The following is a 230,686-nucleotide window of genomic DNA, read 5'->3' as shown; positions in this document are numbered from 1 at the left end:
CTATAAGGGCCAGAACCACGGAGGCCAGCACGGAACCCGCCGCTGAGCCCACTGCCATGCCGGCAACAGTATTCAGACACCAGCCAGCCCACAACCCACCCACCACCAGAAGGCAAGCGACGGCAAGGCCTACCTGGCATCGCCGGTACGCCCTCACCGCGAGAAGGATGGTGGACAGTACCATCAGCACCGCGTAGCCAAGGCCAGCTACCGCCAACCATGGCAGCAGCTCCAGGGAGCCGTGATACTTCTGGGGCACAATCAGCCCGGCCAGCGCGTGCGGTGCCGTCGCGATAATGACGAAGGCCACTACCGCCAATTGCCCAAAGGAGGTGAAGGCGGCTCCAAGGATCTGGCGCACGTCCGCGCCTGGGGTGCGTAGCAAGGGGAAAACCACCAAGGCAGTACCGGCCGCCACATACACCGGCCCCTTGGCGATTGACGCCAAAGCTTGGAATCCGGCTGCAGCGGAGGATCCTTCGTCCAGAAACCCAACCACCACAACATCCAGGCCAACCAGTACTGAAACTACGCACAGCACCGATGCGATCTCGATGGTCTCCGCCCACCGCCATTTGTCCAGCAGCACACGCGGACGCCAATGCAGGTCCCGATAGAAGGAAAGTGGCACGGCAAGTGGAGCTACTGAACCCACAGCAAATCCGAGGACCGCTCCCCCGGCACCCCATGCCAGGAAGATCACCAACACACTGAACCCGAGCCTGAGGACAACTTCGCCGATGTTTGTCAAGGCAACCCAAGTGAAACGCAATTCACCCTGCAACCAGCCCGAGGGTGCCGTCACGATGAAGATGGCCAGCGAACCCAGCGCTACAGCGCCTGCCAGCGCTGGTGTGGCAAAGGCCAGAGTCACCATTCCTGTCACTACGGCTGCCGCTGCTCCCGCCAGGCATGACACAAAAACCGAGAAGGCCAGGCCATCCTTGCGTTCCTCGGAGCCTTCAGGATTGACAGCGACTACATGGGACAAGGGAAGAGGTACCAACGCTGATGCGACAATCCCCACGATTCCCATCAGCATCGCGGCCGACGCAAAATGCGTGTAGTCGATGGTCGGCAGCATGTTGGCCATGAGTAAACTGCAGACGTAACTGACTGCACCCACTACACCGGCCGACATGGCCAGGAAGACGCTGTTCTCCCCTACTTTGCTGTTTTCACCTCTTTTGTTTCTCCGTCCCGGCAGACTTTCCACACCACCGGGCTTGGTTTCCTGATCCGTTTGAAGCAAAGTGTCAGCCATGTCCACACTCCTGGCCGATTCCGGCCGTATGCGCCCTACAGGCCATCAACGGCGTGGGCAGGCGAAGCAGCGCTTGCGGGTCCGGCCAGCAGGACGCTTCGTCCGGCCGGTTGCAACTCTGCCGAGTCAACTCCGATCTGCTTCAAAACCGCGAAGGCTTCGAACTCATCGCGGCCTTTCATCAGTACCGAGGCTTGGCCGTCGCCCTCCCACACTTCATCGGTGGGACGCAGTATGGCCCGGAGATCGGTGCCTGGCGGTAGTTCGAAACGAACCAGTGTGGACATATCGGAGCGGGAACTGCGTCCACCGGTGGCTTCCAGGCTTTGCGTCTCTTCAAGGACAACACCAGCCAGAAGCGCCGAACTCCGCTCCCACGTAAAGCAACGTGCCCACTCCTGGCATTGTGCAGAGAACTCCTGCGATGCCTCATGGGCAGCCAACGCCTCCAAGGCGGCAACCATGGCGCTCCCGAATTCCTTGGCTGTATCCACCAACCATCCTGTGCTGCCGTCCACTACGGAATCGCGGATGCCTGGAACACGCAATGCAAGGCAGGGAACGCCCCAAGCGGCTGCCTCGATGACTGAACATCCCCAGCCCTCTGACGCCGATGTGGAAGTAGTAAGCCATGCCCGGTTCAGCAGCCCGTTGCGGACCTCGTTGGGCTGATAGCCGTGGAAAGTCACGACGTGGCTTAGCCCCAGGTCCATCGCGAGTTGCTGAAGGCGGCCTCTTTCGGGCCCATCGCCCACGATTTCCAGGCGCAGATTAGGGATACGGGAGGCTGCAACGGCAACCTGGCCCAGCAGCAAGTCCAGTCGTTTGTGCGGCACCAAGCGGCTGACCACCGTAATGGTGGGCTCAGGCGCCCTGGGCCCAACCTCGGCCGGGACGTCGATGGTGCCATTGGGTACTACGTGTATAGGACCGGAGAACCCGAGCCTGCGAAGTTCCAACCGTGTGGAGGGTGATACGGCAACAATGGCACGCTGGCCATAGACAGCTTTTGCGCCGCGGCTTTCCAGGAAACGACCGAGGGCAGCCAAGGGCGGAGAGAACCTGCTGCTGAATTGCTCTTGGTGAACGTGATGGATCAGTTGAATGATCGGCGTCCTGCCCGGCATGAAGAGCGGCGAGAAGAACGGGATTCCGTTCTGGCAATCCACCACAGCATCGTAAAGACTGCCTGTTCGCACGAGCTTGAGCGCGGCGTGGGCATAGATTGCCAAGGGACCGCCAGCGCGAAGTATCCGGATGCCGTCGATGACGTCCTCCGCAGCCTGGTTCGCTTCACGTCCGGTAAACCACGTGACTTCAGCCCCGGCCTCTATCCACCTGCGGGAAATCTCGTGCATATATTGCTCGGCGCCCCCGGCCTGGGAATGGCCGACGTCACGCCAGTTCAGGATAAGTACGTGCTTTCCAGCAAGATGTGTCGGCGACATTGGGAAAGCACTGGTCATAGGATCGATTTCTCTAGTTGAAGCACGGAGGCAAAACTGGCGATTCCGTCGTGGAATGGCCGGAAGGTTGACGATTCTCCGTCAGTCCAGGCGACAGGCAGTTCGATGATTCGGGCCCCTTGGTGTTGCAGCCTCAGAAGCAGCTCCACATCAAAGGCGAATCCCGTCGCGCGGCATTGGACCATGGCAGCCGTCAGCGAGGACCGCTCAAAAAATTTGAAGCCGCACTGGGTATCGAAGATGCCCTTCACTTTGGACTTAGTTAGTGCGCGGAAAGCAGTACCGCCGACGCGGCGTCCCAGTTGTTGCGGACGGACCAGGGTGGAACCCGGCGCGTGGCGCGAGGCAATAACTGCTGCAGCACCCTCTTCGAGGTGGGACATGGCAGCAGTCAGCGTATCCAAGGGTGTGGCCAGATCGGCATCAAAGAATCCCGTGAAACGTGACGTACCGCTGAGGAGGCCCCGGCGGACAGCTGCCCCCTTGCCGCGACGGGAACACCCGATCACGGAAATCGGGACGGTGCTCCCTGTCTCACGGCTTCCTGTCTCGCGCGAAATACGGCGGACTACAGCCCCGGTCTCGTCAACGCTGCCGTTATCCACCACCACGATCCTCGAAGACCACGGTTGACTTGCCAGGAAATCGACGGCCTGCAGCAGGGTATTGGGAATCCGTCCGGCCTCGTTGTAGGCCGGAATTATGACTTCAAGATCAACCAAGGAACGGCGCAGTGAATCTGCATGTCGCAGTGCCTGAAGGCCTCCCCTGCTGCCGATGTGCATACTGCGTGAGTGGAGCACAGCCATCTGAACCTCCGTATACGTGAAAACGTAAAAGTTCGTTTTCTCGTAAAGGGAGTGGGCACAGGCCGCGAGACATGACGCCAACTTGGCGTCCCGATCAAGGGGCCTGGATCACACCACCCAATGCCGCTAGCACTCCAGGCCAATGTTGCTGGGCCAGAGCCCAACCCGCTGCCCCCATTCCAACCATGGCGTATCCGCTGACAGGAATCAGCACCAGCCACTCGCGCCGTGATCCAGCCCTGCCCAGCAGCGGAATCGAAAAAGCCCCGTTGGCCCGCCAAATGCCACTGATCAGTGATTTCCTGAGGAATTTAGGTGGCTTGATGACGATCGGCCACAGCAACGGGACGCCACCCACGGTGATCATGTCCCCCACAATGTGGACGACGACACCCGTCAGCATTGACAGCGGCAACCAACCCCATTGATCCGGTGCAAACCAGGTCACCAGGCCAGCCATCACCACAGCGAACAGCCAGTTGGTGATCCAGCCGGACTTCGGAAACAGGTTCAAAGCCTTAGCTGCCAGGTTGATCATGAACATACACAGCAAACCAGCGCCAACAGAGAGCTTCCCTGCCGGCGTGATCATCTGAAATTGAGCTGCCATGGCTGCCAGCACTACAAAGGCCGAGGCTCCCAACAGCGAGTGTGTGCCTTGCCGGTGCCCTCCGCTGGCTTTCTCGATTCCCACTGCAATGACATTCGAAAGCGGCGGCAGCGAATTCGCAATGGTGCTGTGCCGGTGGTCCCAGTCGCACACCAAGGCGGTGCCCGCCGTCGCCATGGCTCCGATCAGGATGCCGGTGGAGTCCAGCGGATACCAGCCCAAGGCGTAGGGGCCGGTCGAGGCAATGGCAATCCACGCCGCGGCTCCCGACGCGGCGTGGTGTCCTCCCATCATTCGCTTAGCCTGCCTTTACGGGTACATCTGAGAAGATCGCTTCGATCACGTTGTTGGCCCAGTGGAGGATCTCGGCGTCCTGCAGATCACGGCCACCGATCCTGGCCGTTTTGGGCTTGGGGATCAGCACAGCATCCAGCGCAGGCTTGACCTGGGAACCCGGGTACATGCGGTTCAGGCGCATGGTTTTGGATTCGGGCAATTGCGCCGGCGAGAAGCGGATGAAGTTGCCTTGGAGCGCGACGTCGGACAGGCCGGCCTCGCGGGCCCCCACCCGGAATCGGGCCACGGCGATGAGGTTCTGCGCCGGCAAGGGCGGCTCACCGTACCGGTCCACGAGTTCGGCGAGGACCTCATCGATGGCCTCGCTGGTCACCGCCGCGGCCAGCTTCCGGTAGGCCTCCAGGCGCAACCTCTCACCCGGCACATAATCATGCGGCAAGTGGGCGTTGACGGGCAGCTCGATCTTCATCTCGGCTGCCTTTTCCTCGGCCTCGCCGCGGTACTCGGCAACAGCCTCGCCCACGAGCCGGATGTAAAGGTCGAAGCCCACTCCCTGGATATGTCCGGACTGCTCACCGCCCAGCAGGTTTCCCGCACCACGGATTTCGAGGTCTTTCATAGCCAACTGCATGCCGGCGCCGAGCTCGTTGTGTGCCGCCACAGCCTTGAGCCGCTCCAGGGCCACCTCGCCCAAGGGCTTTTCCGAAGGATAGAGGAAGTAGGCGTAGGCACGTTCACGGCCACGACCAACACGTCCACGGAGCTGGTGGAGCTGCGAAAGTCCGTACTTGTCGGCGCCGTCCACAATCAGGGTGTTGGCGTTGGAGATGTCCAGCCCGGTTTCAATGATGGTGGTGCAGACCAGGACGTCGAAGCGTTTCTCCCAGAAGTCCACAATGATCTTCTCAAGGCGGCTCTCGGACATCTGGCCGTGCGCCACTTCCACCCTGGCCTCGGGGACCAGCTCGCGGATCTGTGCGGCAATTCGTTCAATCGAGGACACGCGGTTATGCACGAAGAACACCTGCCCTTCGCGCATCAGCTCACGACGAATGGCCGCTGACGTCTGCTTGTTGGTGAACGGACCCACATAGGTGAGTACCGGGTGGCGTTCCTCCGGCGGGGTTGCCAGCGTGGACGTCTCGCGGATACCCGTCAGGGACATTTCCAAGGTACGCGGAATCGGCGTGGCACTCATGGCCAGCACGTCCACGTTGGTGCGCATCTTCTTCAGTGCTTCCTTGTGTTCCACACCGAAGCGCTGCTCTTCATCCACGATCACCAACCCCAGGTCCTTGAACTCAAAGTCCTTGGACAGCAGCCGGTGCGTGCCGATCACAACATCGACGGCGCCGCTCTTGACGCCCTCGGCTGTTTCCTTGGCTTCTTTGCCGCTCTGGAACCGCGAAAGGGGCTTCACCCGCAGCGGGAATCCGGAGAAACGTTCGGTGAAGGTCTCGTAGTGCTGCTGGGCCAACAGCGTGGTGGGCACCAGGACCGCTACCTGCTTGCCGTCCTGGACAGCTTTGAAGGCCGCTCGGACTGCGATCTCGGTTTTGCCGTAGCCGACGTCCCCGGAAACGAGGCGATCCATCGGGATTTCCCGCTCCATGTCCGCCTTGACTTCGTTGATGGTGGTCAGCTGGTCGGGGGTCTCCACATACGGGAAAGCTTCCTCGAGCTCGCGCTGCCAGGGGGTGTCCGGGGCGAAGGCGTGTCCGCGGGAGGCCATCCGGGCCGAGTACAGCCGGATGAGCTCTCCGGCGATCTCCTTGACGGCCTTGCGGGCCTTGGACTTGGTGCTGGCCCAGTCAGCGCCGCCCATCTTGCTCAAGGCAGGGGCGTCCCCGCCGACGTAGCGGGTGACCTGATCCAACTGGTCCGTGGGGACAAACAAGCGGTCCCCCGGAGCGCCACGCTTGGATGCTGCGTACTCCAGCACCAAGTATTCACGCAGCCCTGCATCGGAGGACGACGTACCGGTCACCTTGCGCTGAATGAGCTCCACGAACCGGCCGATTCCGTGCTGCTCGTGCACCACAAAGTCGCCTGCGTGCAATTGCAAGGGGTCCACGGCATTCCGCCGCTTGGACGGCATGCGCCGCATGTCCTTGGTGGAACTGGCGGTGGCGCGGCCCAGCAGGTCCGCTTCGGTCAAAAGGCCCAGTTTGAGGCCGTCAAGGACAAAACCACGCCCGACGGCGGCAGTGGTCACCTCGATGATGCCCGGCTGTGGATCCTTGTCCAGCGAGTCCACGCGTGCACAGGGGATGTCGGCATCGTGGAACAGCTCAACCAGGCGCTGGGCCGGTCCCGGGCCGTCCGTAACAACTACCAAGCGCCACTGCTCGCGGACACGTGAGCCGATGAAGTCCAGCATTTCCGCGACCTCGCCCTGGTAACCACGCGGTTCCCGGGCATGGAGGTTCAGGACGTCGATGTCCAGCACCAGGTCCTCATCGGTCGCGAGCGAGGTGATGGACCACCAGGAAACGCTGTGTTCCAAGGCGGCGGATCGGGTGTCTGTCAGGGAACGGAAGCTCGCGGCGTGCAAGTCAGTGGATGCCTGGGAGGACAGATCAAGGGGCGCGGAACCGCCGTCGGACGCCGTTGACCAAGCAGCTTCCAGGAACTCTTCGTTGGTTGCGGCGAGGTCGTGCGCGCGGGTGCGAACCTTTTCCGGTTCGATGACCACGCTCAAGGACCCGGCCGGAAGCTGGTCCACGAACGGGACCATGGCATCCACCAGGACCGGAGCCAAGGACTCCATACCTTCAACGGCGATGCCACCGGCGATCTTCTCCAGCATGTCAGCCGCCGCCGGCATATCGGCTTTGAGCTTGGCAGCGCGGGACATGACGGAGGGCGTGATCAGGATTTCACGGCACGGCGGGGCGTGCAGTTCCGTGGGGTGGTGGATCCCGGGAGCGGACAGCGAACGCTGGTCGGCCACAGCGAACCACCGCATTTGGTCAACTTCATCGCCGAAGAACTCCACACGGATGGGGTGGTCCTCCGTGGGAGGGAAAACATCCAGGATGCCGCCGCGAACCGCGAATTCACCTCGGTGCGTCACCATGTCAACCCGGGCATAAGCGGCGTCGGAGAGGGCCCGGACAACATCGGTGAACGAGCGTTCCTGTCCTACCTGCAGCGTTACGGGAACGAGGTCGCCCAAACCGGCAACAATCGGCTGGACCACGGCGCGAACCGGAGCAACCACCACACGCAAGGGTGCCGCCGTCGAGGTTTCAGGGTGGGTCAGGCGGCGCAGGACGGAGAGCCTGCGACCTACGGTGTCCGAACGCGGCGAGAGCCGCTCGTGCGGGAGGGTTTCCCAACTGGGGAAAGCAGCCACCGAGTCCGCGGGGAGATAGGAGGCGAGTGCCGCTGTCAGGTCCTCGGCCTCACGCCCGGTGGCGGTGACTGCCAGCACAACAGGGGCGTTCGCGGCGTCGGCTCCTTGGGCAGCAAGGCCATCGGCCATTTCTGCAAGGAGAACTGCCCGCATCCCGGTAGGGGCGCTGATCTGGTAGTCCGTGCTCCGGGCCGAAAAGGGCCGCTGAGCCTCAGTTCGGACGCGCGCAAAAGTCTTGTCCTCCGCCAGTGCGCGGCGCAGACCGTTGAGGCTCATGGCTGAAACTCCTAGGGTGGGTCCAAGGGCAGGCAACACAAATGCCCGGAAATTCGAACGAATGCCGGGTCATTCCAGCCTACCCCTCCCTCAGGGCCCGTTGATGGCGGGACATTTCCGCTGTGGCCACGGACACCCCGTAGGATGTTGGGAGCTAAAAGAGCTTCACCACCAACATATCCACGGAGGACCCATGGCCCTGAGTGCATCCACCACCCTGCCGCACAGCGTTGACCGAGTAGCGGCCGTCTTTGTCGACGAAGACTTCCTGCGTCACACGAGCGAACTGGTGGGCGGCTCCCTGGAATCGTTCACGATCGACGGCGACCCTGCCGGCGCTTTCAGCACCACCACGGTTCGTACTCTGCCCACTACCCGTCTGCCGGATATTGCCCGCAAGTTCGTGGGCGAGCGCCTGACCGTTACGCAGACCGAGCAGTGGGAGGCGCCCGCAGCAGACGGCTCCCGCGCCAGCAAGATTGCCTTGAAGGTCTCCGGCGCTCCGCTTGACGTCACAGCCGTCCAGCGCCTCGTGGCTGAAGGCGCGAACACCCGGATCGAGCTCGAGGGCAACGTTTCCTCGTCCGTTCCGTTCCTCGGCGGCAAGATTGCCGATGCTGCTGAACCGATGGTTGGCAAGGCCCTGAACATCCAGTCCCAGCAGGCGCAGGCCTGGCTCGAAAGCCACTAGCATGCAGCTCCCCGCCATTCTGGGCTGGGTCCTGATCGTTGCCGGCGTATGGTCCCTGGTTGTATGGCCGCAGTTCCTGAAGCGCGTCATGAAGGACCCCCGGGCCCGCGACGCTGCGGGGAAGGCCACAAGGTTCCTGACCGTCCACGTGGTCCTGGTGTCCATTTCCATGGTGCTGGGACTAGCGACGGCGGTCATCGGGATCACGGGGCTTCTCGCCTAAGTTTCGCCCAAGTAAGTCGCAGCAGTGCGCGTTTTGAGAGCTCATAGCGCGCACTGCTGCGACTCACTTGGGTAGAATGGACTTTGGTGTGCCGGGAAGTCTGGTCGGCGGTGTCTTTGCGATGCCTGCCCTTGACTACTCGACCCACAGGAGCCACCGTGGCCAAACAACCCCTGACCACCATTGTTTTCAGCCGCTCCAGCTACCCCGAGTACCGCCGGATCCTCTCGATCCTTCGAACAGAGACCGTGGGCGGCGCTCTCCTTCTGGCCGCCACCGTCATTGCGCTGATTTGGGCAAACTCCCCCCCCGCTGACGGTTACTTCGCATTACGCGACCTCAAAATAGGCTACGAACCTTGGCACCTGCAGCTCAGCGTCGGGCATTGGGCCTCCGACGGCCTGCTGGCTGTGTTCTTCTTCCTCGCAGGCCTTGAACTCAAACGGGAGTTCGTTGCCGGGGAACTCCGGAAACCGGCCCGCGCCGTTGTACCGGTGGCCGCCGCCGTCGGCGGAGTTGTTATTCCTGCCCTGATCTACGTCCTCTTCAACCTCGGCTCCGCCTCGGAGACACTCAAAGGCTGGGCCATTCCCACGGCTACGGACATCGCATTCGCCCTGGCCGTGCTTGCCGTTATCAACACACACCTTCCCGCCGCGCTCCGGACTTTCCTGCTGACTCTCGCGGTAGTGGACGACCTCATCGCCATCGGCATCATCGCTTTCTTCTACTCCACCGGGATCCAGCCCCTCATGCTCCTGGCCGCGCTGGTGCCGCTGACCCTTTTCACGTTCCTGGTCCAGAAGCGGATCCGCAGTTGGTACATCCTGCTCCCCTTGGCCCTGGCCACCTGGGGCTTCGTCCATGCCTCCGGCATCCATGCCACCGTGGCCGGGGTGCTGCTGGGCTTTGCGGTTCCGGTCTTCAACAGCGGGAAAAAGGGTGAGCCGGAGGAAGGGCTCGCTGAGCACTTCGAGCACCGGCTGCGCCCATTCTCCGCGGGATTCGCCGTGCCTGTCTTCGCGTTTTTCTCCGCGGGGGTGGCGCTGGGCGGGTTCGACGGCATGCGGGCCGCGCTCAGTGATCCGGTGGCCGTGGGAATTGTTGCGGCGTTGGTAATAGGCAAGGCCGTAGGCGTCTTCGGTACCACGTTCCTGGTGACCAAAACCACCCGTGCGAGCCTGGATTCCAGCATTGCGTGGATCGACCTCTTTGGGTTGGCACTGCTGGCGGGGATCGGGTTCACCGTCTCCCTGTTGATCGGCGAGCTGAGCTTCGGCGCGGGATCTGCACACAATGACCACGCCAAGGTGGCCATCCTCTCAGGTTCCCTGATCGCGGCGCTGCTGGCCGCCGTCGTGCTCAGGGCCCGGAACCGGCGGTACCGCCTGGTTCAGGCAGAAGAACAACGGGACGACGACGGCGACGGCGTACCTGACGTCTTCAGCCGCGCCTAGCGCGGGGCTGCTCCGCCCTGCTCGATGGGCTGCTAGGCCGTCGCCTGGTTCAGCGCGTCCTCCGCAGCAACCCACGAAATCATGGCGCATTTAACCCGGGCGGCGTAGCGGGCCACACCTTCGAACGCGGCAGCGTCTCCCAGAATCTCTGGATCCGCCTGCACCTTTCCACGCGAGCGGAGGACCTCACGGAAGTTATCGATCACGGCGTGCAATTCCTCTACCGACATTCCCTCGCCGAGGTCGGTCAACACTGAAGCCGACGCCATGGAGATGGAACAGCCTTCACCGTCCCAGCTGATCTGCCTGACCGTTCCATCGGCGACAGCCAGTCGGAGCGTTACCTCGTCCCCGCAGACCGGGTTGAGTTGGTGGGATTGCCCGGTTGACGTGCCCGTTGGGACTTCCGTGCCCGCGAGCCCGCTGCCGTGCCGCTGCTTGGAGTGGTCCAGGATGATCTGCTGGTACAGCTGGTCAAGACTCATGGTGCTGGTTACCCGTTCGTGGAAGTGTGTGGGGAGCGGCTGCAGTTCGGCCGCGTGGGTCAGGCCTGGAAATAGGCCCGAACGCCAGACACGGCGTCAAGGAAGGCATCGACGTCGTCCGTGGTGTTGTAAAGGTACGTACTTGCCCGGGTAGTAGCAGTCAGCCCCAAGCGGCGGTGCAGCGGCTGGGCGCAATGGTGGCCGACGCGGACGGCGATGCCGCGATCGTCAAGGAACTGGCCGACGTCGTGCGCATGGACCCCGGCGACGTCGAAAGCAGCCAGCCCGATGCGTTCCGCACCAGAAGCAGGGCCCACCACGCGGATGCCGTCGATGCCCTCAAGTCCCTTGACCAGGCGCTGACCCAACGTGGCTTCCCAAGCATGGATGCGGTCGATCCCGGTTTCGGACAAGTAGTTCATGGCAGTGGCAAGGGCAACCGCCTGGGAGATGCGCTGGGTTCCGGCTTCGAAGCGCTGTGGGGCAGGCAAATATTCGGCGCGCTCCATGGTGACGGTAGTGATCATGGAACCACCTGTGAGGAACGGCGGAAGGACATCCAGGAGTTCCTGCTTGCCGTACAGGACGCCGACGCCCGTGGGGGCCAACATCTTATGGCCCGAGAACACAGCGAAGTCGACGTCCAGGTCCTTGACGTCAATGGGCATGTGAGGCACTGACTGGCAAGCATCCAGGACCACCAACGCCCCCGCGCGTCGGGCGAGAGCCACGAGTTCGGCAACGGGGTTGATGGTGCCCAGAACGTTGGAGGCGTGGGTGAAAGCCAGCAGGCGGGTGCGCTCCCCCACGATCTCTGCTGCGGCGTCCAGGCGAAGGGTGCCATCGTCAGTGATGGGAATGTACTTGAGTGTGGCTCCGGTCCGGAAGGCGAGCTCCTGCCAGGGGATCAGGTTGGCGTGGTGCTCCATCTCCGTGACCACGATTTCGTCGCCGGGGCCGATCCCCAGCTCCTTCAACGCTGAGCTGCCACGGCCCTGCGCAGCCCACAAAGCGGCGTTGGACAGAGCGTAGCTAATGAGGTTCAGGCCCTCCGTCGCATTGGACGTCCACACGGTTTCCTCGTACTGGGCGCCGATAAAGTCCGCCACCGTCTGGCGGGCATCCTCAAAGGCCTCAGTCGCGCTCACCGCAAGTTGGTGTGCACCACGGTGGACTGCGGCGTTGCGTTGCTCGTAGAACTCCTGCTCGGCCTCGATCACGCTCAAGGGGTTCTGGGACGTAGCCCCGGAATCGAGATAGATCAACGGCTTGCCGTTGACCAGTTGGTCCAGGACGGGGAAGTCGTTCCGGATCCGCAACACCTCCGCATTGTCCATGGCAGGAACCACGGACTGCTGCAATGAGGCGGGAGTTGATACGACTGTCAAGGGGCACTCCTTGGAAATCCTTCGGGGACACTCAATTATCCCACGGCCCGACGTCCCCGGAGATGTGCCGTACAGCACGTCAATATCCTGCAGTATTTCAGTCTCCAGCAGTCCTTCAATGGCCTGCAGTATTTCAGTGCCCTGCAGTACCGGGCAGCCATCCAAGCGGCGGAGCAACATCGCTGTCGAAAGCCCCGTGCAGCCGCTCCATCAAGGTCCAGGCGCGGCGGCTCGCCGCACTGCGGGTCCTCGCTTCGTAGCCGCTTGCCGCCCGCGCGTAACAGAGGGCCGCCTCTGCGAATTGCCGGTCTGCAGAGAGACTCTTGCCGGCGGACTCAAGCAGCTTGGGATCATTGCCCAGCAAAGCCGACGCGAAGGTTCCCATCGCCGCCGCGCGGGCCCCCCGCAACGAGGCGGCAAGCTCACCAAGGCGGCGCTGCACCACGAGGTCCTCGACGGCGAACTTGCTTGCGTTGAGCGTCATGAGGGTCAACGCCTCGGCCTCCATCAAAGGACTTTGCTGGCCATGGAATGCCTCGGCTACCGCAAACAAGTGGCTCGGTTTGCGCGAAACCTTGTCCTGCGCAGCCGCCACGAACAGGGCGCTCAGCTGGGGCAACAGACCTTGATCAGAAAGGCCTTCACGAGTTGGGCCGGCGTGGGCGGGACTGTTGTGGGCGGGGCTGGCGGGGGTTTCGCCGGCTGCGTCCTTTCCCGCCACCAAGCTTTGCTGCACTCTTGCCATGGCCTGCTCCGAATCACCGCACAGCGCAGCGGAGTACGCCAGCATCGCCGATGCCAGCTGAAGAACCGGCGGCAGGCCGGCGTCGTGCAGTTCAGCCACAACGGGTTCCAGCGTTCGCAAGGCGGGCCGGGGAAGGCCCTGGCTGAGCTGCGCATATCCCCGCGCTACTTCCAGGCACCAAGCCAGGTGCGCTGGTACCGCGTAGGCCCACGGGCAATCCAGGAGGGCGTCCACCTGGCTCCATGACAGGTTGTGTCGCAGGTGGAAAACGTGGCGGAGGAGGACCCCTGGCCGGAACATTTCCAGCGCCGGATCGGCATTGATGGCGGCCAAGGCAGCGGAAGACTTTTCCAACGCTTGTGGAGCGTCACCGGACAGCAGGAGCTGTTCGGCCTCATGGACATTCCGCATGACCCGGGAGGCTGGATCTGAAGGTTCCTCCAGCCCTTGCGACCCGCCGTCGGGCTTTGGCGGCATGGGTGAGGTCGCTCCCAACAGGCTGAGGCCCATCAACCGGGAAGCAGCCTCGGCCTCCACCTCCGCCTGCACTCCTGCGCCCACCAGTTCACGCAACTCCGGTGCTGCTTCTTTGAGCTGTCCTTCGGCAATGAGTGCCCGGGCACGGAGCATCCTGGCTTCATTCCGGTGACTTGAACCGTTGATGCCCACGGAAGCCCGGATGGCCAACTCAGCGGTGGACGGTTTATCAGCCGCAGGCGCTGCGGCGAGGATGAGTTCGTCGGAGAGGCTCAGCCCGCAATCGAGCGTCCAGGTCATCCACCTCAGCATTGCGGGTGCAGAATCCGCCGTGAGTCCCGGCTCCTCGATGCCAAGCCGGAGGGCCCTGCTGCGCGAGTGGGGAACGGACAGCCGGATGCCCTCGCCCCTCAGCCATGAACTCGTACGGACAAGCGGCGGCCTTCCAGGCAGCACCCGGATGTCGTGTGAGTCAAGAAGGTGTTCCACGGCTTTCTGGCCGAAGTGGTGCTCAACAACATCCAAGGCCAGGGGCTCGGCGAGCGCAATAACCTCCAACGCCTTCAGTTCTTCCGCAGCATGCTGGGAGATGTCGGCCCGGACATGCTCAACCACCCCTGGCCATTGGCAATGTGCCCGTACGTCCATGGTCCAGTAACCGTCGCGCTCCACCAGGAGGTGGGCGTTGCGTGCATCCTGGATGGCGAGGCAAAGGAGTCCTACGTTGAATCCGCACATCGCCGCCAGGAGACTGCTGGCGCGTCTTTGAACCTTTCCGCCCAGTACGTCCTCGGACAGAGCCTGTGCCTCGCTGAACGTAAAGGGAGCCAGGAAGTACTGCTCGAGAAATCCTTCTTCCCACAATTGGTACAGATCCGGCGGAAGCGGGCGGCGGCTGTCCGCCGTCGCCACCAAGGTGGCTCCGAATCCCGGCATCAGCTGCAACAAAACCGCGAGGGATGCAGGATCAACGAAGTGGATGTCGTCCACGAGGAGGACCAGTGGAGGCCGTTTAGGCTCAGGGTGACGCTTGCCTCGACGCCGTGCAAACGGTGGTGTGTACAGGTATTCCGCTGGACCCAGGCTTTGGGTGAGCGCCCGCAGGACATGAAGTCCGGGGAGGGCCGTTTGTTCGCCGGAGGGCTCTACTGGTGCGCTCAAAGCACCATAGACGGTTGTCTGGAGTTCCGGTTTGCCGGCGAATGTGCGAACGTCCACGGAGTCCGGGAGTCCTGCTTTGATGGAGAGCAACAAATGGCTCTTTCCAGATCCCCTGTCGCCGGTCACAACTATGCCGTTGCTGGAAGGAGATGGTACTGCCGAAAGGATCAGATCCAGGATCTGCTTCCGGTCCGGGAATGTTGGCGGCCTCAGCCCGACTGTGACAATGTCTTGGTCCAGCCAGGGGTCCGGCAACATGCGCACTCCAATAGCAGCAGTCCCTTGGTCCGGGAGAATTTAGGCTTCCGCGAGTTTGCGGGATCCCTGGCCTAGAAGCCGGCGACGGCTGGGGGGAGAGTCTCGGTCTCAGAAGACTCTGTCGCCGCCGGCTTCGTCCAGGGCCGGACCGCCTCTCGACGGCCGGAGCACCGGCTAAAAGAGACCACCGATGCGGTATTTCGATATGGAATTCGGGGGATGCTTGGGGCTTTCCTTCCTTCCAAGATCAGTTAACCGCGTGCCGGAAATCAGAACACCAGTAATCGGTACTCGATTAGTAGGGCGGTTTCCAGGCCCCGATACTCTGTTGTACTCAGTACCTTGGAGGGGCACTACTTGGTCCCGCCGGGGATAAGGCCCGGGTTACTCCATTGATTGGTGGTAATAGGTGCAGTACCGCGTCCACGTGGTGCTTGCGGGCGTCGGAGGCTACTCAAATTGCCGTGCGTCAATTGCGGACAGCAGCCCCAAGGTCCTCGCGCCGGCGGATGCCCAGCTTGGCATAGCTGCGGTACAAGTGACCCTCCACCGTGCGGACGGAGACCATGAGTTTCTCTGCGATCTGACGGTCAGTGAGTCCGGAAACGGCCAGCGCCACAATATCCTGCTCCCGCCGGGTCAGGGGCACGGACCGGTCTACCTCGGTGTGGGGGTCGTGGAGCTGTGTGTCCCCAAGGCTGGCCTCGCTGACGTCGCGCAGCACGGCCGCCTGCCGCGCCTCCGGGCGCTTGCCCTCGGCATCAAAGGCGATGGCGGCCTTGTCGAAAGCTGTGGCCGCTGGCCCTGGCATGCCTCCAGCGGCCAGCAGATTGCCCGCGTTAACGAAAGCATCGCCGGCGCCGTCCACCTGGGCGGTCGCCAGCATGTGCCAACCGCCTGCCCATGCCCCAGCCATTGACGAGGCAGTCTCCCGGATCGGGTCCATTACGTGCTGGTCCCCCAGCTCTGCCCTGAGGACCAGGTTCTGGAGCAGGACGCCCGGAAGTTGATGCAGATGCGTGGAATCAGGGAGGCTCCGCAGCTTCTCCAGCCCTGTTCCTTTATTCAAATGCTCCTTGGCAGCCAGGGTAAAGATCTCAGCCAGGGCTTCAACATAGGCGCCACCGGCAGCCGGGACCACTACTGTATCCACGGACAGGCGTTGGGCCAGTTCGTTATTTCCTGACCTGGCGGCAGCATAAAACGCTAGCGCGTTGCCCAGACGGCGCAACCTCTGCGGGTCCTTCACGCGGAGGGCCTCCACCGCGGGCGTCAGCACAGCGCTGGCTTGTTCCAAACGTCCCTGCCGGAGCAAGGACAGTCCTTTGAGCGCCTGGATGTCGCCACCGAACGTTATAAGCCCCATGGCGGAGCTGGCGGCATAGCGGTTCAGCGCGGCTTCGGCTGCCGCCCAGTCACCGGATTCCAACGCGGCCAAGGCATAGCGGACTAGGATGAAGTCCGTGAAGTACAGGAGGTCGTCATGGTGTTCATCCAGCAACACCAGCGCTTCCCTGCCCATCTCCAATGCCTGCACCGCCTGGCCCTCCACCATCAGCAACTCGCACTGCATGGCCAGCAGGAAAAGCTGGTTCATGACGAAATCCGGCTCGTCCACGGCAAGACCGGCCTGGAACGTGGCAAGTCCCTCGCGCAGCTCCCCATAGCGGCCGTCATGGGCCAGCGCCGCCAATTCCAAAGCTGCAGCATGCCGTCGAATTTGCAGGACCACAGGGTCCTGGGCGTTGCGGCCCGCCACTAGCGCGTCAGCGGCCGAGTGAGCGTCCGCCAGGATGTCACCCGAGCTGTCCCCCATTGCGGACCTTGCAGCCCCCCACAGCAGTCCGGCACCCAAGGGCCCGGACGGATCGGCGTCCAGGAACCCTGCATCTTCCCCGAGCAGCTGCACGGCACTGCGGTAGTCGCCGTCGTTGTATTTGACCATTGCCATGACGGCACGGGCACGGGGACGCAGCGCTTCGGAGCGAACCTTGGCAGCGGCCTGCAGCGCGAGTGGATTCTGCAGGAGTTTTGCGGCGAGGAACGCCGCCCGCAGCAACTGTTCGTCCTCGACGTCGGCACCACAGTCCAGCGCCCAACTCACCATTCGAAGCAGACCCTCCGCCGTGGAGGGCTCCGCGGGCAGGTGCTGGACCATACGCTGGCGGATCTGGAGGCTGCGGGCGGGCGAAACGATGTGGCGAAGCGCCTCACCATACATCGGGTGCCACATTTTCACCGGACTACCAGCGCCATTACTGGAAGTCACGAGCCTGTTGTCCATCAGCGACCGCAGCGTATCCCTGCCCACAAGCGCGTCGAGTACAGCGGCGGGCACGGGTTCGGAAAGGGCGATGATGTACATCGCCTCCCGTTCAGCCTCGCTGGTTCGCAGGACTTTGTTCCGAACCACTTCAGAGAGGCCCTCGCCGGCGCCGGAGAGGGCACTCGTGAGGAACCAGACGCCATTTCGGCGCACCAGGTTTCCGTCAGCCTTTGAGTCTTCCAGGAGGCAACGGAGCAGCAGGGGGTTGCCCTCCGAAACAGAATGCAAAACATCTGTGGTGCTTGCCATGACCGACCCACCCAGGGTTTTCCCTGCGAGCTCGGCCACTTCTTCCTTTTCCAGGGGATGGAGTTCGAAGCGCTCTGCCAAGCCGTCGTACCAGAGCTGGAGCAGGGCAGGAGGCAGTCCGGGCCGTGGCCTGCTGGTAGCCACGAGCCGCGCCCAGCCAGCCGTCACCAACTCGGCCAGAATCTGGCTGCTGGCCTCATCGAGGTCATGGGCGTCGTCCACTACCAAAAGGAGCCTTGCACCTTCGCTTCCGCGCCTTTTCTCGAACTGGGACCAAAACTCGCGGAGGATAGCCACTGGCGACGTGGCCTGTTCCACAGGCAGGTCCAGGAGATACGGCGCCAGGACACCGAAAGGAACAGCGGACAGGGCGGGGCTGCCATGGATCCGCATCACCACCATTTCGCCGGCCAAGCGGGCGGCGATCTCTTCGGCCATGGCCGTTTTACCGATGCCGGGGTCGGCAAGGAGCAGGACGGCGCCCGCCCCCTCCTGCCTCAATATTTCAGTCGCCAGGTCCAACTCGGCGTCCCTGCCAACAAGGTACTCAGCCTGCATGGGCACGCACCCGGTTGACGGAAACTACACTCCTCAACTCACAGGAGACCATTGAGCTCGCCTCGCGATGAGACGCCGAGCTTGGTAAATACTTGGTACAGGTGTCCTTCAACGGTCCGCACAGACACCCCAATATCCATAGCGATTTCACGATTGCTGACACCCTTTCCGGCCAGTTTGGCAATTTGCCGTTCACGCTCGGTCAACACCGGTGCGTCGCTTCGTGGTTGGATCGGCAACGCCGAGACCGATTGTTCCAGACGCTCAAGCCTAAGCTGCGCGGTCCGGGCAGCCGTGGTTTCACCGGCATTGCGGGCAAAGTCCAAGGCCATGGCCACGCACCTGGCTTCCACCACCAACAAATCCAGTGCAGCTGCGGCGTCGGCGGCAGCCAGGAGAGAACGCGAACTCCGTTTCAGGGATCCGCGGGCGAGGTCGCGGGCGATCTGCGCCAAAGGGCCTTGACGGTTCTCGGCAATTTCCTCCAGCAATTTGTACTCGGCGTCCGTGCCCTCCACTGTGGCGCCAAAAAGGCAAATCCCGGCCGTTGTAAAGCGACGCTTGTCGATGTCCTGCTGGACCCTGGCCAGCAGCCGCGGCTTGACGTCCGGGTCCCCCATCCATCGCCCTGCCATTTCAGCGCAGAACTCGGCAACGGACTCGGAGAAATATGTCCCAACACCCCGGCAAGTGCGGTACAGGTCAAGGTACCGTCCGGCTTCGAGTGAATTGCCCAGCTGTGCATAGGCAAAGGCGGTAGCAGCGTAGGCAACCTTGACCATGTTCATGGCCGGGCGAAGCTCAAGCTGGGCGGCGGCGGAGCGCAACGGTTCGATCGCGCTGGAGGGCTTTCCGGCGTAGGCGTAGGCAAGGCCCACGCCCAGTTCGGTGATTGCACCGCGATACTGCAGGCGCGAAGGTGTGGAGGGCGTCCGCCGCATGAGCTCGATGCATTTCCGCCATTGTCCGGAGAGCAACAGCACTCCGAAAGCCTCCCGGGCGAAGGACTCCTCCAACTGCGCCGGCCTGTCATTGTTCCCCAGCTGCCGGGACACGGTACGTGCCAGTTGCTGCGCTTCCAGTTCCCGGCCCATCACGCATCGGGTTTCCATGAGGCAGAACGCGGACTTCAGCCAGTGTTCCCGGTCATCGGCCGGGTCCTTGACCAGTTCCTTTTCCAGGTCCTCGGCCACAGCTGCGTACTCGCCCATATAGGCCTGGTATTCGTAGTTGCAAAGAAGGAGCCTGTTCCGGGCCCGCGTGATCAGCTCCGGCGCGTAGGCCTCCGGATTCGAAACCATGGCCTCCAACGTTTCACTTGCCGCCGTGATCACGCCGGGCACCATTGCCGAACGGCCGTCAATCCATGTCATGGCCTGGCATTTCGCAGCTGTTACTTCGGCAAACTCCATGGGGTCCAAAGCTGCAATGTGCGCCTCTGACACCTCATCCAAGGCCTGGGCAGCGTGCAGGGGCAGATCCAGCATGAGGTAGGCAGCTGACTTCAGTCGCTGCCCCGCCACCCACTCGGGGTCCTTGGGATCCAGTGACAGCGTACATTGGATGGCAAAGTTGGGATCGTAATCATCCAGGGCAGCCCGTCCTGCTGCCAGAGCATGTGCTGGCGACGGAGACGGTTCGTCCTCACAGGCGTGCATCCAGGCGGCGTAGCTCAGCAGATCCTGTGGAGCCAACCCACCCAGCTCCGGCTCCTTGGGTCCAAGAAGCATCAACCTCAGCTCGCGACGCCGCCGCGTACTCAGCCAGCCCCGGACAACCTCACCGACGTAAGCGTCGCGAAGGGAAACCCAGTGCTCGCCGTTCCGGTCAACGGCGAGCAGCCCGGATTCCTCCATCTCCACAAGCACTTCTGTGCCAAAGATTGCAGCCAGATCCACGAGTGTCGCGCGCTGCGCGCAGGCCAGGACCTCGACGACGGTCCGATTGGCCTGCGGTTCGCGCGCCAACCTGGAACGGACAAAGTCCTCCACAACCGTGGCGCCTTCAAGCTTGATACGGTCCCTGAGCGTCCACACGGAATCGTTCAGGACGAGGTTGCCGGAATGGCGCTGCTCATCCAACAGCGCGTGCAGGAGCATCGGATTCCCACCGACGGCGGAGTGGAGTGAGCCCACCAGCGTGGAGGAGACGTAGTGGCCCAGTACCGAACCGAGAACCTGCTTCGTCTGTTCTTCGCTGAGCGTATTCAGGTGGACTTCGCCTAGTTGCTCCTCCAGCACCAGCCGATGGAAATCAGCGGGGAGATCGCTGGAACGTTGAACAGTGGCGATCACCTTTGCTGTTCCAGTGGCCATCAGATTCAGCAGCACGCCTGTACTCATGGGATCCATACCGCCAGCATTGTCCACGATGAAGACAGTCTGGCGGCCCGCAGCTTCTGCACGGATCAGGGACGTGATCGCATGGAGAATGCCCGTGGGTGAACTGACGGCCTCGGACGGCAGTCTCGCCAGGAGGAATCCGAGGCACCCGTAGGGAGTCTGGCCATTGGCCACCGTGTTGCGCAATTGCAGGCTGTGGATCTTGGGACCCAGGGAGGAAATTACTGCCCGGGCCAAGCCCGACTTGCCAATTCCCCGTTCGCCCGTGAGCACCACGCCGTACGATTCCGGGGACTCAAGGTGCTTGGTGGCCCGGGAGAGATCCTGGCTCCTGGCCAGCAGTGACCATGTTTGCCGATCGGATGGACCGCCCACAAGGTCCGGAGCCGCAGCCCTCGCTGCGCCTCCACCGCCTCTGTTTAGCAACTCCGCCGACATTCGCATCCTTCGCTACAACATCCGCGACAGTCCCCCACCGCTTACCTGCGTACCATGCACACTACCTCCGGGCGCCGACAGTTTGGTAGGGCTAAGGGCGCCTCGAATCATCAGGCTTTCCTCAGGCTTTCCTCAAGATTTGCTCAAGTTCTTGCGGCATGATGCTTCTGCTGCGCCGCCAACAGCCCCTCATTGACCAGCAGTTCCACCGCGTCAGCCGCCTCGTCCAGCAGAAACGGCAATTCCTTCTTCTCGGCCGTTGCGAAATCCCGCAGCACAAAATCAGCGGTATCCATACGTCCCGGAGGCCTGCCCACCCCTACCCGCACGCGCAAATAGTCCTTCGTTGCCAGTGCCTTGGAGATGTCGCGGAGGCCGTTATGACCACCCTCACCGCCACCTATCTTGAGCTTGACCGTGTTGAAGGGAATGTCGATCTCATCATGGACGGCAATAACGTGGTCCGGCGCGATGTCGAAGAAATTGCTCAAGCCCGCCACAGGACCACCGGAAACGTTCATGTAGGTCATGGGCTTGGCCAGCACTACGCGGGGTCCGCCTATCCCCAGCCGACCCTCTACTACCTGGGCCCTGGCCTTGTGGGTCTTGAACTTGCCGCCCATCCGCGATGCCAGCTCGTCAAGCACCATCTGGCCCACGTTGTGCCGGTTGTTGCTGTACTCACTGCCGGGGTTGCCGAGGCCAACTATCAGCCAAGTGTCAGTCATGGTCTCATCCTAGGGAGTCTTGTCAGGGAATCGGGTCAGCGATGGGGGTCCCGGAGTTGCGTGGGACGGAAGAAGAAAGTGGCCGGGACCCAAGGGGTACCCGGCCACTCAAAAGGCGTTTGCCTTACATAGTCAAAGACTACTCAGCTGCTGCCGTGGTTTCTTCTTCAGCTTCAGAAGCGGTCTCGGAGATACGGACCACCAGGGTGTCGCCTTCGGTGAGCAGGGTGGAACCCTTCGGCAGGACGAGGTCCGATGCGTGGATGTTCTCCCCAGCCTTACGGCCTTCGATGTCAACCTCGACGGCGGTGGGCACGTGGGTTGCCTCGGCCTCAAGGGAAACCGTGGTGGCTTCGAGGCTGGCAACAGCACCCGGAGCAACTTCACCGGAAACATGGATGGCGATGTCGACGGTAACCTTCTCGCCGGCCTGGACGGTCTGGAGGTCAACGTGCTCGATGATCTGCTTAACCGGGTCGCGCTGGATGTCCTTGACGAGCGTCAGGTGCTGCTCGCCGTCGACGTCGATTGCCAGCAGGGCGTTGGAAACGCGGACAGCCAGCGTGGTGGCGCGGCCGGGCAGGTTGATGTGGATCGGCTCTGCGCCGTGGCCGTAGATGACAGCCGGGATCTGGCCGGCCATGCGTGCACGGCGGGCAAAACCCTTGCCGAATTCGGTGCGCAGTTCTGCGGTGAGCTTCTGCTCAGACATGTGTACTCCTTGATTACTGTGGCGTCCGGGAAATTCCGGACAAGTCGATCAGCAAGGGCGGAGGTCTGTGGACCTTCTACGCCCGGCGATCGTTGCTGTCCAGCAGCAAAGCCCGCCTGTGTCGAAGGAGATGCAGACCCAGTCGATAACGGAGACCCGCAATTCCGGTTCAAAACGCGCACCGGATGTGCTCTCCCTCGCCAAGGTATCCCCAAGAGTTTACCAGCGGATGCCTGCATTACTGAAAACGGGCCATCCGCACGCCCTGGAGGCAGCGGATGACCCGTGATGTCAGCAGTCCGGCGTCAGGCTTTGCCGTCGAACAGGCTGGTGACGGAACCGTCGTCGAACACTTCACGAATGGCGCGCGCGATCAACGGTGCGATCGACAACACCGTGAGCTGCGGGAAGCGCTTCTCTGCCGGGATGGGCAGGGTGTTGGTGACAACAACTTCGCGTGCGCCGGAATCAGCGAGGCGCTGCGCTGCCGGATCCGAGAAAACGGCGTGCGTGCAAGCGATGATGACATCCTTGGCGCCGGCGTTCTTCAGGACCTGGACGGCGCCGGAGATGGTTCCACCGGTGTCGATCATGTCGTCAATAAGCACGCACGTGCGGCCTTCAACCTGGCCAACAACGGTCTTGGAGACGGCCTGGTTGGGCACCGTGAGGTCGCGGCTCTTGTGAACGAATGCCAGCGGGGCACCGCCCAGTCGTTCCGCCCACTGTTCGGCCACGCGGACGCGGCCGGTGTCCGGCGAAACAACGGTGATGTTGTCCGCCTCCACTTTGGTGCGAATGTAGTCGGCAAGCAGCGGGATCGCCATCAGGTGGTCAACGGGGCCATCGAAGAAGCCCTGGATCTGGGAGGTGTGCAGGTCCACGGACATGATGCGGTCCGCACCGGCGGTCTTGTACAGGTCCGCTACCAGGCGGGCAGAAATGGGCTCGCGGCCGCGGCCCTTCTTGTCCTGGCGGGAGTACGGGTAGAACGGTGAAACAACCGTGATCCTCTTGGCAGAGGCGCGCTTGAGGGAGTCGATCATGATCAACTGCTCCATGAGCCAGTTGTTCAGCGGGGCCGGGTGGGCCTGGATGACGAAGGCATCCGTGCCGCGCACGCTCTCGGCTGAACGGACATAGATTTCCCCATTGGCGAAGTCATAGGCGTCGATGGGCAGGAGCTCGGTCTCCAGCTCCTTCGCGATTTCCTGCGCCAGCTCCGGATGTGCCCTTCCGGCGGCGAGAATCAATTTCTTCTCGCCGTGTGCGGTAATTTCGCTCATGCCTGTTTGCCCTCTTCTGTGGTTGCTGGAGATTGTGAGGATGTGGGGGCGGGGGTCAGCAGGGAGTCCTGCGCGGCCTGCGCCAGCTTCGCGGAGACAGTGCCCGGGCGGTTGTCTTGCACCCAACCTTCGACGTTTCGTTGTGCGGCCAGGCTAAGGGCGAGGGCTCCCGGCGGGACGTCTTTGCGGACGACGGCTCCGGCGCCGCTGTAAGCGCCATCACCCACAGTCACCGGAGCCACGAAGACAGTGTTTGAACCAGTCCGCACACCCGAGCCGATCACCGTGCGGTGCTTCTTCTCGCCGTCGTAATTCGCGGTGATGTTGCCACAGCCGATGTTGGTGTCCTCGCCGATTTCAGCGTCACCTGCGTACCCGAGGTGGGACAGCTTGGAACCGCGGCCGATGGTCACGTTCTTGGTTTCGTAGAAGGCGCCGATCTTGCCCGTCTCCCCCAGTACCGTGCCGGGGCGGAGGTAGGTGAACGGTCCAACGCTTGCTTTGGCGCCGATAGTGGAACCTGAGCCATGCGTGCGGGTCACTTTGGCGCCTTCGCCAACGTTGACATCGGTCAGCGTTGTATCGGGACCCACGACGGCGTCCCTCGCCACCGTGGTGGAACCGTGCAGTTGCGTATTGGGCAGCAAGCGGACGTCTTCATCGAGCGTCACCGTGGAATCGATCCAGGTGGTGGACGGATCCACTACGGTCACGCCCGCCCGCATCCAGGACTCGACGATGCGGCGATTCAGCTCGGCGCCGAGCGCGGAAAGCTGGATGCGGTCGTTGGCGCCCTCAACCTGCCAGCGGTCCTGGGTGACGACGGCGGCAACCCGGCCACCGGCGTCGCGCGCCAAGCCGAGGACATCGGTGAGGTACATCTCGCCCTGCGCGTTGTCAGTGGTGACCCGCGTCAGCGCATTCCGCAGCACAGCGGCGTCGAAGGCGTAAATACCGGAGTTGACCTCAAGGATGGTGTGCTCGGCTTCGCTTGCGTCCTTGTGCTCGCGGATGCCGGTGACTGTGCCGTCTTCGGCGCGTAGGATGCGGCCGTAACCCGAGGCGTCGTCCAAAACGGCAGTGAGCACTGTAACGGCGTTGCCCTGGGCTTCATGCGTGGCCACGAGCTCGCCCAGCAATTCGCCGGTCAGCAGGGGTACATCCCCATAGGTGACAACCACAGTGCCGGTGAGCTCCGCTTCGGCGTCGAGGGCCTTGAGGGCAACCTCCACCGCGCGTCCCGTGCCGGCGATCTCGTCCTGGTCAACGATCACGGCTTCCGGATCCAGCGCGGAGACGTGTTCTGCGACGCGATCGCGCTCGTGTCGGACAACTAGGGCCAGCTTCAGGGGCTTGATGGAACGGGCGGCGAGGAGCGCGTGACCCACCATGGAGAGGCCGCCGATTTCGTGGAGAATTTTGGGAGTCCGCGACTTCATTCGCGTTCCGGCACCTGCAGCCAAGACGATGACTGCTGCGGGACCGGTGGTTTCGGGGCTCACGTACTGGCTCTCCTTGCTCGGTTTTGTCCCGGGTAACCCGGCTTCGGAATGCTGCCATTCCAACTATGGACCCAGGCACCGTTCGAGCTGTTCCAGGTACAGAGTGGAGCGCATTTTCCGACCGTTCCGCCCATAGGATTCGAACCTATACTCCACGGCTCCAAAGGCCGGGGTGCTGCCATTACACCAGAGCGGACCGCGCATGCTTGCACCCCCAGGCGGCAGGGCCTGACGGTTTCCCGGATCACCGGGATGCACACACAAGAATCTAGTTTGCCATGACCTTTGCATGGTTCGCGACTTGACCCGCTGCGACGGGTCTCCAGATGCCCTGTTACGGCGCTTCCGGACCAGCCGCGCGGCGGGTTAGGGCATGATGGACACGTGAGCAAGCGCACTGAACTTTCCCGGCCCGCAGCCGGCCTCGAGCCTCTGGGAGACCGCCCTGTACGGTTGCGGATGACGGGACAACAGCGCCGCTCCCAGCTCATCGGCATTGGCCGGGCGCTCTTCGCAGCCAAGGGCCTTGACGGCACCACAATTGAAGAAATTGCCGCCAGTGCGGGCGTCTCCAAGCCCGTGATCTACGAGCACTTTGGGTCCAAGGAGGGCCTCTACCGGCAGGTTGTCGAAACCGAATTCCGGATCCTCCTGGACTCCATCACCGAGGCACTGAGCACGGAGGCCAAACCCCGCGTCCTGGTGGAGCGGGCAGCACTGGCACTCCTTGGCTACATCGAAGACCGCACCGACGGCTTCCGGATCCTCATGCGCGACGCACCGCCCTCACAACCCGAAGGCGCCTTCTCCACGTTGCTCTCCCACGTCACCGCCCGGGTGGAACACCTGCTCTCCGACGAATTCGCCCGCCGCGGATTCAGCGCTGCCGACGGCGCAATGTACGCGCAGATGCTCGTTGGAATGGTGGCGATGACAGGCCAATGGTGGCTGGACAGCCGTGAGCCGGACAAACGCGCGGTGGCAGCTCACCTGGTGAACCTGGCGTGGAACGGACTGACCGGGCTGCAGAAGGAGCCCGAGCTCCGCTCCGACGGCTGACCCCATCCTTCTCTCACATCCTGCGCCGTTTTTCCCCACGCTCTCTCACATCCCCACGTCTTTCGCCCCACGCTCTCTCACATCCCCACGTCTTTCGCCCCACGCTCTCTCACATCCCCACCCGGGGCCCTGCGGTCGGACTCTCGTCGCTGGCCTGGGGAGTGTCGGATAAACGGTGGATCCAGGGGTTGGCAGAGGCAGGCCCTGTGCGGGAAATGAAAGAGCATCCGCCAAAAATGGGCACGACGTGAAAGAACGTTCCGCAGAAACCTGTGGGATGTGAGAGAACCTTCAGGGGTGGCGGGTATCCGGAAGCGTGCGTCAAAGCGACGAAGTGGGGCCGCTGCGGTCGGACTCTCGTCGCTGGTCTGGGGAGTGTCGGATAAACGGTGGATCCAGGGTTGGCAGAGGCAGGCCCTGTGCGGGAAATGAGAGAGCATCCGCCAAAAATGGGCACGACGTGAGAGAACATCCGCCAAAAAATGGGCAGGACGTGAGAGAACGTCGGTCAAAAAAACGCAGGACGTGAGAGAACGTTCAGAGGCGGGGCGGCGGGTGTCCGGAAGCGTGCGTCAAAGCGACGAAGGAGCAGCACGCGGAGGATGCGCGCCGCCGCGGCGACACGCACGCGGAGGATGCGCGCCGCCTGCCCCGCGCTACGAAACTACTCGCCCAGGATTTCGGCGGCCTCCAGCCATTCGAGCTCCAGGCCTTCTTTCTCCTCCAGGAGTTCCTGCAGCTTGGCGTTGAGTTCGCCCAGTGCATCGAAGTCCCCGGATTCGGACTTCGCGGCCATTTGGGTGTGCAGCTTTTCCTCCTGCTGCGCTATTTTGCCGAGCTGGCGGTCGATCCTGTTGAGGTCCTTGCGGGCTTCACGCTTTTCGGCTTCGCTGGCGCCCGAAGCAACAGGTGCAGAAGCACCGCCACTCGCAGAAGTGGGAGCACCCGAGCCGCCGCCAACGGCGCCGGAAGCCAGCGCCGCCTCGCGCAGTTCGAGGTATTGATCCACACCGCCGGGCAAGCCGCGGAGTTTGGCATCGCCAAGGAGGGCCATCTGGTTGTCCGTGACGCGTTCCAGGAGGTACCTGTCGTGGCTCACCACAACCAGCGTGCCGGGCCAACCGTCCAGGACGTCTTCGACGGCGGCCAGGGTGTCGGTATCGAGGTCGTTGGTGGGTTCGTCGAGCATGAGTACGTTGGGCTCCCCTACCAGCAGGCGCAGGAGTTGGAGTCGACGGCGTTCACCACCGGAGAGGTCGCTGACGGGTGTCCACTGCTTTTCCTTGGTGAACCCGAGCTGCTCCACGAGCTGGCCGGCGGTGAATTCCTTACCACCCACGCTGAAGGACCGCTTTTCCCGCTCGATGACCTCAATGACGCGCAGGTCCGAGACGTCGTCGAGCTCCTTCACGTCCTGGGTGAGCACGGCGGTGACCACGGTCTTACCGCGTTTGACTTTCCCTGACGTGGGCTGGATTTCGCCGTTGAGAAGCTTGAGCAGCGTGGACTTGCCAGCCCCGTTGACGCCCACCAAACCAAGTCGTTCGCCAGGGGCGAGCCGCAGGGTGATGTTGTCGAAGAGTTTCTGCCCGTCTGCTCCGTCGACAAAATCAAGGGTCACGTTCTCAAGGTCCAGCACATCCTTGCCCAGGCGTGCGGTTGCCATCTTGCTGAGCGCTACGGAGTCCCGGGGATCCGGAACGTCTGCAATGAGGTCGTTGGCAGCTTCGATCCGGAACTTGGGCTTGGCAGTCCGGGCCGGGGCGCCGCGCCGAAGCCACGCCAGTTCCTTTTTGACGAGCTGCTGGCGTTTACCTTCGACGACGGCGGCCGTCCGGTCGCGCTCTGCGCGCGCCAAAACGTAAGCGGCGTATCCGCCGTCGAACATGTCCACCATGGCGTCGTGGACTTCCCAGGTGTAGTTGCAAACTTCGTCAAGGAACCAGCGATCGTGGGTGACCACCAGGAACGCGCCTTGGTTGGCGCGCCAGCGCGTCTTGAGGTGCTTTGCCAGCCAGGCCACGCCTTCAACGTCGAGGTGGTTGGTGGGTTCATCCAGCATGATGACGTCGTGGTCTTCAATGAGGAGCTTGGCCAGCGCGACACGGCGCTTTTGCCCGCCGGAGAGGGCATGGACGTTGGCGTGCCAGTCGACATCACCAACCAGTCCGCCCATGACTTCGCGGATCTTGGGGTTGGCCGCCCATTCGTGGTCCGCGCGGTCGCCGACGATCGCAGCGCCGACTGTCAGGTCGCCGTCGAGCACGTCGCCTTGGTCGAGGTAGCCGACGTTGACGTCCCCGCGTTTGGTGACGCGGCCGGAGTCGGGCGTCGAGCGCAAGGCGAGCAAACGCATGAGGGTTGATTTTCCGTCACCGTTGCGGCCGACCATGCCGATGCGGTCGCCATCCTCCAAACCGAGGGTGACGCCGTCGAGGACAGTGCGGGTCGCGAACGAAACGGTGAGGTTTTCGCCGCCAAGCAGGTGGGCCAATGGGTACTACTTTCTACTGCTGGAATGCGGGAGCTACTAAAGGAGGGTATCGGAGATGATCCGGGCGCCGGGCACGGGTCCGTGGACGGCGACTGCTGTATGGCCTCGATGGGACAGCTCTTCAGCGAGGACGCTGGCGGACACCGAGTCCCTGGCAAGCAGTGCGATGGTGGGCCCGGATCCGGACACCATGCCTGCCAGGGCGCCCCGAGCTTCGCCCAGGCCGATGGTGTCCCGGAGCTGCGGGGCCAGGGCGATGGATGCCCGCTGGAGGTCATTGATCAGCACCCGGCTGAGGGTCTCGGGATCGCCGTGGCGGAGGGCCTGGAGGATTGTGGGGTCAACGTCTACGGGTTCGGGGATTTCCACGCCTTCGGAGTCGCGAAGTCCGTCCAGCGTGTGGAAAACGTCTGGCGTGGAGAGGCCGTAGTCGGCAAATACCAGCACCCAGTCCATTTGTGCCTTCGCAAGCGCGGGTGACAATTTGTCGCCAACACCGAGTCCGACGGCGGTCCCGCCCAGGAGCGAGAACGGAACGTCCGCGCCCAGTTCGGCTGCCAGGTGGGCAAGTTCCTCGCGGGAAAGGCCGCTGTTCCACAGGGCATCGCAGGCAAGCAACGTAGCGGCGGCGTCGGCGGAGCCCCCACCCATACCTCCGGCAACCGGCACGCGTTTGGTGATTTCAAGGTGGACGCCGGTTGGTTTCTCGGACAGCTCTGCCATGATGGCTGCGGCCTTGTAGGCCAGGTTGCTTTCGTCCAGGGGAATATCGACGCCGTCCAGGTCCAGCGTGCTTTTGGGGCTGATGCTGACGGTAATTCCCTCAGCTTCGGTGCTGGTGGCTGCCACTTCCTCGTACAAGGAAACGGCCAGGTAGACGCTTGCCACGGAGTGGTAGCCGTCAGGGCGCAACGGACCAACGCTCAGGGAAACGTTGATCTTCCCGGGCGCTTTGACCCGGACCGTTCGGGCATGGAAGCGATCGCCTGCGTATGGCAGGCCGCTGGGTTTGCGGGTGTTCGGACTCATGCGTCCGCTGGGTGGCGGGCTTCGGCGATCCGGACGTAGGCAGCGATGTCCAGGACCTCGCCCCGGGCTGTGGGATCAACGCCTGCGGCGACGAGGCACCGTTCGGCCTCTGCCGCACTGCCTGCCCATCCAGCCAACGCTGCACGCAGGGTCTTACGACGCTGGGCAAACGCGGCGTCAATGACAGCAAACACTTGCTCCCGGGTGGCGTGGGTGGCGGGTGGGTCATGACGGGTAAAGGCAACGAGTCCTGAGTGGATCTTTGGAGCAGGCCAAAACACGTTCATGCCGATCACGCCGGCCTTGCGCATGTGCCCGTACCAGGCGGCCTTGACCGAGGGCACGCCGTAGATCTTGCTACCGGGAGTTGCTGCCAGGCGGTCTGCGACCTCATCCTGCACCATGACCAGGCCATGCTGCAGGCTCGGGAAGTGTTGCAGCAAATGAAGCACCACGGGGACGGCGACGTTGTACGGGAGGTTGGCCACCAGTGCTGTCGGTTGCACTGGCAGTTCCGTAACCCTCATGGCGTCCGAGAGGACCAGATGGAAGTTTTCTTCAGCCTCGGGCCGCCATGCACGAACAGTTTCGGGGAGCTTCCTGGCGAGCACGGGATCGATTTCGACTGCAACAACAGTGCGCGCGGCGTCCAGCAGGCCAAGCGTCAGGGAGCCCAGACCTGGACCCACCTCAAGGACGGTTTCCCCGGCGTCGATATTGGCGGCTGAGACAATCCTGCGGATCGTATTACCGTCAATGACAAAGTTCTGGCCCAACGTCTTGGTGGGGCGGACACCGATTTCCTCGGCTAACCGTCGGATATCTGTGGCGCCCATCAAAGGCACGACGGCGGCGGGTTCGGAATTCGGTTCAGTCACCTAGGTATCGTATCGCCTGTGCGGGGTCAGGCTGCGTGCGCGCAGCCCCAGTCGCTGAGGCCGTTCCTGGCGTAGAGGCGGTTGGCGATATCGATCTGCTGTGCCTTGGTGGCAAGGTTGGCGGTGGGGGCGTACGCGCCGCCGCCATTGGCCAACCAGGTGGGGCTGGAGAACTGGAGTCCGCCGTAGTAACCGTTGCCGGAGTTGATGGACCAGTTTCCGCCGGACTCGCACTGGGCGATCCTGTCCCACATGGCTTCGTTCGGGGCTCCGGTGGGCCCACTGGACGTGGCAGCCTTGGCAGCGACCGGGCGGGCCTTGGTTCCGACCGCGATCTTTTCGGTGACGGGCTGAGTGGTGACGTTGCTGGATACGAGGGTGCGGGAAGCTTCGCGGCCATCCACCAGGACCAGCTTGAACGTCTTCACAACGGAACCTGCAACGCCCTTTTGGGTCACTTTTTCGTCGCCCTTGTAGAGATCGGCACTATCGGTGCTGACGCTTTCGAACGGCACTTCCTCAGTGGCGTCGGCGGTCTTGCTGGTGTCCACCCGGGAGACCTTGATCACCATGTCCTGGATGACCGGTGCGTTGCCGGGCTGGGAGACGCGGTCGCTGGCACCCAAGGTGACTCCGGCGTCCTTCAGGACGGTGGCGACGTCGGGCGCCGTCGTGGTGGTGCTGGTGTCCTTGCCGTCAGCTACCAAGCTGATCGTCTTGGGCGTGGAGATGGAAACGAAGGAGCCGGTAACAGCCAGGGAGGCGTCCTTCGGCTGGGAGATTTCGGAGGAGCTGGCGACTCCCAGTTCACTCACCAGGCCGGCGACGTCCGGCGCGTTGGTGTTGACGGTCTTGCGGGCGCCGTCCAATTCGATGGAAACGGCCTTGGCGAGGTTGATATTGACCACCGAGCCGTTTTCCACCTGGGTATCAAGGTCCGGTGAAACACGGTCTGCGTCCTTCAGCTCGACCTTGGCTGCTTTGACCACCTGGTCAACTGTGCCGCCGAAGGTCTTGATGGAGCTCACCTTGCCATCAACATTCAGGGTGATTGTCTTGTTGTTGCCGACGAAGGCGACTACACCGACCACCAGTGCTACAACAACCAGCAACTGGGCACCGACTTTGAGAAAGCTGAACTTGCCATCCGTTGTGAAGAACTTGATCACGATTGCCCATAACTCTCAGACCATCCGGGCACGGGGAAAAGCGCAAAAAACAATGCCAGCCGCAAAACTGAGGGGCCAGGCAAAAAAGCCTGGTCCCACCCTCTGCTGCCGGCATCTGCGCCGCCAAATACATTCAACTAAAGAGCCCGGACGGATCCGGGCCAGTTGTCCGAAGGCCTTCCCCGACCCCGGCTACTTGTTGTACACAGTAACCGATCCGTTATAAACGGACCAAGAATTCTACATACCGGGTATTCATCGCCGTCAGTCCCAGAGGGGTTCGAACACCCCGTTTCAGCCCCACGATCCGTAGGCATTTACGGTATTTTGAGCAAGCCTGGCGCAAAGTTCTGAAAGGTCATCTTCTGTCACTTCCGCCATCGAGCGAACGGTGTATGGCACCATGTAGCTCGCATTTGGCCGGCCACGGTACGGGTGTGGCGTGAGGAATGGCGAATCTGTTTCCACCAGGATCCGGCTGGGCTCCGCAATGGCCAACGCTGCCCTGAGGTTGCCGGCATTCTTGAACGTCATGGTCCCCGCAAAAGACATGTACCAGCCATTGTCATTGCAGATGCGGGCCAGTTCCTCGTCGCCGGAGAAGCAGTGGAAAACCACCCGCTCAGGGGCGCCTTCCTCGTTCAGCACCTGCACCACGTCATCGTGGGCGTCGCGGTCGTGGATCTGCAGCGTGAGGCCAAGCCGCTTGGCGATGTCGATGTGCCTCCGGAAGGAATACCGCTGATGTGTCAGGCACTCACCGTGGGTTCGGAAGAAGTCCAATCCTGTCTCGCCGATGGCACGGATCCGCGGGTGGCCGGCCAGTCCCTCGATCTCTGCCAGCGCCGATTCCAGCTCCCCCCGCCCCGCGTAGACGGGTGCGTCGTTGGGGTGGATGGCAACGGCACCCAACAAGCGGGCATCGGCCTCCACTGCTTGCACTGTGAAGCGCGACGATTCCAGGTCGCAGCCAACCTGGATCGCCCCCTGGACACCAACAGCCTCGGCGGCATCCATAGCGTCCGCAACACCGACTTCGATCAATCCGTGGCGGAAGTCCAAGTGTGTGTGGTTGTCCATCACCGGGACGGGAAGCGGTTCCGGGGCTGGCGGGTACTCTTTGCGGGAATCCGATGCTTCTGTTGCACCGGAGGACGCGCGGTAGGGAGCGGGGGCGAGGGAATTGCACATGCTCCCACCTTAATCGGACCGCGGTCCCCCATGCTTGGAGACAAATTCCAGTTGGCACATAAATTCCCGGAGCACTATGTCAGGGACGGCCAAAGTCTGGGTAGTCTGGAACGGACAGACGGCCGACACCGGCGTTGGCCACGGCTGAAGGGCAATCCATGGAGTCCAAGCGACAAGTCACCGTTGAACCTACCCGACTTCAGGGCGAGGCGTACAGTGCGCTGCCCCGGGACGCCGCGGCGCTCAACGGACACAAGCCGCAGGTCATGGACGCGGAACGTTTCCACGATGCCAGCGAGCGCATCCTGGCATCCATCAGCAAGGTCATCGATGGCAAGGCAGACGCAGCAAAGCTTGCACTGACGGTTCTCCTGGCCCAGGGCCATCTCCTGCTGGAGGATGTGCCCGGGGTTGGCAAGACCCTGCTGGCAAAGACACTGGCCCGGACCGTGGACTGCACAGTGTCCCGTATCCAGTTCACCCCCGACCTTTTGCCCTCTGATGTGACGGGCGTGTCCATCTACAATCAGTCTTCGCGGCAGTTCGAGTTCCGGCCAGGTGCCGTGTTCGCGAACATCGTGATCGGCGACGAAATCAACCGCGCCTCGGCCAAGACCCAGTCTGCGCTCCTGGAGTGCATGGAAGAGCATCAGGTGACGGTGGACGGGCACTCGTACCAGCTGGGATTGCCGTTCATGGTGGTGGCAACGCAGAATCCCATAGAAATGGAGGGCACCTATCCGCTGCCCGAGGCCCAGCGCGACCGCTTCATGGCCAGAATTTCCATGGGCTATCCGGACAGGGATGCCGAGATCGAGATGCTGGAAACGCATCAGGCGTCCTCTCCTTTGATCAACGTAACCCCGGTGGTCACAGCGGCCGATGTGGCAGCCATGATTGCAGCCGTCCAGCAGGTTTACGTGTCCACGGCCATCAAGGAATACACGGTTGCCATTGGCCGGGCCACCCGTGAAAGTGCCCGCCTTCGACTCGGCGCCAGTCCGCGGTCCTTGCTGCAGTTGCTGCGCGCCGCGAAGGCTACGGCAGCTTTGGATGGACGCGATTTTGTTCTTCCCGACGACGTCGTGGACGTGGTCGAATCGGTGCTCGCCCACCGCATCATCCTGGACCGGAAGGCTGCGAGTTCCGGCGATACTCCCCAAACCGTCCTGCGTGGCATCCTCGCTTCCCTCCCGGTCGCCCAGGAGCCGCCTGGCGCGTGGCGCAGGGACAAGCAAAGCGCATAGGAGACAGCGGGCATGGCACTCGTGGATCGGCTCCCCAAGCATTTGTTCACCAGCCGCGGATGGGGATTGCTCGCCGCCGGGGTTCTCTCGCTTGTATGTGCGTACATTATGGGCAGGCGCGATCTCCTGACTCTGGCCGTATTTTTGTTGATACTTCCCTTGGTTGCGCTGGCCGGAGTCCGGGTGCTGAAACCCAAGTTCCAGGTGTATCGGGAATTCAATCCCTCCACCGTGGAAACGTCCACCGCCACCACGGTTCGCCTGGCTGTTGCCCGGTCCACGTTCTCCACTGGCCACGTGATCATGGAGGAACAATTGCCTCCACGGTTCGGCGATCCGCCGGCTTTCCGCTTCCCGGCGCGGACTGCAACAGGCGGCACCAGCCGCTACGAATACCATCTGCGATCCGGCAAGCGGGGACAGTTCCGCATAGGTCCTGTTACTGCCGAGTTCAGCGACCCCTTCGGCTTGTCGTTGCGGCGACATGCCATCGACGACGGCGACCTCCTCACTGTGACGCCGGCCGCCCTCGAACTTCCCGTAACGGGACTCGCCGGGGCGCGTGGGAACGATGGCGTAACGGCCACCCGGATCAGGGCGAACCCCAGCGACGACGACATCATGACGCGCGAATACCGGCATGGGGATCCCATGCGCCGCGTCCACTGGCCCGCGACGGCGCGGCACGGACAGCTCATGGTCCGCCAGGAGGAATCGGTCACCACTCCGGAAGCCACCATCATCCTTGACCAACGTTTCGCAGCCTTCGCCTCCGGCACTAGCTCGGTTTTCAGCTCGCACGACGACGACTCCGACCTCGTGACCAGCCCGAATTTTGAGTGGGTTGTAACAGCGGCGATGTCCATCAGCGCGCACTTGGCCGAACGGAACTACTCGCTGCGCGTCCTGGACGCCTTCGGTAGCCCGGCCTTCATTCGCTCGCCGTCGGCACCGGACCCGGGCGTGGAAGAGTTCAGTGGCGTCGCCGGCCTTCATGCCATTGCCGAAGGCTTGGCCGCCATTGAATTGAGCGGACCAAAACACCACTGGGTTGACCACCACAGGGCTGAACACCACCGCACGGGAGAAAGTAGTCCGGAGCATGAACAGCGCTCCCCTGAACCCTCTGGTTCTACGGTTCACCGTCTAAATGGGGCATCGGAGGTACCGGGCCAGGAAAACGTTGATTCCGTCTTCGATGACCGCCTGATGGACAAGCTCGCCGCACATCGTTTGCGCGGCCCGCTCCTTGCCTTGCTTGGCAACCTGACCCTGGCCGAGGCCAAGGCCCTTGCTCCAGCGGCCGGCTATGGCGCCAACGCCTTCGCGATAGTAGTTACGGACCCTCAAAGCAATAACGAGTCCCGCAACCCGGACTCCCGCAACCATGACTCCCGCAACAAGGACGATGTCCTGGAAACCTTGAGGCAAGGCGGCTGGAAAGCTGTCTCCGTCACGTCCAAGACACCACTGACGGCAGCCTGGTCCGGCTTCGACGAAGGCGGAATAGTCCTCGCCGCCAGTGCGGCAATGGACGTACGGCGCGGAGCGGCGGTGCCACGATGACCGCCACGTCCCATCGTGGGTCCCCCGCAACGTACCCGCGAGGCCTACCGCAACAGGGGGCCGGCGGAGACGCCCCCACTCCTCCCCCACAGCGAGCCCAGCCGCCCGGCCTCTACCCGTGGATCATGGCCGGTTCGGTGGCCGTGGCCGTTCTCGGTTCAGCTCTATCACTGAATGGAGTGTTCAGGGGTTGGGCCTGGTTCATGCCCCTGATCACCACCGTTGTGGCTGTGGCCCTGACGCTGGCCATCCTCCGGACCCTCCGGATCCAGCCTCTGCTTACCACGTTGGGCTCCTTGGCCGCTTTGGCCGGGATACTCAGTTTCACTTTCTGCCGGCAGGACAGCTTCCTGGGCTTTGTCCCCACCACCGGGACGTTTACCGCGGTAGGCCGGCTCATCAAGCGCGCCGCAGAGACTGTTGTGTCGGAGAGCGCTCCAGTGGCACCCAACGCTGGGATTGTCTTCGTCACCTGCGCCTGCCTGGGACTGCTGGTGATCCTGATTGACGCTCTGGCCGTGCCGCTATCGATGCCGGCGGCCAGTGGAATCGGCCTCCTCGCCGTCATGGTGGTTCCGGCAACCATCAAGCCGCAAAGCGTAGGTGTCGCAGGTTTCGTTGGGGCCACCGTGGGATATCTGCTCATTCTTGGTTGCAGCCATTGGTTCGCGCCTGATGCGAGGCTGCAGTCCGGAGCACCACGAAGTTCCGGCCAGATCAGGCGCTCCCTGGTGACGGGCGCACTGGCACTGGGTTTGGCGTTGGTTGTTCCATTGGCCATTCCAGGGTTTGAAACCGGCACCTTCCCGCAAGGTTCGCGGCTGAGCCCCTGGGGTACCTCGAATGGCCTGAATCCGATGATCACCCTGGGTAACAGCCTGCGGAGTCCCACGGGGGCAGGACGCATCACGTACTCCACTAGTTCCAGCGCCGCCACTTACCTGAGGTCCGTCACCATTGACCACTTCGACGGCGAAACCTGGGCTCCCGATGACCGCTCCGCGTCAAGGCGGAGCGGGGTGGACCGGATAGAGCCGGGCTACTCCATCCAGGGAGAAGTCGTGAATGCGGTGACGTCCATCAACGCGGGTTTGTTCACCAGCCCCTACTTGCCGGCACCGTTCGCCCCCGTCTCCGTTAATGGGCTGAACGGCCGTTGGACCTGGGATCCAGCCACCCTGAGCATCATGAGCACCGAGACCAGCACACTGGCACAACGGTATGTGGTCTTCTCGGCCGCACCCAAGATCACCGCGCAGGCACTGTCCCAAGCCACGGGTAAGCCAAAGTCCATTTCGGAGGATTTCCTCCGCGTTCCAGGGAACCTGCCAAGCATTGTGCGCCAGACTGCGGAGCAAGTGACGTCTTCAGCAGGCAACAACTACGCCAAGGCGCTGGCCATCCAGAAATACTTGCGCTCCAGTGAATTCACGTACTCCCTTCAGGCTCCGGTCCAAAACGGCTATGACGGCAACGGGCTGTCGGTGCTGGCGGACTTCCTGGCGGTCAAGAGCGGCTATTGCGTCCACTTCGCCTCCGCCATGGCGGTCATGGCAAGAGTGGAGGGCATCCCCAGCCGCATCGCAGTGGGATACGCGCCCGGCCGGCTTACGGGCGAAACTGTCGCCTTGGTAGGTCAGGGATCGTTCCCGGAGTATGAGGTAGACGCCCGTGACGCCCATGCATGGCCCGAGCTCTATTTTGAAGGACTGGGGTGGGTACCCTTTGAGCCGACCCCATCGCGCGGCGTTGTTCCGGAGTATGCCACCGAGTCCTCAGTCCCGGGCGGCCTGAGCACCAATGCTGACGAGAAGGACGTTCCAGGCACCGCAGTGACGCCTCCTCCAACCACTGTTCCGCTGCCGGGAGGCGACGCGCAAACTGCCGGCTCTGCTCCAAGTGACCCCCTGCCAACGGTTATTGCCACGATTTCGTCAGTGCTGTTGCTCGCGGCTTTCCTTGGCTCGCCGAGGCTGAGCAGGGTAATCCTGCGACGCCGCCGGCTAAATCCCAAGGAACCAGCGGATCGGGCATCACGGGGTCACCATGATTCCGCTGCCCTCGCATGGGCAGAGTTGCAGGACCTCGCCACGGATTATGGTGTGCCGTCCACGCCCAGTGAGACGCCAAGGCACTTTTCCGCCCGGCTCCGTTCAAGTTCCATTCTGGGTGAGGCCGGAGGTCTCGACGACGCCGCTCATGCCGCCGTCGCTTCACTCACCGCGGACTTCGAACGGCAACGTTATGGTCGCCCGATGGAGGCCGCCTCGCCGGCGGCGGCCAGGATCGCCGTCGTTCGTGAATCGTTGCGGAACAATACCAGCTGGTTGGTTCGCTTCCGCGCCAACTGGCTGCCGCCGTCGCTCATGCGGCGCTGGTTCCACGCACTCGGTGCCCCCTTCCGCGCTGTGGGGTCCCTGTTCCGGCGGACGGGGCGAGGGATTGCCAGATCCGGCCGCGCAGTCAAGGGACTTCTTCCGCAACGCCGCTAAGACCGCAAACACCACAACGGCTCGCCCGGGAACAGCAAAGGGCCCGACTCCGGAACTTATGGTTCCGGCGTCGAGCCCTTGCTTGTCTCTACCGTTCTTGTTGCGAGAGCGGAGGACGGGACCCAAGGACCTAGTCGGCGTAAGGGTCAGCGATACCTACGTACTGGGTGTAGAGGTACTCTTCGATGCCTTCGGAGCCGCCTTCGCGGCCCAGGCCGGACTGCTTGACGCCACCGAACGGTGCAGCGGCGTTGGAGATGACGCCGGCGTTGAGGCCGAGCATGCCGGTCTCGAGCTTTTCGCTGACGCGGAGGCCACGGTTGAGGTCCTTCGTGAAGACGTAGGCAACCAGGCCGTATTCGGTGTTGTTGGCCAGGCGGATGGCGTCGTCTTCGGTGGAGAACGTGACGATCGGGGCCACAGGTCCGAAGATTTCTTCCTGGAGGATACGGGAGTCGGCGGCGACGTTCTTCAGCACAGTGGGCTGGTAGAAGTAGCCGGGACCGTCGACGGCGGCGCCACCGGTCACTGCTGTGGCACCTCCTGCTACAGCTTCGGTGACGAGGGCGTGAACACCATCGCGGGCCTTGCCGTCGATTAGCGGACCAACCTTGGACTCCGGGTCAGTACCGCGTGCCGTGGTGAGGGAGCCGATCTTCGCTGCGAACTTCTCAGCGAAGGAGTCGGCGATGGACTCGTGCACGATAAAGCGGTTTGCTGCGGTGCAGGCCTCGCCCATATTGCGCATCTTGGCGGCGATGGCGCCTTCAACGGCCTTGTCCAGGTCGGCGTCCTCGAAGACGACGAACGGTGCGTTGCCGCCCAGTTCCATGGACGTGCGCAGGACCTTGTCAGCGGCTTCGCGAATCAGGGCCTGGCCTACCGGCGTGGAGCCCGTGAAGGAGATCTTGCGGAGGCGGTCATCCTTGATCAACGGGCCCGTGACAGCACCGGCAGTTGAGGTCTGGATGACGTTCAGGACACCTGCGGGAAGTCCGGCTTCCTGCATGACCTGGGCGAAGAGCAGGCTGGTCAGCGGGGTAAGGTTTGCGGGCTTGAGCACCATGGTGCAGCCAGCGGCGACGGCGGGGGCTACCTTGCGGGTTGCCATTGCCAGCGGGAAGTTCCACGGCGTGATGAGCAGGCAGGGCCCAACCGGCTTCTTCTGCACGAGCAGGCGGTTCTTGCCGTCCGGTGCAGCAGAATAGCGGCCTGAAACACGGACGGCTTCTTCGGAGAACCAGCGCAGGAACTCGGCACCGTACGTGACCTCGCCGCGGGCTTCTGCCAGCGGTTTGCCCATTTCGAGGGTCATGAGCAGGGCGAAGTCCTCGGCGCGCTCGGTGACCAGTTCGAAGGCACGACGCAGTATCTCGCCACGTTCACGGGGCGCAGTGCGTGCCCAGTCAGCCTGGGCGGCAGCGGCGGCGTCGAGGGCGGCGGCACCGTCTTCAGCACCGGCGTCGGAGATGCTGAGCAGGACCTTGCCCGTAGCCGGGTCCTCAACATCAAAGGTCTTTCCGGATCCCGCCGGGCGCCACTGACCGTTGATCAGCAGGCCGGTGGGGACGGAAGCCAGCAGTTCGCTTTCGCGTTCAACCGTGACAGTCATGGCGACTCCTTCGTCTTGGGTGCATTGGAGGGTTGCACCACTAGGGTTCCTTGCCAGAATTGGCTTGAATTACTGCCACGGTACTGCCATGCAAGAAGCAGTGTCTACGCCTTCACGCACTGCCATACGCTCGCCAAATTGTGCATCTGCACAGGGAGGATCAGCGGGCTGCAAGCACCGCGGAATACAGCTCCCGCTTACTGACACGGGCATCATCCGCCACGGCGGCAACGGCTTCCTTCAGCCGGATTCCCTGGGAGATCAGCTCGTTCACGGCAGCCACATGGTCTTCCGGTTTGCCGGGGGCCTGCTCGGGAGCTCCACCTACAACCACGGCAATTTCACCGCGAACCTCGTTGTTTTCCGCCCACTCCAGGAGCTCGCGCAGCGTTCCGCGGATCACTTCCTCATAGGTTTTGGTCAGTTCACGGCAAACAGCAACGCGCCGTTCTGCCCCGAAGCGCTCGTGCAGTGCCCGAAGCATCACTTCGAGCCGGTGCGGTGCCTCGAAGAAGACCATGGTGCGGCGCTCGTCAGCCAAGTCTGCCAGACGGGAATTCCGCTCCCCCGACTTCCGTGGCAGGAAGCCCTCGAAGCAAAAGCGGTCTGTGGGCAGCCCGGATAGTGCAAGGGCTGTCAGCACGGCGGAAGGTCCCGGAACGGCAGTGACAGTCAGGCCAGCCGCTACAGCGCCTTCCACCAAGCGGAAGCCAGGGTCCGAGACGGCCGGCATTCCGGCGTCGCTGACCATCAGGATGGTTTTGCCGGCCCGCACATAGTCCAGCAGTTCACCGGTCTTGGCTACCTCATTGTGTTCGTGATAGCTGATGACGCGCCCGGACACCTCTACGCCCAAGGCCTGGACCAGCCGATGCAGGCGGCGGGTGTCCTCCGCGGCAACGATGTCCGAGGTCGCCAGGAGCTCAATCAAGCGGGACGATGCATCGCCCACGTTGCCTATTGGAGTGGCAGCAAGCACAATCCTGCCACTCGCTGCCGTTGGGATCGCGGCGGCACCGGCGTCCGGTTCATCAACCGCCGGTTCATCGTCAAAGGGGGCTTCGTCCGGGGTGCTGCGCTGTTCTTCCACCTGCCAAGCCTAATGCCGCGCGCACCTCAACGCCGCAGTAAGAATGGAAAGGTAGCATGGGCGGGTGAGCCAGTCCCCCGTTCCCACCACCGATTCCGGAACCCCCGCAGCCTCGGCGTTACGTTCCGGAGCCACGGACGTGGCGGCAACCAACGGCGCGGAAGAGACCACCAGGACAACAATGACCAAGACGAGCAAGTCCTGGCGCCCTCCTTCCGGACAGCACGCTGCTAGCGACCGCAACAGGAACACCAGACCGGCTCTGGGACGCCGGCTGGCAGGCCACCCCTGGATCGCCAGCCCCACCACGGCCTATACAGAAGACGCCCTGAAGTCGCGGTTGATCGGGGTGATCCAAACCTGGCGGGACTACCCGCCGTCGTTGCGTTTATGGTTCTGGTTGATTCCCACCATTAACGCCGTCATCGGCGGAATCCTGCGCTTCTTCCGTCTTGAGGTCCCACACAGCCTGGTGTTCGACGAAACCTATTACGTCAAAGACGCGTATTCGTACCTCATCAGCGGATATGAACGCAGCTGGCCTGCCAATGCCAACGATTCCTTCAACGCCGGCAATCCCGAAATCCTGCTCAACACCCCGGAGTACGTAGTTCATCCTCCGGTCGGGAAATGGATGATCGCCTTTGGTATGTGGTTGTTTGGGGCTGACAATCCTTTCGGCTGGCGCTTCGGTGCCGCCTTGACCGGGACGCTCACGGTCTTCCTCCTCTCGCTCATCGCGCTGAAGCTCTTCCGTTCCCACACCCTTGGCGCAGTGGCCGGGTTGCTGCTCGCGGTTGACGGCCACCATCTGGTGTTGTCGCGAACGTCCCTGCTGGACATCTTCCTCGCGTTCTGGATCCTTGCCGCCTTTGGCGCGCTGTTGTTGGACCGCGACGACGGCCGGCGTCGCCTTGCATCCAGGCTCGCCGCCCGTGCGGCTGCTTCGCCCCATGGCAGGCCTTCCGCCGCGCAACTGTTGGCCGGCCCCTGGCTGGGCATGCGATGGTGGCGCCTTGTTGCTGGCATTTACCTCGGCCTGGCCGTAGGCACCAAATGGTCTGCGCTGTTTTTCGTCGCGGCTTTCGGCTTGTTGACTGTCTTCTGGGACATGAGCGCCCGCCGCATCGCCGGGATCCGCAGCTGGCCCAGTGCAGCGCTCATGAAGGATGGCCTGCCGGCTTTCCTGACCATTGTCCCGATTGCGGCAGCCACCTACGTGGCCACGTGGACCGGCTGGTTTCTCTCCAAGGATGCGTACTACCGCCAGTGGGCGGCCACCAATCCCGCGCCCGGGTGGGATTGGCTGCCCAATTCCGTGCGTTCGCTGGCGCATTACCACCTTGAGGCCTACAAGTTCCATCAGGGCCTCAGCGCCGACCACCCCTACGAGTCCAGCCCCTGGACCTGGCTGGTCATGGGCAGGCCAACCTCGTTCTATTACCAATCGCCGAAGCAGGGAACTGCCGGCTGCATTGCCGAGACCTGCTCCTCGGCCATCCTGCCCGTAGGCAACCCCATTGTGTGGTGGGGCGGCACCATAGCCCTGGTGATCCTGCTCTTCTGGTGGGCCGGCAGGCGGGATTGGCGGGCCGGGGCCATCCTGGCTGGAGTCGCGGCCGGATACCTGCCGTGGTTCATGTACCCGGAACGCACGATGTTCATTTTCTACGCAGTTTCCTTTGAACCGTTCCTGGTGCTGGCCCTGACGTACGTTCTGGGGCTGGTGTTGGGTCGCAGCAGCGATCCTCCCTGGCGGCGGAGATCCGGACTTTACGTCGTGGGCTTGATTGTGGTGTTGGCCGTACTGGCCACAGCGTTTTTCTATCCTGTGCTGACCGCCGAAGTCATCAGCTACCAGGAATGGCGGATGAGAATGTGGATGCCATCGTGGATCTAGGAGGAAGATCGTGAGGGAGGCAAGCACGGAGCTTCTGGTCGAGGCCGACGAGAATACCAACGTGACCGACCTCCTTCTGGAACGATGCGCCAAGGACCCGTTCGGCAACCTGTACGCCCATAAGACAGCCAATGGCTGGCTGAACGTTCCCGCTGCGCGCTTCCTCGCGGACGTGCAGGCCCTGGCCAAGGGCCTCATCGCAGGAGGCGTCAACCCCGGCGATCCTGTAGCTGTGCTGTCCCGTTCAAGTTTCGAATGGACCTTGGTGGACTTCGCCATCTGGATGGCTGGCGGGGTTACCGTGCCCATTTATGAAACGTCTTCGGCAAGCCAGATCGAGTGGATCCTTGCCGATTCCGGCGCCCGGCGCATCTTTGTGGAGGACACCTCCAAGGCAGACCTTCTTCGCGGCCTGGTTGAGAACTCGACAGCCTTGGGTGAGGACCCCGTGACGATCATCCGTATGGAGCACGACGGCGAGGCCCCCAACCTGACCAGCCTCGCCGCCGTCGGAATTGGCATTATGGATGCCGAACTTGAGCGCCAGCGCAGCGCCGCCAACCTGTCCGATGTCGCCTCGATCGTCTACACCTCCGGCACAACCGGCAAACCCAAGGGCTGCGAAATCACCCATGGCAACTTCGTGTTGGTTGCCCGGAACGTGATCCCGTTCCTTCCCGAACTGCTGATGCAGCACGGCGCGCGAACGTTGATGTTCCTACCGCTGGCACATGTCCTGGCGAGGGCAGTCCAGGTGGTCTGCCTCACCGCAGGCGTCACCTTGGGGCATAGCTCCGGTGCCAGCGGTCTCATGGCGGACCTGGGAGCTTTCAAACCCACCTTCCTGCTCGCAGTTCCCCGGATCTTCGAAAAGGTCTACGCCGGGGCCGGACACAAAGCCGCCATGTCAGGAAAGTCCGGACTGTTCGCCGCTGCGTCCGCCACCGCCGTCGAATATTCGACGGCGGTGGACCTCGCCGCCCGCGGGCAGGGGCCCGGTCCAGGCTGGTTCCTTGGTCTCAAGCACTCGGCATTCAACAAACTCCTCTACCCCAAGGTGCGGGAGGTCTTCGGCGGGGCCGTCGGCTACACCGTGTCTGGAGCCAGCCCCCTCAGCCTCCGGGAGAACCACTTCTTCCACGGCGCGGGAATCCCGGTCCTTGAGGGCTATGGCCTGACCGAAACCACTGCGCCCTGCACCGTCAACACGCCAAGCATGTCCCGAATAGGGACTGTTGGCATACCGTTGCCCGGCACCACCATCCGCGTGGGACAGGATGGGGAGGTGTTGGTCAAGGGAATCGGCGTCTTCAAGGGCTATCACCGGAATGAGGCCGCCACCGCTGAGGCCTTCGTGGACGGCTTCTTCCGCACAGGAGACCTGGGCGAGCTCGACGCCGACGGGTTCCTGACTATCACCGGCAGGAAAAAAGACCTGTTGGTCACCGCTGGCGGCAAGAACGTCGCTCCCGCTCCCCTTGAGGAGAAACTACGGGAGCACCGGCTCGTGGGACAGGCCGTGGTGGTGGGCGACGGCAAGCCGTTCGTCGCAGCGCTGGTGGCACTGGATCCCGAAGGACTCGCAGACTGGTGCGCCGAGAACAAGCGTAACGCCATGTCCCCCAGTGAAGCCGCGAAGGACGAGCGCGTCCGTGCAGCAGTTCAGTCCGCCGTGGACGAAGCGAACACCCTGGTTTCGTCCGCTGAATCGATCCGTAAGTTTGGCTTTATCACTGCAGATCTCAGCGTCGAGTCGGGGCACTTGACGCCCTCGCTGAAGCTGAAGCGGGCCGTTGTGGTTAAGGACTTCTCGTCGTTGGTGGAAAAGCTTTACGAAAAGTAGCGGCTCGGTGGTTATGCGACGGTGTCGTTGGTGTCCTTACGGAGACCTTCCGCCTCGCCGTCGTCGTCGATCTCTGTTGAGGATGCTTCTTCTTCGGCTTCTGACTTTGAGTCCAAACCCCGGCGACGCCGCGTGGGCCAGGTGAGGATGAAGGTGACCGTCGCCGCCAGGAACACGAGCGCTCCAATGACGATTCCGGCATCCACCCAGAACTGTCCCGGGAAGAGACGGATGAGCGTGTCTTCCAGGGAGAAGGTCCAGGTGCCATTGGCGAAGAAGATCCGGTGGAACTCGGTGAAGAACTGCTGCCAGCTCAGGGCTGCCAACACTGCAAGGCCAATGATGATGACCAAAGTGACGATGGAGCCGGCGAAGAGCCCACGCCGAACGCCACCTTCACTGCGCTTACGCAAGTAGGCAATGGCGATGATGCTCAGAAGAATGAGCAACAGGCCGGCACCAAAGGATGTCAGAATGACCATCTTCACGTCCGCCATGTGCGCGACTTCGCTGTCTTTGAAAAGCTTGGCGCCGTCCTGGTTGACCAAGCCACCCAAATACCGTGGCCCCGACCAGTTGCTCAAGTAGTCCACAGCGTAGGAGCCATAAGTCATGCGATCGTCCGTGCTGAACCCGTACCCGTCTCCCGGGAAACCCGGCCGGTTGTATTCAACCCAGAGGAACAGGGGGCTGGTCACTGCCCGGACAGCCAGCACCAGGAGGATCACAGGGAAGAAGACCGCGAGCAGTACCTGGAAAATCCTGGGGCCCATTGGCTTGACCTTCGCTGCCTGCTCGCGTTCTGCATTGCGCCTGGCAACCTCGTCCTCCGGCGGACGAACCTGAAGGGCCGACGTCGGCAACGGTTCGGAATAGTGCGTGGGTTGGCGACTTGCGGGCGCATCTGCCACCGTCTCAGCGAATAGCGGCGGCTCCGGCTCCACGTCCGCGGACTCGGCAGCCTTCCGGTCAGCGCGGCTCTCCGGCTGAACCGGGACCTGGCCTGAGGGAGCAGCAGAAGAACCACCCGGCGCGGTGGGCTTCATCCAGTCAAAGGCCGGCTCGTCGGGGTCCTCATGGACGTCCGTCTCCGGATCTTGTGGTTTTCGGCTCTTGTCACTCACAGCGGTTTCACTTCCGTAGGCATCCCACCGGCCTAACCATGCTGCCGGCACTCTTGTCTGCATTCGAGCCTACAGTCCGGGTTTGGGCGGAGACGAGGAGCCACCCCGCGTAGAGCAAGATCGAAACGCAACTGTAAGGTGCGGGCATGTTCGCCTAGACCGCAATCCCCCGGTAGCCGGCGTCATGGCTGTCAAGGTCGCCAGTGGCGCCCGAACGGAATGAACGTCCACCCAGAACCAGGGTGTACGTCCAATAAGCTGCCAGGACCAGTGCCCCGATCGCGATCTTCATCCAAACAGGCAAGGGGCTTGGTGTCACGAATGCTTCCACCACGCCCGAAATGAGAAGTACCAAGACCAGCCCGAGGGCAACCGTGATGAGCGAACGCCCTTCGTCGGCGACGGCCTGCATCCGGGTCCTGGGTCCGGGCCGGACCATTGACCAAAAAATTTTCAGCCCGGCTGCGCAGGCGATGAACACTGCGGTAAGTTCCATGAGTCCGTGGGGAAGGATGTAACTAAAGAAGACATCCAATTTTCCCGCAGAGGCAAACACACCGGCAGCCGCGCCAACGCCTTGGGCGTTGAGGAAGAGAATCATGGGCACCCAAAATCCCGTAATTCCGAACGCAACGGCTTGAGCGCAAATCCAGGCGTTATTGGTCCAGACCGCGCCGGCAAAGGACGCGGCCGGGTTCTCCGAGTAGTAGTCGATGAAATCGTCTTCAATGTACTGACGCACCCTGTCATCGCTGCCAAATGCGGCTCGCAGCGCCTCAGGCGACGTCCCGATCCAAAGTGCGTACGCGCCACTCACCAGCATGAAGAAGACCCCACACCACACCGTCAGCCATCGGAGTCTGTAGAACGCCGCGGGCAGTGCGATGACGAAGAAGCGGGCGAGGTCTTCCATGAAGTTCGAACGTGCCCCGGTGAACCTGGTTCGAGCTTGGGCAAGTGCGGCAGACAGTGATGAGGACAAGGCCGTCTCGGGAGCCACCGAGCGGATGAGTGACAGATGTGCGGAGACAGTCTGGTACAGGCGCAGCAATTCGTCGGCTTCGGATCCAGTGAGCCGCCGCTTATGGGCCAGAAAAGTGAGCCGCGACCATTTGTTCCCATGCACGGCCGAAAAGGCATCGATGTCCACGGCACCACCCTATCCCTGTCTGCCCAGTCCCTGTCTGCCCTATCCCTGTCTGTCGGGATGGGCGCGGCTAGACTCGTTGATGCGGGTACTTGATGCGCCCGCCGCGATTGCTACGCACCGGGGGCGGACTTGAGTTCAATCATCACAGGCGAAGCAGTGGTCTTGGAGTTGCGCCCGGCGTCCTTCGCCGCCCGCGCTCTGGGGCTCATTCTGGACGTCATTGCCAACGTCCTGATGTTGATCCTCCTCATCGTCCTGGTCCTCTCCGCCGCCCGGGATCTCGATGAAGCCGCGGTCCGGGCCATGATCCTGGCCTGTGTGGTCTTCTCCTTCGTCATCGTTCCCGTCACTGTGGAGACACTCACCCGCGGCCGCTCACTGGGGAAACTGGCCGCGGGCCTGCGCGTGGTCCGGGACGACGGCGGATCCATCAGGTTCCGGCACGCGGTCATCCGTGGATTGCTGGGGTTCCTCGAGATTTACATGACCTTCGGTGGCCTCGCTATCGGCGTGGCACTTTTCAACGACAAGTCCAAGCGCCTCGGCGACGTCGTGGCCGGCACTTACTCGCTGCGGCAGCGCGTGCCCTCCGAGCCGAGGATCTTTCCCGGCGCTCCGCCCTACCTCCAACCGTGGGTAGCCATGGCGGACATTGGCCGGATCCCCGACGCCACAGCCCGCCGGGCGGGAACCTTCGTTCAGCAGGCATATCTCATGGCACCATCCTCACGCGTCAGGATGGCCGCAGCACTGGCCTCCGAGCTGGCCAACTACGTCGCGCCGCCACCGCCAGCGGGAACCATCCCCGAGGACTACATAGGGGCGGTCCTCGGCGAGCGACGCAACCGCGAACTTGTCCGCCTCCGCACAGCGGAACAGCGCAACGCCGCCATCGGCGAAAGGCTGCGCAAGCTGCCGTTTACACAGGACTGAGACAACGCCGGGGCTTCCGGCCGGAGGCCGCCGGCTGTACTGTCCAGGCACGTTCGCTCGTTCCTCGCTTGGACGCACGCTGCCGGACCCCGACCCCCAGCCTTTCGCCGCCCTTCTTAGTGCCAGTGCGCCGGCGTCGTGAGCCTTTCGGGTAGGCGCGTTTCGGGGCTTCCCTGGGCGGCGTTGATTTGCGGTTGCGTCAGGTAGAGGGACCTGGAGAGGTTGGCGCCGTGGAGACGGGTATCGCGCAGATCGGCGCCGAGGAGGTCCACGGCGGTTAAGTCACTGCGCTCCAGGTTTGCCCCTATCAGGTAGGCACCGCGGAGGTCCGAGCCGCACAGTTGTCGCTTTGCCAAGTTGGCGCCCATGAGGTCGGCACCCGGGTGGAGTCCGCCGTCGGGCATTTCACGGCCCTCAGCCCCATATGAAGCGCGCACCTCCTCGCTGACCTCCATCAGCAGGGCACGCACTTCAGCATGTAAATGTCCGACGTCGGCAGCCAGGACTGCGGATGCCTCGCCTTGGGATGTGGTTTCAATATCTGTGGACAGCCGGCGGGCGGTGGCGGCCAGCTCCGGATCGAAAGCGCGTTGCTCAGCTTCGGACAAATACCACAACATTTCGTGCAGTTGCTTGACCACCTTGAAGACAGCGAACATCGAGGACTTGGACGCTGGGTCCTGGACCCAACTCGTGCCCCCGAATGTGTGCTGGGAAACCACTTGGCCTGCGCCGAAGCAGTCAAAGACGGTACATCCGCTGAATCCGCGAGGCCGCAAACGTTGATGGATAGTGCAGGAAAAGTCGCTGGCCATGTTCGGGCAGGCCGAAGCAGCGGGTTTATCGATCGCGAAATCAGCCGAGCGGGCGAAGCCAAGGGCGGTGCAGCAGAGAGCGAAGCAATTGCTGCAGTCCGGGCGAAGGGTTGGCGAAATTGTCACAGCAATTGTGTCCCCGGCTGGAAATGGCGGCTACCGCTGGGCGTAGCTGGCCCAAGGGACGTTCCAGTCGCCGAAGCCCTCCAAGGGTTCCACGGCTGGCGCACCGGTATTCAGGATCTGCACGACGTCGCCGGTTTTCATGTTGTTGAAGAACCACGCGGCGTCGTCTGGCAGCAACCCAACGCAGCCGTGGGAGACGTTCACGCGTCCAATGGCGCCCCAAGCGGACTCCAGGGCCTGATGGACGTAGACGCCGGACCAGGTGAGGCGGTTGGCATAATCCACGACCATAGGAGCGTAGTAGCCTTTGTCCCCGGGTTTGAGGCCGATGCTTCCAGCGTTGAAGTTGGATTTGCGTTCCTGCTCCAGGATCACGGCGTAGCCGGTGGGCGAAAGCCAGTCTTCTCCGCCAAGCGATACGGGCGCGGTGTGCATCAACTGGCCGTCGAAATACACGTTCATCGTCTTGGTGTTGTCATCCACTACAGCCACGCGCTGCGGCCCAGTAGTGAAAGTGGAAACAACATCGCCATTTCCAATCATGTTGTTGCCGAAATCGACGCCCAGGAGCTTCATATCCACTGTGACCGTGGTTCCCGACGCCCAGAATGCCTCCGGGCGAATGCGGACCTTCTTGTCCGAGTACCAATGCCACGCGACTGGCTGGCCCGATGAAACAGTGATGGCGACGCGCTTTTCCATCGCGGCCTTGTCAACCACAGGTTCACTGAAGTTGATTTCGATCGGCTGGCCCGAGCCGGCAACTGTGCCGTTGCGCGGATAGATGGAAGCGTCGGCTTCGTAGGCAGCAGAAACCGTGGTGAAGGTCTGCGTCTTCTTGGTTTCCTTACCCGCGGTGTCCACAATGGTGAAGGAATAGCTGTACTGGGTCTTGAACTTCAGGACCTCAAGGGTTGTCCACGTGCTGCCGTCCGCGCTGGTCTTCCCCTGCACAGGTGTACCGCCGTCAACCGGCGCCAAAACTACGTCCTTGACCTTACCGTTGACGGCCTTGATCTGGGGGCCAACCACTGGATTCCATTCCACAGCGCCGTCCAGCGGTGTGATGCCCATCTCCACGGGTTTAGCCTCTGGCGTCGGAGTGGATTGGGTTGTTCCCACGCCATTCGGGGTGGCACCGGCCAGCAATCCAGGAACGGTGGCAACGCCAATACCGCCCAGGACGAGGGCGGCGCAGACCCCTGCAATGGCAAGGATCTTGCCCGTTTTCCGTTTGGCGACTTCCGTCATGGTTCCTGTCTTCCTGTCCCCCGGCAAGCAATACTGAACACCCAATTCTAGCCGAAAGGCCGGCCACGCTGGTCACGTGTCCGGCCTTTCACTGCGGGCTTGAGGCTGCCTGTTTGTGGTTACTGCCACCGCAAACTGAACTTGGCTTAGTAGCGGTAGTGCTCCGGCTTGTAAGGGCCTGCAACATCCAGGTCCAGGTAGTCCGCCTGGTCCTTGCTCAGTTCCGTCAGCTCCACGCCAAGGGCATCCAGGTGCAGGCGTGCCACCTTTTCGTCCAAAATCTTGGGCAGGACGTAGACCTGCTTCTGGTATTCGCGTTCCCCTGCCGGCTGGTCCTTCTTGGTCCAGAGTTCAATCTGCGCGATCGTCTGGTTGGTGAACGAGTTGCTCATCACGAAGGACGGGTGGCCCGTTGCGTTGCCCAGGTTCAGGAGCCTGCCTTCAGACAGAACGATGATTGACCGCTCGGAGTCGGAGCCGGCATCGAAGACCCACTCGTGAACCTGCGGCTTGATCTCCACCTTCTTTACGCCGGGAACCTTGGCAAGCCCGGCGATGTCGATCTCGTTATCGAAGTGGCCGATGTTGCCCACGATCGCTTTGTTCTTCATACCCAGCATGTGCTCGGCCATGATGACGTCCTTATTGCCGGTGGTGGTGATGAAGATGTCACCCTGGGCAAGGACAGATTCGAGCTTGGCCACTTGGTAGCCGTCCATGGCGGCTTGCAGGGCACAAATGGGGTCGATCTCGGTAACTACGACGCGCGAACCCTGGCCGCGCAGTGCTTCTGCCGCACCCTTACCGACGTCGCCATAGCCACAAACCACGGCAACCTTGCCGCCCATGAGGACGTCCGTTGCACGGTTGATGCCGTCCGGCAGCGAGTGGCGGATGCCGTACTTGTTGTCGAACTTGCTCTTGGTGACGGAATCGTTGACGTTGATGGCCGGGAACAGCAGCTTGCCCTGTTCCGCGAGCTGGTACAGCCGGTGCACGCCAGTGGTGGTTTCTTCCGTGACGCCCTGGATCCGGGCTGCCACGCGCGTCCACTTCTGCGGGTCCGCGGCCAGGGTCCGGCGAAGGAGGTCCAGGATGAGGACGTACTCTTCAGGATCTTCCTCGGTGGCTGCGGGAACAGCACCTGCTGCCTCGAAATCGACGCCCTTGTGCAGCAGCAAAGTGGCGTCACCGCCGTCGTCCAGAATCATGTTGGGACCCAGCTCCGGGTTTTCGTCCGCTCCCGGCCAGGTGAGAATCTGCTCAGCGGTCCACCAGTATTCCTCGAGGGTCTCGCCCTTCCAGGCGAAGACGGGAACGCCTTGCGGATCCTCCGGAGTGCCTTTGCCGACGACGACGGCGGCAGCGGCTTCGTCCTGGGTGGAGAAAATGTTGCACGAAGCCCAACGGACCTCGGCACCCAGGGCGGTGAGGGTTTCAATGAGGACGGCTGTCTGGACCGTCATGTGCAGCGAACCGGCGATGCGGGCGCCCTTGAGCGGCTGCGAGGGGCCGAACTCAGCACGAAGGGACATGAGCCCCGGCATTTCGTGCTCGGCGAGACGGATCTGGTGGCGGCCTGCCTCGGCAAGGGAAATGTCAGCCACTTTGTAGTCGAAAGTCATGGAAGTCCTTATAGATGTTTAGGCGTACCGTGCGGGATTGCTGTTCTGGAAGTACGTCAGGCTTTGGCGTGGTGTTGGCCGGAACTTGCGGCGTTGGACGCAGCCAGCAGTTCCGGGGGCAGAAGCAAGGGAATGCCGTCCTCGATCGCGTAACGGACCTTTTCACCGTTCTCGGCGGCAGCCGTTGAAACAAGCTCCTCGCCCTCCTGGACCAGCGGTGAGCCCGTCACGGGGCAGCGTAGGATGGACAACAGTTCAGGACTGACCTTTGGCATGAATGATGCTCCCTGGATGGCGCGGGTGTGGCGCCGCTGGCGGATTTATCTGCAGATTCCAGCCTACAGCGCACGACCATCCCCCAAGGAGCCGACGACGATTTGAGTCCCGGGGTTGCCGCAGTTGGCTCAGCCAGAACGGACTTAGGACGGTTCGCGCAGAATCCGCAAGTGGCCACGGCGCGTACCTTCAACCATGGCGGGCGGCTCGACATGCGGCCGACTGGTACGGGGTGGGGTGTCCGTTGCCGCTGAGGCGGCTTCCCGCACGGCGTTGGCGAGTGCCAGCAAGTCATCCGGGCCAGGCTCCGGAGGTGTTGTTGGCATAGCCAGGCGAAGGACTTCCCAGCCCCGTGGAACCGTAAGGGATTCCGCATGCTGGGCGCAAAGATCGTACGCATGCGGTTCGGCGTACGTGGCCAGCGGGCCGAGGACCGCTGTGGACTCGGCATACACGTACGTCAAAGTAGCCACCGCGGATTGGCGGCAGGCGGACCTTGAACACTGACGAATAGCACCCACAACATCCCAGATTAGCGCCCTTTGGCCCATACTCTGCGCATTGGCTGGCCGTGCCCGCCCGGAAGCTGCAGTCTGCGCCGGTCACGGCGCGCTGTTCGCCATGATGTCGCATTGGCGGTTCCTCGGGACTAAAGTCGATATATGCAGTCACAGCCACATGTTCCTGGCTTCACAATCCGGTGGACTGACGCCGAAGGCGATCAGGCAAAGGAACACACCGGCGCGGATGTCCGTGGTTTCCGGCGGCGCCGGAGAAACCGTCACGGCAGAGGACTGCGTGGGGAACTCATGCTCCCCAGTCTTCCCGGCTTCCGGACCCGTGCCGAGCGTTTCGACGACATGGTGCTGGACTCAGCCGAACGCCTCCAGGATATGTGGGGCAAGCAGTTGGATGGCGTGCTCTTCGCCGTCGACGAAATCCCGCCGAACCTGGAGCAATTGGTCGCCGAAGGTACGGCAGCTCCCATGGGTTCCTACACTCCCGGCAGCCGCGGCGAAGCACCGATGATCACTGTGTACCGCCGTGTGGTGGAACAGACTGCCGGAACACGGGACGAGCTGCAGGACCTCGTCCACGACGTCGTGGTGGAGTACACCGCGGAAATGCTCGGCGTACCACCAGAGACGCTGGATCCTGTGTACCGGCGTCGTTACCAGTAGCGCCGGTACCGCTAATGCCTAGTGGCCTTAACGCCTAGTAGCCCACTGTCACGGGAACTTTTTCGAGCCCCGCAGCAGCATCCTGGATGCCCAGAACTGAGACGTCGGCGCGGTCCTGCCGACCCAGGACAAGTGCCCCATACACAGGGTCCCCTGATGCTGAAACCACGTACCCGGCAACCACCGCCTGTCCGGATTTTGCTGGAAGTTCGATCAGAGATGTTGTGCCCCCGGACATGTCCACGTCCACGGACTTGCCCACCTTCCCATCGGCTGTCACCGGTGCATAGCTGACAGTTGCCCGTCCCTCCGGGACACCGAAGCTGAAGAAGCTCTGCCCGTCACGGGGCAGTGCGACCAGATGCTGGCTTCCCAGGCGGGCCGAGGACGGCGACCAAGCGAAATCCGTTGGTTCCTCCGCTTTAGCCCCCCGTGCAATCCGGGTAGCAGCTACGAACGCGACGTCGGAACTTGCGCTCACGGTGTAGCTGCCGGCAGGAACGCCGTCGAGGTCCAGCGTAGCTACGGTGCCGCCCTTGACGGTGACTACTCCCCCGTTGGGGCGCTGGCGCTCACCGTTGGCGCCGTACAGCCGGACTTGAACCACGGCGTCCGTGGACCCAGGTACGGCTATTTGAAGCGCGGGAACGGCATCGGCAAAGCCCGATTTGCTGCCCAGCGCCTTGATCGCTGCCGCATCCTGAATGTCGACGCCGGCCATCACCTGGAGATTGGACGGCCCGGAACCTGGGGACAGGAACTCCACCCCACCCGGCACAAGTCCACGCAGCACGCTCTGCTGGATGGTCCCTGCGACGGGTCCGCCCGAGCTGCGTACGTGCACTGCCAGTTGGGATTCGCCGGGGGCAAGGCCGGCAAGGTTTACCGCGCGCGTTGTCCCTGGAGCCACCAAAAGACCCCGCGCGCCAGGCGCCTGGATCTGTCCCTGGGCGCCAAAGAGGTCCAGGTTGACGGTAGCGGGCGTTTCCGATGCATTGCTGAGGTTCAGGACCGCCGTCCGGCCAAGCGCGGTGTCCGCACCCAAAAGCCAAGCGTCGTTTCCGGGCTGCTGACACGGAGCCGCCGCAAGGCCGCGGAGGTCGCCGTCCTTGGCTGAATAGCTCAGGTTCGCGGCCAAGGAGGCTTGTTCGTTTCCGATCGGGTCAGCAGCCACCACGGTAGGTGCGGTCACAGGGCTGATGGATGCAGCCGCTGCCGCCAAAACCGGTGGACCGGAAGTGGGCGATGGTGTGCTCGTGGGGGTCTTGGCAATTTCCGCAACTGCGTCCCCTGCCAGCGACATCACTTTACTGCCCGGAATGGTGCCTGCGGGATTGCTCAGGACCAGTGCGTTAAGCGCACTGGTGGCTGTGGTGGAAACCGGGCTGAACTCAGCATCAGTGTCCACATCGGTTCCCGTGACAAGGCGCGCAGGTTCCGGGCAAACGCCCAGGGAGCGGCCCGCAGGAACATCGGCTTGCCGGACGTCCACTGCAGAACCGCCAGACGGCGCTGGAACCATCGAGGTGGCCGCGACTGCTCCGCCTCCCGCCGCCAGGATCACTGCTGCTGACAAGACCCCAGTGATGATCCCCTTGTTGGAACTGCGGGCGCCCTTGCTGGAACTGCGGGCATCCTTGGCGGAGTTGCGTGCATCTTTGGTGGAACTGCGCGTCCCGTCATCGTCCGCCTGCTTCTTTGGGTCCTCAGACACTGCTGTACTCCTTACGGAGGGAGACTTCGTCCCTCGACATGCCGGTTCGCGAGCGGCGGGCGGGCATCGGAACTGCCAGCAGCACGGTCAGTCCGAACACGACGGCCTGCAGGATCCCGAACCAAAGACCCCAAGGGTTGGTGTACCGGATTTCCAGGTTGCCTCCGTTGGCCGGAAGTTCGAAAGCCTGGGCCCATCCGGAGGTGGTCGACTTCAGCTGTCGCCCATCCATCCAAGCACTCCAGCCGGGATCGGACCGTTCAGCCAGGACCACCCGACGGCCCTCGTCACCCGCGGGCACCGCTGCGTCAACGGACACCTCAGCTGAGGGCAGGGAGCCGATGGCCTCACCTTGGGCGTTGAGAATGCGCACCCTGTGCGTGGTGTCTGCGGCGGTGGCGGCAGCGGAATTCCGCGGGGTTACGCGCCACAACCACCCGGCGTCGGTTTGTCCAACAGCAACAAGGCCCGGGACGGCGTCGATCCTGCTGGCGGTCAGCTGGGCCGCGTCATCAGCGGCCTTGAGCACCACAAAACCGGCGCCGAGCTGCTCCAAATCATTGCGGGGGTCCACCCCTGTGCTCGCCACAATGGTGGCCACTGCCCTGCGGAGGGAAGCGGTAGCGGCGTCGTCGGCAGCAATCTCTTCGCGACCCGGCGCCCCAATAATGGTCCTGGCCGAAGCGATGGTGGACAAGTTGTCCAGCGTAGTCCCTGCACCACGCATCAGCGAGGACGTAAAGGCACCCTGCTCGCCGCTGGTGATAACCAACGTCCGCGTACGTTCGGGTCCCTCTCCGCGGTCGACGGCGGTGGCTGGCAAGGTGTCGTTATCCACCGGCCACACTTGGCGGGCCGAGCCCAAAGATGGTTTCTTACTGGCCTCTGACGGTGTGGCGTCAGCGGTTTGCGTAGCCGTTGGGCCCTCGGATGAGGGCTGCAGGACGTTTTGTCCTGCCCATGCCACCATCCCGGCCAACGGTCCACAGACGAGGAGAGCCAGTGCCACGCCCGAAGCTACGCGCCGCAAGGGCGACTTCCAACGGGCGGCATCAGTCGTCCTGGTGGGAACGGCGAAGATTTTATCGGCGCCGAGCAACGCCGCACCGAGCAGCAGGATGCCCGCCGCTGAAACCGCCGGTCCGGTGAAGGGACCAACAATCACATTGTTGTTGACGCCTGTGGCCACGTGGCCCATCAGCCAACTGCTGGCCAAGGTAGCCAGCGCGGCCAACCAGAAGACGCGTGCCAGGACGGTGCGCTTACCAGGAAGGAACAGTGCTGCGACAGCCAGGAGAAGTACTGGCACGCTGACCAGCAGAGCAAGCAACAGAGCCCAGGGCACAGCGCCAGGCCCGAACATCCCAAGACCTGTGAGGCCGCCGTCCATTTCGAACGCCAGGGGCTGGCCCAGGAACTGTTGCCACAGTGGGGCCGCGTCGAAACTGAGTGGCAAGCCCGGATCGGCCAGCAAGGACCGGGGGCGGTCAAGTACCGAAATTCCATAGGGAATGAACAGTGCGGCGCTGGGCAAAAGCGACCACCAGAGTGTCTTGCCCCGCGGTCCGAGCACCACGGCTGCCAAGACGACGACCACCGTAATGGGCCCCAAGAGGGACGGTGCCGATGCAGTGATCGCAGCCATAGCCAAGCCCGCAGCCGCCGCAGCGGTCCAGGACGGCGTGCCGTTAATGCCCGGTTTACCGAGCACGAGGGCCGGGCGGCGCGTGAAAGGTACCCGTGTGGCATGGGCACGGCCTATCGCCGAACCCGAGGCACGTATTAGCGCCAGCATCAGCAACGGCATCAGGACGTGGGCCACCAAAGCACCTGGCCTGCCCTGGTTTATGGCAACCAGCAATGCAGGCGCCCCGGACCAGGCAAGAGCGGCAACAATCCGGAACCGGCGCCGGGTGGTCAAAGCCCCTGCAGCGAACCAGGCACCGATTGCAGAGAGTGGCATGGCCAGGATCAGCAACCACACTGTTGCCGAGTTGCCATCGCCACCGCCAAACAGGGAAAGGAGCCACAACACGTAAGCGAAGGGATCGGCGTGCCCGGGCAGTCCCGCACCGAGGGAAATCCACCACGTGGAGGCGTTGGCCCAGATATCGGAGGGTGACTCGGACAATGGGAGGAGCCCTCCCCCCGCCACAGTTCCCGTGCGAAGGAGACCGAAGAGCCCAATGAAAGAAGCGGCGAACGCGATGAGGGCGGCAGCGACTGCGCCGGTGCCAACCCATCCGCGTTCGTTGGTGGCCAGCGCTGCGAAATCGTCAGAGGCATCGCCGCTGGGTTCGGGGGCGAGAAGATCCGAGGCCACAGTAGTTTCCTCGCTGGGGCGGATGGCCTCCAGCAGGGAACGCCTGTTGGCACGGACTTCGCGCGACGACGCTTGGAGGCCCCGGACCACCGAACGGTGCAAGCGGCGGGTCTTCGCGGCAATCCGGCGGCCTTTTGCAATAGCGAGGGGCCGCACCAAGCCAGCGACGGTGGCCGTGAACTGGGCGAATCCGTAGCCCGGTTCCTTGACCAAAACACTCAGCACCAGACGGACGAGTGCGCCCAAGAGCGCTCCCACAGCCTGGAACGGCAGGTTCCACCACGGCGTGTGTTTGAGGCGCATGTGAATTTGTGCTTTGCGTGCTGCGGAGGACGTACCCAGACCGTGCGGTCGGTGCTCCACATGGAACATGCGCGCGCTTGGCACCACCACCACGCGGTTACCGGCAAGCCAGTTGCGCCAGCAGAAATCGACGTCGTCTCCGCTGCCCGGCAAGGCAGGGTCAAAACCCTGCAACTGCTCCCAAACGTCCCTGCGGATCAACATGCCGGCAGAGTTCACCGCGAAGGTGTCAGAGCGGGCATCGTATTGCCCTTGGTCCACTTCGTCGGCGTCGATCAGTGTGAGGCGTTCGGCCCAGCGGCTGGTGGACAAGCCAACGTCCACCACATGACGGTCGTCGTGCCACCCAAGCTGCTTGCAGCCGGCAACAGTTACCGAAGTGGTCCGTTCCACGGCGTGGAGAAGCTCGGCCAAGGCGTCAGGAGCAGGAGCGGCGTCGTCGTGAAGGAGCCAGATCCATTGGACAGCACCGGCCGCTTCAGCGTCTTCGGCTCCATCGTTGGGTGCAAGCTCGTCCAGGCCCGCCTGGACAGCGGCACCAAAGCCAGACTTTGGCTGGACGTACTTGGTGACGTTTGCTTGCCCCAAGGCCGCCCGGAGCAAGTCGAGGGAGTTGTCAGTGGATCCTGTATCAATGCCAATGGCGGCATCTGCCGAACGCGTCTGGTCCGACAGTGCCGCCAAGGTCCTGGGGAGATAGTTCCCGCCGTCGTGGGAAACCACGACGGCGGTAACGTGTACTTCCTTAAGAATTAGACTGCCCGCTTCCTTAGCCGGCGACGTTCGCGCTCCGAGAGCCCGCCCCAGATGCCGAATCGTTCGTCGTTTGCGAGGGCATACTCAAGGCACTGAGAACGGACGTTGCACGCTCCGCAGACCTTCTTCGCATCCCTCGTTGATCCGCCCTTTTCGGGGAAGAATGCTTCCGGATCCGTCTGGGCGCACAGGGCGTCTGTCTGCCAACCGAGTTCGCCCTCGTCATCGAAGTCGCCTTGGCTCGGCAGTCCGATCCACACCGGCTGTCCTGGGATTTCCCGAGGACGACGCAACTCCATCGGAGGGTCGTCCACATCTTCGTCCGGCCCGGCAGGCAGGTCGCCAATCAACGCCTCGTGTGCAGCGAGGAGGGCAGTTGCCTGATCCTCCAACGACTGCTGCACGTTCTGGTTGTATCGGTCTGCCGCTTCCGGATCCGCCGGGTCCACGTACCAGTCCCCTGGTACCTCCCGCGAACGGTATTTCACCGACGCATGTTCTGCGACGACTGCATCTTCCTGGATACGCAACGCTTGCCCCATGGCGTCCCTCCTGATTTTGCAGCTGCTGCTTGGATGTATTTCCGATCCCCGGTGTTGTTCCGGGAATCTGTGCAGCGGCGTTGATTACTAATTACACGCGTGTAACTACCCGCCAGTCAAGCCGCGCCGGGATAATAATCAAGAATCTGTAGAAACGTGGGATGCGCCACGCCCAACGTTTTCCGCCGTGGCGCGGCTGGTTGGAGGAAAAACGGAAGCCCCGCATCACTTTGCATGAACAATTCCTGACATTCCGCGGAATTCCCAAGATCACGCCCGGATGTCCATCGATTGGACTTAACGGAGGTGTGTCGCATTTCACATTTCCCCGTGGGGCGGCGGCCCCACCGTGGCAGGATTGATCCATGAGCATCCCGGCAGCGAACCTGATGACCACCCTGCGATCCGGCCATTCCACCTCCCCGAGGCTGACGTGGTACGGCCCTGATTCCGAGCGCGTGGAGCTCTCCGGGCGGGTCTTGGACAACTGGGTTGCCAAGACCAGCAACCTGCTGCAGGACGAACTGGACGCCGAGCCGGGCAAGGCTATCCGGTTGGACCTTCCCGCACACTGGAAATCCTTTGTGTGGGCACTCGCCGCCTGGCAGTTGGGCATGGAGGTGGTCTTCGATGGCACCACCGCTGACCTGCTGGTAACAGACACTCCCGACGACGGCGCCGGGGCCGGCTTCGAGGCGGTCGTCGCCGTGCCGCTCGCGGCACTTGCGATGCGGTGGCCCGGCGACCTGCCACCCGGCGTCGTGGACTATGCCGCGGAAGTACGGTCCCACGGTGACGTCTTCATGGCACACAGCGAACCGGAAGCCAGCCTTCCGGCCGTCCGCGGCAGCGCGGGCCACACACATGACAGCCTTCTGGACCGATTCGCTGCACCCCAGGAACCCGGGGTCCGGCTGCTGGTTCGGGCGTCCGACGGTTTGGAGCCGGGGCTGGCAGCGGCGTTGGGCGCGTGGAAAGAAGACGGCTCAGTGGTACTGGTGCATCCCGATCTGGAAGTGACCGGGCACCTGCTTGAGAATGAGCGCGTCAGCCGATCCTGAGATCAGTTCTTGATGGAGGGCAACTCGCCGGTTGAAGGTCCTCCGCTGCCCGCCTCCGCAGCTGACTTCTCCTTGTGATGGAGCTCCAGGATCTCGTGGTCGTGAGAGTAGGCCGGCTCGGCATCCAACTCTTCGTTGAAGACCCAAAAGCGGTAGGCGAAGAACCGGAAAATAGTGCCCAGGACGAGTCCCACGACGCTTCCTGCGATAAACAGCGATGGCTTGTCATTCAAGTCCAGCACGTACTTGGCGAACCACACGCAGCCGGAGGCAATCAGCAGCCCGACGAAGTTCATGACGGCAAACAGAACGGCTTCACGGACCACGTTGGCCTGTTTGCGGTGGCGGAAGGTCCAGAAGCGGTTGGCTACCCAGGAGAACACGCTTGCAACGATCGTCGCAATGGCCTTCGCCCAGACTTCGCTTCCGTGCATCGGGCCGGAAAACAGCCAGATGTAAACTGCCGAGTCAATGACAAAAGCAACACCGCCTACGGCGCCGAACTTTGCTACCTCGCGCCAAAAAAGCGAGGCAAGTCCGCGGATGCGATCTGCAAGTGTGGTGATCATGACCCTCCATGGCCGTTGAAAAGTGGGCCGATGGGCCACATCCATTTTAGCGCCCATTTCCAACCGTTCCCTTTGAGTCCCCTGTGAGAACGCCGATACGGGGGCCCGCACCACATCCAGATGGTGACGTTACAGCGGCTGAATCAGTGTTCCGGCCGCTGGTTCGGTAGGCTGAACCTTGTGACTTTTCCAGTAATTGGTGTTGTTGGCGGCGGCCAGCTCGCACGCATGATGGCCCCGCCTGCTACCGCTTTAGGCTTCGAACTACGCGTTTTGGCTGAGGGCGAGGACGTTTCGGCTGTCCCCGCTGTGGCCAACGCCCCCATTGGCGACTACAAAGACCTGGACGCTCTGCTCGAGTTCTCCAAGGGCGTGGACGTCCTGACCTTCGATCACGAACACGTTCCGACACAACATCTGCGTGCCTTGATCGACGCCGGCGTGAATGTGCAGCCAGGACCTGATGCCTTGGTAAATGCGCAGGACAAGCTCGTGATGCGCGCGGCCATCGATCGCCTCGGGCTGCCCAACCCGGAGTGGGCCGCCGTTGATTCAGTAGAAGAACTGGTGGCATTCGGCGACAAGATCGGCTGGCCTGTGGTGCTGAAGACGCCGCGCGGCGGCTACGACGGCAAGGGCGTCCGCATTGTTGACTCCGCCGATGACGCAGCTGGTACTGCGGACTGGTTCCAGGCCATGAGCCCCCTGCTTGCCGAAGCCAAGGTGGACTTCAGCCGCGAGCTCTCCGCCCTTGTAGCCCGCACACCCAGTGGTGAATCACGCGCCTGGCCGGTAGTTCACACCATTCAGGTAGACGGCGTGTGCGACGAAGTTATCGCCCCCGCACAGAACATTCCACTCGAAGTTGCCGCCGCAGCCGAGGGGGCTGCACTTCGGATCGCCAACGAACTCGGCGTTACGGGTGTCATGGCTGCCGAGCTCTTTGAAACCCCTGGGGTTGGCGCTGGCTTCCTCATCAACGAACTCGCCATGCGCCCCCACAACACGGGCCATTGGACGCAGGACGGATCCATCACCAGCCAATTCGAACAGCACCTCCGTGCGGTGCTGGACCTGCCGCTGGGCGCCACGGATGCTGTGGCGCCGGTATTTGTCATGAAGAATTTCCTGGGTGGGGATAACCAGAACCTCTTCGAAGCCTTCCCCATGGCCTTGGCTTACGAACCGGCAGCAAAGGTGCACTGCTACGGCAAGTCCGTGCGGGCGGGGCGGAAGATCGGGCATGTCAATCTGGCTGGCACATCTACCTCGGAGGTAGATTCCATCCGCCAACGCGCCACGGCAGTAGCCAACATCATCCGTGACGGCCGGATGCCCGCACAGACCACCCACGAGGAGACCGAATGACATCAGCATCAACAGCCCCGCTCGTAGGTCTCGTGATGGGCTCCGACTCCGACTGGCCCGTCATGGAAGCCGCCGCGGACGCCTTGGCTGAGTTCGGCATCCCCTTTGAAGCGGACGTCGTCTCGGCGCACCGCATGCCCACTGAGATGATCCGCTATGGCCAGACCGCGCACGAGCGCGGCCTTCGCGTCATCATCGCCGGAGCAGGCGGGGCCGCCCACCTTCCTGGAATGTTGGCTTCGGTCACTCCCCTGCCTGTCATCGGCGTCCCGGTTCCATTGAAGACACTGGACGGCATGGACTCACTGTTGTCCATCGTTCAAATGCCTGCCGGAGTTCCGGTTGCCACTGTCTCCATCGCCGGTGCCCGCAACGCAGGACTCCTTGCTGTACGGATGCTCGCCTCCGGCACAGACGAACTCGCAGACCGCCTTCGCGAAGACTTGCTCAAATTCGCCCAGGAGTTGAACGACGTCGCCACCAAGAAGGGCGAAAACCTGCGCCATAAGGTTGAAGAAGTCTTTTCCCCAGCAAATGCTTCCGCCCGGAGCAGCCACTAGGACGGCAGCGGATGACCACCATGCACAAGAACCCGAATCAGTCCGGCGCCGCCCTGACTGATCCAGTCCGCTATCCATCCGGGGCCAGCGCCCCGGTGCGGACCAAACGCGCCTTCGTGCTGGTCCTCCTCACCCTCTTCATCCCCGGCAGTGCCCAGATCGTGGCAGGTGACCGCAAGCTGGGCCGCCTCGCCCTTCGCATCACACTCACTGTGTGGGCGCTGGCTTTGCTGACGCTCTTGATTGCGCTGGTGAACCGGAGCATGCTGCTCAGCATCGTCACCCATCCCGTGGGCTCGCTGTTCATCATCGTTGTCCTCGTTGCTTTGGCTTTGGGCTGGGCCTACCTGTTCCTGAACACCTTGCGGATCATCCGGCCCAACCTGCTGGCCCCCGGGATGCGGCCCATTATTGCCGTCGTCCTTGCCGTGACAACAGTTCTGGCCAGCGGGTCATTGGGCTACCTTGCCTACGTGTTGAACGTCAGCCGCAACGCGATCGGCAGCATCTTCAACGCGGGCCCTGCCATCGATCCCGTGGATGGCCGCTATAACTTCCTGATGATGGGCGGCGACGCCGGTGACGACCGCACAGGTCGGCGTCCGGACAGCCTGTCGGTCATCAGTGTTGATGCCAAAACGGGTGAAAGTGCCATCATTTCCGTTCCCAGGAACCTGCAGAACGCACAGTTCAGCGAGGGATCCCCCATGCGGAAGATCTACCCCGACGGCTATAACTGCGGCGATGAATGCCTCATCAACGCCGTCAACACCGAGGTCACCAATAATCACAAGGACCTGTACCCGGGCGTTGCCGATCCCGGCGCCCAGGCAACACTGGAAGCGGTGTCCGGGACCTTGGGTATCACGGTGCAGGCCTATGTGCTGGTGGATATGGACGGGTTCGCCAAGCTCATCGACGCCATGGGCGGCATCCGCATCAAGGCTGGCGGCTGGGTACCTATCAGTGGTCCTGTCACTGACGAGGCCAACGGGATCCACGGCATGCCCGATGGCTGGATTCCTGCCGGCGACCAGCACTTGGATGGCTTCCACGCCCTTTGGTACGGCCGTTCCCGTGAATTCGTTGACGACTACGCCCGTATTGCGCGCCAGCAATGCGTACAGCAGGCCATGCTCAAGCAGCTGGACCCCGGCACGTTGCTGACCAAGTTCGAGGACATCGCCAACGCAGGCACAAAGGTGGTGGAATCCAACATCTCCTCCGCGCAGCTGGGAAGCTTCGTGGACCTCGCCTTGAAGTCCAAGGGCCAACCGGTCAAGCGCCTCACTATTGGCCCTCCCGATTTCGATGCCTCGTTCTCCACGGTGCCGGACTTCGACCTGATTCACTCCAAGGTCCAGGAACTGCTGACCTCCCAGAACAGCCCAAAGGCCGATGACTCCATGGTGTCCAACAACGGCAGTGTGGGTTCCAATGTCGCGGCAGCGGGCCCAGTCCCCGGCAGCTTCGCGGCCGCCATGCCCGCGGGCCAGCAGCCCTCGCCGTCGTCCTCGGACTTCACGCCGGTGACCACCACGCCGGACGGTACGCCCATCACGGAAGAACTGCTCAACGGCCTCAAGGCCCAGGGCGACGAGCAAGGCATCCGGGATCTCGTGGCAACCAATGGGCAATGCGCCCCGCTGTAGCCCGCAGCAGCACCACCACCTCACGTTCAGCGCGACGATAAGGACTTTCCTTCGTGTACCAGATTGAGAATGTTTTGCGACCCTACGCGTGGGGTTCGACGACGGCGATTGCCGGCTTGCTGGGGCGGCCCGCGTCAGGTGGTCCGGAGGCAGAAATGTGGATCGGCGCCCACCCCGATTCCCCGTCCACAGCCATTCATCCAAATGGGGTCACGCAACCCCTTGACGCCCTGATCGCCTCGGATCCTACCCATTTCCTGGGAGCCGACAGCCTTGCCGAGTTCGGGCCCCGGCTTCCCTTCCTTACCAAGATTCTGGCCGCAGAGCAGCCACTTTCTTTGCAGGTGCACCCTAGCTTGGAACAAGCACGCGAAGGCTTCGCCCGCGAGAATGCTGCAGGGATCCCCGCTGATTCCTCCGAACGCAACTATCGGGACGATAACCACAAGCCGGAGATGATTTTTGCACTCACGCCGTTCCGGGCATTGTGTGGGTTCCGCTCCCCTGCAGCAGCCAAAGGTGTTTTCGAGCACCTTGCCAAAGTGCTGGACTCCGCCGCGGTGGAGGTCCCCGCAATCATCAGCGGCGTAATTTCCGACCTCAGCCTGCCCAATGAATCCGAAGCCCTCAAAGCTGCCTTCACACGCCTGATCGAGGGCGGCAGCGAGGTCTCGGATGCCATTCACGAGGTAGAGGCCGTCCTGCGTGCAGGCGCCCCGCAAGAGCCCCACGAAGATGCGCTGGCGGCAATGCTGGGAATCAACGAGGCTTTCCCCGGCGATCCTGGTGTGCTCATTTCCCTTCTCCTTAACCACCTTTCCCTGCAACCGGGCGACGCCGTGTACCTGCCGGCCGGCAACGTTCACGCCTACCTTCACGGCCTCGGCGTGGAAGTCATGGCTTCCTCGGACAATGTGCTGCGCGGCGGACTCACCCCCAAGCATGTGGACGTCCCGGAACTGATCAAGACCATCCGCTTCGAATCGATGGGTGTGCCCCACGTTGAAGCCAGCGGCACGGAGTTCGGCCAGGAACTATACCGCCCGCCGTTCAAGGAGTTCCAACTCCAGCGGATCGAACTCGGTCCGGGTGCCGAACCGGTGCCGCTGGCACAGTCCGGTCCCGCCGTCGTCGTGGTTGTTGCCGGTTCCGTGGTGCTCGACTCGCCCAAGAGCGACCTCCCGCTGCAGCGAGGCGGCGCCGCCTTCATCCCTGAGGTAGAAAACCCAGTGAATGTTCATCCTGTGCAAGGCGCCACCGATACGAGTATTGCCTTCGCCGTGACCACAGGATTGGTTAAGTGAGCGTGGACTTCTTTCTGCAGACCCCCGCTTGGGCTGAGGTCCAGCGCTCGCTCGGCCGCCGGGTCCATGAGCAGTCAGGTCCCGGATGGAGCTTCCTCGCGATAGAGGAAAAGAACCCGGCGGGCAAAGTCATCTACGCCCCTTATGGGCCTGTAGCAAAGTCCGTGGATGCCTTCGACGCCGCGATGGCGGCCTTGGTGGAATTGGCGAAGAGGGAACGTGCCGTCTTCGTGCGGATGGAACCTGTATCAGCCGGCTTCGCAGCGTCCGAGGCCGATACGCTCCTTCGTTCCCGCGGCCTGCAGCCGGCGCCTGTGAACCTGCAGCCGGAGTTGAGTTGGATCGTGGACCTTGAGGGCGACTTCAAGGACGTTCTTGCCGCAATGAAGCCGACCAACCGGAACCTCTACCGCAACATCCACAAGAAGGGCGTGACTTTCCGCGCATCCCAGGATCCTGCCGACATCAAAGTTCTCCTGCATTTCCTCCACCTGACGGCAGCACGCAACGGCTTCAAGCCACAAAGCGATGAGTACCTCACCCAGGTAGCTGAATCTTTGCTACCGTCCGGCGCCGGAACGCTGTTCATAGCTGAGCTCGAGGGCGAGCCGATCGCTGCAGCTTTCACTTACGATTCCTCGGACACGCGAACCTATGCCCACGCAGCGCTGGATGACACCCACCGCAAGCTCAGTGCCGGTATTCCGCTCCTGGTCAACCTCATGGCAGATGCCAAGGAGAAGGGCCTGAAGCACGTGGACCTCTGGGGCGTGGCCCCTGAAGACCAGCCGGACCACAAATGGGCGGGCTTCACGTCCTTCAAGAAGTCCTTCGGAGGCCGCGAAGTAGCCTACCCCGGCACATGGGACCTCCCGGTGAACAAACTCCGCTACGGCGCCTACCAACTGGCCAGAAAACTCCGCGACAAACTCCGCTAAGCCAGTTCCCCAAGTCAACACAAGGAACGCGTACCTCCACCACCCACTTTGACGCCGCCGACGCGGTGACACGCCGGCCATCCCGGCGTGTCGGACCACGTACAGCGTCAAAGTAGGTCGCGACGGCACACCCACAGGCCGACCACCCCGGAAAGCACGACGGCGGCACTCGCCCGAGCGCCGCCGTCGAACCTAACCCGGAAGCGCACCTCGTGCCCCGGCTGACCACATGCACATTCCCCGGCGACCCGGCAACGGCCAGGGCCGCGTACCGTCATGACCCTCTTTGACTCAACACTCACTGCAACACGCCCGGAATGACGGCATGTCGGACGGCCTGCAGGATCAAAGTAGGTCGCGACGGCACACCCACAGCGGCCGACCACCCCGGAAAGCACGACGGCGGCACTCGCCCGAGCGCCGCCGTCGAACCTAACCCGGAAGCCCACCTCGTGCCCCGGCTGACGACACGCGTCATCCCGGGTGACTCACCAACAGACCCCCGACACCCAAATCCGCGCGTCCCCACTCCATTTGCGCAACGAAATCGAGCTCAGGTGTCACCACCCCTCCCCCAAAAACGCGCGCAACCGGAGCCGGCTGGACACAAAGAAGGACGGCGAGTATCGCGAAAGCGGCATCAAATCGACGAGGTACGAGGAGATAGCCGCCGAGCGATGCTCGCCGTCCTTCTGTTAGCCAAGGGGTTACGGCTTGCGCGCGTACGTCTCCCACTTGGATGCGTGGTGCTCAGCATCAACGAAGCGGACTGTGCCGGACTTGGAACGCATCACGATGGACTGCGTCAGTACGCGGTCCTTCTGGTAGCGAACGCCGCGGAGGAGGTCGCCGTCGGTGATGCCGGTGGCTGCGAAGTAGCAGTTGTCCGAGGTGACGAGGTCGTTGGTGGAGAGGACGCGGTCGAGATCGTGTCCGGCGTCGATCGCCTTCTGCTTCTCATCGTCCGAGGTGGGCCACAGTCGGCCTTGGATCACGCCGCCGAGGGATTTGATGGCGCAGGCAGCAACGATGCCTTCAGGTGTGCCACCGATGCCCATCAGTGCGTCCACGCCGGTTCCGGACCGGGCTGCGGCGATGGCACCTGCGACGTCGCCGTCCATGATGAACTTAGTGCGCGCGCCGGCTTCGCGGATTTCTTCCACGAGCGGGCGGTGCCGGTCGCGGTCCAGGATCATGACGTTGAGCTGGTTGACCTTGACGCCCTTTGCCTTGGCGATCAGGTGCAGGTTCTGCTTCACGGGCAGGCGCAGGTCCACCATGTCGGCAGCTTCAGGACCTGTGACGAGCTTTTCCATGTAGAAGACCGCGGACGGATCGAACATGGAGCCGCGTTCGGCCACTGCCAGGACGGCAAGGGCGTTGTTGATGCCGAGGGCGGTCAGGCGGGTTCCGTCGATGGGGTCCACGGCGACATCGCACTCGGGACCGGTGCCGTCACCCACCTGCTCGCCATTGAACAACATGGGGGCTTCGTCTTTTTCGCCTTCACCGATGACCACGACGCCATTGAAGTGGACGGTGTGAAGGAACGAACGCATGGCGTCGACGGCGGCGCCGTCTGCCTTGTTCTTGTCGCCGAAACCTACCCAGTGGCCACCGGCAATTGCGGCGGCCTCGGTGACACGGACGAGTTCCAGCGCCAGGTTGCGGTCGGGTTCGTCGGTGCCGACGGCGAGCGACGGCGAAATCGTGGAATACTGCTGGGTCATTGGTGCAGGAGACACTTGAACCTCTTCTTCGAGTGACGATTCACGGGACCGGAACACGGTTGCACGAGGCAACCTGGGGTCCCTCTATGAACGATCATAGTCGCCGCATGCGTTTGGAGTCGCTGGATGACCACGGCCGGCAATTCCTGCGGTGAGGTTCCCGGTTGTGTGTTCACAGCCGGGATGAGGGACTATGGAGGGGTGAGTGAAACGCAGGACAAGCCCGCTGCCGGCAACCAGCCCAAGGCCGCAGAGGCAACCCCCAACAGCGCCCCGGACGCTATGGATGCCCCTTATAAACCCGTCATTCCGGCAAAAGCCGCCAAGCGGGCCAATGCCTCTGTCATTGGCATGATCATTGCCCTGGTGCTGTGTGTCCTGGCATTCCTTCCTATTGTGTTGATGAACCCCGCTCCGAAGGGTGAGGGCTTTCGGCCCGCCGTTGACGTTGCTTCCATAGCGCGCAACGCTGCCGATGTGGCGGGATTCACACCTGTCACGCCGGAAACCGGCGACACATTCAAGCCGAATTACGCCCGCTGGGAATCCGGCACGGGAACGGGCGTGCCCACGTGGGAAGTTGGTTACCTGACTCCCAAGGAGGCCTTCATCGGCCTCACCCAGACCACCAAGGCGAATCCCACATGGGTGCTGCAGCAGACCGGCAACATGCCAGTAACCGGCACCCGTAACGCCGGTGGCCAGGATTGGGAGCTCCACGATTCCGGCAAGGACAAGCGCAGCATGGTTCTCAACTACCGCGGAACCACTATCATCCTGAGCGGCACGGCCAACCTTGCAGAGTTCGCCACGCTCGCCGCCGCCGTGGTTAAGTCTGCGGACCAAGCCGCTGCAGCGTCAGAATCTGCAGCGCCGTCCTCATAAGCACACGCGGCGCAACAGTTTTACGACACGCCACCTCCGGGCCGTAAAGTAATCAGGTGCCTACTTATCTGACTCCCGCCCTTGCCTGGCGCCGCCTCCAAGAGGGCAACGAACGCTTTGTTGCCGGCGAATCCCTGCACCCCAACCAGGACGCCTCCCGGCGCTCGTCACTCATCGAGAACCAGAACCCCTTCGCCGTCATCTTTGGCTGCTCCGACTCCCGTCTTGCCGCAGAGATCATCTTCGATCTCGGCTTGGGCGACGCCTTTGTGGTGCGTACTGCCGGCCAGGTGATCGACGACGCCGTCCTCGGTTCCCTTGAGTACAGCATTGCCGAGCTCGGCGTTCCGTTGATAGTCATCCTTGGCCACGACAGCTGTGGAGCCGTGACGGCTACCAAGGCCGCCGTGGAAACCGGCGAGATGCCTGCCGGGTTCATTCGCGACCTCGTGGAACGCATCACTCCGTCCGTTCTGACGTCCCTGCGCAACGAACAGGAAGACGTCAATGACATGGTGGTGGAGCACGTCAAGCAAACCTCAGCGCGGCTGGCGGACAGCTCACGTGTGATTTCGGACGCCATCGACGAAGGCCGTGTGGCCGTGGTGGGCTTGTCCTACAAGCTCGATGAAGGCCGTGCGGCCCTCGTTTCCGGGATCGGCAAGCTCTAGTGGACCGTGCTCCGGCCTCCGCGCCGGAGCACGTAGCACTCCATTCCGGGTTTTCGATGCGGCACCCAATCGCCCTAAGCTAGCCCCATGACTTCCACCACTGAGTTCCGTATTGAACATGACACGATGGGCGAAGTTCGCGTCCCCGTGAACGCCCTGTACCGCGCCCAGACGCAGCGTGCTGTGGAGAACTTCCCCATCTCCGGCAAGACGCTTGAGCGCACTCACATCGAAGCCCTTGCACGCGTCAAGAAGGCCGCTGCACTGGCGAACGCCGAACTGGGGGTGCTCGACGGTGAGCTCGCCGAGGCCATCGCCGCAGCTGCCGATGAGGTGGCAACGGGCAAGTACGACGGCGACTTCCCGATTGACGTCTTCCAGACCGGCTCGGGCACTTCCTCCAACATGAACACCAACGAGGTCATCGCTGAGCTCGCTTCGCGTGCCCTCGCCGCTGCGGGCAGCGACAAGGTTGTCCACCCCAACGACCACGTGAACGCTTCGCAGTCCTCCAACGACGTGTTCCCCACATCCGTCCACGTTGCCGCCACCTCGGCCCTGATCAATGACCTGATCCCGGCCCTGGAATACCTGGCAGCATCCTTGGACCGTAAGGCCGAGGAGTTCAAGGACGTCGTCAAGTCCGGCCGCACGCACCTCATGGATGCCACGCCGGTGATGCTCGGCCAGGAGTTCGGTGGCTACGCCGCCCAGGTCCGTTACGGCATTGAGCGCATCAACGCCGCACTCCCCCGCGTCGCGGAGGTCCCCCTTGGTGGCACCGCTGTTGGCACCGGCATCAACACTCCTGCCGGCTTCCCGGAGCGCGTCATCGAACTGCTCGCAGCCGACACGGGGCTTCCGTTGACCGAGGCCCGCGACCACTTCGAAGCTCAGGCAAACCGCGACGGCCTCATCGAGGGCTCCAGCCAGCTGCGCAACATCGCGATCTCCTTCATGAAGATCAACAACGACCTCCGCTGGATGGGCTCCGGCCCCAACACGGGCCTCGGCGAAATCGCCATCCCGGACCTTCAGCCGGGCTCCTCGATCATGCCGGGGAAGGTCAACCCCGTTATCTGCGAAGCCTCCATCATGGTCTGCGCCCAGGTCATCGGCAACGACACCGCGATCGCCTGGTCCGGGACCAACGGCGCCTTCGAATTGAACGTCGGCATCCCTGTCATGGCCGCCAATCTGTTGGAGTCCGTCCGCCTGCTGGCCAACACCAGCCGCGTCATGGCTGACAAGATGATCGATGGCATCACCGCCAACGTTGAGCGCGCCCGATTCCTGGCCGAGGCCTCCCCCTCGATCGTGACCCCGTTGAACAAGTTCATCGGCTACGAGAACGCCGCGAAGATCGCGAAGATTGCCGTCAAGGAGGGCCTGACCATCCGCCAGGCCACAGAGAAGCTTGGCTTCGTCGGCGAGGGCGAAGGCAAGGTCACTGAGGCAGAGCTCGACAAGGCTCTCGACGTCACCACCATGACGTCCCCGGCTCACAAGAACTAATACTTAAAGCACGACGGCGGCCGGTACCTTTCGCATGAAAGGTACCGGCCGTCGGCGTACCCGGAGCTTGTGTAAGGCTCCGCGCGCCTAAGCTCTACAAATTTTGCACTTTCTATAGAAGAGTGCAAAACTTTACTTTGTGAGCAATAGTGCAAATATCGACGGCGGCCTCCGTGAGCGCAAGCGGGCCGCCACACGTTCGGCGATTACCGCCGTCGCCCGTTCCTTGACCGCAGAACGCGGGCTGAACGGATACACCGTGGAACAGGTCTGCGAAGAATCGGGTATCTCGCGGCGAACGTTCTTCAACTACTTCCACTCCAAGGAAGACGCGGTGATCGGCGCGTTCTCGGACGAACTCCCCCAGGACGCCATCGAAGACTTCAATCATGGGCCAGTACAGAACGCAGACAGCATCTCGAGCACTTTGCTCGCCGCCTTGTACCAGCTCACGTTGACCATCATGGAGCGTTCGGCAATCAGCCGGTCCGAGGTCCACCAGCTCATCGCCGCCATCAAAGCCGAGCCCCAACTCCTTGGCCGCATGACGCTTGAAGGCGAAGCCCGTGAGCGCCAATTCGCCGAACTCATAGCGGCCCGCGAAGGCCTCTCACCCGGGCACCCGGAAATCGTCATGGCCGCAGCCGTCTTCGGAGCCGTCTCCAAGAAGACTGCCCAGCAGTTCTTCTCGGAGGACAATGTCCGGCCCTACCGCGAACTTCTGCGGCAGAACCTCGCCGCAGCCCAAAAACTCTTTGCCCAATCACTGGGCACCACACCTGCCGAAACCCCGAAGGATCACGCATGAGTACCCTTTCCAAGGCAGCCGAGCCGCTGCTGTTGACCCAGAAAAGGATCTGGATCATTTTCTCGGCGCTGATCGCAGGCATGCTCCTGTCCAGCCTCGACCAAACCATCGTTTCCACTGCCATGCCCACCATCGTTGGCAAGCTGGGCGGGGTGGAGCACCAGGCCTGGATCACCACGGCCTACCTCCTGGCCACCACCATCGTCATGCCGATCTACGGCAAATTCGGTGACATCCTGGGCCGGCGCAACCTGTTCCTCGTAGCGATCGCCTTGTTTACGCTCGCTTCCGTGGGTTGTGCGTTCGCCACGGATTTCTGGGGCTTCGTGATCTTCCGCGCCATCCAGGGCCTCGGCGGCGGTGGCTTGATGATTCTCTCGCAGGCCATCATTGCCGACGTCGTGCCCGCCAAAGAGCGCGGCAAATACATGGGTCCCTTGGGCGCTATCTTTGGCCTGTCGGCCGTTGCCGGTCCGCTGCTGGGTGGATTCTTCGTTGATCACCTAACCTGGGAATGGGCCTTCTACATCAACATCCCCATCGGCATCGCAGCCTTTATCACGGCATGGTTCGCCCTGACGTTGCCGAACAAGAAGGCTGAGAAGAAGATCGACATCCTGGGTGTCCTCTTCCTTTCCGCAGCCACCACCTGCCTCATCTTCTTCACCGATTTCGGCGGCAAGAAGGATGAAGGATGGGATTCCCCACTCACGTGGGCTTTCGGAGCAGGTATGGTTCTGGCGGCATTTGCCTTCGTGATGGTTGAACGGCGTGCCCAGGACCCCATCATTCCACTGAGCCTGTTCAAGAACCCCATCTTCATCAACGCGACGGCCATTGGCTTCACGCTGGGCCTGGGAATGTTCGCGGCGATCGCCTTCGTACCTACGTTCCTGCAGATGTCCTCCGGGACGTCCGCCGCAGAGTCCGGTCTGCTCATGGTGCCGATGATGGTTGGCCTGATGGGAACGTCCATCTACTCCGGCATCCGCATTTCCAAGACCGGCAAGTACAAGATGTACCCGATCCTTGGTGCCTCACTGACCATCGCGGCCATGTTGTGGCTGACCACCCTGACGGCTGAAACTCCGATCTGGGTCATCTGTGTCCAGCTCTTCATCTTCGGCGCAGGCCTTGGCCTGATCATGCAGGTGATCGTCCTGGTGGTCCAGAATTCCGTTCCGGCAGACCAGATTGGCACGGCCACCAGCACCAACAACTACTTCCGCGAGGTGGGTGCCTCGTTGGGCGTCGCCGTGTTCGGTTCCATCTTCACCAACCGCCTTGCTGAATCCTTGACCAACGCTTTTACCGGGGCAGGTGCATCTGCCGAGCAGGCCTCGCAGTCCACCAGCACGCTGGATCCACAGGCCTTGGCCCAACTGCCTGAGCAGCTTCGGGATGCGATCGTCAACGCCTACGCCAACTCGCTGGCGCCCGTGTTCTGGTACTTGGTTCCGTTCATCGCCATTGCATTGTTGCTGGCCATCACGCTCAAGCAGATCCCTCTCTCGGACACTGCCGGCATGGTGGCGCGGGGCGAGGCCGTCGGAGGTGCAGAGGCTGAACGCCTCGAAGCCGAACGCCTGGAAGCCGCTGTGGCCTCTGCCGAGGGACAAGAGCCTCGGCGGGCACCGGCTGACGCAAGCGCCAAATAGCTTAGTCCTCCACCTGGTACGCCACGGGGCCTTCGGGCTCCGTGGCAAGCCTGATGGCTTGAAGGTTTCCTTCGCTCATGTCAGGCAGTTCATCCAGGCCGAACCAGCCAACGTCGATCGATTCGTCATCGTTTACTTGAGCATCGCCGGAGACGTATCTGCAGCGGAAGGTGATGTCCAGAAAGTCGCAGATGTCGCCATTCGGAAAGGTCACCGGACCTACAACCCCGACGGCGATGATCCGCTCAGTTTCGGCCACAACCGCAGTTTCCTCGAAAATTTCCCTGACCAGCCCGGGAGCCGGATGCTCGCCTGGCTCAAGGATGCCCGTGATCACCGTCCAGTGGTGATTGTCGGCCCGTTGGCAGAGCAGCACCCGGCCATCGTCGTCGAAAACCACTCCCCTGACCGCCGGCAACCAGAGCGGGTCATTCCCGATCTTCTCCCGAAGCTTGAGGATAAATTCCGGTGCGCCCACGGCGTTAGCTTTCCTTCAATTCGATCGTGGCCAGTGAGTTGCTCAACGTGAGCACGCCGTCGTCGAGATTCCAGTGAACAGGCTGCTCAAAGAGCTTGACGGTCCAGCCCTCGTAGCTGCCCTCAAGCTCCCGGCAGCCCATAGCGGAGGCGACCATCGAACGCATTGCCCAGACATCGTCCTGGACCGAGACTTCCACACTGAGCACGTTGCACGGTGTCTTCACCAGCAGGGTCCACTCCCCGTTGACATGCGTGGAGCTGATCTGCAGCGGTTGGGTCCCGAGCCACGCTACGTCTCCAGTGGCATCGCTCCCGCGCACCGACGTAAAAGTGGAGCAACCCAGCGGACCGCCCTCGCAGAAGGGCTCCGGCTGCTGAGTCGTGAGCGGTTGGATGCTGGCCCCCGGGGTTGCACCGGGAACGTTGCCCGATTGCCCGCAGCCGGAGAGCAGCAAAGTGCAGGCCATGGTGACCCCCAGTACGGACCAAAAACTACTTCCCTGCACCGCAGCTCCCTCCAGGCGTCTTGAGCGCATCAAACCATCTGGGCTAAGCATGCCGCAGCCCGGTGAACCGCAGAATACGCAGAAGCGTTGCAGTTCGGCCGCAGTTGGCCCCGGCGGCCTCCGCCCGAACGGTTCAAGCAGGTAAAAGCACCATGCTCACCAGGGCTCCTGCCAGCATGAAGGGTCCGAACGGGATGGCTGAACCCAGCGTGCCTCGCCTGGACACGAGGATCACCAGGCTCCACAATCCGCCGAGCAGGAAGGCAGCGAACGTGCCCGCGAAGACATGGGTCCACCCAAGGTAGCCGAGGTAGAGTCCAAGCACCCCGGCCAGCTTCACGTCCCCGAACCCCATACCGGGTGGATAGACCAGGCGAAGCAGGAAGTAGAACAGCCATAGCACGCCGCCACCGGCCAGCACTCCGAGCCCAGGGATACCGAACATCGAGGCATCCAGCCCAGGGTCCGGGCCGCCAACGAACACCAGGACCGCAGCGCCCAGCAATAGGACGCCGCCCACCGCATAGGAGGGAAAGACGATCCGGTTCGGCAGTAGATGGCTCCGGACATCAATGATGGTCAGGCGCACCGCCATCACTACGAAGTACGCGCAGGCAAGAACCACCAGCCAGAAGCCCAGTGGGCTGGCGTCCCAGAGGTCGGCGAGTCGTCGGATCACCCTGCAGATGCTATCCCGAATTCGTCCAGGGGCCGGGTTGAACGCGTAGGTAAACTGTGGATATGGGGCGCTACAGTGCAGGTGGATCAGGTTTCGGACCGGACTTCGGGTCTGGTTTTGCGCCAGCTAACGGGCATGGCGGGCAGGCGCAGGACTTGTCCTCCACATTCCGCAATCTGTGCCGTTCTTCACCATGGAAGTGGACCAGCCTTCGTTTCGAATACCTCGAACGGCCTGGCACTGGCGCCAACATGGTCCGTGCATGGCTCAGGCGGCCCGGCGCGCTTCGTCTGGAGACTCCCGACGGAAAGCTGCTGCACAGCACCACGGGCATCAACGATTCCCGCGACGACTTTTACGTCAGTGCGACGCGACGCTCATGGTTGCTTCCGGCGCACCTCGTCACTCCGGTTTATGACGCTGCTGGCTTGGTCCGTAGGCGCCCTGAGGCGGCCTACGGTGAACCCTCCTTTGGCAACGGACGGCTGGCTGCAGCACTGGATCCGGTGGAACTTGCCGGTAATGCGCCCGTCCCGCTGGAGTTCCCGGATTCCAATCCAGTGTCACTGGAAGAGCCCCGGGAAGTTGACCATGAGGGACGGTTGGCCTTGGAAACTGTGGTTACCCGTGGCCGAACCTACGTGCCCTTGGATCCTTCCCAACCTTTGGCCCATCCGGGACGCACGCTCATCAGGGTGGATGCAGGGACCGGGGTCTGCGTCGCCAGCCAAAGCCTGGACGGCGATACCGCAGGCAAGGGTCATTGGCTGAAGATCCTGGCAGTTGACGAATACATGCTGGACGATCTCTTCCTTGCCGAGTCAATGAACCTGACCGACGTTCGACGCCATATCTCCTGGGACATCGGCCCAGCAGCCTGACATCCCCACGATCCACCAAGACTGTCACCAGCTCTGTGACTCGCATGCCCTCGACGGCCGGGCTAAGCTGCACCGATGACCACGCCCGCGGAAATCTGGCCGCCCTTCGGACTCACGCTCACGACTCCCCGACTGACCCTCCGTCCAGTTCTCGACGCCGATATCCCGGCTGCCGTCGCTGCAGCCCGATCCGGCGTCCACGAACCCGGCAAGAGCCCGTTCAGCACCCCGTGGGCAGAACTCCCGGACGACGAGCTCGCACCCAACATGGCCCAGTGGTACTGGCGCTGCAGGGCCGGATTCACGCCTGACTCGTGGACACTTCTCCTCGGGGTCTGGCACAACGAGGAACTCCTGGGCGTCCAGGACATCGGCGCCAAGAACTTCAACACCCTCAAAACAGTCAGCACGGGCTCCTGGCTTAAGCAGTCCGCGCAAGGGCAAGGCTTCGGCAAGGAGATGCGTGCCGCCGTCCTGAGCTATGCGTTCGACTATCTGGAGGCGGAAGTGGCCGAGTCCGAAGCGGCCTCATGGAACAAGCAATCCCTGGGCGTCTCCCTGAGCCTCGGCTACGAACTCAACGGCCTCGTCCGCGACAACTGGGGCGACAAAGTAGAAGAAGTCCAAAGAGTCCGCCTCACCCCGGAAACCTTCAACCGCCCCAACTGGACCCTCAAAGCCCAAGGCCACGAAGAGCTGAAAACCTATCTCAAGCTCTAACCGCAGCTGAGCGGCTAGCGTGGCCGCGGGCTTCCGGGAAGGAGCGCATCGCGACGCATCGGACCCGAAGGTCGCCCAGCGACCTTCGGGTCCTTTTGCGTTGTGTCTAAGCGACGGCGGGAGGCCGTTGCCGCGCGGCGGTGACCACCGTGCGGGAAGGACCAGTTAGATTTCGGCCCCTTCGAGCAACTCCGTCACCAAGGCTGCAATCGGCGACCGCTCGGACCTGGTGAGGGTGATGTGGCCAAACAGCGGATGACCTTTGAGGGTTTCGACGACGGCGGCCACGCCGTCGTGCCGACCAACACGGAGGTTGTCGCGCTGGGCGACGTCGTGGGTGAGCACGATCTTGGAGTTCTGTCCGATGCGGCTCATCACGGTCAGGAGGACGTTCTTCTCCAGGGACTGTGCCTCGTCCACGATGACAAAGGCGTCGTGCAGTGAGCGTCCACGGATGTGGGTGAGCGGCATGACTTCGAGCATGCCGCGGTCCATGACTTCTTCCACGACTTCCTGGCTGACCAACGCACCGAGTGTGTCGAAAACGGCTTGAGCCCAAGGGTTCATCTTTTCCGCTTCAGACCCGGGGAGGTATCCCAGTTCCTGGCCGCCTACGGCGTAGAGGGGCCGGAAGACGATGACCTTGCGGTGTTCCCGCCGCTCCAGGACGGCCTCGAGGCCCGCACAGAGTGCCAGTGCGGATTTGCCCGTGCCAGCGCGCCCGCCGATGGAGACAATGCCCACTGCGGGATCCATGAGGAGATCGATGGCCAGCCGTTGTTCCGCCGAACGGCCATGGAGTCCGAAGACGTCACGGTCACCCTTGACGAGGCGGACCTGCTTGTCCGCCCCTACGCGGCCGAGCGCCGAGCCGCGGTTGGACAAGAGGACAAGCCCGGTGTTCACGGGAAGTTCCGCTGCGGCGGGGATGAAAACGGGCTCATGGCCATACAGAGTCGTGATTTCGTCTTCGCTGGCTTCCACTTCGGCTATGCCGGTCCAGCCTGAATCCTTGACGAGTTCGTTGCGGTATTCGTCGGCGTGCAGTCCCATGGCAGAGGCTTTGACGCGCATGGGAAGGTCCTTGGACACCACGGTGACATTGTGGCCCTCGTTTGCCAGGTTCTTCGCTACGGCCAGGATGCGGCTGTCATTGTCCCCGCCCCGGAAGCCTGCGGGAAGGACCTCCGTGGAAATATGGTTCATCTCTACCCGGAGCATGCCTCCGTCGGCACCAATGGGTATCGCGTGGTCCAGTCCGCCGTGTTCGATTCGGAGGTCATCCAGGAGCCGCAGGGCTTTGCGGGCAAAGTACCCTAGTTCGGGATCGTGGCGTTTGCCTTCGAGTTCGCTGATGACCACGATCGGGACGATGACTTCGTGCTCAGCGAAGCGCAGCAGTGCGTGCGGGTCTGAGAGCAAGACGGATGTATCGATCACATAGCTGCGGCCCACTGCAGACGATGCTGTCCGTTCCCCCGATGAAACCCGTTTGGCGCGAGAGGTAGCTGCACTTTCCCCGTCAGAAACCATTGTGGGCAGTTGCTCAGAAATAGCCACATCGACTCCAGCCCCGGGCGGTCGCCCGGCCTAATGGTGAAGCGGCTCGGCCGGAAGGCCGGGCGTGGCCTCCCATGTAACTGGTGCGATAGTTCGCTCCATCTACTGGCCTCCCCGATCAGCGGGCGGTTTTGCCTGCTGATGGGATTAACGTAATCCCTCTCACAGAAAATTCCGAAACCTGCGTCGGCAAGTCGCATTGCCAGCTGATTAATTCCTGATTAACCGAAGCGCACCTAGGAGCCGAAGCGACGCTGGCGTCCGGCGTAGTCCCGGAGCGCCCGCAGAAAATCAACCTTGCGGAACGCCGGCCAGAGGGCTTCGCAGAAGTAGAACTCGCTGTAGGCGCTCTGCCACATCAGGAATCCGGAGAGCCGCTGCTCACCGGAAGTTCGGATGACAAGGTCCGGATCCGGCTGGCCGCGCGTGTAAAGGAACCTTGAGATGTCGTCCACCGAAAGTTCATCTGCGACGTCGGACATAGTCCGCCCTTTGGCGACCGCATCGCGGAGGAGTTCCTTCACGGCGTCGACGATTTCACGCCGCCCGCCATAGCCGACTGCCACGTTCACATGGATTTTTTCATGGACCGGGGTCCGGGCGGTCAGCTTGTTCAGGCGATCGGCCAGGTAGTCCGGGAGAAGCTCTGGTGCGCCCATTGCGTGCACAGAGACGTCCTCGTTTTCATCCAGCCGGTCCATGGTGTTGGCGATGATGCCCATGAGCAGGTCAAGCTCTTCGCCGGAGCGGTTCATGTTGTCCGTGGAGAGCATGTACAGCGTCACTACTTTGACGCCAAGCTCCTGGCACCAGCCAAGGAACTCGTGGATTTTGTCCGCCCCGGCCTGATGTCCCTGGCTGGTTGGCGCGTTGAATTGACGGGCCCATCTGCGGTTGCCGTCCACCATGACACCGATATGCCTGGGAATGCGGTCTTGCTTCAGGGAGCGAAGGAGTTGACGTTCGTAGTAGCCATAGAGGAAACCGGGCAGCTCCACCGGACTCTCACCTGACTTCCTTACTTTTACGACGACGGCGCACCTCCAAGGCTACCTTCCCGAGCTGCCCCACTGGTGCAGCGAGAGTCAAACTCCCATCGTGCAGGAGCTACTGAGCAGTAACTTACTGAAGCGTAGGTTATTCTTTAACGATGGCCGAGCTGCTCACTATCAAGCCCGCATGGCGCGGTTGGATTCACGCCGTTGCCGCCCCTTTCGCCCTCGCGGCCGGAATCGTCCTGGTGTCACTTGCCCCCACAGCCGACCGAAAGATCACCTCCACGATCTATGCGGTAACGGGCGTCCTTCTTTTCGGCGTCAGCGCCGTTTACCACCGCGGAAATTGGTCCCCGAAGACCCGGCTGGTGCTCAAGCGCCTGGACCACACCAACATCATGCTGGTGATCGCCGGAAGCTATACGCCGCTGGCTTGGTCGCTTCTGGAACGATCCCAAGCCGTCACGTTGCTGTGGATTATCTGGTCCGCGGCCATTGCCGGCGTGCTGTTCCGGGTTCTCTGGACCGACGCCCCGCGTTGGTTATACGTCCCGATCTATATTGCGCTGGGCTGCGGGGCGCTCTTTTACCTTCCGCAGTTCTTCACAGCGAATGCCGCCTCTGCCACGCTCATTTGTGTGGGCGGCGCCCTCTACATAGCAGGCGCGGTCTTCTATGCCATCAAGAAGCCAAATTTCAGCGTTCAACACTTCGGGTTTCACGAACTCTTCCATGCCTTCACCGTCTTGGCGTTCGCGGCCCACTTCATCGCCATCATGATGGCAGTCCTCAGCTAGGGCCGGCGGTCATTCGCGCCAGCATTGATTGCACGTCCGCAACGGTCCCCACCGGTATCTCGCACACCATATCCCGGCACAAATACACTTGGGGCGAGCCATCAGGCGCACCCGTGCGATGAAGCAGCAGCGGGACCTCGCCATCACCAGCCGGGGACACGGCGTCGTTCTCTTGCAACGCGACCGCCATACCCGGGCTGGCGGATTTCAGAAGCGCGCTGTGCAGCTCGCTCAGCAGTGGCGAATCGGGACCAACGACGGCGGCCTCCACCGGCCCTGCCAGCGCCGCTTGCGCCGTGGCCAGGAGCCAACCGGCAACACGGGGCGCGCGTGTGGCCAGCGAAGGAAGCAGGCCCAGGATATTCCCGGCCATGAGTCGGTGGGCGTGGGAGCCTGAGTACGCCGAATACGTCAGCAGCACTCCGGCAAATCCAGCAGCCCCGCTCGGCGTGGCATTGTCGAACGGATCAAGGGCAGCCCGCTGCCCTTGGGCGTTGAACACCTGGGCAGATTCCCCGGCCGAATCGGCGAGATGCCCGTCCTCGACAAAACGCGCTTCGGCGGCCCGGATGATGTATTCCGCCAGGCGGTACCAGCGCTTTTTTCCCGTCACGGCGTACAGCGAGAACAGGCCCTCTGCACAGAATGCGTAGTCTTCCAGGAGTCCCCCGATCCCCCGCGCCCTGGAATCGTGCGAGACCCGGACCAGCAGCCCGTGTTCGGCGTTCCAATGCACCTTCTCGAGATACTCGGCAACGTTCTCAGCTGCAGCGACGAGGTCCGGGCGGTCCAGCACCGCTCCGGCCTCGGCAAGCCCGGCGATCGCGAGCCCGTTCCAACCCGCCACAACTTTCTCGTCCCTGGCAGGCTGGTTCCGGAGATCCCGTGCGGCGAGGAGCGCGGGCCTGACGCGGTGCCAGAGCGCGGACTCGGGAGCGGACAAGGGCCGTCCGGGATGCAGCGGAGATCCCAATTCCGAGACGGTCCCCTGCGCATCCACATTCATCATGCGAGCCACGGCCTCAGCGTCATCCGGGCCAAGGACTTCCAGCAACGATCCGGGCGTCCAGAGGTACGCTGCGCCTTCATGGTGCACCCCGTCCACCACGGTATCGGCGTCCAGGGACGAAGCCAGTCCACCCCCGGGCAGCCCCAGCGAGGCCAGCATCCAATCCCCGCACCTGGACGCAACCCCCGCCGCCTCCTCGGCCGGGAACACATCATTGCCTCCAAGACGCACCCAGTGGGCGTAGACGCGCAGGAGCTGGGCATTGTCGTAGAGCATCTTCTCGAAGTGCGGCACCGACCAATCCGCCGTGACCGAATACCTGGCAAAACCGCCGTCGATTTGGTCGCATAATGCCGAACGTGCCATTCCGGCCAGGGCGCGTGCGGCCATGTCACGCGCGGCCTCCGATGTCTCCGACCGTGCCGCTGCGTGACGGATGAGGAACTCAAGTACCGCCGACGGCGGGAACTTTGGGGCGCTGCCGAACCCACCGGCGTCGTGGTCTTCTGACCGGGCCAAAACCGTTACTGCATCCGAAAGCAGCTGTGCATCAAGTACCTCGGGCGGGCCGTCAAGCCGAACGGCAGATGACAGCTGGGCGTTTGCTATGTTCGCGGCCAGTCCCCTGGCGTTTTGCTCCACAGCCTCGCGGCGTTCAACCCACGCCTCGTGGACCGCTTCAAGCACGTTTCGGAAGGACGGCCGGCCGGGCAAGGGAACGGGCGGGAAATATGTGCCCGCATGGAAGGCGAGGCCCTCCGGAGTCAGGAAAACGGACATTGGCCAGCCGCCTTCACCGCTGATGGCCTGCGTGGCCGTCATGTAGACGGAATCGACGTCCGGCCGTTCTTCCCGGTCCACTTTGACGGGCACAAAGTGTGCATTGAGGTAGTGCGCAGTTTCCTGGTCCTCAAAGGATTCATGGGCCATGACATGGCACCAATGACATGCCGCATAGCCGATGGAGAGAAACACGGGGACATCCCGGGCTGCGGCAAGGGCAAACGCTTCGTCGCCGAAAGGACGCCAGAAGACCGGGTTGGCTGCGTGTTGGCGCAGGTAGGCAGACGGCTCCGCACCCAGGACGTTCGCCGCCCCGGGCCAGTTGTTTCCGCGCGGGCTAGCGGCTTCCGGGAGCGGCATCGCCGTTCTCATCCGTGGTGCCGGCGTCGCCGCCCGCATTATCAAGGGTTCCGGCTTCTGTAGCCAAGCGTGCCTCCTCCACCTGCGCACGGTACCGAACCCGGCGGATACGGCGAACCATGTCCACGATGAGGAACGTCGAGAGGATGACGACGAAGGCCGTGAGGACGAAGCCCCAGGTCCCGGGCGTCACCTGGTCCTCGGACAGGCCAGGCCGCAGCGTCCCGGTGGGGTCGGGCGAGGGAGTGACGGTCAAGGCGAGGATCAAGTGGTGCACGTTCAAACCTTCTATGGGAGCTGATGCATGTCGGCAGGCTTCAGCATGAAGCTGGGCTGTTCGATGGCCGCCGGCGATTTCTACAAACGATAGAAACTGGTGGCAACACCTATCTTATCCCCGCAAACAGGTCCTTTTCCGGCAACTCCGTAGACACCCTGGACTTGATCAGCGTGTAGTCCTCCCAAGGCCACGCCGTACGTTGCAAGTCAGGTGAGACCGCAAAGAAGAAGCCCATGGGATCGATCTGCGTCCGATGCGCCCGGAGAGCGTCGTCGCGCGCCTCGAAGAAGTCGCCGCAGTCCACCTGCGTGGTGGTCTGGTGCGCGGGAGCAGGAGGAGTGTGGCCCTCGGCATCTGCTTCAAGCCACGCCGCGAGCCGCTCAGCATACGGCGACTGCAGCCCGGCCTCTTCCAGAGCAAAGTGCAATGCACGGAAGCGTTCGGGGCTGAAGGCGCGATCGTAGTAGAGCTTGCTGGGCGCCCAAGGCTCCCCTGTTCCGGGATAGCGTGAGGCGTCACCCGCTGCCTCGAACGCCTCCACGGCAACCTTGTGGGCCATGATGTGGTCCGGGTGGGGGTAGCCGCCGTTTTCGTCGTAGCTGATGATGACATGGGGCTTGAAATCGCGGACCAGACGGACCAGTGGGGCCGTAGCGCGTTCCAATGGCTGCAGGGCAAAGCATCCCGGCGGGAGAGGCGGAAGGGGATCGCCCTCCGGCAGGCCAGAATCCACGAAGCCAAGCCAGCGCTGCCGGATGCCAAGCACGGCCGCCGCATTGGCCATTTCCAACCGGCGGGCACCTGCCATGTCGCGCTTGGGGTGCGGAGCGTCCACCATGCCGGGGTTCTGGATGTCGCCCCTGGATCCATCAGTGCAGGTGGCGACCATGACGTCTACTCCTGCAGCGGCGTACATCGCCATGGTCGCTGCACCCTTGCTGGACTCATCGTCCGGATGAGCGTGGACGGCGAGCAGCCGCAGCTGCTGCTCGGAACTGCTGGACGCTGTCACTTGACGGCTCCTCTTTCATGGATGGTGCAAATCAGGGCTGTGCAGGAGGTGCCGGGATCCGCACTAAACTGGATAGGTGACTTCAGAGGACCTATCGGCCAACGAACTACCGGCAAGCAACAGCCTAGCCAATCGCTACGGTGGTCAAAAGCGCGGCTTGACCCGCACATCGAAGCGGAACATCGTCATCGTGGCCCTGATCCTCGGAATTGTGTTCGCAGCATGGGTCGCAACGTCCTCTGCACAGGCTCCGGTGACCTTCAAGGACATCGGCTACAGCACTGTCGATGGCACCCAGGCCGAGGTCGACTACCAAGTCACCAAATACCCGGGAGCCACTGCCAAATGCGCCGTGAAGGCCATGGATTCCAAGTTCGCGGTGGTGGGCTGGAAAGTGGTGGTGATCGGCCCCAATGAGCCCAAGGACGGTGCCGATGGCGGGAGCACAACAGCCCAGCGCACGGTGCTGAGAACCGAGTCCCCCGCTGTCGCCGGCGTAGTGGATAATTGCTGGATCGTGGACAGCGGGAAATAACAATCGTGTGACCCACAACTCAACCAGTTTGGGTTCGTCCAGAGGATTTACTACAATGGATGAAACCTTCACCCCGTTAAGTTGGTTACTGAGTTTCACGAGTGGCCACCTCGGCGGGGTCTTTGCTTTGTCAGATCAAGAGGAGAAATCCGTGTCTACCACCAACAGCGCCACAGCAGCTTGGCTTACCCAGGAAGCTTTCGACCGCTTGAAGGCTGAGCTGGACCACCTTTCCGGCGCTGGCCGGGCGGAAATCGTCCAGAAGATCGAAGCCGCCCGCCAAGAAGGCGACCTCAAGGAAAACGGCGGATACCATGCAGCCAAGGAAGAGCAGGGCAAGATTGAAGCCCGCATCCGTCAGCTCACCGCGCTCCTGCGCGATGCCCAGGTTGGCGAAGCCCCTGCCGATGACGGAATCGTAGAGCCCGGCATGTTGGTTGTTGCCCGCATCGCCGGGGACGAAGAGACATTCCTGCTCGGCTCGCGTGAGATCGCCGGCGACTCCGACCTCGATGTCTTCAGCGAGAAGTCTCCGCTGGGTGCCTCCATCATCGGCCACAAGGAGGGCGACAAGCTCAGCTACACCGCCCCCAACGGCAAGGTAATTCCGGTGGAGATCGTTTCCGCCAAGCCTTACGTCGCCTAGGCAGCGCCAAGAACCCGACGCCGGTCCACCCCTTTGCGGGTGGGCCGGCGTTTTTCGTGCCCGGCTACCCAACTAAGTCGCAGCAGTGCGCGTTTTGAGGGGGCGATTAACGCGCACAAATGCGACCTACTTGGGTCAGGTGGTGGCCTGGGGTTTGGGACGCAACAGGATGGCCGCGATGAGCCCTCCAATGGCACCGCCAAGATGGGCCTGCCACGAAATAAAGCCCATGACGGTTGGCAGCACCCCGAAGAGGATGCTGCCGTACGCCATGAAGAGCACCACGGATAACAGAATCTGCCACCAGCTCCTGTTGAAGAAGCCCCTGACCAGCAGGAACGCGAAAAATCCGAACACCAGCCCTGACGCCCCCACTGTCACGCCTCCCCCACCGATAAGCCACACGGTCAGGCCCGAACCCAGCCAGCTGAAGGCCAAGGCTGTGAGGAAGACCCTGATACCGGCCAGGAAAACCAGGAAGCCGAAGATGATGAGGGGCAGGGTGTTGGACAGCAAATGGTTGAGGTTCGCGTGAAGCAGCGGGAACGTCAGGATGTCCAGCACGCCGTCCACGCTGCGGGATCGAAGTCCAAAAGTACTGTTAAGGCCATGCCTCATCAGCGTGTTCAGGAACTCGATCACATACAGCAGGATCACGAAGCTGCCCATGAACAGCAGGCCACCCTTGGCTCGCCCCGCGAGTGTCTCCTTGGCCTCGGCCTTGGATTCGTCAGGCGTTTCGAGCACCATATCCGCGTCTCCCCGTCAGTGCACCACGATCGGCTGAAAGCCTTCGGCCCTCAAGGCGCCGAGGACCTGTTCGCCGTGTTCGTGGCCCTTCGTTTCCAGGTTAATGGTGATGGAGACGTCGCCCATGCTGATGGAGCCACCCAGTCGCGTGTGGTCCAGGCCCGTGACGTTGGCGTCGTTTTCGGCAATGATGCGGGCAATAGTCGCCAGTGAGCCCGGGCGGTCATCCAGCATCATCCGAACCGTCATGAACCGGCCCGCGGCCGAGAGGCCACGCTGGATAACTTTGAGCATCAACATCGGATCGATGTTGCCACCGGAAAGCACGACGGCGGTGTTCCCCGGGTTTTCGATCTTGCCATCCATCAGCGCGGCTACTCCCACCGCGCCTGCCGGCTCCACGACCATCTTGGCCCGTTCCAGGAGGAAGATCAGGGCCCGGGCAAGGGAATCCTCGCTCACAGTCACAACATCGTCCACGAGCTCGCGGATGATGCTGAAAGGAAGCTGCCCTGGCCGGCCTACGGCGATGCCATCGGCCATGGTGGAGACCTTTTTGAGCGGCACCAGGGCGTCTGCAGCGAGGGACGGAGGGTAGGCAGCCGCGTTTTCCGCTTGTACCCCGATGACCCGGATCTCGCGTCCGAGCTCTTTGGCCCTGGCCTTGATGGCCACCGCGACGCCGGCAAGAAGCCCTCCGCCGCCGACGCCCATGAGGATGGTGTCTACGTCCGGGATCTGTTCCAGGATCTCCAGCCCGATGGTGCCCTGGCCAGCGACGACGTCCACGTTGTCAAAGGGGTGCACAAAGACTGCGCCCGTTTCGTTGGCGTAGCGCTGGGCTTCGGCCAGTGCTTCATCCACGTTGTGGCCGTGCAGGATAACTTCGGCACCATGGCTGCGCGTTGCTGCAAGCTTGGGCAGAGCGACACCGAGCGGCATATAAATGCGGGCGTTGATGCCCAGGCTCTTCGCGGCTACGGCTACGCCCTGAGCGTGGTTGCCTGCAGAGGCAGCCACCACGCCGCGCTTCTTCTCGGCATCAGTCAGGCGGGCCATCCGCACGTACGCGCCGCGGACCTTGAAGGATCCGGCACGCTGCAGGTTCTCGCATTTGAAGAAAACTTTGCCGCCCACGAGGCTGCCCAGCGCACGGGACGACTCCACCGGAGTCTTGGTAATAATGCCCTCGAGCAGCTCCTGCGCCTTGAGGACATCGTCCAGCGTGACGGGCAGGGTATCGAGGGTATTCACTGACTATTCTCCTTTGTTGGTGTCAACTGCAGGCTCCTGGACGGAGGTGTTATCTGCGGTCTTGGTTTTGCCGACGGCGCTGCTGCCGCTGCGGGATCCGGCTCCCGGAAGGTGGACTTCCTTGAAGTTGGAGTCACCACCAGCTTCCGACGGCGCGGCTCCAGGCTGCAGCTCGGCCGCGCCCAATCCTTCATCATGTTCCCACGTCCGGCCGGCAATGTAGCGAACCGCCGTGTTTACTACGGCGAGCAGCGGCACTGCGAACAGCGCGCCGGGGATGCCCGCGAGATAGGATCCGGCAGCTACTGAAAGGATGACTGCCACGGGATGAAGCGCTACGGCCCTACCCATAACAAGCGGCTGCAGGATATGACTTTCAAGCTGCTGGACAAGCAGGACGATGGCCAGCATGATCAGCGCATTCACGGGTCCGTTCGCCACAAGGGCCAGCAGGACGGCGATCGCACCGGTAACCAGCGCACCCACCACGGGAATAAACGAACCAATGAACACCAGGACCGCAAGTGGAAGCGCAAGCGGAACCTGGATGATCGCTGCACCGGCTCCGATGCCCACGGCGTCCACGAAGGCAACGAACATCTGGATCCGAACATAGCTGACCATGGAGGTCCAGCCGCGGCGTCCGGCACCATCAGCGGCCCTCCGGGCTGTCTTGGGCAGGAGCCGGACCAGGAACGCCCATATGCGGCTGCCTTCCAGCAGGAAAAAGATCAGGATAAACAGGGCCAGGACCAGGCCGGCGGCAAAGTGTCCGGCCGTGCTGCCAAAGGACAGGGCACCGCTGAGGATGGTGCTGCTGTTGTCCTGCAGGGCCGTGACGCCGTCTGAAATGTACTGGTGAATTTGGGCGGCCGTCAGATGCAGGGGGCCGGCAGCGAGCCAGTCCTGGATCTGCTGGATTCCCGTCAGCGCCTCCGTCCAAAGCTCCCCGAATCCTGAGACCAGCTGCCTCCCGACCAGCGCAAGGGCACCCCCGATGACCCCGATGAAACCCAGCACTGTGATGGCCACAGCCGCACCGATGGGCAGATTCCGCTTGCGCAGCCAGAGCACCACTGGGTAGAGGAGTCCGGCCAGGAGCGCCGCGACCATGACCGGAATGATGAGGAAGCTGACCTTGCCCAGCAACCAGACCAGGGCGCCGATCATCAGCAGGATCAGGCCCAGCCGCCACGACCACGCAGCCGCAATGCGCACCCCGTAAGGAATGTCTTGGGCAATTTGTCGGTCAGAACGTGATTTGGCGTCAGGTGTTGGCGTCATGAACCCATAATTCCGCAGCCCGCCCCGTATGGGAAACCGGCCCGCCGCGCGCATGGCCTAGAGGGAGGCCGTAATCCCCCACGTCATGGTCAACGTCTCCCCTGGCGCAAGCCAAAGCAAACCATCCCCGCTGTTAAAGGCGTTGGCTGGACCTGTCATGGGCTCTATGGCGACTACTTTTGATCGGCCAGGGAAGGTGTTCGTGACGAACACGTGGACATATTGGCAGTTCTGGTCTTGCTCAAGTGACACGCTGCGTCCATCCGGCGCGGTCAGCGTATGGCGGGCCACGCCGCCGTCGAACGTCAGGTCCGTCAAGGCGACGTCGATGTCCAAGCTGCCCACTGAGCGACCTGAGGAAAGGTCAAAATCTCCCTCCACGGCAGTGGTGCTGCGGGGAATCAACCGCTCGTCTGCTACCAGGCGGGTGGCTGCCTTGACCGTCAGGACCAAATCTTCAGGGGCTACGTCGCCCAGCCGCAGGTAGGGGTGGGCGCCAAGGACGACGGGAGCACCATCTTGTGAATCGTTGACCATCGTCTGCGAGACGCGAAGGTCCAGGTTTTCGTCGAGCTCATACTGAACGAGGTGACGGACAAGGAAGGGGTAGCCATGCTGTGGGAAGACGGTAGCTTCAAGGGTCACGGAGAACTCAGACTCGTCTACCAGGGCGTAACCGGCATTGCGGAGCAGTCCGTGACTGGCGTTGTTGCGTGAGACCTCGGTGATATCGAGCTGCTGCTTTTTGCCGTTGAGATACCAGACGCCATCCTCCACCCGGTTGGCCCAGGGGGCGAGCGTGATGCCCGTGGCGCCTGGCGGAATCTCGGCGTCACCGTAAGTTTCGGTGAGTTGGACGCCGCCGCGAGAGTACAGTCGAAGACCTGCCGCGAGCTCGGTCACGATGGCGAGCGCATCGTCCCGGCGAAGCTCGAATTGGCGGCCGGTGGCGAAGCGTCGGGGTGCTGATTCGAGCGGGCTTTGGGCAGATGGGGAAGAGGCAGACATGGCAATACCGTACTGCATGCCGTCCCGTTCCCAGCCAATGAGGGATGTTAGCTTTTGTTTGAAACTATGCGTTTTTGATTGCTTTGTGGGATGATGGACCCATGAGCCGTATGACCCGCACCCGCCTCGCTGACAACCGTGAGTTGATCTACTTTGATGACCCCGGAACTCCTGAGCGCACACCGGACTCGCTGGTGGACCACCGCGAGCTTCCGGCCCGTGGCGAGCCCGGCGAGGTCAGGTACGACGCCCTGTCCGGCGAATGGGTAGCAGTGGCCGCCCACCGCCAAAGCCGCACCCATCTCCCCCCGGCCGACCAGTGCCCTATCTGCCCCACGACAGCGGCGAATCCCTCGGAAATTCCGGCCTCCGACTATGACGTCGTGGTGTTTGAAAACAGATTCCCCTCGCTGGGACCTGCGCTGGGCGACATCCCTCAGATTCCGGGTCATGGATTCGCCGGCCACGGCGTCACCGGGCCTGCCTTCGGTCGCTGCGAAGTTGTGGCCTTTACTCCCCAGCACACAGGATCCTTCGCGGAATTGGGAGAGACCCGCGCCCGCACCGTCATAGAAGCCTGGGCACAGCGCACAGAAGCATTGAGCGCCCTGCCCGGCATCAAGCAGGTCTTCCCGTTCGAGAACCGCGGCGCCGATATCGGAGTCACCCTGCATCACCCCCATGGCCAGATTTACGCGTACCCCTACGTCACGCCCCGGGCCGCCACCTTGGGCGCGGTAGCCCGCAAATACTACGACGACGTCGACGCGAAAGAAACGCTTGGCGCGTCCCTCCTGAAGGCAGAACGCGAGGATGGCAGCCGGATGGTTCTGGAAGCCAAGCACTTCAGCGCCTACGTGCCCTTTGCAGCCCGCTGGCCTCTGGAAATCCACCTTGTCCCCCACCGCAGCGTCCCTGACCTCGCGGCCCTGACGGGCGAAGAACGCGACGAGCTCTCCCACGTCTACCTTGACCTGCTGAAGCGGCTTGATGCCCTCTACCCCACCCCCATGCCCTACATCTCCGCCTGGCACCAGGCACCCCTGGACCCGATCCTGCGCCCGGCGGGGCAGTTGCACCTGCAGCTCACCTCACCGCGCCGCGCTGCCGATAAGCTCAAATACTTGGCGGGCTCCGAAGCAGCCATGGGAGCGTTCATCAATGACACCACCCCCGAAGCTGTGGCGGAGCGACTCCGCGAAGTCGCTGCTGCCACGCAGTTGACCAACACCCTGCAAGGCACCCGAGCATGACCACCAGCACTGACACCAGCGTGCTTTCTGCCCGCTTTCAGGAAACTTTTGGTTCAGTTCCCGACGGCGTGTGGCAGGCACCGGGTCGCGTGAACCTGATCGGCGAACACACGGATTACAACGAGGGCTTCGTCCTGCCGTTCGCGATTGATAAGACCGCCAAGGTTGCCGTCAGACTCCGTGCAGACTCCACGGTGCGGCTGCTGTCCCTGTTCGGAGGTCATGGCTTGGTGGAAGCGGACCTTTCAAGCCTGGAACCGGGATCCGGCCAGGGCTGGTCACGCTACCCCCTCGGCGTTGCCTGGGCCCTGAAAGAGCGTGGCATCGACGTGCCCGGCTTTGACCTGCTGCTCGATTCGGACGTTCCGCTGGGCGCTGGGCTCTCCTCCTCCCACGCGATTGAATGTGCCGTCATTTCTGCCCTCAACGACCTCACGGGGGCAGGCCTAGGCGCAGAGGACTTGGTGCTCGCCACCCAGCGTGCTGAGAACGTGTTCGTCGGCGCACCCACCGGCATCATGGATCAATCCGCTTCTCTGCGCGGCGCCAAGGGTCATGCTGTGTTCCTGGATTGCCGGGACCAGCACGTTGACCTTGTCCCTTTCGACGCCGAAGCATCGGGCCTGGTCCTGCTGGTCATCGACACGAAGGTGTCGCATTCACACGCCGACGGCGGTTACGCCTCCAGGCGCGCCTCCTGCGAGTTGGGTGCCGAAATCCTCGGCGTCAAAGCACTGCGCGACGTCGGCGTGGAATCGTTGGAGGAAGCCGCGGGCTTGCTGGATGAGACAACCCTTCGCAGGGTCCGCCACGTGGTCACAGAAAACGACCGCGTACTCCAGACCGTGGAAATCCTCACCAGCCAAGGCCCGGCCAGCATTGGCGCCTTGTTGGACGCCAGCCACGTGTCAATGCGCGACGACTTCGAGATCTCCTGCCCCGAGCTCGACCTCGCCGTGGAGACCTCCCGGGCCAACGGCGCGATTGGTGCCCGCATGACGGGCGGGGGTTTCGGCGGCTCCGCCATCGCCCTGACCCCTGTAGGCCAGGAGCAACAGGTGCGTGACGCCGTCGTGCGTTCCTTTGCCGAGAGCGGTTTCACCGCGCCGGACATCTTCACCGTGACTCCAGCAGCAGGCGCACTTCGCTTGGCCTGACCTCTCAGGCTTACGCCCGCCTTCCTTCCAGACGCCGGGCGTAAGCTGGGGCCATGACTGAGGCTGTCATCGTTTCCACTGCCAGAAGTCCAATTGGGCGGGCCTTCAAAGGCTCCCTCAAGGACGAACGCCCCGACGACCTTGCTACCGCCATGGTGCAGGCCGCACTCGCGAAAGTTCCGGGTTTCGATCCTGCCGCCGAAGATGAAGGCGGCCTGGATGACCTCCTGCTGGGCTGTGCCGAACCCAGTGGCGAAGCGGGCTCCAACATGGCCCGCGTCGTCGCCGTCCTCGCAGGCCTGGACCGCGTACCGGCGGCTACCATCAACCGGTTCTGCGCGTCCAGCCTCCAGACTCTCCGCATGGCCTTCCACGCCATCAAGGCCGGTGAAGCGAACGCGGTCATCTCGGGCGGGGTGGAGAGCGTCTCGAGATACCAGAATTGGGCAGGGGCCGGACAGACCGACGTCGGCAATCACAACCCGCTCTTCGAATCAGCAGCCCAACGGACAGCGGCCCGGGCGGCGTCGAATATTCCCTGGACGGATCCGCGGCTTGGCGGGAGGCTTCCTGACGTCTATATCGCCATGGGCCAGACAGCCGAGAATGTTGCCACCAGCTATGGAATCAGTCGGGCAGAGCAGGACGAGTGGGGCGTGCTGAGCCAGAATCGCGCTGAAGCAGCCATTGCCTCGGGTTTCTACGCACGAGAGATCACACCGTACATGCGCAAGGACGGCACCCTGGTTGACCGGGACGACTCTCCTCGCGCGGGAGTGACCTTGGAGGCTGTATCCGCCCTGGACCCCGTCTTCCGGCCCCAAGGCACAGTGACGGCGGGGAATGCGTGCCCACTGAACGACGGCGCCGCCGCCGTCCTGGTCATGAGTGACGCGCGCGCACGCGAACTTGGAATTCAACCGTTGGCACGAGTTGTCTCCACCGCCGTTTCCGCCCTGTCACCCGAACTCATGGGCATGGGACCAGTTGAGTCAACGCGGCGGGCGTTGGCACTGGCAGGACTGACGATTGACGACATCGACCTCGTGGAGCTCAACGAAGCCTTTGCCGTCCAAGTGGTTGCGAGCGCCCGTGAACTTGGCATCGACCCACAGAAGCTCAACGTGCACGGTGGCGCCATTGCCCTGGGGCACCCCTTCGGCATGACCGGAGCGCGCATGACCACCACGCTCCTCAATGGTTTGAAGGAACGCGACGGAACCCTTGGCCTGGCCACCTTATGCGTTGGAGGCGGCCAGGGAATGGCTGTTGTTTTCGAACGCCTGAGTTGAGGTGTCCTGCGCCACGTCACTGTTTTAGCCAAGTCGCCGTTTAAAGAAAAATGCCCCCGAAGTAATTCGGGGGCATTTTTCTTGAACTTGGGCGGACTTAGTCGTCGCCGCGCAAAATCGCCAGAAGCCGGATGATTTCGACGTAGAGCCAAACCAGCGTGACGGTCAGGCCGAAGGCAGCGATCCAGGAATAGCGCTCAGGTGCGCCGGCACGGACGCCTTGTTCGATGCTGGTGAAGTCCATGATGAGCGAGAAGGCTGCCAGGCCAATCGCCAGGATGCCAATGAAGACACCCAGGGGGATGCCTGCAATCGTGATACTCGTGCGCAGGCCGAACGGTTCCTGAACCGCACCGGTCCACATCATGACGAGGTTGATCAGCGCAAAGACGGCGTAGCCGATGGTGGCGATCATGAAGAAGCGCACCATCTTGGGTGTGGCGCGGACCTTGCCGCTCTTGAAGAGCAGCAGCGTGACGCCGAAGACTGCCAAGGTACCGATGACCGCTTGGAGGCCCACGCCGGGGAACATTCCGTCAAGAATCCGGGTCAGGCCACCGAGGAAGAGTCCCTCAAGACCCGCATATGCCAGAATCAGTGCCGGCGAAGGCTGCTTCTTGAACGTGTTGACCAGTGCGAGCACGAATCCGCCCAGCGCGCCGACGATCATCAGCATGCTCGACAGGGCCGGTGCTACAAAGAGAGTGATGCCCGCGCCCACGACCAAGGCAACAAGGCAGGCGACGGTCTTCATGATGACGTCGTCGTAGGTCATCCGGCCGGTGTCGGCAGGTCCTGCTGCAGGCTGGTTGTACATCTGCTGCAGTTGTTCGTTGGTCATGTTCTGCTGCGAGGCGGACCAAGCGGACCCGGCGTCGAGGACCTGTCCAGGCGCGCGGCCTGGAGCCTGGTTAAACTGCTGGCCGTACTGGTTGGAATACGGATTTTGCGGAACAGGCGGTGCCTGTTTGGCTCCACGGAAATTCTTTCCGTTGAAGATAGGGTTTCCGCCAAGTGCCATTGCGGGTGTCCTCCTGAAAAAGGGCTAAGTGATAATTCACGGTACCAATTACCACGCGCCCAAGGCATGGAAAGTTCCCTTGTTCACCCAGACGAAACTCAACCGTGACACGAATGTGGAAGATTGCTTGTTGCCTATAGCTTCACAGTTGTTATCCGATCGCTATCTTCTGACCTCTATGCTGTGCATTTTTTAGCCGCAGCGAGCGGTAACATAGGCCACACATGGGTGACTTAGATCACAATCGAGGCAGCTAGGCAAGAACTGTTCACAAGCCCCATGACCGTTCGCACCGGCTGCAATGGCGCAGCCGGGACCACCCCCACTGTGGAGGTTTCCATTTTGAGAAGCACACTGCGCGACCCGTCCATGAGACGGTCCAAGGGACTGCAGAGAGCCGTGGGGGCGTTCTTCGCAGCCCTCATTGCCACTCTGTTGATCGCCGCCCCCGCGGCGGAGGCAACCACCCCCTCGCCTTCGCCATCCCCAACGAATTTCCAAGACAATATCAGCGGCTTCCTCCGCGATGATGCCCGTGCTCCCATTCCGGGCGTGAAGATCAAGGCCTCGGGCAACGGGTTTGAGGGCGAAGCAACTTCCGGAGCCAACGGCGCTTGGAACATAGGCGTCCCCACACAAGGCACGTACAGAGTTGAGCTGGATACCTCCACCTTGCCCCAAGGCATCAAACTTGCCGATGGTCAGGAGAACCCCCGCGATGTCACCTTCAGCCAGACGTCCAACCTGTCAGTCATCTTCGCCTTCGGTAAGGGCATCGTCGTCCAGCAACAAGACTTCGGACAAAACCTCCTCAACCGCCTGGTTGCCGGGCTGAGCTTCGGCCTGCTGCTGGCACTTGCCTCCGTCGGCCTGTCCCTTATCTTCGGCACCACAGGCCTTACCAACTTCGCCCACGGCGAGATGGTGACCATGGGTGCCGTGCTCGTCTTCATGCTCAACAGTTTTGGGTTGCCGTTCTGGCTGGCCATCCTGCTGTCGCTGATCGGCGGCGGGCTCTTCGGGTATGTCCAGGATGCCGGGCTCTGGCGGCCTTTGCGGCGGCGCGGCTCGGGCCTGGTGCCCATGATGATTGTCAGCATCGGCCTTGCCCTGGCTATCCGCTACGTCATCCAGTTCTTCTTCGGCGGCGCCACCCAACAGCTGCCCGGAGCCCAAAGCGCTGAGGTCCAGATCGGGCCCATTTCCATCTCTCCGAACAACCTCTGGTCCCTGTTGATCAGTGCCGTGGTGATTGCCATGATCGGCATAGTCCTGCTGAAGACCCGTCTTGGTAAGGCAACCCGTGCGGTGGCCGACAACCCGGCTCTGGCCGCGGCTTCGGGCATCGACGTCGACTCGGTCATCCGGCTCGTATGGATCGTTGGCGGCGTCCTGGCTTCCCTCGGCGGCATCCTGTGGGCCTACTACCGGCCCGGGGTGACGTTCGACATGGGCTCGCAAATCCTGCTGCTCATCTTCGCCGGCGTGACGCTCGGTGGCCTGGGCACCGTCTTCGGCGCCCTGCTCGGCTCCATCGTCGTCGGAATCTTCGTGGAGCTGACCACCGTCTTTGGCCTCCCTGCCGACCTCAAGTACGTTGGCGCTTTGTTCATCATGATTGTTGTTCTTCTGTTCCGACCGCAGGGTATCCTCGGCCGGCGTGAGCGTGTGGGTTAGGAGCGGGCCATGGACTTCGGATTTATTCTTTCCAGCGCCCTTGGCGAATTGTTCAGCCCGACGACGGCGGCCTACGCGCTTGCCGCTTTGGGCCTGGCCGTACACTTCGGCTACTCAGGCCTGTTGAACTTCGGTCAGGCCGGTTTCATGGCAGTGGGCGCCTACGGCTTCGCCATCTCCACGTTGACTTTCAAAACTCCGTTCTTCATCGGCCTGCTTATCGCGGTCCTGTGTTCGGTAATCTTCGCGTTCATCCTGGGTATTCCAACACTGCGCCTGCGGGCGGACTACCTCGCTATCGTCACTATCGCAGCAGCGGAAATTGTGCGCTACGTCGTCACTACCAACCAACTCACCAGCGTCACGGGTTCGGCAAACGGCCTGGCCGCATTCGAGGGTGGCTTCTACTCCATGAATCCCTTCCCTGAGGGGTCCTACATGGGAATGAACAACCGTGACTTCTTTATCCGGGTTGTGGGTTGGGGCCTGGTCATTATCTGCTGCCTGCTGGTCTGGCTGCTGATGCGCAGCCCTTGGGGGCGCGTCCTGAAGGGCATCCGCGAGGATGAGAACGCGGTGCGGTCACTCGGCAAGAATGTCTATTCCTACAAGATGCAGGCCCTCATTATTGGTGGCATCCTGGGCGCCCTCGCCGGCATGATCTTCACCCTCCCCCGCGGCGCCGTCCAGCCCTCCAACTACGGCACTGAGCTCACGTTCTTCCTTTGGACCTGCCTCCTGCTCGGTGGCATGGCCACCGTCCTGGGCCCGGTGATCGGAGCCATGATCTTCTGGGTAGTGCTCTCGCTGACGCAGAGCCTGCTTTATGGGCTCATCGAATCCGGAGTCGTCACCTGGCTGACCACCGTTCAGGCCGGCCAGCTGCGCTACATCCTTGTTGGTGTGGCACTGATGCTCCTGATGATCTTCCGCCCGCAAGGCGTCTTCGGCAATAAGAAGGAGCTTGCTTTCGCATGAGTGAGACCAACGAACCAAACAGCAACAACCCAACCAATCCGGTTACCCCTTCCGGCACTGGTGGCTCAGCCCACCGCGCCATCCCAAGCGACGAGTCAGGCATCGACTACATGACCGATTCGCGTCCTATTGCGGTCGGGGAAAATACCCCTGGCTGCAAGAAGCGCGATCCGATCGTCGTGGCCGAAAACGTCACCCGCTCCTTCGGCGGCATCAACGCCGTGGACGTGGAATACCTGGAGATCCCCCGCCACAAGATCACCGCATTGATCGGGCCAAACGGTGCCGGCAAGACCACCCTGTTCAACTTGCTCACCGGCTTCGACACGCCAAACACGGGCAAGTGGCAGTTCGAAGGAAACAGTATTGCCGGCGTCTCGTCCTACAAAGTGGCCCGCATGGGCATGGTGCGGACATTCCAGCTGACCAAAGTCATGGGCAAGCTGACAGTCATGGAAAACATGCGGCTCGGTGCAGCGGACCAGCCAGGCGAGCGTCTTTCCAAAGCCCTGTTCAAGGGCATGTGGGGTGGCCGGGAGAAGGAGATCACGGCACAGGCACACGTGCTCTTGGAGAAGTTCAAGCTGGACACCAAGAGGGATGACTACGCCGCTTCCCTCTCCGGCGGCCAGCGTAAGCTCCTGGAGATGGCACGATCCCTCATGGTGAAGCCCAAGCTCGTCATGCTCGACGAGCCCATGGCCGGCGTGAACCCCGCACTGACCCAGTCCCTCCTGGACCACATCAAAAACCTCAAGGCTGAAGGCATGACGGTCCTGTTCGTGGAGCACGATATGAACATGGTGCGCCACATCGCAGACTGGGTAGTAGTCATGGCAGAAGGAAAGATCGTGGCCGAAGGCCCTCCCGGGGAAGTCATGAAGAACCCTGCCGTGATCGATGCTTACCTTGGCGCGCACCACGACGTTGACCTCGGCGACGCAGAAGGCATCAAGGTGCTCGAGGCAGAACTTGAGGCCGACGAAGAGTCGGTAGTGGGAACCGAAGACGCAGGCATCCTGTCCGACATCGTAGAAACCAAGAAGGAGGACGGGAAATGAGCAGCACCAGCGCAATGCCCGCCTCGGCAGATGCCCCAGCCAGCGATTCGGTCGTCAAAGTCACCAACCTGGTGGCGGGCTACATTCCCGGCGTCAACATCCTCAATGGTTGCTCCATTGAGGCACGCAAGGGTGAATTGATCGGCATTATTGGACCCAACGGCGCCGGTAAATCCACCCTGCTGAAGGCCATGTTCGGCCTGGTCAAGGTCCACTCCGGCACTGTAATAGTCCGGGGTCAGGATCTCACAGGATTGAAGGCCAACAAGCTTGTCACCCAGGGCGTCGGCTTTGTCCCCCAGACCAACAACGTATTCGCCACGCTCACCATCGAAGAGAACCTCCAGATGGGCATGTTCCAGCGGCCCAAGGCGTTCGCCGAGCGCTTCGACTTCGTTGCCAGCCTCTTCCCCGAACTGGCCAAGCGACGTGCCCAGCGAGCCGGTTCCCTCTCAGGCGGTGAACGCCAGATGGTCGCCATGGGGCGGGCACTCATGATGGATCCTGCAGTGCTCCTGCTCGATGAGCCTTCGGCGGGTCTCTCCCCCGTCAAGCAGGACGAGACCTTCCTTCGGGTCCACGAGATCAACCGCGCCGGCGTCTCAGTCATCATGGTGGAACAGAACGCCCGCCGTTGCCTGCAGATCTGCGACCGCGGTTACGTCCTGGACCAAGGGAAGGACGCCTACACAGGCACTGGACGCGAGCTCATGAAGGACCCCAAGGTCATCCAGTTGTACCTGGGAACCCTCGCCGACGAGGTCTAGCAGCCGCTTTACACGCACGGAGGGCTCTGGGTTACCTGGGGCCCTCCGTCGTTCCCCGCCCGTGCGAGGCCCGCTCTTCGCCCAAAACCACCCCAAGCACGCACACCAGGCCCCACAACACAGAACAGGTCCCCTTCCTGGAGAGGAAGGGGACCTGTTCTGTGTTGCGGTCTAGCCGGGCCTTGGCTTAGAGCTTGCCGAACTCCGCCTTCACGGGCATTAGCTTATTCTCGTTGGTGTATTGATAGATGCCGATATAGGCTTCCGTCGGGTCACCCGCATCCGAGAACGTGATTGGACCCGACTGGCCGTCGTAGTCGATGTCCTTGCCGTTACGAAGCAACGTGACGCAGCTGGCGAAGTTGTTGCACTTCTCGCCACCCTGCGATACGTCCTTGAGCTTGGCTGCGATATCAGCGCCCTTGGTGCTCTTGGCTTCCTCAGCGGCGAGAGCAATCAGGTTTACTGCATCGTAAGACTCACCGCCGTATGTGAAGTCCTTCAAAGCCGGATCCACACTAAGAAGTGACTTGGTGAACGATTCGGCCGCGAAAGTGCCAGGGAATGTTCCGTGAGCGCCAGTGAGCGTGCCCGGTTGGAAGTCCTTGCTGTAGTCGGTGGTGTTGCCATCAACCAGGAACAGCTGTCCGGGCTTTGCCCCCTTGCCTGTGACAAGTGGAATAATGCTCTTGGCTTCATCAAATGTAATCAGGACAATGGCGTCGGGCTTTGCCGCAATGACCTTGTCCACCTGGCTGCTGAATTGGGTGTCGCCGGTATTGAACAGTTCCTCGGCTACCACCTTGCCGCCGGCAGCTTCAAAGGCCGCCTTAACGTTCTTCTGCAAGCCGGTTCCGTACGCGTCGTTGAGGACGATCATGCCGACGGTCTGAGCGCCGCAGGTGGCCATGTAGTTGCCGAGAACCTTGCCCTGCAGGACGTCGGAGGGTGCCGTGCGCCAGTAGAGGCCCTTGTCATCCCATGTTGTGAAGTCGGGCGACGTATTTGCCGGGGAGAACTGAAGCACACCTGCGCCTGTGATCTGGTTGATGACCGTCTTGGAAACACCGGACGAGGCCGCCCCAATAATGGCGCTCACGCCCTGGCCCAGGAGGGCGGTGGTGGACTGGGTTGCGATGTCGGTCTTGGTGTCACCCGAGTCACGGTGCACCACCGAAACGGGAGCGCCGAGAACGCCGCCAGCATCATTGACTTCCTTGATACCGAGGTTGACGCCAGCAACTTCGGGTGGGCCGAGGAACGCGAGCGACCCCGTTGTCGGCAGAAGCGATCCAAGTTTCAGAGGAGTGGAGGTAGTGGTGGTCGAGGGAGGTACGGGCCCCGTGTTGGTAGCAGCCTGGCTGTTGCTGGCTCCCGCCCCTGCACTCGGAGCCGGGCAGGAGATGCCTGCAGCGGCGGCGGAACTTGACCCGGTTTGGCTCGGCGTGGAGGACCCACCACAAGCTGTGGCCAGGAGGGCAACCCCAATGCCAAGCGCTGTAAGCTTGGCGGCTCGGGGCGCCGCTTGGGAAAGATCAAACATTCGTTGTCTCCTCGATCGAAAGGTGCGAACTGCCTTTGATGCGATAACTCAGGTGTTCCTGATTAAGACTCAAACTAGTGCAATTGATCCGGGAAGATAAGTGATTCAGGTCACATCCCTATAACACTCGTTGCCTGTGGGGAATCTACGAGCCTGCTGGGAAAAGTCTCTGAAGAGTGGCTGACACATGGAAGGGGAGGAAACGTCCTCCCCTTCCGCTCAGTGCCCCAAGTGGGACTCGCTGGGGAGGCATTGGAGTCCGTCACGAAACTCATCATTCCACCACTGAGAAATTACCCCGTTCCACACCCAAACTAGCGAACATTCGAGAGCACATGAAGACCGTCAAAGATCCGTTGTTCATCACCATCGTTTCCACCGGCATCACCGTCGGCGCAGGGGCCGTAGTGTCCGGCGGCATGTACCCCGTAGTCAGCTTCGGATTGCTGGCAGCTTGGGTTGTGGTCGCGGTGGTTGCCGGAATCATCCTCGTAAGGCGGCGCCGGCATGGTTGATCTCCCAGAAATCAGGGCGGCGGCCGAAGCGAAAGCCAAGGCCGCCGCCGAGGCCGAACGCCTGGACGTGGAACTACGCACCCTCATTCGGGAAGCCTTTTCAGATGACGACATCCGGCTCAAGGACCTCATCGAAGCCACCGGCCTATCCAAGCCCCGGCTTTATCAGATCAGGGACGGCAGGCGCTGAATGGCCAGGATGACGACAGGGGTCTGCAATCTAGGATTTGCAGCGGTCAGCGTACTCGTTGCCGGGCACGTGGGGCGGCAAAAAGCCCGCAAGGCAGACATTGATGTTGTCGAAGCCTGGAGTCGAGGCGCGAAAAACCCCACCGTGTAAAGGGCGGTGGTCTTTCTTGTCTTCTAAACCTGAGCCAAACTCAGGTTCGAGAGCTCGGCAGCGAATTCACTACCGTGTGCCCCGAAGGCTCGATGCTTGTTCTCCTTCACCATCTCTAACCATTCTCGAACAGTCATCCCGCCAGGGACGTCTACGGTATCGGCCGAGATCCCGTTACCTCGTCGCCCCTGAAAGGACGTGATGTCGAGCAGGTCATCAAAATCGGTGACCAGCGTCGCCTCCGACTCGCCGACTTGCTCCATACGATGGATTGTCAGGGCAGCTGATTCGAAGGACGCGGCGATGACCACTGTAAATTCCCCGTCCGAATCCCTCGGGATGACCTTCTCTGCCCGTGCGAAGAACTTAGGGTCGCGCATAAGCAGGCTGAACTGGGCCGCAATTTTCGCCCGTGCCTTCAATGTTTCTTTGCTCGCCATTGGTCCCTCCATTCCACCGCGTCACCGATGATTCGCATAGTTGAGTCTAAGTAAGCTTGGTGGGCTTGTTCCTCATTGTCCAGCGTTCCGAACGTTTTGGACACCTTCGGTTTCTTAGGACGCAGGAAGTCACCCTCGTGCAGGTGATAGTTCGAGTGCGCGGAACATGCTCTCACCACGTGCTCCATGGTCTTTGTCACTGAATGGTGAGCCATGAGTCCAACGCTGAAGTCCCAGACGTGGCCACGGCACTGAGTGTTTCTGTCTATGGCCACGAGCGGATCATCATTATCGATGTACATCTTGATGGCTGGACGCGTTTCGACGCATTTTTCGCACCGCTCGTGGTGCAGCTCGCCTTTGTCTAGCGGCCCATGGGTCTTCGCGTTCACTATGCAACCATACGCGATCGCGAGGTTGAAAAAGGGAGCCTACCCAACCGGTCCACCAACACCCTCGGTTCCCTTGTAAACAAAGGGAACCGAGGGCCTTTTCGTCAGTGCCCCAAGTGGGACTCGAACCCACAACACGCGGATTTTAAGTCCGCTGCCTCTGCCAATTGGGCTATTGGGGCGCCCGCACCATGGTATCCCAGCTAGACGGGCATCCCAGCTACACGCGCTCGAATGGCGCCGCGTAGCGAAAGGTTCCCCGGACGCCGTCGGGCCAGGCCGGAAGGGGCAGCAGCTGGAAGTGATCGCCCCAGGCTGCCCGGGGCGGTTCCACCCCCAAGGACGTGGCCGGCACGTACCCGAAGCGCGGGTAATAGAGAGGGCTGCCCAGCAAAGCAATCGCAGGCTCCCCTGCCGCCGTGGCGCGCGCGGCAGACTCACGCATGAGGGCCGAGCCGACGCCGCGTCGCTGAAACTGGGGAAGGACACCGATGGGACCCAACCCCAAGAGTTCGAGGTCGCCGATCCAGCCGCGAGTGCTGATGGCGTAGCCAACAATGTCCCCGCCGATCTCAGCCACGATGCTCAACTCTGGAATGTACTCGACGCACTCGAAGAGCTCGCGCAGCAAGCCAACCTCCACGGGTGTCCCCTCAACGGGTTGGCCAGTCATGGGAGACACCGAGAACGCCTTTGCCGTCAGTTCCAGGATTTCAGGGCGGTCTTCTGGCCGTTCCGTCCGCAGTACCACCCCTCGGGCCAGCAAACGCAACACATCCAGGGCGCGGTCGGCGTCCGCTACGGGGACCAGCAAGTGGTCATGGTGAAAGCCGGCGAGGACGTTGCAGCTGATGCCTGCATGCGTCAATGCCGCGCTCACGGCTGCGGTCAGCCCTACCGCTTCCAACGCGGAATGGATCTGCAGCGTGATCCAGGCGGCCACGAAATCGTAGGAAAGGCCAAGCCTGTCCGCCTCACGCCGTCGCAGGACCACAGTCAAACCCTCGGCCTCCCGGACGGCGGCCTCGATGTCGCCTTCCAGCGGCTTGCCATGCGGCCAGAGGGCGTACACGTAGTTACCCTCCCTGATGACAGGATGCAGTGACGCCAGAAGGGTCTTCAGATCAGTTTCGCCGGGCATGGCTACAGCTTAAACGACGACGACGGCCACACCCCTTAGGGGAGCAGCCGTCGTCGAACGTGTACTACTTGGCGTCAGCCGATACCGGAGTCTTGTCCTCGGCAGGCTTTTCCGTAACAGCAGGTGCGGGGGCAGGTGCAGCAGCCGGCTTGGGGGCCGGGGTGGCAGCTGCAACGAAAGCGCCACGCGGGTTGTCCAGGTCAATCAGCTGCGTGGTGTCGCGACCAGCGAAGAAGGCCAGGATCCAGCCGAAGATCACCCGGAACTTACGCTCAACCGTGGGCATCGCCATGCCGTGGTAGCCACGGTGTGCCAGCCAGGCGAGGCCGCCCTTGAGGCCGATGCGGCCCAGCAGGTTGATGTTGGCAACGCCCTTCCACTCGCCGAAGCCGGCCACAGCACCAAGGTTCTTGTGCTTGTAGTCGTGCAACGGCTTGTCCCAGCGGGAAGCCCAGAGGTTCTTGGCGAGCTTCTTCGCCTGGCGGAGCGCGTGCTGGGCGTTGGGGACGCAAGTACCGTCCGGCAGGCCCTTGCCCGTGAGGTCCGGAACAGCAGCGATATCGCCAGCTGCCCAAGCGTTCTCGACGATGCCTTCGTCACCGGCAATACGGAGGTCCGGGAGGACGCGGACGCGGCCGCGCGGTTCCAGCGGGAAGTCTGTGGAGCGGATCATCGGGTTGGCCTGCACGCCGGCAGCCCAGACCAAGGTGTCAGCTTCAACTTCACCTGCGGACGTCTTGTCCGGGAGGTTGATCAGCTTGAGGTTGCCCTCGGCGCTGTCCAGGGAGGTGTTGAGGAGGACCTCGATATCGCGGCTACGCAGGTGCTCTACAACCCACTCGGCCTGGGATGCGGTGACCTCGGGCATGATGCGGCCCATGGCCTCAACGAGGATGAAGCGGACTTCTTCCTGGCGGACACGCGGGTTGTTCTTGACCGCGGCGCGGGCGAGGTCTTCCATTTCGGTGAGGCATTCGATGCCGGCAAAACCGCCACCGACAACCACGAAGGTGAGTGCCTTGGCGCGCTCTGCGGGGTCCGTCATGATGGAAGCGGCTTCAATGCGCTCCAGCACCTTGTTGCGAAGCGCTACGGCTTCCTCGATGGTCTTCAGGCCGATGCCCTTGTCAGCGAGGCCCTTGATCGGGAAGGTGCGCGTGATGGCACCAGCTGCGATGACGACGTCGAAGTACGGAATCTCGAAGGGAGCTTCACCATTGGCAGGCGCCACAACCGCTGTGCGGTTTGCGTGGTCGATGCTGGTGACGCGGCCCTGGATGAGTTCGGTCTGCTTGAGGTGCTGACGGTGGGAGACGACGGCGTGGCGTGCCTCGATGTTGCCACCAGCGACCTCAGGGAGGAACGGCTGGTAAGTCATGTAGGGCAGTGGATCTACGACGGTGACGATGCCACCTGCATTCGCGATCTTCTTCTGCAATTTAAGGGCTACGTACAGGCCGACGTAGCCGCCGCCGACGACGAGAACCCGGGGACGGTCAATGAGCTCTGGGGTGGTTGCCATGAAACCAGAGTACAGCACTTTGTGAAAATCTTCACTAGCTACTTCCGGGTGGGTGGATCCACAGCTTCCAGCGTTCCCGTTTCGGCCTCTTCCCCTGTAGACGAAGGCCGCCGCGCTACCCTGCGCAGCTGAATGGATGCGCCCACAAGGATCACCGCGAAGATGCCGCCGAAGCCGAGTACGACGGCGGCCGGAAGCGCGTCGTCCACGTGCGCCGGAGTGGCGGCAACTGGAACAGTTGGATCTGCCAAGGTAGGTGGCGCGCTGGTAGGACTGGCCACGGGCGCCTGGGACGGGGTGCTGAAGTCGCCCCGCCGGTGGACACGAATCCAATCCGCGATCGAACCGAGCGGGTTGGTGCTTGTGGTCTCTACCTCATCCTTCAGAGCTGCCTCTGCGTTCAGCACACCGTAGCCGTAAAGCGGGTCCTTGCCAGGGGCGCCAGCGTCCTTGGCCGTGCTCACAATCCTGTTGATGACCTGCTTTGCACTCATCTCCGGCCACTTGGACCTGATGAGTGCGGCCACGCCGGAAACAATGGGCGCGGACCCGGAAGTTCCAGCCCATTCGGCGTATCCGCCTCCGGGCATCCCGCCAAGGAGGTTTTCTGCCGGTGCTGCAACGCCGATGCTGATCCCCTGCGAGGAGGAGTCGACGCTGGCCCGGCCATCGCCGTCGAGCCCTGCCACGGTGAGTACACCGGGAATGGTGGCGGGAGCTCCTACCTGCACGTTGCCACCCACCCGGTTCCCCGCGGCGGCGACGATCACCACATCCTTTTGCTCGGCATACAGGAATGCCGCATCCCAACTTTGCGGCCATACCGGTGAGGTACTGCCCAGGGAAATATTGATGACCTTTGCGCCATTGTCCACAGCCCACCGCACGGCATCGGGAATCTGTTCCTGGTCCGTCTTGCCTCCGGGGTTCGGTGAACCCAGCCAGGTGGACACGGCCAGGATCTCAGCTTCAGGCGCGACGCCGACAATTCCGTCCGGTCCCCCAGCGGGAGGAACGGTGGGCGAGGCTGAGGGCGAAGGGGAAGCTGTGGGCGTGGTGTGTCCGCGCCCGGCCAGCATGGTGGCCACGAGTGTCCCGTGCTCCGTTTTGGCGCCGATGCTCTTCTGTCCGTTGGGCGCGCCAGCTCCGGAAACGTCCGTTCCACCCACCACGACGCCCTTGAGGTCAGGGTGGTTCCCGTCAATGCCGCTATCGATGATGGCTACCTTGACGCCTGCTCCCTTGGAGACCTGCCAGGCATTCGTGATTCCCGATTCCTTGAGCCAGAACTCCTTGTCCCGCCAGGCGTCCGCCGTCGCTGCCGGGGCAGTTAACAGCGCACCGGCCAGTGCTCCCCCGGCCATCATCGTGGCCAGGGCAGCAGAAAGCAGGCGATGGTATCGCAGGGTCATGCGGAGTCCCGGATACTCAGGGCAATCCCATCCAGGATGTCGTGTTCGCTGGAAATTGCACCGCTGATAGCACCGTTGCCCACGGCGGCAAGCCTTCCCAGGATGCGCCGCCACACCAGGGCTCCAGCTCCGATGACGTCCACCCGGCCTGGATGCATGTAGGGAAGAACCGCCCGTTCGTCGCGGGTCATTTCCAGCAGGCTGGTGCACGCATCGCTGATGGTTTCAATGTCCAGGTAGGCACCGTGGATCCGGTCAGGCTGGTACTCGCTCAGGCCCAGGGCGTGCGCAGTGATGGTGGTGATGGAACCCGCAACGCCAACCACGGCTGTGGCACGGTCCAGCGGAACGGTCTGCGCGGCAAGGTCAAGTGCGGCGTCGACGTCGGCCTCTGCTGCTGCAATCTGCGCCGCTGTAGGCGGGTCGCTGCGAAGGTGGCGTTCCGTCAGCCGAACACAGCCAATGTCCACAGAACGCGCGGCAATCACGCCGCTGGCGTCGCCGAGGACGAATTCGGTGCTGCCGCCACCAAGGTCAACCACCAGCACCGCGTCATCGCCGGTAACGGGCAAAACGCTGCTTGCACCTGCGAAGGACAGCGCAGCTTCCTCATCACCCGAGATAACTTCAGGCTCCACGCCAAGAAGCTCCCGGATTCCATCAACGAAAACCTGGCGGTTCCGGGCGTCGCGGGTGGCCGAGGTGGCGGCAAAGCGCACGCGCGCGGCACCGTGTTCACGGATAAGTCCTGCATAGTCCGCTGTGGCTGAGAAGGTGCGTTCCAAGGCCTCGGGAGCAAGTTCTCCGGTAGCATCCACACCTTGTCCCAGCCGCACCACGCGCATTTCACGCACGACGTCGGTCAGCGGCCCGGGCGCCCCGTCCGCCGAGGCGTCGGCAATGAGGAGGCGGATGGAGTTGGTTCCGCAGTCAATGGCGGCGACGCGGCTCATGCGTCCTCCACCAATTCGCTGCCGGACTCGGCCTTGGGCTTTCGGACCGGTGCCGGGCGACCCACGATGTCAGGCAGACCTTGAGGACCGTGACGGCTCAGGTCCCTGGAAGGAGCCTCGCCTGCAGTGTCCCAGGCGCCATCGCAGTAGCAACGGTCCTTGGTCCACCACTCTGCGATTGCGTCCAACGCTTCATCACCCAGCGGGTTGACCCCGGGACCAGCGGCCAGGGAATGGCCAACCAGGACGTGCAAGCACTTAACGCGGGTGGGCATGCCACCAGCGGAGATTCCATCGATTTCCGGCACGGCCCCCGTGCCGGAACGCCCAGCGATCTCATTGCGTGCCTGCAGGTAGGACTCATGGGCGCCGTGATACGCATCCGCAAGTTCCTGATCCGCAGTAAGCCGATCATTCATCTCGTTCATCAACCCGCCCGCTTCGAGCCGTGACACGGCGGACGTGATGACCGGGTGGGTCAGGTAGAACGTGGTGGGAAACGGAGTTCCGTTGCTAAGCCGGGGCGCAGTGGCCGCGACGAGCGGATTCCCACATACACAGCGCGCGGGAATCTCCACCACGTCCCGCACCGGCCTGCCCAGCTGGCGGCTGAGGACATCGAGGTCGTGTGCTGATGGCTGGCGGGATTCCTGCGGCACGGCTGCCGTGTTCTCTTCCACTTGCGCTGCCAACCTTCCTGCCCTTTTGGCCATGTCCCGGAAGGACACGACGGCGGCGGGCACCGCGTCTAGTCTGTTGCCGATCGTCTGATTGACTCCCAGAGCGCATCCACCCAGGGCAGGTTTGCCGGGTTTGCGGATGATCCGGAGCCGGTGCGGCCCCCAGGGGTACCGGCGGCTTCTTCCCCGCCAAATACCCAGTAACCCGTTTCACCCGGCATAACCATGTTAATGCGGTCGCGGGCCTGCTGTTTCACGTAGTTGGGATCCTGCCACCGCGAAAGCTGCTTGTTCAGCTCCGTCTGCTCTGCCTGCTTGCTGGCGATCTCGGCCTCCAGGGCGGAGATTTCAGCCCGCTTCTCCAGGAAAATCCGGACTGTGGGCGCAAGCATGATGGTGATCGCAATCATGACGACAGCCAGTGCCAGCATCCTGCCCGAGAAGGCCTTCGCCGGTACGGGATCGAGGTCCTGGGCTTCACGGGTGCTGTTGCCGGAGGGTTTGCCCGAAGCTTTCATGGACGAAGCTTTCATGGACGCGGCGGGGCTGGTCTTGGTGGCCGGGCTCCTGGTGCTGGCTGCGCTCCTGCTGCTGGCTGAGCTCTTGGTGCTGCCCGCAGTCTTGGGACTGCCTGCGGTCCTGGTGCTGGCTGCCGTCTTGGCACTGCCGGAGGGCTTGGGAGCCGTGGGCTTCCTGGTGGCCGGTGCCGGCGTCGAAGATTCCGCAGAGCTGCGGGAGGCACCGAACTCAGCCGCAATGACCTCTCCGCCGGCCGAGGCTGCGCTGTTGGGCCTGCCTGCGCCGACAGAGTCTGCGCTGTTTGGCCTTCCTGCGCTGTTCGGCCTACCAAGGGCATCAGCCCTGGGAACCTTTGGACGACGGGTGGCCATGACACTCCTGTAATGCCCGGTGCTTGCCTGGCGGGTTGCTGCGCTTGCCCTGCGCGTAACGTACGTGTGCGGGACTTGCGTAGGTCCTGCTGTGCCCGCGGTTCCGCAGGCAAGCGTTAAACAGAACCGGTGGCTATGGTCTTTCCACCATAGCCACCGGTTAGCTGTTTTCGCGGAATGCTAGCCCTTGAAACGCGGGAACGCGCTGCGGCCGGCGTAGCGTGCGGCGTCGTCGAGTTCTTCTTCGATGCGCAGGAGCTGGTTGTACTTGGCGACGCGCTCGGAGCGGGCCGGGGCACCGGTCTTGATCTGGCCCGCGTTGGTAGCAACGGCGATGTCAGCAATGGTGGTGTCCTCGGTTTCGCCGGAGCGGTGCGAGGTGATGGTGGTGTAACCGGAACGCTGGGCCAGGGAAACGGCGTCCAGGGTTTCGGTCAGGGAACCGATCTGGTTGACCTTGACCAGGAGGGAGTTGGCCGTGGCGGCGCTGATTCCCTGCTGCAGGCGGACCGGGTTGGTGACGAAGAGGTCATCGCCAACCAGCTGGACCTTGTCACCGATGGCGTCGGTGAGGGTCTTCCAGCCTTCCCAGTCGTTCTCGTCCAGCGGGTCTTCAATGGAGACTAGCGGGTAGTCGGCAACGAGCTCGGCGTAGTAGGCGCTCATTTCCGAGGCGGTCAGTGCCTTGCCTTCGAACTGGTAAGCACCGTCCTTGTAGAACTCGGAGGAAGCAACGTCCAGGGCAAGGGCGATGTCCGTACCCGGGGTGTAGCCGGCGTTCTTGATGGCTTCCTGGATCAGGTCCAGTGCTGCGCGGTTGGACGGCAGGTTGGGGGCGAAGCCACCCTCGTCACCGAGGCCCGTGGAGAGGCCCTTTTCCTGGAGGACAGCCTTGAGGTTGTGGTAGACCTCAACGCCCCAGCGCAGGCCTTCGGAGAAGGTCTCGGCACCGATCGGGGCGATCATGAATTCCTGGATGTCAACATCGGAGTCGGCGTGCGAGCCACCGTTGAGGATGTTCATCAGCGGAACCGGCAGGACGTGTGCGTTCGGGCCACCGAGGTACTTGTACAGCGGCAGGTCCGAGGAAGCAGCAGCTGCGTTGGCAACGGCCAGGGAAACACCCAGGATGGCGTTGGCGCCGAGCTTGCTCTTGTTCGGGGTGCCGTCGAGGTCGATCATGGCCTGGTCGATGCTGCGCTGGTCCGTTGCGTCGAAACCAATGAGTGCCGGCGAGATCTCGTCGATGACCGCGTCAACGGCCTTCTGGACACCCTTGCCGAGGTAACGGCCTTTGTCGCCGTCGCGGAGTTCAACAGCTTCGTGCTCGCCGGTGGAGGCGCCGGAGGGAACTGCTGCGCGGCCGATCTGGCCGTCGGAAAGCAGGACCTCAACTTCTACGGTCGGGTTTCCGCGGGAATCAAGGATTTCGCGGGCGTGGATGGCATCGATAAGCGCCATGGATGTGCTCCTTATGGGCAAATTACAGGAATGTGGAGGGAAATTCTCAACGTCCTCGTCGCTACTAGCGTAGTCGAGAGTGGCTTAGGTTACGGAACGGGTTCAAACTCCTCACGTCATGAAGGCTGGGCCTTCCCGTTCTGAAACGATCGAACTGCTGCGCGGAGGGCACGCTCGGCGTCGAGCCCTTGCTCCCGGGCGCCGGCAACGACGGCGAGCAACAGCTCACCGAGCGCGTCTTCCGAGTCTGGAATTGCAGGAAGCCCGACGGCGGTTGCCTGCCTTTTGGCGTCGATCGTCAGACCCGCACGAGCAGCACGGTCCAGGGACTTTTGTGCCCCTGCCAAGGCAGGCAGGTGCGGTGGAATTCCCTCAAACGGATCGGCACGGCCCGGCTTCTCAGCACGCTTCACGGCATCCCACTTCAGGATGATTTCCTCGACCGTGGCCGGGAACGTTGCCTGCAGCGAACCGTCCGGCTTGAACACATGCGGATTGCGGCGGACCATTTTCTCGTTGATGCCGTGGGCCACGGCATCAAAGTCAAAGCTGCCGCGCTCCTCGGCAAGCCGGGCGTGAAGCACCACTTGAAGCAGTACGTCCCCCAGCTCGCCGCGAAGCTCCTCGTCCCTGACCGGCGAATCCCCGGCCTCGATCGAGTCCACAACCTCATAGGCTTCCTCGATCAGGTACTCCACCAGGGACTCATGCGTCAGCGCACCCATCCAAGGGCAGTGCTCCCGCAAAGAGGCGACAGTCCGGATCAGCTCCGTAATCCCGGTCCCGGACTCGTTAGCCGAGGTTGGCGTAGGCATCGTTGATGTACTCGACCAAAGCTTCACGCTCGTCCAGCGGCAGGAAGGCGGCCTCTGCGGCATTGAGCGTCAGTTCGAGCAAATCATCGAGGTCGTAGTCGAAGGTTTCCACCAGCAGCTCAAACTCGTCCGTCAGGGTGACACCGCTCATGAGCCTGTTGTCCGTGTTGATGGTGACGTTGAACCCGAGCTGGAAAAGCATGTCCAACGGGTGGCTCTCGATGCCTTCGCCGAAGCTGGAGATAGCGCCGGTCTGGAGGTTCGATGACGGGCAGATTTCCAGTGCAATTCCGCGGTCGCGAACCCAGGCGGCCACGCCGCCGAGTGTCACCATGCCGATGGTGTCCTCGCCGTCGTCGTCGGAGTTGTCTTCAAATTCCACCGTAATGTCCTCGGCAATACGCACTCCGTGTCCAAGCCGCAGAGCGCGTCCGTCCACGAGCGCCGACTGGATGCTGTCCAGGCCTGCGGCCTCACCGGCGTGGACCGTGGCCGGGAAGTTGTTCTCGGCAAGGTAGGTGAAGGCGTCTTTGAAGCGTGAGGGCAGGAAGCCGTCCTCGGCGCCTGCGATGTCGAAGCCCACAGCGCCGTTGGCGCGGTGTCGAACAGCGAGCTCCGCGATTTCCTGGCCGCGGTCGGCGTGGCGCATCGCAGTGATGAGTTGCCCTACCTGGATCTGCTGGCCGCGTTCTTCCGCCGCGTCCACGCCGGCTTCGAGGCCATCCTGGACCGCTTCCACTACTTCATCCAGTGTCAGGCCCTTCTGCAGGTGCTGCTCAGGGGCCCAGCGGACTTCACCGTAAACGACCCCGTCCTCGGCAAGGTCTTCCACGAATTCCTTGGCGACCCGGAACAGGCCTTCCTTGGTCTGCATCACAGCAACCGTGTGGTCGAACGTTTCCAGGTAGCGCACCAGCGAACCGGAATCGGCGGATTCGCGGAACCATTCGCCCAGGGCAACCGGATCAGTGGAGGGCAGCGTGTGGCCGACGGCCTGCGCCAGTTCGATGATGGTTGCAGGCCGCAGTCCTCCGTCCAAATGGTCGTGGAGGGAAACCTTGGGAAGGCTCTTCAAATCGAAGTCGAGGGCAGGGGCAGCGTCAACAATGGGCTCAGTCACGTACTAAGAGTAATCCCCACCGCCGCCATGGACTCGTTTCAGGCCCCCTCTGTGGTCGCCTGCGGAAGGCAGGAGCCTAGCCAGCGGGCTTGGAGAGGTCGACGCCGGCAACGGCCTTTTGGGTCAACTCCTGGGGGTCCGGCGTTGGCGCCTTCGCTGTTGTAGGGGCAGCTGCGGCCTGATCCTTCTTAGCCTGATCCTTCTTAGCCTGATCCTTCTTAGCCAGATCCTTCTTCTCCAGGTGCTTGTGCCACCAGCGAAGGACGTGGTCCACAACAATGCCCAGGATCACCGCGAACGCCACGGCAATGCCCACGCCGAGCAGGGGGTTGTTGTGCACCCACTGGCCGGCGAGAAGGCCGATGCCGATGGAGTAGCAAACCCAGGTGACGCAGGCGAAGGCATCCAAGAAGAAGAATGTCCTGTGGCGGAAACCCGTCTGGCCGGCAACGTAGTTAACAGCCACACGTCCCCAGGGAATGTAGCGGGCAGTAAAGATCAGGACTGCCCCACGTTTGTCGAGCTCATACTGAGCCCACGCGAACATCTTCTGGACCTTGGGGCGGCGCATCCACTTCCAGCGTGTCAATCCGATCTTGCGGCCCAGCATGTACGCCATATTGTCACCGGCCATTGCACCAACCAAGGCCGTGGCTCCCAGAATCCAAAGGTTCGGCTGACCGTTGTGAAGGGACAGCGCCGAGAGCCCCACAATGGCTGTTTCACTGGGAAGAATGGTGGCAAATCCGTCAATGAAGAAAAAGACGAGGAGTACCGGGTAAATCCAAGGCTGCCCGGCTGCATGCTCGAGCATTTGGTTCAAAAACTCCACGCGGCGGTAGCTCCTAGGCGAATATGACTTGACACTGTGACAGAAGTCGCTCTTAGTGTCCCACGGCCGGGACGTCGTTCGCTACGCCCCAGCCTCGGGATCACCCACTTAACGCTACGCGTGGAGTACTCGTTCCGTCGTCAACCGCCGGGCTGATCTCCCGGCGTCGTTCGTGTCATACCGTGGGTGGAGGCGGCGCTTCTTCCTCAGCAATACTCGTGGCGTCTTCGACGTTGCTGCGGTCCAGCGGCGCCGATCCCCTGACCTTGCTGATGATGCGGTCAATGATGATGCCCAGAATCACAGCCACCACAATGGCAATCACTGCGCCCAACAGGTGGTTGTGCTCGAACCAGACCCCAAAGAAGTACCCCAGGACCACCGAATAGCTTGCCCACAGGATGGCGGACATCGCAGTCAGCGCTACAAAGCGGCGGTGATGGAAGTGCGTGGCACCGGCTGTGAGGTTTACTGCCACCCGGCCGATGGGAATGAAGCGCGCCACCATGATGAGTGAGGCCGACCGCCGTCGGAGTTCCTTACCGGCCCAGCGGAAGGCTCCTTGCATGCGCTGCGTACGCATCCAACGCCAACGCTGGACCCCGATACGGTGCCCTATCAGGTAGGCAATGTTGTCGCCTGAGAAGGCGCCGATTGCTGCCATGACCCCGAGCAGCCACACGTTGGGTGAGCCTGCGCCGCCGGAGACAGCACTCAAGCCGACCACCACGGATTCGCTGGGAATGGGTGGGAAGAAACCGTCGATCAGGCAGCAGGCCAACACAAGGAACAACACCCACGGCTGCTCGGCCGCGGCCAGGATGAAATCGTTGATGGCCTGCACGGGATCTAAGCCTAGGCGATCCTGTCGATGATCAGCTGATGGGCCGGTCGTGAGCCCTCAGGTGCAATCACCACGGCGTCCTGCAACGCTTCCTTGGCCCGCTCAAACTTCTCAGGAGTATCGGTCAGGAGCGTCATCAATGGTTCGCCGGCCCTGACCAGCGCGCCCGGTTTGGCATGAAGCCGCACCCCGGCACCGGCCTGGACTTTGTCCTCCTTGCGGGCGCGGCCAGCTCCGAGGCGCCACGCGGCAACGCCGACGGACAGGGCATCCAGTTCAACCAGGACGCCATCAGCGGGGGCGTAGACAACCTCGGATTCCCTGGCCACCGGCAAGGCGGCGCGCGGATCGCCGCCCTGCGCTTCGATCATCCGGTTCCAGACGTCCATGGCGCGCCCATCCTTGAGGGCAGCGGCGGGGTCGGCATCATGAATGCCGGCACCGGCCAGCATCTCCTCGGCCAAGCGGACAGTCAGTTCGACGACGTCTTCCGGACCACCGCCCGCCAGGACGTCCACAGACTCCTCCACCTCGATCGCATTACCGGCTGTCAGGCCCAGGGGCGTGGACATATCTGTCATCAAAGCCACTGTGTGAACGCCCGCGTCCTTGCCCAAGGCCACCATGGTCTCCGCCAACTCACGAGCCCGCGCCTCATCCTTCATGAAGGCGCCGGAACCCACCTTTACGTCCAGTACCAACGAGCCGGTGCCTTCTGCGATCTTCTTACTCATGATCGAGGAAGCAATCAACGGGATCGCTTCAACCGTTCCCGTGACGTCACGCAATGCATAGAGCTTCTTGTCAGCCGGTGCCAGACCGGATCCGGCAGCGCAAATGACCGCTCCGACGTCCTGGAGCTGGGCCATGATTTCCTCATTACTCAGGTTCGCACGCCATCCGGGGATTGCTTCGAGCTTGTCCAAAGTGCCGCCGGTGTGGCCGAGCCCGCGGCCGGACAGCTGCGGCACGGCCACGCCAAAGACCGCCACCAGCGGGGCCAACGGGAGGGTGATCTTATCCCCCACCCCGCCGGTGGAGTGTTTGTCGCTGGTAGGCTTCCGGCCGCCGTCGGGCGTTGTCAGCGAGGAAAAGTCCATCCGCTCCCCGGAGGCGATCATCGCCGAAGTCCAGCGTGAGATTTCCTCGCGGTTCATGCCGTTGAGCAGGATCGCCATGTTCAGCGCCGCCATCTGCTCCTCGGCGATCACACCCCGCGTATAGGCGTCAATGGTCCAATCGATCTGTTCCGGAGTGAGCGTGCCTTTGTCGCGTTTGATGGAGATGATCTGAACGGCGTCGAAAGCTTCAGGGCTTCTCACGTGGTTTCCTCCAGGTTTTCGGGACCAAAGGCGTCAGGCAGCACTTGGTCCATGGATTTGATTCCCTGCGTTGTCATGAGCTGCATTCCGGGCGCCCGGAACTCGTAGAGCAGCTGACGGCAGCGCCCGCACGGCATGAGGACGTTTCCCAGGCTATCGACGCAGTAGAAAGCCGCGATCCGGCCCCCACCGGTCATGTGGAGCTGCCCCACCAAGGCGCATTCAGCGCAGAGGGTCAGGCCATAGCTGGCGTTCTCCACGTTGCAGCCGCTAACGATCCTGCCGTCCTCGGTGAGGGCCGCAGCCCCCACCGGGAACTTGGAATACGGGGCGTAGGCCCGTTCCATGGCCTTTACTGCAGCTTGTTCCAGTGCATGCCAATCGACGTCAAGCGTTGGCATGCGTCAACCCTTCACGTACGGTATGCCGCTTGCGGCAGGTGGCCGCGACCTGCCCACCAAACCGGCGACGGCGAAGATGGTCACCAGGTACGGCAGCATGGCCATGAACTGGCTTGGCACCGGGGTACCAATGATGCCCAGAATCGATTGCAGATTGTACGCAAAGCCGAACAGCAGCGAGGCGAGGAAGGCACCGATCGGGTTCCACCGTCCAAAGATCAGGGCCGCCAGGGCAATGAAGCCACGGCCACCGGAGATTTCCTTGGTGAAGGAGTCGATAGTCACCAGCGTGAACACAGCACCACCGATGCCGGCGATCGCACCGCCAAGCGTCACGTTCCAGAAGCGGGTGGCGTTGACGTTGATTCCCAGAGTGTCCGCAGCCTGTGGATGCTCGCCGACAGCGCGGACACGCAGCCCCCAACGCGTCTTGAACAGGCCGAACCAGACCACTGCTACAGCCACATACATGAGGTAGCCAGCGATGGACTGCTTGAACAGGATGGGCCCGATGATGGGAATGTCCGAAAGGAATGGAATCGGCAGGATATCCAGGCGGCCAGGGGTGTTGAACTGCTCCTTGTTGGTCACCATGACTGTGCCGAACAGGAAGCCGGTGAGACCGGAGACCAGCACATTGAGCACAACGCCCACAATGATCTGGTTGACGAGGTATTTGATGCTGAAGACCGCGAGGACCATGGACACGACGGCGCCGGCGGCTGCGGCAGCAATCAATCCGACATAGGGGCTGCCGGTCACCGTTGCCACCAAAGCGGCGGTGAAAGCTCCGCCCAGCAGCTGGCCTTCAATGGCAATGTTCACCACGCCCACCCGCTCGCACAGGACGCCGGAAAGGGAGCCAAAAACCAAGGGAACAGCCAAGGTCACCGAACCCGCAATGAGGCCGGCAAGGGAGATGGACGGCTGCCGTGCGCCGGCAACAATCCATACCAGCAAGGCGAAAACGAAGACCACCGCGAAGGCGATCGGCAGCCATTTCGGGGATCGCTCACCCCGTGTCCACAAGTAGATCGAGTATGCGGCCATGGCCAGGAGCACGATGGCCAGGACGATGCCACCTACCTGGCCTGGAATCGCCAGCGCCGGGACGGCAAAGGCGTCGCCGGGATCGCTGATCTTCATTTCTGCTGTCTGGTCCGGACCCAAGAGGCCGAAGAACACGAGGGCAATGAGTGCCAGGACGCCAAGCGAAACCGGGACCTTCAAGGATGGCCGCAGCCCGGGTAATGCTGTTGCTCCCGCTAGGGGCGCGGTGGATGTTGCGCTCACTTGGCACCTCCGGTGGCGTTGGCAAGGGCAGCTTTCCGAGCGGCCTTCGGTGTCTTGTTCTTCTTCTTGGGCTCAAGCCGGAAAACCGACCTGATCAGTGGCGGCGCCGCGATGAACAGGACGATCAGGGACTGGACCACCAGCACGATGTCGATCGGCGTTCCCGTTTGGATCTGCATCTGAACCGCACCGGCCCGGAAAGCACCGAAGAGCAGGCCCGCGAAGAACGTTCCCCATGGAGTGCTTCGGCCAAGCAGTGCAACAGTGATGGAGTCGAAGCCAATCTGGGCTGCAACACCGCCCGTCAATACCTTTTCGGTGCCGGCCACCTGGGCAACGCCACCGAAGGCAGCGAGGGCACCGGCAAAAGCCATCACCAGTATGGTGGCGCGGGGTACCTTGACGCCCGCCGTGCGCGCGGCCACTGGGTTGGCACCAACTGCGCGGAACTCAAAGCCAATGGTGGAGCGGTTCAGCATCCACCACACGCCGTATGTCAGCAGGACGGCCACCAGGAAACCCAGGTGGAGCCGGGAGCCTGGAATGAGCACAGGGTAAGTGGCAGTCTCATCCAGCCGGGGTGAGATAGGGCTGTTGTCCCCCGGGCGCCGGAAGGCCGCGGTGTTCAGGAGGAAGTCCAAAAGGAACAACGCGACGTAGTTCAGCATGATCGTCACGATGACCTCGTGCGCGCCGGTCCGGGCTTTGAGGATGCCAACTATCGCACCCCAGGCAGCGCCGCCGAGGACGCCCATGATGATGACCAGCAGCAGGTGGAGCCCGAACGGCAAGTGCCAGGTGAAACCAACATAGGCAGCCAGCGTTGCGCTGATGATGATCTGGCCTTGGGCGCCGATGTTGAACAGGCCGGCGCGGAAGGCCAAGGCAACGCCGAGGCCTGCACAGATCAGTGGGGTGGCTACCGTCATTGTTTCAAGCAGGGGCATGAAACCTTCGCGGGGGTTGAACACCGAGCCCTGGAACAACGCGACGTAGCTCTTGGTCATGGCATTCCACAGCGCCAGCAGGAAATCGCTGGGCCGCGCGAAGAAATAACCCGCGCTCTCGGAAACCTTCTTATCCGTGCTGGCAATGAGCAAACCGCCCAGGAACAGCGCCACAATAACCGCCAGGACGGACACGAAGCCGTTGCCCATGACGATCCGGCGCATCGTGCTGGCTTGCCGGTGACCGGTGTCCCCACTCTGAGAGGACACGGGGACGATGGACGGTTCCAAGGTGCCGCCAGCGGTGTCCAGCGCGACGTCCGCCGCACGTACTTCCGAGGCAGATTCCTCGGGGGTCTCGTCCTTGCTGGGAGTCTGGTCCTTACTCGTCATGGGAGCCTCCTTCCGGGCCTACGCCAGCCATCATCAGGCCGAGGGTGTCACGGGGAGTTCCGGCAGGGACAATGCCCACCAGCTTCCCCTTATAAAGCACGGCGATCCTGTCCGCGAGTTCGATCACTTCATCGAGTTCCGTGGAAATGATCATCACGGGTGTTCCAACGTCCCGCTCCGCAACTATGCGCTTATGCAGGAACTCGATGGAGCCAACATCCACGCCGCGCGTGGGCTGGCTTGCGATGAACAGCCGCAACGGCCTGGACAACTCGCGGGCCATAACCACCTTTTGCTGGTTGCCACCGGAGAGGGTTCCTGCCGCAGCTCCCGCCGACGGCGTCCTGATATCGAACTCCTGGATCTTGGCTTCGGCATTTTCTGCCACTTTGGCGGGCTTCATGCTGATGCCGCTTGCGAACGGTGCTTGGTCGTAAAGGTCCAGCACCAGGTTCTCGGCAACGGAAAAGGGGCCTACCAGCCCGTCCACTGTGCGGTCTTCCGGGACAAAGCCGACGCCGGAGCGCAGCACGTCCTTGACCGGCAGGCCCAGGAGCTGCTTGCCGTCCAGCGTCACGGATCCCGTGACGTGCGGCTGGATGCCGAGGATGGCTTCCGTAAGTTCCGTCTGGCCGTTGCCTTGGACACCCGCGACGGCGAGGATCTCACCTTGGGCGATGTCGAAGCTGATGCCGTCCACCACGTTGGTTCCATTGGGGGCGCGGACTGTCAGGTCCTTCACAACGAAGGTTGTTTCCTTTGGCTGGGCTGCGGCTTTGTCCAAGGTCAGGCTCACGGGGCGGCCCACCATCATGGAGGCAAGTTCCGTGGCTGAGGCCGTGGGTGGAGCATCGCCTACTACTTTGCCGCGGCGGATTACCGTGATGACGTCGGAGACGGCCTTCACTTCGCGAAGCTTGTGCGAAATGAACACGACCGATGTCCCGGCTGCCTTGAGCTGGCGCATGATGTCCAGCAACTCATCCGTTTCCTGCGGCGTCAGGACTGCCGTTGGTTCGTCCAGGATGAGCACCTTGGCCTCCCGGACCAACGCCTTGATGATCTCGACGCGTTGCTGGACGCCTACGGGGAGGTCCTCCACCAGGGCGTCGGGATCGACGTCGAAGCCGTACTTCTTTGAAATGTCCCGGATTTTCTTCCGGGTTTCATCGATGCTGAGGACGCCACCGAACGATGTCGGCTCTGCACCGAGGGCCACGTTTTCGGCGACAGTGAAGACGGGAACCAGCATGAAATGCTGGTGGACCATGCCAATACCGGCGGCCATGGCGTCGCCCGGGCCCCGGAAGTTGACCGTCTTGTCGTCGACGAGGATTTGTCCGGCCGTCGGTTCATAGAGTCCGTACAGCACGTTCATGAGGGTTGATTTTCCGGCGCCATTTTCGCCGAGGAGGCAATGGATCTGGCCGGATTCGACCACGAGGTCGATGTCTTGGTTGGCGTAGAAGGTCCCGAAAGCTTTCGAGATCCCCTTCAATTCGAGTTTCACAACTCCCACCGTTCTTTGAGTCCGAGGGACGGCTGTACTGCTCAAAGCCATTGGCTTTGAGCAGAAGCCTATTCTTGCGAGGGCCAGCAAGATAGGCGCTGGGGCCCCGCAATATAGGCGCTGGTCAGGGCAAAAACGAGCCGCCAGTACCGGCACTCGGTACTGGCGGCGCGTCCAGGAATTGTTACTTCTTGGGGCTTGCCGCTGATTCAACAACCAGCTTGCCGGACACGATGTCCGCCTTCAGGGCATCGAGCTCGGACTTCGTCTCGGCGGGGACTGCGGAATCGAGGTCGTGGAACGGTGCAATGGCAACACCCTTGTTGGCAAGGGTGCCAACATAGGCTTCGTTGCTGAACTTGCCTTCCTTGTCGTCCTTCACCACTGTTTCGACGGCCTCATCCATTTGCTTGACCACGGAGGTCAGCATGAGGTCCTTGTACTCAGGAGCAGTGAGGTAGCCATCGGAGTCAACCCAGATGAGCTTGACGTCCTTGCCGGCGGCCTTGGCTTCCTTGAGGGCTGCACCTGCACCCTTACCCACCGGGCCTGCCACGGGCATGACGATGTCCGCACCCTGGTCCAGGAGGTTCTTGGTGATCTGCTTGCCGGTGTCCTGCTTCTCGAAGTCGCCCGTGAACGAGCCATCCTGAGTGGCCTTGTCCCAGCCGATTACCTGGACGGACTTGCCCTTGGCCTTGTTGTAGGCCTGGACGCCGTCATAGAAACCGTCCATGAAGATGGTCACCGTTGGGAGCTTGATGCCGCCGAAGGTTCCCACCTTGCCGGTCTTGCTTGCGGACGCAGCAGCGTAGCCTGCGAGGTAGGCAGCCTGGGCGGTGTCATAAACCACCGGCTTCACGTTGGCGATGGGGTCCTGGTACGAGAAGTCGATGATCGCGAAGTGCTTGTCGGTGTTCTTCTGCGCGGCTGCCTTGGTGGCATCGCCCAGGAGGAAGCCCACTGTGACGGTCAGATTGCAGCCAGCGGAGACCATGCCGTTGAGGTTGGTCTCGAAGTCGCTGTTGGCCTTGGACTCAGCCGACTTCATGGTAATGCCAAGGTCCTTTTCGGCCTTCTGCATACCCTCGAAGGAGGACTGGTTAAAGGACTGGTCATCGAATCCGCCGGAGTCGGACACAATGCAGCCGATGTAGTCGCTCTTGGTGGGGCCGCCCGAACCGGAGTTAGGGGCTTGTCCGCAGCCGCTGAGCAGGAGCGCTGCCGCCCCTGCAGTTGCAATACCGGCCATTGAACCGCGCTTAAGGGTGGCACGCAGTGGGTTCTTCAATTTTCCTCCAGGAAGAAAGTGAGTCGCGCTACGACGGATGGTCAATGAGTGTCCGTTTCGAATACCCGAGGCAGAAATTCTGTTTTCACTGAAGTTCGCAGCACTGCGCCGAAGCGCCTTGATACCCACAACACTAGTGGCGTGGACCACACGCAGGTAGCACAATCGAGTCCCCAAGGGCAGATTGTTGACCTTTTGTTACCAAGCAGTAGCCGGGTGCGCAAGTCACACCCGGCCCACCCCCAACCTCAGAGCCTGACGAGCATCTTTCCGGTGTTGGCGCCGTCCAGCAGATCAATGAATGCCTGCGGTGCGTTCTCCAGGCCGTCCACGATCGTCTCGTCGTAGCGGATCGTCCCGTTGGCCAGCCAAGCGGCCATCTTTTCGGCAAATTCGGCCGAGTGCTGGCGCTGGCCGCCCACCAGGAATCCGCGCAAGGTCAACTGCTTGCCAATCGCCAGCGCCAGGTTCCTCGGTGCAGCCGGCGGTTCGGTGGAGTTGTATTGCGCAATGGCACCGCACATGGCAACGCGCCCGCCCACAGTGAGCGTGGCCAGAGCGGCTTCGAGGTGCTTGCCGCCCACATTGTCGAAGTACACATCGATGCCGCGCTCCCCCGCCGCCTCACGCAACTGATCAAGAACCGGGCCATCGTTGTAATTGAAGGCGGCGTCGAAACCGAGCTCCAGCAACCTGACGACCTTTTCGGCCGAACCGGCACTGCCGATCACCTTGCTGGCTCCGGATGCCTTGGCAATCTGGCCCACCATGGATCCCACAGCGCCGGCCGCACCGGATACGAAGACGACATCGCCTTCTTCGAACTCGGCCACCTTGAGCAGGCCCGCATAAGCGGTCAGGCCCGTCATGCCCAAAGCACCAAGGAACGCCGATGTTGGAGCAAGGCCGCTTGGAACCGTGGTTGTCGCAGCCGCGTCCACCACCGCGTGCTCGCGCCATCCCAGTTGATGCACGACGACGTCACCCACCTTGTGCGCGTCGGACCTGGACGCGATCACCTCACCTACCGCACCGCCGTCGAGCGCTGCATCCAGGCGGAACGGCGCCGAGTAGGACTTGACGTCATTCATGCGTCCGCGCATGTAGGGATCCACGGACATGAACTGGTTCCGGACCAGGACCTGGCCGTCCTGAAGGTCCGGGAGGCCGGAGGCGGACAGCCGGAAGTTCCCCGGGGCAGGGCGTCCTACCGGGCGTGAGGCGAGCTGGATTTCGCGGGTTTCCACCGGCGTGCTGGTAGCGGCGCTCATGCTGCGAACTCCACGAGCTTGAGGTCTACGGCCATGTTGCCGCGCGTGGCGTTGGAGTAGGGGCAGATCTGGTGCGCCTTGGCCATCAGTTCTTCCGCCTTTTCGCGATCCAAGGCGGGCAGGGCGATCTCCAGCTCGGCGGCCAAGCCGTAGCCCTCGCGGTCAGTGAATGCGCCGAAGTGGACCTTGGCGGCAACGGCGGAATCGCTGAGGTCAACGCGTTCCTTGCGGCCCACCAGGCGCAGGGCGGAATGGAAGCATGCCGCGTAGCCGGCGGCGAACAACTGCTCGGGGTTGGTGCCCTGGCCGTTGCCTCCCAGCTCAACCGGGCTGGCGAGGGCTACGTCAAGCTTGCCGTCGTTGGTACGGGCGTTGCCGTCGCGGCCTTCGCCGGAGGCCAAAGCCTCGGCAGTGTAGAGAGTCTTCACGAATCTTCCTTTATCTCTTGGACATCAGTGGGCTTGTGTGTGGCTTGAAAATTCTCAGAGTGACTTCTGCAGTGCCGCGGTGAGTTTGCCGAGCGTCGCGTGCAACTGCTCAATCTCATCCGTGGAGAGGCCAGCGGCATCAGCGAGGCGCTTGGGGACGGCCTGGGCGCGGGTGCTCAGCTCCCTGCCGGCATCGGTCAGGACGACATCCACCCGTCGTTCGTCATCAACGGAACGGTGGCGCTCAACCAGACCGAGCGCCTCAAGGCGCTTCAGGAGAGGCGACAACGTGCCGGAGTCGAGCCCGAGTTCGGCGCCAAGTTCCCGGACGCTGCGCGGTTCCTGCTCCCACAGGACCAGCATCACCAGGTACTGCGGATAGGTAAGACCCAGCTCGTCCAGCACGGGGCGGTAGACCGCCGTCGCGGCCTTTGACGCCGAATACAGCGCAAAGCAGACCTGGTGGCGGAGGCGGGGTGCATCACTCATGGACAAAACGATAGTGCACAATTCAATTGTGCACAACTCAACTTGGCCCAACTAGGGGACAACACATGTCCCAATGAGTGCTCAGTGGAACACGTGCTGTCCCTTAGTTGGGTTTAGTCCTGGAGGTCGCGGATCGTTCGAAGTGCAGCTGCAGTGAGGACCCGGATGGCGTAGCCAAGAGCGCGTTCATCCACGATGAAGTCGCCACGGTGGAGGTCATATTCCTCGCCACCAGGCGTGTGGGTGCCGAGCCGCATCATGGCACCCGGAAGGTCAGCCAGGAACCAGGCAAAGTCTTCGCCACCCATGGACTGGGGCGTCAGGACCACGGCGTTCTCGCCGAGTTCGGCACGGGCCGCGGCTTCAATCAGCGCAGTCTCATGCTCGGAGTTCACCACGGGAGGAACGCCGCGGGTGTGCTCCAGATGCACGTCCACACCGTAAGGAGCGGCAACCTGCTTCACGACGTCGTCCAGCAACTCCCCCGCACTGTGCCAGGCATCGCGGTCCAGGCAGCGCATGGTGCCCGCCATGTAGCCAGTGCCCGGGATGGCGTTGGGTGCAGAACCTGCCGAAATCTGGCCCCAAACCACTGACACTCCACTGCGGACATCCACGCGACGGGAGAGCACGGCGGGTACGTTGACCGCAATTTGCGCCAGGGCAAAGACCAGGTCTTCCGTCAGGTGCGGCCTGGACGTGTGGCCACCGCGGCCCGTGAGTTCGATCTTGATGGTGTCCGATGCCGACGTGATGGCCCCGATCCGGGTGCCGATCTTGCCGACGTTGATCCTTGGATCGCAGTGCAGCGCAAGGATCCTGGGCACGCCGTCCAGCACGCCCTGCTCGATGCAGGACAAAGCACCGCCGGGCATGGTCTCCTCGGCTGGCTGGAAGATGATGCGGACGGTCCCGCCCAGCGGCGTGTTCTTGTGCATCCGCTGCAGCACCAAGGCAATGCCGAGCATGGTGGTGGTGTGGACGTCATGCCCGCAGGCGTGGGTGACGCCGTGGTTCTTCGAAGCGAACGGCAGGCCCGTTTCCTCGATGATGGGCAAGGCGTCGATGTCACCACGCAGTGCAGTGGCAATGGGACCTTCCCCGATGTCCACCGTTAGCCCGGTGCCTTCAAGGCGGCGCGGCTGCAATCCGGCAGCTTCGAGCCGCTCCACGAGTTTGTCCGTGGTGCGGAATTCCTTGAAGGAGAGTTCAGGGTGCGCGTGCAGATCCCGCCTGAAATCGATGAGTCCAGGCAGCAGCTCGTCCACCCACGGACTTACAACGGGGGTCGGCTCGGTTTCAGTGGTGTAATTGCGCACGTCACAACTCTAGCCATCCACGGCCTCGGAAGAACGAAAGCCACCTCTTGGTTACGCTGCTTTCAGGCGCAGGACAACCAAAGAGGTGGCTCACGGTATAAGGGATTGCTACAGGACGTCCGTATCCCCGCTGGCTTTCAAGGCATCAACAGTGCCCTTGACCAACTGGGCATGTTCCTTTGTAGTGACCAGGAGCGCGTCGGGCGTGTCCACGATGACCACGTCCTTGATGCCGATTAATGCGATCACGCGCTTGGTATCGGACACCACTACGCCGCTCGCATTCTCGGCAAACACACGGGCACCTTCGCCAAGAACGGTCACTTCATCGACGTCGCCGGCGTTGTTCAGGCGGCCGATTGCGGCAAAGTCACCAACGTCGTCCCAGCGGAAAGTACCAGGCACGACGGCGACATCGCCGGCTGCCGCTGCCGGCTCGGCCACAGCGTAGTCGATCGCAATCTTGGGCAGTGTGGGCCAGACACGCGCGGTAACTTCAGCGCGCTGGGGCGTGTCCCAGGCTTCGGCGATTTCCTGAAGGCCCTTGAACAGCTCCGGCTGGTTCGCTTCGAGGTGCTGGAGCATGAGCGTTACGGGAGCCACGAACATGCCTGCGTTCCAGACGTAGTCCCCGGCTTCTACATATTTGTTGGCAACTTCCTGGCTGGGCTTCTCAACAAACTCAGCCACGGCAAGCGCGTTCGGAGCACCTTCGACGTTCAGTGCTGCACCGGAGCGGATGTAGCCGAAGCCGGTGGAGGGGTGCGTGGGCTTGATGCCAATGGTAACGATCTTGCCCGTGGCAGCGGTGTAAATTGCCTCACGCACGGTGTCCTGGAACAGATCGTCGGGGCTGATCACCTGGTCTGCGGCGAACGAACCCATGATGGTCTCCGGGTCGCGGCGGTGGAGAATTGCGGCGGCCAAGCCGATGGCAGCACCGGAGTCCTTGGGCTCGCTTTCGAGCACCAGCTCGTCATCGCCCACTTCGGGGAGCTGCCGGCATACAGCGGCACGGTGTGCCTCGCCGGTCACAACGAGCACCCGCTCACCGGCCAGCGGCTCAAGGCGGTCATAGGTGGCCCTCAACAACGTGCTGCCGGAGCCGGTCAGGTCATGTAGGAACTTGGGCGCAGCGGCACGCGAGAGTGGCCACAGCCGGGTCCCCACACCGCCCGCCGGAATAACCGCGTGGAAGCGGTTCAATGGAGATTCCGGGAATGTCGCGTCTTCTGTACTCACCGCAACACTTTATCGGACGCGGCTGCAAAGCCCCGCAGTCCGCCACACATGTGGCCTTCGTCTCATGAAGCAGCTGAAATTGCCCAAATATCGCGTAAATACGGGCAGGAAACATGGAATTAACAACCAGAGAAGCGCGTCCTAAATTGAATAAGCTGGTAGCGAAGCCTAGATTTAGGCGTGAGCTACGAGTGCTCTCGCAGCAGGCGTTCCCCCCGCATGGATCCCATGCCAGCGCCGCTGTGTTGCAGGAAGGTTTAATCAGTGCCGACAAAACCAGCTGGCACCTTGTACCGCGGCCGTGAAGGCATGTGGTCCTGGGTTGGACACCGTATTACCGGTGTAGTGATCTTTTTCTTCTTGTTGGTCCATGTGTTGGACACCTCATTGGTGCGCGTGTCCCCTGAGGCCTACACGGCCGTCATTGGTGCTTACAAGAACCCCGTCATGGCCCTGGGTGAAACGGGCCTGGTCGCCGCGATCATCTTCCACGCCTTCAACGGCCTGCGTGTGATCGCCATCGACTTCTGGAAGAAGGGCGCGAAGTACCAGCGCCAAATGCTGTGGATCGTGCTTGCACTGTGGCTGGTCACGTTCGCTGGCTTCGCTGTCCGCCACCTTTCCCTCGCGCTGGGAGGCCACTAGACCATGACCACGATCGAATCCCCCCGCAGCGGAAAAATCGGTGCAGGCAAGATTGCTCCGAAGTACAACCGCACCGGCCCCAGCCGTGGCAACTTCGAAATGATTGCCTGGCTCTTCATGCGCCTCTCCGGCATCGTCCTGGTGGTGCTGATCTTCGGCCACCTCTTCGTGAACCTGCTGGTAGGTGAGGGTATCCATGCCATCGACTTCGGTTTCGTCGCCGGTAAGTGGGCGGATCCCTTCTGGCAGTTCTGGGACCTCGCCATGCTCTGGCTTGCCATGCTGCACGGAACCAACGGCGTCCGCACCATCATCAACGACTACGCTGAAAAGGACGCCACGCGCTTCTGGCTCAAGGTAGTCCTCTATGCAGCCACGGCTGTCATCATCATTCTCGGCACCCTGGTGATCTTCACGTTCAACCCGTGCCCCGTCGTCGACGGCGTTCAGCTGCCTGGCGGCTTCTGCCCGGCCCCGTAGCGGCTTCCTGGCGCAGCCGGCCGGCCCTGTGGGGAACCGGTTGCGCCCGACTTAGCGGAACAGCCTCCGCCGACCATCTGAATTTTTGAAAGAGAGAGCATCTGGTATGCAGGTCCATAAGTACGACGTCGTCATTGTCGGTGCAGGTGGCGCCGGCATGCGCGCCGCGATCGAATCCGGTCAGCGCGCACGCACAGCGGTACTGACCAAGCTCTACCCCACCCGCTCGCACACCGGTGCAGCACAGGGCGGGATGTGTGCAGCACTGGCCAACGTCGAAGAAGACAACTGGGAGTGGCACACCTTTGACACGATCAAGGGTGGCGACTACCTGGTTGACCAGGACGCAGCCGAGGTCATGGCGAAGGAAGCCATCGACGCCGTGCTGGACCTGGAAAAGATGGGTCTGCCGTTCAACCGCACGCCCGAGGGCCGGATTGACCAGCGACGCTTCGGTGGCCACACCCGTGACCATGGCAAGGCTCCCGTCCGCCGTGCTTGCTATGCAGCCGACCGTACGGGCCACATGATCCTGCAGACGTTGTACCAAAACTGCGTCAAGCACAACGTTGAGTTCTACAACGAGTACTACGTCCTTGACCTGCTGATCGTCGAAGAAGACGCAGTCCGCGAAGACGGTACCCCTTACAAGCAGAAGCGCGTCGCCGGCGTAGTTTCGTACGATCTTGCTTCCGGTGAACTGCACGTTTTCCAGGCCAAGTCCGTAGTGTTCGCCTCCGGTGGTGCCGGCAAGGTCTTCAAGACGACCTCCAACGCCCACACCCTCACAGGCGACGGCATGGGCATCGCCTTCCGCCGTGGCATCCCCCTGGAAGACATGGAGTTCTTCCAGTTCCACCCGACCGGCCTCGCTGGCTTGGGCATCCTCCTCACCGAGGGCGCACGTGGTGAAGGTGCCATCCTGCGTAACTCCGAGGGTGAGCGCTTCATGGAGCGTTACGCCCCAACCATCAAGGACCTTGCACCCCGTGACATCGTGGCCCGCGCCATGGCCAACGAAGTGCGTGAAGGCCGTGGTTGTGGTCCAAACAAGGATTACGTCCTCCTGGACCTGACCCACCTTGAGCCTGCCCACATCGAGGCCAAGCTTCCGGACATCACGGAGTTCGCGCGCACCTACCTGGGTGTGGAGCCGTTCACGGATCCTGTCCCCGTGTTCCCCACCGCGCACTACGCCATGGGCGGCATCCCGACCAACATCACCACCGAGGTGCTGCAGGACAACGACACGATCGTGCCGGGCCTCTACGCAGCCGGTGAAGTTGCCTGTGTTTCCGTGCACGGCTCGAACCGACTCGGCACCAACTCGCTCCTGGACATCAACGTCTTCGGTAAGCGCGCCGGCATCGCCGCTGCGGAGTACTCCAAGACAGCCGACTACGTCGAGCTGCCCGAGGACCCCGAGGCAATGACCCGCGGCATTCTCAATGGCCTCCTGACCGGCAACGGCACCGAACGTGTTGCCCAGATCCGCAAAGAACTGCAGGACACCATGGATGCGAACATGCAGGTGTTCCGTACCAAGGAATCCCTGGAGCAGGTCCTTAGCGACATCGCTTCCTTCGAAGAGCGGTACAAGAACGTCACGGTCCAGGACAAGGGCAAGCGCTTCAACCTGGACCTCCTGGAAGCAGTGGAGCTGGGCTTCCTGCTGGACATGGCCAAGGTCATGACAGTCGGCGCCTTGCACCGTGAAGAGTCGCGCGGTGGCCACTACCGCGAAGACTTCCCGGACCGCAATGACGAAAAGTTCATGAAGCACTCCATGGCATATCTGGACTCTTCCGTCACCGTCGACTCCTCGGCGGAATCTGTTGCGGGCATCCGACTTGAGACGAAGCCCGTCATCTTCACCCGTTACGAGCCGATGGAGCGTAAGTACTAATGACGACCGAAATGGCAGAGCCCGCTTCCAAAATCGAGCTCCCGGCAAGCGTTGCGGGCGACGGTGAAATTCCCACCTTCCACATCACGCTGCGCGTACGCCGCTACGATCCGGAGATCTCGGACGAAGCACGCTGGGATGACTACAAGCTGACCATGTACGGCACGGACCGCGTTCTGGATGCCCTGCACAAGGTCAAGTGGGAGATCGACGGCAGCGTTTCCTTCCGCCGCTCCTGCGCCCACGGTGTCTGTGGTTCGGATGCCATGCGCATCAACGGCCGCAACCGCCTCGCCTGCAAGACGCTCCTGAAGGACCTGGACACCACCAAGCCCATCACCGTCGAGCCGATCAAGGGCCTCCCCGTGGAGAAGGACCTGATCGTGGACATGGAACCCTTCTTCCAGTCCTTCCGCGAAGTCATGCCGTTCCTGATCAACAAGGGCCACGAGCCCACCAAGGAGCGCCTGCAGTCCGTTGAGGACCGTGAGCGCTTTGACGACACCACCAAGTGCATCCTGTGTGCTGCCTGCACCTCGTCCTGCCCGGTCTTCTGGACCGACGGCCAGTACTTTGGTCCGGCCGCAATCGTCAACGCACACCGCTTCATCTTCGATTCCCGCGATGACGCAGGCGACATGCGCCTGGAGATCCTCAACGACAAAGAAGGCGTGTGGCGTTGCCGCACCACCTTCAACTGCTCGGAAGCATGCCCCCGCGGCATCCAGGTGACCCAGGCAATCGCCGAGGTCAAGCAGGCCATCCTGGCCCGCAAGATCTAGTTCGCCGGTCCCGCTAAGGAACCACACGACGACGGCGCCGCCCACCACTTTTGGTGCGTGGCGCCGTCGTCGTTAATCATTTGGCCTACCTCGCCCCGGCCGGTAGCCGCAAAAGCAAGGAGACCAGCGTGCCACGCTCTGAGAAGATCACTTTCACCGGAAGCACGGGTGATGCCCTCGCCGGCATCGTGGACGTGCCTGAGGGGCCTGTCCGCGGCTGGGGCGTGTACTCGCACGGCCTGACCCTGGGCAAGGACAGCCCCGCTGCTTCCCGGATCTGCAAAGGGCTCGCGGAGCAAGGTGTTGGCATGCTCCGGTTCGACAACCTTGGTCTGGGTGGTTCTGCCGGGGAATGGTCCGCGGGATCTTTCAGCGTCAAGGTGGCTGACACCATCCTCGCCGCCGCCTTCATGCGGGAGCAGGACAGGCCGGTCTCCTTGCTGGTGGGCCACTCCTTTGGTGGCGCCGCTGTGCTGGCCGCTGCGCGCGATATCCCTGACCTCAACGCCGTGGTGACCGTGGGCGCACCTTACGAGCCAAAGCACGTTGAGCACATGTTCGACGCCGAGATTGACTCGATCCTGCGCGACGGCAGCGCCGTCGTTGACCTCGGTGGCCGCCCGATGGAGGTCCGTCGGCACTTTGTGGAGGACGTAGAACGTGCTGACCTGCGCGACTGCATCCGCACTCTCCACAAACCGTTAATGGTGATGCACTCCCCCACCGACAACACCGTGGGCATCGACAACGCCAGCGAGATCTTCCGTACAGCGCGGCATCCCCGCAGCTTCATTTCGCTTGAGGGCAGTGAGCACCTCCTGACCGGCAAGGGACAGGCCGCCCGGGTGGCACGCATTATCAGCGCCTGGGCGGATCCCTATCTGGAAGTCCGCGACGCCTAAAACCAACGCGGGGCCACTTATGGCCCATGTTTCCCTCTGGAAGGGACCACAAGTGACCCCGCGTTGTCCTATTTGCCGATGGCGGCCTTGCTCTCACTAAGCCACTGTTCGGCGGCCTTCTCCGGGGTCAGCCGCTTGAAGAGGACTTCGGTGTTGATGCGAGCTGTAATCTCGGAGACTGCTGTTGAACCGGTAGGACCGATGAACGTAGGGGCGAAGTCCATCTTCCCGATCTGGTCGATGTAGGCGGCCTCGGCCTTGCCCTGCGGCGTGAGCAGATCCTTGATGGCCGTACGCATGCCGGAGTTGCTGGGCACGCCACGGTCGCTCTGGATGATCTTTGCTGCGGCCTCATTGTTCACCAGGAAGCTGACCAGCTTGGCAGCGGCATCCGTATGCTTGCTACGCGCGGAGATGGTGTAGAACTGCGATGACTGCAGCCAGATGCCGGGCGTGGGCGTCTCGCCAGGCAACTTCAGCAGCTTCAGCTCAGCGCCGGAGGCTTTGCTGAGTGCGGTCAGGGAGTTGGACCAAGTGAGCATCATGCCGGCCTGCCCCATGCCCATAAGTGTCTGTTCAGTGCTGACGTTGAGTTTCTCCACGGTTTCCGAAGCGCTGGGGGCAGCGCCTGACTCGCTGAGCTTGAGCGAGAAGTCGAAGTAGTCCTGCACGGTTTCCTTGTCCAGTCCCAGCTGGCCGTCCTGAGTGTACAGCGACTTGCCACGTTGGCGGGCGAAGGCATCCAGCGAGTCATGCGTAAGGACGGTGGCTGTGCCGTATGTTCCCTTGGGGCTCTTGGCTGTGATGTCTTCGGCGGTCTTTGCGAAGTCATCCCAGGACCACTTGCTGTCATCCGGCAGGGCAACGCCTGCAGCCTGGAAAACAGCGGGGTTCACTACGATGGCCAAGGCATTGGCACCAGTGGAGACGCCGTACTGCTTGCCCTGGACCTGCCCGTTTTCCAAGGCTCCCTGATCCATTTTGGAGAGGTCGAGTGAGCCGTCCACCTTGGACAGATCCAGCAGGGCCCCGCGATTGGCGTACTCGGCCGGGTAGGCACCGCCCATGGTGATGACATCGGGGGCGTCGTTTGCTGCCACCTGGGTAGCGAGCTTGTCGAAGTAGCCTCCTATGTCGCCATACTCCGGCTTGACCTTGATGTTGGGGTTGGCAGCCTCGAACTCCTTGATGGCCTTGTTGGTCAGTTCGGCACGGGTGGCGTTGCCCCACCATGAGAACCGGATTTCCACGGGGCCGTCTTCGGGCTGGTTGGATGAGGGGCTGGAGCAGGCTGCGGTGAGCCCCAGCATGCCGACGGCTGCTACGAAAGCTATTGACTTCCGGATAGTACGGAGAGATCTACGCGTCATTGGGTAAGCTTCTTTCAGGCTCAAGAAAACGGTTCCTGAAACGTATCAAGGCAGTGTATATTCGTCAATAGTTTGGGATATGAACTATTTGAGCTACTAAGGAGTCCGCCGTGCCCAAGAGGTCCGAGTCCCCAGCCATCGACCGCAAGGCACTTGTCCAGCGCCACAATGTCCGCCAGGAACGCCTTGACCCACGGAGTCCTGTTTCGGTCGGCAATGGCGAGTTCGCCTTCACGTTGGATCTCACCGGCTTGCAGACTTTTCCCGCGGCCTACCCTGTGGACGCCCGCGATGACCTCCCTGCGGGCACGCTTCTGGGAACCCAGTCCCAATGGGGTTGGCACTCCGTGCCGGCGCCGCAGCCGTATGACCTTGCCGACTCGATAGTCCTCTACGATTCCCCCCGCGGCCCAGTGCCGTACGTGGACATGGTGGGTGGCATCGTTAACGATCGCGAGACCGACACATCCCCGGCTGAGACCTGGCTCCGGGCGAACCAGCATCGGCTGGACCTGGGTCGCATCGGCTTCCACTGGCTTGAGAATGGCACCGTCCGCTCAATCCTTGAAGCGGAGATCACCGACGCCGAACAAACACTCGATTTGTGGTCGGGAGTGGTGACGAGCCGCTTCACGTTGGCAGGACACCCCGTCAAGGTTACGACGGCGTGCCACCCCGACCGTGATGAGCTCGGCGTCCGCGTGGAATCGAGGGCGCTTGGTGCCGGTTTGGTCGTCGGCGTCGGCTTCCCCTATGGCTCCGAGGCGTGGCATGACGCGGCTGACTGGAACAGTTCGAACGCGCATACCACCTCGCTCGACGGCCCGGTGATGTCCGAAGACCACGATGGCTGCGCAACATGGACAGCCCACCGCGAGTTGGACGAGGCCCGCTATCAGGTGGTGATCACCGGCCAAAACCTGACAGTGGAACAGCCCGAACAGCATCAACTCCAAGTAGCTCCTGCTAAGTCCGAAAGTCCAGACACCAACGAGATGCTGGACTTCTCCGTCGCCTTCCTTTCCGCCGGAGATGGCGACTGCATCCCTCGAGGCAACAACAGGCGAACAATCACGCCACCTGCGGTATGCCATGCCGCCACTGATCGGACCGGCGTCGAGCTTTCACCTGCCTGTAGCGTGATCGCAGCCTCCGGGGCCTATTGGCCTCGTTTCTGGTACTCGGGCGGCGCGATCGAGCTTGATGCGACCGACGATCCCAGAGCCAAGGAACTGGAGCGCAGGATTGTACTTTCCCAGTACCTGACGGCGATCAATTGCTCGGGCTCGCTGCCTCCGCAGGAAACCGGGCTCGTATGCAACTCCTGGCGTGGCCGCTTCCACTTGGAGATGCACTGGTGGCATGCCGCGCACTTTGCGCACTGGAACCGTGTGGAGCTGCTCCTGCCATCGTTGCGCTGGTACTCCACGGTGCTGGAGACCTCACGGCAGACGGCAAAAGCGCAAGGATTCGACGGCGTCCGCTGGCCCAAGCAGGTCGGACCGGACGGCAGGGAAAGCCCAAGTCCCATCGGGACATTCCTGATCTGGCAGCAGCCACACCCCATTCACTTGGCCGAGCTGGTGTACCGGGCACATCCCAGCCATGAGGTGCTGGAAGAATTTGCGGAGATCGTTTTTGAGTCAGCTGCCTTCATGGCCGGTTTTGCCCATCCAACGTCGCGTGGGTTCGAGCTGGGGCCTCCCTTGATTCCTGCCCAGGAAAGCTACGGCTCCATCCGGGCCAAGGTCACCAATCCCACGTTTGAGTTGGCCTACTGGCAGTGGGGCCTGCGGACCGCTATTGCCTGGCGCGATCGGCTGGGTCTGGACCCTGTGCAGGCATGGTCCGATGTAGCAGATGGCATGGTGTCGCCACGCGTGATCGACGGCGTCTACGCTGCGATCGATGTGGAGCCCTTCACCATCCGCACGGACCACCCTTCAATGCTGTGCGCGCTAGGCGTCCTGCCCCTGACGGATTTGATTGATCCGGACATCATGCGCGCCACCCTGTCGGATGTCCTCGCGGACTGGGACTGGGGCAGCACCTGGGGTTGGGACTATCCGGTAATGGCAATGACCGCTGCGAGACTGGAAGATCAGGAAGCTGCCGTCGACGCGCTTCTCCTCGACGCCGGCAAAAACACAGTGCTGACCAATGGGCACAACCGCCAAACCGATTCCCTGCCGCTTTACTTACCCGGCAACGGTGGGCTCCTCGCCGCCGTCGCGCTCATGGCCGCGGGCTGGGACAACGGACCAGAACGCCACGCGCCAGGTTTCCCAGCCGACTGGACCGTCGCTTGGGAGGGGCTGGTCCGGTCGCCGTAGGCGCACTGTAGCAACCCGGGGTCACTTATGGCCCATGTTTCCCGCTGGAAGGGGCCATAAGTGACCCCGCGTTGCCCTATAAGAAGGGAATGGTTAAGTCTGGGGAGTGGTGCGACGTGAACCGAGGACCTTCTTGCGCGGGGTCTCCCCCGCTTGCAGGTCGGCCTCGCGGATAGCGGCCCACGAAGCGGACACGAGGTACACCTGGCTCACGAGGTTGAACCAGATGAGCAGGCCGATGATGATGGCAAACGAGGCGAGGACAGGGTTCTGTCCTGCCCGGGCGAGAAGTTCGGTGCTGAAGAGTTGAAGCACCGTGGTGCCAATGCCAGCCAGCGCAACGCCTTCCATGAATGCCCGGCGCCCCAGCTTGAGGCCACCTGCGACACGGAACAACACGGCCGCCGTCGCGCAGTTCAGCAGGAGGGGGACGACGACCTTGACGACGGCGGCCACGGGCGCCGCGACCGCTTCATCCACCCTAAGTAGGTCGAAGATCCAGGCAGCAGCCGTGCCAAAGATGAGGGACGCGCCGGCACTGACCACGAGGATCGCGCCAAGGAGCAGTAGAGTACCGGCGTCCACCAGTTTCTGCAGGATGGGGCTGCGCTGGAGAGGATCAGCATCCGTCACGCCCCGCAGACCTTCCCTGACGCTGGCAATCCAACCAAGGGACGTGAAGACGGTTATCGCAGCGGCGATGACGGCGGTCCATCCAAGACCTGAGGGATTGAGCAGCGATTGGGGGTCAACCAGTCCCTCACCGCCATTGACCTGGAGGAGTCCGGGAGCTGCAGAGGCCACGCTGCGAATCACGGCGTTTTCGAGAACCGGATTGCCGCCCAAAACGATTCCCGCGATGGCGAAACCCGTAGTGAGGAGGCCCGTGACGGAGAAGAACATGTTGAAGCCGATGCCGGCACTCAGAAGCGGCCCATGCTGGCGGGTGTAGTTCTGGAAGGAGCGCATGGCCCGGTTGGTGTTCAGCCTTGCGAGCAGGAGCGCGAGAAGGGCGCTGGCCCTCTTCGGCAAGCCTTCTCCGGCACGCTTGGCGTGGCCCCAGTCCTGGCGCTTGTGAAGAAGTTGAAGTTTTAGCTTTGCCAGCTCAGTTGGCAGCGGAGGACCTCCCGCCGGTGGATGTTGATTCCGCCTGCTGCGTTTCGTCAGTGTCGCCGCCAAAGTCGAGCTCTTCCCGTAGCTGCCAAATTCCATTGGTGTCGTGCTCGTAAAGTCCCATGCTAACCACTGGGAAGGTTGCCCGGTAATCTCTCAGAACCGTTTCGGCCTCGTCCAGATTTTCCTCGGCGACATCATGGGCCACGGTGACATGGGGGTGGTATGGGAAGGGAAGCAAACGCTCAAGCGGACCCGTCTGGAGCTTTTCGTGCAGCTGCACGCACTCTTCGAAGCCTTCTTCGACGTTGACAAAAACCACGGGCGAAACGGGCCGGAAGGAACCAGTGCCGGAAATGGTGATGGTGAACGGTTCCTGTGAGCGGGCGATATCGCGCACGTGGTCCCGGGTGGCTGCCCAGTCCTGAGTGGGCGTGGTGGTGATGAGTGTGATGTGGGCGGGGATGACTTCGGCCATGGGATCCCCAAAGGATGCCCGCCATGCTTGCAATTCCCGCGCGATCTCTGGCGGGAAGCCAAGAATCACCCCTACGCACATGGTGTCACCGGCACCGCAATCGGTGCCGGTGACAGCGGGCTGGCGCGATTCGTCCGGACCGACGCCTTGAGGGGTATCGGTCTTGACGTTGAGCTGGCCAGCTGCGCACATGAACTTAGCGGACTCCTTGCTCGGTGCGGTAGGCATCCCCGCGGTAAGGCAGGAAGCCCACCTTGGAGTAGACGTCGGCGAGCGTCGCGGAGGCGATCTCGCGGGCTTTGTCTGCACCGTGAGCCAGGAGACGGTCCAGCTCTGCCGGGTCCGCGAGAAGTTCGTTGGCCCGCTCACGGATGGGGGCAAGGCGGCCGGAAACGAGTTCGGCGAGATCTACCTTGAGGTGGCCGTACATCTTGCCCTGGTAATCAGCCACGATCTTCTCAACTGGGGTACCACTGATAGCCGAGTAGATAGTGAGCAAGTTCGAGACGCCCGGCTTGTTTTCGCGGTCGTAACGGATCTCGGTCTCAGTGTCAGTGACGGCGGATTTGATGCGCTTGGCCACGGTCTTGGGGTCATCCAACAGGTTGATGAGGCCCGCGGGTGATTCGGCAGACTTGGACATCTTGGCCGTGGGGTTCTGGAGATCGTAAATCTTTGCCGATTCCTTCTGAATGAAGGGCTCGGGCACTTGGAACGTCTCGCCGAAACGGCTGTTGAAGCGGTTGGCGAGGTCGCGGCTGAGCTCCACGTGCTGGCGCTGGTCTTCGCCGACGGGTACGCCGTGCGGCTGATAGAGGAGGATGTCTGCTGCCTGCAGGATGGGGTAGGTGAACAGGCCGACGCTGGCGTGGTCCGAGCCCTGCTTCTGTGCCTTGTCCTTGAATTGGGTCATGCGGCCTGCTTCACCCATGCCCGTGATGCAGTTCAATACCCAGGCAAGCTGGGCGTGCTCGGGAACCTGCGATTGCACGAACAGGGTGCACTTCTCCACGTCCACGCCGCCAGCGATGTACTGGGCCGCCGTGACCCTGGTGCGGCGGGCGAGCTCGGCGGGATCCTGCGGAACGGTGATGGCGTGCAGATCCGGAATGAAGAAGACGGCGTCGTACTCGTCCTGCATGCGAACCCAGTTGACCAAAGCGCCAAGGTAGTTGCCAAGATGCAGGGAGTCAGCGGAGGGCTGCATGCCTGAAAGGACGCGCTGCTTGGCGCCAACGGCAAGCTTGGTGGAGGTCACGGTACTCCCGCTGGGCAGTGTGGCGGCTGGGGTGCCGGTTTCAGTCGTGATGGAGCTAGTCATTGAGCAATACTTTCGTGAAGCTTAGAGCCGGTAGTCCACTACCAGCGGTGCGTGGTCAGAGAAGCGGGTGTCCCACGAAGGCGCCCGATCCACGACAGCCGAGAACGCGGCCGATGCAAGTCCGGGAGTCGCCAGGTGGTAGTCGATGCGCCAGCCTGTGTCAGTGTCAAAGGCCTTTCCGCGCTGGGACCACCAGGTGTAGGGGCCGGCGACATTTCCTGCCAGGCCCCTGTGGACATCCCTCCATCCGATTTCTTCACCCAGGAAGCGGTCAAAATACGCGCGCTCCTCTGGCAGGAAACCGGCACGCTTAACGTTGCCCTTCCAGTTCTTGATGTCCAGTTCGGTGTGTCCGACATTGAGGTCGCCAACTACCAGCGCGTGATCGCTGTGCTTGGCGAGCTCGGGGAGGCGCGTGGTCATGGCGTCCAGGAAGCGGTACTTGTCCTCCTGCTTGGGCGTGCCTGCCTCACCGGAGTGAACGTAGGCGCTGACCACGGACAACGTGGAGGATTCACCGGCTGTGTTCCTGACGGTGAAATCCGCTTCAACCCAGCGGCCAGCGGTGGCGAAGTAGTCATCGCCGATCCCGATCCGTGTGCCGGTGGGTTCCTCGCGTGATGCAATGGCAACTCCTGCGCGGCCCTTTGCCTCAGCCTCAGCGTGGAGGATGTACCAGCCTTCGCCGATCAGCGCGTTCACAATCGCATCAGGAGCACGGACTTCCTGCAGGCAGAGGATGTCTACCTCGCGTGGCTCCAGCCATTCCGCCATGCCGTTCTTGTAGGCAGCCCGAAGGCCATTGACGTTGACCGATGCGATGCGAAGGAAGTCCTTCTTCAATGCCGTACTCACCCGGTCTACTCTAGTCGATGATGGTGCCGGCCACGGGCTCGTCCGAGCCACCTGAGGACTTGATCATGTCCCGGGCATTGGTAGCCGTGATCGCGATGGTTTCCAACGCGCGGTTGATGGTGTCCTGGTTTGCCGCTGCGCCTTTGGCACGTTCTTCGTCCACAACGCGTACCTGCACCTGGACAATCTTGAAGGAATGGTCCAGCTTGAGGTCTCGGACCTCATCGGCCTGGCTGCGTTCGGCGACCACGCGGGTGCCGCCGCTGTCAGCCGAGGACGACGACGGCGCGCGGCCGGTTGCCGAGTTGAAAGCGGCCTGCGCTTCGCTGAACTTTGCTCCGGCGCGCCGCGCGGCCCTTCGAATGCTGAATACCACGAAGGTGGCCAGCGCGAGCCAGCCGAAGGCGACCACCGCAACTACCCAACCCACAAAATCGTTCTGGTTGGCCGCGAAAATGACGGCCACCACGAAAGCGATGATGACTACGGTCATCCCCAGGCCGCCGATGCGGAAGCCCTTGAAAAGGCCTCTACCGGACGAGGACGTGGACGGGTGCGGGTCGCCGAGAGATTGCATGAGTCAATTGTCGCAAACCCCCGAAGGTGCCCGCGCCGCTTCCACGGATGGCGAACATGGAGTCACTTCAGGAACAACTGGCGCAGCCGTCCGGTGGTGAGCATGATCCCGAGCGCGATCATCACCAGGTAGTAAGCAACGTGGATGGCTGTGGCAGGACTGAACGAGCCCACGCTGATTTGGCGCAGCAGTTCAACCCCGTGCCACAAGGGCATGGCTTGGATGAACCACTGGATGACCTGCGGGTAGACGCTGAGCGGATAGAACGTGGCGCTGAAGAGGAACATGGGCAACAGGAAGAAGTTGATCCAGTCCATCTGCTGGAACGTCTTCATGAAGCTGGTGATGCCCATGCCGAAGCTCGCGAAACCGAAGGCAATCAGCACCGATGCAGGGATGACCAGGATGGCCCACCAGGTCGTCAGCAAGCCCATGACCCCCATCACCGCGGTGAACCCGGTGGCATAGAGAAGGCCCCTCAGGAGTGCCAGGAAGATCTCGCCCATGGCAACGTCCAGCGGCCCGAGGGATGTGTAGAGCATCCCTTGGTACAGCTTGGCGAAGTTCATCTTGAAGAAGACGTTCCAGGTGGAATCGTAGATGGCGCCGTTCATGGCTGAGACTGCGAGGAGTGCGGGCGCTATATAGGCCGCGTAGCTGATGTCCTCGCCGCCAGGCCCCTGGACTGTCCCCACGATCGAGCCCATGCCGACACCCATGGCCAACAGGAAGAGCACAGGCTCGAAGAACCCGGACAACAACACCAGCCAGGTACTGGACTTGGCCGCCATGAGGCCACGGGCAACCACGGCCTTGGCATTTCGTGAGTAGAGGGGGCCGAACTTCCGTTCCCGGGCGATATCCGTGGCGCTGTGGCCGCCGGTCAGGATACTCATGAGCCCATCCTCTTCACGAACTGGCGCCGGACCAACAGCCAGCCGGCCGTGGCCGTTCCCAGGAGGAACACCACATGCGTAATGGTCAAGACAGGGTTCTCGTCCATGCCATAAGTGAAGACCCGCCCCAGCTCCGTTCCGTGCCACACAGGCGATATCCAGCCGATCCAACGGACAGCCAACGGCAGCGTGTCCAGGGGAAAGAACGTCCCGGAGAACAGAAACAGTGGCATGACAATGAACCGCTGCACCAAAGCGAACTGCCCCTTGTCCTGGGTGATGCTGGCGGCATAGGCCATGAGTGGCAGGCCGAAGGACAAGGCCGCGACCGTGGCAACCAATGCGGACACCCATCCCCACGGACTCGGCGAAGCCCCGAACATGGCCACCACCGCCAAGTAGACCACCGACTGCAGCAGGAACCTGAGCGTGCTTGCCATGATGTGGCCGCTCGCTATTTGTTGCGGTACCAAAGGCGAAGCGTGCGGCCCGTAGAACACCCGCCGCCATTTGAAGCCATCCATGATGGGGTAGGAGAACTCTCCGGAAGCCGTCATGACCGCCGCGGAGACCAGCAGCGCAGGTGCAACAAATTCCAAGTAGCTGACGCCGCCGAATATGGATTCGCTATTCGCATCAACAAGGCTTGCCAGCCCAACTCCCATGGCGAACAAGTAGGCCACGGGTTGCCCCACGCTGTAGAGAACCACGGACCAGCCGTAATTTCGCATGACGCGTAGCACTTGTTCCGCATAGAAAAAGGAACCCCAACGCCGCGCCCTGGCCGCCGAGACGGCAGGCGAATGTGCCCGCAACGGCTGCTCCGCCGTCGTGATTGGCTTGTTCACCGACTCAGTCAACGAGGCTCCTGCCCGTAAGCCGCAGGAACACGTCCTCCAGTGAGGAACGGCGCACCAGTGACGTCATAGGGCGCAGGCCGCGCGCGGAAACCTGCTCCAGGGCGGCCTCGCCGTCGTGCGCGTAGATGAGCACGCGGTCAGGCAGTGTCTCAAGCCGCTCGCCAATGCCCTGAAGTTCGACGCCGATACTAGAGTTCCGCTCGGACCCGAACCTGAGCTCAAGTACTTCGCGGGAGGAGTGCTCGCGGATCAAGCTGGCCGGGGATCCCTCGGCCATGATCTTGCCCTTGTCTACCACGATCAGACGGTCGCAAAGCTGCTCAGCCTCGTCCATATAGTGGGTGGTCAGGATCAGTGTGACGCCGTTTTCCTTGAGCCGGAACAGGCGGTCCCAGAGGATGTGCCGGGCTTGCGGGTCAAGGCCGGTGGTGGGCTCATCGAGCAGGAGGATGCGGGGTTCGTTGATGAGCGACCGGGCGATGGTGAGCCGCCGCTTCATTCCCCCGGAAAGCGCATCCACCTTGGAATTGGCCTTGTCCGTGAGCTGCGCGAATTCCAGGAGCTCGTCCGCTTTGGGTCGCAGGTAGCTCAGCGGCAGGCCGAAGTAGCGGCCGTAGACGATCAGGTTCTCGCGGACCTTCAGTTCTTCGTCGAGGTTGTCCTGCTGCGGGACGACCCCCAGATGTGCCCTGACCTCGGGACCGTGGGATTCCGGATCCAGGCCCATGATGTTCAGGGTTCCTGAAGTGCGCTGGGATACTCCGCCGATCATTTTCATGGTGGTGGATTTGCCCGCGCCGTTGGGGCCGAGCAGCCCAAAGGACTCCCCCGCCGGAACATCGAAGGAGATGTTGTCCACGGCTGTGAGCTCGCCATAGGTCTTGGTGAGGTTCCGCGCGCTGATGACGGTGGGTGGGTTCATGTCGAAGCTGGTTTGCCACGATTCGGAGTGTGTTGCAGAGCCGGTTGCTTCATTGTGCACCCTCAGCAGACTAGTAGCGCCAACGAATATGTGAAAGGGCTCTTGCAGATATTTTTGCAAGAGCCCTCTCGGTTTTTCCCTCGTCCTGGTCAGGACGGCGGCTGCGAGCGCAGTACCTCCAGCCGCTGCCGGAACTCGGTTTCATCAATCTCGCCCCGAGCATAGCGTTCGCGCAGTACGCCCTCAGCGCCCTGGGTTGCCGCCCAGTGATGGTTGCGGCGCCACGCCCGCCGGCCGACGAAAATGAACAGGAAGATCACGAGGATCCAGAACAGCGGGAACAGGAGTAAGAACGGCCAGAACGTGCCGTCACCCCAGGGACCGTGCGCGACGACGGTGGCCGGCAGTTGTGCCAGCGCTCCCCCGAGCGTGGTGGTCTCCCCGACGATTGAAGTCAATGCGGTGAACATGTCAGTGATCCAAACTCTCTTCGCCGATTCCCGGCGCGAACCGTCTTTCGGCTCTGGTTTGAGTCTGCCCGTGGACGGCAGCCTGGGCGTCCGCCGTCGGGAGTCACCTGCAGGTACCGCCATACTCCCTTGGGAGTCGGCGGCAGCCCGTCAGCTGCTCCAGCCTGGCCTCACCAGCCCTGATTCGTAGGCGAGGACCACCAGTTGGGAGCGGTCGCGGACCATCAGCTTGGTCATGATGCGCGATACATGGGTCTTCGCGGTCAGCGGCGTGATGAACAGGCGTTCGGCGATCTCGGCATTGTTCAGTCCCTCCCCCACCAAGGCCAGGACTTCGCGTTCGCGTTCCGTCACCTGCTCGAGGGGAATCACTTTTCCTGCCGCCCGGCTTTGGGACGCCAGCTGTGCCATGATCCGCCGGGTCACCGAGGGCGAGAGCAGCGCGTCGCCGTCGTGGACCACCCGGACGGCGCGGATGAGCTCTGCAGGTTCAGTGTCCTTGACCAGGAAACCAGCTGCCCCCGCACGGACGGCCTCGGCAATGTACTCGTCGAGCTCGAAGGTAGTCAGGATGATGATGCGCGTGCCGGCGAGGGCCGGGTCCGCAAGAATTCTGCGGGTGGCGGTGAGGCCGTCGTCGTCCGGCATCCTGATGTCCATGAGGATGACGTCCGGTTTGTCGCGCGCCGCCAGCCTCACGGCGTCCCTGCCAGTGCCGGCCTCGGCCACCACTTCCATGTCCGGTTCAGCATTCAGGAGCGCGCGGAACCCTGCCCGGATGAGGGTCTGGTCATCGGCGAGGAGGATGCGGATCACTGAAGGGCTCCTTCTGCTGGTTGGCTGGGCAGGACCGCTTCGACCCGGAGCCCTGGCTGGAGTTCATGCAGCGTGAGCGTCCCGCCCAAGGCGACCGCCCTCTCGCGCATCCCCGTGAGGCCGTTGCCCGGGAGCGCCCCGCCCATGCCCGAGCCGTCGTCGTCTATCCGTACAGTAAGCGCGTCCTCGGTCTGGGCAAGATGCACGACGGCGGATTGGGCACCTGAGTGCCTGCCGACGTTGGTCAACGCTTCCTGGATGATCCGGTACGCCGCCTCCTGCTGGGCCGGGCCAACGAGCTCATGGTTCGAGTGGTCCTCGAAGCGCACCTGCAAGCCGCCCAGCTCCGCGTTCTTCACAAGTTCGGGAATCCTGGCCAGCGTAGGCCGGGCGGCCGGGGCGAGCGGGACGTCCTCCCGCAACACGCCCAGGAGTTGCCGGACTTCCGTGAGGGATTCCTTGCTGGCCGCCTTGATAGCCTCCAGTGCGGGCCTGAGCTTCTGGGGATCATCCGAGCCCACGTGCAGCGCCACGGATGCCTGCACATTGATCATGGACAAGGAGTGAGCCACAACATCGTGGATGTCGCGGGCCAGCGTGAGCCGGTACTCATCGCGCTCGGCCTTCTGGGCGGCCTCACGCCGACGCCGGTATTCCGCGAACCGCTCGCTCCGGCGTCGAAATCCCTGTCCGATCAGCACCAAAATGGCTGCCCATCCCACCCCTGCCGAAGCGCGAAGCGGCCAGTTGGGATCGCCGCTGAATGCGGCCGCGAACACCACTGCGGCAGCGGCGATACCAGCCCCCGCCCACGCCTGCCACCGCAAACCCGCGGACGAAGTCAACACGATTGCCAACGCCAGCGAAAGCGCAATGGGACCCCAAGCGTAGCCAAGGCCAACATAGGCGCCCGTTGCCACGAGGGCGACGGGAAGCATGACTGCAGGCGCCCGCCGCCGGAACGCCAGTCCTGCAGGCCCGGCCAGCAGCAACAGGATCGCGAGCGCATCCAAGGGCCGTGAAGCGTCCTGATGGCCCGCAGAAAAAAGCGTCCCCGCTACCTGGATGAGGGCCACTGTGATAACGATGAAGCTCGTGGGTGGGCCCGCGAAACGGCGTGGGCCCGCGTATCTCTGAGGTCCGGCGAAACGGCGCGGGCCAAAACGGCCTGGGCCTGGAAATCCCCGGGGTCCAGGAGAGCTCTCGGGTCCAGGGAATCGGGGCTGCATACACCGAGCCTAGCTTTGCTCCGGGTGTTCGTCGTCGGGTTAACGGAGCAGGGTGCCTACTCCCGGAGGAGTACGCGAGGCCATTTCGAGGGTTCCCTGCCGAAGATGCCGTGCGCACGGCATCTTCGGCAGCTTAGCCCCGTAATGGGCCTTGCTGTGGTCGCAGGAACCTAGGCGATGCCGGCTGCGCGCTCAGCACTCTCCACGACGTTGGCGAGCAGCATGGCGCGGGTCATCGGACCCACGCCGCCCGGGTTCGGGGACAACCAGGCGGCGACGTCGGCAGCTGCCGGGTCCACGTCTCCGGTGACCACAGCCTTGCCGTTAGCGTCCTCCACGCGGCTGACGCCGACGTCGAGCACTATTGCGCCCGGCTTGAGGTCTTCAGCCTTGATCATGTGCGGGACGCCTGCAGCGGCAATCACGACGTCGGCCTGCTTGAGTTCCGCGGGCAGGTCAACGGTTCCCGTGTGGGCCAGGATGACCGTGGCGTTGACTTCCCTGCGGGTGAGAAGGAGGCCTATGGGGCGGCCGATGGTAACGCCGCGGCCTACTACGAGGACGCGCTTGCCGTTCAGCTGGATGCCGTGCCGGCGCATCAGTTCCACGCAGCCCTTGGGTGTGCAGGGAAGCGGGGACTTCATTTCGCCACTGACGTTGGCCACCAGGCGGCCGAGGTTCATGGGGTGCAGGCCATCGGCGTCCTTGTTCGGATCCATGGCTTCGAGGATGACGTCCTGGTCAATGTGCTTGGGCAGCGGCAACTGAACGATGTACCCCGTGCATTCCGGGTTCTCGTTGAGCTCGCGGACAACCTTCAGGAGGTCTTCCTGGGTGATGTCCTCGGGCAGGTCCCGGCGGATGGACTGGATGCCCACCTCTGCGCAGTCCTTGTGCTTGCCGCCGACGTACCAGGTGCTGCCGGGGTCCGAACCCACCAGGATGGTGCCCAGGCCGGGGACGATGCCCTTTGCTGCGAGGACGGAAACGCGTTCGGTCAGTTCTGCCTTGATGGCTGCGGCGGTGGCCTTGCCGTCAAGGATCTGTGCGGTGGACTGTGTCATTCCATCTGCTCTTTCTGGAGGGTGACCTGTTGGCTCATGCCAACGGGACCCGCCGCCGAAGGTGTGGCGGCGGATCCCGTTGGCTCCGGGCCAGTGCCCGGGTGATGCTTTATGCGTGGGTTACCACTGCTCGTGCTGCGGGTACAGCGGGAAGTCGGCGGCGAGCTTGTCCACGCGGGCCTGGAGGGCCTCGACGTCGGTAGCGGAGCCAGCCTTCAGGGCGGTGGCGATGATCTCGGCAACCTCGGTGAACTCGGTGGCACCGAATCCGCGGGTAGCCAGGGCAGGCGTACCGATGCGGAGGCCCGAGGTGACCATCGGTGGGCGGGGGTCAAACGGAACGGCGTTGCGGTTCACGGTGATGCCCACCGAGTGCAGGAGGTCTTCAGCCTGCTGGCCGTCCAGCTGCGAGTTACGCAGGTCAACCAGGACCAAGTGGACGTCGGTGCCGCCGGTGAGGACCGAGACGCCGGCTTCGGCGACGTCGGACTGGTTCAGGCGATCAGCGATGATCTTGGCACCCTCGAGCACGCGCTCCTGGCGCTCCTTGAATTCTTCGCTGCCGGCGATCTTGAAGGCAACAGCCTTGGCGGCGATGACGTGCATGAGCGGGCCACCCTGCTGGCCCGGGAAGACGTTGGAGTTCAGCTTCTTGGCCCACTCCTGCTTCGCCAGGATCACACCGGAACGCGGACCTGCGAGGGTCTTGTGCACGGTGGAGGTGACGACGTCGGAGTGCGGCACCGGGCTCGGGTGCAGGCCTGCTGCAACCAGTCCGGCGAAGTGTGCCATGTCCGTCCACAGGAGTGCGCCAACTTCGTCGGCGATGGAGCGGAAGGCAGCGAAGTCGAGGTGGCGCGGGTAAGCGGACCAGCCGGCGATGATGACCTGCGGCTTCTCGGCGATAGCCTGCTCGCGGAGCTTGTCCATGTCCACGCGGAAGGTGTCTTCTTCAACCTGGTAAGCAGCTACGTTGTAGAGCTTGCCGGAGAAGTTCAGCTTCATGCCGTGGGTCAGGTGGCCACCGTGTGCCAGGGAGAGGCCGAGGATCTTGTCGCCCGGGGTGATCATGGCGGACAGTGCTGCGGCGTTTGCCTGGGCACCGGAGTGCGGCTGGACGTTGGCGTACTCGGCGCCGAAGAGTTCCTTGACGCGGTCGATCGCCAGCTGCTCCGCGACGTCGACGTATTCACAGCCGCCGTAGTAGCGGCGGCCCGGGTAACCCTCGGCGTACTTATTGGTCAGGACGGAGCCCTGTGCTTCCATGACTGCGCGCGGGGCGAAGTTTTCGGAGGCGATCATTTCCAGGGTGCCGCGCTGGCGGCCGAGTTCCTGGTCGAGGACTGCTGCGATCTCGGGATCGAGCTCAGCGAGCGACTGGTTGCTGACAGACGCGGAAGTGGTGGTGGTAGGCACGGAGATCTCCTGGCTAGGCAACGGGTGGTGCTACAGGTCAGGCTACCGGCAGCAGCATTCCCGCGTCCCCTTGATGACGGAGGGATCGGTCACGTGCGTGCAGCGGTAAGACATGACCCTCGGCCCAGGCGTACGATCCGTGGTCTTCGTGATTGCCGCTCCCTGGTGGTAGTCCACCCAACGCCAGTTGCGACCCGTTAACAGTACAACAAGGCAGCACAGGTAGGCTTGATCGTGTGACTGACTCCACCGCTTTCGTTGTAACACTCTCCTGCCCGGACCGCCCCGGCATCGTCCATGCGGTAGCCGGAGCCCTCCTCGAGGCCGGCTGCAATATCGCTGACTCCCAGCAGTACGGAAGCCCCAGCACCGGCAACTTTTTCATGCGCGTGGAGGCAACCACAGCGTCCTCGCAGGACCAGTTGACCGCCGCACTGCGTCCGGTTGCAGAGACCTTTGGCATGACCTGGCAGATCAACCCGGTGGGCCAGAAAGTCCGCACCATCATCCTGTGTTCCAAGGATGCGCATTGCCTGAACGACCTCCTGTTCCAGCAGCGGACCGGCACGTTGCCCATCGAGGTTCCGGCGATTGTTTCAAACCACCGCGACCTTGAGTCGCTGGCGGAGTTCTATGGCATCCCGTTCCACCACATTCCCGTGACACCTGAGACCAAGCAGCAGGCCGAGGCCGAACTCCTGAAACTGATTGCCGAGCACGACGTCGAGCTCACGGTCCTGGCCCGGTACATGCAGGTCCTGTCCAACGAGCTCTGCACGGAGTTGAACGGCAAGGCCATCAACATCCACCACTCGTTCCTGCCGTCCTTCAAGGGCGCCAAGCCGTATCACCAGGCCCACGCCCGCGGTGTGAAGATCATCGGTGCAACGGCCCACTACGTGACGGCCGACCTCGATGAGGGGCCGATCATCGAACAGGAAGTCATCCGCGTGGACCACGCCCGCACTGCCGCCCAGTTCGTCCAGATGGGCCGCGACGTGGAGGGGCGCACCCTGGCCCAGGCAGTCCAGTGGCACGCTGAACACCGCGTGCTTTTGGACGGCACCCGCACCGTGGTATTCAACTAGCGCCACTCCTAAGCTGGGGGTATGCAGGGCATCCCCGAAGCTGACCACGAAGCTGACCTCGCAGTTTTCTACGACCGCCAAGCACCCGTCCGGAACACGCGCGCCCTCACCCCACACCGCGTCGAGTGCCGGGAATGGTTCATCCGGCTTCTGAAGGATGAGCACCGGCACTCCGTCTTCGAGCTGGGCTGCGGGACCGGGGTTGAGGGGTTGGAGTTCGTCCGTGCAGGCCTGCACTACACCGGCGTGGACCTATCCTCGGAGAGCGTTCACGTGGCGCGCTCGGCCGGGTTGGACTGCTCGGTTGCGAGTGGTCGTGAGCTACCGTTTCCCGATTCAGTCTTCTCCGCCGTGTGGACCATGAGCACCCTTCTGCACGTCCCCAACAACAGGATTCACGACGTCGTCAGCGAACTTGTGCGGGTCAGCGCGGCTGGTGGGCCGATCGCCGTCGGGCTTTGGTCAGGTGAGGATGAAGAGGTCCTCAACCCGGAGGACGTGGAAGAACCCCGACGTTTCTTCAGTCGCCGCAGCGACGACACCCTTCGGCGGATCTTCGGCGAGCACGGCTCGATTGAGCATTTCCGGACCTGGCCGGAGGGTATCGGTGTCGAGTCCGGGCCGGGGGCGGGCAACTGGACGCAGCACTACCAGTTCCTGGTCCTGCGCACCCCCGCACCCAACTAGGCTGGGCTCATGGCTCCCTCTTACACTTTCGCCGGGGACACCCCGGCCATCCATGAATCTGCGTTCGTCGCGCCCACCGCTTCCATCATCGGCAAAGCGACTTTGGCCGAGGACTCCAGCGCCTTTTACGGGGTTTCGGTCCGTGCCGATACGGCTGCCATCAGCGTCGGCGCCGGCTCCAACCTGCAGGACAACGTGGTCCTGCACGCCGACCCCGGATTCCCCTGCACCGTTGGCGAGCGCGTCTCCATTGGGCACAGCGCAGTGGTCCACGGCTGCACTGTGGAGGACGACTGCCTCATCGGTATGAGCGCCACCATCCTCAACGGCGCAGTGATTGGCACGGGCTCGCTCATTGCGGCCGGCGCCGTGGTCCTTGAAGGCACAGTCATTCCGCCACGCTCACTCGTAGCGGGCGTCCCCGCAAAGGTGCGCCGCGAATTGACCGACGAGGAGTTCGAGGGCGTCAAGCACAACGCCGCCCACTACAAGGACCTCGGCGCGGCACACAGGGAAATGCACGCGTCTTAAGAATGCGCTAGTCCAGGGAAATCGGGCCAAACTCGTCCAGCAAGTCGCCCGGACCGGGGTTGCCTGCGACGGATGATCCGCCCAAGTGGTTCACCACTCCCCACACTGCGTTCAGGCCTGTGGTCACGGCGCCCTCGGCCCATCCTGCGGTGAAGGAGACGTCGTCGCCGGCGAGGAAGATGCCGCGCTGGCCTTCCGGCAGCTGATCCTGCTTGAAGTGGGTGAAGAGCCGCTGCTGGTACCGATAATGGCCCGGCAGGTTGGCTTTGAAAGCACCCATGAAGTTGGGGTCCGCTTCCCAGGACACAGTGATCGGCTGCCCGACGATGTGGCGGGCGATGTCCACGCCCGGGTAGATCTGTTCCAGCGAGTGCAACATCAGCTTGACGCGTTCTTCGGCAGTGAGGGCAAGCCACTTCAGCGCGTCATCGTTCCATGTGTAGGACAAGAGGATGACAGCGGGCTTGTCAGGGCCGTCGTCGAGCAAGTATGTGGCCCGGTTGAGGCGGTCGGTGAGCGTCATGGACAAGACTTCGCGTCCGGTTTCCGGATCGATGTCCTTCCAGAAGGGCCGGTCCACCATCACGAATGTCTTGGACGACTGCATGTAGTGGGAGCGCTCGATCGCCGTCCACAGCTCGGCCGGGAACAATGCCTCTTCGGTGTGGATGCGCGTGGACAGCAACCACGACTGGCACGTGGTTACCACCGCCTGGTACGTGGCTTCGCGTCCCCAGTTTTCGCGGACTACCAGGTCCCCGTTGTCCGCGCGGCGGATGTTGTCCACGGCTCCGCGCGGCGAGCCGGAGTGCAGCGACGACAGTGACGTGCCTTGCGGCCAGTATTTAAGGTCCGACGGCGCGTGGTTCCACAGCGACTCGGGAAGCCTTTGCGCTCCTCCCGAAATGAGCCGGTGCTGGTCGTCTGCGTCGGTGTAGACAACCCGGAGGATCTCCAGGATGGAGTTGGGGAAATCGGTGTCCCAGCCGCCCGTGCCGAAGCCCACCTGGCCGAAAGCTTCGCGGTGGGCGAAGCCGGCTTCCTTGAAGGACTTGCTGGCTGCGATGAATCCGTAGAACGTCTGCTCATCCAATTCGGGCAGGAGTGCGTTCCAGAGTTCCTTGATCCGCTTGGTATCGCGGGCCTTGATGGCTTCCTGCATTTCATTGAAAGCAGCGCCATCGTTGACGGCCGCCTTCCACGCATCGGCCACTTCACGGAAAAATTCCGGCAGCTCATCGGCCGTCGTGGCGTAGTGCTTCTTGCCTGCGAGTTCGATCACGGTGCTGGATGTTGCCGGGGCCATCGGGTTGGGGAAGTCCTGCGTTTCCAAACCAAGAAGGTCCACGTAGTGATAGAAGGCTTTGCCGGAGACCGGGAAGCGCATGCCACCAAGATCAGCTACGACGCCGGGCGCCGAGGGGAAGCTCGCCGTGCGAAGACGGCCACCGATCTGGTCGGCCTCGTACATCACGGGCTTGAGGCCGAGCTTCATGAGCTCATAGGCGGTGACCAGCCCTGACAGGCCAGCGCCGATGACGGCTACTTCCGTGCCGTACAGCTCTTCCGGAATGCTTCCGAGTCCGTCCGGGTGGGCCAGGTAATGGTCATAGCTGAAGGGAAAGTCCGGGTTCAGCATAGTGATGGGGGCTTCGCCTGCCTCCGCCGCGGAAGCGGCGACGTCGGCTGTGGGAAGTTCGGTAGCGATTGTCATCAGTTTGCGGCTTTCACAGTTTCCGGGCTCACGGCCCTGGTGGTCAGTTCACGGTAGTCCTCATCGCTAAGCGCGGCTACCTTGGAATTCCGGCGTCCATAGCCGAAGTAGATGGCGATGCCTACCAGCATCCAAACACCGAACGTGATCCAGGTGTCAGCGCCGAGGTTGAGCATCAGGAAGGCACACATCAGCGTGCCCAGGATCGGGGTGATCGGGTACAGCGGAACCCGGAAACTGCGGTCAAGGTCGGGGCGGTTGCGCCGGAGGTAGATCACGGCGACGTTGACCAGCGCGAAGGCAAAGAGCGTACCGATGCTCGTTGCGTCAGCCAAGGCACCCAGCGGGACCAGGCCCGCGGTGAGGGCGACGGCGGTTCCTACGATCAGGGTTCCGGCGACTGGAGTGCCGGTGCGGGGGGAAACGCGGCCGAAAACTTTGGGCACCATGCCATCGCGGGACATCGAGAGCAGGATGCGCGTCTGGCCGTAAAGGACAGTCAGCACGATGCTGGCAATGGCAAGCACGGCACCGACAGAGAAGACCAGGGCGATCCACGGCTGTCCGGTGATCTCATGCAGGATCTGGACCAGGGCAGCTTCCGTGCCATCGAACCAGCCCCACGGACGGGCACCGATTGCGGCAACGGACACCAGGACATAGATGCTGGTGACAATCACCATGGAGAGCAAGATGGCGCGTGGCAGGTCCCGCTTGGGGTTCCTGGCTTCCTCGCCAGCGGTGGAGGCGGCATCGAATCCGATGTAGGAGAAGAACACGCTTGAGGCTGCGGCGGAGACACCGGCGGCACCCATCGGCATGAGGGGCTCGAAGTTCCCGGCGTTGAAAGCGGTGAAAGCTACCGCGCAGAAGAAGATCAGGATGGCTACCTTGATGATGACGATCGCAGTGTTGATCCATGCGCTTTCACGGGCGCCCCGAACCAGCAGAATCATGGCGAGGACCACGATCACCACGGCGGGAACATTTATTACCCCACCGTCGCCCGGCGGCTGGCTCATGGCATCGGGCAGGACCTGTCCAAACGCGGCCAGGGTCTCGTTGACGTACTGGCCGGCACCTACTGCAACAGCTGCCACGGACACCGCATACTCCAGTACCAGGCACCAACCGCAGATCCAGGCCATGCCCTCGCCCATGGTGGCGTAGGAGTAGGAGTAGCTGGAGCCTGCCACGGGGACGAGCCCGGCCATTTCCGCGTAGGACACTGCCGAGAAGAGAGCAGCCAAACCAGCGATCACGAAGGAGATCCAGATGGCTGGGCCTGCCAGCGGCACAGACTCGCCAAGGATCACCAGGATGCCGGTTCCCAGCGTTGCACCGACGCTGATCATGGTCAGCTGGAGGACCCCGAAGCTGCGTACCAGCGGCGTGCCGCCTTCGCCGGTTCCGGCCTCGTCGGCCATCTGCCCGATCGGCTTGCGGCGCAGGAGTTGGGCACCGAGGCTTGGCCTGGCCATGCTCGCTGCCGTTGATGTTTGAGTGTTCACAGGCACAGTCACCCTTGACGTCCCTTCAAAGTAGTTTCGATTTCCCCTCCACAAGACTGGCATGTGAGCCACCTCTCACCACGGTGCAAAATGACCTATAGTGTTCAACCATGAGACGTATTGCACAGTACCAAGAGGGCGGCTCGCTGGCGCTCTCCGGTCAGGTCAGAGTGGACCTGTCCGCCATTTCAGACAACATCAAGGCCCTGAAGGACCGGACCAAGGCACCCTTCTTCATGGCCGTGGTCAAGGGCAACGCCTACGGTCACGGGCTCGTGGAAGTAGCCCGCACGGCCGTTGAATCCGGCGCTGACTGGCTCGGAACTGCACAGCTCACCGAGGCCATCGCCCTGCGCAAAGCCGGCATTACTGAACCGGTCCTTTCGTGGCTGTATCTGGCATCCCAGACCAGCGACACCATCCTGGAAGCACTGGAAATCGACATCGATGTGTCCCTCGGAAGCGTCCACCAACTTCAGGTGCTGGCAGGCATCGCCGAACGCCTAGGCCGCCCCGCCGTCGTACATCTTGAACTGGACAGCGGGCTCAGCCGGGGCGGGGCGCGCAGGGAGGATTGGGCCGAACTCGTGGCGCATGCCCGTCAAGCGGAAGTGGACGGCACCGTGCTGGTCCGCGGCATCTGGACCCACTTGGCGTGGGCCGATGTGCCCGCGCATCCTGGGAACGCCAGCGCTGTTGTGGAGTTCGAGGACGCCGTCCGCGAGGCACGCGCCGCCGGACTCAAACCCGAACTGAGGCACGTTTCCAGCTCAGCCAACATCCTGGACCGCCCGGAATTCCACTTCGACATGGTCCGGGCCGGCCTCGCAATCTACGGCCTCGCTCCCGCAGACCATCTCAATCCAACCGACTTCGGATTGCGGCCGGCCCTCAGCGTCACGGCTCCGTTGGTGATGGTCAAAAAGGTCCCCGCCGGCACGGGCGTCAGCTACGAACACCAGGCCATCACCTACGAACCGCGCTATCTGGGCCTCATTCCCCTTGGCTACGCGGACGGCATCCCGAAAGGCATCAGCGGCCGCTCAGTGGTGAACATCGGAGGCCACAGCGTCCCGGTTATCGGCAAGGTCTGCATGGACCAGTTCATGGTGGACCTCGGACCTGACGCGACCGGGATCGACGTCGGCGATACTGCGGTGTTGTTTGGCGATCCGGCCACCGGTGCGGCGAGCGCCGACGATTGGGGCGCTGCAATCGGCAGCCACGGGGATGAAATCATCAACAGGATTGCGCCGCGATTGCCGCGGGTCTACGCCGGCTCTTCGCAAGAAGATGCCGCCTACGAGTGCCCCGACTACCAGGAGCCGGCAGCCGCCGGGCAGGACAATGTTGCCTGAGCCCGCCACCGCCCGGCTGAGTTTCGTCACGCTTGAGCAGTTCCTGGAGCAGCTGCCGCCCGAGTTGAAAATGCTTCACGACGGCGGCAGCGGCGCCTCGCTGCTGCGCTGGGTGGAACCGAGCGAGCTGGAGGACCCGACCCCATATCTTCCGGAGGGCGAGTTCCTGCTGACCGCCGGGCTGCCTTTCCTTGGGAAGGGCGGCTCGGCGGCCAGCGTGGACGCCTATGTGCGGCGGCTGGTGGGTGCGAAGGTGGCGGCGCTCGGGTTCGGCATCAGGCCCTATTTCGACGCCGTCCCGGACGTCCTCCTCGACGCTTGCCGCACGCACAACCTCACCCTGTTCGAGGTTCCGGAGTCCGTGCCCTTCGCCGCGATTGGGCTGGAGTTCTCCCAGCTCCTGGAATCGGACAATGCCCGCGTGTTCCGGCAGCTGGCCGAAACCAATCGCCAACTCATGCGGGCAGTCCTCTCCCCCAGGCCGGAACACGAACTGCTGGCAGCCCTCGTCCAACGGGTGCCCGTGTGGGCGCTGCTGGTCGGGGCGGACGGACGGGTCCGGGCGCGCGGGCACAATGCCGGCGGCAGCACCGGCGTCGAGCATTCCTTGTTGGCGCCACTGCTGGAACGGTTGCTGACCGGCAGCGGACCGCGCGTGGAGATGGACGGTTTCGAGCAGCCTGGATCTGCCCTCGTGTTCGGTCATCCCCTGCGCAGTACGAAGGACGCGAACCTCGGGGCGCTGATTCTTGGTTCGGACGCTCCGCTGACGCCTGCGCAGAACAATGTAGTGCAGTCGGCCGTGGGTTTGCTGGAGCTGCTGGTCCGTCAACGAACCAGCGGGTCCCTCGCTCCGAGCCAGCTTGCCACGGCTCTGCTCCTGCATCCGGATACCTTGGCCACGGGCGGCACCAAGCACGTCAACGGACTCAAAGACTTGCTGGCGCAGAGCCTTTCCTCGACGCGCTCCGGCCAAATGCGGGTAGTGCAGGGCATCAAGGCCGAATCTCCCGACTGGCCCGCCGGTGACGGCCCCGTCCGTGAGCTGCTGCAGTGGCGCAGGCTGTTCGATACGAAGCTCGTGGAAATAACCGACTACGGTTTCGCTGCCATCACCCGTTTGAAGGTGGATGATGCGTTGCTTGCCGACGTCGAGAAGCTTGGGTGGAGGCTCGCGATCGGCGAACCGACCGAACTCACCGGGCTAGCCGCGGCCTATCAGCGGGTGGGTTCGCTGCGGAGCCGGGTGTTGTCCAGCGGAAAGAGTGTCCGCGTGGAGGAAGTGCAGTGGTCCGTGACTGGTCTTCTGGGACGCGAGGCGGGAACCATGCTGGCCGAGCGGCTCCTGGCCCCAGTTTTGTCTTTGGAACCGGATCGCCGTGACCCGCTACTGTCGGTACTGCGTGGTTGGCTTAGCGAAAATGGCAGCTGGGACGGTTCCGCCAAGCTCCTGGGTTTGCACCGCAACAGCGTCCGCCGGCAAATAGGTGTCCTCGGTGAGCTGCTCGACATGGACCTGAACCAGGCACAGGTCCGGGCAGAATTGTGGATCGCTCTGCAGTACGCGGACCAGTTGGTGGCCGGATTGTCCGGGCCCGAGGGGGCTTAGGCGCCGTCTTCCCACTTCCGGTAGAGCTCAGGGCGGCGTTCCCGCAGGTACGGGACTTCATGGCGCGCGGCTTTCACCGTCTCCGTGCCCACTTCCGCGAACAGCAGCGACGCCGACTCCCCCGCCGCAGCCAGCAACGAACCATCCGCTCCGGCCACAACGCTGCCGCCCAGGAAGTTATAGATGTCCTCATGTCCACTGTGGTTGGCGTACGCCACATTGAGCTGGCTCTCCACCGCGCGGGCACGGATGAGCACCTGCGGCACGTTGTCGAACCCCACTGACAACGCCGTGGGGACCAACAGGAGTTCAGCCCCACGAGTTGCCGCTGCCCGGACTGCCTCCGGGAACTCAACGTCATAGCAAATCAGCATCGACGTGCGGATCCCGTTGAAATCCACGACGGCGGGAGGTTCTTGGGCGCCCACGAACGCTTTGCGCTCCTCCCCGCCAAAGAGGTGGACCTTGGCATAGTGGAGGAGTTCCTCACCGTTGGCGTTCACGAGGGTGGCGGTGATGTGCCAGCCGTTGTCCTCGGGAGCCGGCGCCGGAAGGCTGTACACGAGTCCGATGTTGTGCTGGCGGGCGATGCCGGAAAGCCGTTCGCGGATGCCCGGAAGCGTTGCCGGATCCAATTCGGCGTGAAGCCGCAGCGGTGCGTAGCCCACCGGAAAGAGCTCCGGGGTCAGGAGTAACCCGGCCCCTGCCTGGGTGGCGCGCCGGGCGGCGTCGTCGATTGTGCGCAGGTTCGCCTCAACGTCCAGGACGGAAGCGTTGGCCTGCAGGACGGATAGCAGCATCATTACCACCTTGGTTGCACCGGGTACCGGACCGCAGAGGGCCGGAAGTCTTCTTGTTTCCAGAGTAGGCCCGTGGTCTGACAAGTGGACCGGGGCATTTGGACCCGGAGGCATGCGAACCGGGACGCATTGCACGCAAAGCAGGCTCCCGCAACGGGAGGATTGAGGGCAACTTGCGTTGGAGTATGTCTAGAAAGCTTGTCGCGTTGTGTTCACTTCTTGACTACAAGGTTGCTTTTGGGGCAATCTTCTTGTCATGTCCGCTATGCAGCGCTCAACGAAGAGCCAACCACGAAAACCCGGCTCGCAATCCGCGCTCCGGCACCTGAACCAGCAACGGATTATCGAGTGCTTGCTGAGCGGGCCGTCAACGCAAGCCGAGCTTTCCAGGCAGACCGGACTCTCCACCGCCACGGTGTCCAACATCGTGAAAATCATGCAGGACGCAGGCCTCGTTTCCACCGAGCCAACCACCAGCTCCGGACGCCGGGCAACCAACGTGAGGTTGAACAGCAACGGTGCGGTCGCCGTCGGGATCGACTTTGGCCGACGCCACCTCAGGGTGGTCCTGGCATCACTCGGTTACCACGTCATCGCCGAGGATTTCATTGAACTTCCACTGGGCCACCATGCGGAGGAGGGCATCGCGGCCGCAGTCCGGTTACTGGGGCGATTGCTGGCAGAAAATGGCATCGATCCGAGCGCGGTGGTTGGCGCAGGCGCGGGTATTCCCGGGCCGATTGACCGCCGAACAGGGACCGTTGCCCAAGGCGCCATCCTGCCCGAATGGGTGGGAATCGACATCCTCCACAGGCTCGAAGAAGCCCTGAATTGCCCCGTATTTGTTGACAACGACGCCAATCTCGGAGCCTTGTCAGAGGTGACGTGGGGACCCCACAGCGGCGTATCCAACCTCATGTTCCTGAAGATCGGATCCGGTATCGGTTCCGGCCTGATTCTCAACGGCGTGCCCTACTACGGGAATGTGGGTATCACGGGCGAAATCGGCCACGCGACCATCCATGAGCACGGGCTGGTATGCCGATGTGGGAACCGCGGCTGCCTCGAAACCATCGCCTCCACCACCACCATGATTGAGTTGCTGGGCCGCGGCAAGGAGACATCGCTAACGCCCCAGGACATCGTCCGGAACTGCCTCGCAGGTGACTCCGCAACCCAGCGCGTCGTGGATGATGCCGGCCTTGCCGTGGGCCGTGCACTGGGCAACGTCGCCAACTTAATCAACCCTGAAGTGATCGTCGTCGGTGGTCCCCTGGCGGGACTGGGCAGCCTCCTCTTGGACCCCATTCGACGGGGGCTCGTTCGTCACGCTGTGCCCGTTGTAGGCGAAACGACGCACCTCGCAATGTCGTCCCTGGGAGCGCGTGCGGAAGCACTTGGAGCGGCTGCTTTAGTGTTCCAACACGCTGGAATTACTGGTAGGTAACGAAATCGTTAGCTGGATCTTGTGTTCAAGTCTTGACGACAAGATAGGTGATCCAGTTTACTTTTTCATCAGACAGCTCCGCCGTTTGGGGAGCGACAACGAAGTCATGCATTGGAGGCGTAAGGGCTAATGACAACAACCCCTGACACGCAAGACGAACCCATCCTCTTGGAGATGCGCTCGATCACGAAGGAATTTCCCGGCGTGAAGGCTTTGTCGAATGTGAGCCTGCGCGTAAAGGCCGGCGAGATCCACGCTATCTGTGGAGAAAACGGCGCCGGAAAATCCACGCTGATGAAGGTTCTTTCCGGCGTGTACCCGCACGGCAGCTACACCGGCGACATCGTGTACATGGCCGAGACGCAGCAATTCAAGGACATCCGTGCAAGCGAAGCTGCGGGCATCGTCATCATCCACCAGGAGCTGGCGTTGATCCCGGAACTTTCCATCATGGAAAACATCTTCCTGGGCAACGAGCCAACCAAATGGGGTGTCATCGACTGGGCAGAGGCCCGGAAGCGTTCCATCGAACTGCTGGCCAGAGTTGGACTCCGTGAGGACCCGGACACCCCCATCAAGGAAATTGGCGTCGGCAAGCAGCAGTTGGTGGAAATCGCCAAGGCGCTGAACAAGTCCGTCCGCCTGCTGATCCTGGACGAGCCCACAGCGGCCCTGAATGAATCCGACTCCCAGCACCTGCTGGACCTGATCCTTGGCCTGAAGGGCAAGGGCATCACCTCGATCATCATTTCCCACAAGCTCAACGAGATCGAACAGATTGCCGATGAGATCACCATCATTCGCGACGGCAAGTCGATCGAAACGTTGAACGTCAAGCGGGACGGCGTTGACGAAGACCGCATCATCAAAGGCATGGTGGGCCGGACACTCGAGTCCCGCTTCCCGGATCATGAGCCGAAAATCGGTGAGGTCTTCTTCGAGGTCAAAGACTGGACCGTGGCGCACCCGCAGATCCAGGATCGCCTGATCTGCAAGGGCTCCAACTTCTATGTACGACGCGGTGAAATCGTGGGATTCGCGGGACTGATGGGAGCCGGCCGCACGGAACTTGCCCGCTCGCTCTTCGGTCACTCCTATGGCCGCTTCATCAAGGGACAGGTTTACAAGGACGGCAAGCCGGTCAACCTTCGCAGCGTCCGTGCGGCCATCGACGCCGGACTGGGCTACGTCACTGAAGACCGGAAATCCCTCGGCCTGAACCTGCTGGATGACATCAAGGCCACCACGGTTGCAGCAAACCTCCGCGCGATCAGCAAGTACACGGTGGTGGACGAGCGCAAGGAGTTCTCGGTTGCCGAGGAGTACCGAAAATCCCTGCGCACCAAGACCCCGTCGGTGGAGGAAGGCGTGGCCAAGCTCTCCGGCGGAAACCAGCAGAAAGTGGTGCTGGCCAAATGGATGTTCACCGATCCGGATCTCCTGATTTTGGATGAACCCACCCGAGGGATCGACGTGGGCGCCAAGTACGAGATCTACGGCATCATCCAGAGGCTGGCGAACCAGGGCAAGGGAGTGATTGTCATTTCCTCGGAGCTCCCCGAACTCCTGGGCCTGTCCGACCGCATCTACACCATCTTCGAGGGCGCCATCACAGGTGTCCTGGACAAAAACGAAGCAAGCCAGGAAAGCCTCATGAAACTCATGACGTCCTCCCGCAAGGCCGCCTGACCTGTTGGCCCAGACTCACCCCTTCCTGACACAAGGACCAAAACAATGAACGCGCTCAAGAAGCTATTTGGTGGCAATACCCGCCAGTTCGGCATGATCTTCGCCCTGGTGGCACTTATCGTCTTCTTCCAGATCTTCACCGAGGGCCGGACGCTGACCCCGGGCAACGTGATCAACCTGTTCAACGGCAACTCCTACATCCTGATCCTGGCCATCGGCATGGTCCTGGTCATCATTGCCGGCCACATCGACCTCTCTGTGGGCTCGGTAGCCGCATTTGTGGGTGTCTCCGTGGCCCTCGCAATCCGGGACTGGGGTATTCCCTGGTACATGGGCGTGCTCTTCGGGCTTGTACTCGGTGCGATCATCGGGGCTTGGCAAGGATTCTGGACAGCGTATGTGGGCATCCCTGCCTTCATCGTGACGCTGGCAGGCATGCTCCTGTTCCGCGGTTTCAACCAGTTCGTGGGCAAATCCAACACCATCCCCGTCCCCAGCGACTTCCAGTACCTGGGTTCGGGCTACCTGCCTGAAATTGGCCCGAACACGGGCTTCAACAATCTCACCTTGTTGCTGGGCATCCTGGCTGCGGCATTCGTTGTCCTCATGTCCCTGCGGGCTCGCGCCACCAACAAGGCCCTGGGCGCAGATGTCCCCGAGCTCTGGGTTGAGGTCACCAAGCTGGTCCTGATCTGCGGTGCCATCCTCTACGCCACATACCTGTTCGCTACCGGCCGCCCCGGAACGTCCTTCCCCATCCCCGGTTTGATCCTGGCCGTGCTGGTCCTGATCTACGGTTTCATCGCTGACAAGACCGTCCTGGGCCGCCACGTCTACGCCGTGGGTGGTAACCGGCACGCAGCAGAACTGTCCGGCGTGCAGTCCAAGAAGGTCAACTTCATGGTCATGCTCAACATGTCCGTCCTTGCAGGCCTCGCTGGCATGATCTTCGTTGGCCGCTCCACCGCATCCGGTCCCTTTGATGGTGTCGGTTGGGAACTGGACGCAATCGCAGCCGTGTTCATCGGTGGCGCCGCTGTTACCGGCGGCGTTGGTACCGTGATCGGCTCGATCGTCGGTGGCCTGGTGATGGCTGTGCTGAACAACGGCCTCCAACTCCTGGGCGTAGGCGCCGACCTCACCCAGATCATCAAGGGCCTGGTACTGCTGATCGCTGTTGCCTTCGACGTCTACAACAAGACCCAGGGCAAGCGCTCCATCACTGGCCTGCTGCTGAAGAACTTCCAGCGCAACAACGAAATCAAGCCGGACGAAACCACGTCCACCAAAGAGGTCATCTCCAAGGAAGCCTGACCGGTTTCCGCCTGACTCGCTCCACCCCACCACACAGAAAGTGAACCAAGATATGCGAATGTTTGGTAAAGCAGGAAAGGCAGCAGCAGTAGCTGCCATCGCGGCACTGGCGCTGACAGCCTGCGGCCGCTCTGACAGCGGCTCAAGCAGCAGCACTGCTGGCGGGGAAGCGTTCCCCAAGGACTCGCTGATCGGCGTCGCCCTTCCGCAGAAGACCAGTGAGAACTGGGTCCTCGCGGAGAAGCTGTTCAACGATGGCCTCAAGGGTGCCGGCTTCAAGGCCGACGTCCAGTTCGCCAACGGCGGCGTGTCCGAGCAGCAGAACCAGATCAGCGCCATGGTCACCAAGGGTGCCAAGGTCATCATCGTTGGCGCAATCGACGGCGCGCAGCTGGGTACGCAGCTCAAGCAGGCCAAGGACTCCGGCGCGACGGTCATTGCTTACGACCGTCTGCTCCTGAACACGGAGAACGTGGACTACTACGTGGCGTACGACAACTTCAAGGTCGGCGTGCTTCAGGGCCAGGCCCTGCTGGACGGGTTGAAGGCCAAGAAGCCCTCCGGCCCGTACAACATCGAGCTCTTCGCGGGTTCCCCGGATGATGCCAACGCCAAGGTGTTCTTCGACGGCGCCATGAGCGTGCTGAAGCCGAAGATCGATGACGGAACGCTCAAGGTCCTCTCCGGCCAGACTGCTTTCGAGCAGGCTGTTACCCAGGGCTGGAAGGCTGAAAACGCCCAGCGTCGTGCTGACACCCTGCTGACCGGCAGCTACGGCACCGCATCCCTGGATGGCGTTCTCTCCCCGAACGACACCCTGGCCCGTGCAGTGCTGACGTCCGTCAAGGCCGCTGGCAAGCCGCTCCCCGTGGTGACAGGCCAGGACTCCGAGGTTGAGTCCGTCAAGTCGATCATGGCTGGCGAGCAGTACTCCACCATCAACAAGGACACCCGCAAGCTGGTTGAGCACGCCATCACCATGGTGAAGGACCTGCAGGCCGGCAAGCAGCTGGAAATCAACGACAAGGATTCCTACAAGAACGGTGTCAAGACTGTTCCGGCTTACCTGCTCCCGCCGCAGATCGTGACGGCAGCCAACGTCAAGACGGCCTACGTGGACGATCCGGTACTCGGGCCGATCACCAAGTAACACCGCTTAGCACCAAGCAGTAGCAAGCAACAGCAAGCCCCGGTCCGCCAGCATTCAGCCGGCGGGCCGGGGCTTTCGCTTGCCCGAACCGTTTTCCGCGATGCTTCTGTGTCCGTCAATCCCGGAGTTTGCGGACGCGGCCACATACAACCAATTAACTTGTCAAGCTCTTGACCCGGGCGGATCGCACCCTTAGAGTTCTGATATATGAGTCATATGTCACATGTGGCCGACCCCGAAATCATCTCGCAAGTCCTGCGCGGCCATATCGGCTGGCATCAAGCCAGTCGGCATCGTCCACCGGTCGCTAAGGGCTTCGGCTGTCCGTGCATCCATGAAACGGCGCTCTGGTGCCGTCAACGGTTCGCGCTGAAGCCAGAAGGGAACAAATCTCAATGATCCATCCGACCAGGACGACGGACTCCGTCGACACCTCCACATCAAAAGAGACCAGCTCCAAGTTCAAACGCCGCTTTATGGTGCGGCTCGTCGCTGTCTTCATCGGTGGGATGTTCCTCGACGGTTACATCCTCGGAATTATCGGCCCCGTCACCGGACTCATGCGGTCAGAGCTCCAGCTCGACGCACTATCTCTGGGCATGATCGCCGCGGGCCCGCTGGTCGGTATCTTCGTCGGCTCCCCGCTGGCCGGCTGGGCTACTGACAAGTTCGGACGCAAGCCCATGTTCCTCGTGGACATGGGACTGTTCCTGGTCGCTTCAGCGGCCCAGTTCTTCGTAACCTCCGGAGACGGGGCCGTGATCCAGCTGGCCGCCATCCGGTTCCTCATGGGCGTCGCGATCGGCGGCGAGTACTCAATCGGTGGGCCATTGCTATCAGAGTTCTCCCCTCCGAAGCTGCGCGGGCGATTGCTCGGGCTGACTCTGATCGCCTGGTACGTCGGTTTCATGATGGCATTCATCATCGGCACGCTCCTGCACGACGCCGGCACCCCCTGGCGCCTGGTCATCGGCACCAGCACGATACTCGCATTGGTCCTGTTCCTCGCCCGCATGGGCCTCCCCGAATCGCCGAGCTGGCTCATTACAAAGGGACGACACAAGGAAGCACTCGCGATCGCACACAGATATGTCGAATCGCCCCAAATGCACGACAGCATCACCGGTGAGATCGATCTGAGGATGATCCAGGAGGCCCAAGCCGCGAAGAGCAGGACCAAAATCAAGGGCGCCTCCTTCGGAATGCTGTTCTCGAAGCAGAACTGGCGCGCCACCCTCTTCACCTCAGGGTTTTGGTTCTGCGCGGTCACTCCGTATTTCGCGATCGCGACCTTCGCCGACGACGTGCTCGATCAATTCGGCTTCGGCGGCTGGACCGGTGGAGTCGGCCTGTCTGCACTTGCAGCCGCGGGTGTTGTCATCACTGTACTTCTGATTGATAAGCTCGGCCGCCGAATCCTCACTGTGCCCGGGCAGTGGCTCTGCGCAGGCATCCTGCTGGTCATCGGAGTCTGGGCGGACGCACCAGCGATCATCGTGCTCGTACTGTTTCTCGCCTTCTCCTTCTTCAATGCCGGCTACACCACGATGACCCAGGTCTATCCGGCCGAGGTATTCCCCGGCCACCTGCGCGGTATCGGCATGGGCTTTGCCGCGGCCTTCAGCCGCATCGGAGCCGCACTCGGCACCTTCGCCCTGCCATGGGCGATCAGCAACATCGGCCTGGGCCCAAGCATGGTCGTAGCCGCCGCCGTCGCATTGCTTGGCGCAGTCCTCTCGCAATGGCTCGCGCCTGAGACCAAGGGGCGCACCCTCGCCGAAATCTCAGCAAACTTCTCCCACTGACACCGGGACTGCACGGTGAACCCGTGCCGGGCTCAGGATTCTGAGCCCGGCACGGGTTTTTTGGCTCCTTGATGAGCCCGCCACTTTTCACAGCCCACGCATAGCTTCGGCAGGCTTTCCGCACAGCAGCGCTCAGCAGTGTTGGACCTGCAGCCCGCGCGCCAGCGGTCTGCGGAACTCAGCAGGTCCAAAGGAGAAACGTGAGCGTCCTTGCCCGAAGCGTAAGCAATGCCTTCCGCAACAAAATCAGAACGGCCGCGGTAGTCGCTGTGCTTGCCGTAGCGATCGGCCTGGCATTGGCCATGCTTGTGGCCAACCAGGCCGTGGGTGCCAAGGTCCAGGAGCTGAACGCTTCCGTGGGCACCACCCTGACGGTGAATCCGGCTGGCGGGCAGGGCTTCGAAGGTGGTGGCGAACCGCTCACCGCTGCTCAAGCTCAGACGGCCGCCGCCGTCAGTAACGTTACGTCCGTGGTCGGCACTAAGGCTTTGCGTTTGCAGACTGCGACCGCAGAAACAAGCACCACCCAGGCCGCTCAAGGCGGTTTCGGTCCCGGTGGGCAGCAACCTTCGGTCACCACCAACCTCACGGCAGCCATCGATGCCGGTACCCTCGGCAACCGCAACGGCTCCACGGGTAACACTGGGGGCACAGGCACCGCCCAACGAGTTCGCACCCTTCCCATTACGGCCACGGGTATCGGCGCCGAGGTTGACAGCGCTGGCAAGGCCCTGGACATCACCAGCGGCACGGGCCTGGGCGACTACACCACGGCGGCGGCAAAGGCTCTGGTGGGAACGACGCTGGCGCAAAAGAACAACCTCACCGCGGGTTCCACCTTCACCATCCAGGACAAGACGTTCACCGTTGCAGGCATCTTCGACGCCGGAACCGCCTTCGGAAACAACGCCGTCTACGTCACCCTTCCGGAAGCCCAAACCCTGGCGGGAACTCCCGACGAACTCTCCACGATGATCGTCACGGTCAACAGCATGGAAAACGTCGACAGCACCAAAACGGCTGTCCAGTCCGCTTTGGGAACCGGCAAGGCCGACGTCACCCAAGGCCAGCGCAACCTCGAAACCGCGGTCAGCTCTCTGGATAGCGTCAAGAACATCTCCCTGGTCGCGTTCATTGCAGCACTGGCTACAGCCGGACTGATCATCCTCCTGATCATGGTGATGCTGGTCCGCGAGCGCCGCCGCGAAATTGGCGTGTTGAAGGCCATCGGTGCCCGGAACCGCACTATCGGCCTGCAGTTTGTCCTTGAATCGCTGGTCCTCGTGGCCTTGGGCAGCGTGGTGGGTGCGGCTATTGCGTCGCTCGCCAGCGGCGGTATCGCGTCAGCGCTGATCAGTTCAAACACCACCACGACGGCGGCCCCAACCACCCAGCGCGGAGCCGGCTTTGGCGGGGGTGGCTTTGCCGGCGGCGGCTTCGCCGGAGGGCAGGGCGGTCCATTTGGCGGGGCCTCCCAACTGCTCACGTCCGTCACGGCGAGCGCCTCCCCCGGCGTCATTGCTGCAGGCATCGCCGCGGTCTTCGCCGTGGCCATCATCGGCGCATTGGTCCCGGCCTTGCTGACCGCACGCATCCGTCCCATCGAAGTACTCCGAGGAGAATAGCCGTGATTGAAGTCAAGGACCTGGTCCGTCAGTTCAAGTCCGGTGACAGGACCATCAAGCCCGTCAATGGTGTGAGTTTCCAGCTGGAGAAGGGATCTCTGGCGTCGATCGTGGGCAAGAGCGGAAGCGGCAAAAGCACGCTGTTGTCCCTCCTGGGTGCGCTGGACAAACCAACCAGCGGAGACGTCGTCGTGGATGGCGTCAGCCTGGCGGGGCTGCCGGAGAGCAAGCTGACAGAGTACCGCCGCCGCGATATCGGCTTCGTGTTCCAACAGTTCAACCTGATCCCGAACCTCAGCGCCGTGGACAACGTCATGCTGCCTATGGAGTTCGCCGGGATCCGCAAGGCAGCACGGTTGAAGCGGGCCAAGGAACTGCTGGAGCAGGTGCAGTTGGATCCGGAGAAGCAGTCCCGCCGGATCAATCGCTTGTCCGGTGGCGAGCAGCAGCGCGTCGCGATCGCGAGGGCGCTGGCCAACGAGCCCAAGCTGATCCTTGCCGATGAACCCACGGGAAACCTGGATGAGCAGACCGGCGAGCACATCATCGAACTGCTGAGCTCACTGAGCCGCGACCACAACACCACCATCCTGGTAGTCACCCACGACCGCAGCCTGGCGCAGAAAGCGGACCGCTGCTTCCGTCTTCAGCAGGGCCGGCTCACCGAGGAGGTCAAAAGCGGATCGCATCGATGACCTTGACGCGCACCGCCACGAGCGCAGGAATGGCTCCGGCGAGTGCGCCCACAAGGACAGCCGCGCCAAAGCCCAGGAGCGCGGCATCGACGGGGAAGGACGGGTATTCGGTCAATCCCGGCGCTACCTTTGATTCGATCCAGGGGTTCTTCACCACTGCTACCGCCAGCATGACGCCCACCAGGCCGGCGACCGCGGTGGCTACTACGGATTCCATCATGACGCCGAAGAAGATGCGGCCGGAGGTTGCGCCGAAGCTTCGCCGGATGCCGATTTCCCGTACCCTGTAGCGCACGGTGACCATGGAGATGTTGAGCATTCCCACTGCCCCGAGCAGGAGCACCAATCCGGCTACGCCGCCCACGATCCACTGGGCCGGTCCTAGCGGGTCACCGTAGGCGGCGAAGTCCATTCGGCTGGCTTGGGCGTAGTACCCGGGAAATTGACCTTGGAGATCCGCGGAAATAGCAGCGGCCAAGGAATCGGCCTGGTCCTCGCCCACCCACATCTTGAACTCGGACATTTGGGATTCCATTCCGGTCATCGCGGCGCCGGCGGTGAGGATGAAGGCGGCCGGAGGTTGCTGCGGATACGCATCAGGCACGACGCCGATAATCACCGCAGTGGCAGGGTGATCCCCCGGGATGGTCACCGTGGGGTTCGTGGTCAGGTTGGGCATTCCAGCCTGGTTGTAGAACGCTTCGGAGACGACGACGGCGGGTGCGAGCCGTTGGTCGTCATCGGCGGCGAACCAGGTTCCCTGGGTGAGCGGAACGCGGTGGATGATGCCATATCCAATATCCACGATGGTCACGTCAACGTTGGTCACGCCACGCGGAAACTGGAAGCCCGCCTGGGTCCTGCCAACATGGGTGGACGTGGTGATGCCGAAGCGCTGTTGGATGCCTTCGTAGACCTTCTCCAGTTTCGCAGGATCAGGCGAGGAAGGGCCGTTCACGCTCAGTGCCAGGGTGGCCACGCGGCCACCGTTGCGTTCGGACTGCACCTTGATCCCTTCACGGACCAGGCTGCCGATTCCTACCACCGAGGTCAACGCTGCAACGGAAAGGGCCACGCCAAGGAGGGCCAAGAGGATGCGCACCTTGTTGATCCGGAGTTCCTGCCATGCTTCCACCATCGTGGACATGAAGCCGGTCATGCGCTGACTCCTGCTGTTTCGGCAACTGTCAGCGGCATGAGCACTCCGGCGTCCAATCGATAGCAGGCGCGTGCCAGGGCGGCCACATTGGTATCGTGCGTGATGGTCACCAGTGCGGCCGCGGTTTCCGTGGCCACGGTGTCCAACAAGGCCATGACAGCCTGCCCGGTTTCCACGTCCAAGGCGCCCGTTGGTTCATCCGCCAGAATTAGCCGTGGCCTGCGGACCAACGCCCGGGCCATCGCCACACGCTGCTGCTCCCCACCGGAAAGCATGTTCGGCATGGTGTTGGCCCGCGCTGCCAGGCCAACACGGTCCAGCATGTCCATGGCCAGTTCACGCCGGCGCCAGAACTCGCGGCCTTTGGCGTAAAAGAGCGGCGTGATGACGTTGTCCAGGGCATTGCGGCCCGGCAACAGGTTGAATTGCTGGAACACGAAGCCCACCGTTGATCCACGCAAGCGGGCCCGGCCGTTGCTGCTCAGCTGCTCGGCAGGGTTGCCGAGGAATTCCAGCTCACCGGACGTGGGGACATCCAGGAGGCCCAAGAGGTTGAGCAGCGTCGATTTTCCGCATCCTGAACGGCCAACAATGGCCGTGTGATCACCGCTCTGGACCTCAAGATCGATGCCGCGGAGAATGTGCAGTTGCTGCTCATCCGGCAGCGTCACCGAACGGGTGACTGACCGGAGACTGACGAGGGTTTCTTTGTTGCTTTCTACTACCTCTGCTGTTCCTGTCATGCGCTTCAGCCTGCCGGTCCGTAGACGGCTTGTCCCGGCCCCATCATGGGACCCCGCGCAGCTGGAGCCCCGGGCACGAACTCAAGCACTTGCTCGCCCTCGGCCAGCCCTGAAACCACTTCAACCAACGCACCATCATTCAGGCCCAGCTGGACGGTGCGCTGCTCGGGCGCTGCGCCGCTCCCGGCTGCGCCCGCTATCCAGACGATGCCGTCCTTCACGCTGCCCTTCACCGAGGTCAAAGGAACGGTCACCACATCAGCGGCGACTCCAGCGCTGACGGTCATGGTCGCTCCAAGGCCTGCGAAGACCTCATGCCCAGCAGGGATTGCGCAACTAAGCGTTCCCGTGGGCGTGCCACCTTCCTGCGACTGGCCACCGCCTCCACCGGGGATTGCCACTGCCCCGCCGACGCCCATCCCAGCACCTCCGCCTGTGGACGACAAACCACCCGAGGTGCCTCCGCCGTCGTCGGAAGCGTTGTTCTTCAGTGTCACTTCGGTGCACTGGAACGGCGCCGGTCCACCCACCAAAGCGATCTCCGCCGGGCCCGGCTTGCCGAGCAGGCGGTACTGCTGGGCGGCGGTCACTGAGCCGGCCACTGTGTAGGTGCCGGGGTCGATCTTGCCGACGCTTTCTCCGACGCTCACTTGCTGGTCGATCAACGTGGTCAGGGACTGCAGCGTACCGCCGCTGGGAGCAAGGATGTCGAAGTAGTCATAGACGGGCTTCGGCGCCGAGGACATTCCATCCTTGGACGGCTGCGTGAATGTCACGGCGCGCTCGGCCTTGACCTGGAACAGGGCATCGCCCTTGGCCACCGTGGAGCCTTCTTCGACGAAAACCTTGATGACCTTACCGGCAGACGTGCTCCGGACCGGATCGCCTGCATCGCTCTGGACGGTGCCCTTGATTTCCACAGTATTGGTGACCGTAGCTCGCGTGGCCGGGACCACCGGGATGTCCACTTGCGCCAAGGGCGCCGGCCCGGAATCAGACGGCTTAAGGCCATCCACGAAAGCGATCTTGACCAAAGCCACCGCAATAATTGCGAAAACCACCAGCCAGGTAACCGGCAAAATGACACGCCGAAAAATACCCATCCCTGCTCCATTTCGGTAACTCCCCACAGAACCTCTGCGAGGGATGATTACCTCAGCCTAGGCGAGGATCTTTGGTGCGCCTGCCATTCGTATGACTTGACACGTTCGGGAACCGAGTGCCAGCGCGGGTTGACGCGCTTCTGGACGCGGAGCATTCTGTGAGCAGGCGTAGGAGGTGGTGTGCGTGCCCCAACACCGTGAACCAGGCAGAGTCACTCCCTGGTACCGAAGCGGCAAGGCACTCGTCATTACGGCGGGAGCACTGGCGGCGGCCCTCATCAGTATCTTCGCCCTGTGGGACCGGCTGTTCCCGCCCAACATCGAAGACGTGGCAAACATCGAGTCCGTTACCATCGTCAAGCAGACCTCTTTGGCTGCCTTTGCCCCGGCGGACCTCGGCAAGGACCTCAACCTGAGTCCTGCGGCCGCGGTTGGTCTGAACCTACCCGCCTACAGCGCGAATTTGGCTGGCTCTTCGGGAACTACAAAGCCCACTCCGACCACCGCCCATCCAACCACCAGTCCGCCCACAACCCCGACGGTTACCCCGACTACTTCCACCACGCCCGCCACGACCACCGCCACCTCTACCGGTTCCGCCACCGTGGTGAACAGGAATATCCCCCGCCCTCCGTCGCAGGCGTATCGCGCCGCTGTGAAGGAACAGAAAGTACTCGAGGGCTATGTCCCCGATGCCCTGATCATCCTCCCGGCCCTCCTTCCCCCAGTGACTGTCAACCAGAATGGCGAACTGCTTCCAGCCGACCAAGCGGCAGCGGAACTCGTGAAGGCAATGGAGGAAGTAATCATCATCGACAGCACCCAGGGTAAGGATCCCCGTGGTTGGACGATAGCCGTGAGGGTCGATCTGATGGGGCTGGCCCGCGTCCCCATGCTGCTGACGTGGTCCTTGGACGGCGTTGACGTCTCCGATAGTTGGAAGGCGGATAACCTCGCCTACAGAATCCAGGCGACAACAGAGCATGACGCCGGGGTTGCTGAAATCTGGGTGCCCGACCTCAAGAAAGCCGGCGCCTATGTGGTCAACGTGAAGCTCACCTTCGAATCCAACGGAACCATCGCAGACTTGGAGCAGCTGCAACTCCCCAGTTAGCTGGACCGCGAATGAGAGGATGGCAGTCATGACGCTTCCTATCGCCAAACCGTGGCTGTCCAGCCAGACCAACCAGGATCCCCGGGCTGCCACCGGCCGCCGCTTGCGCTGGGGAGTGGTGTCCACCGGCAACATCGCCAACAGCGTTTCCCAGGACCTTTCCCTGCTGGAGGATGCAGAGCTCTACGCGGTGAGCTCCAGGACCCAGGCAGCCGCGGACGCTTTTGCGCACACCCTTGGTTTCGCCAAGGCCTACGGGAACGACGCCGGTGTCCCCGGCTACCAGCGGTTGTTCGACGATCCGGCCGTGGACGTGGTTTACGTGGCAACACCCCATGCCCAGCACTTCCAGATTGCGGCAGCGGCATTGCGGGCCGGCAAGCACGTCCTGTGCGAGAAGGCCCTCACCATCAACGCCCGCGAAGCCACCGAGCTGGTGAAGTTGGCCCGCGAGCACAAGGTGTTCTTCATGGAAGCTGTTTGGAGCCGCTTCCTGCCCAGCATGCAGCGCGCTTTTTCCATAGCCGCATCAGGGGAAATCGGGCACACCCAGTGGGTCAGCGCGGACCTCGGGTTCCCTGCGCCGTACGATCCCTCCGCCCGCATCTGGGCACTGAATGATGGTGGCGGCGCGCTACTGGACATCACCGTCTACCCGTTGCTGTGGGCCCTGGGAACCTTGGGCTTCCCACAGTCTGTTACCGCGATCGGCGCGTTAAACGAGGACGGCGTGGACACCCAGAACGCGCTGACACTTGGTTATGCCAACGGTGCCCAGGCACAGCTGACGTCGTCCCTGACGGCCCATGGGCCGCGGACCGCCACAGTAGCTGGCGGCCTCGGGTACCTGCAGACAGTGGGCTCCGTGAACAACCCGCGGGAACTGTTGATCCGTGTTGGTTGGGACGAGCCGCGGCACGAACGGTTCGATGTGGTGGGCGTAGGCTACACCTACGAACTCCGCGAAGTGACGCGCTGCATTCAACAAGGCCTGACAGAGAGCCCCGTGATGCCGCTGGAGGATTCCATCAACGTCATGCGCTTGTTCGACGGCGTCCGGTCCCAATTGGGGATCCGCTACCCGAACGACGCGCGGTGATGTTGGCCCCGGCGGTGAGTGCCGCCGTCGGGAGTTAACCCGACTGTATTAACGCCTCTGGCCCGCCGGCTGCCTGGCCAGCTTCCGATCCAGGGACCACGCGCCGGGACCGAGGAACACAAAAGCCACGGAAATGGCAACGTAGATGATCAAAAGTTCCGCCGTGACCCCCGATTTGTCCGTGAGCAGCGGCTTGCCTGCTTCCGTCACGAACCAGATGCCGGCAAACATGATTGCAGCAAGGAAGCCCGCCACCCTGGTCAAAGCGCCGAGGACCAGGAGAAGTCCCAGTCCAATCTCACCTGCGATCACCAGCCAAGCCACGATCTCGGGCTTCTGCACGCCCATGGCAGCAACGGATGCAGCAAAAGCGGTGTGCCCTGCCATGAACTTTTGGATGCCGTGCACCATGATCAGTGCGCCAAACACCACACGCAGGATCGTGACGCCGCGGGCAGAGGACTTGGGAGACGGGTGAAGGAATTTCACCCGTCCCAATCTTCCATGCCTTCCCACCAAGTGCCAACCCAACTAGGTCGCAGTTGAGCGCGTTCTGAGCACGCAAAACGCGCTCAGCTGCGACCTACTTGGGTGCGGAGGGGCAGAATGGAACCTTATAGTGGGCCAAGGTGGATGGAGCGGGCATGGTGGACGTCGTAGTTGTTGGCGGAGGAGCAATGGGATCGGCCGCCGCGTGGCAGTTGGCCCGGAGCGGTAAGTCCGTGGTCCTGTTGGAGCAGTTCGAGGCCGGTCACCACATCGGCGCCTCCCACGGCGCCACCCGCAACTTCAACACCGCCTACGCCGAGGCCGACTACTTGGACCTCCTCGCCGAAGCCAAGAACCTCTGGGATGAGCTCGCTGCGGAAACGGGTGCGCCGCTGCTGGACCTCGTGGGGCTGGCGAACCACGGCAACGTCGAACGGCTCCTGACCGTCCGGGCAGCCCACCAGGAACGCGGGATCGAAAGCTACTTCATCTCAGCAGACGAGGCCATGGACCGGTGGCAAGGCATGAACTTCGCCACCGATGTCCTCTTCGTTCCGGGGTCCGGACGCATCCGTTCGGCCAACGCACTGGTGGCACTTCGAAAAGCGGCTGAGTCCCATGGCGCCATCTTCAAATACTCGACGCCGGTCCACGACATCCGCGTCGACGGCGCCGAAACTGTGGTCGTGGTGACGGACGAGACGGAGTACGTAGCAAAAAGCGTGGTAGTCACCGCCGGTGCGTGGACGAACAAGCTCCTCGGCGATCACGCTAAGCTGCCGCCGCTGGTTGTTACGCAGGAGCAGCCCGCCCACTTCACGCCCGTGGACAACACGCTGGTGTGGCCAAGCTTTAACCACAGCCCGGACGTGGACGATCCTGCGTACGAATACTGGTACAGCCCCGTCTACGGGATGCTCACGCCGGGCGAAGGCGTCAAGGCCGGATGGCATGGCGTCGGCCCCGTCATGGACCCGGACGAGCGCACGTTCCAGCCCATACCGGAACAGCTCGATGCCTTGGTGCGATACGCGCAGGACTGGCTTCCCGGCGTCGACCCTTCAACCGCGGTTCCCATCAGCTGCACCTACACCACCACGCCCACCGAGGACTTTGTGCTGGACCGTTTTGGACCGTTGGTGGTGGGCGCCGGGTTCTCAGGGCACGGTTTCAAGTTCACTCCGGCTATTGGCCGGGTGCTGAAAGACATCGTCGACGGCGGCGTGGCACCTCAGCGGTTCCTAGCCGACCGTTAAACAGCAACTGACCCGCAGTTGTGGTTGTTATGAGCTCTCATATCAACCACAACTGCGAGTCAGTCTAGGAATTAGCTGAGGGTCGCGAGGACCTTGTTGAACGTAGCCGACGGGCGCATGATCTCAGCGGCCTTGGCAGCGTCCGGACGGTAGTAGCCGCCCAGATCGACGCCGGGACCCTGGACTGCGTTCAACTCGCCGACGATTGCCTCTTCGTTGGAGGTCAGGGCGTCAGCGATGGCAGCGAAGTCCTTTGCGAGCTCTGCATCCTCGGTCTGCTTGGCCAATTCCTGTGCCCAGTACATGGCCAGGTAGAAGTGGCTTCCACGGTTGTCCAGCTCGCCAACGCTGCGGCGCGGGGACTTGTTTTCCAGCAGGAACGTACCCGTAGCGCGGTCCAGTGTGTCGGCAAGGACCTGGGCGCGGGCGTTGCCAGTGGTGGTGGCAAGGTGCTCGAAGCTGACGGCCAGAGCAAGGAATTCACCCAGGCTGTCCCAGCGAAGGTGGTTTTCCTTGATCAGCTGCTGGACGTGCTTGGGAGCAGATCCACCTGCACCGGTCTCGAAGAGGCCACCACCGTTGATCAACGGAACGATGGAAAGCATCTTGGCGCTGGTGCCGAGCTCGAGGATCGGGAACAGGTCCGTGAGGTAGTCGCGGAGGACGTTACCGGTGACGGAGATGGTGTCCTCGCCCTTGCGGATGCGCTCCAGGGTGAAGGCTGTTGCCTCCTCCGGGGACATGATCTCGATCTGCAGGCCCTCGGTGTCGTGGTCCTTGAGGTACTCGTTGACCTTGGCGATGAGGTTGGCGTCGTGCGCGCGGCCCTTGTCCAGCCAGAAAACGGTGGGGGTCTGGGAAGCGCGGGCGCGGTTGACGGCAAGCTTGACCCAGTCGCGGATGGGGACATCCTTGGTCTGGCATGCGCGCCAGATATCACCCGGGGATACCTGGTGCTCGATGAGGACGTTGCCTTTGCTGTCCACGAGCTGCATGGTGCCGGCTGCCTGGACTTCGAAGGTTTTGTCGTGGCTGCCGTATTCTTCGGCTGCCTGCGCCATGAGGCCCACGTTGGGAACGGTGCCCATGGTGGTGGGATCGAACGCGCCGTTGGCACGGCAGTCGTCAAGGACTACCTGGTAGACGCCGGCGTAAGAGCTGTCCGGGATGACGGCGAGGGTATCGGCTTCCTTGCCGTCCGGGCCCCACATGTGGCCGGAGGAGCGGATCATGGCCGGCATGGAAGCATCGACGATGATGTCCGACGGAACGTGGAGGCTGGTGATGCCCTTGTCCGAGTCCACCATTGCCAACGCAGGACCGTCTTCGAGGCCCTTGGTGATGGCTGCCTTGACGCCTTCGCGAACGTCTTCCGGCAGGTCTTCAAGACCGCTGAGGATGGCTGCGAGACCGTTGTTCGGGCTGATGCCTGCGGCTGAGAGCTGCTTGCCGTACGTATCGAAGAGCTCGGAGAAGTAAGCCTTGACCACGTGGCCGAAGATGATGGGGTCCGAGACCTTCATCATGGTGGCCTTCAGGTGTGCGGAGAAGAGGATGCCCTCTTCCTTGGCACGGGCAACCTGTGCCTTAAGGAACTCGTCCAGGGCGTCTGCGCGGAGGACGGTAGCGTCCACAACTTCGCCGGCCAGGACGGGGAGGTCCTTCTTGAGGACCTTGGTGGTGCCGTCTTCACGGACCAGCTGGATGCTGAGGGAATCGTCAGCCTTGAGCACGACGGATTTCTCATTGGAGCGGAAATCGTTATGGCCCATGGTGGCAACGTTGGTCTTGGAATCGGGAGACCAGGCACCCATGGAGTGCGGGTTCTGGCGGGCGTAGTTCTTCACCGACAGGGGTGCGCGGCGGTCGGAGTTACCTTCACGCAGCACCGGGTTCACGGCGGAGCCCTTGATTTTGTCGTAACGCGAGCGGATGTCCGTCTCGGTGTCCGAGGAGGGGTTGTCCGGGTAGTCCGGGAGGGCGAAGCCCTGGGACTGGAGTTCGGCGATGGCAGCCTTGAGCTGCGGCACGGAGGCGCTGATGTTGGGCAGCTTGATGATGTTGGCTTCCGGCTGCTTTGCCAGCTCGCCAAGTTCAGTCAGGGCGTTGCCCGTGCGCTGCTCTTCAGTCAGGAAATCGCCGAAAACGGCGATGATGCGGCCTGCCAGCGAAATATCGCGGGTCTCGACCTCCACACCTGCGGTCGAGGCATACGCTTCCACAATCGGCAGGAATGAGTAGGTAGCCAGCATCGGCGCTTCGTCTGTGTGGGTATAGATAATCTTGGCCATTGGCGGGGTTCTCCCTGAAAGTCTGCAGATTTCAACATCTCTAAACTTACCCGAGTAGGCCGGATTGGCGACCCTTCGTGTCCGGGATCACGTGTTCGTTACCTGCGCAGGAAAGCGATTTACGCCCGACGGCGGCCTCGCCGCCGAAGCTGCCAATCGGCGTCGAGCATTGCTCCTTGCCGTGTGACAAGAAGTGAAAGCAAAATATCACAAACTGTGAAACAACTCTTTACAAACTTGTCATACGTTGGGTAGCTTCGATTCCGTCAGTCGGCGGTCGCCATCACTGGCCGCCCCACTCCCTCGATAGGTTGGAACAACGTGACAAAAACCAAGACCCTGGCCACAAGCCTGCTGAGTCTGTCCACTGCCGCAATCCTGGCGCTGATTGGAACCACCAGTGCCAACGCGGCTCCGGTTAACACCACAGACTCCAGCGGCGTTGCGGTCAGCAGCCATGTAGCGTCGGACAACGGCGCCGCAGACTACTGGACCCCGGAACGCATGAAGAACGCCAAATCCGGCGACATCCTCGCCAACAAAGCACTGGACCGCGGCCGGCTCCTCAACCTCGGAAAAGCCCCGGTCACCGAAGCCCCGGGCGTCCTCAAGAGCGTCGAAGGTCAGCAAGCCTCCACCGACTCCAAGGCCATCAACCTCAAGGCCAACCAGAGCGAAACGCCCGTCAAGCACATCGGCAAGATCTTCTTCACCCTGGGCGGTTCAAACTACGTCTGCTCCGGCAACTCCGTGACGGCAGCCAACAAGAGCACCGTCTCCACGGCAGGCCACTGCGTCAACGAGGGACCGGGCGCCTACGCCACCAACTTCGTCTTCGTACCCGCCTACCTCAACGGCTCCGCACCGTATGGGAAGTGGACAGCAAGGGCGCTGTACTCCCCCACCCAGTGGGCATCCAACGGCAACATGCAGTACGACACCGCCTTCGCCGTCATGAACACTCTCAACGGCCAGCGGCTCGCGGATGTCGTAGGCTCCTCCGGTGTCCAGTTCAACGCCGCCCGCGGCCTGAGCTACAAGTCCTTCGGCTACCCGGCGGCCCCTCCGTTCAACGGTGAATCGCTCAAGAGTTGCTCCGGCACCGCCACCAACGATCCGTACAACCCGCAGTTCGCTACCCAAGGAATCCCCTGCAACATGACCGGTGGATCCTCGGGCGGTCCTTGGTTTATCGGCAACAGCTCCGCCGGCTACCAGAACTCGATCAACAGCTACGGATACGGCAGCAACTCCAGCACCATGTACGGCCCATACTGGGGCTCCGTCATCCAGTCGACCTACACCACCGCGGCGGCTTCGTAACGGTTCTGATTATTCTGGCACGTCCCTGTTAAGTGCGGGCGTGTTAACGACGACGGCGGCCGTCCCCTACCGGGGGCGGCCGCCGCTGCGCTTCTACTGGCTGGCTTTTGGGCTGTTGCCCTTACTTGTTAGTGGAAGAAGTGGCGTGCGCCCGTGAAGTACATTGTGATGCCGGCAGCGTTGGCTGCGGCGATGACTTCCTCGTCACGGACGGAACCACCGGGCTGGACCACTGCCCGGACGCCAGCGTCGATGAGGATCTGCAGGCCATCAGCGAACGGGAAGAACGCATCAGATGCCGCAACGGCGCCGCGTGCACGCTCAGGTGCATCGCTGCCGCTGGCGTTGGAGGCACCGCCGGCACCGTCGACGTCGGACTCCACCTTCACACCAAGCGTGTTGGCGCGCTCGACGGCCAGGCGGCAGGAGTCCAGGCGGTTGACCTGGCCCATGCCGATGCCCACTGCAGCGCCGTGATCTGCGATCAGGATGGCGTTGGACTTGGCTGCGCGGCATGCGGTCCAGGCGAAGGCGAGGTCCGCGAGCGTCTTTTCGTCGGCAGCTTCACCTGCGGCGAGGGTCCAGTTGGCGGGGTTGTCGCCGTCGGCGTCCACCTTGTCGCTCATCTGGACCAGGACGCCACCGGAAACCTGGCGCATCTCGGAGGGGTAGCGACCGTAGCCCTCGGGCAGGGCGAGCAGGCGGATGTTCTTCTTCTTGGAGAGGATCTCCACGGCTTCCGGCTCGAAGTCCGGAGCGATAACAACCTCGGTGAAGATGTCGGCAACCGTGCGGGCCATGCCGGCAGTGACGGTGCGGTTCGCGGCGATTACGCCACCGAAAGCGGAAACGGGGTCGCAAGCGTGGGCTTTGGCGTGGGCATCTGCGATCGGGTCCGCGGACTCGGCAGATCCAACAGCAACGCCACACGGATTGGCATGCTTGATGATCGCCACAGCTGGCTCGGCGAAGTCGAACGCAGCGCGGAGGGCTGCGTCGGCGTCGACGAAGTTGTTGTAGCTCATGGCCTTGCCGTGAAGCTGGTCAGCCTGGGCGATGCCGGCCGGGGCAGCCTTGTCCACGTAGAGGGCAGCCTGCTGGTGCGGGTTTTCGCCGTAGCGAAGGACCTCGGAACGCTCCAAGGACAGGCCGGCGTAGGCAGGCCAGTCGATGATGCCGTCGCCGTCTTCATCCAGGAACTGGCTGGCCGTCCAGGTTGCAACGGCATTGTCGTAGCTGGCCGTGTGCGCGAAGGCCTTGGCGGCCAGGCGGCGACGGGTGTTCAGGTCGAAGCCGCCTTCTTCTGCTGCAGCAACCACTGCGCCGTAGAAGTTCGGGTCCGTAACGATGGCGACGGCGGCATGGTTCTTCGCGGCCGACCGCACCATGGCGGGGCCTCCGATATCGATCTGCTCCACGACATCGTCCTGTGCTGCGCCGGACTTCACGGTCTCGACGAACGGGTACAGGTTCACCACGACGAGGTCGAACGTCTCGATTTCCATACCGGCGAGAGTGTCCATGTGCGCCGGGACGCGACGGTCGGCCAAGATGCCGCCATGCACGCGGGGGTGCAGGGTCTTGACGCGGCCGTCCAGCATTTCCGGGGAGCCGGTGACTTCTTCGACTTCCTTGACCGGGATGCCTGCGGCGGCGATCTTCTTGGCGGTGGAGCCGGTGGAAACGATAGCGACGCCGGCTGCGTGCAGGCCCTTCGCGAGCTCCTCCAGTCCCGTCTTGTCGTAAACCGAGATCAGTGCACGGCGGATGGGAACACGGTCAAGCTGCGTCAAGCTCACAAAAGTCTCCGTCTTAGTTCGCGTAGATGTCGCGGGTGGTGTCGCGGGTGGTGGGGATACGGAGAGTTTATCGTGTTTCCTTGGCGCGCTCGTTTCGGGCCTCACAACATAGGGTTGATCCATGGAAGCCACCGATGTCGTCATCGCCGCCGATGTAGGGAAGAGCCGTTGCCGAGTGGAGCTGCGCAGGGGCGCGGAGTTGCTGGGCGCAGCCGACCAGCACGGATTTCCTGGAGTGCACACGGACAACGGCCCCACGATCGCTTTCGACCTCCTCCTTGAGACGGTCTCGATGCTCCCGCCCGGCCTTCCTGTGAGCACGTTGACGGGGATCGGTGCGGCGGTGGCCGGCGTCGAAGCTTCTGCGGAGAAGTCACGCGAGCTCGCCACCATGTTGTCCCAGCGCTTCGGCGTCCCCGCCGCAGTACTTTCGGACGCCACCGCAGCCCAACTCGGAGCCCTCCAGGGGGCACCGGGCACAACCCTGATCGTGGGCACGGGTGCAGTTGCCTTCCGTTTCGACGAAGCCGGAGTCCTACATCGTGCCGACGGCTGGGGACCCTATCTTGGCGATCGTGGCAGCGGTCGTTGGATCGGCCAGCGAGGACTCCAGGCCGTTTTGGAAGCGCACGATGGCGGCCCGGCCACGTCGCTTTCGGCTGCGGCAGGGGCTCTGGTCGACTCCCCGGAAATGCTCCCGGGCTGGCTCGCGTCCGTCGAAAACCCCTACCGCGCGATGGCCCGATTCGCGCCGCTGGTTCTGCACGCAGCGGAGGCGGGTGACGCCGTCGCGAATGTCATTGTGGACGAGGCCTGCCGCATCCTGACCAAGACGGTGCAGCTGGCTGCGGGTGACGATGCGGCCGGCTCACAACGTGTTGCTTTGCTGGGCGGAGTGGTCAGCTCCGGGTTCTTCGCGGAGCTCTTGCGGAAGTCCCTTGCTTCGGCTGGGATTGAGGTGGTGGCCCCGCTGGGCGATGGCTTGGACGGTGCTGCCCTCGCTGCGACGCGCCGCGGGCTCATCCAGGAAAGGTACATCCACCGTGACGGAACAAACTGGCCCGATTAGCCCCACTGACGCGGACAGGCTCGCGGGCCTGCGCACTGAACTCGCCGGGTTGGAGACGGAAGCCGCGGCCGAGAACCTGAGCGAGCTGGACATCCTGGGCACGGAGGAACTCGTCGCGGCCATGCTTGCCCACAGTGCAGGAGTACACGCTGCGGTTGAGGCGGCGAGCCCTGCGATCGTGCAAACGGTCGACGCCGTTGCGGAGCGACTCCAGCGCGGGGGTCGCCTTCTTTATGTGGGGGCTGGAACGGCCGGGCGCCTCGGGGTCCTCGATGCAAGCGAGTGCCCGCCGACGTTCGGCACCCCGCCGGGACTCGTCGTCGGACTTATCGCAGGTGGTGTCCAGGCGATCCAGAAGCCAGTTGAGTATGCCGAGGATAACGCGACCGCGGGCGCGCGCGACCTTCACGATATTAACGTGACGGAAGCGGACGCCGTCGTGGGTATTACTGCGTCCGGTCGAACGCCCTATGTGATCGGCGCGCTGGAAGAGGCCCGGAAAAAGGGTGCGTTCACGGCGTCGCTGGCGTGTAATAAGGGCTCGGCCGTCAGCCATCTGGCGGACGTGGCGATTGAGGTGGTTGTGGGGCCGGAGTTCATTGCGGGCTCCACGCGACTGAACTCCGGGACGGCGCAGAAACTTGTCCTGAACATGATCAGCACGCTGGTGATGGTGAAGCTCGGCAAGACGTACGGGAACCTGATGGTTGACCTGCGTGCGACCAACGAGAAACTCCTCGCCCGCTCGCAAAGGACAGTCCAGCACGCGACCGGCGTGGACGCGCATGAAGCCATGGCGGCACTGGACTCGGTCAACGGCTCTGTCAAAGCAGCCATCCTGATGCTGCTGACGGGCATCGAACCAGCTCAGGCCAAGAGTGCCCTGGAAGAAGCCGGCGGTTTCCTGCGGAGGGCGATCGAAAACCAGAAGTAACGCAAACGGCGGTGTTGGCCCCAGCGCATAAAGTTGCATGCAGGAGGGCAGATGAATACATACACAGCCGTGCCCAGCGGCGAGCAAGTTGTGCAGGAACTGCCGTGGCGGTGGAAGGTCCAAGGTAGGATCTTCGTGATCGGTGGCCTGGGATTCATGTTCGACGCCTGGGACGTGACGCTCAACGGCATTCTCATTCCGCTGCTGTCCAAGCATTGGTCCCTGCAGCCGGCTGATGCTGCGTGGATCGGCACGGCCAACCTGATCGGCATGGCCGTCGGCGCGTTCGCCTGGGGAACCATCGCCGACACCATCGGGCGCAAGAAGGCGTTCACGGCAACCCTCCTGATCTTCAGCATCTTTACCGTGCTCGGCGCCTTCGCACCGGACATCGTGTGGTTCTGCATCTTCCGCTTCATGGCCGGGTTCGGGCTGGGCGGCTGCATCCCGGTGGACTATGCGCTGGTGGGTGAGTTCACGCCGCGCAAGCAGCGGGGCCGGGTCCTCACTGCGATGGATGGCTGGTGGCCTGTGGGTGCGGCGCTTTGTGGCTTCATCTCGGCTGGCCTCGTTGCTGCCTTCGGCGACTGGCGGCTCACCATGCTGATCATGGTGTTGCCTGCGCTCCTCGTTTTCTGGGTGCGCCGCAGTGTTCCCGAGTCTCCGTTGTTCCTGATTCGGGCCGGCCGGCGGACTGAGGCAGCAGCCGTGATTGATTCTTTGGTGGAGGCCACCGGCGCTTCGCCCCGGGCGTACAGCCTGCCCGAACCCCAAGCCGCACCCAGGCTCTCCCCCGGCAGCGCGTGGGAACAGCTGCGCAGGATCTGGACGTTCAACTGGAAAATCACGACCGCCGCCTGGGCCCTGTTCTTCAGCATCCTGTTGGTCTACTACGTGTCTCTCACGTGGATGCCCCGGATCCTCATTGGTGCCGGTTTCGAGGAATACAAGGCCTTCGTCACCACAGCCGGGATGGCCGCCGTCGGGCTTTTGGGCGTGGTAGCCGCCGCGCTGCTGGTGGAGCGGGTGGGCCGTAAGTGGATCCTCGCCGTCACCGGCCCGCTTTCCGCGCTGACATTGGTGATAGTCGCATTTGTGGTGGACGTGCCTTCGGCGGCTGTGTTCTGGCTGCTGGTCTTCGGCTTCGTGGTCCAGGTGGCCATCCCTGTCCTGTACGCCTATGTGTCCGAGCTGTATCCCACGGAACTCCGTGGCTCGGGCTTTGGCTGGGCATCGACATTCTCCCGGGTGGGCGCAGGCTTCGGGCCTTTGGTGTTCGCCTCGTTCTTCTGGCCGGAATTCGGCTTGGCGCAGTCGTTCGCGATGGCCGGCGGGCTGGTCCTGCTCTCGGTTTTGTGGATGGCGTTCTTCGCCCCGGAGACGAAGCAGCGCGTGCTCGAGTAACCGCCCCCGCCCCGCGCAACTACGTCGCAGTAGAGCGCGTTTTGAGCCGTCAAAACGCGCTCTACTGCGACTTACTTGGGTGACCAGCCGCGGGCTTCGAGCGCCCGCCTCACCTTGGCCACCGCCGTCGTCGCGCCCGTAGACATGTGACGCTTTGAGATTCTCACAAGGATCCATCCTGCGCGGCTGAAGTCTTCTTCGCGGGCGATGTCCCTTACTATCTGTTCCGGATCCGAATGCCCTTCACCTTCATATTCAACGCCAACGCGCTGCTCGCGATACGTGAGGTCCGGTTGACGCACGACGCCGGGACCTAGTTCCGTAGCTACGTTGACTTCCGCTGTGGGCAGGCCAGCCCACTTGAGCGCCAGCCTCAGCCTCGTTTCGGGGGCTGAGTCGGCACCCACGCAGGCTTGTTCCAAAGCGAGGCGGGCCTTGCGAATACCCGGTGTCCCCCAGTGCCGGTCCAGCATTTCTTCGAGCTCATCCATGGTGCAGTACGGCTCACTGCGTCCCTCGAATTCCGGCCGCGGTATACGCAGCAAGTGGTCAGCCACGACAGTGATCTCGTCGATGTCCATTTTCCGGGCACAGTCCAGCCACGTCCGAGCCCGGCTGGTGATAAGCAGGCCATTGAACGTCGTGATTTCATCCTCGAAGAACTGTCCCCGATGTCCCACCACACCGCGCCGTCGAGGGATGGCCATGGCGTGGGGCCGCGAGATGTGGATGTCTGGTCTGTGACTACCAGGTAGAAACCCCGGGAACTCCCACAGCAAAAAAGCAGTGGCATGCGAGGCCGCCGAAAATGGCGTGACCAGAGTGACCGGACGAACCATGTCCGCGAAGGCATGTTCTGTTTTCAGACGAGGGACTCGAATCGCCCGGCTCGGCGAGTCCAGACCGTGGTGACTCAACCGCCGTCGAGATATCCCGGCGGCAACAGCTTCCTGCCAGGTGAATGGTATCGACGAGAGAGGTTCAGGCATCGGCCGAGGAGTCTTCATGCCCCATGCTGACAAATATCACCATGCTCATGCGGCGTTATCCACAGGCGCAAGATGCTCTACCGAAACTAGGTAGCAGCACAGCGCGTTTTGAGGGCTCTAAACGCGCTTAATTGCGACTCAGTTGGGAGAAGCAGCCAGGTTCGCCAAAGTTTGGACCAGCAGGCGGCGCTCCACTACCTTGATGCGCTCGTGGAGGGTTTCCTCGGAATCGTCCGGCAGGACGGACACGGCTTCCTGGGCAATGATGGGTCCTGTGTCCACACCGGCGTCGGCCCAGTGAACCGTGCAGCCCGTGACCTTCACACCGTAAGCCATGGCATCGCGGACACCGTGGGCGCCAGGGAAGGATGGCAACAGCGCCGGGTGTGTGTTGACGTACTTGCCGTTGAAGGCCTCGATGAACTCGGCGCTCACGATCCGCATGAAACCGGAGGACACCACCACGTCCGGGTTATAAGAAAGGACCTTGTCACGGAGGGCTGCGTCCCATTCGGCGCGGGTTTCGAACGAGTTGAAGTTCACCACGAAGGTCTCAATGCCGGCCTCGTCGGAGCGTTCCACACCGTAGGTATCGGGGCGGTCCGCACCCACAGCGGCGATCTCGACATCCAGTTCACCCGACTTCACGGCGTCGATGACAGCCTGAAGATTGGAACCAGTACCGGACACGAGGACAACAATGCGCATTGCACTAGCTTATGGGCGGCTCGCGTAGGCTGGAAAACATGAATCCCGACGTCCGTCCCAGGCCGAGCCAGCAACCCCGCACCGCCGCGGAAAAGTCCGCTTTCGGCGTGACACAGATCCTGTTCCGCGCTTTCCTTTTGTCGGCTTTGGGATCGTTTTTCGTGTTCTCCCTGAACGTGAACTACGTGTGGTTGAGTGCCATCCTGACGATCGCAGGTTTGGTGCTGGGGATTGTCGTCCTGGTGCGTTCGGTGAAGTACAAGCATCCCCGGCTGGTGTTGTTCGGCACCATCTCAGGACTCGTGGTTTCGGCGGTCATGTGCCTGCTGATTCTGACGTCTGTGCTCTTCTTCAAACAAGTCACCACGTATCAGGATTGCGCTCGCTCAGCCCTGACGGAATCGGCCAAAACGCAGTGCCTCACGCAGCTTGAGGACTCGATGCCGGGTCCGGTCCGCTAACCAACCCGCTCAGGCGTGTTCGTCGTCGAACGCTACTTCGTCAAGGTTCGCCTCGCGCAGCTTTTGGCGGCGTTCCAGCCAGGGCCCCACTGCGTAACCGATCACGACGCCGATGCCCACCTCGGCGGCCAGCCAGACTGCCGTCCACAGCGGGTGGGGTCCGATTTCCGTGAGCCGGCCGATACCGGCAGAACCCCGTGCAACCCATGCGAGTGCACCGCTCAAGACCCCGGCGACAGCGCCGATGAACGCGCCCAGGAACAAGGTGGACGCCGCGGCTGTGAACCAGCGGGCCTTGATTTTGATGGAGAGCCACTCATCGAAGTGGTTTTCGCCTTCGCGGAGGAACCACCAGCCGGCCATGATCCCCGCAACCACGGGGAGGGCGAGAGCCATGGGCCCGGCGTCGAGTTGTCCGGAGGGAAGCCCACCAAAAATGGGGACGGCAGGCAGGGGCCCGACGGCGGTGCCCAGCGGCCCGGCGTGCGAGCCGACGCCAAGCGAGAAGCCAGCCCCGGAAGACCATGCCAAAGCAAAGACCACGAGGTTGGGAAGGAATCCGAGCTGCGCGATCGTGAGGACGGCCCCGCCTAAAGCGCCGGCCTGGAGACCTTCGTAAACCGCGATGATGTCCGTCCAGTGCCAGACGATATCCACGGCCAACAGCACTGCAGCGAGACAAACAGCGGCCATGGTCGCAACGAATCCGGCTTTCAGCGCTGAGCCGACGTAGGAGCCTGCCCACCGCGAGTGCTGGCTTGTCTTGGCGATCCAGGCGACGGCGTCCACGCCGATGAGCCTGCTCCAGGAGCCGGCCTCGCGTCGGGCGCCGACCACCAGGCCCAGTGCGAACGAGATCAACGGGATGGTCATGGCGAACCACAGGTTAATGACCACTTCGGGTGTGCGACATACGAATCCTGTGGCCGTCCCGAACGCGGCGTATACAACGCAGGCGCCCATGAAGGCCTGCCACAGCTGGTCCGTATAGGAAGCGCGTGCAAGTCGTCGCCCCGCCCGCCATGCAAGGAGGAACGGAATGAGCGTCAGGCCCAGGGGAATCAACGAAAGAAGACCCGTTCCGGGCTGGCCGGCTGTGCCTATGTTGACCTGTGCCAAGGTCAGCGGAACACCGTGGATCAGCAGCCACGCCTGCCCAGCCAGACGCGCCAGGAAGTCCACGTTCCGGTTCTGGAACCCGTCGGTGGCCCACACACCCACCAGCGGAAGCACAACAACGATGGCCGAAATGAAGGCTGCCTGTGCCGCTTCCAAACCACCCTGTAGCCAAAGGGGCATCGGGAGGCCACGGTTTCCGGTCTGATCAGCGCGCAGTTTCATCGTGTCCTATCGTGCCACGGTAGGCGGCGCTCCTTCGGCAGGCGCCCTGTAATACCGCCAATTCCAGCGCTTTTTGCGTGAACCGGTCGTAAAATGGGAGATGTTCGCAAAGGGGTGACTGGAGGAGCACATGAGTACGTCTGCTTCACATGCACGCGGTGTCCACTTTGGACGGCAAGACATCCAGGTTGTTGGCATAGGTGTGGGTGCCGTGCTCGCGCTGGTTGGCGTCCTGGGATTCATTCCGGGCATCACCATGCAGTATTCGGAGCTGCAATTCTTCGGCCCGAACTCTCACGCGATGCTCTTTGGCGTGTTCCAGGTATCCATGCTGCTCAACCTTGTGCAACTGGCCATAGGCGCTACGGGTTGGGCAATGTCCCGCACAGCACACGGTGCACGAAACTTCCTGATGGGCTTCGGCGCCCTGTACATCGTGCTGAGCATCTACGGACTGAGCGTCGGCGTGGACTCGGCAGCCAACTTCCTGTCCCTGAACTCCGTGGACAACTGGTCCCACATGGTGCTGGGCATCCTGATGATCGCCGCCGGTTGGATGTTCGCCCAGTACTTCACAGACGATAAAAAGGCCCGGAAACAATAGAAGCCGGGAACTAGGAGCGGCCAATGAACAGGTGTCACAACTAATAACAGAAAGTCGTACTAGCAGCTGGTGCAGCCACCTACGGATTCTCTCCAAAGGTTGCACCAGCCTTCTTTTGTTAATGCTCGACGGCGGGTGGCTGGGTGGGGTGGGACGGCTCCCGCGGCTTGGCTCGGCGTCGTGGCACAAATGACGCACAAATGTGCTGGACTTCCCTGCTGCAGCCCAACGAGACTGTGTACACGAACAGGCACATGGCCTATGGGGGTCAACGGATGAAGCCGGTTCACATCGTCTGAAGGGACAAGGTCAATGAACGACCTCTCGGCATTTTTCCCCTTGATCGCCGGCATTCTTGGCGTGATCGTTGTCATCGGCTTCGTATGGCTGGCAACAAAGGCGATGTGGAAAGTGGCGGAACCGAACGAGGCCCTGATCATCTCGGGGCTGACCCGCGGCACGCTCGAAAATACCGACGGCATGGATTTCAAGATCGTCACGGGCAAGGGCGCTCTAGTAGTTCCCGGGCTGCAAACAGTCCGGACCCTTGCGCTGACGCTGAATGAAACAGAACTCAAAGTTTCATGTGTGACGTCCCAGGGCATTCAGGTGATTGTGGACGGCGTGGTGATTTACAAGATCGGCGACGCTCCCCCGTTCATCGCGAACGCTGCGCGAAGGTTCCTGGGACAGCAGCCGAAGATGGAGAGCCAGGTCTACAACGTCTTTGAAGGGCATCTCCGTTCGATCATCGGCAGCATGACTGTTGAGGAGATCATCCGCGAGCGCGACAAGCTCGCCTCCCTGGTCCGCAGCGCCAGTGGCGTGGAGATGGAGAAGCTTGGCCTCGTGGTGGATTCCCTGCAGATCAAGGACCTGCAGGACCCGACGGGCTACATCCAGAACCTGGCCAAACCGCACATTGCCCAGGTCAAGATGGAGGCCCGGATCGCCGAGGCCACCCGCAATCGTGAAGCGGCCGAGAAGGAAGCAGAAGCTGCTGCGCTTATTGCTGATGCCCAAAGCCTGTCCGCCATCAAGCAATCTGCCGCACAGGCGAACGCCGAACAGGCCCGTGCCAACGCTGCTCAGGCCGGACCGTTGGCCGATGCCACAGCCCGGCAGCAAGTGGTGGTCCAGGAGACCGAAGTGGCCAAGCTTGAGGCCGACCGCGAAGAGCAGAAACTGCAGACCACCATCCGTAAGCCTGCCGACGCCAAGGCCTACGCACAGAGGACCGAAGCTGAAGCGAAGAAGGCTGCTGACATCAGTGCCGCCGAGGCCCTCGCGAAGCGGATCGAACTCGACGCTCAGGCAAACGCCCGGCGCGTTGAACTCGAGGCCCAAGCCAATGCGGGAGCTGCGGCGGCAATGGCCGGCGCAACGCGTGTGACAGGTGAGGCCGAGGCAGCTGCAACGACTGCCCGCGGTAATGCGGCAGCATCTGCAGTGAAGGCCAAGGCGTTGGCTGAGGCCGAAGGTATCAAAGCCCGCGGCGAAGCACTGGAGACAAACCAGGAAGCTGTCATCAACCAGCAGATCGCGGAAAACATGCCCGCCATCGTTTCGGCCGCCGCAGAACCTTTCTCGCGCATCGGGCAGCTGACAGTCCTCAATGGCGGCGACGGACTGAACAGCATGGTGGGTGGGATCCTGTCCCAGGTTGGCAGCTTCCTGCCCTCCCTGGCTTCCGCATTGAAGGGGAACGGAGTTAGCCGACCGCCTGCACAGCCAACCCGGCCCACTGCTGTGAAGTCGCCGCCGGCTAAGTCGTCAGATGCGGCGTCAGATGCATAGAGAGGTCAATCGGAGCCTCACCGGCAAGATCGGAAGGGTGACCGGGACCATCGCCCCGGGCACAATCGGCGAAGTCATGCTGCCCTTCCATGGCGGTACCAGCGCGTTTTTTGCCTACCCGTTCGACAAGACGAGTGTCTTCCCTGTGGGCGAGAAGGTGCTGGTGATCTACTTCGAACCGCCGCAGACCGTCTACGTGGACGAACTCCCGGATGTGCTGCGGGAATCATGACCTTGGACTGGCCAGGAGAGGCGGAGACGACTAAGGCTGTGGCCCGTAGATGAACTCCTTGGCGTGATTGACGGCTTTCTTGAAGGCGTCGTTACGCAGCGAGACCTGCTCTTTGCTCCCGCCCTTGCCGGGTTCCATGAAAGTGGTCGGCCCTGGGCGGAGGATCCAAATGTCGCCGGCCGGCGGGAGGTAGAAAACGCCAAAGGAGCGATGTTCGGGATCGTCCGTCCAAATAGGGACCACTGCCACAGCCGCGCCAGTGTCCACATTGATCCATTGAGCGCGCGGCATGGGTTGCTCGTGGACCTCCGGGTCCAGGAACGGTGCCGTGCCCTTTCCCCAGCGATTCTCGAATCGCTCATAGAACGCGGGCATCAGATGGCTGTCGTACGAGCGCCAGGCACTCATGTGTATCTCCTTCGGACTTTGGGCGAGGGGTATCCGGGGGTTGTCCTAGGCAGCGGTTCCCAGTGGACCGGGCCGAAGACGAGAGGCTGCTGCTTCCTTTGACTGTCAGCGGCTGGGGACGGCGTTTTATGGATGCGGACCTTTACCGGCTTACCTGTGGAACCACTCGACCCTGAGGAACCGCTCGAGCCCGATGAACTACGGGACGACGTACCCGTACGCCGGCTTCGGTCGTACGCACTGCGCTTCGCCGGATCCGAGAGCACCACATACGCCTGCATGATGGCGTGCAGTTTTTGGAGGTCGGCCGCTTTGGTGGTGTCGCCGTCGTCGGGGTTTTTGCGGGTATCCGGGTGGTGGGTGCGGAGCAGCGAGCGGTAGGCGTGGGTGATTTCACGGGCTGTCGCGCTGGGAGCCACGTTCAAGATGGCGTAGTAGTCGGGTTGGTTGGTACTCACTGCTGGTTCCGGATGGGTGATGCGGATTTGGCGATGGCCCCCGGCACGGGCCGGGGGCCATCAATCGGGAGACAACGTCGGGGACCGCGTTTCTTCTGCACAACAAGTGCTGTGGCGTGGCGCGAAGCCTGCGCCCAACTATTCCGATGCGGTCGGTCTGAAGCTCCCGGCCTGACGCCCCGCTGGTTAGCCACCCCCGGGTGGAGCTCCAGCGGGGCAGCTGTTATTAGGCGTTGATCTCCTGCCGCTGGCCGTTGGAAGAAATCTCGATGCGCCGCGGCTTGGCCTTCTCGGCGACGGGGATGCGGAGTGTCAGCACGCCTGCGTCGTAGCTGGCCTGGATGCCATCGGTGTCCAGGGTGTCACCAAGAATGAGCTGCCGGCTGAAGACGCCTTGCGGGCGCTCGGCGGCAAGCATCTCGGTGTTCTCGCCCGCAGGCGACTTACGTTCTGCCTTGACCGTCAGGACGTTGCTTTCGACGTCCAGTTCCACCGAATCAGGCGTGACGCCCGGCAGATCCAAGGCAACAATGAATTGCCCGTCCTCCTGCCAAGCATCCATCGGCATGCCGGCAGGGCGTGCTGTTGTGCCAAAAACCTGTTGGGCGAGCCTGTCGAATTCGCGGAACGGGTCTGTGCGCATCAGCATTTGGTTCTCACTCCTTCAGATCTTGATGCGGTTTTGTTGTTGTGCCAGCCTTCCAGATCTGTGTTGGCTGGTATAGATTTTTTATAGCACCGGCGAGAGAGTGGTGCAAGAGGTTTTTTCGGAGATTTTCGGAGAGGTTTGCATGGCTGGCGATCGCGACGACGATCGGCTGGATCACGACCGCGGTACGCCCGCGGAAGCGGACGTCGCTGGCACGCGTGACGCTGCCGACCGTGACGGTCTTGGCGTCTACGCCATCTCCGTTGCGGCCGAACTGGTGGGTACAGGCCAGCAGAACCTGAGACTGTACGAGCGCAAAGGGCTGCTCACACCGAAAAGGACCGACGGCGGCACGCGCCGCTACAGCGAAACGGACCTTGCGACGCTGCGCAGGATTGGTGCGCTCCTGGACGAGGGGCTCAACTTGGCCGGCGTGAAACTGGTGCTCGAGTTGGAAGCCGCAAACCGGGGGCTCACGGAAGACAACCGGGAGCTGACTGAGGACAATCGCGGACTGAAGGAAGACAACCGTGGGCTCAAGGAAGACAACCGCGGGTTGCGGAAGGATCTGAAGCGGGCGCGGGGTGACGCCTAAAGGATCGAAGAATTTGGCAGGGAAATGAAAATCGCCCCCTTGAGCCGAAGCTCAGAGGGGGGCGATGTCTGATGAGTCAAACTTAACACGATCTACTGACAAATGAGCATTTAGTCGTACCCGTGGTTTCTATTTCCAGAGCCATCGTCAGAGGATAGCCGTCATTCCGTTCCACCCCTGACCAATGACGCTCCCGATGGGCCACTTCGCCCCGCCGCTTCCTGAGAAGAGCCACATAGCGCCGTTCGCGTCGCGTGCCATGATGTCGGCTTTACGGTCTCCACTGAAATCCCCTGGTCCGAAGACGGCGCTCATGACATTCCATCCCTGGCCAATCTGGGTCTGAGGCAACCAGCCGCCAGCACCGTTGCCCGGATACAGCCACAGCCGACCACTGGAATCGCGTGCGGCAACATCAGAAGCGCCGTCAGTGTTGAAGTCCCCAACGCCTATGACGTCTGTCATCCCGGACCATCCTGACCCAATCTGCACGCGCGCGAGCCAGCCACCCTTGCCATTTCCGGGATAGAGCCAAAGAACACCACTGCCGTCCCTAGCCGCAACGTCAGCGTTGCCGTCACCGTTGAAATCACCTACGCCGGTGATTGCAGTCATGCCGTTCCACCCCTGCCCGGCCTGAACTCTCGGCAGCCACCCGGCCGCGCCATTTCCCCCGTACAGCCACAGCACGCCGGTGTTACCGCGGGCAAGAATGTCCGACTTCCCGTCACCATTGAAATCACCCGGAGCAAGAAGTGCAGTCATGATGTTCCAACCCTGACCGACTTGACGCCGCTCGAGCCATCCGGCCGCGCCGTCGCCGGGATAGAGCCAGAGCACACCCGCGCCGTCGCGGGCAAGAACGTCGGCATTGCGGTCACCGTTGAAGTCATTCTTCACTGGCTGCGGGTCTGCAGGCCTAAGGACGGTCACTGAAGCACTGCCCTGATTGGCCACGTACGCCGTGCCTGTATATTCGTGAATCGCAACGGCCACCGGCTGAGTTCCGGTTCGGACGACTGAGGAAGTGTTTGAGGAGTCAATGACGGAAACTCCACCACGACTCAGCGTTGCGTAGCTTCTGTGGCGGGTGGAGTCCACGGCCAAGGAAGTCGGCTGGCTGGGAATGCTGATCTGGGCGATCTTGCTCCTCGTTGCTGGGTTGACCAACACCATCGACGAATTGCCCGTAGCACCCAACGATTCAACATAAACGGTGCCAGTCCAAGAGTCGACGGCCACCTTCCCAAACGTTTCATTGGCCTGATACAGGTTGCTTGCGTGATTGGAGTCGTCCACAAGTCCTAGCTGGCTCTGCGGGCTGTCAATGTACGTTCCCGCTACCGTTCGATAGACCTCGTTGGTCCGGGTGTTCACAGCATGACCGACAGCATCCCCCGCGCCGAAGACGTAGACGTCCTTGGAGTTGGTTTGTCCGTCGATGACCGTCAATACCCCGCCCGTAGTTACAAAGACCTTGTTTCTTGACGAATCGACAACCACACTCCGAGGTGTGGAAGTGTAATAGGGGATATCCACTACCGAATGGCCCGCCCAAGGGTCAATGACACTGATCCCGTTGCTGTAGGCAACATACACTTTCCAAGTGACCTGGTTGACGGCCACTATGCGCGGATTGGGGCCGGTTTTGACCCTTCCCGCGACTGCGGCGTCATTCATGATGACCACAGACCCGTCAGCACCCGCTTTACCTGCAACACTGACGTAGGCAGTGCTTCCGCGAGTGGCAACACCTTGCGCAATGCCACCTACATCGACTGTGGTCACTTTTCTCGTGTCCGCATCGATGACGGACACTCCACTGTCGGTGGCAACGTAGACATCCCCAGTGTCGGCGACTGCAATGTCATGTGGGGCTGTGCCAACGGCAATATCGAACGACGTCGAGTCGGCAACGGCGGACGACCCAGCCATCAACGAAACGGCAAGCGAAACGACGACGGCGAGCGCCGCCGCCGTTCGCTTAAGACGAGATTTTCCGACTGCAGACACAGCAGTACCGGACGCGACAGAACCCAAGGGGACCCCCAGAAAATGAGACGCGACTGCCGCGTCGATGAGCGGAGTCTACAGCCTCTTCAGGGAACTCAAAGAATCGCCGTCATCCCATTCCACCCGGTGCCAACACGAGAAGCCGAAGGCCACGCCGTTCCCCCATTACCGGAGTAAAGCCACAGCTCGCCAGCGGCGTTTCGAGCGAGGATATCCGCACGCCCATCACCATCGAAGTCACCGGGTCCAACCAGGGAGTTCATGACGTTCCAGCCTTGCCCGATGGTCTGTCGCGGCAGCCAGCTGCCGTATCCGTTGGGTGGGTAGAGCCAGAGCGCACCGGCCCCGTCGCGGGCAGCAATATCGGACAGGCCGTCACCGTTGAAGTCGCCTACGCCCGTGATCTCGGACATGTCGGACCAGCCGGAGCCTACCCAGGTGCGGGGCAACCAGCCGCCGGTGCCATCGCCGTGATAAACCCACAATGCGCCACCACGGTCGCGGGCCACCACGTCTGGGAACCCATCGCCGCGGAAGTCGATCCCCTCGATGGCGCTCATGCCTTCCCAGCCACTGCCGATTTGCACACGCGACTGCCATCCGCCTGAGCCGTTGCCCGGGTAGAGCCACAGCACGCCGCCGCCATCGCGGGCCATAACATCAGCGTGGCCGTCCCCATTGAAGTCTCCGGGAGCCACCATCGCCGTCATGACGTTCCAGCCTTGGCCCACCTGCGCACGAGGCAGCCAGCCACCCGAGCCGTTGCCCGGATACAACCACAGAACACCTGAGCCGTCCCGAGCCAGAACATCTGCGCGACCGTCGCCGTTGAAGTCGTTCTTGGCGGGTACCGATACGGACCCATCAATCACGGCTACGGAGTCGCTTTCGATGTTGACCACGTAAGCCTTGTTTGTGGAGGGGTTCACCGCAGCGGCAAACGGCTCCTGCCCCGTATACACAGCGGAACTGCTGTTGTCCTGTCCGTCAATGATCGTGGTGCCTCGGCCGGAGGTGGGAACGTAAATCTTGTTGCTTGTCTCGTTGACCGCAATGTCCCTGACGTACGAAGAGGTGGGTACTTGGGCGATTTCAGAAAGGGTGGCGGCGTCGAGGACTTTGACCGCCCCATCAAGGGAAGAGCTGTCAACAGCGACATAAATCCTGTTGGTTGCTTTGTTCACCGCCAACTGTCCCAGCTTGCTGGTGCTGCTGAACTTTCCTGTGACAATGTCTGTTGCTCCGTCGATGACACTGACGCCGGCCCCGTATCGGCCGAGCGTCGTGTAGTAGATCTTGTTGGTTGCCTTGTTGATCGCGAGGTCCAGGATGCCGCCGGCACCGATGTTGATCGAGGCGGTGACTTGAGCGCTTGCATCAAGGACCTTGATGGCCCCGCCGGACAGGACATAAGCCTTGCCTGTAGAAGGGTTCACCTGAATGTTCTGGGCGCCACCCGTTAGCGGAACGGTAGTGGTGGCGTTGGTTGCACCATCGATGATGGTTACGCCGCCGCTGATGCCGACGTAGATCTTGTTGCTGCTTTCATTCACCGCCAGGACAGACGGTTCAGCTGTCATTGGCACGCGTACGGCAGGACCATACGTGGCCCCGTCCACCACGGAAACATAGCCGCCTGCTGTGCTGATGTAGATCTTGTTGGTCACCGTGTTCACGGCAACATCGAAGGCCCTGTCTCCTGCGTCAACGGCAGGCGCCCCGGCTGGTCCCCCAATACGGGTCACACCTTCGATCGACGTCACGAACACCGTGTTCGTGACAGGGTTTACAGCGATCCTGGCCGGCTGCTCACCTGTCGAGAAGATATCCGTCACCGCGTCAGCCATAGCCGGTGACGCCGGCGAACCGACGGTTCCCAGCAGCAGCGCCAGGCCCAAGCCGACGGCGACTGTCCGCGCCGCCGTCTGGCGCCGTCGTCGTACGCTTACTCCCCCATGCGCGCGCGAACCATCCCCAGCAGCAAACATGGCAAGACCCCCCAAAAGTCGAGACGCGGCAGCGCGTCATAGAACGGGAGTCTACCGGGCGGCTCCGATAAACAGGACACCCTCCTGTTAACCAACTCTTCCTCCACAGGCCACCCGTTCGAACCCGCACAGCCAACCGCCGCTAGCACCGTTGAAGGCGTGAGGATCGCAATCGTCGCCGAATCATTCCTGCCACTGATGAATGGGGTAACCCATTCGATACTGCGGGTGCTGGAACATCTGCAGGAGCGCGGGGATGAGGTGATGGTGATCGCGCCGTCGACGTCGGACACTGATGTTTCGAGCGTCGTCAAGGGTGCGTATGTGCACAGGCTTCCCTCAGTGCCGCTGGCCGGTTACACGAATGTGCGGGTTGCGTTGGGTGGTGTGAATCGGGTCAAGCGAATCCTTGCCGATTTCGCCCCCGACGTCGTTCATCTCGCCTCCCCGTTCGTCCTCGGCTGGCGCGCAGTGCAGGCCGCCGATCAACTCGGGATCCCGACGGTTGCGATCTACCAAACCGAGGTTCCCAGCTACGCCGCCCGCTATGGCGTACCGTTCCTGGAGAACTGGGCGTGGAACCGCGTGGACAACATCCATCTTCTGGCCACCCGAACCCTTGTGCCGTCCACGTTCGCGCTGAACCAGTTGCGCGGTCGCGGCATACTGCGGGTGGATATGTGGCGCCGCGGCGTGGACACCGCCCGCTTCAACCCGGCGAAACGTTCGACGGCGTGGCGGAGCTCGGTAGCTTCGGACGGTCAACGGATCATCGGCTACGTCGGCCGCCTCGCGGTGGAGAAGCAGGTGGAAGATCTTGCCGTGCTGGCGGACCTGCCGGATACGAAGCTGGTGATTGTTGGTGATGGCCCGCAGCGGGAAGCACTCCAAAGCGCGCTACCGAACGCCCACTTTGCAGGCTTCCTCGGCGGGGATTCCCTGGCGCAAGCTGTTGCGGGCTTCGATCTTTTCGTCCATCCCGGCGAGTTCGAGACCTTCTGCCAGACCATCCAGGAAGCCATGGCATCGGGCGTTCCTGTGGTCGCGACCGGCCGCGGCGGCCCCTTGGACCTCGTGGAAAACTCCCGCACGGGTTGGCTGTACGAGCCGGGGAACCTCACTCAACTGCGCGATTACGTGCAGGACCTGATGGGCGACGATGCCAAGCGCCGTGCATTCGCAGCGGCAGCAACCGCGTCAGTCCAAGGCCGGACGTGGCCCGTGCTCAGCGCCGACTTGGTGCGGCATTACAACGAAGTCGTCGCCGGCATTCCCAGCGAAGCCGGCCCCACTGAACTGACCTCAAGCAAAGGACCCTCCTCATGAAGATCTCCGTGATCGGCTGCGGCTACCTCGGCGCAGTCCACGCCGCAACGCTCGCGTCCATGGGCCATTCCGTGGTGGGCATCGACGTCGATTCCCACAAGGTTGAGCAGCTAAATAAAGGGCTGGCTCCCTTCCACGAACCCGGCCTGGACGAACTGCTCAGCGACGGCCGCACCACGGGCCGCCTGAAGTTCACCACTGACTTCTCAGCGGCAGCCGACGCCAAAGTCCATTTCCTTTGCGTGGGCACGCCGCAGTCCAAGACCTCTGACACAGCCGATCTCTCCTACCTGACGAGCGCCACGAAGAGCCTCCTCCCCCACTTGGCCAAGGGTGCCGCCGTCGTGGGTAAATCAACGGTCCCAGTTGGCACGGTGGAGACGCTGCGCGCGGTGCTGGCCCGACGCTCGGACGTCCTGCTCGGCTGGAACCCCGAGTTCCTGCGCCAAGGCACGGCGGTCAAGGACTCTCTGGTTCCCGATCGCCTGGTTTACGGCGTTCCCGGCGGCAAGGGTGCCGCAGCCGGAGCTCCCGTGACTGCCGTTTTGGATGCGGTGTACGAGCCGCTGATCAACGCGGGGATCCCTCGTTTGGTCTGCAACTTCGCGACGGCGGAGCTGATCAAGTCGGCGTCGAACGCGTTCCTGGCCACCAAGGTCAGCTTCATCAACGCGATGGCCGAGCTGTGCGACGCGTCGGGTGCTGACGTCAGCGAGCTCAGCGAGGCGATGGGCCTGGACCCGCGAATCGGCAACCGGTACCTGCATGCGGGGCTCGGATTCGGCGGGGGTTGCCTGCCCAAGGACATCCGCTCGTTCCGCGCCCAATCGCGCGAGCTTTCCGTCCCGTCCGTGGACCGATGGATGGCGTTGGTGGACACCATCAACCTGGACCAGCGCACCCGCGCCGTGGACGTGGCAAGGGAAATGTGCCGCGGCTTCCTGTCCGGCAGAACGGTGACCATCCTCGGGGCAGCCTTCAAACCGGACACCGACGACATCCGCGACTCCCCCGCTCTGGACGTCGCCCAGCAACTCGCCTCCGCTGGCGCGCACGTAACCGTCACCGATCCCAAAGCCATCAACAACGCCTGGATCCGCTACCCGCAAATCCGCTTCGAGGCCTCCACCAAGCGCGCCCTCGAGGGCGCCGAACTCGTGTTGCTGTTGACCGAATGGGACGAATACGTGTCCCTGTCGCCGTCGTTAGCTGGCTCGCTCGTACGACGCCGGATGGTGCTGGACGCTCGGAACGTACTGGATGCTGAGGCTTGGCGAAGTGCGGGGTGGGCCGTCCGCGGGTTAGGGACGGGAGCGTCCGTGGTGGCGGAGGAAATGTTCCTATAGCCGACTCGAGTTCGCGGGAACATCACGACCAGCACTGCCGTTATCCACATTGTAAGAAACCTTTTTCCTTACAAGGAGGTAGGGCAATGAGGTGGCGTGGCCGGGTTACCCCCGATGGCCTTGTTGATCTCAATGCGGGTGCTGGGCAGGATACCAAGAACCGCTCGCACCCTTGGAGCAGGTATGTGGCGCTTGGGGATTCCTTTACCGAAGGAATTGGGGATCCCGAACCAGGAAGCGTCGGAGGGCTGCGCGGCTGGGCTGACCGTGTTGCCGAAGAGCTCGCAGCCGATCACTCGGATTTTGCCTATGCCAACCTGGCCGTGCGCGGGTTGCTCATGCAGCAGATCCTCGACCAGCAGATCGGTCAGGCACTGACCCTGAAGCCGGACCTGATCACGTTATCTGCAGGCGGGAACGACATGGTGTTCCATGGCAGCGATCCGGACAAGCTGGCCAGCAAACTTGAGACCGGCGTGAGCGTCTTGGCTGAGACGGGCGCGGCGATTGTCTTGTTTACGGGACCCGACTGGGGATCCACCCCTGTGCTGGGACGTAACCGTGGCAAAGTGGCCATCTTTAACGAGGACGTTCGCGCTATTGCTGCCCGCCACGGCACACTCATCACAGATCTGTGGGCTATGAGGCAGCTCAAGGACCCGAGGATGTGGGACCCTGATCGGCTCCATCTCTCCCCCCTGGGTCATCACACAGTGGCTATCGCTGTGCTGGACACACTCAATGTCCCGCACACCCTCCGGCCGCTGGAACCCAAACAGCTGCCGGAAAGCAGTTGGCGTCAGGCCAGGGCCGGCGACCTCGCATGGGCAAAGGCATACTTTCTCCCTTGGGTGTTCAAGCAGCTTCGGCCCCACGGTCCCGGAGAGGAACGCCGGGCGAAGCGGCCGTCGGCAGGCCCCGTCTTCGAAGCCGAGAATGCTTCGGGAGCGTCTGCGGCATTGGTGGAGGGATAGCATTTCGCGGCCCTCCACAGGGCCATGCCGGGGCTTTCCATGAAGGCCAAAAGTCGTCTTAACAACGATGCGCGTTCGGCGTATTTTATTGGTGTAGATCCGATTAAGGCCCCGCCGGGGTCGGTCCGCGGGGCCTGGTAACAAACAGGAGGCACCACGATGAGCAATCTACTTCGTTGGTCGGCCAGCGACATCGCCGATCCTGTCCGTCGGTTCCTTGAAGGAGACACCGGCTCCTGGCTCCGCGTTGAGGAATATCGGGACGGCGGATCAATGGTGGTCAAAGCCGAAGTTCCAGGCATCAATCCTGAAAAGGACGTCGATATCACCCTGTCCGGTGACGAGCTGCAGATCCTTGTGCGCCATGAAGAGAAGTCCGAACACAAGGATAAGAGGGGGTACCGCTCAGAATTCCGGGACGGCACCTTTTCCCGAACAGTAAAGCTCCCGACGGCGGTCTCCGAACAAGACATCAATGCCTCGTATACGGATGGCGTTCTTGAGGTGCGGATTCCTGTGCCGGAACAATCAGAGAAACAGTCGCGGAAGATACCGGTCAGCCGTGGCGCATCTTCGTCGACCAGCACTGGCACCAGCCCGGGTCCCACCGAAATCCGTTAGACCATGGCCCGGTGCCTACATCGGGCACGACCCCTATTGGTAATTCAATCTTCGGGAGCTCACGGTGGACACCGGAGTGATGACGGCTTATATCGTCGGTTATCTCATTACTGCAATCACGGTGTTCGTGTTTTGCCTGCCAGCCATAGTTCTATTTGTCATTCTGTTGCTGGTGGCAGCGGTACTTCGGGTGTTGGTGTTGCCGCTGGAACTGCTGATCCGGAAGCTGCGCCGGCACCCGGAGGAACCGCAAACTGACCAATCGTGGTTGTTGGGTTCAGGTTAGGAGCCGTAAAGATCCATCAGCCAGCCGCCGTCGTCTGCGGAACTCCACATAAGCCGTGACCAGAAGCAGGAGGACCACGGCACTTACCAGGATGACGGCCGCCGAAACCACAGCGTTGATCGGTATGAGCAAGGACGCGACCACCACTGCGGGCACCGCCCACGGCACTACCATTCGAAGCGGTTGGCCGTAGCGAAGCGCCACCACCGCGTTGCACGCATAGAACAGGGCGATTCCGCCACCAAGCGAAACCCCGGAACCGAGCGGCAGATGCTCGAACGGTGCTGGAATGGCAGTTGCGATCGCAGCGGCGATCGCTGTCACGCCCACAACCAGGAGAAACGGCAAAAACAGCGTGGTCTGAAGTATCCCGGAGAAGTCGGACTGCGATTGCAGACGTTCGAGCCCCGCAGTGATGGCCCCGGTTCCATACTGGAAGAACGCCCAGCCCAGGAGTGCCACGATGAGAAATCCCAGCGCACCGGCGATGCCGGCGCCCGGACTCCAATCATTCGACACTTCACTGACGATTGTGAGAACGGATTCGCCGAGGACAATGATGACAAAGAGACCTAGCCGTTCGGAAGCATGCTCGATGTTGATGCCACCAACGCCGCGCTCAGGCCAGAGGCGTCCACCGACCGCCACCATGCCAACCTCGATGGCGATCGATGCCGCCCACAGGATCAACGCGACGTAGAGCGGCAGGAATGCGGCGACGAGCCAAAGAAGGGCCGTCCCGCCGTTATATATCCAGATGCGCCGCGGCGTACCGCCGGATCGTTGGCGGTGCAGATGCAGCCACAAGACCAGGAGGACGACCCGCATGGCAGCGTTGGCAAGCGAGAAGGCCCACGCCCGTTCGCCAAACGCGCCCGGCGCGGCGGCGGCCATCACGCTCGCAGCTGCCATCGCCGCCAGCATTGCAATGCCCAGCCGCCGGGAGGACAGGGCCGGCAAGAGGTTGACGACCGAAACCATGTTCACCCAAGCCCACCACGCCGGGAAGAAGAGCAGGACGAAAGTTCCGAATTCGACCCAACCGGGGTCACCGTGGATTCCATGGGCAAGCTGCCCCACGAACGCCACAAAGACGAGGTCGAAGAACAGTTCCATCCAGTGCACCCTGCGGGGATCGCGGGCTGCATCCTTGGTCCACGCGCCGGAGCCCGACGATTTAGCCATCATTTACCAATGCTAGGCACGCGACGCCCGGATAGGCAGGCATGGACTCCTGTGAACATCACTGGCGACCCCGCAGCGGACGAACTGCTCAGCGATGACGCCTCGCGCGGCAACCGGCATGCTTCTTGACCGGCAGGTGCGCTAAGTCATAGAGGACTTCTCCTGTTGGGGCCAGTGTGACCGGTGTTACTGTCGCTCCACGCGCCTTTCGCATCGGCGCACTCTAAGGGGGCAACACATTGGACACACAACTTTCGCGCGCCGGAAAACACTCGCTTTTCGGCGGCAAATCGTCGCTGGGTTTTCGCGGTAAAGCACTCGGAATCACAGCCATCGGGTCACTGATGATTTTGCTGGCTGGTTGCGGTTCGGGGTCCATGTCAGCTGCTGGTTCGGTAAGCAGCAGCTCCGGATCAGCGTCGGCTTCTCCATCGCCAACGCCGACACCTACCCCGAGCAAGATAGCCGGGAAAGCCTGCACCACAGAGAAGAACACCCAATCAGTGGGCGGCGAAACGTACATCTGCACCATTGATCAATCGGGAAAACTCACCTGGCTGGACTCAGCAACAGCAGGAAAGCTTTCTGATCAACGCGCTGCAGACGCTGCGGCAAAGGCCGCGGCAGACAAGGCGGCAGCGGACGCAGCCGCGAAAGCTGCGGCGGACAAGGCAGCGGCTGACAAGGCTGCCGCGGACAAACTCGCTGCCGATCAAGCGGCCGCTGCCAAAGCAGCCGCAGACCAAGCTGCGGCGGATCAGGCTGCTGCCGCCGCCGCTGCCAAGGCAGCGCCCGCTCCACGCGTTCAAAGTGGGTGCGACCCGAACTATGCCGGTGCCTGCGTACCCATTGCCTCCGACGTCGACTGCGCCGGCGGCAAAGGCAATGGCCCTGCTTATGTGAGAGGCCCAGTGACCGTGGTTGGTTCTGACATTTATGGCCTGGACAACGACCACGACGGTATCGGCTGCGAGTAGGAGCCTATGATTTTGCCACTGTACAGGATGGTCTGCGCACAGATAGTCTGTGCGTAGACCATCTAATTCAGGAGGCAATCATGTGGGATTACGAGCACAGCATTGAAACCACCGCGGCACCCGAGGCGCTCTGGCGACTCTGGTCCGACGTCGAGAACTGGGGTTCCTGGAACGCCGAAATCGAACGCGTCGAGATCGATGGTCCCTTCGCCGAGGGTTCGCAGATCCTCATGACGCCACCCGGGGATGAACCCATCCAGTTGCGAATCGCGGAGGTAGTGGACGGCGAGCTGTTCGTCGACGAAGCACGCTTCGACGAGCTGCTGATCCGAACCGCCCACCGCTTGGACAGGCTCGACGGCGGTCGCGTCCGGGTGCTCTACAGGATGGAGATCACCGGTGCTGGCGCAGATCAGGTTGGCCCCGAGATCGGGCCTGCCATTACTGCCGATTGGCCGGACACCATGGCTTCGCTCATCGAACTCGCCCAGCGCTGATGCCGCTCAGCCCGGGCGAGAGCCCCGGATTCCTTCTGTGGCACACCACCCTTCGCTGGCAGCGCGAGATTGCTGCGGCCCTGACTCCGATCGGCGTCACCCACGTGCAGTTCGTGCTTCTTGCCTGCACCTGGTGGCTCAACAAAGAGGGCGAGCACCCCAATCAGCTCGCCGTTGCCCGCCAGGCCGGTACCGACGTGAAGATGACCTCGCAGGTCCTTCGAACCCTGGAGCTGAAAGGTCTGATAGAGCGCGAAGTCGACCCCTCGGACACGAGGGCTAAACGGCTACGTGTTACTGAAGCAGGCGCTGAGCTGGCTCCACGCGCAATCGCTGCAGTGGAGCTCGCCGACGCCCAGTTCTTCGAGCCGGCGCCGGCCGGTGAGCTGGTACCGCTACTGCGAAAGTTGGCGCAGTCGAGCGATTGAGCGCTTGTGTCTGGCTATCCGTCCCCCAGGCGGCGCTGTACGTCGAGGAGGAACTTGGTGCCGGCGTCGGACAGCTTTGCGTTAGGTCGCCGCCACATTCGCGGACCCCATAGCGATAGAAATTCCAACGGCCGTTTCACGTCGTAAAAGAGGTCGTGAGCCAGCTCTAGGGGAATCAGGCCATTGCCCTCGGATACACGGAACCCGAGCATGGAAAGTTCCGATCGAACTGCTTCATCAATGGTGGCGTAGCCCGGCGTCGCTCCGGACAATTCCCACAGGACCAGGAGCTGAGTGACGACCTTATCAACCGGGGAGTCCGGGGATGCGAAGTGGTTGGCCAGGAACTCCCACAGGGCGGCGGGGTCTTGAACAACGCGCCGACCCAGCGGAGTGAGCAGCAACTTGTTCTTCGACTTGCGCAGCAGTTTCCAATCCTGCAATTGCTCCCGGAGGTTTCTCACCTCGGGGATGTTAACCTCGTTGCGGCCCGGTCCGAACCAGTCGTCGTCCCAATTGAGCTCGGTCATCATTCGCTTAACAATTGCCGGCTTGAGCCATCCTGCTGAGGTTAGATCCAGCCCATCGGGATTGGCTTCCCTCAGGAGCCAACTAATGGGAGCCAGCGCCACTTCCATGTCTTCCTCTGTGGGCGCCTCTGGCCACAATCTCTGAGCCAATCGATGGAGCTCAGCGTTGACAGCCTCCATGTCGAAGGCCGTCGGGTCGAAGCGATCAGCCCGCTCGCTGGTCACCCACTCCAGCCATCCCACCATGTCTGCATGTTCTGGGTGGCTTGGGTCTCCGACCGCCCGCACAATATTGGCGTATCCATACACTCCCCCCGAATCCTCGAGGGGACCACGCATTGCGCCGCCCGTGCACGTAATAGTCGATTCCAGAATTAGGGCGGGCCCCACGACTTCGATTTCGTGAGTCCAGTTGTCACCAAAGTCGTAGTCGTATTCAAGGGACGACTTTCCAGGCTGGGTTGAATCGAACAACTCGCGGAGTTCAACGCCGCTGGCCTCCTCCGAGCCTTCAGGTGAGTCGTCATCTTCGGCGAGCCTGGTGATGATCCGCTTCTTGTCGGCCTGGTCGTGGCCGGCCAAGGCATAAAGATGTGCGTTCTTCCAATCGAATGCGCATTGAATCGCACTGTGCAGCTCGGCAACCGTGGCGCTCTCCGGGAGAACGAGCTGCCGCCAAATCAGCGGGTCCGTTCCACTGATGGAAATGCGCAGCTCGACGGCGGGGACTTGGGTGGGTGACTCCATGCGCCTAATTGTGTCAGTGCTCTCCGGGCAGGGCGCAATCGCGTCCCACCACCTAGTCCGTCCCGGCAAACACTCATTTTTGGATGGATGCACCATGGAAACCCCGAATTTGCTCGTTTATTGGTACCTAGAGCGAACGAACAAGCACCTAGACCACTATTCCCGGCCATAGTCTCCTGTTGTGCCTTCGGGACGGGAAACCCGGTGTCCGGCGGGTACCCCACTCGTCCCAGGCGAAGAAGGCACAACGGCACGGCTCCACCTATTAACCCCCAGGTGGAGTCGTGCCCAGCCTGGTTGCCGGAGTATGGCTTATCGAACGCGGGAGTGACCCCGGCGCAAACGGATCACCCGGAACACGATGCCCAACACGAACATCAGCACACCGAGCCCGACAGAGAGCGGCGGCAGCGTAGCTACCAACGCCACGCAGGCAACAGCTCCAGCCACTTGAAGTGCTTTCGGATACCGGCGGTCCTCGGTGGGCTGGGTGAAGGCCGCAATGTTCGCAATCAGGTAATAAAGCAGCACACCGAACGACGAGAAACCGATGGCGCCCCTGAGGTCAGCCACGGAAATGATCAGGCAAATCACCACGGCTAGCGTTGTTTCCGCCCGGTGGGGAACCTTATACCGCTGATGAACTGCCGCGAGCCAGTGCGGGAGGTCGTGCTCGCGGGCCATCGCCAGGCTCGTCCGGCCCAGCCCTGCGATCAGCGCCAGGAGAGCACCCAAAGACGCAACTGCGGCTCCGATCCGAACAACGGGAGCAGCCCAAGACATCGCACCAGAAGTGACGGCATCGGCGAGGGGTGTCGGCGTCCCGGAAACACCGTCGGGTCCCAAGGCAGACAACAGCGTGACTGCGATTATGGCGTAGATGACAATCGTGATTCCCAGGGCGATGCTGATGGCCCGGGGTATGGTGCGACGAGGATCGCGGACCTCCTCCCCCATCGTGGCAATCCTCGCGTAGCCGGCGAAGGCAAAGAACAACAGCCCGGCCGACTGCAAGATGCCGTACCAGCCGTGCGCCAGCAGTCCCTCCCCCACAAAGTTGTTGAAATCAGGTCCCAAACCACCCCAAACGACCGCCACGGCTATCGCCAGACCGGTCAGGACGGCGATCACCAAAATTCGCGTGAGTCCCGCTGTGCGAGTCACGCCGTGATAGTTCACAGCCGTCAAAATTACGACGGCGGCAATCGCCACCGGACGCTCCCAACCTGCCGGTGCTGCATAGGCTGCGAAGGTCATAGCCATGGCTGCGGCGCTGGCCGTCTTGCCGATCACGAATCCCCACCCGGCAAGGAACCCGGGCCACGGCCCAAGCCGTTCACGTCCGTAGACGTATGTTCCGCCGGAGGTGGGGTAACTGGCAGCGAGTTGCGCGGAGGACGTCGCATTGCAGAAGGCCACGAAGGCCGCAACAACCAGGCCTATAAGGAGCCCGGATCCTGCTGCCGCTGCGGCTGGTGTGAAGGCCGCGAAGACCCCGGCACCGATCATGGAGCCTAAGCCAATGAGCGAAGCATCGAAGGTGCCGAGGCGGCGGGCCAACGCCGGGGAATTGCTCACGAAAACCCTTCACGCATCAAGGTCTGAGCTCTACCGGTGTCACCGGAGACTCGTACTGGAAGATACGTTCAGCCTAACTTGCGTCAGCGTGCTGCCATTGAATTCCCCACGAGGATGAAGAGGCCATTGCGCGAGGTTGCGCCCGTTTTCCGGAGGGCGTTGGAGATGTGGTTTTCCACTGTTCTCGCGCTGATTCCCAGATGTTCAGCAATCTCAACGTTCGAGCGATGCCCTGCTAACGCGGCAACCTCGATTTCGCGTTCGGTCAGGGGTGTCGTCCTGAAAGTGTTGAAGGAGAGTTGCTCGTTGGTTGAAGGAAACCTTGCTGCGAACAAAGAGGAAGCTTCGGCCATGGCCTCCGCCGCGGCTGTGTTCCCTTCCAGAACGTGACGTTTGAGGGCGCCTCGAAGGAGCATGCCGATCTGATAGTTGTCGGCATCCAATTCGTAGTGCTTCAGGAGGAGACCAAGCAACTTGTGATCGCCCTCCACAACGGCGGTGGCAACGGCCATCATCTGGTCATGAGCCGTCACTCCGCTATCCCGGAGGATCCTGCGCAGGAGATCCAGGACTGGCCCTCCTGGAGAGAGGCATGTGCAGAGCAGTGCCGTCATTGCTGCTTCCAGAATGTAGCCGCTCTTCATCTGACGTTTGATGAGCTTCACGGCACGCCGATCAAAAACCGACGGCTGAGTCGTCTCTGCGGCAATGAGCTCATGCACTCCCTTGCCGATGCCGGGCAATGGGCCAACATCGGGCACTTCAGTCCTTGCCTGCGACGCGATGGACAACGCCGGTGAGATGGCCGTCGTCGCATGCCGTAGACCGGCGAGCCGCAGCATGGCGTCATAGAGGACATCCACCACGAAGCCGGGACGACCCATGGCAAAGACGCTGCTCATGAGGTATTCGGCTTCTTCAAAGTAGCCCCTGTACAGCAGACCGTGCGCTGCCACATAGCTGCTGGCCACGACGCCGAATTGATCGAGATTCCGGCGGGCCTCGGCACGCCAATCCAGCGCGAAGACCAGGGAGTCCTCGATCCTGCCTGCTGCAAAGAGCGCGAAGCCGTGAAGGAACGGACGTAGGTGCGGGAAGGCGTCGTCGTCCTCAGCTTTTTCTGTCACGCTGAGGACCGTGGCCGGCCGAAAGCGATACAGCTCGAGCAAGCTTTGGACGAGTCCTTCCAACCCCAGCGACGTAGGCTGCGGGGTTTCGGCAGAAGGCTCGGGCAGGGGTGTGACCCGACCATGGGAGGCGTTGATGAAGAGGATCGTGGCCTCGGCGCTGGACGCCTGATCCGGGTTCTGCTCAGCGAATCCTTTCAGAATGCCAACAGCCGTACCCACGCCTTGCCCTGAGTAGATTGCAAGGAAAGCCTTGGTGATCGTGAGAAAGAGAATGTCATTGGGGTCGCCGTTGAGTGTGGACGTCTCCCGGCAGACGCGGGTTGCCCGCATAACGTTCACCGGCGCGCCCCAGTAAACCCTGAGCAGTGCTGCAGCATTGGTCGCTGACTTGTTTGCTTGCCATCGTTCATAGCGCGTACGTTCGCGGGCTGCACTGTGATCGTGAAAATGCCGGGCTGTTACGGCATCATCGTTTCCCTTCTCGAGCCGCAAGGATCCCAGGACCCGGGACAGGCAGTCCGCAGTTGTTGAATTGCCCTGCGCCGTTTGAGGCACGCCCTCAAGGGCGCCAGCGATCTTGTTCCGCAAGAGGTGCCGGTCCCTGAGCGTCTTTTGGCCTCTGAAATAGTCCGCGATGACGGGCGGGCTTATCGCCGCGATCGGTCCATTGTGGTGATCGTCCATGACTGACAGGAATCCCCGCCGTTCAAGGCCTTCCAACACATCGGGCTGTACCACCTTTTGCAGAACGTCTACACGGGCGGTGCCAAGGATTGCCATGGTGTGCAGGGCAGTGACTTCTTCCGGACTCAGGTCCGCCAGCAGCGCTTCGAGGGTGCCTCTCAGATGGTCGTTCCAGAGGGTGTCACCGGTCATCTGCCACTGGCGGCCACGCATAACCAGAAGCTCGCTTAAGGCCGCGGTCTCCGTGATGCGGACAATGAGCCGAGGGTTGCCGCCGGACTTTGTCAGGATCCTCGCTGTTGTGTCTGCATCAGCGGCAGCCCCCAGCACCTGCGTCACCAAGGTGTGTACCTGCTCAAAATGGAGCGGGTCCAGTTGCAGCAAAGCTTCGCGACCACTGTTCATGACGGCCAGTTGACCTCTTGAGATCGAGCCGCTGTCCGGAGCCGTGACGACCAACGGACAGTCGGACCTGCGGCGAACGGATTCCAGCACCGCCAGCGATTCGTTGTCCAGCAGATGGATGTCGTCCACTATCAGGACGTGCTTTCCAGGCTTGGATAGCTGGCTGGAGAGCGCATCTGCCATATCCATAACTCCGCTGCGGCCTGGCCGAAGCTCCAAACCCAGGCTCTTGATGGCTGCGTACGGGATTGAGCGATGCGTTCGAAGGCCGCTGACGAAGTGGATAGCGATGCCGGTTTTTTCCAGGTTGGCCACCACGTTTTGCAACACCGTGGTCCTGCCGCTTCCGGGGGCTCCAATAATCCGCACGCTTATGCCGCGGCCGACGAAATCGAGGATGCGCTGAACCTCAGAATCGAACACTCGATCCAACCTTCTGTTTCTGTGGATGACCGACATGCGGCTCACTTCGCAGGTTAGATTTCGGAAACGGGACTAGGTGGCAAAAAGGCCTTGCACAGGTCGCCTAACGCCCGTCTAGGTGGCGATTCTGGCAAAAATGAGTGCTCGCGGGACTCGCCTAGGTGCTGAGCCTGCTTCGAATGAGCTGGCGGGAAGGAGTCGTTTGCAGTCTGTTCGTCCATGGAAGGCCCTCGGTTTCGTAGTTGATACCAACCACGCTACGGACGTTCGAAGGTGAGTTACAGGGGTGTAATTCGCTATGTGGATATGTGTTCTAGTGACTTCTTAGCACCTCGTATACATATTCGATTGCAACGACAAGAAAAAGCAGGGCCGGTCAGTGACCAGCCCTGCTTTTTTGTTTATCCGAAGACTAGATAGCCTGGATGTTTACTGCCTGGGGACCCTTGGGGCCCTGCTCGACGTCGAAGGAAACCTTCTGGTTCTCTTCGAGGGAGCGGTAGCCCGAGGAGTTGATCGCAGAGTAGTGAGCGAAAACGTCCTGGCTGCCATCTTCAGGAGAGATGAAGCCGAAGCCCTTTTCGGAGTTGAACCATTTCACGGTACCTGTAGCCATTTTTTCAGTCCTTACTGAAGGTGGAGATTCTCCCGACTTTCGGGTCTCCGGTGTGGGGTGTTCTCCACCGTTACTTCAGAAGGTCGCGATCCAGATGGATCACGGGGACTGCCTGAACTACCAAATGCCAAACACAACAACACCGTCAAGTTTACATAGATCTGAGCAGATAGCCAGTGCGACTTCAGATTAATCAATCCGATGGCCGGACTGACCAAGAAAATTGTCGTGGTCTTGGCTTAGCCTGTGAGTCAAGAGCCGGGCCAGCAGCCAGTACAAACCCGAAGACTTAAGGGAGCACGTGGACTTCTACGCCATAAATTCCCTGCGTGAGAACCACGCGGGCTGGGCCCTCCTCCGCGCCCAGAACGCCCCGCTGGCCCTGCACTTCTTCATGGCCGCTTTCACAGACCCTAACCAGCGCAACGTTGGCCGCCAGCAACTGATCGATACTTTGGATGACGTCTTGTTCGGTCTCCGGGAATCGTTCGGTGAGGACAAATTCCCGCGTAGCGCATCAGAGTATCTTGACGACTGGGCAGCTCCGGAGCGGGCTTGGCTGCGCAAGTACTACGTTCCGGGTGAGGACGAGCCGCATTACGATCTGACCGCCGCAGCAGAGGACGTCGTCAGGTGGGTGGAGAGCCTCAGAGGCCGTGAGTTCGTGGCCACGCAATCCAGGCTCACCAGCATCTTCGCGGTCCTGAAAACCTTGGTCCAACAATCGGAGACCGACCCGGAAGTGCGGCTTGCGGAACTGCAGCAGCAAAGAGACCAGATAGACAAGGAGATGCAGCGGATCCGCGCGGGCGACGTCAAAGTCATGAGCGGCCCCGAGGCTCTGGACCACTTCCAGCAGCTCACGGCGTTGGCCAAGGACTTGCTCTCCGATTTCCGGGAGGTCGAACAGAACTTCCGAAAACTGGACCGCCAAGTCCGCGAGCAGATCGCCACGTGGGACGGCAGCCAAGGCGAACTTCTGGACACGATCTTCGCCAATCAGCAGGACATCGGCAGCTCCCTCCAAGGCCGCACGTTCCAGGGCTTCTGGGACTACCTCATGTCTCCCCAACTGCGGAACGAACTGAACGATCTCCTCCAGCGAGCCACTCAGATCGAGGCTTTGGCGCAGGCAGACAACCTCCACACCATCACCAACCTCCATCAGGATTGGTTACCGGCGGTTGAACAGACACAGAGCACAGTGAGGCAGCTTTCCCAGCAGATGCGCAGGCTCCTGGACGACAAAGTCTTCCTCGAGAACAAACGCATCATGCAACTGATCCGAAGCGTTGAGGCGGCTGCACTGGACACACGGGACCACCCGCCGTCGAACGTTTTTATGGAGATCGACGCACCGTCCGTGGACGTTGCATTGCCGTTCGAGCGTCCGCTTTACGAGCCTGGCAGCCGCGTGATGGTGATGGACGAGGTGGTCACCGCGGATGATCAGGACCTGGATGCGAGCCCGCTGTTCAGCCAATTCCACGTAGACAGGGAGCGTTTGAAGTCGAACATCGACGACGTCCTTGAACACGCGGACCAGGCAACGCTCGCAGACATCACCGCCGCACATCCATTGACCCAGGGCCTCGCGGAACTGGTGCAGTATTACCAGCTGGCGGTCGAGTCGGACTGGGCCACTATCGATGCGGAAACAACCCAGAACCTCCAGTGGCAGCTCCCGGATGGCACGCTAAAAGAGGCAACCATTGACCAGATCATCTTCGTGAGGCCGGCATGACAACCGAAACAGCAAGCACCCCCGAGGAACTGCCCGCCGTCGTGACCAGGCTCTTCAAAGGTGTGGTGTATGCGGAGGCTGATCAGAAGATCTGGCAGTCGCTAATCACGCTCACGTCGCAGGTCAGGGATTATGTGGCGGTGCTTGGGCTCAACCTGATCCTGGACGAGTCGGAGGGCTACGCCTTTCTGAAGTCGCGCGAGGATCCTGAGGGCACGCTCCCCCGACTCATCCCCCGAAGGCAACTCACGTTCGACGTCAGCCTGCTGCTCGCCCTCCTCCGGAAGCGGATGCTCGAGTTTGATACCAACAGCAGCGAGCTCCGGCTGATCATGTCCGAGGCCGAAATCAAGGACATGGTCTCAGTTTTCCTGCCCGAGTCCAGCAATGAGGCCCGGATCCTGGACCGGCTGGGGACCAACGTCAAGAAGGTTGTGGAACTCGGTTTCCTGCGGAGATTGAAGGGCGAAACGGAAACGTATGAGGTGATGCGCATTTTGAAGGCTTACGTGGACGCGCAGTGGCTGGAAGAGTTCGACGCGCGGTTGGCTGACTATCGTGACTCTCTCACCGGAAGCAAGTGACCATGACCACTGACGTTCAGGACACGCTGTTCAGCATCGATGAAACAGCAGAAACGGCGCACGACGGCGGCCTGCCGCCCGGGTTCCGACTTCAACGTTTGGAGCTGCTGAACTGGGGCACGTTCCACGGCGGCGTGCGGACGTTCCGTTTGGATGGCGCCAACAGCCTGCTGACCGGCGATATCGGTTCGGGAAAGTCGACCGTGGTGGACGCGATAACGACGCTCCTTCTGCCGGCCAACCGCATCGAGTACAACAAGGCCGCAGGCGCGCAAAAGCGGGAACGCACGCTGATGTCCTATGTGAGGGGCTTCCATAAGAGCACCCGGAGCACTGGCGGCGAGTACTCCAAGCCCGTGGCGCTGCGGCCGCCCGGCACGTTGTCAGTGGTCCTCGGCGTCTTCCACAACGCTGTGCTGAACAAGACCGTGACGCTGGCCATCACCCTCTGGATGATGCAGGAAGCCGGGCAGCCAACGCGCTTCTACTCCCTGGCTGAGAAGGAGCAGTCCATCGCTGAGGACTTCTCCAACTTCGGCCAAGATCCGGCGAAGCTGAAGAAGAAGCTGCGCGCTGAGGGCATAAGCGTTCACGACACTTTCGATCCATATGCGGCCGCATTCAAGCGCCACTTTGGCATCAGCGGCAATCAGGCCATGGAGCTGTTCCACCGCACGGTTTCCATGAAGCAAGTGGAGAACATCACCCACTTCGTCCGGACCAACATGCTGGAAGACGATGACGTCGAAGCGAGGATCAGCAAGCTGATCGGGCACTTCGACGATCTCAAGAAAGCGCACGAAGCCGTAGTCCGGGCCAAGGACCAGATCGAGCTGCTGAAGCCGATCCGGGAAGGCGCCGCCACGCACCAGAAGCTCAGCGCCGAGGAAAACCAGGCACGCAAGCAAAGGGATCAACTACATCCCTGGTTCACGGATCAGCAGTTGACGCTGAGCCTGGAACATCAGGACGAGCTGGAGCGGACGGGACACAAGCTCCGCGAAGACAGCACCCAGCTGACCTCGGACATTGCCCGGCTGCGGCACGAACTCGCGATCGTGCAAGAGGACATTCGGACCAGCGGTGGCGGCAGGCTTGCTGCCATCGACTCGGAAGTGGCGCAGCTTGAAGAGGCGCTCCAATCGCAACGCAAGCGCTTCGAGCAGTACACAAGTGCCGCCGTCGAACTTGGATTGAACACTCCTGAAGACCGGGTGCTGTTCGACGCTAACCGGCAACGCTTGAGCCAGGTTGAGCAGGACCTTGCCACCCAGGCGGTGGAGTTGCAGGACCGTCGTACGGCTTTGCATTCGGAGCTCAGGGAGCTGGCAGCGCGCAGGGAGGACCTGGACGCGGAACTTGCCAGCCTTGGCTCCAGGCAGACTTTGCTGGCTCGTCTGCAGTTGGAGCTGAGGCGTCGTATTTGCGAGGGCACGGGCATTGCCGAGTCGGCACTCCCCTACGCTGCCGAACTGTTGCGCGTCCGTGACGGCGAGGCCGAGTGGGAGGGCGCGGCTGAACGTACACTGAGGAGCTTTGCGCTCCAACTGCTGGTGTCCGCTGAGCACTATGCTGCGGTGAGCTCATGGGTGGACGCGAATGATCTCAAGGGCAAGCTGGTGTACCGGCGGATTGGTGACTCGTACCCGCAACGGCCTCCCGCACCCGGCACGCTGGGCGCGAAGATTGCAATCAAGCAGGGCACGCCGTTCCGCGATTTCCTTCTGGATGAGCTCAGCACCAGGTTCGATTATGTCTGCTGCGACACCATGGAGGACTTCCGCAGGCATCCCAAGGCGCTGACTGTCAATGGTCAGTTGAAGGGCTCGCGGGGAAGGCATGAGAAGGACGACCGCACTGGCCTGACGGACCGGCGGACGTTTGTCCTTGGCTGGGACAACCACGAGAAGATCGTGCGGATTCGGGCTGAGCGGGACGATGTTGACGGCAAGCACCGCAGTGTCGGGACCCAGCTGGCGAAGGTCGACGCGTCGCTGGGTGACGCTGCCCGGCTGAACCGCTTACTGGGCAATGTTGGGTCTGTGACCGAGTTTTCAGAGATCAGCTGGCAGGTGACCGCTCGCCGGGTCCAGGAGCTCAAGGATGAGAAGCTGCAACTCCAGCAGGCGAGCAGTGTGCTGCAGCAGCTGACGATCAAGGAGTCTGAGGTCGTTGCCAGGATCGAGAAGCTTCAAGAGCGCTCCGACAAGGTTCGCGAGCGGATTGGGGCCAACGACAAGGACGCCCGGGACATCGCAACGGTGATCGAGGAATGTCGCCTGACCTTGCAGGAACAACCGCTAACGGATGACGGCGACGTACTGGCTGCCGTAGCGCGGCTCACCGCCGAGACACTCGGTCAAAAGTCGCTCACGTACCGGAATACCGTTTCTACGGAGAGTTCGGTCCGTTCCGGTCTGACCGGAAGGATTGACGCGTTGACCAAAAAGATCGCGACGGCTGCGGCTTCCACAGTGCGGCTCATGGCGGACTTCCGCAACAAGTATCCGAACGAGACCACGGACATTGACGCCACGCTGGAGGCTGCGGAGGAGTTCAACAGGCTCCTCGAACAGCTGGAGCGCGATGACCTTCCCAGGTTCGAGGCGCGTTTCAAGGACTCGCTGACGCAGAACACCATCCATGAAGTGGTGGCGTTCAATGCATTCCTGGACAGCCGGCGCCAGGACATCGTGAACCGCATCAGCGAGATCAACCTGTCCTTGGCGGAGATCGAGTACAACCCGGGCAGGCACATCCAGCTGGAGCATCAGAACTCCACGGACCTGGATGTGCGGCAGTTCGGGATCGACCTGAGGGCTTGTTCCGAGGGCACCATTGGCGATGATGATCAGTACTCAGAGCAGAAGTACCTGCAGGTGGAACGGCTGATCGAGCGTTTCCGTGGTCGTGAAGGGTTCACCACCCTGGACGAGCGCTGGACGTCCAAGGTGACGGACGTGCGGAACTGGTTTACGTTCTCGGCATCGGAGAAGTGGACCGAGACGGGCGAGGAGTTTGAGCACTTCACGGATTCGGGCGGTAAGTCGGGCGGACAGAAAGAGAAGCTTGCGTACACGATCCTTGCGGCTGCCTTGGCGTTCCAGTTTGGATTGGCTTCTGTTAAAGGTGCCTCACGCTCCGGCGCAGGCGGCCCTGCCAAGGGGAGGAGCTTCAGGTTTGTGGTGATCGACGAGGCGTTTGGTCGTGGCTCTGACGAGTCCGCACGCTACGGGATGGAGTTGTTCCAGCGGATGAAACTGCAGCTGCTGATCGTCACTCCACTTCAGAAGATCAACGTCATCGAGCCGTTTGTGGCACACGTGGGCTTCGTCGCCAACACTAACGGCAACGACTCACAGCTTCGCAACATGACCATCACTGAGTACCGAGAAGAACGGGAGAAGCGTGCCGGCTAAGTCTGCTCTTGCTCGTCCTTGGACGACGTTGGCGGGGCTGCGATCGCTGTCTGCAACCGCATGGGACCGTGGACAACTGCTGCGCGAGGCTCTGGAACCGACTGACTTGTATCCGCGGCGTCGCGCGTTGAAGCGACCATCCGCAACAGAACTGCGGGACGATTATGCTGCCGCCCGCGAATGGGCTGCCGAGCTGTTCGCCGCCAGTGGGCGGTACAGTCTGGAAACGGTCGACGTCGGCCGTACCACTATCGGGTCAAACCAACTTCCCGCCGTGGCCGTGTTTGATTCGGTGGAGGACGAGGTTGCGTTTGTTGGTAAGTCGCGGGAGTTGGAGCGTTTCCGGTCGCTTGCTTCTTCGCTTGTAGCTCTTGATCCCGCTCTTGAGGCGTGGGCTTTGAAGCGACCACTTGCTTTGTTGGAGCTGGGCGACGCGGCATTGACTGCTGCACGAGTGGCGCTGTGGCTCCGCGACCACCCCTCCCCTGGTGTTTATGTGCGGCAGTTGAGCCTGCCTGGGGTTCACACGAAGTTCGTGGAGACGCACCGCCGGACAATCGATGAGATGGTGGGGACGCTGGTGCCCGCGGAGGGCTCGGATACACCCACCGTCGAGGCGCATGACGACGAGCTGCTTGACGTGGCTGAGTCTTCGGCTCCCGATGATCCCTTGCTGGGACGATCAGCTGCCCGGACATCGGCTGCACGCTTCGCGGAGCGTCACGGCTTCCTCCACCAGCCGGAGCAGGTTCGCTTCCGTGTATTGGATTCGGCGATCCCCTTGCTGGGCGATGCCCGGGACATCACGGTGACGGCTTCCGGGTTCGAGTCCCTCAGGCTTCCGGTGAGCACGGTGATCATCACCGAGAATCTCGTGAACTTCCTATCCCTCCCGGATCGGCCAGACACGCTGGCCATCTTCGGGGCCGGCTACGGCTTCTCATCCCTCCGGGATGCGGCATGGCTGCAGGACTGTGAGGTCCTGTACTGGGGTGACTTGGACACCCACGGTTTCCGCATCCTGGATCAACTGCGTTCAGTCCATCCCCATGTGTCGAGCGTACTGATGGACGAGGAAACCCTCCTGGCACACCGGGATGCGTGGAGCGTGGAGGCAACTCCTTCTCGTGCTGTGTTGAGTCGACTGACACCTGAGGAAGCGCACGTCTACGAGGGATTGCAGGGAGGCAGCTATGGGGACAGAGTTCGGCTGGAGCAGGAATTGATTGGCTGGGAATGGGCATTACGGCGGCTTGCGGACTGGTCGTCATGCTCTGCGTACAGTTGGGCTTGGAGGGACAACCTAGGAGGACAAGCAAGTGCAGATGCCCAAGCCCTCGGACGCCGATAAGGAACGCTTCCGGTCTGTGCTGCCCGATCATCCGGATGTAATCGTCAAGCCGATGTTCGGCAATCTTGGCGCCTTTGTGAATGGCAACATGTTTGCGGGGCTCTTCGGCCCAACCATCGGCGTCCGTCTTTCCGAGGCCGACAAGGCCGAGCTCGAGGCTGATCACGAGACTCAACCCTTCGGCCCTGAAGAACGTCCCATGGGCGGATACACGGGTCTTCCCGAAGCTTGGAACGATGACGCCGAGAAGGCCGAACCATGGGTGGCCAGAGCCTTCGACTACGTGGCTGGGCTCCCAGCGAAGAAACCGAAAGCACGGCCTTCCAAGAACTAAATACCCTCGCCAAACAGTCCGTTTCGTGCTGAGATCAAGCCATGCCCTCGATGAATGGACGAACAGCGCTGGTAACCGGCGCTACGGGTGGTCTTGCCAAGGCCATCGCCACTGCACTGGCACGCGAAGGTGCGACCGTCGTCGTGGTTGGACGGACAGAAGCTCGGGCCGAAGAGGCTTTGCGCGAGATCCAGGCGGCGGTCCCGGGCGCAACCTTGGAGCCTCTTGCCTGCGATCTCTCAAACCAAGCGTCGATTCGCTCAGCGGTGGACAAGTTCCTTTCCCGCCACGACGAACTTCACGTGCTCGTCAACGCGGCCGGCGTTTTCCGCAAGGAACGCCACGTGACCACGGATGGCCTTGAGGTCACGTTCGCCACCAACGTGATGGGCTACTTCCTTCTTACGAATCTGCTCCTGGACGCGCTCAAGCGCGGCGCGAGCAGAGATGAGGGGCAGCCGTCGCGGATCGTCAACATCGCTTCCAAATATTCGGGCGGCCCCTCGGTGACAAAGATCGATTTCGATGACCTTCAAACTGAGAAAGGCAACTACAGCTACCTCCGCTCTACCCCACCAACAATGCTCGGTCGTGTTCTGTTGACGCAGGAGTTCGCGGAGCGGCTTCGCGGATCCAACATCGTCGTCAACGCAGTGCACCCGGGCCTCGTCAAGCACACCGCTCTTCTGCAGGACGTTGGCGGACCATTCCGCTGGATGACAAATACCTTCGGCAAGCCCGCAGAGAAGGCAGCCGATACGGCTGTGTGGCTGGCCACCTCGCCAGAGGCTGCGGCGGTGTCCGGCAAGCTCTGGGCGAAACGCAAGGAACTGCCGACGCCGGGCATGGGCTCTGATCCCGACGCCCGGAAGCGGCTGTGGGAAGAGTGCACACGACTGTCCAAAATCCTCTGATCTGACGGCCAAAACCCGACGTCAGGTGACCACCGGCAGCCAATCCACACCTCCCGAAACGGTCTGCCCGTTTCGGGAGGCCTGAATTAGATCACTTCTTGCTCCGGCCGAATCAGGCGCCGTTGAACATGTAGAGAGCCTGGACGCGTCCGTCGTCGTTAATAAGAAGGAAGTCACGACCAGTGGCGACCGTCTGCCCAGAGGGGGTTTCGACTGACCATTCGAGCTGCAATGTGTTGTGGTTAGGGGTCACGTGACCGGACGTGAAAGAAAGTCCGTTCCCTTGGATGTTCTCCGTATTTACGCGCTTGATGTTGCTCTCAATCGCTTCGACTCCACGGAATTGCACATTCGCGGGGACCGCATAGTGGACGGCACTCTCCGTAAAGACCTGGCTGGCCAACTCGTGGCGACGATCATCATCGGTAGTCATCCAGACTTCGAAGTACGCTGCGGCTAGATCTTCGGATTTCATGTTTGTTCCTTCTTTCTTCCCCGGGCTCATTTGCGGACGGACATGTGTCCTTGAGTGCGAATCAGCCACGAGAGCCAACTCTCTGTTGACAATGTCAACAGAGTAAACAATTGCTGTTGACAGTGTCAACTCGTCAACAATCAAGCCGCATTGCCGTAGGTAGGATGGTTGTCCATGGACTCTTTGCCCAACGAAACTCGATCGAGACTATTGGCGGCCGCAAGTGATTTGCTGACCCAGGGTGGCCCCGATGCAGTGACTTTGCGGGCCGTCGGCGCTCAAGCGGGTTTGTCCCGCACGGCCGCATATCGACATTTCATAGATAAAGACGATCTCCTAAGCGCTGTTGCAGCAGAGAATCTTGATTATCTGGGCGAGCAGATGCGTTTAGGAGCTGCGTCTGGTGTGGGTGATCGCACCCCGCTTTGGGGCGCCCTGCTCGGTTACACAGAAGGCGCAATGGGGCGCCCTGCCCATTACCGCCTTGTATTCGGCGACTTCCAGATTGGTAATCCGAGTCGCGATCTTGAAAACGCCGCAACCGCCTGCACGGACTATTTGTACGCGCTGGTCTCGAAGGGACAGCTGGACGGCTATGTAGTTTCGGGCGATGTCCGCGAGATCACGGCCCTCGTGTGGGCGACGGTACATGGCTTGGTTGATCTGACCCTTGCTGGGCATCTCCGCGAGCCGAGAACTGTGGATGGCGCAACCAAGATGCCACGCCTGGTCGAGCTTGCCTTGCAGGCCGTGACGCCGTCGCAGAGTCGATGAGAATCCATACCCGAACCTGCAGCGACTTCAATCAGATACAGCGAACGTGGGTCTCCCTGGGTAGAGCCCAGAGGCGTACAGTTCAGCCATGGGAGCTATCCGTCCATCCCGAACACGGTTGAACCTGCGCAAGCAAACCGCCCCAGTGCGCAATCACTGGAGTCAAAGCAGAGGGCGCCGGAGATGAGAACTGAACCGATAAACACGGTCATCATCGGCGCAGGCCAAGCAGGACTCGCCATGAGCTACTGGCTGACCCAGGCCGGCGTCGAGCATCAAATCCTGGAACGGCGAGACTCTCTGGGAGGTGCGTTCCAGGACCGGTGGGACGGGTTCTACATGAACACGCCGAACCTCGCGCTGAGCCTGCCGGGGATGCCGTATTCCGGTGAAGAACCGGACGCGTTCATACCGCGGATCGCTGCTGTGAATCTCTTCAGAAAGTACGCGGAAGTGATCAACGCTCCGGTTCGCACCGGCGTCGAGGTTACCCGGCTGGCAGCCGCCGGGGATGGGTTCACCATCGAGACGTCGCTCGGGCACATGCAGGCACGCAACGTCGTCCTGGCGACGGGCGCCTATCAGGTACCCAAGCTTCCCGCCGTTGCGGGCAACCTCCCGCAGAACATTTTCCAGCTCCACACGCACGAGTACCGCAACCCCCAGCAGCTGCCCGATGGCGCTGTGCTGATTGTCGGGACCGGGCAGTCGGGTGGGCAGATCGCCGAGGAACTGCACGCGGCCGGTCGTGAAGTACACCTCGCCGTCTCCACGTGTCCTGAAGCGCCGCGCCGTTACCGCGGCCACGACCTCATCTATTGGCTGCTGGAAGTTGGCAAGCACGGGCCGGACTACGGCATCAACGCCCTCACCCGCGAGGGACTCCCCTCTCCCGCGGCCCGTTTCGCCTGCAACCCGCTGCTCTCCGGTACAGACGGCGGCCACAACATCCACCTCCGCGAGCTCGGCCGCCGCGGCATGCACTTGCACGGGCATTTGGAAAACATCGACGACGGCGTCATCACCTTCAGCGACGACCTCCCCGAACGCCTCGCAACAGTCGAGTCCACCTTCGCCCAGCGTTCTGGACGCGCGATCGAGGCATACATCGCGGCCGCAGGCATCGAAGCACCCGAGCAACCATCGGAGCCCGAGGACGACTGGCTGCCCGCCGAACCGGCCAAGCTGAACCTTGCCGACGCGAACATCAGATCCGTCCTGTGGGCAACCGGCTACAAGCTCGACCTGAGCTTCATCGACATTCCCGTGCTGGATGAATGGGGCTACCCGAAGCACTCGCGAGGCGTCATGGAACAAGCTGGCCTGTACACGGTGGGCCTGCCCTGGCTCACGCGGCACTACTCGTCGATCGTCGGCGGAGTGGGCCTGGACGCGGAGTATGTGGCGGGCAGGATCGCTGGGGCCTGAGCAGGCCTCTCCCCCTCACCCCTCCCCAAGCGTATGGTTCACCCATGGGAGCAATCCGCGCGTTCTTCCTTCCAGGCAGCGTCCTTCCTGCTGCGCCCGCCTACACCGACCTCATAAAAGCGCTGGGCCCTGACGTGGACGCGTTTGCGAAGGACCTGGACCTCTATGAGGCCGACGAGCCACCACCCGATTGGTCGCTTGATACCGAGGTCGATGGAGTCCTCCGCGAGGCAGACGCCAAACAATGGGACACGTTCCACCTGGTCGGCTACTCGGGTGGCGGAGCGGCAGCCCTCGCCTTCGCCGCCAAGCACCCCGAGCGCCTGCTCAGCCTGACCCTCTTGGAACCTGCCTGGGCGGGAGACTGGGATTGGAGCAAGGCACACTCCCGATTCTGGGAGCGGATGGAAAAACTCGAATCGCTGCCGCCAAAGCAGTTCATGGAGGCCTTCACGAGGCTGTCGGTAAGGCCCGACGTCGTCCTTCCGCCTCCGCCGGCGGGTGACCCGCCGTCGTGGATGGCAAAGCGACCCGCAGGAATCAATGCGTTCCTGCGTGATTTCGAGAAATACCACCTGGACCGCGACCAACTCAGGTCGTTCGCCAGGCCAGTCCTGTACGTGCTCGGAGGGCTAAGCAATCCGGACCAGTACGGGGATATCGCGGATCGACTGTCCAGGGTTTTCGGGGATTATCGAGTGGAGGTGTTTGAGGATCGTCACCACTTCGATCCCCCGCACCGGATCGAACCCGAACGGATCGCCGCCGTCTTGAGGGAACACTGGAAGCACGCGGAGAAGAGCAGCCCCATCGACTGAATCGGGAGCAGGTCTAGTCCGCCGACATATCCCCCACCGCAGGCGTCCCCTCAACCAAAGGGTAGCGCTGCATCACGGCACCCTTCGGCGAGGCGACCACCAGGTCAACCACGAGTGCTTTCGGCTCTCGCTAATCCGCGAGCCAGGTACCATTCGAGTCCAGCTCGTAATCTGCGATCTCCCGGTCGACTATGGTCAGGTTGCCGCCCTTCATCACAGTCATTTTGAAGGATGCGAAGGCGCCGAGGGTCACGGAGTCGGCAAGGGTTCGAAAGTTAAATTCGAAAGTCGCATTGTCATCGGTCGGCGACTTTGCGCACTCCCGCACCAGAGTCAGCGTTCCAAAGTCTGCGGCAGCGTAAGAACCTGGCTGCGGTTCGGACGTCTTCAGGTCATCGATCGACAAAGCGATGCTACTCATTTTCCCGCTGTCAGTTTTGAATGGTTGGCCCGTGAGGTAACTGCTAACCCTCTCCACGTCTGTCTTAAGATCCCCGTTCTTCAGGATTGCGATGTCAGGATTCTTCACTTGATCGACAGCACCCTCGGGCCAATCAATTTCCAGATCCACGGCACAATACCGCGCAGAATTCAGCTCATGAGAGGTAACCTCCACGGAGGTGAAGGGAAGGTCGGTGGATTCAGGGGCAACGTCTTTCAGGGCCTGCGGAATCTTGACCGTGAGCCTATCCTTGGCCCCATATCTCGGGGTCTCGAACTGGTACACGCTGCTGGGAGTCTCGCTCGGTTCATTTTTCGGCACGGGGCCACTGCTACAGCTCGTCAGCAGAACCGTGGCGAGCAGCAGCGGAAGCGTTCCTTTCCAGGGACTGAACGTTGCACGAGAGACTCTTCTATCGGGATTCATGTACGTGGGGCACCTTTCGCAATGGAGGAGGAACCTTCTAAAGAATCCCTTCCTTGACCATATATATCAGACCTTTTATAAAGGGTGTCTTATTTCGGGCCTGATTTAGATCATTGGATCGTGGGATGGAGCGAAGAAGAGGCGAGGCGTTTGGGCGCGACGCTTAGACGACTGCGCGAAGAGCGAGGACTCAGCCAGGAGTCACTGGCCTTCCGCGCCGGAGTTACGAAAAACCAACTTCAACTGATCGAGAGCGCTCGATCTTCAGGGCGAAAAGACTCTGTGGGTCCGTCCAATCCCCGGATCTCGACGCTGGCCGGCCTAGCCGAGGTGCTGGAGGTTGGCATGTCCGAGATATTGGCGGAAGCGAGCCTGTAGCCCGCAACTGCACGAGTAACAATCAGGTCTATGGGGTTTGCCAGTAACTGCCACCCTCTTGCGTCAAGCCCGCTCCGCGCTACTCGCTCAACCCCATGCCGAAGCCGTCATGAGGCTGGTCGGTCTAACTTGCAAAAGGGAACAATGAGCACATAGCCAGCGGCGTCACCAAATGTAGACGAAAGATCGAATGTGTGACCTTGGAGCTTCCTTCGATTCTGCACAACGGCAATTGATATGGACCTGCTGGACGCCGTGCGGGCAAGCGACAGCCTGCCGCGGTAGGTACACCCTGTTAGATGGCGGAGAAGGGCATACTCCGGCAGTGTTCAAGCACACCGTTTTGGTTTGCTCGCAGTAGTGCGGTTTGACGCTGTCAGGCGCCGGACGTCGCCGCTTCGAGGACTGCATGGAATTCAGGGCTGATGTGAATAGAAAGGCTGCCGTCCTCCTCGGACAGCTGGGTCAGTTGCTCGTACCCGGTGCCGTTCCACCAATAAACATGTGGACTCACCGGGCCCGGTGCATCGCTGTATCCCATGGCCGTGAACCGCACCATGCCTTCAAGGGCGGGGACCACGCTGTCATCTTCGATGAAGTGCCAGACCAGCTGGTGTCGGTTTGGAATGCTCATCAGCCACCCCAAGTCCTGACGAGGCGACTTGCCGGTAAGTTCTGTAGCAAGTCCAGGCAACAGCAGGGCCTTGCCGGCTGTGTAGACCGAATCGCCCAACAACGCCGAAAAAGACCCGCCTCCCTGCGTAGGGATTGTTTCGACTTGTTCGTTGCCCAAAGCACGAAGGTTCGCTAGGCCCTGCGTCCGGAGCGCCTCCCAGCCGCCGAACTTGCTGGCATGCTCACGATTGAACACAGCCACCGTGTCCGGAAGATCGAGGGCCAGCATCTCAACAACACCTGGCGCAAATTCGCTGTGAGGGTAGCCGTCAAGGCTTGGAATGCCTGCTTCCTCGTAAAGACGTGCGTAGGTCTGGCTCGACACTTCTTCCGGCGTGAGCTCGTCAAAAGGATCAGGTGCTTCGAAGCTTGCCAGCACAGACTGGAGGTGCTGGCGGATGATCTCACGCCACTGTGATTCCGGAGCGTTATGACAGTTCGCTGCGACATTCCAGAACCCGTATCCGCGGCCGGCAGAGTCAGTGGCATGATCCGGATTGATCTGTACTTCGTAGCCCAATTCAGCGAAAACTTCACGTGCCATGACCCGGAACTCTTGTGCCTTGGACATGGTGAAGAAGGTCAGGTCCTCATCGACTGGTTCCTGCTCACGCTGCTTCTTTTTGAAGAGGCCCACACAGACTCGCTTTCGTTGTGATGGATCAGGAGTGGACAACATGGTCCAATCAGATGATTCTGCCTGAACGCTCTGAATTGAGGATCGTCACCACTTCGATCCCCCACACCGGATGGAACCCGAACGGCTCGCTGGTGTTCTGAAGGAGCACTGGAAACGCGCGGAGGAGATCACCCCTACCGACTGAACCGTGAGCAGCGTTTATTGTGCTGCCATATCCCCCACCCCAGGCGTCCCCTCAACCAACGCGTAGCGCTGCATCACGGCACCTTTCGGCGAGGCGACCACCGGCTCGATGAGTCGTAGGTTCGTCGGAACCACCCCATCGGCGAAGACCTTCTTCCCGCCACCGAGGAGGATCGGATACACCCAAAGCGTGAGCCGATCGAAGAGCCGCTCTGCGAACAGGGTCTGCACGAAGTCGAGACTGCCGATGACGTGTATGTGCTCATGCTTGTCGCGCAGTTCGTGCAAGGCAGCCACCACATCAGGACCGAGCTGAGACGAGCCATCCCACTCAAGGTTCAGCGCCTGGCGCGAGGCCACGTATTTAGGGATGCGGTTGAACAGCTCCGCTATGCCTCCGTCCTGGTGCGGCCAGTACCCGGCAAAAATGTCGTACGTACGGCGTCCAAGAAGCAGGGCGTCCATCCCTACCATCCCGGATTCGACCTGTTCGCCCACCGCGTCGTCGAACAGAGGCGCCTGCCAGCCTCCAAACGCGAAACTACCCTCCGGATCTTCCTCAGGTCCCCCCGGCGCCTGCGCGACGCCGTCGAGCGTGGTGAACAGGTCGATGTGGATGAGTCCCATGCCGGGCTCCTTCTCGTCTGCCCGTCGTCACCCCGGCGACGGGATCACTCCGAGGCTTCCACAGGATGCCTTGCGAGGCAACGGCCAACGGAGAACATTGACGACGGCGACCCCCATCTGCCGCCGTGACCTGACCAAATGTTCGGCGATAGCAGGGGTCTCTAGACTTCCTTGAGCTCCAACTGCGGCGCCGGCTTCCGGAACCCGCGGGTCAGGAAAGCCAGGTAAATCAACCCAACGCCCGCCCATGCAAGTCCGAAAGTGAACGACAACCCGCCCAGGCTCGTCCACAGCCACGCCGTCAGGGCAAAACCAATTCCTGGCAGCACTAGGTTGTGAATTAACTCGCGAGCTCCACGTACCTTCTCGTCAAGGAAGTAGTGCTTGATCACTGCCAGGTTGACGACCGAGAACGCGACCAGCGCCCCGAAGCTGATCAGCGACGAGATTGTCAGGAGATTCAGTGCGAAGGCCAGAAGCGAGACGGCTGATGTCAAGAGAACAGGGAGCACGGGTGTGCGGAATCGAGGATGGAGTCGCCCAAGTGCAGCAGGGAACACCCCACTCCGACCCATCGARTGAATAATTCGCGAAACRGAWGCCTGGGACGTCACGAAGTTGGCCCTAGCGACGGCCGTAATTCCCAGGATGTTCAGCACGGTCACGGCCAAGATCGAAACAATCATGAACACCCACGCCGGCATGGCCGGGAAGACCGCTTTCATCTAGATGCCGATGAGCAGGTAGTTGATCATCGGCAGAAGCAGATAATCCAGCAGCAGCGACCATCCAGCCATAAGTCCAAGCCCGGACCCAAACGACCGCGTCGCATAGGTGTATGCCGATCCCCCGAACGGGAAAGCTTGCGCCATCCGCCCATAGGAACGCGCGGTGAAGAGCATTACCACCAGCGTCACGGGGTAGGCTGCCGAAAGGCGCCCACCCGTCAGCTCCACCACGATGCCGTACGTGCTGAAGATCGTCAGCGGCACCATGTAGACCAGACCCAGCAATACCAGTGAAGGAACGCCGAGAACACGGCGCCAACCCTGGTTTGCGATCTGCCCGGGAATTGGCTCCCCCAGGCTTCCCGCATGCCGGTGTATCTGTTTCAAACGTTGGGGGTCATGGGGATCCTAAGTCGTCATGCAGGGTTACTAACGAAGCTTCGCGATGCCGAAACTCCAAAGCTGCGAGTGGACCTGCGGGGTTCCCGCGATCCTGAAGTGCTGGCGTGGCTCATGAGCACTCGATGGAGGACGCTCACCAACGGAAACGATAGAAATGAATAGCGTTTATTTATCGTGCCGATGAGGGGGCACAGTCAACATGTGACGTGCAACCATGCATCGACGAACGCGCCGTCGCCCCTGAGTGCTCGGCGCAAAAGGATACGACCCCAAACGCTGCTTCGGCTCGGACAGCTCCGAGGCCGCTCGGAGGAACCGACGACGGTCACCTCACCCTTCAGCGACGGCCCGGCCCAACACATCGCAAGAATCGCCACCCCTCAGTCGACGCAAGGCTAAAGTGACCGGAGGAAGTGCCAAACTAGGTCCGAGGCCTAACGACATAATCTACGCGATTGAATTCAGAAGAGCCCTGGATTTTCACAGTGTTCGATAGAGCCCGCTTCGGGCATCATATGATTCCAATCAGAACCACATGTCAAATGTGAAATCTAAAAATGATTCATGTATCGGCTAATTTTCTTGGGCAGCTTCTAAGGAATATTCTGCATTGGTCTCCAAAACCGTTGCACCCTTAAGGAAGCTAATGACCCTTTCACCTGAAGACACTCCTCCCGCGGCTGGACAGCAGCTTGGGCACCAGAGCTTTCCCCCTCAACAACCGCTGCCACCAGCGGGATGGGCCTATCGACTGGCACCCGTAAAACCCGCATCTTCTGGGTATCGTGTAGCCGCAGGAATCATCTCCATAGTCCTTTCCCTGTGGGTGACTCTTTTCTATTTTGTAACCACAACGCGCTTCTCCTACTACAATCAACCAGAGGCTGATGACTTGATGCTTATGACATTGTGGTTCATTTGCATGTGGGGCAGTTTCGTCTGTGGCATCATCTTGCTAGCAAAACACCGGCGTCGCGGGAAAGTCGTGCCATCGCTGGTGGCTATCAGCGCAGCGTGTGGTCTATTCGGATTCGCGGTACAGAGCGGGTACTACCCCTCATTAGTCCAGGTGCTGAGCATGCTGGTAGCCGTATCCGTGATTGTATTAGTCATTTTTGACATCCGCCGCAGTCGATCTGCATCTTAGCGCTGCTCGCGTGTTCCGGGTGCGTGCCATTCACAGCTGCTCCACACCTGCCATGGCATTCATCCGGAACCAGCTTCCGTACGCACTTGACGCAAGCTCCCCCACCCGCGCCAACAGCGCCTCCGGCTCCCGGGAAAGATCCAGCGGAAACTCCACCACCGACGTACCCGCGTTCCGAATCCGGCGAACACGTGGCTCTCCTCGCCCGGCATAGACAAGCCAGGCACGCGACACCCCAAGTGCCGTGCAGTATGCGAGCATTTGGTAGTGGTCCGCATTTGGATATGCGCCGCTTACTGACGCCGCTTTGTACTTCGCATCAAAGATCATCGTCGGCCGGCCTCGGACAGAGTGCACCACATCCACAAACATCCGCACCCTGTCCCCACTCGGATAGCCAGGCTCTGCCTCGTCCATGAACGCTTCGTATTGCCACTCAGTCAGTCCGGGATAAGGATCCAGCGCTTCTGTCAGTGCCGTTCCCACGAAGTCCTCAAACACCGTGGCCATGTTCACCACGAAGGACGCGACTGCACGGTGACCCGTTCCGGCTTCGGCAGACATGGTCCGAAGGATGATCTCGGACAACCTCAATGCCGGCACATAGTGCTCGTTGATTCTGGATTCTGTCCACGCCGGCAGCGGCGCCCCAAGGCTCAAAGCCAAAACGCCGTCCAGTTTCGAATCCAAATGAGCAAGTCGCCCGAGAAGCCGGTCAGGGAGCCGGGGAACGTGCATCATCATCCGAAGTGCAGCCCGGAGGATCCGGTTTTCTGCAACATCAGAGGTGTAGTCGTCATAGGAGACTTCCAGGGGAAGAAGCAGTCCTGGACGCCGGGTCATTTGGTCGCCGACTCGGATGCGTCCCCTGACTGTCCGCAGCGATTCTTCCACATGCACATAGCCGTTGAGCGGACCACGTTCCAGCGCTCGTTCACCGTGCCGTGCGAGCGACTCACCCAGCGCAGCAAAGAGATCGCTGTCCTCAAGGCCTGATACGGTCTCGGGACGAAACCCTGGATCGGCAGCGTAGCCTAGTAGAAAGAGCAACCTGCTGAGGCCCACCTTTTCCTTGGGCTTCACCCTCACGAGCAGGTCATCAATCTGGACTGCCCCGACCTTGCCTGCCGGAAGGATAGTCCAAGCACCGCCATACGCCGGGACAACAGACACCAAGCCAGTGTCCCGTAGCGTGGCGGCCACCTCGCGGTCCAGCTCAACGGGCTCCGGGTATCCCTGCAGCTCGTCGAGGATGATCTCGGTCGGCATCAGTCTCTGGCTTCGTCGTCCGATTCAAAAACAAGGGCAGACCTAGCCGGACTGACGTGGGCCCCGGCCTTACGCCGAATAGCCGCAAGGCCAAACTTCTCACGGACCTTGTCCCGGCTCATCCGCCCGAAATATTGCTCCTCCAGCAACGGCAGCAGCTCGTACTTCCAAATTTCAGCCAAGCCCTGATCCGTTTCAGCATGCGCCTTCATGAAGTACGACGGACCAATCATCAAGTCGCGGTTCGTCGCCTCGATTTCACTGTTCAGGGCATTCAAGAGTTCAGCGCGCAAGGATGGTTGCCCGGTCGTCTCCAGGAAGCGCTCAAGCATGCCGGAGATCATGCCCTCCTGCGGATGAAGTTCCACGAATGCGAACCGGCGACGAATCGCGGCGTCAACCATTGCGATGGAGCGGTCAGACGTATTCATCGTGCCAATGATGAATAAATTCGGCGGCAGCACGAAAGTCTGCTGCGGGTTGTATTGAAGGTTGATGCCTTGGTCGCGGTACTCCAGAAGGAAATACAGCTCACCAAAGATCTTTGCCAAATTTCCGCGGTTCATCTCGTCGATGATCAGGAAATAGGGCTTGTCTCGGTTCCCGTCCAGCGACGCCTCAGCGGCGATTCGGCGCAAAGGCCCGGGTTCGAGACTGAAGCCCACGTTGTCGCCGTCGGACTTTGCCGGACGGTAGCCCTCGAAGAAGTCCTCGTACGCGTACGACGGATGAAACTGCACCGTCTTGACGTGGTCTCTGTGTTCCTCCCCTGCGAGGAATCGTGCAATCTTGCCCGCCAAGTAAGTCTTGCCCGTCCCCGGAGGGCCATAGAAAACGATCTGCTGACGCGTCTGAAGCAGGCGAATGACTTCCTGAACGTCATCGCGCCGAACATGTAGCTTGGTTGCCACATCGGCGGTAGCCTCCCGCAGTTGAGGTACCACGGCGGCCTGCGGCGACGCGGTCGGTTCCTGTTCGGATCCGCTCACTGCTGGTTCGGCTTCGAACCACGAACTAATGATTGAGAGTCCATCCGTCAGGTCAATGACTGATCCTTGTTCCTCCAACAGTCGCGGCATCGGTGCAGGAAGGTCATCATTCGAGAGGGGTTCCTGCCGCCAAGAAACCTGGCGTCGGAGGCGGGAAGTCTCGTCGTCGGCGTATTCGGCTTCGCCGGTAATGACACCCAGGTAGAGGTTGCTTTCGAATGCCGTCAGAAGGAGGTCATCGACTTTCATCTGGGTGAGGAAACGGTAGAACTCCTGGGCCCGAACTTTTCGTTCTGCATAGTCGATGTGTTGGTATCCAGCACTTACCGCGGCCTGTATCTGGTCGAAATTGCTTCGGGGAGCAGGAGAACCGAGGTGCTGAGCCCTTAGAGAGACAAAGTCATCTCTGAACCAGGAATCGACCATCGCAATGCCGCCTTGGTTCTGGCGAACCAGCCAGGCTCGACGCCCGGCTTCATCGCTCGAAGGCTGCCACTCGCTCAAGTACGGTTCGTCGTACCATTCGATGAATTCATCCGAGTCGCCCTGCTGGGCCTTCCGAATGTCGAGCAGGTCCTTGGCAATGTCGAGCTCGGAATCGCCCGAGGGCCCTCCGATAATTCCTGCGAAAGCGTTCCGGATTTTGATCCTGTGATCTCTGCTGACCACAGGCTGAAGATGATCCGGCCACGCCAAGAACTCGATGCTGTAACGGATTGTTGGCCAGTCCTTGGGCACCAACTGGGTAAGGCCAATGAACGCCCAAGGGTCAGCGAGGGCCCTGTTTATGATGCTTTCAGGCTGTTCAGTCACGTATTCCGCAAAGCGGCTAAGCCAGCCTACGTGGTCTGCGACTTGAATGTTGAAGCCCACTCCCCCGTTGAAGGCCCCCTTCGCTTGAAGGCCCTCACGCAGTTCCTCTGACAGCTCAACGTCGGCCTCCGGGACCCACGATAGGACTTTCTGCACCCGGGCGATCTTCGTCGCGGCCATCACGTTTTCTAATGGAAAGACCTGGAGGTAAACCAGTTCGGCCGCCAGCAGAATGGTCTCCCTGGCGGCGCCGGCCAGCTGACGCTCCAGCTTCGACATGAAGGAGCCAGGATCAACCTGCGTAGTGTTCTGTCGGTTGGCTAGGTCAGCAGCTGCCTCGGCCGTCCAAGTGACTGTACGCCCATCCATAGGCGACGCTTGCCCGCGAAGTCCCGCGCTGATGATCAATCGCGCTGAGGTTTCGATGTGCACGGCATTGCCGGAGCCGTCGTTACCAGAATCCACTTTGTCGCCTCTCCATGTCCGGAATGCTGTGGCGTCAGCAGCTGGCCACTCACCCGTTGGATCTACGTTCATCACGGTCCACATCAGGCCCTGTGCATCCAAACGGTCGCGGAGCTGGATGCCGTATTCCGGGGCTAGTCTCAGAATCTCGTCAAGCGACTCCAGCAGAAGCTGGTATCGCTGCGCAGGATCTCCGTTGACTCCCCGATCGTCCCACCCAACCAGTTTGAGATACTTTTTGACTGCCTGTGCCCGATACGGAGGGTAGCTGTACGGGTCACGACCCATCAAAAGTAGCGAGGCGAATCCAACCATGCCGCCAACTGAGAACTGCTCCTGATTGAATGGACGGAGGGCGGCCGCGAACTGGTCGATGCGGTCGGCGTCCAAGTCAGCTTCCCAAAGTAGGGCAACCACTTGCCACAGGTCGTCTAAGTGCGTCCTGCCCACATCGACCAGTCGCATCATGAAGTATCGATTCATCAGGTTCGATGAGGCGATGTCCCGACGAAGCGCTTCGAACCATTGCGGATGCCGCTGTAGGAAAACATCTCTGGTGCTGCGGAGCCGCTCGGCAACTGCGAGTTTGGGCGTGTACTCCTCGGCGTCCAGATCCACAGTCCTGGAGAACAGCGCACCAAACTCCATGAATTGGTGCCACTGAGAATGGCTCACGCGCAGTCCCTCCCATATGGCGACACAGATCTGCGGTGATCAAGACAGGACATCTACTAACTCCGACTTCTGCTCAGTCAGCGCAACCAAAATGCGCCAAAGTCGCGAGACCTCACGACGACCATCTACATATCTAGCACCACCCATGTGCGAATGAGTGGACGACACAGAACCATCGGCTTTGTGACGCCTCAGCCATCCCCTCCTCACTCCGGGGGCGCGAGGTCCGCCTCGCCGCCTACCCTGTCTCGAGGCACCCAGTCGATTCCGCAGCCAGGACATCCTCTTCGGGATCGTCAAATGGGCAGGTAAGCCCTGACTTCGGCATCAACACGCTGACCTTTGAGGCATTCCTCTCCCGCCGTCCATTTCGCCTGCATCCCCTGCTCTCCGGCACCGATGGCGGCCACAACCTCCACCTAGGAGACTGCTGAATTAGTCACGGATGGGGCACGTCGGCTGGACTGGCGGGCTTGGTGGTCAAGACCGGTCTTAGGCAGGGACGCGAGGACGCGCAACGCGGGTATTTGGACGTGGAGGCGCTGGCCGGAGAGCTGATGGCTCCGGCCAGCGTCTCGCTTTTCTGGCCAAATATCGGGGGCGCCTGTTTCCGGATTCAATGATGGAGGATCTCTTTCCGTCGCGGCGCGGTCGGCCTTCGGTTCCGGCGCCGGTGATCGGCTCGGTGCTGGTGTTGCAGGCGTTGCAGGGGCTCACTGACTCGTTCATCGGGCGCCCTGTAAGAAATAGTTCGCTGCTTCTGGATTGCCATCGGGCTGCCGGCAGCATGAATTGCGGTATTTCTAGTCGTAGCTGCCGTCTTGCAGACATGCGCCCGTTAGTCGTCGTGATCCGCAGCGTCCATTTGCTCGGTATCAGCGACGAGAGGGAAGGCAGCCAGCATCAGCAATGTGAGCTTGAGACGAGTCAACGGCCCCGTCGCACCCCCTTCGCAGAACACAGAGATCATTTCGATCCGTGGTCCATGTGGAGTAACTTCGCTCCGAAACATCGTTGCTGCCTGTAGACGCTGCACCGAGACCAAGGTGCCAGCATTCCACGGGCTGGGCTACTGTCGCTTCGAAAGCGACGACCCGGTGACCTCTATCGCGACGAAATAACTGGCCCCTTTCGGCGCGCGGCGCCGTACCTGAGGGGACACCTCGAGCACCCTGACAACCGCAGACCCGTGATGTAATTCTTGTGATACTTACCGCAATAAGAACGCACAAACTGGAGCCTGCCCGTGGAAATGACCATCATCCTCCTGATCCTTGCGGTATTCGTGGTATTCAAAGTTGGACAGGCACGAGCACGGAAAAAGACCAGAGCGGAGCGAATTGATGCGCTCGGGAGCTTCGATGCGGCCATGGCAGACAGAGCCGGGTTTGAAAAGAAGCGATGGCATGCCGATGCGTTATTGGCAATCGCTTTGGACCCCACATCAAATCAGCTGGCGTACGCGGAAGCACCCGGCTATTCAGCCAAATTTGTTGGCGCTCGGAAGATCATGTCGGTGACTGTTTACGAAGATCAACGGTCCATTACTCACGCAAATCGCGGGCGCCAGATCGGCGCGGCCTACGTGGGCAATAAACTGGCGGGGCCGGCTGGGGCAATTATCGGAGGACTCGGCGCCCGTCAACATTCTGAGGATCTGGTCCAGCGAGTAACACTTCGGATCGAACTCGAAGAACCCACAAAACCTGTCATTGACGTAGATTTCCTGACCGCCGCGGCGCCGCGCGGAAGTCAGTACCATGAGCGAGCAAATCAAGAGGCCCGCACTTGGAGTTCGCTCATCACGGCGATGATCCGGGCTACGGAAGTTGTAAACGAGAAATCAAGCCCTACCCTGGATGTACCCAGTGAATCTCGTCTGGAGCAGCTCGCAAAGCTCGGCAAACTTCGGGACTCTGGCATTCTCACACAGGACGAATTCGACGAAGAGAAGGCCCGCATTCTCGGAAGTTAGCGTCGGACCCTTCATAGTTCGCCTTGCCGCGTCCTCCCCCCACAAACGTCGCCCCGTCGCCGACTGACACGGGCGGCCACGACGTCTTAACTGTCCCCAAAGCACCGCGCCGATACCGCGGCCAGGACCTCCTCTACGGGATGCTCGAAACCGGCAAACACGGCCCCAACCACGGTGTCAACGCCCTCACCCGCGAGGCACTTCCCCTAACCGGATTGGGATTTGGAGCAAGGCACACTCCCGATTGTGGAAGCAGTTTGAAGAACTCGAATCGCTGCCGCCAAAGCAGTTCATGGAGGCCTTCACGAGGCTGTCGGTAAGGACCGACGTCGTCCTACCGCCTCCGCCGGCAGGCGACCCGCCGCAGTGGATGGCCAACAGACCTGCTGGAATTCGAGCGTTCCTGCGTGATTTCGAGAAGTATCACCTAGACCGCGAGCAGCTCAGCGCATTCGCAAAACCAGTCCTGTTCGTGCTCGGAGGGCTAAGCAACCCGGATCAGTACGGTGATATCGCAGATCGACTGTCCCGGGTTTTCGCGGGCTATCGCGTGGAAGTCTTTGAGGATCGTCACCACTTCGATCCCCCACACCGGATGGAACCCGAACGGCTCGCTGGTGTTCTGAAGGAGCACTGGAAACGCGCGGAGGAGATCACCCCTACCGACTGAACCGTGAGCAGCGTTTATTGTGCTGCCATATCCCCCACC

The 230,686-nt window shown here is 62.1% G+C and carries 201 protein-coding genes, 2 tRNA genes, 2 pseudogenes and 1 riboswitch (1 of these 206 cut by a window edge); of the genes and pseudogenes, 90 read left to right on the top strand and 115 right to left on the bottom strand.

The window, feature by feature from the left end; translation table 11 throughout:
• The 5 genes from AC1DD5_RS06265 to mfd form a co-directional block, all read right to left on the bottom strand.
• A protein-coding gene (locus tag AC1DD5_RS06265; RefSeq protein WP_477520888.1) for an oligosaccharide flippase family protein crosses the window boundary here: on the bottom strand, positions 1–1,264 show its beginning. 1,721 nt of this gene lie to the left of the window's left edge; only the first 1,264 of its 2,985 coding nucleotides appear in the window; the start codon lies at positions 1,262–1,264; its stop codon lies off the left edge, out of view.
• A gap of 35 nt (positions 1,265–1,299) precedes the next feature.
• Entirely contained in the window at positions 1,300–2,730 is a 1,431-nt protein-coding gene (locus AC1DD5_RS06260; protein WP_477520887.1) for a glycosyltransferase family 4 protein, read from the bottom strand.
• Positions 2,727–3,539, bottom strand: a complete 813-nt coding sequence (locus AC1DD5_RS06255) for a glycosyltransferase (RefSeq protein WP_477520886.1) — start codon at positions 3,537–3,539, stop codon at positions 2,727–2,729. The genes AC1DD5_RS06260 and AC1DD5_RS06255 overlap by 4 nt, the downstream gene beginning before the upstream one ends.
• Before the next feature lie 94 nt (positions 3,540–3,633).
• Positions 3,634–4,443: a metal-dependent hydrolase gene (locus tag AC1DD5_RS06250; protein ID WP_477519759.1), complete on the bottom strand. Its 810-nt coding sequence runs from the start codon at positions 4,441–4,443 to the stop codon at positions 3,634–3,636.
• 4 nt (positions 4,444–4,447) lie between these two features.
• Positions 4,448–8,080, bottom strand: coding sequence for a transcription-repair coupling factor (gene mfd / locus AC1DD5_RS06245; protein WP_477519760.1), 3,633 nt, complete (start codon positions 8,078–8,080; stop codon positions 4,448–4,450).
• A gap of 193 nt (positions 8,081–8,273) precedes the next feature.
• Here mfd and AC1DD5_RS06240 point away from each other — a divergent pair, with 193 nt between their 5' ends.
• From AC1DD5_RS06240 to nhaA, 3 genes are all read left to right on the top strand, one after another.
• A complete protein-coding gene (locus AC1DD5_RS06240; protein ID WP_431119148.1) occupies positions 8,274–8,771 on the top strand; it encodes a DUF2505 domain-containing protein in 498 nt (165 codons plus the stop codon).
• A gap of 1 nt (position 8,772) precedes the next feature.
• Positions 8,773–8,994, top strand: coding sequence for an SCO4848 family membrane protein (locus AC1DD5_RS06235; RefSeq protein WP_442006299.1), 222 nt, complete (start codon positions 8,773–8,775; stop codon positions 8,992–8,994).
• A 158-nt stretch (positions 8,995–9,152) separates the two neighbouring features.
• Positions 9,153–10,451: a Na+/H+ antiporter NhaA gene (gene nhaA, locus AC1DD5_RS06230; RefSeq protein ID WP_477520885.1), complete on the top strand. Its 1,299-nt coding sequence runs from the start codon at positions 9,153–9,155 to the stop codon at positions 10,449–10,451.
• A 32-nt stretch (positions 10,452–10,483) separates the two neighbouring features.
• Here nhaA and sufU read toward each other — a convergent pair whose 3' ends face one another.
• From sufU to AC1DD5_RS06180, 10 genes are all read right to left on the bottom strand, one after another.
• On the bottom strand, positions 10,484–10,936 hold the full coding sequence (sufU, locus tag AC1DD5_RS06225; RefSeq protein ID WP_442006301.1) for a Fe-S cluster assembly sulfur transfer protein SufU: 453 nt from the start codon (positions 10,934–10,936) through the stop codon (positions 10,484–10,486).
• A 59-nt stretch (positions 10,937–10,995) separates the two neighbouring features.
• Positions 10,996–12,324 carry a cysteine desulfurase gene (locus AC1DD5_RS06220; RefSeq protein ID WP_442016785.1) on the bottom strand — a complete coding sequence of 443 codons (1,329 nt, stop codon included), beginning with the start codon at positions 12,322–12,324 and terminating at the stop codon, positions 10,996–10,998.
• Positions 12,325–12,457: 133 nt separating this feature from the next.
• On the bottom strand, positions 12,458–14,965 hold the full coding sequence (locus tag AC1DD5_RS06215) for an ATP-binding protein (protein WP_477520884.1): 2,508 nt from the start codon (positions 14,963–14,965) through the stop codon (positions 12,458–12,460).
• Between the two features lie 469 nt (positions 14,966–15,434).
• Positions 15,435–18,098 carry an AAA family ATPase gene (locus tag AC1DD5_RS06210; protein WP_477520883.1) on the bottom strand — a complete coding sequence of 888 codons (2,664 nt, stop codon included), beginning with the start codon at positions 18,096–18,098 and terminating at the stop codon, positions 15,435–15,437.
• A 38-nt stretch (positions 18,099–18,136) separates the two neighbouring features.
• Positions 18,137–20,878, bottom strand: coding sequence for a helix-turn-helix transcriptional regulator (locus tag AC1DD5_RS06205; RefSeq protein WP_477520882.1), 2,742 nt, complete (start codon positions 20,876–20,878; stop codon positions 18,137–18,139).
• Positions 20,879–21,021: 143 nt separating this feature from the next.
• Positions 21,022–21,606, bottom strand: a complete 585-nt coding sequence (gene pth / locus AC1DD5_RS06200) for an aminoacyl-tRNA hydrolase (RefSeq protein WP_442006306.1) — start codon at positions 21,604–21,606, stop codon at positions 21,022–21,024.
• A 139-nt stretch (positions 21,607–21,745) separates the two neighbouring features.
• Positions 21,746–22,318: a 50S ribosomal protein L25/general stress protein Ctc gene (locus tag AC1DD5_RS06195; protein WP_442016780.1), complete on the bottom strand. Its 573-nt coding sequence runs from the start codon at positions 22,316–22,318 to the stop codon at positions 21,746–21,748.
• A 305-nt stretch (positions 22,319–22,623) separates the two neighbouring features.
• Positions 22,624–23,604 (bottom strand): ribose-phosphate diphosphokinase, encoded by a 981-nt coding sequence (locus tag AC1DD5_RS06190; RefSeq protein WP_159697849.1) that lies wholly within the window; start codon positions 23,602–23,604, stop codon positions 22,624–22,626.
• Positions 23,601–25,106 (bottom strand): bifunctional UDP-N-acetylglucosamine diphosphorylase/glucosamine-1-phosphate N-acetyltransferase GlmU, encoded by a 1,506-nt coding sequence (glmU, locus tag AC1DD5_RS06185; protein WP_477520881.1) that lies wholly within the window; start codon positions 25,104–25,106, stop codon positions 23,601–23,603. Before glmU ends, AC1DD5_RS06190 begins: the two co-directional genes overlap by 4 nt.
• A gap of 124 nt (positions 25,107–25,230) precedes the next feature.
• A tRNA-Gln gene (locus AC1DD5_RS06180) sits at positions 25,231–25,302 on the bottom strand.
• Positions 25,303–25,565: 263 nt separating this feature from the next.
• Between AC1DD5_RS06180 and AC1DD5_RS06175 the strand changes: the two genes are divergently transcribed.
• The gene (locus AC1DD5_RS06175) at positions 25,566–26,165 is read left to right on the top strand and encodes a TetR/AcrR family transcriptional regulator (RefSeq protein WP_477520956.1); all 600 of its coding nucleotides are present in this window, start codon (positions 25,566–25,568) and stop codon (positions 26,163–26,165) included.
• A 664-nt stretch (positions 26,166–26,829) separates the two neighbouring features.
• Here AC1DD5_RS06175 and AC1DD5_RS06170 read toward each other — a convergent pair.
• The 5 genes from AC1DD5_RS06170 to AC1DD5_RS06150 form a co-directional block, all read right to left on the bottom strand.
• On the bottom strand, positions 26,830–28,659 hold the full coding sequence (locus AC1DD5_RS06170; protein ID WP_477520880.1) for an ABC-F family ATP-binding cassette domain-containing protein: 1,830 nt from the start codon (positions 28,657–28,659) through the stop codon (positions 26,830–26,832).
• A 36-nt stretch (positions 28,660–28,695) separates the two neighbouring features.
• Complete coding sequence (locus AC1DD5_RS06165) at positions 28,696–29,688, bottom strand: 4-(cytidine 5'-diphospho)-2-C-methyl-D-erythritol kinase (protein WP_477520879.1); 993 nt, start codon at positions 29,686–29,688, stop codon at positions 28,696–28,698.
• The gene (gene rsmA, locus AC1DD5_RS06160) at positions 29,685–30,566 is read right to left on the bottom strand and encodes a 16S rRNA (adenine(1518)-N(6)/adenine(1519)-N(6))-dimethyltransferase RsmA (RefSeq protein WP_477520878.1); all 882 of its coding nucleotides are present in this window, start codon (positions 30,564–30,566) and stop codon (positions 29,685–29,687) included. Before rsmA ends, AC1DD5_RS06165 begins: the two co-directional genes overlap by 4 nt.
• 26 nt (positions 30,567–30,592) lie before the next feature.
• Entirely contained in the window at positions 30,593–31,735 is a 1,143-nt protein-coding gene (locus AC1DD5_RS06155) for a transglycosylase family protein (RefSeq protein ID WP_477520877.1), read from the bottom strand.
• A gap of 294 nt (positions 31,736–32,029) precedes the next feature.
• The gene (locus AC1DD5_RS06150) at positions 32,030–32,926 is read right to left on the bottom strand and encodes a TatD family hydrolase (protein WP_477520876.1); all 897 of its coding nucleotides are present in this window, start codon (positions 32,924–32,926) and stop codon (positions 32,030–32,032) included.
• Between the two features lie 158 nt (positions 32,927–33,084).
• On the opposite strand from AC1DD5_RS06150, the gene AC1DD5_RS06145 reads away from it, so the two are divergent.
• From AC1DD5_RS06145 to AC1DD5_RS06135, 3 genes are read left to right on the top strand one after another with little or no spacing between them, the layout of a single operon-like run.
• Positions 33,085–34,173 (top strand): AAA family ATPase, encoded by a 1,089-nt coding sequence (locus tag AC1DD5_RS06145; protein ID WP_477520875.1) that lies wholly within the window; start codon positions 33,085–33,087, stop codon positions 34,171–34,173.
• 12 nt (positions 34,174–34,185) lie between these two features.
• Positions 34,186–35,739, top strand: a complete 1,554-nt coding sequence (locus AC1DD5_RS06140) for a DUF58 domain-containing protein (protein ID WP_477520874.1) — start codon at positions 34,186–34,188, stop codon at positions 35,737–35,739.
• On the top strand, positions 35,736–38,231 hold the full coding sequence (locus AC1DD5_RS06135; RefSeq protein ID WP_477520873.1) for a transglutaminase TgpA family protein: 2,496 nt from the start codon (positions 35,736–35,738) through the stop codon (positions 38,229–38,231). Before AC1DD5_RS06140 ends, AC1DD5_RS06135 begins: the two co-directional genes overlap by 4 nt.
• Before the next feature lie 130 nt (positions 38,232–38,361).
• Here AC1DD5_RS06135 and AC1DD5_RS06130 read toward each other — a convergent pair whose 3' ends face one another.
• Positions 38,362–39,843 carry an NAD-dependent succinate-semialdehyde dehydrogenase gene (locus AC1DD5_RS06130; RefSeq protein WP_477520872.1) on the bottom strand — a complete coding sequence of 494 codons (1,482 nt, stop codon included), beginning with the start codon at positions 39,841–39,843 and terminating at the stop codon, positions 38,362–38,364.
• A 160-nt stretch (positions 39,844–40,003) separates the two neighbouring features.
• The gene (gene rsmI / locus AC1DD5_RS06125; RefSeq protein WP_442016821.1) at positions 40,004–40,849 is read right to left on the bottom strand and encodes a 16S rRNA (cytidine(1402)-2'-O)-methyltransferase; all 846 of its coding nucleotides are present in this window, start codon (positions 40,847–40,849) and stop codon (positions 40,004–40,006) included.
• A 265-nt stretch (positions 40,850–41,114) separates the two neighbouring features.
• On the opposite strand from rsmI, the gene AC1DD5_RS06120 reads away from it, so the two are divergent.
• Together AC1DD5_RS06120 and AC1DD5_RS06115 are read left to right on the top strand one after the other, a co-directional pair.
• Positions 41,115–42,833 (top strand): dolichyl-phosphate-mannose--protein mannosyltransferase, encoded by a 1,719-nt coding sequence (locus AC1DD5_RS06120; RefSeq protein ID WP_477520955.1) that lies wholly within the window; start codon positions 41,115–41,117, stop codon positions 42,831–42,833.
• A gap of 10 nt (positions 42,834–42,843) precedes the next feature.
• Complete coding sequence (locus AC1DD5_RS06115; protein WP_477520871.1) at positions 42,844–44,676, top strand: AMP-dependent synthetase/ligase; 1,833 nt, start codon at positions 42,844–42,846, stop codon at positions 44,674–44,676.
• A gap of 11 nt (positions 44,677–44,687) precedes the next feature.
• Here AC1DD5_RS06115 and AC1DD5_RS06110 read toward each other — a convergent pair whose 3' ends face one another.
• Together AC1DD5_RS06110 and AC1DD5_RS06105 are read right to left on the bottom strand one after the other, a co-directional pair.
• Complete coding sequence (locus AC1DD5_RS06110; protein ID WP_477520870.1) at positions 44,688–45,800, bottom strand: TIGR01906 family membrane protein; 1,113 nt, start codon at positions 45,798–45,800, stop codon at positions 44,688–44,690.
• A gap of 154 nt (positions 45,801–45,954) precedes the next feature.
• Positions 45,955–46,950 carry a stage II sporulation protein M gene (locus tag AC1DD5_RS06105; RefSeq protein WP_477520869.1) on the bottom strand — a complete coding sequence of 332 codons (996 nt, stop codon included), beginning with the start codon at positions 46,948–46,950 and terminating at the stop codon, positions 45,955–45,957.
• A 129-nt stretch (positions 46,951–47,079) separates the two neighbouring features.
• On the opposite strand from AC1DD5_RS06105, the gene AC1DD5_RS06100 reads away from it, so the two are divergent.
• Positions 47,080–47,883: an RDD family protein gene (locus tag AC1DD5_RS06100; RefSeq protein WP_477520868.1), complete on the top strand. Its 804-nt coding sequence runs from the start codon at positions 47,080–47,082 to the stop codon at positions 47,881–47,883.
• A gap of 116 nt (positions 47,884–47,999) precedes the next feature.
• Here AC1DD5_RS06100 and AC1DD5_RS06095 read toward each other — a convergent pair whose 3' ends face one another.
• The 5 genes from AC1DD5_RS06095 to AC1DD5_RS06075 all read right to left on the bottom strand — a co-directional run bounded on the left by AC1DD5_RS06095 (position 48,000) and on the right by AC1DD5_RS06075 (position 52,527).
• Positions 48,000–48,824 carry a pentapeptide repeat-containing protein gene (locus AC1DD5_RS06095; RefSeq protein ID WP_477520867.1) on the bottom strand — a complete coding sequence of 275 codons (825 nt, stop codon included), beginning with the start codon at positions 48,822–48,824 and terminating at the stop codon, positions 48,000–48,002.
• Positions 48,825–48,854: 30 nt separating this feature from the next.
• Entirely contained in the window at positions 48,855–50,075 is a 1,221-nt protein-coding gene (locus AC1DD5_RS06090; protein ID WP_477520866.1) for a L,D-transpeptidase, read from the bottom strand.
• 146 nt (positions 50,076–50,221) lie between these two features.
• Positions 50,222–51,700, bottom strand: a complete 1,479-nt coding sequence (ahcY, locus tag AC1DD5_RS06085) for an adenosylhomocysteinase (protein ID WP_477520865.1) — start codon at positions 51,698–51,700, stop codon at positions 50,222–50,224.
• Positions 51,701–51,756: 56 nt separating this feature from the next.
• Complete coding sequence (locus AC1DD5_RS06080; protein ID WP_416418316.1) at positions 51,757–51,975, bottom strand: Trm112 family protein; 219 nt, start codon at positions 51,973–51,975, stop codon at positions 51,757–51,759.
• 144 nt (positions 51,976–52,119) lie between these two features.
• Positions 52,120–52,527 carry a DUF3499 domain-containing protein gene (locus tag AC1DD5_RS06075; protein ID WP_442002683.1) on the bottom strand — a complete coding sequence of 136 codons (408 nt, stop codon included), beginning with the start codon at positions 52,525–52,527 and terminating at the stop codon, positions 52,120–52,122.
• Between the two features lie 111 nt (positions 52,528–52,638).
• Between AC1DD5_RS06075 and AC1DD5_RS06070 the strand changes: the two genes are divergently transcribed.
• The gene (locus tag AC1DD5_RS06070) at positions 52,639–53,157 is read left to right on the top strand and encodes a metallopeptidase family protein (protein ID WP_477520864.1); all 519 of its coding nucleotides are present in this window, start codon (positions 52,639–52,641) and stop codon (positions 53,155–53,157) included.
• 34 nt (positions 53,158–53,191) lie between these two features.
• Here AC1DD5_RS06070 and AC1DD5_RS06065 read toward each other — a convergent pair whose 3' ends face one another.
• Genes AC1DD5_RS06065 through AC1DD5_RS06055 form a run of 3 tightly spaced genes read right to left on the bottom strand, consistent with a single transcriptional unit; the run spans position 53,192 to position 58,795 of the window.
• Positions 53,192–54,871: a DUF5719 family protein gene (locus AC1DD5_RS06065; RefSeq protein ID WP_477520863.1), complete on the bottom strand. Its 1,680-nt coding sequence runs from the start codon at positions 54,869–54,871 to the stop codon at positions 53,192–53,194.
• Positions 54,864–58,220, bottom strand: coding sequence for a glycosyltransferase (locus AC1DD5_RS06060; protein WP_477520862.1), 3,357 nt, complete (start codon positions 58,218–58,220; stop codon positions 54,864–54,866). The genes AC1DD5_RS06065 and AC1DD5_RS06060 overlap by 8 nt, the downstream gene beginning before the upstream one ends.
• A 29-nt stretch (positions 58,221–58,249) precedes the next feature.
• On the bottom strand, positions 58,250–58,795 hold the full coding sequence (locus AC1DD5_RS06055) for a WhiB family transcriptional regulator (RefSeq protein ID WP_477520861.1): 546 nt from the start codon (positions 58,793–58,795) through the stop codon (positions 58,250–58,252).
• A 365-nt stretch (positions 58,796–59,160) separates the two neighbouring features.
• On the opposite strand from AC1DD5_RS06055, the gene AC1DD5_RS06050 reads away from it, so the two are divergent.
• Positions 59,161–59,856: a TIGR03089 family protein gene (locus AC1DD5_RS06050; protein ID WP_477520860.1), complete on the top strand. Its 696-nt coding sequence runs from the start codon at positions 59,161–59,163 to the stop codon at positions 59,854–59,856.
• Positions 59,857–59,858: 2 nt separating this feature from the next.
• Here the strand turns inward: AC1DD5_RS06050 and AC1DD5_RS06045 are convergent, their stop codons facing one another.
• The gene (locus tag AC1DD5_RS06045) at positions 59,859–60,425 is read right to left on the bottom strand and encodes a GtrA family protein (protein WP_477519557.1); all 567 of its coding nucleotides are present in this window, start codon (positions 60,423–60,425) and stop codon (positions 59,859–59,861) included.
• A gap of 180 nt (positions 60,426–60,605) precedes the next feature.
• Here AC1DD5_RS06045 and AC1DD5_RS06040 point away from each other — a divergent pair, with 180 nt between their 5' ends.
• The 5 genes from AC1DD5_RS06040 to AC1DD5_RS06020 are packed head-to-tail and all read left to right on the top strand — an operon-like array spanning position 60,606 to position 66,247.
• The gene (locus AC1DD5_RS06040; RefSeq protein WP_477520859.1) at positions 60,606–61,793 is read left to right on the top strand and encodes a 5-(carboxyamino)imidazole ribonucleotide synthase; all 1,188 of its coding nucleotides are present in this window, start codon (positions 60,606–60,608) and stop codon (positions 61,791–61,793) included.
• The gene (purE, locus tag AC1DD5_RS06035; RefSeq protein ID WP_442002676.1) at positions 61,790–62,353 is read left to right on the top strand and encodes a 5-(carboxyamino)imidazole ribonucleotide mutase; all 564 of its coding nucleotides are present in this window, start codon (positions 61,790–61,792) and stop codon (positions 62,351–62,353) included. Before AC1DD5_RS06040 ends, purE begins: the two co-directional genes overlap by 4 nt.
• 11 nt (positions 62,354–62,364) lie before the next feature.
• Entirely contained in the window at positions 62,365–64,005 is a 1,641-nt protein-coding gene (locus tag AC1DD5_RS06030) for an LCP family protein (RefSeq protein WP_477520858.1), read from the top strand.
• A gap of 53 nt (positions 64,006–64,058) precedes the next feature.
• The gene (manA, locus tag AC1DD5_RS06025) at positions 64,059–65,309 is read left to right on the top strand and encodes a mannose-6-phosphate isomerase, class I (RefSeq protein ID WP_477520857.1); all 1,251 of its coding nucleotides are present in this window, start codon (positions 64,059–64,061) and stop codon (positions 65,307–65,309) included.
• 2 nt (positions 65,310–65,311) lie between these two features.
• The gene (locus AC1DD5_RS06020; protein WP_477520954.1) at positions 65,312–66,247 is read left to right on the top strand and encodes a lipid II:glycine glycyltransferase FemX; all 936 of its coding nucleotides are present in this window, start codon (positions 65,312–65,314) and stop codon (positions 66,245–66,247) included.
• A gap of 707 nt (positions 66,248–66,954) precedes the next feature.
• Here AC1DD5_RS06020 and glpX read toward each other — a convergent pair.
• Entirely contained in the window at positions 66,955–67,977 is a 1,023-nt protein-coding gene (glpX, locus tag AC1DD5_RS06015; protein ID WP_216924934.1) for a class II fructose-bisphosphatase, read from the bottom strand.
• A 201-nt stretch (positions 67,978–68,178) separates the two neighbouring features.
• Here glpX and AC1DD5_RS06010 point away from each other — a divergent pair, with 201 nt between their 5' ends.
• The 5 genes from AC1DD5_RS06010 (at position 68,179) to AC1DD5_RS05990 (ending at position 73,514) form a co-directional block, all read left to right on the top strand.
• Complete coding sequence (locus AC1DD5_RS06010) at positions 68,179–68,862, top strand: DUF4245 domain-containing protein (RefSeq protein ID WP_477520856.1); 684 nt, start codon at positions 68,179–68,181, stop codon at positions 68,860–68,862.
• A gap of 56 nt (positions 68,863–68,918) precedes the next feature.
• A complete protein-coding gene (locus AC1DD5_RS06005) occupies positions 68,919–69,533 on the top strand; it encodes a carbonic anhydrase (protein ID WP_442002672.1) in 615 nt (204 codons plus the stop codon).
• An 87-nt stretch (positions 69,534–69,620) separates the two neighbouring features.
• Entirely contained in the window at positions 69,621–71,048 is a 1,428-nt protein-coding gene (locus AC1DD5_RS06000) for a class II fumarate hydratase (protein ID WP_442016753.1), read from the top strand.
• Between the two features lie 139 nt (positions 71,049–71,187).
• On the top strand, positions 71,188–71,856 hold the full coding sequence (locus tag AC1DD5_RS05995) for a TetR/AcrR family transcriptional regulator (protein ID WP_477520855.1): 669 nt from the start codon (positions 71,188–71,190) through the stop codon (positions 71,854–71,856).
• Entirely contained in the window at positions 71,853–73,514 is a 1,662-nt protein-coding gene (locus tag AC1DD5_RS05990; protein WP_477520854.1) for an MDR family MFS transporter, read from the top strand. The genes AC1DD5_RS05995 and AC1DD5_RS05990 overlap by 4 nt, the downstream gene beginning before the upstream one ends.
• Before the next feature lies 1 nt (position 73,515).
• On the opposite strand, the gene AC1DD5_RS05985 is transcribed toward AC1DD5_RS05990, so the two are convergent.
• The 3 genes from AC1DD5_RS05985 to AC1DD5_RS05975 all read right to left on the bottom strand — a co-directional run bounded on the left by AC1DD5_RS05985 (position 73,516) and on the right by AC1DD5_RS05975 (position 75,179).
• Positions 73,516–73,992, bottom strand: a complete 477-nt coding sequence (locus AC1DD5_RS05985) for an NUDIX hydrolase (RefSeq protein WP_477520853.1) — start codon at positions 73,990–73,992, stop codon at positions 73,516–73,518.
• Between the two features lie 4 nt (positions 73,993–73,996).
• Positions 73,997–74,500 carry an META domain-containing protein gene (locus tag AC1DD5_RS05980; protein ID WP_477520852.1) on the bottom strand — a complete coding sequence of 168 codons (504 nt, stop codon included), beginning with the start codon at positions 74,498–74,500 and terminating at the stop codon, positions 73,997–73,999.
• A 133-nt stretch (positions 74,501–74,633) separates the two neighbouring features.
• The gene (locus tag AC1DD5_RS05975; RefSeq protein ID WP_477520851.1) at positions 74,634–75,179 is read right to left on the bottom strand and encodes a prepilin peptidase; all 546 of its coding nucleotides are present in this window, start codon (positions 75,177–75,179) and stop codon (positions 74,634–74,636) included.
• A 62-nt stretch (positions 75,180–75,241) separates the two neighbouring features.
• On the opposite strand from AC1DD5_RS05975, the gene AC1DD5_RS05970 reads away from it, so the two are divergent.
• Positions 75,242–76,060 carry a hypothetical protein gene (locus AC1DD5_RS05970; RefSeq protein ID WP_477520850.1) on the top strand — a complete coding sequence of 273 codons (819 nt, stop codon included), beginning with the start codon at positions 75,242–75,244 and terminating at the stop codon, positions 76,058–76,060.
• 75 nt (positions 76,061–76,135) lie between these two features.
• A complete protein-coding gene (locus tag AC1DD5_RS05965) occupies positions 76,136–76,780 on the top strand; it encodes a GNAT family N-acetyltransferase (RefSeq protein WP_477520849.1) in 645 nt (214 codons plus the stop codon).
• 165 nt (positions 76,781–76,945) lie between these two features.
• Here the strand turns inward: AC1DD5_RS05965 and AC1DD5_RS05960 are convergent, their stop codons facing one another.
• Together AC1DD5_RS05960 and AC1DD5_RS05955 are read right to left on the bottom strand one after the other, a co-directional pair.
• Complete coding sequence (locus tag AC1DD5_RS05960; RefSeq protein ID WP_442002709.1) at positions 76,946–78,313, bottom strand: PhoH family protein; 1,368 nt, start codon at positions 78,311–78,313, stop codon at positions 76,946–76,948.
• Positions 78,314–78,576: 263 nt separating this feature from the next.
• Complete coding sequence (locus tag AC1DD5_RS05955; RefSeq protein ID WP_442002663.1) at positions 78,577–79,338, bottom strand: isoprenyl transferase; 762 nt, start codon at positions 79,336–79,338, stop codon at positions 78,577–78,579.
• 152 nt (positions 79,339–79,490) lie between these two features.
• On the opposite strand from AC1DD5_RS05955, the gene trhA reads away from it, so the two are divergent.
• Complete coding sequence (gene trhA, locus AC1DD5_RS05950; RefSeq protein ID WP_442002662.1) at positions 79,491–80,132, top strand: PAQR family membrane homeostasis protein TrhA; 642 nt, start codon at positions 79,491–79,493, stop codon at positions 80,130–80,132.
• Here trhA and AC1DD5_RS05945 read toward each other — a convergent pair.
• From AC1DD5_RS05945 to mca, 3 genes are all read right to left on the bottom strand, one after another.
• Positions 80,125–82,284, bottom strand: a complete 2,160-nt coding sequence (locus tag AC1DD5_RS05945; protein ID WP_477520848.1) for a thioredoxin domain-containing protein — start codon at positions 82,282–82,284, stop codon at positions 80,125–80,127. The genes trhA and AC1DD5_RS05945 overlap by 8 nt on opposite strands.
• Complete coding sequence (locus AC1DD5_RS05940) at positions 82,262–82,561, bottom strand: hypothetical protein (RefSeq protein ID WP_477520847.1); 300 nt, start codon at positions 82,559–82,561, stop codon at positions 82,262–82,264. Before AC1DD5_RS05940 ends, AC1DD5_RS05945 begins: the two co-directional genes overlap by 23 nt.
• Before the next feature lie 109 nt (positions 82,562–82,670).
• Entirely contained in the window at positions 82,671–83,576 is a 906-nt protein-coding gene (gene mca / locus AC1DD5_RS05935) for a mycothiol conjugate amidase Mca (RefSeq protein ID WP_477519542.1), read from the bottom strand.
• Positions 83,577–83,652: 76 nt separating this feature from the next.
• Between mca and AC1DD5_RS05930 the strand changes: the two genes are divergently transcribed.
• Both AC1DD5_RS05930 and greA read left to right on the top strand, forming a co-directional pair.
• On the top strand, positions 83,653–84,111 hold the full coding sequence (locus tag AC1DD5_RS05930; RefSeq protein WP_477520846.1) for a DUF4307 domain-containing protein: 459 nt from the start codon (positions 83,653–83,655) through the stop codon (positions 84,109–84,111).
• Positions 84,112–84,262: 151 nt separating this feature from the next.
• A complete protein-coding gene (gene greA, locus AC1DD5_RS05925) occupies positions 84,263–84,757 on the top strand; it encodes a transcription elongation factor GreA (RefSeq protein WP_442002657.1) in 495 nt (164 codons plus the stop codon).
• Between the two features lie 135 nt (positions 84,758–84,892).
• On the opposite strand, the gene AC1DD5_RS05920 is transcribed toward greA, so the two are convergent.
• The 4 genes from AC1DD5_RS05920 to AC1DD5_RS05905 are packed head-to-tail and all read right to left on the bottom strand — an operon-like array spanning position 84,893 to position 89,053.
• Positions 84,893–85,507 carry a rhomboid family intramembrane serine protease gene (locus AC1DD5_RS05920; RefSeq protein ID WP_477520845.1) on the bottom strand — a complete coding sequence of 205 codons (615 nt, stop codon included), beginning with the start codon at positions 85,505–85,507 and terminating at the stop codon, positions 84,893–84,895.
• A gap of 15 nt (positions 85,508–85,522) precedes the next feature.
• Positions 85,523–86,761 (bottom strand): threonine ammonia-lyase, encoded by a 1,239-nt coding sequence (ilvA, locus tag AC1DD5_RS05915; protein ID WP_442002655.1) that lies wholly within the window; start codon positions 86,759–86,761, stop codon positions 85,523–85,525.
• Between the two features lie 3 nt (positions 86,762–86,764).
• Positions 86,765–88,045: an AI-2E family transporter gene (locus AC1DD5_RS05910; RefSeq protein ID WP_477520844.1), complete on the bottom strand. Its 1,281-nt coding sequence runs from the start codon at positions 88,043–88,045 to the stop codon at positions 86,765–86,767.
• Positions 88,046–88,102: 57 nt separating this feature from the next.
• Positions 88,103–89,053, bottom strand: a complete 951-nt coding sequence (locus AC1DD5_RS05905; RefSeq protein WP_477520843.1) for an aldose 1-epimerase family protein — start codon at positions 89,051–89,053, stop codon at positions 88,103–88,105.
• A gap of 101 nt (positions 89,054–89,154) precedes the next feature.
• Here AC1DD5_RS05905 and galT point away from each other — a divergent pair, with 101 nt between their 5' ends.
• Genes galT through AC1DD5_RS05890 form a run of 3 tightly spaced genes read left to right on the top strand, consistent with a single transcriptional unit; the run spans position 89,155 to position 92,755 of the window.
• Entirely contained in the window at positions 89,155–90,306 is a 1,152-nt protein-coding gene (gene galT, locus AC1DD5_RS05900; RefSeq protein ID WP_477520842.1) for a galactose-1-phosphate uridylyltransferase, read from the top strand.
• On the top strand, positions 90,303–91,463 hold the full coding sequence (galK, locus tag AC1DD5_RS05895) for a galactokinase (protein ID WP_477520841.1): 1,161 nt from the start codon (positions 90,303–90,305) through the stop codon (positions 91,461–91,463). The genes galT and galK overlap by 4 nt, the downstream gene beginning before the upstream one ends.
• Positions 91,464–91,516: 53 nt before the next feature.
• Complete coding sequence (locus AC1DD5_RS05890) at positions 91,517–92,755, top strand: acetyl-CoA C-acetyltransferase (RefSeq protein ID WP_477520840.1); 1,239 nt, start codon at positions 91,517–91,519, stop codon at positions 92,753–92,755.
• A gap of 97 nt (positions 92,756–92,852) precedes the next feature.
• Here AC1DD5_RS05890 and AC1DD5_RS05885 read toward each other — a convergent pair whose 3' ends face one another.
• Positions 92,853–93,776 carry a Bax inhibitor-1/YccA family protein gene (locus AC1DD5_RS05885; protein ID WP_477520839.1) on the bottom strand — a complete coding sequence of 308 codons (924 nt, stop codon included), beginning with the start codon at positions 93,774–93,776 and terminating at the stop codon, positions 92,853–92,855.
• 279 nt (positions 93,777–94,055) lie between these two features.
• Here AC1DD5_RS05885 and AC1DD5_RS05880 point away from each other — a divergent pair, with 279 nt between their 5' ends.
• Genes AC1DD5_RS05880 through AC1DD5_RS05865 form a run of 4 tightly spaced genes read left to right on the top strand, consistent with a single transcriptional unit; the run spans position 94,056 to position 98,259 of the window.
• On the top strand, positions 94,056–95,453 hold the full coding sequence (locus AC1DD5_RS05880) for a branched-chain amino acid ABC transporter permease (RefSeq protein WP_477519535.1): 1,398 nt from the start codon (positions 94,056–94,058) through the stop codon (positions 95,451–95,453).
• Between the two features lie 9 nt (positions 95,454–95,462).
• On the top strand, positions 95,463–96,431 hold the full coding sequence (locus AC1DD5_RS05875) for a branched-chain amino acid ABC transporter permease (protein ID WP_477519534.1): 969 nt from the start codon (positions 95,463–95,465) through the stop codon (positions 96,429–96,431).
• The gene (locus AC1DD5_RS05870) at positions 96,428–97,492 is read left to right on the top strand and encodes an ABC transporter ATP-binding protein (protein WP_477520838.1); all 1,065 of its coding nucleotides are present in this window, start codon (positions 96,428–96,430) and stop codon (positions 97,490–97,492) included. The genes AC1DD5_RS05875 and AC1DD5_RS05870 overlap by 4 nt, the downstream gene beginning before the upstream one ends.
• Positions 97,489–98,259, top strand: a complete 771-nt coding sequence (locus AC1DD5_RS05865) for an ABC transporter ATP-binding protein (protein WP_431119032.1) — start codon at positions 97,489–97,491, stop codon at positions 98,257–98,259. Before AC1DD5_RS05870 ends, AC1DD5_RS05865 begins: the two co-directional genes overlap by 4 nt.
• A gap of 187 nt (positions 98,260–98,446) precedes the next feature.
• Here the strand turns inward: AC1DD5_RS05865 and AC1DD5_RS05860 are convergent, their stop codons facing one another.
• Positions 98,447–99,802 carry an ABC transporter substrate-binding protein gene (locus tag AC1DD5_RS05860; RefSeq protein ID WP_442002644.1) on the bottom strand — a complete coding sequence of 452 codons (1,356 nt, stop codon included), beginning with the start codon at positions 99,800–99,802 and terminating at the stop codon, positions 98,447–98,449.
• Between the two features lie 335 nt (positions 99,803–100,137).
• Here AC1DD5_RS05860 and AC1DD5_RS05855 point away from each other — a divergent pair, with 335 nt between their 5' ends.
• Positions 100,138–100,317, top strand: coding sequence for a hypothetical protein (locus AC1DD5_RS05855; RefSeq protein ID WP_477520837.1), 180 nt, complete (start codon positions 100,138–100,140; stop codon positions 100,315–100,317).
• Positions 100,310–100,507, top strand: coding sequence for a hypothetical protein (locus AC1DD5_RS05850; protein ID WP_477520836.1), 198 nt, complete (start codon positions 100,310–100,312; stop codon positions 100,505–100,507). The genes AC1DD5_RS05855 and AC1DD5_RS05850 overlap by 8 nt, the downstream gene beginning before the upstream one ends.
• 173 nt (positions 100,508–100,680) lie before the next feature.
• Here the strand turns inward: AC1DD5_RS05850 and AC1DD5_RS05845 are convergent, their stop codons facing one another.
• Complete coding sequence (locus AC1DD5_RS05845) at positions 100,681–101,097, bottom strand: hypothetical protein (RefSeq protein ID WP_477520835.1); 417 nt, start codon at positions 101,095–101,097, stop codon at positions 100,681–100,683.
• A gap of 203 nt (positions 101,098–101,300) precedes the next feature.
• Here AC1DD5_RS05845 and AC1DD5_RS05840 point away from each other — a divergent pair, with 203 nt between their 5' ends.
• Positions 101,301–101,465, top strand: a complete 165-nt coding sequence (locus AC1DD5_RS05840) for a hypothetical protein (protein ID WP_477520834.1) — start codon at positions 101,301–101,303, stop codon at positions 101,463–101,465.
• Between the two features lie 132 nt (positions 101,466–101,597).
• Here AC1DD5_RS05840 and AC1DD5_RS05835 read toward each other — a convergent pair.
• The 7 genes from AC1DD5_RS05835 to AC1DD5_RS05805 form a co-directional block, all read right to left on the bottom strand.
• Positions 101,598–101,671, bottom strand: a tRNA-Leu gene (locus tag AC1DD5_RS05835).
• Positions 101,672–101,709: 38 nt separating this feature from the next.
• Complete coding sequence (locus tag AC1DD5_RS05830; RefSeq protein WP_477520833.1) at positions 101,710–102,630, bottom strand: N-acetyltransferase; 921 nt, start codon at positions 102,628–102,630, stop codon at positions 101,710–101,712.
• A 64-nt stretch (positions 102,631–102,694) separates the two neighbouring features.
• Positions 102,695–104,152: an NAD(P)/FAD-dependent oxidoreductase gene (locus tag AC1DD5_RS05825; protein ID WP_477520832.1), complete on the bottom strand. Its 1,458-nt coding sequence runs from the start codon at positions 104,150–104,152 to the stop codon at positions 102,695–102,697.
• A 38-nt stretch (positions 104,153–104,190) separates the two neighbouring features.
• Complete coding sequence (locus AC1DD5_RS05820) at positions 104,191–105,564, bottom strand: S8 family serine peptidase (RefSeq protein ID WP_477520831.1); 1,374 nt, start codon at positions 105,562–105,564, stop codon at positions 104,191–104,193.
• A complete protein-coding gene (locus AC1DD5_RS05815) occupies positions 105,561–106,517 on the bottom strand; it encodes a Ppx/GppA phosphatase family protein (protein ID WP_477520830.1) in 957 nt (318 codons plus the stop codon). The genes AC1DD5_RS05820 and AC1DD5_RS05815 overlap by 4 nt, the downstream gene beginning before the upstream one ends.
• Positions 106,514–107,197, bottom strand: coding sequence for a DUF501 domain-containing protein (locus tag AC1DD5_RS05810; protein WP_442002708.1), 684 nt, complete (start codon positions 107,195–107,197; stop codon positions 106,514–106,516). The genes AC1DD5_RS05815 and AC1DD5_RS05810 overlap by 4 nt, the downstream gene beginning before the upstream one ends.
• A 68-nt stretch (positions 107,198–107,265) precedes the next feature.
• Positions 107,266–107,715 carry an FtsB family cell division protein gene (locus AC1DD5_RS05805; protein ID WP_477520829.1) on the bottom strand — a complete coding sequence of 150 codons (450 nt, stop codon included), beginning with the start codon at positions 107,713–107,715 and terminating at the stop codon, positions 107,266–107,268.
• On the opposite strand from AC1DD5_RS05805, the gene AC1DD5_RS05800 reads away from it, so the two are divergent.
• Entirely contained in the window at positions 107,714–108,100 is a 387-nt protein-coding gene (locus AC1DD5_RS05800; protein ID WP_477520828.1) for a hypothetical protein, read from the top strand. The two genes, AC1DD5_RS05805 and AC1DD5_RS05800, sit on opposite strands and share 2 nt — an antisense overlap.
• A gap of 167 nt (positions 108,101–108,267) precedes the next feature.
• Here AC1DD5_RS05800 and eno read toward each other — a convergent pair whose 3' ends face one another.
• The 16 genes from eno to AC1DD5_RS05720 form a co-directional block, all read right to left on the bottom strand.
• Positions 108,268–109,548 (bottom strand): phosphopyruvate hydratase, encoded by a 1,281-nt coding sequence (gene eno / locus AC1DD5_RS05795; protein ID WP_477520827.1) that lies wholly within the window; start codon positions 109,546–109,548, stop codon positions 108,268–108,270.
• Positions 109,549–109,664: 116 nt separating this feature from the next.
• On the bottom strand, positions 109,665–110,363 hold the full coding sequence (locus AC1DD5_RS05790) for a MazG nucleotide pyrophosphohydrolase domain-containing protein (protein WP_477520826.1): 699 nt from the start codon (positions 110,361–110,363) through the stop codon (positions 109,665–109,667).
• Positions 110,341–111,483, bottom strand: coding sequence for an adenosine deaminase (locus AC1DD5_RS05785; protein WP_442016721.1), 1,143 nt, complete (start codon positions 111,481–111,483; stop codon positions 110,341–110,343). The genes AC1DD5_RS05790 and AC1DD5_RS05785 overlap by 23 nt, the downstream gene beginning before the upstream one ends.
• A 76-nt stretch (positions 111,484–111,559) precedes the next feature.
• Positions 111,560–112,297 carry a DedA family protein gene (locus AC1DD5_RS05780; protein ID WP_477520953.1) on the bottom strand — a complete coding sequence of 246 codons (738 nt, stop codon included), beginning with the start codon at positions 112,295–112,297 and terminating at the stop codon, positions 111,560–111,562.
• Positions 112,298–112,490: 193 nt separating this feature from the next.
• On the bottom strand, positions 112,491–113,159 hold the full coding sequence (locus AC1DD5_RS05775) for a DedA family protein (RefSeq protein ID WP_442002634.1): 669 nt from the start codon (positions 113,157–113,159) through the stop codon (positions 112,491–112,493).
• A gap of 11 nt (positions 113,160–113,170) precedes the next feature.
• Positions 113,171–114,481 carry a thymidine phosphorylase gene (locus AC1DD5_RS05770; protein ID WP_442016720.1) on the bottom strand — a complete coding sequence of 437 codons (1,311 nt, stop codon included), beginning with the start codon at positions 114,479–114,481 and terminating at the stop codon, positions 113,171–113,173.
• Complete coding sequence (locus AC1DD5_RS05765) at positions 114,478–114,882, bottom strand: cytidine deaminase (RefSeq protein ID WP_477520825.1); 405 nt, start codon at positions 114,880–114,882, stop codon at positions 114,478–114,480. Before AC1DD5_RS05765 ends, AC1DD5_RS05770 begins: the two co-directional genes overlap by 4 nt.
• Positions 114,883–114,885: 3 nt before the next feature.
• Positions 114,886–116,175, bottom strand: a complete 1,290-nt coding sequence (locus AC1DD5_RS05760; RefSeq protein WP_477519517.1) for an ABC transporter permease — start codon at positions 116,173–116,175, stop codon at positions 114,886–114,888.
• Positions 116,172–117,515: an ABC transporter permease gene (locus AC1DD5_RS05755; protein WP_477520824.1), complete on the bottom strand. Its 1,344-nt coding sequence runs from the start codon at positions 117,513–117,515 to the stop codon at positions 116,172–116,174. The genes AC1DD5_RS05760 and AC1DD5_RS05755 overlap by 4 nt, the downstream gene beginning before the upstream one ends.
• On the bottom strand, positions 117,505–119,025 hold the full coding sequence (locus tag AC1DD5_RS05750) for an ABC transporter ATP-binding protein (protein ID WP_477520823.1): 1,521 nt from the start codon (positions 119,023–119,025) through the stop codon (positions 117,505–117,507). Before AC1DD5_RS05750 ends, AC1DD5_RS05755 begins: the two co-directional genes overlap by 11 nt.
• A gap of 184 nt (positions 119,026–119,209) precedes the next feature.
• Entirely contained in the window at positions 119,210–120,316 is a 1,107-nt protein-coding gene (locus AC1DD5_RS05745) for a BMP family lipoprotein (protein WP_477520822.1), read from the bottom strand.
• A 248-nt stretch (positions 120,317–120,564) separates the two neighbouring features.
• Entirely contained in the window at positions 120,565–121,587 is a 1,023-nt protein-coding gene (locus AC1DD5_RS05740; RefSeq protein ID WP_477520821.1) for an NADP-dependent oxidoreductase, read from the bottom strand.
• A complete protein-coding gene (locus AC1DD5_RS05735) occupies positions 121,584–122,015 on the bottom strand; it encodes an organic hydroperoxide resistance protein (RefSeq protein ID WP_431119008.1) in 432 nt (143 codons plus the stop codon). Before AC1DD5_RS05735 ends, AC1DD5_RS05740 begins: the two co-directional genes overlap by 4 nt.
• Positions 122,016–122,069: 54 nt before the next feature.
• Complete coding sequence (locus tag AC1DD5_RS05730; RefSeq protein ID WP_477520820.1) at positions 122,070–122,504, bottom strand: MarR family winged helix-turn-helix transcriptional regulator; 435 nt, start codon at positions 122,502–122,504, stop codon at positions 122,070–122,072.
• A 113-nt stretch (positions 122,505–122,617) separates the two neighbouring features.
• A complete protein-coding gene (locus AC1DD5_RS05725) occupies positions 122,618–123,823 on the bottom strand; it encodes an amidohydrolase (RefSeq protein ID WP_477520819.1) in 1,206 nt (401 codons plus the stop codon).
• A gap of 108 nt (positions 123,824–123,931) precedes the next feature.
• Positions 123,932–125,065, bottom strand: a complete 1,134-nt coding sequence (locus tag AC1DD5_RS05720; RefSeq protein ID WP_477520818.1) for a mannose-1-phosphate guanylyltransferase — start codon at positions 125,063–125,065, stop codon at positions 123,932–123,934.
• A 264-nt stretch (positions 125,066–125,329) separates the two neighbouring features.
• Between AC1DD5_RS05720 and sdhC the strand changes: the two genes are divergently transcribed.
• The 5 genes from sdhC (at position 125,330) to AC1DD5_RS05695 (ending at position 129,780) form a co-directional block, all read left to right on the top strand.
• The gene (gene sdhC, locus AC1DD5_RS05715) at positions 125,330–125,710 is read left to right on the top strand and encodes a succinate dehydrogenase, cytochrome b556 subunit (RefSeq protein WP_477520817.1); all 381 of its coding nucleotides are present in this window, start codon (positions 125,330–125,332) and stop codon (positions 125,708–125,710) included.
• A gap of 3 nt (positions 125,711–125,713) precedes the next feature.
• Positions 125,714–126,190: a succinate dehydrogenase hydrophobic membrane anchor subunit gene (locus AC1DD5_RS05710; protein ID WP_442002621.1), complete on the top strand. Its 477-nt coding sequence runs from the start codon at positions 125,714–125,716 to the stop codon at positions 126,188–126,190.
• A gap of 106 nt (positions 126,191–126,296) precedes the next feature.
• A complete protein-coding gene (gene sdhA, locus AC1DD5_RS05705) occupies positions 126,297–128,096 on the top strand; it encodes a succinate dehydrogenase flavoprotein subunit (RefSeq protein ID WP_477520816.1) in 1,800 nt (599 codons plus the stop codon).
• Positions 128,096–128,878 (top strand): succinate dehydrogenase iron-sulfur subunit, encoded by a 783-nt coding sequence (locus tag AC1DD5_RS05700; RefSeq protein ID WP_011773975.1) that lies wholly within the window; start codon positions 128,096–128,098, stop codon positions 128,876–128,878. The genes sdhA and AC1DD5_RS05700 overlap by 1 nt, the downstream gene beginning before the upstream one ends.
• A 128-nt stretch (positions 128,879–129,006) precedes the next feature.
• Positions 129,007–129,780: an alpha/beta hydrolase gene (locus AC1DD5_RS05695; protein WP_442016710.1), complete on the top strand. Its 774-nt coding sequence runs from the start codon at positions 129,007–129,009 to the stop codon at positions 129,778–129,780.
• Between the two features lie 68 nt (positions 129,781–129,848).
• Here AC1DD5_RS05695 and AC1DD5_RS05690 read toward each other — a convergent pair whose 3' ends face one another.
• Entirely contained in the window at positions 129,849–131,150 is a 1,302-nt protein-coding gene (locus AC1DD5_RS05690; protein WP_477520815.1) for an ABC transporter substrate-binding protein, read from the bottom strand.
• Between the two features lie 110 nt (positions 131,151–131,260).
• On the opposite strand from AC1DD5_RS05690, the gene AC1DD5_RS05685 reads away from it, so the two are divergent.
• A complete protein-coding gene (locus tag AC1DD5_RS05685; protein ID WP_477520814.1) occupies positions 131,261–133,483 on the top strand; it encodes a hypothetical protein in 2,223 nt (740 codons plus the stop codon).
• Positions 133,484–133,576: 93 nt separating this feature from the next.
• Here AC1DD5_RS05685 and AC1DD5_RS05680 read toward each other — a convergent pair whose 3' ends face one another.
• The 13 genes from AC1DD5_RS05680 to glyA form a co-directional block, all read right to left on the bottom strand.
• On the bottom strand, positions 133,577–134,662 hold the full coding sequence (locus AC1DD5_RS05680) for a YihY/virulence factor BrkB family protein (RefSeq protein WP_477520813.1): 1,086 nt from the start codon (positions 134,660–134,662) through the stop codon (positions 133,577–133,579).
• Positions 134,589–135,266, bottom strand: a complete 678-nt coding sequence (locus tag AC1DD5_RS05675) for a 2'-5' RNA ligase family protein (RefSeq protein ID WP_477520812.1) — start codon at positions 135,264–135,266, stop codon at positions 134,589–134,591. Before AC1DD5_RS05675 ends, AC1DD5_RS05680 begins: the two co-directional genes overlap by 74 nt.
• 4 nt (positions 135,267–135,270) lie before the next feature.
• Positions 135,271–136,395, bottom strand: coding sequence for a tryptophan--tRNA ligase (trpS, locus tag AC1DD5_RS05670; RefSeq protein ID WP_442002614.1), 1,125 nt, complete (start codon positions 136,393–136,395; stop codon positions 135,271–135,273).
• Positions 136,396–136,416: 21 nt separating this feature from the next.
• A complete protein-coding gene (locus tag AC1DD5_RS05665) occupies positions 136,417–137,250 on the bottom strand; it encodes an exodeoxyribonuclease III (RefSeq protein ID WP_477520025.1) in 834 nt (277 codons plus the stop codon).
• Positions 137,251–137,260: 10 nt separating this feature from the next.
• On the bottom strand, positions 137,261–137,827 hold the full coding sequence (locus tag AC1DD5_RS05660; protein ID WP_442016705.1) for a hypothetical protein: 567 nt from the start codon (positions 137,825–137,827) through the stop codon (positions 137,261–137,263).
• Between the two features lie 62 nt (positions 137,828–137,889).
• On the bottom strand, positions 137,890–138,723 hold the full coding sequence (locus AC1DD5_RS05655) for an ABC transporter permease (protein ID WP_442002611.1): 834 nt from the start codon (positions 138,721–138,723) through the stop codon (positions 137,890–137,892).
• Positions 138,720–139,571, bottom strand: a complete 852-nt coding sequence (locus AC1DD5_RS05650) for an ABC transporter permease (protein ID WP_477520811.1) — start codon at positions 139,569–139,571, stop codon at positions 138,720–138,722. The genes AC1DD5_RS05655 and AC1DD5_RS05650 overlap by 4 nt, the downstream gene beginning before the upstream one ends.
• 4 nt (positions 139,572–139,575) lie before the next feature.
• Entirely contained in the window at positions 139,576–140,505 is a 930-nt protein-coding gene (locus tag AC1DD5_RS05645) for an ABC transporter ATP-binding protein (RefSeq protein WP_442016818.1), read from the bottom strand.
• A 149-nt stretch (positions 140,506–140,654) separates the two neighbouring features.
• Positions 140,655–140,975 carry an SHOCT domain-containing protein gene (locus tag AC1DD5_RS05640; RefSeq protein ID WP_477520810.1) on the bottom strand — a complete coding sequence of 107 codons (321 nt, stop codon included), beginning with the start codon at positions 140,973–140,975 and terminating at the stop codon, positions 140,655–140,657.
• A 150-nt stretch (positions 140,976–141,125) separates the two neighbouring features.
• Entirely contained in the window at positions 141,126–141,791 is a 666-nt protein-coding gene (locus AC1DD5_RS05635; RefSeq protein WP_477520809.1) for a response regulator transcription factor, read from the bottom strand.
• A complete protein-coding gene (locus AC1DD5_RS05630; protein WP_477520808.1) occupies positions 141,788–142,867 on the bottom strand; it encodes a sensor histidine kinase in 1,080 nt (359 codons plus the stop codon). The genes AC1DD5_RS05635 and AC1DD5_RS05630 overlap by 4 nt, the downstream gene beginning before the upstream one ends.
• A 323-nt stretch (positions 142,868–143,190) precedes the next feature.
• Entirely contained in the window at positions 143,191–144,084 is an 894-nt protein-coding gene (locus AC1DD5_RS05625; RefSeq protein ID WP_442002607.1) for a bifunctional methylenetetrahydrofolate dehydrogenase/methenyltetrahydrofolate cyclohydrolase, read from the bottom strand.
• Between the two features lie 120 nt (positions 144,085–144,204).
• Positions 144,205–145,500, bottom strand: coding sequence for a serine hydroxymethyltransferase (gene glyA, locus AC1DD5_RS05620; protein ID WP_477515262.1), 1,296 nt, complete (start codon positions 145,498–145,500; stop codon positions 144,205–144,207).
• A gap of 115 nt (positions 145,501–145,615) precedes the next feature.
• Positions 145,616–145,701: riboswitch (ZMP/ZTP riboswitch) on the bottom strand.
• Positions 145,702–145,736: 35 nt separating this feature from the next.
• Here glyA and purU point away from each other — a divergent pair.
• From purU to AC1DD5_RS05605, 3 genes are read left to right on the top strand one after another with little or no spacing between them, the layout of a single operon-like run.
• Complete coding sequence (gene purU / locus AC1DD5_RS05615; RefSeq protein ID WP_477520807.1) at positions 145,737–146,588, top strand: formyltetrahydrofolate deformylase; 852 nt, start codon at positions 145,737–145,739, stop codon at positions 146,586–146,588.
• Between the two features lie 21 nt (positions 146,589–146,609).
• A complete protein-coding gene (locus AC1DD5_RS05610) occupies positions 146,610–147,275 on the top strand; it encodes a class I SAM-dependent methyltransferase (RefSeq protein ID WP_477520806.1) in 666 nt (221 codons plus the stop codon).
• A 9-nt stretch (positions 147,276–147,284) separates the two neighbouring features.
• On the top strand, positions 147,285–147,806 hold the full coding sequence (locus AC1DD5_RS05605; RefSeq protein WP_477520805.1) for a gamma carbonic anhydrase family protein: 522 nt from the start codon (positions 147,285–147,287) through the stop codon (positions 147,804–147,806).
• A 7-nt stretch (positions 147,807–147,813) separates the two neighbouring features.
• Here AC1DD5_RS05605 and AC1DD5_RS05600 read toward each other — a convergent pair whose 3' ends face one another.
• Together AC1DD5_RS05600 and AC1DD5_RS05595 are read right to left on the bottom strand one after the other, a co-directional pair.
• On the bottom strand, positions 147,814–149,520 hold the full coding sequence (locus tag AC1DD5_RS05600; RefSeq protein ID WP_477520804.1) for a flavin monoamine oxidase family protein: 1,707 nt from the start codon (positions 149,518–149,520) through the stop codon (positions 147,814–147,816).
• The gene (locus AC1DD5_RS05595) at positions 149,520–151,001 is read right to left on the bottom strand and encodes an amino acid permease (RefSeq protein WP_477520952.1); all 1,482 of its coding nucleotides are present in this window, start codon (positions 150,999–151,001) and stop codon (positions 149,520–149,522) included. Before AC1DD5_RS05595 ends, AC1DD5_RS05600 begins: the two co-directional genes overlap by 1 nt.
• 140 nt (positions 151,002–151,141) lie before the next feature.
• Between AC1DD5_RS05595 and alr the strand changes: the two genes are divergently transcribed.
• Both alr and AC1DD5_RS05585 read left to right on the top strand, forming a co-directional pair.
• Complete coding sequence (alr, locus tag AC1DD5_RS05590) at positions 151,142–152,389, top strand: alanine racemase (protein ID WP_477520803.1); 1,248 nt, start codon at positions 151,142–151,144, stop codon at positions 152,387–152,389.
• Positions 152,379–153,998: a PucR family transcriptional regulator gene (locus AC1DD5_RS05585; protein ID WP_477520802.1), complete on the top strand. Its 1,620-nt coding sequence runs from the start codon at positions 152,379–152,381 to the stop codon at positions 153,996–153,998. The genes alr and AC1DD5_RS05585 overlap by 11 nt, the downstream gene beginning before the upstream one ends.
• On the opposite strand, the gene AC1DD5_RS05580 is transcribed toward AC1DD5_RS05585, so the two are convergent.
• Positions 153,995–154,801 carry a carbon-nitrogen hydrolase family protein gene (locus AC1DD5_RS05580; protein ID WP_477520801.1) on the bottom strand — a complete coding sequence of 269 codons (807 nt, stop codon included), beginning with the start codon at positions 154,799–154,801 and terminating at the stop codon, positions 153,995–153,997. The two genes, AC1DD5_RS05585 and AC1DD5_RS05580, sit on opposite strands and share 4 nt — an antisense overlap.
• A gap of 253 nt (positions 154,802–155,054) precedes the next feature.
• Here AC1DD5_RS05580 and AC1DD5_RS05575 point away from each other — a divergent pair, with 253 nt between their 5' ends.
• The 7 genes from AC1DD5_RS05575 to AC1DD5_RS05545 all read left to right on the top strand — a co-directional run bounded on the left by AC1DD5_RS05575 (position 155,055) and on the right by AC1DD5_RS05545 (position 164,523).
• Positions 155,055–156,245: an ROK family transcriptional regulator gene (locus tag AC1DD5_RS05575; protein WP_442002598.1), complete on the top strand. Its 1,191-nt coding sequence runs from the start codon at positions 155,055–155,057 to the stop codon at positions 156,243–156,245.
• Positions 156,246–156,374: 129 nt separating this feature from the next.
• Entirely contained in the window at positions 156,375–157,934 is a 1,560-nt protein-coding gene (mmsA, locus tag AC1DD5_RS05570) for a multiple monosaccharide ABC transporter ATP-binding protein (protein WP_442002597.1), read from the top strand.
• Positions 157,935–157,979: 45 nt separating this feature from the next.
• Positions 157,980–159,248 (top strand): multiple monosaccharide ABC transporter permease, encoded by a 1,269-nt coding sequence (mmsB, locus tag AC1DD5_RS05565; RefSeq protein ID WP_442016690.1) that lies wholly within the window; start codon positions 157,980–157,982, stop codon positions 159,246–159,248.
• A gap of 52 nt (positions 159,249–159,300) precedes the next feature.
• On the top strand, positions 159,301–160,398 hold the full coding sequence (locus AC1DD5_RS05560) for a substrate-binding domain-containing protein (protein WP_442002705.1): 1,098 nt from the start codon (positions 159,301–159,303) through the stop codon (positions 160,396–160,398).
• A 395-nt stretch (positions 160,399–160,793) separates the two neighbouring features.
• Positions 160,794–162,203 carry an MFS transporter gene (locus AC1DD5_RS05555; protein WP_477520800.1) on the top strand — a complete coding sequence of 470 codons (1,410 nt, stop codon included), beginning with the start codon at positions 160,794–160,796 and terminating at the stop codon, positions 162,201–162,203.
• A 200-nt stretch (positions 162,204–162,403) separates the two neighbouring features.
• A complete protein-coding gene (locus tag AC1DD5_RS05550; protein WP_477520799.1) occupies positions 162,404–163,828 on the top strand; it encodes an ABC transporter permease in 1,425 nt (474 codons plus the stop codon).
• 2 nt (positions 163,829–163,830) lie between these two features.
• The gene (locus AC1DD5_RS05545; RefSeq protein WP_477520798.1) at positions 163,831–164,523 is read left to right on the top strand and encodes an ABC transporter ATP-binding protein; all 693 of its coding nucleotides are present in this window, start codon (positions 163,831–163,833) and stop codon (positions 164,521–164,523) included.
• On the opposite strand, the gene AC1DD5_RS05540 is transcribed toward AC1DD5_RS05545, so the two are convergent.
• Genes AC1DD5_RS05540 through AC1DD5_RS05530 form a run of 3 tightly spaced genes read right to left on the bottom strand, consistent with a single transcriptional unit; the run spans position 164,501 to position 167,528 of the window.
• Positions 164,501–165,682, bottom strand: coding sequence for an ABC transporter permease (locus AC1DD5_RS05540; RefSeq protein ID WP_477520797.1), 1,182 nt, complete (start codon positions 165,680–165,682; stop codon positions 164,501–164,503). The two genes, AC1DD5_RS05545 and AC1DD5_RS05540, sit on opposite strands and share 23 nt — an antisense overlap.
• Entirely contained in the window at positions 165,679–166,425 is a 747-nt protein-coding gene (locus tag AC1DD5_RS05535; protein ID WP_477520796.1) for an ABC transporter ATP-binding protein, read from the bottom strand. Before AC1DD5_RS05535 ends, AC1DD5_RS05540 begins: the two co-directional genes overlap by 4 nt.
• Positions 166,426–166,430: 5 nt before the next feature.
• Positions 166,431–167,528: an efflux RND transporter periplasmic adaptor subunit gene (locus AC1DD5_RS05530; RefSeq protein ID WP_477520795.1), complete on the bottom strand. Its 1,098-nt coding sequence runs from the start codon at positions 167,526–167,528 to the stop codon at positions 166,431–166,433.
• Positions 167,529–167,712: 184 nt separating this feature from the next.
• On the opposite strand from AC1DD5_RS05530, the gene AC1DD5_RS05525 reads away from it, so the two are divergent.
• Complete coding sequence (locus AC1DD5_RS05525) at positions 167,713–168,642, top strand: hypothetical protein (RefSeq protein WP_477520794.1); 930 nt, start codon at positions 167,713–167,715, stop codon at positions 168,640–168,642.
• A gap of 28 nt (positions 168,643–168,670) precedes the next feature.
• Positions 168,671–169,741, top strand: a complete 1,071-nt coding sequence (locus tag AC1DD5_RS05520; RefSeq protein ID WP_477520793.1) for a Gfo/Idh/MocA family protein — start codon at positions 168,671–168,673, stop codon at positions 169,739–169,741.
• A gap of 48 nt (positions 169,742–169,789) precedes the next feature.
• Here AC1DD5_RS05520 and AC1DD5_RS05515 read toward each other — a convergent pair whose 3' ends face one another.
• The gene (locus AC1DD5_RS05515; protein ID WP_477520792.1) at positions 169,790–170,230 is read right to left on the bottom strand and encodes a DoxX family protein; all 441 of its coding nucleotides are present in this window, start codon (positions 170,228–170,230) and stop codon (positions 169,790–169,792) included.
• 155 nt (positions 170,231–170,385) lie between these two features.
• Here AC1DD5_RS05515 and AC1DD5_RS05510 point away from each other — a divergent pair, with 155 nt between their 5' ends.
• On the top strand, positions 170,386–171,486 hold the full coding sequence (locus AC1DD5_RS05510) for an FAD-dependent oxidoreductase (RefSeq protein WP_477520791.1): 1,101 nt from the start codon (positions 170,386–170,388) through the stop codon (positions 171,484–171,486).
• Between the two features lie 71 nt (positions 171,487–171,557).
• Here AC1DD5_RS05510 and AC1DD5_RS05505 read toward each other — a convergent pair whose 3' ends face one another.
• A complete protein-coding gene (locus tag AC1DD5_RS05505; RefSeq protein ID WP_477520790.1) occupies positions 171,558–173,777 on the bottom strand; it encodes an NADP-dependent isocitrate dehydrogenase in 2,220 nt (739 codons plus the stop codon).
• Between the two features lie 321 nt (positions 173,778–174,098).
• Here AC1DD5_RS05505 and AC1DD5_RS05500 point away from each other — a divergent pair, with 321 nt between their 5' ends.
• Positions 174,099–175,100: a trypsin-like serine peptidase gene (locus AC1DD5_RS05500; protein ID WP_477520789.1), complete on the top strand. Its 1,002-nt coding sequence runs from the start codon at positions 174,099–174,101 to the stop codon at positions 175,098–175,100.
• 128 nt (positions 175,101–175,228) lie between these two features.
• Here the strand turns inward: AC1DD5_RS05500 and purH are convergent, their stop codons facing one another.
• Complete coding sequence (gene purH, locus AC1DD5_RS05495; RefSeq protein WP_477520788.1) at positions 175,229–176,899, bottom strand: bifunctional phosphoribosylaminoimidazolecarboxamide formyltransferase/IMP cyclohydrolase; 1,671 nt, start codon at positions 176,897–176,899, stop codon at positions 175,229–175,231.
• A 121-nt stretch (positions 176,900–177,020) separates the two neighbouring features.
• Between purH and AC1DD5_RS05490 the strand changes: the two genes are divergently transcribed.
• From AC1DD5_RS05490 to AC1DD5_RS05480, 3 genes are read left to right on the top strand one after another with little or no spacing between them, the layout of a single operon-like run.
• On the top strand, positions 177,021–177,968 hold the full coding sequence (locus AC1DD5_RS05490) for an N-acetylglucosamine kinase (RefSeq protein ID WP_477520787.1): 948 nt from the start codon (positions 177,021–177,023) through the stop codon (positions 177,966–177,968).
• Complete coding sequence (gene murQ, locus AC1DD5_RS05485) at positions 177,943–178,902, top strand: N-acetylmuramic acid 6-phosphate etherase (protein WP_477520786.1); 960 nt, start codon at positions 177,943–177,945, stop codon at positions 178,900–178,902. The genes AC1DD5_RS05490 and murQ overlap by 26 nt, the downstream gene beginning before the upstream one ends.
• A gap of 51 nt (positions 178,903–178,953) precedes the next feature.
• On the top strand, positions 178,954–180,306 hold the full coding sequence (locus tag AC1DD5_RS05480; protein ID WP_477520785.1) for an MFS transporter: 1,353 nt from the start codon (positions 178,954–178,956) through the stop codon (positions 180,304–180,306).
• A gap of 71 nt (positions 180,307–180,377) precedes the next feature.
• Here AC1DD5_RS05480 and AC1DD5_RS05475 read toward each other — a convergent pair whose 3' ends face one another.
• Positions 180,378–181,013: a hypothetical protein gene (locus tag AC1DD5_RS05475; RefSeq protein WP_477520784.1), complete on the bottom strand. Its 636-nt coding sequence runs from the start codon at positions 181,011–181,013 to the stop codon at positions 180,378–180,380.
• A 420-nt stretch (positions 181,014–181,433) separates the two neighbouring features.
• On the bottom strand, positions 181,434–182,003 hold the full coding sequence (purN, locus tag AC1DD5_RS05470; protein WP_477520783.1) for a phosphoribosylglycinamide formyltransferase: 570 nt from the start codon (positions 182,001–182,003) through the stop codon (positions 181,434–181,436).
• An 11-nt stretch (positions 182,004–182,014) separates the two neighbouring features.
• On the opposite strand from purN, the gene AC1DD5_RS05465 reads away from it, so the two are divergent.
• Positions 182,015–182,464: a hypothetical protein gene (locus tag AC1DD5_RS05465; RefSeq protein WP_442002578.1), complete on the top strand. Its 450-nt coding sequence runs from the start codon at positions 182,015–182,017 to the stop codon at positions 182,462–182,464.
• A gap of 9 nt (positions 182,465–182,473) precedes the next feature.
• Here AC1DD5_RS05465 and AC1DD5_RS05460 read toward each other — a convergent pair whose 3' ends face one another.
• On the bottom strand, positions 182,474–183,805 hold the full coding sequence (locus AC1DD5_RS05460) for a cell division protein PerM (protein ID WP_442016672.1): 1,332 nt from the start codon (positions 183,803–183,805) through the stop codon (positions 182,474–182,476).
• A gap of 130 nt (positions 183,806–183,935) precedes the next feature.
• Here AC1DD5_RS05460 and AC1DD5_RS05455 point away from each other — a divergent pair, with 130 nt between their 5' ends.
• The 3 genes from AC1DD5_RS05455 (at position 183,936) to AC1DD5_RS05445 (ending at position 186,438) form a co-directional block, all read left to right on the top strand.
• Positions 183,936–184,409: a DUF4383 domain-containing protein gene (locus AC1DD5_RS05455; protein ID WP_442016671.1), complete on the top strand. Its 474-nt coding sequence runs from the start codon at positions 183,936–183,938 to the stop codon at positions 184,407–184,409.
• A gap of 312 nt (positions 184,410–184,721) precedes the next feature.
• Positions 184,722–186,206, top strand: coding sequence for a flotillin family protein (locus AC1DD5_RS05450; protein ID WP_442016670.1), 1,485 nt, complete (start codon positions 184,722–184,724; stop codon positions 186,204–186,206).
• Complete coding sequence (locus AC1DD5_RS05445; protein WP_216924834.1) at positions 186,199–186,438, top strand: hypothetical protein; 240 nt, start codon at positions 186,199–186,201, stop codon at positions 186,436–186,438. The genes AC1DD5_RS05450 and AC1DD5_RS05445 overlap by 8 nt, the downstream gene beginning before the upstream one ends.
• Before the next feature lie 30 nt (positions 186,439–186,468).
• Here AC1DD5_RS05445 and AC1DD5_RS05440 read toward each other — a convergent pair whose 3' ends face one another.
• The 3 genes from AC1DD5_RS05440 to AC1DD5_RS05430 all read right to left on the bottom strand — a co-directional run bounded on the left by AC1DD5_RS05440 (position 186,469) and on the right by AC1DD5_RS05430 (position 187,953).
• Complete coding sequence (locus AC1DD5_RS05440; protein ID WP_477520782.1) at positions 186,469–186,846, bottom strand: hypothetical protein; 378 nt, start codon at positions 186,844–186,846, stop codon at positions 186,469–186,471.
• Positions 186,843–187,304 (bottom strand): J domain-containing protein, encoded by a 462-nt coding sequence (locus tag AC1DD5_RS05435; protein ID WP_477520781.1) that lies wholly within the window; start codon positions 187,302–187,304, stop codon positions 186,843–186,845. Before AC1DD5_RS05435 ends, AC1DD5_RS05440 begins: the two co-directional genes overlap by 4 nt.
• A 226-nt stretch (positions 187,305–187,530) precedes the next feature.
• The gene (locus AC1DD5_RS05430) at positions 187,531–187,953 is read right to left on the bottom strand and encodes an Hsp20/alpha crystallin family protein (protein ID WP_442002572.1); all 423 of its coding nucleotides are present in this window, start codon (positions 187,951–187,953) and stop codon (positions 187,531–187,533) included.
• 142 nt (positions 187,954–188,095) lie between these two features.
• Here AC1DD5_RS05430 and AC1DD5_RS05425 point away from each other — a divergent pair, with 142 nt between their 5' ends.
• The gene (locus AC1DD5_RS05425) at positions 188,096–188,548 is read left to right on the top strand and encodes a MerR family transcriptional regulator (protein WP_477520780.1); all 453 of its coding nucleotides are present in this window, start codon (positions 188,096–188,098) and stop codon (positions 188,546–188,548) included.
• 147 nt (positions 188,549–188,695) lie between these two features.
• Here AC1DD5_RS05425 and AC1DD5_RS05420 read toward each other — a convergent pair whose 3' ends face one another.
• The gene (locus AC1DD5_RS05420; protein ID WP_477520779.1) at positions 188,696–190,561 is read right to left on the bottom strand and encodes an FG-GAP-like repeat-containing protein; all 1,866 of its coding nucleotides are present in this window, start codon (positions 190,559–190,561) and stop codon (positions 188,696–188,698) included.
• Between the two features lie 95 nt (positions 190,562–190,656).
• Positions 190,657–192,549: an FG-GAP-like repeat-containing protein gene (locus AC1DD5_RS05415; protein WP_477520778.1), complete on the bottom strand. Its 1,893-nt coding sequence runs from the start codon at positions 192,547–192,549 to the stop codon at positions 190,657–190,659.
• Positions 192,550–192,708: 159 nt separating this feature from the next.
• Between AC1DD5_RS05415 and AC1DD5_RS05410 the strand changes: the two genes are divergently transcribed.
• The 5 genes from AC1DD5_RS05410 to AC1DD5_RS05390 all read left to right on the top strand — a co-directional run bounded on the left by AC1DD5_RS05410 (position 192,709) and on the right by AC1DD5_RS05390 (position 197,102).
• Positions 192,709–193,875 carry a glycosyltransferase family 4 protein gene (locus AC1DD5_RS05410; protein ID WP_477520777.1) on the top strand — a complete coding sequence of 389 codons (1,167 nt, stop codon included), beginning with the start codon at positions 192,709–192,711 and terminating at the stop codon, positions 193,873–193,875.
• Positions 193,872–195,221 carry a UDP-glucose dehydrogenase family protein gene (locus AC1DD5_RS05405; protein WP_477520776.1) on the top strand — a complete coding sequence of 450 codons (1,350 nt, stop codon included), beginning with the start codon at positions 193,872–193,874 and terminating at the stop codon, positions 195,219–195,221. Before AC1DD5_RS05410 ends, AC1DD5_RS05405 begins: the two co-directional genes overlap by 4 nt.
• 86 nt (positions 195,222–195,307) lie before the next feature.
• Positions 195,308–196,195, top strand: a complete 888-nt coding sequence (locus AC1DD5_RS05400; RefSeq protein ID WP_477520775.1) for an SGNH/GDSL hydrolase family protein — start codon at positions 195,308–195,310, stop codon at positions 196,193–196,195.
• Positions 196,196–196,354: 159 nt separating this feature from the next.
• Entirely contained in the window at positions 196,355–196,816 is a 462-nt protein-coding gene (locus tag AC1DD5_RS05395; protein WP_477520774.1) for an Hsp20/alpha crystallin family protein, read from the top strand.
• Between the two features lie 64 nt (positions 196,817–196,880).
• Positions 196,881–197,102, top strand: coding sequence for a hypothetical protein (locus AC1DD5_RS05390; RefSeq protein WP_442002562.1), 222 nt, complete (start codon positions 196,881–196,883; stop codon positions 197,100–197,102).
• On the opposite strand, the gene AC1DD5_RS05385 is transcribed toward AC1DD5_RS05390, so the two are convergent.
• On the bottom strand, positions 197,094–198,290 hold the full coding sequence (locus tag AC1DD5_RS05385) for a low temperature requirement protein A (RefSeq protein WP_477520773.1): 1,197 nt from the start codon (positions 198,288–198,290) through the stop codon (positions 197,094–197,096). The two genes, AC1DD5_RS05390 and AC1DD5_RS05385, sit on opposite strands and share 9 nt — an antisense overlap.
• A 236-nt stretch (positions 198,291–198,526) precedes the next feature.
• Here AC1DD5_RS05385 and AC1DD5_RS05380 point away from each other — a divergent pair, with 236 nt between their 5' ends.
• From AC1DD5_RS05380 to AC1DD5_RS05370, 3 genes are all read left to right on the top strand, one after another.
• Positions 198,527–199,264, top strand: coding sequence for a hypothetical protein (locus tag AC1DD5_RS05380; RefSeq protein WP_477520772.1), 738 nt, complete (start codon positions 198,527–198,529; stop codon positions 199,262–199,264).
• Positions 199,265–199,344: 80 nt separating this feature from the next.
• The gene (locus AC1DD5_RS05375) at positions 199,345–199,761 is read left to right on the top strand and encodes an SRPBCC family protein (RefSeq protein ID WP_477520771.1); all 417 of its coding nucleotides are present in this window, start codon (positions 199,345–199,347) and stop codon (positions 199,759–199,761) included.
• Positions 199,761–200,189 carry a MarR family winged helix-turn-helix transcriptional regulator gene (locus AC1DD5_RS05370; protein ID WP_477520770.1) on the top strand — a complete coding sequence of 143 codons (429 nt, stop codon included), beginning with the start codon at positions 199,761–199,763 and terminating at the stop codon, positions 200,187–200,189. Before AC1DD5_RS05375 ends, AC1DD5_RS05370 begins: the two co-directional genes overlap by 1 nt.
• A 14-nt stretch (positions 200,190–200,203) precedes the next feature.
• Here AC1DD5_RS05370 and AC1DD5_RS05365 read toward each other — a convergent pair whose 3' ends face one another.
• The 4 genes from AC1DD5_RS05365 to cspE all read right to left on the bottom strand — a co-directional run bounded on the left by AC1DD5_RS05365 (position 200,204) and on the right by cspE (position 206,302).
• Positions 200,204–201,466, bottom strand: coding sequence for a plasmid pRiA4b ORF-3 family protein (locus AC1DD5_RS05365; protein ID WP_477520769.1), 1,263 nt, complete (start codon positions 201,464–201,466; stop codon positions 200,204–200,206).
• A gap of 312 nt (positions 201,467–201,778) precedes the next feature.
• Entirely contained in the window at positions 201,779–203,044 is a 1,266-nt protein-coding gene (locus tag AC1DD5_RS05360; protein WP_477520768.1) for an APC family permease, read from the bottom strand.
• 83 nt (positions 203,045–203,127) lie between these two features.
• Positions 203,128–205,686 carry a helix-turn-helix transcriptional regulator gene (locus AC1DD5_RS05355; protein ID WP_477520767.1) on the bottom strand — a complete coding sequence of 853 codons (2,559 nt, stop codon included), beginning with the start codon at positions 205,684–205,686 and terminating at the stop codon, positions 203,128–203,130.
• 412 nt (positions 205,687–206,098) lie between these two features.
• Positions 206,099–206,302 carry a transcription antiterminator/RNA stability regulator CspE gene (gene cspE / locus AC1DD5_RS05350; protein WP_011773907.1) on the bottom strand — a complete coding sequence of 68 codons (204 nt, stop codon included), beginning with the start codon at positions 206,300–206,302 and terminating at the stop codon, positions 206,099–206,101.
• Positions 206,303–206,603: 301 nt separating this feature from the next.
• On the opposite strand from cspE, the gene AC1DD5_RS05345 reads away from it, so the two are divergent.
• The 6 genes from AC1DD5_RS05345 to AC1DD5_RS05320 are packed head-to-tail and all read left to right on the top strand — an operon-like array spanning position 206,604 to position 214,648.
• Positions 206,604–208,046: a DUF3375 domain-containing protein gene (locus AC1DD5_RS05345; protein WP_477520766.1), complete on the top strand. Its 1,443-nt coding sequence runs from the start codon at positions 206,604–206,606 to the stop codon at positions 208,044–208,046.
• Positions 208,043–208,630 carry a DUF4194 domain-containing protein gene (locus tag AC1DD5_RS05340; protein ID WP_477519087.1) on the top strand — a complete coding sequence of 196 codons (588 nt, stop codon included), beginning with the start codon at positions 208,043–208,045 and terminating at the stop codon, positions 208,628–208,630. Before AC1DD5_RS05345 ends, AC1DD5_RS05340 begins: the two co-directional genes overlap by 4 nt.
• Positions 208,631–208,632: 2 nt before the next feature.
• Positions 208,633–212,049 (top strand): ATP-binding protein, encoded by a 3,417-nt coding sequence (locus tag AC1DD5_RS05335; protein ID WP_477520765.1) that lies wholly within the window; start codon positions 208,633–208,635, stop codon positions 212,047–212,049.
• On the top strand, positions 212,039–213,400 hold the full coding sequence (locus tag AC1DD5_RS05330) for a Wadjet anti-phage system protein JetD domain-containing protein (protein WP_477520764.1): 1,362 nt from the start codon (positions 212,039–212,041) through the stop codon (positions 213,398–213,400). The genes AC1DD5_RS05335 and AC1DD5_RS05330 overlap by 11 nt, the downstream gene beginning before the upstream one ends.
• On the top strand, positions 213,369–213,734 hold the full coding sequence (locus tag AC1DD5_RS05325; RefSeq protein ID WP_477520763.1) for a TfoX/Sxy family protein: 366 nt from the start codon (positions 213,369–213,371) through the stop codon (positions 213,732–213,734). Before AC1DD5_RS05330 ends, AC1DD5_RS05325 begins: the two co-directional genes overlap by 32 nt.
• Positions 213,735–213,775: 41 nt before the next feature.
• The gene (locus AC1DD5_RS05320; protein ID WP_477520762.1) at positions 213,776–214,648 is read left to right on the top strand and encodes an SDR family NAD(P)-dependent oxidoreductase; all 873 of its coding nucleotides are present in this window, start codon (positions 213,776–213,778) and stop codon (positions 214,646–214,648) included.
• 112 nt (positions 214,649–214,760) lie between these two features.
• On the opposite strand, the gene AC1DD5_RS05315 is transcribed toward AC1DD5_RS05320, so the two are convergent.
• Positions 214,761–215,123, bottom strand: coding sequence for a hypothetical protein (locus tag AC1DD5_RS05315; protein ID WP_477520761.1), 363 nt, complete (start codon positions 215,121–215,123; stop codon positions 214,761–214,763).
• Between the two features lie 174 nt (positions 215,124–215,297).
• Here AC1DD5_RS05315 and AC1DD5_RS05310 point away from each other — a divergent pair, with 174 nt between their 5' ends.
• The 3 genes from AC1DD5_RS05310 to AC1DD5_RS05300 all read left to right on the top strand — a co-directional run bounded on the left by AC1DD5_RS05310 (position 215,298) and on the right by AC1DD5_RS05300 (position 218,143).
• Positions 215,298–215,897 (top strand): TetR/AcrR family transcriptional regulator, encoded by a 600-nt coding sequence (locus tag AC1DD5_RS05310; protein WP_477520760.1) that lies wholly within the window; start codon positions 215,298–215,300, stop codon positions 215,895–215,897.
• A gap of 183 nt (positions 215,898–216,080) precedes the next feature.
• Entirely contained in the window at positions 216,081–217,325 is a 1,245-nt protein-coding gene (locus AC1DD5_RS05305) for a flavin-containing monooxygenase (protein WP_477520759.1), read from the top strand.
• A 44-nt stretch (positions 217,326–217,369) separates the two neighbouring features.
• On the top strand, positions 217,370–218,143 hold the full coding sequence (locus AC1DD5_RS05300; protein ID WP_477520758.1) for an alpha/beta fold hydrolase: 774 nt from the start codon (positions 217,370–217,372) through the stop codon (positions 218,141–218,143).
• Between the two features lie 130 nt (positions 218,144–218,273).
• On the opposite strand, the gene AC1DD5_RS05295 is transcribed toward AC1DD5_RS05300, so the two are convergent.
• Positions 218,274–218,906 carry a hypothetical protein gene (locus AC1DD5_RS05295; protein WP_477520757.1) on the bottom strand — a complete coding sequence of 211 codons (633 nt, stop codon included), beginning with the start codon at positions 218,904–218,906 and terminating at the stop codon, positions 218,274–218,276.
• Between the two features lie 225 nt (positions 218,907–219,131).
• Between AC1DD5_RS05295 and AC1DD5_RS05290 the strand changes: the two genes are divergently transcribed.
• Positions 219,132–219,389, top strand: coding sequence for a helix-turn-helix domain-containing protein (locus AC1DD5_RS05290; protein WP_477520756.1), 258 nt, complete (start codon positions 219,132–219,134; stop codon positions 219,387–219,389).
• A 376-nt stretch (positions 219,390–219,765) separates the two neighbouring features.
• Here the strand turns inward: AC1DD5_RS05290 and AC1DD5_RS05285 are convergent, their stop codons facing one another.
• The 3 genes and pseudogenes from AC1DD5_RS05285 to AC1DD5_RS05275 all read right to left on the bottom strand — a co-directional run.
• A complete protein-coding gene (locus tag AC1DD5_RS05285; RefSeq protein WP_477520755.1) occupies positions 219,766–220,701 on the bottom strand; it encodes a hypothetical protein in 936 nt (311 codons plus the stop codon).
• 201 nt (positions 220,702–220,902) lie between these two features.
• On the bottom strand, positions 220,903–221,514 hold the full coding sequence (locus AC1DD5_RS05280; RefSeq protein ID WP_477520754.1) for a dihydrofolate reductase family protein: 612 nt from the start codon (positions 221,512–221,514) through the stop codon (positions 220,903–220,905).
• A 161-nt stretch (positions 221,515–221,675) separates the two neighbouring features.
• Positions 221,676–222,636: pseudogene (locus AC1DD5_RS05275) on the bottom strand (APC family permease); the annotation flags it as partial.
• Between the two features lie 654 nt (positions 222,637–223,290).
• On the opposite strand from AC1DD5_RS05275, the gene AC1DD5_RS05270 reads away from it, so the two are divergent.
• Complete coding sequence (locus tag AC1DD5_RS05270; protein ID WP_477520753.1) at positions 223,291–223,791, top strand: hypothetical protein; 501 nt, start codon at positions 223,291–223,293, stop codon at positions 223,789–223,791.
• Between the two features lie 30 nt (positions 223,792–223,821).
• Here AC1DD5_RS05270 and AC1DD5_RS05265 read toward each other — a convergent pair whose 3' ends face one another.
• Entirely contained in the window at positions 223,822–225,060 is a 1,239-nt protein-coding gene (locus AC1DD5_RS05265; protein WP_477520752.1) for an McrC family protein, read from the bottom strand.
• Positions 225,060–228,002 (bottom strand): McrB family protein, encoded by a 2,943-nt coding sequence (locus AC1DD5_RS05260; protein WP_477520751.1) that lies wholly within the window; start codon positions 228,000–228,002, stop codon positions 225,060–225,062. The genes AC1DD5_RS05265 and AC1DD5_RS05260 overlap by 1 nt, the downstream gene beginning before the upstream one ends.
• Positions 228,003–228,478: 476 nt before the next feature.
• Between AC1DD5_RS05260 and AC1DD5_RS05255 the strand changes: the two are divergent.
• The 3 genes and pseudogenes from AC1DD5_RS05255 to AC1DD5_RS05245 all read left to right on the top strand — a co-directional run.
• A pseudogene (locus tag AC1DD5_RS05255) lies at positions 228,479–228,726 on the top strand (IS5/IS1182 family transposase); the annotation flags it as partial.
• Positions 228,727–229,254: 528 nt separating this feature from the next.
• The gene (locus tag AC1DD5_RS05250; RefSeq protein ID WP_477520951.1) at positions 229,255–229,977 is read left to right on the top strand and encodes an SHOCT domain-containing protein; all 723 of its coding nucleotides are present in this window, start codon (positions 229,255–229,257) and stop codon (positions 229,975–229,977) included.
• 244 nt (positions 229,978–230,221) lie between these two features.
• Positions 230,222–230,647: an alpha/beta fold hydrolase gene (locus AC1DD5_RS05245; RefSeq protein ID WP_477520750.1), complete on the top strand. Its 426-nt coding sequence runs from the start codon at positions 230,222–230,224 to the stop codon at positions 230,645–230,647.
• Positions 230,648–230,686 lie beyond the last annotated feature (39 nt).

Source organism: Paenarthrobacter sp. 10L420 (assembly GCF_056395385.1).
Note: the sequence above shows the minus strand (reverse complement) of the source record. Positions and strands in the feature narration are given on the sequence as shown.

What these genes read in the sequence shown, in the direction of transcription:
- AC1DD5_RS05730 (WP_477520820.1), bottom strand. Translation starts at nt 122,504, where the DNA reads ATGAGTGATGCACCCCGCCTCCGCCACCAGGTCTGCTTTGCGCTGTAT.
- AC1DD5_RS06255 (WP_477520886.1), bottom strand. Translation starts at nt 3,539, where the DNA reads ATGGCTGTGCTCCACTCACGCAGTATGCACATCGGCAGCAGGGGAGGC.
- galK (WP_477520841.1), top strand. Translation starts at nt 90,303, where the DNA reads ATGACCACCAGCACTGACACCAGCGTGCTTTCTGCCCGCTTTCAGGAA.
- AC1DD5_RS06045 (WP_477519557.1), bottom strand. Translation starts at nt 60,425, where the DNA reads ATGATCACCACACTTGCAGATCGCATCCGCGGACTTGCCTCGCTTTTT.
- purE (WP_442002676.1), top strand. Translation starts at nt 61,790, where the DNA reads ATGACATCAGCATCAACAGCCCCGCTCGTAGGTCTCGTGATGGGCTCC.
- AC1DD5_RS05530 (WP_477520795.1), bottom strand. Translation starts at nt 167,528, where the DNA reads ATGGGTATTTTTCGGCGTGTCATTTTGCCGGTTACCTGGCTGGTGGTT.
- AC1DD5_RS05375 (WP_477520771.1), top strand. Translation starts at nt 199,345, where the DNA reads ATGTGGGATTACGAGCACAGCATTGAAACCACCGCGGCACCCGAGGCG.
- AC1DD5_RS05815 (WP_477520830.1), bottom strand. Translation starts at nt 106,517, where the DNA reads ATGAGCCGCGTCGCCGCCATTGACTGCGGAACCAACTCCATCCGCCTC.
- AC1DD5_RS05585 (WP_477520802.1), top strand. Translation starts at nt 152,379, where the DNA reads ATGTTGCCTGAGCCCGCCACCGCCCGGCTGAGTTTCGTCACGCTTGAG.
- AC1DD5_RS05455 (WP_442016671.1), top strand. Translation starts at nt 183,936, where the DNA reads ATGAGTACGTCTGCTTCACATGCACGCGGTGTCCACTTTGGACGGCAA.
- AC1DD5_RS05405 (WP_477520776.1), top strand. Translation starts at nt 193,872, where the DNA reads ATGAAGATCTCCGTGATCGGCTGCGGCTACCTCGGCGCAGTCCACGCC.
- AC1DD5_RS06165 (WP_477520879.1), bottom strand. Translation starts at nt 29,688, where the DNA reads ATGAGTCCGAACACCCGCAAACCCAGCGGCCTGCCATACGCAGGCGAT.
- AC1DD5_RS05830 (WP_477520833.1), bottom strand. Translation starts at nt 102,630, where the DNA reads ATGCCCGGCGAAACTGATCTGAAGACCCTTCTGGCGTCACTGCATCCT.
- AC1DD5_RS05890 (WP_477520840.1), top strand. Translation starts at nt 91,517, where the DNA reads ATGACTGAGGCTGTCATCGTTTCCACTGCCAGAAGTCCAATTGGGCGG.
- AC1DD5_RS05880 (WP_477519535.1), top strand. Translation starts at nt 94,056, where the DNA reads ATGACCGTTCGCACCGGCTGCAATGGCGCAGCCGGGACCACCCCCACT.
- AC1DD5_RS05305 (WP_477520759.1), top strand. Translation starts at nt 216,081, where the DNA reads ATGAGAACTGAACCGATAAACACGGTCATCATCGGCGCAGGCCAAGCA.
- AC1DD5_RS06080 (WP_416418316.1), bottom strand. Translation starts at nt 51,975, where the DNA reads ATGCCAAAGGTCAGTCCTGAACTGTTGTCCATCCTACGCTGCCCCGTG.
- AC1DD5_RS05280 (WP_477520754.1), bottom strand. Translation starts at nt 221,514, where the DNA reads ATGGGACTCATCCACATCGACCTGTTCACCACGCTCGACGGCGTCGCG.
- AC1DD5_RS05660 (WP_442016705.1), bottom strand. Translation starts at nt 137,827, where the DNA reads ATGCAATCTCTCGGCGACCCGCACCCGTCCACGTCCTCGTCCGGTAGA.
- AC1DD5_RS06215 (WP_477520884.1), bottom strand. Translation starts at nt 14,965, where the DNA reads ATGTTGCCGGACCCCTGGCTGGACCAAGACATTGTCACAGTCGGGCTG.
- AC1DD5_RS05310 (WP_477520760.1), top strand. Translation starts at nt 215,298, where the DNA reads ATGGACTCTTTGCCCAACGAAACTCGATCGAGACTATTGGCGGCCGCA.
- AC1DD5_RS05740 (WP_477520821.1), bottom strand. Translation starts at nt 121,587, where the DNA reads ATGAGCGCCGCTACCAGCACGCCGGTGGAAACCCGCGAAATCCAGCTC.
- AC1DD5_RS05700 (WP_011773975.1), top strand. Translation starts at nt 128,096, where the DNA reads ATGACGACCGAAATGGCAGAGCCCGCTTCCAAAATCGAGCTCCCGGCA.
- AC1DD5_RS05505 (WP_477520790.1), bottom strand. Translation starts at nt 173,777, where the DNA reads ATGGCCAAGATTATCTATACCCACACAGACGAAGCGCCGATGCTGGCT.
- cspE (WP_011773907.1), bottom strand. Translation starts at nt 206,302, where the DNA reads ATGGCTACAGGTACCGTGAAATGGTTCAACTCCGAAAAGGGCTTCGGC.
- mmsB (WP_442016690.1), top strand. Translation starts at nt 157,980, where the DNA reads ATGAACGCGCTCAAGAAGCTATTTGGTGGCAATACCCGCCAGTTCGGC.
- AC1DD5_RS05790 (WP_477520826.1), bottom strand. Translation starts at nt 110,363, where the DNA reads ATGCCTACGCCAACCTCGGCTAACGAGTCCGGGACCGGGATTACGGAG.
- AC1DD5_RS05710 (WP_442002621.1), top strand. Translation starts at nt 125,714, where the DNA reads ATGACCACGATCGAATCCCCCCGCAGCGGAAAAATCGGTGCAGGCAAG.
- AC1DD5_RS05250 (WP_477520951.1), top strand. Translation starts at nt 229,255, where the DNA reads ATGACCATCATCCTCCTGATCCTTGCGGTATTCGTGGTATTCAAAGTT.
- AC1DD5_RS05865 (WP_431119032.1), top strand. Translation starts at nt 97,489, where the DNA reads ATGAGCAGCACCAGCGCAATGCCCGCCTCGGCAGATGCCCCAGCCAGC.
- AC1DD5_RS06145 (WP_477520875.1), top strand. Translation starts at nt 33,085, where the DNA reads ATGGAGTCCAAGCGACAAGTCACCGTTGAACCTACCCGACTTCAGGGC.
- AC1DD5_RS05820 (WP_477520831.1), bottom strand. Translation starts at nt 105,564, where the DNA reads ATGACCCTGCGATACCATCGCCTGCTTTCTGCTGCCCTGGCCACGATG.
- AC1DD5_RS05850 (WP_477520836.1), top strand. Translation starts at nt 100,310, where the DNA reads ATGGTTGATCTCCCAGAAATCAGGGCGGCGGCCGAAGCGAAAGCCAAG.
- AC1DD5_RS05520 (WP_477520793.1), top strand. Translation starts at nt 168,671, where the DNA reads ATGACGCTTCCTATCGCCAAACCGTGGCTGTCCAGCCAGACCAACCAG.
- AC1DD5_RS05655 (WP_442002611.1), bottom strand. Translation starts at nt 138,723, where the DNA reads ATGAGTATCCTGACCGGCGGCCACAGCGCCACGGATATCGCCCGGGAA.
- AC1DD5_RS05875 (WP_477519534.1), top strand. Translation starts at nt 95,463, where the DNA reads ATGGACTTCGGATTTATTCTTTCCAGCGCCCTTGGCGAATTGTTCAGC.
- AC1DD5_RS06235 (WP_442006299.1), top strand. Translation starts at nt 8,773, where the DNA reads ATGCAGCTCCCCGCCATTCTGGGCTGGGTCCTGATCGTTGCCGGCGTA.
- AC1DD5_RS05825 (WP_477520832.1), bottom strand. Translation starts at nt 104,152, where the DNA reads ATGGCAACCACCCCAGAGCTCATTGACCGTCCCCGGGTTCTCGTCGTC.
- AC1DD5_RS05600 (WP_477520804.1), bottom strand. Translation starts at nt 149,520, where the DNA reads ATGACAATCGCTACCGAACTTCCCACAGCCGACGTCGCCGCTTCCGCG.
- AC1DD5_RS05605 (WP_477520805.1), top strand. Translation starts at nt 147,285, where the DNA reads ATGGCTCCCTCTTACACTTTCGCCGGGGACACCCCGGCCATCCATGAA.
- AC1DD5_RS05805 (WP_477520829.1), bottom strand. Translation starts at nt 107,715, where the DNA reads ATGAAAGCTTCGGGCAAACCCTCCGGCAACAGCACCCGTGAAGCCCAG.
- AC1DD5_RS06240 (WP_431119148.1), top strand. Translation starts at nt 8,274, where the DNA reads ATGGCCCTGAGTGCATCCACCACCCTGCCGCACAGCGTTGACCGAGTA.
- AC1DD5_RS05970 (WP_477520850.1), top strand. Translation starts at nt 75,242, where the DNA reads ATGGGGCGCTACAGTGCAGGTGGATCAGGTTTCGGACCGGACTTCGGG.
- AC1DD5_RS06120 (WP_477520955.1), top strand. Translation starts at nt 41,115, where the DNA reads ATGACCAAGACGAGCAAGTCCTGGCGCCCTCCTTCCGGACAGCACGCT.
- AC1DD5_RS05300 (WP_477520758.1), top strand. Translation starts at nt 217,370, where the DNA reads ATGGGAGCAATCCGCGCGTTCTTCCTTCCAGGCAGCGTCCTTCCTGCT.
- AC1DD5_RS06205 (WP_477520882.1), bottom strand. Translation starts at nt 20,878, where the DNA reads ATGTCGGCGGAGTTGCTAAACAGAGGCGGTGGAGGCGCAGCGAGGGCT.
- AC1DD5_RS06190 (WP_159697849.1), bottom strand. Translation starts at nt 23,604, where the DNA reads ATGAGCGAAATTACCGCACACGGCGAGAAGAAATTGATTCTCGCCGCC.
- AC1DD5_RS05965 (WP_477520849.1), top strand. Translation starts at nt 76,136, where the DNA reads ATGACCACGCCCGCGGAAATCTGGCCGCCCTTCGGACTCACGCTCACG.
- AC1DD5_RS05960 (WP_442002709.1), bottom strand. Translation starts at nt 78,313, where the DNA reads ATGGTTTCTGACGGGGAAAGTGCAGCTACCTCTCGCGCCAAACGGGTT.
- AC1DD5_RS06135 (WP_477520873.1), top strand. Translation starts at nt 35,736, where the DNA reads ATGACCGCCACGTCCCATCGTGGGTCCCCCGCAACGTACCCGCGAGGC.
- AC1DD5_RS05340 (WP_477519087.1), top strand. Translation starts at nt 208,043, where the DNA reads ATGACAACCGAAACAGCAAGCACCCCCGAGGAACTGCCCGCCGTCGTG.
- AC1DD5_RS05460 (WP_442016672.1), bottom strand. Translation starts at nt 183,805, where the DNA reads ATGAAACTGCGCGCTGATCAGACCGGAAACCGTGGCCTCCCGATGCCC.
- AC1DD5_RS05535 (WP_477520796.1), bottom strand. Translation starts at nt 166,425, where the DNA reads ATGACAGGAACAGCAGAGGTAGTAGAAAGCAACAAAGAAACCCTCGTC.
- AC1DD5_RS06055 (WP_477520861.1), bottom strand. Translation starts at nt 58,795, where the DNA reads ATGGGGCAAGCGTTGCGTATCCAGGAAGATGCAGTCGTCGCAGAACAT.
- pth (WP_442006306.1), bottom strand. Translation starts at nt 21,606, where the DNA reads ATGACTGACACTTGGCTGATAGTTGGCCTCGGCAACCCCGGCAGTGAG.
- AC1DD5_RS05990 (WP_477520854.1), top strand. Translation starts at nt 71,853, where the DNA reads ATGAGTACCCTTTCCAAGGCAGCCGAGCCGCTGCTGTTGACCCAGAAA.
- AC1DD5_RS05870 (WP_477520838.1), top strand. Translation starts at nt 96,428, where the DNA reads ATGAGTGAGACCAACGAACCAAACAGCAACAACCCAACCAATCCGGTT.
- trpS (WP_442002614.1), bottom strand. Translation starts at nt 136,395, where the DNA reads ATGACTAGCTCCATCACGACTGAAACCGGCACCCCAGCCGCCACACTG.
- AC1DD5_RS05555 (WP_477520800.1), top strand. Translation starts at nt 160,794, where the DNA reads ATGATCCATCCGACCAGGACGACGGACTCCGTCGACACCTCCACATCA.
- AC1DD5_RS05270 (WP_477520753.1), top strand. Translation starts at nt 223,291, where the DNA reads ATGACCCTTTCACCTGAAGACACTCCTCCCGCGGCTGGACAGCAGCTT.
- AC1DD5_RS05780 (WP_477520953.1), bottom strand. Translation starts at nt 112,297, where the DNA reads ATGCTCGAGCATGCAGCCGGGCAGCCTTGGATTTACCCGGTACTCCTC.
- AC1DD5_RS05365 (WP_477520769.1), bottom strand. Translation starts at nt 201,466, where the DNA reads ATGGAGTCACCCACCCAAGTCCCCGCCGTCGAGCTGCGCATTTCCATC.
- AC1DD5_RS05335 (WP_477520765.1), top strand. Translation starts at nt 208,633, where the DNA reads ATGACCACTGACGTTCAGGACACGCTGTTCAGCATCGATGAAACAGCA.
- AC1DD5_RS06260 (WP_477520887.1), bottom strand. Translation starts at nt 2,730, where the DNA reads ATGACCAGTGCTTTCCCAATGTCGCCGACACATCTTGCTGGAAAGCAC.
- AC1DD5_RS06090 (WP_477520866.1), bottom strand. Translation starts at nt 50,075, where the DNA reads ATGACGGAAGTCGCCAAACGGAAAACGGGCAAGATCCTTGCCATTGCA.
- AC1DD5_RS05465 (WP_442002578.1), top strand. Translation starts at nt 182,015, where the DNA reads ATGGGCGGCTCGCGTAGGCTGGAAAACATGAATCCCGACGTCCGTCCC.
- AC1DD5_RS05645 (WP_442016818.1), bottom strand. Translation starts at nt 140,505, where the DNA reads ATGAACCCACCCACCGTCATCAGCGCGCGGAACCTCACCAAGACCTAT.
- AC1DD5_RS05690 (WP_477520815.1), bottom strand. Translation starts at nt 131,150, where the DNA reads ATGACGCGTAGATCTCTCCGTACTATCCGGAAGTCAATAGCTTTCGTA.
- glpX (WP_216924934.1), bottom strand. Translation starts at nt 67,977, where the DNA reads ATGACCCAGCAGTATTCCACGATTTCGCCGTCGCTCGCCGTCGGCACC.
- AC1DD5_RS05765 (WP_477520825.1), bottom strand. Translation starts at nt 114,882, where the DNA reads ATGCCAACGCTTGACGTCGATTGGCATGCACTGGAACAAGCTGCAGTA.
- AC1DD5_RS05905 (WP_477520843.1), bottom strand. Translation starts at nt 89,053, where the DNA reads ATGTCTGCCTCTTCCCCATCTGCCCAAAGCCCGCTCGAATCAGCACCC.
- AC1DD5_RS06050 (WP_477520860.1), top strand. Translation starts at nt 59,161, where the DNA reads ATGAGCATCCCGGCAGCGAACCTGATGACCACCCTGCGATCCGGCCAT.
- AC1DD5_RS05385 (WP_477520773.1), bottom strand. Translation starts at nt 198,290, where the DNA reads ATGATGGCTAAATCGTCGGGCTCCGGCGCGTGGACCAAGGATGCAGCC.
- AC1DD5_RS05575 (WP_442002598.1), top strand. Translation starts at nt 155,055, where the DNA reads ATGTCCGCTATGCAGCGCTCAACGAAGAGCCAACCACGAAAACCCGGC.
- eno (WP_477520827.1), bottom strand. Translation starts at nt 109,548, where the DNA reads ATGGCGCTTATCGATGCCATCCACGCCCGCGAAATCCTTGATTCCCGC.
- AC1DD5_RS05510 (WP_477520791.1), top strand. Translation starts at nt 170,386, where the DNA reads ATGGTGGACGTCGTAGTTGTTGGCGGAGGAGCAATGGGATCGGCCGCC.
- AC1DD5_RS06075 (WP_442002683.1), bottom strand. Translation starts at nt 52,527, where the DNA reads ATGGGCCAAAGGGCGCTAATCTGGGATGTTGTGGGTGCTATTCGTCAG.
- AC1DD5_RS05440 (WP_477520782.1), bottom strand. Translation starts at nt 186,846, where the DNA reads ATGAGTGCCTGGCGCTCGTACGACAGCCATCTGATGCCCGCGTTCTAT.
- AC1DD5_RS05425 (WP_477520780.1), top strand. Translation starts at nt 188,096, where the DNA reads ATGGCTGGCGATCGCGACGACGATCGGCTGGATCACGACCGCGGTACG.
- AC1DD5_RS05945 (WP_477520848.1), bottom strand. Translation starts at nt 82,284, where the DNA reads ATGCCGCTCCCGGAAGCCGCTAGCCCGCGCGGAAACAACTGGCCCGGG.
- AC1DD5_RS05315 (WP_477520761.1), bottom strand. Translation starts at nt 215,123, where the DNA reads ATGAAATCCGAAGATCTAGCCGCAGCGTACTTCGAAGTCTGGATGACT.
- AC1DD5_RS05920 (WP_477520845.1), bottom strand. Translation starts at nt 85,507, where the DNA reads ATGGTGCTCGAAACGCCTGACGAATCCAAGGCCGAGGCCAAGGAGACA.
- trhA (WP_442002662.1), top strand. Translation starts at nt 79,491, where the DNA reads ATGGCCGAGCTGCTCACTATCAAGCCCGCATGGCGCGGTTGGATTCAC.
- AC1DD5_RS05675 (WP_477520812.1), bottom strand. Translation starts at nt 135,266, where the DNA reads ATGTGCGCAGCTGGCCAGCTCAACGTCAAGACCGATACCCCTCAAGGC.
- AC1DD5_RS05755 (WP_477520824.1), bottom strand. Translation starts at nt 117,515, where the DNA reads ATGACGAGTAAGGACCAGACTCCCAGCAAGGACGAGACCCCCGAGGAA.
- AC1DD5_RS05800 (WP_477520828.1), top strand. Translation starts at nt 107,714, where the DNA reads ATGGACGAAGCTTTCATGGACGCGGCGGGGCTGGTCTTGGTGGCCGGG.
- AC1DD5_RS05640 (WP_477520810.1), bottom strand. Translation starts at nt 140,975, where the DNA reads ATGTTCACCGCATTGACTTCAATCGTCGGGGAGACCACCACGCTCGGG.
- AC1DD5_RS05415 (WP_477520778.1), bottom strand. Translation starts at nt 192,549, where the DNA reads ATGTTTGCTGCTGGGGATGGTTCGCGCGCGCATGGGGGAGTAAGCGTA.
- purN (WP_477520783.1), bottom strand. Translation starts at nt 182,003, where the DNA reads ATGCGCATTGTTGTCCTCGTGTCCGGTACTGGTTCCAATCTTCAGGCT.
- AC1DD5_RS05540 (WP_477520797.1), bottom strand. Translation starts at nt 165,682, where the DNA reads ATGACCGGCTTCATGTCCACGATGGTGGAAGCATGGCAGGAACTCCGG.
- AC1DD5_RS05320 (WP_477520762.1), top strand. Translation starts at nt 213,776, where the DNA reads ATGCCCTCGATGAATGGACGAACAGCGCTGGTAACCGGCGCTACGGGT.
- AC1DD5_RS05595 (WP_477520952.1), bottom strand. Translation starts at nt 151,001, where the DNA reads ATGGCCAGGCCAAGCCTCGGTGCCCAACTCCTGCGCCGCAAGCCGATC.
- AC1DD5_RS05580 (WP_477520801.1), bottom strand. Translation starts at nt 154,801, where the DNA reads ATGATGCTGCTATCCGTCCTGCAGGCCAACGCTTCCGTCCTGGACGTT.
- AC1DD5_RS06000 (WP_442016753.1), top strand. Translation starts at nt 69,621, where the DNA reads ATGACTTCCACCACTGAGTTCCGTATTGAACATGACACGATGGGCGAA.
- mmsA (WP_442002597.1), top strand. Translation starts at nt 156,375, where the DNA reads ATGACAACAACCCCTGACACGCAAGACGAACCCATCCTCTTGGAGATG.
- AC1DD5_RS06140 (WP_477520874.1), top strand. Translation starts at nt 34,186, where the DNA reads ATGGCACTCGTGGATCGGCTCCCCAAGCATTTGTTCACCAGCCGCGGA.
- alr (WP_477520803.1), top strand. Translation starts at nt 151,142, where the DNA reads ATGAGACGTATTGCACAGTACCAAGAGGGCGGCTCGCTGGCGCTCTCC.
- AC1DD5_RS05400 (WP_477520775.1), top strand. Translation starts at nt 195,308, where the DNA reads ATGAGGTGGCGTGGCCGGGTTACCCCCGATGGCCTTGTTGATCTCAAT.
- AC1DD5_RS05625 (WP_442002607.1), bottom strand. Translation starts at nt 144,084, where the DNA reads ATGACACAGTCCACCGCACAGATCCTTGACGGCAAGGCCACCGCCGCA.
- ahcY (WP_477520865.1), bottom strand. Translation starts at nt 51,700, where the DNA reads ATGACTTTCGACTACAAAGTGGCTGACATTTCCCTTGCCGAGGCAGGC.
- AC1DD5_RS05265 (WP_477520752.1), bottom strand. Translation starts at nt 225,060, where the DNA reads ATGCCGACCGAGATCATCCTCGACGAGCTGCAGGGATACCCGGAGCCC.
- AC1DD5_RS05860 (WP_442002644.1), bottom strand. Translation starts at nt 99,802, where the DNA reads ATGTTTGATCTTTCCCAAGCGGCGCCCCGAGCCGCCAAGCTTACAGCG.
- AC1DD5_RS06150 (WP_477520876.1), bottom strand. Translation starts at nt 32,926, where the DNA reads ATGTGCAATTCCCTCGCCCCCGCTCCCTACCGCGCGTCCTCCGGTGCA.
- AC1DD5_RS05475 (WP_477520784.1), bottom strand. Translation starts at nt 181,013, where the DNA reads ATGGCCATCCCTCGACGGCGCGGTGTGGTGGGACATCGGGGACAGTTC.
- AC1DD5_RS06070 (WP_477520864.1), top strand. Translation starts at nt 52,639, where the DNA reads ATGCAGTCACAGCCACATGTTCCTGGCTTCACAATCCGGTGGACTGAC.
- AC1DD5_RS05845 (WP_477520835.1), bottom strand. Translation starts at nt 101,097, where the DNA reads ATGGCGAGCAAAGAAACATTGAAGGCACGGGCGAAAATTGCGGCCCAG.
- AC1DD5_RS06210 (WP_477520883.1), bottom strand. Translation starts at nt 18,098, where the DNA reads ATGCAGGCTGAGTACCTTGTTGGCAGGGACGCCGAGTTGGACCTGGCG.
- AC1DD5_RS05910 (WP_477520844.1), bottom strand. Translation starts at nt 88,045, where the DNA reads ATGACGCCAACACCTGACGCCAAATCACGTTCTGACCGACAAATTGCC.
- AC1DD5_RS05370 (WP_477520770.1), top strand. Translation starts at nt 199,761, where the DNA reads ATGCCGCTCAGCCCGGGCGAGAGCCCCGGATTCCTTCTGTGGCACACC.
- AC1DD5_RS05840 (WP_477520834.1), top strand. Translation starts at nt 101,301, where the DNA reads ATGGTGAGCCATGAGTCCAACGCTGAAGTCCCAGACGTGGCCACGGCA.
- AC1DD5_RS05490 (WP_477520787.1), top strand. Translation starts at nt 177,021, where the DNA reads ATGGAAGCCACCGATGTCGTCATCGCCGCCGATGTAGGGAAGAGCCGT.
- AC1DD5_RS06130 (WP_477520872.1), bottom strand. Translation starts at nt 39,843, where the DNA reads ATGACTGTCACGGTTGAACGCGAAAGCGAACTGCTGGCTTCCGTCCCC.
- AC1DD5_RS05610 (WP_477520806.1), top strand. Translation starts at nt 146,610, where the DNA reads ATGCAGGGCATCCCCGAAGCTGACCACGAAGCTGACCTCGCAGTTTTC.
- AC1DD5_RS05450 (WP_442016670.1), top strand. Translation starts at nt 184,722, where the DNA reads ATGAACGACCTCTCGGCATTTTTCCCCTTGATCGCCGGCATTCTTGGC.
- AC1DD5_RS06195 (WP_442016780.1), bottom strand. Translation starts at nt 22,318, where the DNA reads ATGTCTGAGCAGAAGCTCACCGCAGAACTGCGCACCGAATTCGGCAAG.
- sdhA (WP_477520816.1), top strand. Translation starts at nt 126,297, where the DNA reads ATGCAGGTCCATAAGTACGACGTCGTCATTGTCGGTGCAGGTGGCGCC.
- AC1DD5_RS05855 (WP_477520837.1), top strand. Translation starts at nt 100,138, where the DNA reads ATGAAGACCGTCAAAGATCCGTTGTTCATCACCATCGTTTCCACCGGC.
- AC1DD5_RS05445 (WP_216924834.1), top strand. Translation starts at nt 186,199, where the DNA reads ATGCATAGAGAGGTCAATCGGAGCCTCACCGGCAAGATCGGAAGGGTG.
- AC1DD5_RS06250 (WP_477519759.1), bottom strand. Translation starts at nt 4,443, where the DNA reads ATGATGGGAGGACACCACGCCGCGTCGGGAGCCGCGGCGTGGATTGCC.
- AC1DD5_RS06030 (WP_477520858.1), top strand. Translation starts at nt 62,365, where the DNA reads ATGACCACCATGCACAAGAACCCGAATCAGTCCGGCGCCGCCCTGACT.
- AC1DD5_RS05560 (WP_442002705.1), top strand. Translation starts at nt 159,301, where the DNA reads ATGCGAATGTTTGGTAAAGCAGGAAAGGCAGCAGCAGTAGCTGCCATC.
- AC1DD5_RS05480 (WP_477520785.1), top strand. Translation starts at nt 178,954, where the DNA reads ATGAATACATACACAGCCGTGCCCAGCGGCGAGCAAGTTGTGCAGGAA.
- AC1DD5_RS05885 (WP_477520839.1), bottom strand. Translation starts at nt 93,776, where the DNA reads ATGGCACTTGGCGGAAACCCTATCTTCAACGGAAAGAATTTCCGTGGA.
- AC1DD5_RS05395 (WP_477520774.1), top strand. Translation starts at nt 196,355, where the DNA reads ATGAGCAATCTACTTCGTTGGTCGGCCAGCGACATCGCCGATCCTGTC.
- AC1DD5_RS06175 (WP_477520956.1), top strand. Translation starts at nt 25,566, where the DNA reads ATGACGGGACAACAGCGCCGCTCCCAGCTCATCGGCATTGGCCGGGCG.
- AC1DD5_RS05430 (WP_442002572.1), bottom strand. Translation starts at nt 187,953, where the DNA reads ATGCTGATGCGCACAGACCCGTTCCGCGAATTCGACAGGCTCGCCCAA.
- mfd (WP_477519760.1), bottom strand. Translation starts at nt 8,080, where the DNA reads ATGAGCCTCAACGGTCTGCGCCGCGCACTGGCGGAGGACAAGACTTTT.
- sufU (WP_442006301.1), bottom strand. Translation starts at nt 10,936, where the DNA reads ATGAGTCTTGACCAGCTGTACCAGCAGATCATCCTGGACCACTCCAAG.
- galT (WP_477520842.1), top strand. Translation starts at nt 89,155, where the DNA reads ATGAGCCGTATGACCCGCACCCGCCTCGCTGACAACCGTGAGTTGATC.